The 230686-nt window shown below is 62.1% G+C and carries 181 protein-coding genes, 38 pseudogenes and 1 other annotated feature (1 of these 220 only partly in view); of the genes and pseudogenes, 112 read left to right on the top strand and 107 right to left on the bottom strand.

Translation table 11 applies throughout. From position 1 onward, the window contains the following. Positions 1-236: 236 nt before the first annotated feature. The 3 genes and pseudogenes from WDM24_RS44435 to WDM24_RS07365 form a co-directional block, all read right to left on the bottom strand. Positions 237-521 (bottom strand): PAN domain-containing protein, encoded by a 285-nt coding sequence (locus tag WDM24_RS44435; RefSeq protein ID WP_173640822.1) that lies wholly within the window; start codon positions 519-521, stop codon positions 237-239. 557 nt (positions 522-1078) lie between these two features. Then, a complete protein-coding gene (locus tag WDM24_RS07360; RefSeq protein WP_338830733.1) occupies positions 1079-2353 on the bottom strand; it encodes an IS256 family transposase in 1275 nt (424 codons plus the stop codon). A 737-nt stretch (positions 2354-3090) separates the two neighbouring features. Further along, positions 3091-3966: pseudogene (locus tag WDM24_RS07365) on the bottom strand (IS3 family transposase); the annotation flags it as partial. A gap of 321 nt (positions 3967-4287) precedes the next feature. On the opposite strand from WDM24_RS07365, the pseudogene WDM24_RS44440 reads away from it, so the two are divergent. Next, positions 4288-4569 (top strand): annotated as a pseudogene (locus tag WDM24_RS44440) (IS110 family transposase); the annotation flags it as partial. After that, a pseudogene (locus WDM24_RS07370) lies at positions 4529-5374 on the top strand (transposase); the annotation flags it as partial. The pseudogenes WDM24_RS44440 and WDM24_RS07370, both read left to right, overlap by 41 nt. 204 nt (positions 5375-5578) lie before the next feature. Here WDM24_RS07370 and WDM24_RS07375 read toward each other — a convergent pair. Further along, positions 5579-5839, bottom strand: a pseudogene (locus WDM24_RS07375) (transposase); the annotation flags it as partial. A 53-nt stretch (positions 5840-5892) separates the two neighbouring features. Further along, complete coding sequence (locus WDM24_RS44445; protein WP_176533520.1) at positions 5893-6276, bottom strand: Arm DNA-binding domain-containing protein; 384 nt, start codon at positions 6274-6276, stop codon at positions 5893-5895. Between the two features lie 151 nt (positions 6277-6427). On the opposite strand from WDM24_RS44445, the pseudogene WDM24_RS07380 reads away from it, so the two are divergent. Together WDM24_RS07380 and WDM24_RS07385 are read left to right on the top strand one after the other, a co-directional pair. Next, positions 6428-6672 (top strand): annotated as a pseudogene (locus WDM24_RS07380) (IS256 family transposase); the annotation flags it as partial. 239 nt (positions 6673-6911) lie between these two features. Continuing rightward, positions 6912-8735, top strand: coding sequence for a hypothetical protein (locus tag WDM24_RS07385; RefSeq protein WP_338696287.1), 1824 nt, complete (start codon positions 6912-6914; stop codon positions 8733-8735). A 467-nt stretch (positions 8736-9202) separates the two neighbouring features. On the opposite strand, the pseudogene WDM24_RS07390 reads toward WDM24_RS07385, so the two are convergent. Together WDM24_RS07390 and tnpC (WDM24_RS07395) are read right to left on the bottom strand one after the other, a co-directional pair. Next, positions 9203-10268 (bottom strand): annotated as a pseudogene (locus WDM24_RS07390) (IS1380 family transposase); the annotation flags it as partial. Positions 10269-11470: 1202 nt separating this feature from the next. Beyond that, positions 11471-12316 (bottom strand): annotated as a pseudogene (tnpC, locus tag WDM24_RS07395) (IS66 family transposase); the annotation flags it as partial. 193 nt (positions 12317-12509) lie between these two features. Between tnpC (WDM24_RS07395) and WDM24_RS07400 the strand changes: the two are divergent. Both WDM24_RS07400 and WDM24_RS07405 read left to right on the top strand, forming a co-directional pair. Continuing rightward, on the top strand, positions 12510-12878 hold the full coding sequence (locus tag WDM24_RS07400; protein ID WP_338823158.1) for a hypothetical protein: 369 nt from the start codon (positions 12510-12512) through the stop codon (positions 12876-12878). A 17-nt stretch (positions 12879-12895) separates the two neighbouring features. Next, on the top strand, positions 12896-13828 hold the full coding sequence (locus WDM24_RS07405; RefSeq protein ID WP_166106165.1) for a class I SAM-dependent methyltransferase: 933 nt from the start codon (positions 12896-12898) through the stop codon (positions 13826-13828). Between the two features lie 327 nt (positions 13829-14155). Here the strand turns inward: WDM24_RS07405 and WDM24_RS44450 are convergent, their stop codons facing one another. Continuing rightward, complete coding sequence (locus WDM24_RS44450; RefSeq protein WP_414645697.1) at positions 14156-14293, bottom strand: DUF2628 domain-containing protein; 138 nt, start codon at positions 14291-14293, stop codon at positions 14156-14158. Between the two features lie 650 nt (positions 14294-14943). Between WDM24_RS44450 and WDM24_RS07415 the strand changes: the two are divergent. From WDM24_RS07415 to WDM24_RS07445, 7 genes and pseudogenes are all read left to right on the top strand, one after another. Further along, positions 14944-15162, top strand: a pseudogene (locus WDM24_RS07415) (transposase); the annotation flags it as partial. A 525-nt stretch (positions 15163-15687) separates the two neighbouring features. Continuing rightward, the gene (locus tag WDM24_RS07420; RefSeq protein WP_338823161.1) at positions 15688-15918 is read left to right on the top strand and encodes a hypothetical protein; all 231 of its coding nucleotides are present in this window, start codon (positions 15688-15690) and stop codon (positions 15916-15918) included. Between the two features lie 279 nt (positions 15919-16197). Then, positions 16198-17509: pseudogene (locus WDM24_RS07425) on the top strand (IS1380 family transposase). Positions 17510-17760: 251 nt separating this feature from the next. Beyond that, on the top strand, positions 17761-22326 hold the full coding sequence (locus WDM24_RS07430; RefSeq protein ID WP_338830734.1) for a Ulp1 family isopeptidase: 4566 nt from the start codon (positions 17761-17763) through the stop codon (positions 22324-22326). Positions 22327-22536: 210 nt separating this feature from the next. Next, positions 22537-22812 carry a transposase DNA-binding-containing protein gene (locus WDM24_RS07435; protein WP_338823166.1) on the top strand — a complete coding sequence of 92 codons (276 nt, stop codon included), beginning with the start codon at positions 22537-22539 and terminating at the stop codon, positions 22810-22812. 318 nt (positions 22813-23130) lie between these two features. Continuing rightward, positions 23131-25335 carry a hypothetical protein gene (locus tag WDM24_RS07440; RefSeq protein ID WP_338830735.1) on the top strand — a complete coding sequence of 735 codons (2205 nt, stop codon included), beginning with the start codon at positions 23131-23133 and terminating at the stop codon, positions 25333-25335. A 263-nt stretch (positions 25336-25598) separates the two neighbouring features. Continuing rightward, positions 25599-29714 (top strand): Ulp1 family isopeptidase, encoded by a 4116-nt coding sequence (locus WDM24_RS07445; protein WP_338830736.1) that lies wholly within the window; start codon positions 25599-25601, stop codon positions 29712-29714. A 114-nt stretch (positions 29715-29828) separates the two neighbouring features. Here the strand turns inward: WDM24_RS07445 and WDM24_RS07450 are convergent. Then, a pseudogene (locus WDM24_RS07450) lies at positions 29829-30074 on the bottom strand (transposase domain-containing protein); the annotation flags it as partial. Between the two features lie 96 nt (positions 30075-30170). After that, positions 30171-31445 carry an IS256 family transposase gene (locus WDM24_RS07455; RefSeq protein WP_338830737.1) on the bottom strand — a complete coding sequence of 425 codons (1275 nt, stop codon included), beginning with the start codon at positions 31443-31445 and terminating at the stop codon, positions 30171-30173. A gap of 1646 nt (positions 31446-33091) precedes the next feature. Between WDM24_RS07455 and WDM24_RS07460 the strand changes: the two are divergent. Beyond that, positions 33092-33987, top strand: a pseudogene (locus WDM24_RS07460) (transposase). A 2154-nt stretch (positions 33988-36141) separates the two neighbouring features. Here the strand turns inward: WDM24_RS07460 and WDM24_RS07465 are convergent. Further along, positions 36142-36453 (bottom strand): annotated as a pseudogene (locus WDM24_RS07465) (integrase core domain-containing protein); the annotation flags it as partial. Positions 36454-36521: 68 nt separating this feature from the next. Here WDM24_RS07465 and WDM24_RS44455 point away from each other — a divergent pair. Continuing rightward, positions 36522-37597, top strand: a pseudogene (locus tag WDM24_RS44455) (IS110 family transposase). A 419-nt stretch (positions 37598-38016) separates the two neighbouring features. On the opposite strand, the gene WDM24_RS07475 reads toward WDM24_RS44455, so the two are convergent. Both WDM24_RS07475 and WDM24_RS07480 read right to left on the bottom strand, forming a co-directional pair. After that, positions 38017-38976, bottom strand: a complete 960-nt coding sequence (locus WDM24_RS07475) for a hypothetical protein (protein WP_338696298.1) — start codon at positions 38974-38976, stop codon at positions 38017-38019. Continuing rightward, the gene (locus tag WDM24_RS07480) at positions 38945-39661 is read right to left on the bottom strand and encodes a ParA family protein (protein ID WP_338696300.1); all 717 of its coding nucleotides are present in this window, start codon (positions 39659-39661) and stop codon (positions 38945-38947) included. The genes WDM24_RS07475 and WDM24_RS07480 overlap by 32 nt, the downstream gene beginning before the upstream one ends. Positions 39662-39710: 49 nt before the next feature. On the opposite strand from WDM24_RS07480, the gene WDM24_RS44460 reads away from it, so the two are divergent. The 3 genes and pseudogenes from WDM24_RS44460 to WDM24_RS07490 all read left to right on the top strand — a co-directional run. After that, positions 39711-39986 (top strand): hypothetical protein, encoded by a 276-nt coding sequence (locus WDM24_RS44460; protein ID WP_338696302.1) that lies wholly within the window; start codon positions 39711-39713, stop codon positions 39984-39986. After that, a complete protein-coding gene (locus tag WDM24_RS44465; protein ID WP_414645698.1) occupies positions 39952-40311 on the top strand; it encodes an outer membrane protein in 360 nt (119 codons plus the stop codon). Before WDM24_RS44460 ends, WDM24_RS44465 begins: the two co-directional genes overlap by 35 nt. A gap of 267 nt (positions 40312-40578) precedes the next feature. Then, positions 40579-41110, top strand: a pseudogene (locus WDM24_RS07490) (helix-turn-helix domain-containing protein); the annotation flags it as partial. On the opposite strand, the pseudogene WDM24_RS07495 reads toward WDM24_RS07490, so the two are convergent. Beyond that, positions 41102-41385: pseudogene (locus WDM24_RS07495) on the bottom strand (transposase); the annotation flags it as partial. The pseudogenes WDM24_RS07490 and WDM24_RS07495 overlap by 9 nt on opposite strands. An 84-nt stretch (positions 41386-41469) precedes the next feature. Next, positions 41470-41649 carry a hypothetical protein gene (locus WDM24_RS07500; protein ID WP_338696306.1) on the bottom strand — a complete coding sequence of 60 codons (180 nt, stop codon included), beginning with the start codon at positions 41647-41649 and terminating at the stop codon, positions 41470-41472. A 907-nt stretch (positions 41650-42556) separates the two neighbouring features. Here WDM24_RS07500 and solA point away from each other — a divergent pair. The 7 genes and pseudogenes from solA to WDM24_RS07535 form a co-directional block, all read left to right on the top strand. Then, on the top strand, positions 42557-43705 hold the full coding sequence (gene solA / locus WDM24_RS07505; protein WP_166104023.1) for an N-methyl-L-tryptophan oxidase: 1149 nt from the start codon (positions 42557-42559) through the stop codon (positions 43703-43705). 545 nt (positions 43706-44250) lie between these two features. Then, on the top strand, positions 44251-44796 hold the full coding sequence (locus WDM24_RS07510) for a nucleotidyl transferase AbiEii/AbiGii toxin family protein (RefSeq protein WP_338696311.1): 546 nt from the start codon (positions 44251-44253) through the stop codon (positions 44794-44796). 227 nt (positions 44797-45023) lie between these two features. Beyond that, complete coding sequence (locus tag WDM24_RS07515; RefSeq protein ID WP_321576397.1) at positions 45024-45212, top strand: WGR domain-containing protein; 189 nt, start codon at positions 45024-45026, stop codon at positions 45210-45212. Between the two features lie 370 nt (positions 45213-45582). Further along, the gene (locus WDM24_RS07520) at positions 45583-45981 is read left to right on the top strand and encodes a hypothetical protein (RefSeq protein ID WP_338696315.1); all 399 of its coding nucleotides are present in this window, start codon (positions 45583-45585) and stop codon (positions 45979-45981) included. A gap of 73 nt (positions 45982-46054) precedes the next feature. Then, complete coding sequence (locus tag WDM24_RS07525) at positions 46055-47218, top strand: SNF2-related protein (protein ID WP_338830738.1); 1164 nt, start codon at positions 46055-46057, stop codon at positions 47216-47218. After that, positions 47215-47490, top strand: a complete 276-nt coding sequence (locus WDM24_RS07530; protein WP_338696319.1) for a hypothetical protein — start codon at positions 47215-47217, stop codon at positions 47488-47490. Before WDM24_RS07525 ends, WDM24_RS07530 begins: the two co-directional genes overlap by 4 nt. A 31-nt stretch (positions 47491-47521) precedes the next feature. Continuing rightward, positions 47522-47824, top strand: a pseudogene (locus WDM24_RS07535) (class I SAM-dependent methyltransferase); the annotation flags it as partial. Positions 47825-48151: 327 nt separating this feature from the next. Here the strand turns inward: WDM24_RS07535 and WDM24_RS44470 are convergent. Next, positions 48152-48289, bottom strand: a complete 138-nt coding sequence (locus WDM24_RS44470) for a DUF2628 domain-containing protein (RefSeq protein WP_414645697.1) — start codon at positions 48287-48289, stop codon at positions 48152-48154. Between the two features lie 820 nt (positions 48290-49109). Next, entirely contained in the window at positions 49110-50837 is a 1728-nt protein-coding gene (gene nopM / locus WDM24_RS07545) for a T3SS effector NEL-type E3 ubiquitin ligase NopM (RefSeq protein WP_338830739.1), read from the bottom strand. Positions 50838-51275: 438 nt separating this feature from the next. On the opposite strand from nopM, the gene WDM24_RS07550 reads away from it, so the two are divergent. From WDM24_RS07550 to WDM24_RS07560, 3 genes and pseudogenes are all read left to right on the top strand, one after another. Further along, on the top strand, positions 51276-51923 hold the full coding sequence (locus tag WDM24_RS07550; protein WP_414645699.1) for a Ulp1 family isopeptidase: 648 nt from the start codon (positions 51276-51278) through the stop codon (positions 51921-51923). An 84-nt stretch (positions 51924-52007) separates the two neighbouring features. Next, positions 52008-52148 (top strand): annotated as a pseudogene (locus WDM24_RS07555) (IS5/IS1182 family transposase); the annotation flags it as partial. A gap of 71 nt (positions 52149-52219) precedes the next feature. Beyond that, a pseudogene (locus tag WDM24_RS07560) lies at positions 52220-52782 on the top strand (IS5/IS1182 family transposase); the annotation flags it as partial. On the opposite strand, the pseudogene tnpC (WDM24_RS07565) reads toward WDM24_RS07560, so the two are convergent. After that, positions 52764-53565: pseudogene (gene tnpC, locus WDM24_RS07565) on the bottom strand (IS66 family transposase); the annotation flags it as partial. The pseudogenes WDM24_RS07560 and tnpC (WDM24_RS07565) overlap by 19 nt on opposite strands. Before the next feature lie 809 nt (positions 53566-54374). After that, positions 54375-54828 (bottom strand): annotated as a pseudogene (locus WDM24_RS44640) (transposase); the annotation flags it as partial. Between the two features lie 854 nt (positions 54829-55682). Between WDM24_RS44640 and WDM24_RS07580 the strand changes: the two are divergent. From WDM24_RS07580 to WDM24_RS07600, 5 genes and pseudogenes are all read left to right on the top strand, one after another. Continuing rightward, entirely contained in the window at positions 55683-55874 is a 192-nt protein-coding gene (locus tag WDM24_RS07580; protein ID WP_166104006.1) for a hypothetical protein, read from the top strand. Positions 55875-55970: 96 nt separating this feature from the next. Beyond that, positions 55971-56219 carry a hypothetical protein gene (locus tag WDM24_RS07585; RefSeq protein ID WP_338701911.1) on the top strand — a complete coding sequence of 83 codons (249 nt, stop codon included), beginning with the start codon at positions 55971-55973 and terminating at the stop codon, positions 56217-56219. A gap of 38 nt (positions 56220-56257) precedes the next feature. After that, positions 56258-56680, top strand: a complete 423-nt coding sequence (locus tag WDM24_RS07590) for a transposase (protein WP_338696331.1) — start codon at positions 56258-56260, stop codon at positions 56678-56680. 268 nt (positions 56681-56948) lie between these two features. Continuing rightward, positions 56949-58076, top strand: a pseudogene (locus WDM24_RS07595) (IS3 family transposase). Between the two features lie 599 nt (positions 58077-58675). Continuing rightward, a complete protein-coding gene (locus WDM24_RS07600; protein WP_338696333.1) occupies positions 58676-59704 on the top strand; it encodes an IS110 family transposase in 1029 nt (342 codons plus the stop codon). Positions 59705-59896: 192 nt separating this feature from the next. On the opposite strand, the gene WDM24_RS07605 is transcribed toward WDM24_RS07600, so the two are convergent. The 5 genes from WDM24_RS07605 to WDM24_RS07625 all read right to left on the bottom strand — a co-directional run bounded on the left by WDM24_RS07605 (position 59897) and on the right by WDM24_RS07625 (position 65601). After that, the gene (locus WDM24_RS07605) at positions 59897-60178 is read right to left on the bottom strand and encodes an oleate hydratase (protein ID WP_338696335.1); all 282 of its coding nucleotides are present in this window, start codon (positions 60176-60178) and stop codon (positions 59897-59899) included. A gap of 1 nt (position 60179) precedes the next feature. Beyond that, positions 60180-60893: an oleate hydratase gene (locus tag WDM24_RS07610; protein WP_338696337.1), complete on the bottom strand. Its 714-nt coding sequence runs from the start codon at positions 60891-60893 to the stop codon at positions 60180-60182. A 7-nt stretch (positions 60894-60900) separates the two neighbouring features. Further along, positions 60901-61530 carry an oleate hydratase gene (locus tag WDM24_RS07615; RefSeq protein WP_338696339.1) on the bottom strand — a complete coding sequence of 210 codons (630 nt, stop codon included), beginning with the start codon at positions 61528-61530 and terminating at the stop codon, positions 60901-60903. Between the two features lie 255 nt (positions 61531-61785). Continuing rightward, a complete protein-coding gene (locus WDM24_RS07620) occupies positions 61786-62541 on the bottom strand; it encodes a hypothetical protein (protein ID WP_173640836.1) in 756 nt (251 codons plus the stop codon). Positions 62542-64197: 1656 nt separating this feature from the next. Continuing rightward, positions 64198-65601: a GGDEF domain-containing protein gene (locus tag WDM24_RS07625; RefSeq protein WP_338696342.1), complete on the bottom strand. Its 1404-nt coding sequence runs from the start codon at positions 65599-65601 to the stop codon at positions 64198-64200. Positions 65602-66421: 820 nt separating this feature from the next. Between WDM24_RS07625 and WDM24_RS07630 the strand changes: the two genes are divergently transcribed. The 5 genes and pseudogenes from WDM24_RS07630 to WDM24_RS44480 all read left to right on the top strand — a co-directional run. Further along, positions 66422-66634 (top strand): hypothetical protein, encoded by a 213-nt coding sequence (locus tag WDM24_RS07630; RefSeq protein WP_338830740.1) that lies wholly within the window; start codon positions 66422-66424, stop codon positions 66632-66634. Positions 66635-66757: 123 nt separating this feature from the next. Next, positions 66758-66880 carry a hypothetical protein gene (locus WDM24_RS07635; RefSeq protein WP_338696346.1) on the top strand — a complete coding sequence of 41 codons (123 nt, stop codon included), beginning with the start codon at positions 66758-66760 and terminating at the stop codon, positions 66878-66880. A 32-nt stretch (positions 66881-66912) separates the two neighbouring features. Beyond that, on the top strand, positions 66913-67452 hold the full coding sequence (locus WDM24_RS07640) for an ABC transporter substrate-binding protein (RefSeq protein ID WP_338830742.1): 540 nt from the start codon (positions 66913-66915) through the stop codon (positions 67450-67452). 682 nt (positions 67453-68134) lie between these two features. After that, positions 68135-68314 (top strand): YegP family protein, encoded by a 180-nt coding sequence (locus WDM24_RS44475; protein ID WP_414645700.1) that lies wholly within the window; start codon positions 68135-68137, stop codon positions 68312-68314. Between the two features lie 406 nt (positions 68315-68720). Then, a pseudogene (locus WDM24_RS44480) lies at positions 68721-68955 on the top strand (hypothetical protein); the annotation flags it as partial. Positions 68956-69054: 99 nt separating this feature from the next. Here the strand turns inward: WDM24_RS44480 and WDM24_RS07645 are convergent. From WDM24_RS07645 to WDM24_RS07655, 3 genes and pseudogenes are all read right to left on the bottom strand, one after another. Then, positions 69055-71001 (bottom strand): glycosyltransferase, encoded by a 1947-nt coding sequence (locus tag WDM24_RS07645; protein WP_338696350.1) that lies wholly within the window; start codon positions 70999-71001, stop codon positions 69055-69057. Then, on the bottom strand, positions 70998-72365 hold the full coding sequence (locus tag WDM24_RS07650; protein WP_338696352.1) for an HlyD family secretion protein: 1368 nt from the start codon (positions 72363-72365) through the stop codon (positions 70998-71000). Before WDM24_RS07650 ends, WDM24_RS07645 begins: the two co-directional genes overlap by 4 nt. Before the next feature lie 506 nt (positions 72366-72871). Next, positions 72872-73654, bottom strand: a pseudogene (locus WDM24_RS07655) (E3 ubiquitin--protein ligase); the annotation flags it as partial. Between the two features lie 611 nt (positions 73655-74265). Between WDM24_RS07655 and WDM24_RS44645 the strand changes: the two are divergent. Next, positions 74266-75294 (top strand): annotated as a pseudogene (locus WDM24_RS44645) (IS110 family transposase); the annotation flags it as partial. 328 nt (positions 75295-75622) lie between these two features. On the opposite strand, the pseudogene WDM24_RS07670 reads toward WDM24_RS44645, so the two are convergent. Then, positions 75623-76207 (bottom strand): annotated as a pseudogene (locus tag WDM24_RS07670) (IS256 family transposase); the annotation flags it as partial. 12 nt (positions 76208-76219) lie between these two features. Continuing rightward, positions 76220-76657 (bottom strand): hypothetical protein, encoded by a 438-nt coding sequence (locus WDM24_RS07675; RefSeq protein WP_338696358.1) that lies wholly within the window; start codon positions 76655-76657, stop codon positions 76220-76222. A 232-nt stretch (positions 76658-76889) separates the two neighbouring features. Here WDM24_RS07675 and WDM24_RS07680 point away from each other — a divergent pair. From WDM24_RS07680 to WDM24_RS07690, 3 genes and pseudogenes are all read left to right on the top strand, one after another. Then, positions 76890-77627 (top strand): annotated as a pseudogene (locus WDM24_RS07680) (reverse transcriptase domain-containing protein). A gap of 240 nt (positions 77628-77867) precedes the next feature. Beyond that, entirely contained in the window at positions 77868-78392 is a 525-nt protein-coding gene (locus tag WDM24_RS07685; protein ID WP_338696360.1) for a hypothetical protein, read from the top strand. A gap of 81 nt (positions 78393-78473) precedes the next feature. Next, entirely contained in the window at positions 78474-78770 is a 297-nt protein-coding gene (locus WDM24_RS07690) for a transposase DNA-binding-containing protein (protein WP_338830745.1), read from the top strand. Here the strand turns inward: WDM24_RS07690 and WDM24_RS44485 are convergent. The 5 genes and pseudogenes from WDM24_RS44485 to WDM24_RS07710 all read right to left on the bottom strand — a co-directional run. Further along, a pseudogene (locus WDM24_RS44485) lies at positions 78763-78849 on the bottom strand (transposase domain-containing protein); the annotation flags it as partial. The gene WDM24_RS07690 and the pseudogene WDM24_RS44485 sit on opposite strands and share 8 nt — an antisense overlap. Before the next feature lie 168 nt (positions 78850-79017). Beyond that, positions 79018-80329, bottom strand: a pseudogene (locus WDM24_RS07695) (IS1380 family transposase). Positions 80330-80766: 437 nt separating this feature from the next. Next, positions 80767-81658 (bottom strand): annotated as a pseudogene (locus WDM24_RS07700) (Ku protein). 6 nt (positions 81659-81664) lie between these two features. After that, complete coding sequence (locus tag WDM24_RS07705) at positions 81665-81925, bottom strand: hypothetical protein (RefSeq protein ID WP_338696364.1); 261 nt, start codon at positions 81923-81925, stop codon at positions 81665-81667. 803 nt (positions 81926-82728) lie between these two features. After that, the gene (locus tag WDM24_RS07710) at positions 82729-83673 is read right to left on the bottom strand and encodes a hypothetical protein (protein WP_176396269.1); all 945 of its coding nucleotides are present in this window, start codon (positions 83671-83673) and stop codon (positions 82729-82731) included. A gap of 720 nt (positions 83674-84393) precedes the next feature. Between WDM24_RS07710 and WDM24_RS07715 the strand changes: the two genes are divergently transcribed. Beyond that, positions 84394-84825, top strand: coding sequence for a hypothetical protein (locus WDM24_RS07715; RefSeq protein ID WP_338701913.1), 432 nt, complete (start codon positions 84394-84396; stop codon positions 84823-84825). Positions 84826-85399: 574 nt separating this feature from the next. Here WDM24_RS07715 and WDM24_RS07720 read toward each other — a convergent pair. Further along, positions 85400-85936, bottom strand: coding sequence for a GNAT family N-acetyltransferase (locus WDM24_RS07720; RefSeq protein ID WP_166103967.1), 537 nt, complete (start codon positions 85934-85936; stop codon positions 85400-85402). Between the two features lie 831 nt (positions 85937-86767). Here WDM24_RS07720 and WDM24_RS07725 point away from each other — a divergent pair. Continuing rightward, entirely contained in the window at positions 86768-86914 is a 147-nt protein-coding gene (locus WDM24_RS07725; protein ID WP_166051656.1) for a hypothetical protein, read from the top strand. 207 nt (positions 86915-87121) lie between these two features. On the opposite strand, the pseudogene WDM24_RS07730 reads toward WDM24_RS07725, so the two are convergent. After that, positions 87122-88249: pseudogene (locus WDM24_RS07730) on the bottom strand (IS3 family transposase). Between the two features lie 339 nt (positions 88250-88588). Here WDM24_RS07730 and WDM24_RS07735 point away from each other — a divergent pair. Continuing rightward, entirely contained in the window at positions 88589-88876 is a 288-nt protein-coding gene (locus tag WDM24_RS07735) for a helix-turn-helix domain-containing protein (protein ID WP_029084072.1), read from the top strand. Next, a complete protein-coding gene (locus WDM24_RS07740) occupies positions 88873-90153 on the top strand; it encodes a type II toxin-antitoxin system HipA family toxin (RefSeq protein WP_338696374.1) in 1281 nt (426 codons plus the stop codon). The genes WDM24_RS07735 and WDM24_RS07740 overlap by 4 nt, the downstream gene beginning before the upstream one ends. Before the next feature lie 119 nt (positions 90154-90272). On the opposite strand, the pseudogene WDM24_RS07745 reads toward WDM24_RS07740, so the two are convergent. Both WDM24_RS07745 and WDM24_RS07750 read right to left on the bottom strand, forming a co-directional pair. Continuing rightward, a pseudogene (locus tag WDM24_RS07745) lies at positions 90273-91429 on the bottom strand (IS3 family transposase). A gap of 231 nt (positions 91430-91660) precedes the next feature. Further along, positions 91661-92184 (bottom strand): annotated as a pseudogene (locus tag WDM24_RS07750) (integrase core domain-containing protein); the annotation flags it as partial. Positions 92185-92619: 435 nt separating this feature from the next. On the opposite strand from WDM24_RS07750, the gene WDM24_RS07755 reads away from it, so the two are divergent. Continuing rightward, positions 92620-97113 carry a Ulp1 family isopeptidase gene (locus tag WDM24_RS07755; RefSeq protein WP_338823195.1) on the top strand — a complete coding sequence of 1498 codons (4494 nt, stop codon included), beginning with the start codon at positions 92620-92622 and terminating at the stop codon, positions 97111-97113. A 114-nt stretch (positions 97114-97227) separates the two neighbouring features. On the opposite strand, the pseudogene WDM24_RS07760 reads toward WDM24_RS07755, so the two are convergent. Next, a pseudogene (locus tag WDM24_RS07760) lies at positions 97228-97473 on the bottom strand (transposase domain-containing protein); the annotation flags it as partial. Between the two features lie 375 nt (positions 97474-97848). On the opposite strand from WDM24_RS07760, the pseudogene istA reads away from it, so the two are divergent. Further along, positions 97849-99366 (top strand): annotated as a pseudogene (gene istA / locus WDM24_RS07765) (IS21 family transposase). Continuing rightward, positions 99363-100226, top strand: a complete 864-nt coding sequence (gene istB, locus WDM24_RS07770) for an IS21-like element helper ATPase IstB (RefSeq protein WP_338696054.1) — start codon at positions 99363-99365, stop codon at positions 100224-100226. Before istA ends, istB begins: the two are co-directional and overlap by 4 nt. Positions 100227-100374: 148 nt before the next feature. Here istB and WDM24_RS07775 read toward each other — a convergent pair. Further along, positions 100375-101606 (bottom strand): annotated as a pseudogene (locus tag WDM24_RS07775) (IS3 family transposase); the annotation flags it as partial. Next, positions 101204-101321 (bottom strand) — a sequence feature (AL1L pseudoknot). (Overlaps the previous pseudogene by 118 nt.) 331 nt (positions 101607-101937) lie before the next feature. Here WDM24_RS07775 and WDM24_RS07780 point away from each other — a divergent pair. From WDM24_RS07780 to WDM24_RS07790, 3 genes and pseudogenes are all read left to right on the top strand, one after another. Beyond that, positions 101938-106170 (top strand): Ulp1 family isopeptidase, encoded by a 4233-nt coding sequence (locus WDM24_RS07780; protein WP_338830746.1) that lies wholly within the window; start codon positions 101938-101940, stop codon positions 106168-106170. 193 nt (positions 106171-106363) lie between these two features. Then, a pseudogene (locus WDM24_RS07785) lies at positions 106364-106918 on the top strand (IS256 family transposase); the annotation flags it as partial. A gap of 170 nt (positions 106919-107088) precedes the next feature. Then, positions 107089-107391 carry a transposase gene (locus WDM24_RS07790; RefSeq protein ID WP_338830748.1) on the top strand — a complete coding sequence of 101 codons (303 nt, stop codon included), beginning with the start codon at positions 107089-107091 and terminating at the stop codon, positions 107389-107391. Here the strand turns inward: WDM24_RS07790 and WDM24_RS07795 are convergent. From WDM24_RS07795 to WDM24_RS07810, 4 genes are all read right to left on the bottom strand, one after another. Continuing rightward, positions 107388-108739 (bottom strand): IS3 family transposase gene (locus WDM24_RS07795; RefSeq protein WP_166208706.1). Its coding sequence is split into 2 segments (ribosomal slippage): positions 107388-108403 and positions 108403-108739, totalling 1353 coding nucleotides; the frame shifts between segments, so codons are not numbered across the junction. The two genes, WDM24_RS07790 and WDM24_RS07795, sit on opposite strands and share 4 nt — an antisense overlap. A gap of 62 nt (positions 108740-108801) precedes the next feature. Beyond that, on the bottom strand, positions 108802-109269 hold the full coding sequence (locus tag WDM24_RS07800) for a hypothetical protein (RefSeq protein ID WP_338830749.1): 468 nt from the start codon (positions 109267-109269) through the stop codon (positions 108802-108804). A gap of 212 nt (positions 109270-109481) precedes the next feature. Beyond that, positions 109482-109994, bottom strand: coding sequence for a hypothetical protein (locus WDM24_RS07805; protein ID WP_338830750.1), 513 nt, complete (start codon positions 109992-109994; stop codon positions 109482-109484). 569 nt (positions 109995-110563) lie between these two features. After that, positions 110564-111238 carry a recombinase family protein gene (locus WDM24_RS07810; protein ID WP_338830751.1) on the bottom strand — a complete coding sequence of 225 codons (675 nt, stop codon included), beginning with the start codon at positions 111236-111238 and terminating at the stop codon, positions 110564-110566. A 1293-nt stretch (positions 111239-112531) separates the two neighbouring features. Between WDM24_RS07810 and WDM24_RS07815 the strand changes: the two genes are divergently transcribed. After that, positions 112532-112999 carry a hypothetical protein gene (locus WDM24_RS07815; RefSeq protein WP_338830752.1) on the top strand — a complete coding sequence of 156 codons (468 nt, stop codon included), beginning with the start codon at positions 112532-112534 and terminating at the stop codon, positions 112997-112999. A 93-nt stretch (positions 113000-113092) separates the two neighbouring features. Here WDM24_RS07815 and WDM24_RS07820 read toward each other — a convergent pair. Further along, positions 113093-114246, bottom strand: a protein-coding gene (locus WDM24_RS07820) for an IS3 family transposase (protein ID WP_338832275.1) whose coding sequence is annotated in 2 segments (ribosomal slippage) — positions 113093-113997 and positions 113997-114246 — 1155 coding nt in all. Because the reading frame shifts where the segments join, the coding sequence is not laid out codon by codon here. Between the two features lie 113 nt (positions 114247-114359). On the opposite strand from WDM24_RS07820, the gene WDM24_RS07825 reads away from it, so the two are divergent. After that, complete coding sequence (locus WDM24_RS07825) at positions 114360-115004, top strand: hypothetical protein (protein WP_338830753.1); 645 nt, start codon at positions 114360-114362, stop codon at positions 115002-115004. A 228-nt stretch (positions 115005-115232) separates the two neighbouring features. Here WDM24_RS07825 and WDM24_RS07830 read toward each other — a convergent pair whose 3' ends face one another. After that, positions 115233-117470: an NACHT domain-containing protein gene (locus tag WDM24_RS07830; RefSeq protein WP_338830754.1), complete on the bottom strand. Its 2238-nt coding sequence runs from the start codon at positions 117468-117470 to the stop codon at positions 115233-115235. A gap of 263 nt (positions 117471-117733) precedes the next feature. Here WDM24_RS07830 and WDM24_RS07835 point away from each other — a divergent pair, with 263 nt between their 5' ends. Next, entirely contained in the window at positions 117734-118876 is a 1143-nt protein-coding gene (locus tag WDM24_RS07835; protein ID WP_338830755.1) for an HWE histidine kinase domain-containing protein, read from the top strand. Positions 118877-118913: 37 nt separating this feature from the next. Here the strand turns inward: WDM24_RS07835 and WDM24_RS07840 are convergent, their stop codons facing one another. From WDM24_RS07840 to WDM24_RS07855, 4 genes are all read right to left on the bottom strand, one after another. Beyond that, positions 118914-119774 carry a TorF family putative porin gene (locus tag WDM24_RS07840; RefSeq protein WP_338830757.1) on the bottom strand — a complete coding sequence of 287 codons (861 nt, stop codon included), beginning with the start codon at positions 119772-119774 and terminating at the stop codon, positions 118914-118916. Between the two features lie 87 nt (positions 119775-119861). Next, positions 119862-120479, bottom strand: coding sequence for a VIT1/CCC1 transporter family protein (locus WDM24_RS07845; RefSeq protein ID WP_338830758.1), 618 nt, complete (start codon positions 120477-120479; stop codon positions 119862-119864). A gap of 287 nt (positions 120480-120766) precedes the next feature. Continuing rightward, complete coding sequence (locus tag WDM24_RS07850; protein ID WP_338830760.1) at positions 120767-122404, bottom strand: calcium-binding protein; 1638 nt, start codon at positions 122402-122404, stop codon at positions 120767-120769. A 425-nt stretch (positions 122405-122829) separates the two neighbouring features. Next, the gene (locus WDM24_RS07855; protein ID WP_338830761.1) at positions 122830-124965 is read right to left on the bottom strand and encodes a calcium-binding protein; all 2136 of its coding nucleotides are present in this window, start codon (positions 124963-124965) and stop codon (positions 122830-122832) included. A gap of 380 nt (positions 124966-125345) precedes the next feature. On the opposite strand from WDM24_RS07855, the gene WDM24_RS07860 reads away from it, so the two are divergent. From WDM24_RS07860 to WDM24_RS07870, 3 genes are all read left to right on the top strand, one after another. Continuing rightward, a complete protein-coding gene (locus WDM24_RS07860) occupies positions 125346-125675 on the top strand; it encodes a hypothetical protein (RefSeq protein WP_166298902.1) in 330 nt (109 codons plus the stop codon). Between the two features lie 134 nt (positions 125676-125809). Continuing rightward, on the top strand, positions 125810-126154 hold the full coding sequence (locus WDM24_RS07865; RefSeq protein ID WP_166214047.1) for a hypothetical protein: 345 nt from the start codon (positions 125810-125812) through the stop codon (positions 126152-126154). Between the two features lie 181 nt (positions 126155-126335). Then, on the top strand, positions 126336-127016 hold the full coding sequence (locus WDM24_RS07870) for a ParA family protein (protein ID WP_029083498.1): 681 nt from the start codon (positions 126336-126338) through the stop codon (positions 127014-127016). Between the two features lie 185 nt (positions 127017-127201). Here the strand turns inward: WDM24_RS07870 and WDM24_RS07875 are convergent, their stop codons facing one another. Together WDM24_RS07875 and WDM24_RS07880 are read right to left on the bottom strand one after the other, a co-directional pair. Further along, entirely contained in the window at positions 127202-127345 is a 144-nt protein-coding gene (locus WDM24_RS07875; RefSeq protein WP_165127734.1) for a hypothetical protein, read from the bottom strand. A gap of 155 nt (positions 127346-127500) precedes the next feature. Further along, complete coding sequence (locus WDM24_RS07880; protein WP_029083497.1) at positions 127501-127797, bottom strand: DUF4282 domain-containing protein; 297 nt, start codon at positions 127795-127797, stop codon at positions 127501-127503. 315 nt (positions 127798-128112) lie between these two features. On the opposite strand from WDM24_RS07880, the gene WDM24_RS07885 reads away from it, so the two are divergent. The 3 genes from WDM24_RS07885 to WDM24_RS07895 all read left to right on the top strand — a co-directional run bounded on the left by WDM24_RS07885 (position 128113) and on the right by WDM24_RS07895 (position 129379). Then, positions 128113-128571, top strand: coding sequence for a MaoC family dehydratase (locus WDM24_RS07885; RefSeq protein ID WP_029083496.1), 459 nt, complete (start codon positions 128113-128115; stop codon positions 128569-128571). An 8-nt stretch (positions 128572-128579) separates the two neighbouring features. Beyond that, the gene (locus WDM24_RS07890) at positions 128580-129062 is read left to right on the top strand and encodes a MaoC family dehydratase (protein ID WP_338696399.1); all 483 of its coding nucleotides are present in this window, start codon (positions 128580-128582) and stop codon (positions 129060-129062) included. 173 nt (positions 129063-129235) lie between these two features. Further along, the gene (locus WDM24_RS07895) at positions 129236-129379 is read left to right on the top strand and encodes a hypothetical protein (protein WP_024584466.1); all 144 of its coding nucleotides are present in this window, start codon (positions 129236-129238) and stop codon (positions 129377-129379) included. Positions 129380-129525: 146 nt separating this feature from the next. On the opposite strand, the gene WDM24_RS07900 is transcribed toward WDM24_RS07895, so the two are convergent. From WDM24_RS07900 to WDM24_RS07930, 7 genes are all read right to left on the bottom strand, one after another. Then, positions 129526-129663: a hypothetical protein gene (locus WDM24_RS07900; protein WP_165127736.1), complete on the bottom strand. Its 138-nt coding sequence runs from the start codon at positions 129661-129663 to the stop codon at positions 129526-129528. A 229-nt stretch (positions 129664-129892) separates the two neighbouring features. Further along, entirely contained in the window at positions 129893-130312 is a 420-nt protein-coding gene (locus tag WDM24_RS07905) for a hypothetical protein (RefSeq protein WP_029083494.1), read from the bottom strand. Between the two features lie 154 nt (positions 130313-130466). Continuing rightward, positions 130467-131420, bottom strand: a complete 954-nt coding sequence (locus WDM24_RS07910) for a hypothetical protein (protein ID WP_338830762.1) — start codon at positions 131418-131420, stop codon at positions 130467-130469. A gap of 285 nt (positions 131421-131705) precedes the next feature. Then, positions 131706-132140, bottom strand: a complete 435-nt coding sequence (locus WDM24_RS07915; RefSeq protein ID WP_029083492.1) for a nuclear transport factor 2 family protein — start codon at positions 132138-132140, stop codon at positions 131706-131708. 449 nt (positions 132141-132589) lie between these two features. Then, complete coding sequence (locus WDM24_RS07920) at positions 132590-132850, bottom strand: hypothetical protein (RefSeq protein WP_029083491.1); 261 nt, start codon at positions 132848-132850, stop codon at positions 132590-132592. A 121-nt stretch (positions 132851-132971) separates the two neighbouring features. Continuing rightward, positions 132972-133415, bottom strand: a complete 444-nt coding sequence (locus WDM24_RS07925; RefSeq protein WP_338830763.1) for a nuclear transport factor 2 family protein — start codon at positions 133413-133415, stop codon at positions 132972-132974. A 168-nt stretch (positions 133416-133583) separates the two neighbouring features. Next, a complete protein-coding gene (locus tag WDM24_RS07930) occupies positions 133584-134396 on the bottom strand; it encodes a hypothetical protein (RefSeq protein WP_338830764.1) in 813 nt (270 codons plus the stop codon). Positions 134397-134539: 143 nt separating this feature from the next. On the opposite strand from WDM24_RS07930, the gene WDM24_RS07935 reads away from it, so the two are divergent. Further along, entirely contained in the window at positions 134540-134779 is a 240-nt protein-coding gene (locus WDM24_RS07935) for a hypothetical protein (RefSeq protein ID WP_338830765.1), read from the top strand. A gap of 100 nt (positions 134780-134879) precedes the next feature. Then, the gene (locus WDM24_RS07940) at positions 134880-135071 is read left to right on the top strand and encodes a hypothetical protein (protein WP_338830766.1); all 192 of its coding nucleotides are present in this window, start codon (positions 134880-134882) and stop codon (positions 135069-135071) included. Positions 135072-136040: 969 nt separating this feature from the next. Here the strand turns inward: WDM24_RS07940 and WDM24_RS07945 are convergent. From WDM24_RS07945 to WDM24_RS07980, 8 genes are all read right to left on the bottom strand, one after another. Beyond that, entirely contained in the window at positions 136041-136322 is a 282-nt protein-coding gene (locus tag WDM24_RS07945) for a hypothetical protein (RefSeq protein WP_338830767.1), read from the bottom strand. An 8-nt stretch (positions 136323-136330) separates the two neighbouring features. Next, a complete protein-coding gene (locus tag WDM24_RS07950) occupies positions 136331-137098 on the bottom strand; it encodes a DpnI domain-containing protein (protein WP_338830768.1) in 768 nt (255 codons plus the stop codon). A gap of 45 nt (positions 137099-137143) precedes the next feature. After that, the gene (locus tag WDM24_RS07955; RefSeq protein WP_338696419.1) at positions 137144-137560 is read right to left on the bottom strand and encodes a pyridoxamine 5'-phosphate oxidase family protein; all 417 of its coding nucleotides are present in this window, start codon (positions 137558-137560) and stop codon (positions 137144-137146) included. Positions 137561-137564: 4 nt separating this feature from the next. Next, entirely contained in the window at positions 137565-140477 is a 2913-nt protein-coding gene (uvrB, locus tag WDM24_RS07960; protein ID WP_338830769.1) for an excinuclease ABC subunit UvrB, read from the bottom strand. Positions 140478-140764: 287 nt separating this feature from the next. Further along, positions 140765-140971, bottom strand: a complete 207-nt coding sequence (locus tag WDM24_RS07965; RefSeq protein WP_249817996.1) for a hypothetical protein — start codon at positions 140969-140971, stop codon at positions 140765-140767. Next, the gene (locus WDM24_RS07970) at positions 140968-141204 is read right to left on the bottom strand and encodes a hypothetical protein (RefSeq protein ID WP_166298891.1); all 237 of its coding nucleotides are present in this window, start codon (positions 141202-141204) and stop codon (positions 140968-140970) included. The genes WDM24_RS07965 and WDM24_RS07970 overlap by 4 nt, the downstream gene beginning before the upstream one ends. 170 nt (positions 141205-141374) lie before the next feature. After that, a complete protein-coding gene (locus WDM24_RS07975) occupies positions 141375-142595 on the bottom strand; it encodes an NAD(P)-binding domain-containing protein (RefSeq protein WP_338830770.1) in 1221 nt (406 codons plus the stop codon). Then, the gene (locus tag WDM24_RS07980; protein WP_338830771.1) at positions 142588-143490 is read right to left on the bottom strand and encodes a LysR substrate-binding domain-containing protein; all 903 of its coding nucleotides are present in this window, start codon (positions 143488-143490) and stop codon (positions 142588-142590) included. The genes WDM24_RS07975 and WDM24_RS07980 overlap by 8 nt, the downstream gene beginning before the upstream one ends. Before the next feature lie 88 nt (positions 143491-143578). Between WDM24_RS07980 and WDM24_RS07985 the strand changes: the two genes are divergently transcribed. Further along, complete coding sequence (locus WDM24_RS07985) at positions 143579-144340, top strand: sulfite exporter TauE/SafE family protein (protein ID WP_166298916.1); 762 nt, start codon at positions 143579-143581, stop codon at positions 144338-144340. A gap of 16 nt (positions 144341-144356) precedes the next feature. After that, the gene (locus tag WDM24_RS07990; RefSeq protein WP_338696429.1) at positions 144357-144590 is read left to right on the top strand and encodes a hypothetical protein; all 234 of its coding nucleotides are present in this window, start codon (positions 144357-144359) and stop codon (positions 144588-144590) included. A 201-nt stretch (positions 144591-144791) separates the two neighbouring features. Here WDM24_RS07990 and WDM24_RS07995 read toward each other — a convergent pair. Both WDM24_RS07995 and WDM24_RS08000 read right to left on the bottom strand, forming a co-directional pair. Continuing rightward, positions 144792-145409: pseudogene (locus tag WDM24_RS07995) on the bottom strand (SCO family protein); the annotation flags it as partial. Further along, positions 145406-146521 (bottom strand): MBL fold metallo-hydrolase, encoded by a 1116-nt coding sequence (locus WDM24_RS08000; RefSeq protein WP_338830772.1) that lies wholly within the window; start codon positions 146519-146521, stop codon positions 145406-145408. The gene WDM24_RS08000 and the pseudogene WDM24_RS07995, both read right to left, overlap by 4 nt. Before the next feature lie 227 nt (positions 146522-146748). Between WDM24_RS08000 and WDM24_RS08005 the strand changes: the two genes are divergently transcribed. Continuing rightward, positions 146749-147456: a glutathione binding-like protein gene (locus tag WDM24_RS08005; RefSeq protein ID WP_338830773.1), complete on the top strand. Its 708-nt coding sequence runs from the start codon at positions 146749-146751 to the stop codon at positions 147454-147456. 156 nt (positions 147457-147612) lie between these two features. On the opposite strand, the gene WDM24_RS08010 is transcribed toward WDM24_RS08005, so the two are convergent. After that, positions 147613-148404: a crotonase/enoyl-CoA hydratase family protein gene (locus WDM24_RS08010; protein WP_338830774.1), complete on the bottom strand. Its 792-nt coding sequence runs from the start codon at positions 148402-148404 to the stop codon at positions 147613-147615. 87 nt (positions 148405-148491) lie between these two features. On the opposite strand from WDM24_RS08010, the gene WDM24_RS08015 reads away from it, so the two are divergent. Beyond that, positions 148492-149088, top strand: a complete 597-nt coding sequence (locus WDM24_RS08015; RefSeq protein WP_338830775.1) for a TetR/AcrR family transcriptional regulator — start codon at positions 148492-148494, stop codon at positions 149086-149088. 265 nt (positions 149089-149353) lie between these two features. Here WDM24_RS08015 and WDM24_RS08020 read toward each other — a convergent pair whose 3' ends face one another. Continuing rightward, complete coding sequence (locus tag WDM24_RS08020; protein WP_338696441.1) at positions 149354-150280, bottom strand: hypothetical protein; 927 nt, start codon at positions 150278-150280, stop codon at positions 149354-149356. A gap of 144 nt (positions 150281-150424) precedes the next feature. Continuing rightward, the gene (locus WDM24_RS08025) at positions 150425-151735 is read right to left on the bottom strand and encodes an adenylate/guanylate cyclase domain-containing protein (protein WP_338830776.1); all 1311 of its coding nucleotides are present in this window, start codon (positions 151733-151735) and stop codon (positions 150425-150427) included. Between the two features lie 802 nt (positions 151736-152537). Here WDM24_RS08025 and WDM24_RS08030 point away from each other — a divergent pair. From WDM24_RS08030 to WDM24_RS08040, 3 genes are all read left to right on the top strand, one after another. Then, positions 152538-154334 (top strand): NAD(P)/FAD-dependent oxidoreductase, encoded by a 1797-nt coding sequence (locus tag WDM24_RS08030; protein WP_338830777.1) that lies wholly within the window; start codon positions 152538-152540, stop codon positions 154332-154334. Positions 154335-155161: 827 nt separating this feature from the next. Beyond that, on the top strand, positions 155162-156712 hold the full coding sequence (locus tag WDM24_RS08035; protein ID WP_338830778.1) for a CHASE3 domain-containing protein: 1551 nt from the start codon (positions 155162-155164) through the stop codon (positions 156710-156712). Between the two features lie 108 nt (positions 156713-156820). After that, positions 156821-157354 (top strand): VOC family protein, encoded by a 534-nt coding sequence (locus tag WDM24_RS08040; RefSeq protein WP_248114481.1) that lies wholly within the window; start codon positions 156821-156823, stop codon positions 157352-157354. Positions 157355-157473: 119 nt separating this feature from the next. Here the strand turns inward: WDM24_RS08040 and WDM24_RS08045 are convergent, their stop codons facing one another. Then, entirely contained in the window at positions 157474-158148 is a 675-nt protein-coding gene (locus tag WDM24_RS08045) for an HAD family phosphatase (protein ID WP_338830779.1), read from the bottom strand. Between the two features lie 327 nt (positions 158149-158475). On the opposite strand from WDM24_RS08045, the gene WDM24_RS08055 reads away from it, so the two are divergent. Together WDM24_RS08055 and WDM24_RS08060 are read left to right on the top strand one after the other, a co-directional pair. Further along, on the top strand, positions 158476-160047 hold the full coding sequence (locus tag WDM24_RS08055; protein WP_338830781.1) for a DUF1800 domain-containing protein: 1572 nt from the start codon (positions 158476-158478) through the stop codon (positions 160045-160047). Next, a complete protein-coding gene (locus WDM24_RS08060; protein WP_338830782.1) occupies positions 160044-161273 on the top strand; it encodes a DUF1501 domain-containing protein in 1230 nt (409 codons plus the stop codon). Before WDM24_RS08055 ends, WDM24_RS08060 begins: the two co-directional genes overlap by 4 nt. A 148-nt stretch (positions 161274-161421) precedes the next feature. Here WDM24_RS08060 and WDM24_RS08065 read toward each other — a convergent pair whose 3' ends face one another. The 3 genes from WDM24_RS08065 to WDM24_RS08075 all read right to left on the bottom strand — a co-directional run bounded on the left by WDM24_RS08065 (position 161422) and on the right by WDM24_RS08075 (position 164003). Continuing rightward, entirely contained in the window at positions 161422-162360 is a 939-nt protein-coding gene (locus WDM24_RS08065; RefSeq protein ID WP_338830783.1) for an aldo/keto reductase, read from the bottom strand. A gap of 275 nt (positions 162361-162635) precedes the next feature. Continuing rightward, positions 162636-163097 carry a GNAT family N-acetyltransferase gene (locus tag WDM24_RS08070; protein WP_338696457.1) on the bottom strand — a complete coding sequence of 154 codons (462 nt, stop codon included), beginning with the start codon at positions 163095-163097 and terminating at the stop codon, positions 162636-162638. 90 nt (positions 163098-163187) lie between these two features. After that, positions 163188-164003 carry a PAS-domain containing protein gene (locus WDM24_RS08075; protein WP_166302834.1) on the bottom strand — a complete coding sequence of 272 codons (816 nt, stop codon included), beginning with the start codon at positions 164001-164003 and terminating at the stop codon, positions 163188-163190. Between the two features lie 214 nt (positions 164004-164217). Between WDM24_RS08075 and WDM24_RS08080 the strand changes: the two genes are divergently transcribed. Beyond that, positions 164218-164571, top strand: a complete 354-nt coding sequence (locus tag WDM24_RS08080; RefSeq protein WP_166302837.1) for a DMT family protein — start codon at positions 164218-164220, stop codon at positions 164569-164571. Here the strand turns inward: WDM24_RS08080 and WDM24_RS08085 are convergent. From WDM24_RS08085 to WDM24_RS08095, 3 genes are all read right to left on the bottom strand, one after another. Then, the gene (locus tag WDM24_RS08085) at positions 164568-164723 is read right to left on the bottom strand and encodes a hypothetical protein (protein ID WP_165127744.1); all 156 of its coding nucleotides are present in this window, start codon (positions 164721-164723) and stop codon (positions 164568-164570) included. The two genes, WDM24_RS08080 and WDM24_RS08085, sit on opposite strands and share 4 nt — an antisense overlap. A 61-nt stretch (positions 164724-164784) precedes the next feature. Continuing rightward, on the bottom strand, positions 164785-164961 hold the full coding sequence (locus WDM24_RS08090; protein ID WP_338696461.1) for a hypothetical protein: 177 nt from the start codon (positions 164959-164961) through the stop codon (positions 164785-164787). 180 nt (positions 164962-165141) lie between these two features. Continuing rightward, positions 165142-165792, bottom strand: coding sequence for a glutathione S-transferase family protein (locus WDM24_RS08095; protein WP_029083466.1), 651 nt, complete (start codon positions 165790-165792; stop codon positions 165142-165144). A 602-nt stretch (positions 165793-166394) separates the two neighbouring features. On the opposite strand from WDM24_RS08095, the gene WDM24_RS08100 reads away from it, so the two are divergent. The 3 genes from WDM24_RS08100 to WDM24_RS08110 all read left to right on the top strand — a co-directional run bounded on the left by WDM24_RS08100 (position 166395) and on the right by WDM24_RS08110 (position 169104). Further along, complete coding sequence (locus tag WDM24_RS08100) at positions 166395-167597, top strand: pyridoxal phosphate-dependent aminotransferase (RefSeq protein WP_166302840.1); 1203 nt, start codon at positions 166395-166397, stop codon at positions 167595-167597. A 246-nt stretch (positions 167598-167843) separates the two neighbouring features. Further along, the gene (locus WDM24_RS08105; protein WP_338830784.1) at positions 167844-168365 is read left to right on the top strand and encodes a DUF992 domain-containing protein; all 522 of its coding nucleotides are present in this window, start codon (positions 167844-167846) and stop codon (positions 168363-168365) included. Positions 168366-168624: 259 nt separating this feature from the next. Continuing rightward, the gene (locus WDM24_RS08110; RefSeq protein ID WP_166302846.1) at positions 168625-169104 is read left to right on the top strand and encodes a DUF992 domain-containing protein; all 480 of its coding nucleotides are present in this window, start codon (positions 168625-168627) and stop codon (positions 169102-169104) included. 1 nt (position 169105) lies between these two features. Here WDM24_RS08110 and WDM24_RS08115 read toward each other — a convergent pair whose 3' ends face one another. Both WDM24_RS08115 and WDM24_RS08120 read right to left on the bottom strand, forming a co-directional pair. Further along, the gene (locus tag WDM24_RS08115; RefSeq protein WP_338830785.1) at positions 169106-169444 is read right to left on the bottom strand and encodes an alpha/beta hydrolase; all 339 of its coding nucleotides are present in this window, start codon (positions 169442-169444) and stop codon (positions 169106-169108) included. Positions 169445-169609: 165 nt separating this feature from the next. Continuing rightward, positions 169610-170032 (bottom strand): alpha/beta hydrolase, encoded by a 423-nt coding sequence (locus WDM24_RS08120; protein ID WP_338830786.1) that lies wholly within the window; start codon positions 170030-170032, stop codon positions 169610-169612. A gap of 152 nt (positions 170033-170184) precedes the next feature. On the opposite strand from WDM24_RS08120, the gene WDM24_RS08125 reads away from it, so the two are divergent. The 9 genes from WDM24_RS08125 to WDM24_RS08165 all read left to right on the top strand — a co-directional run bounded on the left by WDM24_RS08125 (position 170185) and on the right by WDM24_RS08165 (position 178555). Next, positions 170185-170310 (top strand): LysR family transcriptional regulator, encoded by a 126-nt coding sequence (locus WDM24_RS08125; protein WP_338830787.1) that lies wholly within the window; start codon positions 170185-170187, stop codon positions 170308-170310. Positions 170311-170362: 52 nt separating this feature from the next. Then, on the top strand, positions 170363-171034 hold the full coding sequence (locus WDM24_RS08130; protein WP_338830789.1) for a LysR family substrate-binding domain-containing protein: 672 nt from the start codon (positions 170363-170365) through the stop codon (positions 171032-171034). Between the two features lie 206 nt (positions 171035-171240). Next, on the top strand, positions 171241-173289 hold the full coding sequence (locus WDM24_RS08135; protein WP_338830790.1) for an elongation factor G: 2049 nt from the start codon (positions 171241-171243) through the stop codon (positions 173287-173289). A gap of 127 nt (positions 173290-173416) precedes the next feature. Beyond that, positions 173417-174160, top strand: a complete 744-nt coding sequence (locus WDM24_RS08140; protein ID WP_338830792.1) for a WG repeat-containing protein — start codon at positions 173417-173419, stop codon at positions 174158-174160. Further along, positions 174161-175459 carry a WG repeat-containing protein gene (locus WDM24_RS08145; RefSeq protein WP_338830793.1) on the top strand — a complete coding sequence of 433 codons (1299 nt, stop codon included), beginning with the start codon at positions 174161-174163 and terminating at the stop codon, positions 175457-175459. 85 nt (positions 175460-175544) lie between these two features. After that, a complete protein-coding gene (locus WDM24_RS08150; RefSeq protein ID WP_338830794.1) occupies positions 175545-176186 on the top strand; it encodes a YoaK family protein in 642 nt (213 codons plus the stop codon). Positions 176187-176217: 31 nt separating this feature from the next. After that, positions 176218-177060: a shikimate dehydrogenase gene (locus WDM24_RS08155; RefSeq protein ID WP_338830795.1), complete on the top strand. Its 843-nt coding sequence runs from the start codon at positions 176218-176220 to the stop codon at positions 177058-177060. A gap of 116 nt (positions 177061-177176) precedes the next feature. Continuing rightward, positions 177177-177755: a hypothetical protein gene (locus tag WDM24_RS08160; protein WP_414645746.1), complete on the top strand. Its 579-nt coding sequence runs from the start codon at positions 177177-177179 to the stop codon at positions 177753-177755. A gap of 191 nt (positions 177756-177946) precedes the next feature. Next, positions 177947-178555, top strand: a complete 609-nt coding sequence (locus WDM24_RS08165; protein ID WP_338696478.1) for a hypothetical protein — start codon at positions 177947-177949, stop codon at positions 178553-178555. Positions 178556-178787: 232 nt separating this feature from the next. Here the strand turns inward: WDM24_RS08165 and WDM24_RS08170 are convergent, their stop codons facing one another. Next, complete coding sequence (locus WDM24_RS08170; protein WP_338830797.1) at positions 178788-179924, bottom strand: alpha-hydroxy acid oxidase; 1137 nt, start codon at positions 179922-179924, stop codon at positions 178788-178790. Positions 179925-180088: 164 nt separating this feature from the next. Between WDM24_RS08170 and WDM24_RS08175 the strand changes: the two genes are divergently transcribed. From WDM24_RS08175 to serA, 11 genes are all read left to right on the top strand, one after another. Next, positions 180089-180298, top strand: a complete 210-nt coding sequence (locus tag WDM24_RS08175; RefSeq protein ID WP_338830798.1) for a hypothetical protein — start codon at positions 180089-180091, stop codon at positions 180296-180298. 215 nt (positions 180299-180513) lie between these two features. Further along, the gene (gene glmM / locus WDM24_RS08180) at positions 180514-181860 is read left to right on the top strand and encodes a phosphoglucosamine mutase (RefSeq protein WP_166302879.1); all 1347 of its coding nucleotides are present in this window, start codon (positions 180514-180516) and stop codon (positions 181858-181860) included. A gap of 294 nt (positions 181861-182154) precedes the next feature. Next, entirely contained in the window at positions 182155-183411 is a 1257-nt protein-coding gene (locus tag WDM24_RS08185; RefSeq protein WP_338830799.1) for an MFS transporter, read from the top strand. Positions 183412-183706: 295 nt separating this feature from the next. Further along, positions 183707-184555, top strand: coding sequence for an outer membrane beta-barrel protein (locus WDM24_RS08190; protein ID WP_338830800.1), 849 nt, complete (start codon positions 183707-183709; stop codon positions 184553-184555). A 180-nt stretch (positions 184556-184735) separates the two neighbouring features. Continuing rightward, positions 184736-185557 carry an outer membrane protein gene (locus WDM24_RS08195; RefSeq protein ID WP_338696488.1) on the top strand — a complete coding sequence of 274 codons (822 nt, stop codon included), beginning with the start codon at positions 184736-184738 and terminating at the stop codon, positions 185555-185557. A 72-nt stretch (positions 185558-185629) separates the two neighbouring features. Continuing rightward, the gene (locus tag WDM24_RS08200) at positions 185630-186220 is read left to right on the top strand and encodes a glutathione S-transferase family protein (protein WP_166302885.1); all 591 of its coding nucleotides are present in this window, start codon (positions 185630-185632) and stop codon (positions 186218-186220) included. 18 nt (positions 186221-186238) lie between these two features. Beyond that, a complete protein-coding gene (locus tag WDM24_RS08205) occupies positions 186239-186709 on the top strand; it encodes a GNAT family N-acetyltransferase (RefSeq protein ID WP_338830804.1) in 471 nt (156 codons plus the stop codon). A 183-nt stretch (positions 186710-186892) separates the two neighbouring features. Continuing rightward, positions 186893-187105, top strand: a complete 213-nt coding sequence (locus tag WDM24_RS08210; RefSeq protein ID WP_166302891.1) for a hypothetical protein — start codon at positions 186893-186895, stop codon at positions 187103-187105. A 78-nt stretch (positions 187106-187183) separates the two neighbouring features. Continuing rightward, entirely contained in the window at positions 187184-188356 is a 1173-nt protein-coding gene (locus tag WDM24_RS08215; RefSeq protein WP_338830806.1) for a phosphoserine transaminase, read from the top strand. Between the two features lie 2 nt (positions 188357-188358). Beyond that, positions 188359-188841, top strand: a complete 483-nt coding sequence (locus WDM24_RS08220) for a hypothetical protein (RefSeq protein ID WP_338830807.1) — start codon at positions 188359-188361, stop codon at positions 188839-188841. Between the two features lie 77 nt (positions 188842-188918). After that, the gene (gene serA, locus WDM24_RS08225) at positions 188919-190508 is read left to right on the top strand and encodes a phosphoglycerate dehydrogenase (RefSeq protein ID WP_029079200.1); all 1590 of its coding nucleotides are present in this window, start codon (positions 188919-188921) and stop codon (positions 190506-190508) included. A gap of 155 nt (positions 190509-190663) precedes the next feature. On the opposite strand, the gene WDM24_RS08230 is transcribed toward serA, so the two are convergent. The 5 genes from WDM24_RS08230 to WDM24_RS44490 form a co-directional block, all read right to left on the bottom strand. After that, positions 190664-191587, bottom strand: a complete 924-nt coding sequence (locus tag WDM24_RS08230) for an acetamidase/formamidase family protein (RefSeq protein ID WP_338830808.1) — start codon at positions 191585-191587, stop codon at positions 190664-190666. 40 nt (positions 191588-191627) lie between these two features. Continuing rightward, the gene (locus WDM24_RS08235) at positions 191628-192431 is read right to left on the bottom strand and encodes an ABC transporter permease (protein WP_414645747.1); all 804 of its coding nucleotides are present in this window, start codon (positions 192429-192431) and stop codon (positions 191628-191630) included. Positions 192432-192463: 32 nt separating this feature from the next. Beyond that, positions 192464-193285 carry an ABC transporter ATP-binding protein gene (locus WDM24_RS08240; protein ID WP_338696500.1) on the bottom strand — a complete coding sequence of 274 codons (822 nt, stop codon included), beginning with the start codon at positions 193283-193285 and terminating at the stop codon, positions 192464-192466. Beyond that, on the bottom strand, positions 193282-194325 hold the full coding sequence (locus tag WDM24_RS08245; protein WP_029079196.1) for an ABC transporter substrate-binding protein: 1044 nt from the start codon (positions 194323-194325) through the stop codon (positions 193282-193284). The genes WDM24_RS08240 and WDM24_RS08245 overlap by 4 nt, the downstream gene beginning before the upstream one ends. Before the next feature lie 267 nt (positions 194326-194592). Further along, positions 194593-194994: a transposase gene (locus WDM24_RS44490; RefSeq protein ID WP_156928429.1), complete on the bottom strand. Its 402-nt coding sequence runs from the start codon at positions 194992-194994 to the stop codon at positions 194593-194595. A gap of 174 nt (positions 194995-195168) precedes the next feature. Between WDM24_RS44490 and WDM24_RS08250 the strand changes: the two genes are divergently transcribed. Together WDM24_RS08250 and WDM24_RS08255 are read left to right on the top strand one after the other, a co-directional pair. Next, positions 195169-196107: an acetamidase/formamidase family protein gene (locus tag WDM24_RS08250; RefSeq protein WP_338696506.1), complete on the top strand. Its 939-nt coding sequence runs from the start codon at positions 195169-195171 to the stop codon at positions 196105-196107. Between the two features lie 193 nt (positions 196108-196300). After that, positions 196301-197473, top strand: coding sequence for a thiolase family protein (locus WDM24_RS08255; RefSeq protein ID WP_166302923.1), 1173 nt, complete (start codon positions 196301-196303; stop codon positions 197471-197473). A gap of 72 nt (positions 197474-197545) precedes the next feature. Here WDM24_RS08255 and WDM24_RS08260 read toward each other — a convergent pair whose 3' ends face one another. Continuing rightward, entirely contained in the window at positions 197546-198004 is a 459-nt protein-coding gene (locus tag WDM24_RS08260) for a MarR family winged helix-turn-helix transcriptional regulator (protein ID WP_338830809.1), read from the bottom strand. A gap of 82 nt (positions 198005-198086) precedes the next feature. On the opposite strand from WDM24_RS08260, the gene WDM24_RS08265 reads away from it, so the two are divergent. Both WDM24_RS08265 and WDM24_RS08270 read left to right on the top strand, forming a co-directional pair. Next, positions 198087-199520, top strand: coding sequence for an MFS transporter (locus WDM24_RS08265; protein WP_338830811.1), 1434 nt, complete (start codon positions 198087-198089; stop codon positions 199518-199520). Positions 199521-199697: 177 nt separating this feature from the next. Further along, on the top strand, positions 199698-201377 hold the full coding sequence (locus WDM24_RS08270; protein WP_338830812.1) for a mucoidy inhibitor MuiA family protein: 1680 nt from the start codon (positions 199698-199700) through the stop codon (positions 201375-201377). 134 nt (positions 201378-201511) lie between these two features. Here the strand turns inward: WDM24_RS08270 and WDM24_RS08275 are convergent, their stop codons facing one another. From WDM24_RS08275 to hemP, 5 genes are all read right to left on the bottom strand, one after another. Then, the gene (locus WDM24_RS08275; protein WP_338830813.1) at positions 201512-202864 is read right to left on the bottom strand and encodes an esterase-like activity of phytase family protein; all 1353 of its coding nucleotides are present in this window, start codon (positions 202862-202864) and stop codon (positions 201512-201514) included. 121 nt (positions 202865-202985) lie between these two features. Further along, complete coding sequence (locus WDM24_RS08280) at positions 202986-203789, bottom strand: heme ABC transporter ATP-binding protein (protein ID WP_338830814.1); 804 nt, start codon at positions 203787-203789, stop codon at positions 202986-202988. Next, positions 203786-204886 (bottom strand): iron ABC transporter permease, encoded by a 1101-nt coding sequence (locus WDM24_RS08285; protein WP_338830815.1) that lies wholly within the window; start codon positions 204884-204886, stop codon positions 203786-203788. The genes WDM24_RS08280 and WDM24_RS08285 overlap by 4 nt, the downstream gene beginning before the upstream one ends. Next, positions 204883-205833 (bottom strand): heme/hemin ABC transporter substrate-binding protein, encoded by a 951-nt coding sequence (locus WDM24_RS08290; protein ID WP_166302947.1) that lies wholly within the window; start codon positions 205831-205833, stop codon positions 204883-204885. Before WDM24_RS08290 ends, WDM24_RS08285 begins: the two co-directional genes overlap by 4 nt. Positions 205834-205841: 8 nt before the next feature. Further along, positions 205842-206048, bottom strand: coding sequence for a hemin uptake protein HemP (hemP, locus tag WDM24_RS08295; RefSeq protein ID WP_166302950.1), 207 nt, complete (start codon positions 206046-206048; stop codon positions 205842-205844). Between hemP and WDM24_RS08300 the strand changes: the two genes are divergently transcribed. From WDM24_RS08300 to WDM24_RS08330, 7 genes are all read left to right on the top strand, one after another. Next, positions 205966-206187: a hypothetical protein gene (locus WDM24_RS08300; protein ID WP_166293487.1), complete on the top strand. Its 222-nt coding sequence runs from the start codon at positions 205966-205968 to the stop codon at positions 206185-206187. The two genes, hemP and WDM24_RS08300, sit on opposite strands and share 83 nt — an antisense overlap. Before the next feature lie 112 nt (positions 206188-206299). Next, positions 206300-208648 (top strand): TonB-dependent hemoglobin/transferrin/lactoferrin family receptor, encoded by a 2349-nt coding sequence (locus WDM24_RS08305; RefSeq protein ID WP_338830817.1) that lies wholly within the window; start codon positions 206300-206302, stop codon positions 208646-208648. Positions 208649-208784: 136 nt separating this feature from the next. Then, on the top strand, positions 208785-209117 hold the full coding sequence (locus WDM24_RS08310) for an antibiotic biosynthesis monooxygenase (RefSeq protein ID WP_338830818.1): 333 nt from the start codon (positions 208785-208787) through the stop codon (positions 209115-209117). A 47-nt stretch (positions 209118-209164) separates the two neighbouring features. Continuing rightward, a complete protein-coding gene (hutX, locus tag WDM24_RS08315) occupies positions 209165-209638 on the top strand; it encodes a heme utilization cystosolic carrier protein HutX (RefSeq protein WP_414645748.1) in 474 nt (157 codons plus the stop codon). Positions 209639-209696: 58 nt separating this feature from the next. Further along, complete coding sequence (gene exbB / locus WDM24_RS08320) at positions 209697-210449, top strand: tonB-system energizer ExbB (RefSeq protein WP_414645749.1); 753 nt, start codon at positions 209697-209699, stop codon at positions 210447-210449. A gap of 3 nt (positions 210450-210452) precedes the next feature. Further along, the gene (gene exbD, locus WDM24_RS08325; RefSeq protein WP_338830821.1) at positions 210453-210899 is read left to right on the top strand and encodes a TonB system transport protein ExbD; all 447 of its coding nucleotides are present in this window, start codon (positions 210453-210455) and stop codon (positions 210897-210899) included. A 200-nt stretch (positions 210900-211099) separates the two neighbouring features. Beyond that, complete coding sequence (locus WDM24_RS08330) at positions 211100-211921, top strand: TonB family protein (RefSeq protein ID WP_338830822.1); 822 nt, start codon at positions 211100-211102, stop codon at positions 211919-211921. Between the two features lie 158 nt (positions 211922-212079). On the opposite strand, the gene WDM24_RS08335 is transcribed toward WDM24_RS08330, so the two are convergent. The 4 genes from WDM24_RS08335 to WDM24_RS08350 form a co-directional block, all read right to left on the bottom strand. Further along, entirely contained in the window at positions 212080-212922 is an 843-nt protein-coding gene (locus WDM24_RS08335) for a carbohydrate ABC transporter permease (RefSeq protein ID WP_371261142.1), read from the bottom strand. Between the two features lie 58 nt (positions 212923-212980). Further along, positions 212981-213937 (bottom strand): sugar ABC transporter permease, encoded by a 957-nt coding sequence (locus tag WDM24_RS08340; RefSeq protein ID WP_338830824.1) that lies wholly within the window; start codon positions 213935-213937, stop codon positions 212981-212983. Between the two features lie 152 nt (positions 213938-214089). Beyond that, positions 214090-215436, bottom strand: coding sequence for an ABC transporter substrate-binding protein (locus tag WDM24_RS08345; RefSeq protein ID WP_338830825.1), 1347 nt, complete (start codon positions 215434-215436; stop codon positions 214090-214092). A 137-nt stretch (positions 215437-215573) separates the two neighbouring features. Next, the gene (locus tag WDM24_RS08350) at positions 215574-216617 is read right to left on the bottom strand and encodes a C-terminal binding protein (RefSeq protein WP_338830826.1); all 1044 of its coding nucleotides are present in this window, start codon (positions 216615-216617) and stop codon (positions 215574-215576) included. 282 nt (positions 216618-216899) lie between these two features. Between WDM24_RS08350 and WDM24_RS08355 the strand changes: the two genes are divergently transcribed. After that, positions 216900-218585 carry a methyl-accepting chemotaxis protein gene (locus tag WDM24_RS08355; RefSeq protein ID WP_338696538.1) on the top strand — a complete coding sequence of 562 codons (1686 nt, stop codon included), beginning with the start codon at positions 216900-216902 and terminating at the stop codon, positions 218583-218585. A 317-nt stretch (positions 218586-218902) separates the two neighbouring features. On the opposite strand, the pseudogene WDM24_RS08360 reads toward WDM24_RS08355, so the two are convergent. After that, positions 218903-219880 (bottom strand): annotated as a pseudogene (locus WDM24_RS08360) (Bug family tripartite tricarboxylate transporter substrate binding protein). 130 nt (positions 219881-220010) lie between these two features. Next, a complete protein-coding gene (locus WDM24_RS08365; RefSeq protein WP_166302977.1) occupies positions 220011-220394 on the bottom strand; it encodes a nuclear transport factor 2 family protein in 384 nt (127 codons plus the stop codon). A 137-nt stretch (positions 220395-220531) separates the two neighbouring features. Between WDM24_RS08365 and WDM24_RS08370 the strand changes: the two genes are divergently transcribed. Beyond that, positions 220532-221488, top strand: a complete 957-nt coding sequence (locus WDM24_RS08370) for a LysR family transcriptional regulator (RefSeq protein WP_338830827.1) — start codon at positions 220532-220534, stop codon at positions 221486-221488. Positions 221489-221608: 120 nt separating this feature from the next. On the opposite strand, the gene WDM24_RS08375 is transcribed toward WDM24_RS08370, so the two are convergent. Then, the gene (locus WDM24_RS08375; protein ID WP_338830828.1) at positions 221609-222562 is read right to left on the bottom strand and encodes a DMT family transporter; all 954 of its coding nucleotides are present in this window, start codon (positions 222560-222562) and stop codon (positions 221609-221611) included. Between the two features lie 201 nt (positions 222563-222763). Then, complete coding sequence (locus WDM24_RS08380; protein ID WP_338832349.1) at positions 222764-223609, bottom strand: metal-dependent phosphohydrolase; 846 nt, start codon at positions 223607-223609, stop codon at positions 222764-222766. 129 nt (positions 223610-223738) lie between these two features. Here WDM24_RS08380 and WDM24_RS08385 point away from each other — a divergent pair, with 129 nt between their 5' ends. Beyond that, positions 223739-224140, top strand: coding sequence for a DUF1330 domain-containing protein (locus tag WDM24_RS08385; RefSeq protein ID WP_338830829.1), 402 nt, complete (start codon positions 223739-223741; stop codon positions 224138-224140). 106 nt (positions 224141-224246) lie between these two features. On the opposite strand, the gene WDM24_RS08390 is transcribed toward WDM24_RS08385, so the two are convergent. Continuing rightward, positions 224247-224873: a TetR/AcrR family transcriptional regulator gene (locus WDM24_RS08390; RefSeq protein WP_338830830.1), complete on the bottom strand. Its 627-nt coding sequence runs from the start codon at positions 224871-224873 to the stop codon at positions 224247-224249. 74 nt (positions 224874-224947) lie between these two features. Between WDM24_RS08390 and WDM24_RS08395 the strand changes: the two genes are divergently transcribed. After that, positions 224948-225352, top strand: a complete 405-nt coding sequence (locus WDM24_RS08395) for a hypothetical protein (RefSeq protein WP_338830831.1) — start codon at positions 224948-224950, stop codon at positions 225350-225352. Positions 225353-225354: 2 nt separating this feature from the next. Here the strand turns inward: WDM24_RS08395 and WDM24_RS08400 are convergent, their stop codons facing one another. From WDM24_RS08400 to WDM24_RS08420, 5 genes are all read right to left on the bottom strand, one after another. After that, on the bottom strand, positions 225355-226509 hold the full coding sequence (locus WDM24_RS08400; protein ID WP_414645750.1) for an alpha-hydroxy acid oxidase: 1155 nt from the start codon (positions 226507-226509) through the stop codon (positions 225355-225357). A 108-nt stretch (positions 226510-226617) separates the two neighbouring features. Next, positions 226618-227427, bottom strand: coding sequence for an MlaD family protein (locus WDM24_RS08405; RefSeq protein ID WP_338830833.1), 810 nt, complete (start codon positions 227425-227427; stop codon positions 226618-226620). A gap of 227 nt (positions 227428-227654) precedes the next feature. Continuing rightward, positions 227655-228581 (bottom strand): DMT family transporter, encoded by a 927-nt coding sequence (locus WDM24_RS08410; RefSeq protein WP_338830835.1) that lies wholly within the window; start codon positions 228579-228581, stop codon positions 227655-227657. Positions 228582-228781: 200 nt separating this feature from the next. Continuing rightward, on the bottom strand, positions 228782-229171 hold the full coding sequence (locus WDM24_RS08415) for a hypothetical protein (protein WP_338830836.1): 390 nt from the start codon (positions 229169-229171) through the stop codon (positions 228782-228784). 402 nt (positions 229172-229573) lie between these two features. Further along, complete coding sequence (locus tag WDM24_RS08420; RefSeq protein ID WP_338830837.1) at positions 229574-230347, bottom strand: LuxR family transcriptional regulator; 774 nt, start codon at positions 230345-230347, stop codon at positions 229574-229576. A 79-nt stretch (positions 230348-230426) separates the two neighbouring features. Between WDM24_RS08420 and WDM24_RS08425 the strand changes: the two genes are divergently transcribed. Next, positions 230427-230686, top strand: partial view of an acyl-homoserine-lactone synthase gene (locus tag WDM24_RS08425; RefSeq protein ID WP_338830838.1) — the beginning only. It continues 397 nt past the right edge of the window; 260 of the gene's 657 nt are visible here — the first part of the coding sequence; it begins with the start codon at positions 230427-230429; its stop codon lies off the right edge, out of view.

Genomic DNA, 230686 nt, shown 5'->3' on the forward strand with positions numbered 1-230686 from the left:
TTGAGGGTGTTCTTTCAGCGCTGGGCTCAACGCTCCTCGAGGACGGTGACCCGCAGGCAATCCTTTCGGCTTTTATTACCGTGCGCAACGCCCTGTTCGACCGGGTGAACGAGATATTGCTGGCCAAGTCCAGCTCGGTCGGCGCCACCGAGAAGATTGTGCTTGATAAGGCGACAGACCAGCCATCTCAACCTTGCAATGTTCCGCTCGCCAATTCATGCAAGCTGCTACGGGGCTTACCTGTGGCCGGACACGCAGCAGAAATTGTCCGTTGGTGCCGGCGCCGCGTTCTTCAACCAACAGCGCGGAGTTTCACCTTGCCAGCCACTGCGGGCGAAGGTCCACGCCGCGCAGCCCGAATTGGCCCAGCACGCACCCTGGCAGTTCTCAGGAACGCTGTTCGGCGGCAGAGAGAAGCTGCTGATATCGGAGCCTAACCGGTCCTTCCCATACTCGATGGACTGGGCGAGGGCCGTAGCGCTAAGGAGAGCTAGCGCCAAAGCGACGAGGGGAGCTTTCATCTCATTAATCCTCCTAGCAGATCGTCATGATGGCGACATAAGCAATCGGTAGCCGCATATGCTCACTCTCCCTCATAGTCCGGGATATCTTGGATCTGGCCATTGTGGCGGTTCAGTCCCTGCCACGCGCCGCTAACTTCAGCGGTCGGTCCTGCAAGCAAAACTAACCGGTTGGCTCCGGAAAGCCCGAGATAATGGAGAATTATATCTCGAAAGGTCCCACGCCCGCACCTACCAAGACTGGTTGGCTTCATGGACGCGTGGATCAGTCGCCTCAGCCTTGGCCGCAAAGCAGCTAGCCCTCGCAGGCCGAACGCGACCGGCGCGATCTACACTGGGGCAGCCTGCGCGGACGCGACTCGGCGCCGGGAAACATGCGAACCGACGCTGTCCCTATCACGCGCAGTTAACTTCAGTGACCAGCTTTACTGTCATGAGTGTTGGCTGCTCTTTAAAAATTGGCATCGCTTTATTCGGGAGAAAGGCCAACCGTATGGAACGAGGGGATGTCCCGATCGGTGTTGAACTACGTCGGGCCGACGTTGCCGGAATGAATGTTACGCGGCCCTCGAGACGTGGGCAACGGGCTTGATCGTCATGCGATCGTGGCGAGCTTGAAGGGCCGCACGCAGAACCGACAATTGCTTATGCGCCTTCAATCGTCGGAAGCCCTTGTTGGCTTCGCTCATGCCGGCCGCGACCCATCGCAAGGCCATACCGGCATCCCGCCAGCGTTTGACGTTGCGCGTGACGCGGCGAATGGTGCCCATCATGTTCTCGGCGATGTTGGTCCAGGCGAGCGATCGACGAAGCTCCTTCGGCAGCTTCAGCCGGACGACAGTCAGGATTTCGTCGAGGCCTTCGAGGATGCTGGCCGCTACGCCGGGCCATTGCTGGTCGAGTCGACGCGCAAGATTGCGGATCAATTTTTCAGCCTTGTCGGCGTCATTGAGCTCCCAGTCCTGGCGCAGCACCCGACGGGTGGCCGCATGATGCTCTTTCGGCAGGCGTTCCATGATGTTGCGTGCCTTGTGGATCTGGCAGCGCTGGATCGCAGCGGCCGAACCGAAGGTGCGGCGGATCGCCTTCGACAACGGTTTCGCGCCGTCGGCGATGAACAGTCCTGGCACCGTCGGGTCGAGCCCGCGCGAGACCAGGTTGTCCAGCAGGGCCTGAACCGTTGCGGCATTCTCGGTCGCCCCTTCCACCAGCGCCAGCGGATGCTTGTTGCCTTCGCCGTCAACTCCGATTGCGGCGACCAGCACGAGATCGTCGCCGAGATGCAGCCCGTCGATTTGGACCACCAGAAGGTCGAGCGTGGACAGATCGGCAGCCATGAAGTCAGCCAGCCGCGTCGCCGACAGCGCTACGAACCTCCGCGAGGCCGCCGACTTCGAAACCCCCGATCCGGGCGGTGCCGGCACGTCACCCTCGGGCAGTCGGACAGCACGGCCGAACCGGAGCGTCGACACATTGATCAGCATCAGGTTCATCGCCCCGCGACCGAGCCAATCCTCCTGCGCCGCCGTTTCCCAGCTCGGGATCGTGACCTCGCCGCCATCCACGCCCCGGACCCGCGGGCGCTCGACCTCGATCTTGCCGCCGTGGAAACCTATCCGTCCCCGCGTTCGACCCCAACGGTGCGCCCGCCGCGCCGCGTCGCGACCGTGGCGCGGCCCGCAGGCCGCCACAACATCCGCCTCCATCGTCGTGCCGAGCGCCTCCATCCCTGCCGCAAGGCAGAACCGATCGAAGCTCGCCCGCACTTCTGCAAACGCTTCGTCCACCGCCCCGGTCGCCGACGAACCAGCCGGTTTGATATCTCTCGTCATGGCGTTGCTCTCCTTTATGGAATCAGCACCCCGAGCCTACCGGCTCAAGGTGGGCAACGCCGACCTCTTCAGAAATTCAACAGAACCCGGGACATCCCCCGGAACGACCCGAAAGCCGTTAATTCCAGAATGCCGGCGGGTTAACGTAGCCGTTAAGGGAACGTTGAGCGCGCGCGGCGTCCGCGAAGTGCTCGGCGCCTGTCCATCGTCGGCGCGTGCGCGTGGGAACTGAGGCCGAAACCTTTCGGCCAAAACGAAACCGCGCCGGCCGGAGCACTGAAGCGGATAACGTGGGGCATTAGCGTTCCTTTCGCGTTGCGCACAATCGCGCGTGTTCAGAAATCGAGCGGCGACGAGCGAAAATGCCCAATTGCAACCCTTCTCCACTGTAGCAGGTGTTCTGACGCGTGATCGTTTATGATGGCGCAATCAACAGAGTTGTCGAACGGAACGTTCCGCCCATAAAAAGCGAGCCAAGGTGCTTGTTGCGGACAATTCATGTGTTGTGATCACCCTGTTCAAGAGCGCCCTGACAGCCTTTTGCGAAACCAAGCCGAAGTCGGCCAAGGCGCAAGAAGCAGGCTGTGATGAAATTATGTCCGCACGAGCCGCAATCGCCTTTGGCAGTACAAGCGCGAGTCTCCTTTGCGTAACCGTGTGGAAATACGTCAGAGCCTGAGCTGGCTCCGGTTGTCTGAACAGATTTTCCGCGTCGATAAGTGGAGTCTCTGCCATGGTTAGGCTGCCAAGCGGAGTGGCAGCGGGTTGAAGTAGGCTTGATCGGGGGTGACGCCGTCAAGGCTCGAATGCGGGCGCCGACCGTTGTAGAAGTCGAGGTATCGGCCGATCGACGCGAGGGCCTCGCTGACGCTGTCATAGGCCCGCAGATACACCTCCTCGTATTTGACGCTGCGCCATAGCCGTTCGACAAACACGTTGTCTCGCCAGGCTCCCTTGCCGTCCATGCTGATCGCAATGCCGTTGTCGGCGAGCACGCCGGTAAAAGCCTGTCCGGTGAACTGCGAGCCCTGATCCGTATTGAAGACGTCCGGCTTGCCGTGACGAGCCAGGGCATCCTGAAGCGTCTCGACACAGGACGTCGCCTCCATGGTGATCGATACGCGCCACGACAGCACGCGGCGGCTGAACCAGTCGAGCACAACCGCCAGATAAACGAAGCCGCGGGCCATCGGGATGTAGGTGATGTCCATCGCCCACACCTGGTTCGGCCGCGTGATCTCCATTCCGCGCAGCAGGTACGGGTAGATCTTGTGGCCCGGCTCGGGCTTTGTCGTGCGTGGACGGCGACAGAGCGCTTCTATCCCCATCCGCCGCATCAACGTCTTCACATGCCGACGGCCGATCTTGCACCCATCGGCAGCCAGCAGCCCTCGCAACATGCGAGAGCCGGCAAAAGGGAACTCCAGATGCAGCCGGTCGAGGCGCTGCATGATCGCAAGGTCGGCGTCCGGCACCGGCCGCGGCAGGTAGTACACGCTGCCGCGGCCGATGTTCAAAGCCTCCGCTTGCCTGGTGATCGACAGCTCGTGCTCACGGTCGATCATCGCTTTGCGCTCAGCAATCCCGCCTTGGTGAGCGCTCCTTCTAAAAAACTATGCGCGGCGCTGCGCTCCCCCTGTGGGATAGAAACGGACCGGCGCTAGATTGCCGACCGGGAGGGAGCGGCCGATACGATTTTGGTGGCACGTGACCCCGTCAAAAAACCTGGTCCATGGGTTGTCGCGCACTTGAGAGTGGTGACGCCATCCGGCGATCCCGTTTAGGAATCTGACGGATAGCGCAGCCCAGCCCTTCCGCCGCCGTCAGCAGGAGGATTAGAGATGAACCCCAAAAGATCGAAGTCGAGGAACGGAGGTAAGATGCAGATGGTGCACCCGGACGCGGCTGCCATCGACGTCGGAGCGACTATGCACATGGCTGCCGTGAGGGCAGATCGCGCACCGGAGCCAGTCCGCAGCTTCGGTACCTTCACGGCTGATCTGCATCGGCTAGTCGACTGGTTTACTGAATGCGGCGTCGAGACTGTCGTCATGGAATCGACCAGCGTCTACTGGATTCCGATCTTCGAGCTTCTCGATGCCCGGGGATTTAACGTGTTTCTTGTCAACGCGCGCGATGCCAAGCACGTGCCGGGGCGCAAGACCGATGTCAGCGATGCGCAATGGCTGCAGCGGCTCCATTCATTCGGGTTTGCGGGCCAGCTTTCGGCCCAAAGGGCAGATTGCCGAGCTGAGAGCCTACGTGCGTCAGCGCGAGCGTCTGCTGGAGTACGCGGCCTCACACATCCAGCATATGCAGAAGGCCTTGACGGAGATGAATCTTCAGCTGCACCACGTCGTCACCGACATCACCGGCGTGACCGGCCTGCGTATCATACGAGCGATCCTTGCCGGCGAGCGCGATCCTGAGGCGCTGGCGTGCTTGCGCCATTATAGTTGCCGCTCCAGCGCCGAGACGATCGCGAAGGTGCTCACCGGAAGCTACCGCGCCGAGCATCTGTTTGCGCTCGAGCAGGCACTTGCGCTTTACGACGCCTACCACGAGAAGGCATCTGCCTGCGACGCCCGAATTGAAGCCGTGTTGAAGGAACTGAGCTTCCATCGCGGTCATGGCCACGGATCAGCGCCGCAGGTCTCGCGGCGTCGGAATCGAACCGATCAGGCGAACGCTCCAGCTTTCGACGTCCGCGAGGCGCTGTTCGCGTTGCTCGGAAAGGACCTCACCGCGATCGACGGCCTCGGTCCTTACCTCTCGCTGAAGCTGATCGCTGAATGCGGCGACGACCTCTCCTCGTGGCCAAGTGCAAAGCATTTTACCTCCTGGCTGGGACTGGCGCCGAGCAACAAGGTCTCCGGCGGCAAAATGCTCTCGTCCCGAACGCGCCGATCCGGCGGCCGAGCGGCGGCACTTCTGCGCCTTGCTGCCGTGACCGTGGGGCGTACAGACACTGCGCTCGGCGCCTTTTATAGACGGCTCTCAGCACGCATCGGCAAGGCCAAGGCCGTGACCGCCACGGCCCGGAAGATCGCAGTTCTGTTCTACAATGCTGTGCGATACGGAATGGACTATGTCGATCCCAAGGCCTCGTCCTACGAGACGCGTTACCGGACGCGAGTGGTCAACAATTTGCATCGGCGTGCCAAGCCATTCGGCTTTGTTCTCCATCCCTTGGAGCCGAAAAGTAGATGCTGCCGTTTCTTAGGAATCGTTCTCCAGCGTCAGTTCGCCGATCTTGGCGTGCAGCGACTTCACATCGATGGCTGCTTGTTCCGCTCCGGAGCCGCCGCCGGGACCGAACGCATCGGCGGCCTTGCTTTCAAGCTGAGCCTTCCACGCCGTGATCTGATTGGGGTGGACGTCGAACTGCTCGGCAAGCTGAGCCAGCGTTCGATCGCCCTTCACGGCGGCGAGCGCCACCTTCGCCTTGAAGGCCGGCGTGTGGTTCCGGCGTGTTCTTCTGCTCATTGTCGCTCCTGATTCGCAGGCACGGCGTGCCCGCTGTCAGGCAGAAACTCCACTTATCGCCCTGTGCAGAATTCCGGGGCCGGCTCTGTTGAGCAGGCCCTTATAGCCAGAGACGGTGCTCTACGCCGCGCCTTGGCGTTCTCCTCCAGGAGCAGCGTGACGGCCTCTGAGTACGTGATCGACTGCGGGCGCACCTTCCCAAGCGTGAACTCTGCAAGCAGCCGCTTGGCTTCCGTCCGAGCTTGGGAGAGGGAAATCGTGGGGAAACGGCCGATCGTAATGAGCGAGTTCTTGCGGTTGAGGACGAATGTCTTGGAGCCGCCCTGCGACACACGAAAGCCAAAGCTCGGAAGCTTATCGTCCCAATAGCAAATCTGGCCCTTGGGAGGCGGCGATATGCTCCGGAGGCCAACATCAGAAAACGCCATCTTAGCCATCGGCTAGCCATTACCAACGAGGGGAGTGGAGCGGCGATCTATGATGCACCAAGGCGGTAATTCTTCAATAGAATTAAAAAAGGTAGCGGTCGCTATGGCGCAGTATGTTTTAGGATGTAGATGCGAAAATTAGGAATCATAATCCTGGGGTCGGGGGACCAATCCCATTGAAAGCACCTTCGCCACCGTGCGCCACCACACGATCCGATCGAAGGGCTGCCTGTCCAACACGACCGCGCTAGCTTCTTCAAATTGCTTGAGGGCGCACAGAAAAGCTGGCGACGGCTCGACGGACACAACCAGTTGCCAAAACTCGTTCTCGGTGTGACATTCAACGACGGGATCGAGGTCATCGCCAAGCCGACCGACCGTCAGCCCGCAACCGCCGCCGCCTGACCGGCCCGGTCGTCACCAAAAATTGGCGATAGCTCATTGCGGGCTTCTGCTAGCGTGGCGCCCGAAACCCTCAGAACTTACTGAACATCAAGGCTGCGGTGAGATATTTCCTCACCAACGACGCGCACGCGGCAGATAACTGCATTGTCCGGCTCGGCTACGGCCCCTTGGCCATGTCAGGTTCTCGAAAGCTTGCTCGAGTAGGAGGCCTGCTCAAGGTGATCAGACATGAGGTTAGCGTGGACCGTCAAAATTTTGACCCATTTAATGTACCGGCTTGGTTACAGGTGCAGCACGCTGTCTCGGAAGAGCCCCAGACGGACCAGGCCGGGCAAGACGGCTTTGAGCAACACTTGGCCGAGGCAAACCAGACCGATTCTGCTCCCGTCGCCAGTGAGGGACGAGACAACCAGTTTTACCCCCATCTGTCTGAAGAAGACCGGGACATTATCGATAGGGCGATTACTCAGTATGCGACTCAGAAAAATCCACAACCGAGCACGATTAAGTTTTATACTCAGGCACTTCGTCGATTGGGGAATGATCTCCGCGCTCGTGGCCAAACGACTGATCTAAGGGACCACCGGTCCCTGCTCGATCACGTAAATACCTACTTTCCGAGAGACGTAAACATGAAGACAGGGGTGGGCGTCCTTCGCGCGTATCACGATTCCGGCCATATCGTTTCTCGCGGGCGGCCGCGCACGATCCCCTCAGCGAAAGACGCGTCTAGCGAAGGCCAGCCGTTCTGGGACGAGCCGATGGGTGCACTCGCCAGGAGCAACGTCCTGCCAAGCGAGGAGGTCCTCATCAACTTTGAGCAGGAGACAGCTCAGTCGAGAGCAGTGAAGAGGCCGAGGAAGCTAAATAACTCGCAAACGGTTGTAATTGAGCGGCAGCCGACCGAGATCGCGACTTCAGGAGAGGGGGGTGGAGCAATGCCAGCGGCCTCGGCGCTGCAGCCGGCTGAGTCAACGGGAATTGTCGGGCAGAGGGACGAGCAGCCTCTTTATCCGGAGGATGCTCCAGATATCTTGAGGCTTAAGGACGCCCTCATCGAAGGCGGGATGACCTCCGCCGCGGCGAAGCAATATGTAAGCTGTCTTCTTGGCTTTAGCCGTTGGCTGTTCGCAAAAAACAGACCGAGCATCGTTGCTCGGATGGACAGCAAGTCGCTGAGCGACGGCGGTGACATACACGAGTTCGCCGGAGAGGGTACGAAGAAGAAACTCCTTGCAGCATTAGGGCATCTCCGCACCCTTCGGTCAACTGGTGCGCCGATCGTACGCCCAGGGCGCGCTCGCGCCAACCACAATCCTCCTCCCCCGAACGTGGTCCTCACTAATCCCGAAAGCACGGCACTGGTTGGTCCGAGGCGCCTCGACGATGCCGCCGCGCAGCGCAACGCGCCGCACGAAGCTGATGGTCGGCTAGAAGAGCTTCAGGAACAACAGGATGATCAACCCGCGCCGTCGGTTTTCGGCCAAGAGCTCGCCGCGTTTGATCCAGAGCAGCTTCCTCAGGAGCAGCTTCGGCGAGTGCTGGATCATCTGGATGATAAACGCATTCCTTCGCCACTCTCCGTCGTTCCAGAGGAGCTTCAGCGACTGGAAAAGGACCTCCATGAGGAGCTTCACGGACGACGGGACAACCATCCCGCGCCTTCGTTCTCAGTTGATCCTGAAGAGTTCACTTTCAATCCAGAGCTGTTCGCCCCAGGGGAGCTTCGGCGACTGCTTGGTGATGAATCCGCCTCGGAGCTTGAGGGAGGGCGTGATGATCAATCGGCTCACCCGTCGGTTTCCGTCCAGAGGCAGGTCGCGTTCGATCCAGAGCAGCTTACTCCGGAGCAGCTTCGGCGAGTGCTGGATCATCTGGATGATCAACCCATTCCTTCGCCAGTCTCCGTCGCTCCAGAGGAGCTTCAGCGACTGGAAAAGGACCTCCATGAGGAGCTTCACGGACGACGGGACAACCACCCCGCGCCTTCGTTCTCAATTGATCCAGAAGAGTTTACTTTCAATCCAGAGCTATTCTCTTCAGGGGAGCTTTGGCGACGATGAATCCGCAGAGCAGGAAGGGTGAGATGATCACCCCGCCCCGTCCGCTTTGGTCCAGGGGGATGTCGCATTCGATGCAGAGCAGAGCTCTCAGGAGGGAGCTAGGGCAAGTGCTGGATCATCTGGATGACCATCCCCCTCGCCAGTCTCCGTCCTCTCAAAGCGGCTTCCCGGTCGCATCGTTCCCGGGGAACCAAAGGCGGCGTCCCGTTTCGGGATCACTTCCAGTCGGCGCGCCGTCAAATCCGACGCGAGCGTGGTATCGCTCCAGCGTAGGCCGCCTTGCGCGGTGTGGTGCTTAGCCCGTCCTATTCGTGAGAGTGCGTTTCTTTTAGTCCGATTGATGTGGCCGCACATCTGCTCTGACGAGGCGCGCGGGATTGCCTTCGGCCTTTCACCGCCTGACGACCGGTACTTTGCAACGCGCTTGAGGGATGGGTTGGGCGAACGGGGGGTGGACGCCCCGCCGGTCAAGGACCGAGCGGCAGCAGCGCGCCTGGCAAGCCGCGGATCAGGTCGGCTTCGGGACATGCCGCGGCAAACGCAAGGCGAATGCGGCTCGTGGTCTCGACGACACGGGCAGCGAGTTTCAAGAGACGAAGACGCAGCGTCGCGAACTCGGCTGTGGCCAATTCCCGGGCTTTGGGAATCGCGTCGCGCACGGTCAGCATCAGCCAATAAGCGGCGGTGTGGAGAACGAGGCGGACTTGATTGGCGAGCGCCGAACGGCAGCTGGTGCGATCGGAGGCGAGCTGCGTCTTATGCAGCTTGATCAGATTCTCGGCTTGGCCGCGCGCGCAATACAGGCTGTCGTAGATCCACTCGGCCGAGCCGACATCGAGGCTGGTGACGACGAAACGGATGTCGAGGCCGAGCATCGTCGCCTCAGTACGGGCGACGGTACGTCGTTCGCGATCCCAGGACTTTGCCTTGTGGCGCGTCTCGGTATAGCCACGCAGAACCGGCAGGTTCTCGATGGCGCGTCGCGTGCGGATGCCGTCGGCGGCCTCGTCGACTTTTCTGGCGAGCGGCTTGGTGCCGGACAGACCGAAGATGTAGTCGATGCCGTTGGTCTCGCACCACGCCATTGCCTCCGGCCGGGCATAGCGCCCGTCGCCACGGAACGTAATTCGCGTGTTGTGCCACCGCGTCCGGATATGCCGTATCAGGCGGCGCAGATGGGCACGCACCTCGACGCCGCCCGGCGTCTTGCCGGGCCGCAGCACGACCGCCACGGGCCGGCTCTTCTCCGTGTCGTAGACGTGGATCGGCAGGAAGCAGCGTTCGTCATAATGAGCGTTGAACAGCGAGAGCTGCTGATGGCCGTGGACGACATCGCAGGTATCATCGATGTCGAGCGTGACGGATGCCGGCTCGCGCGGGTAGCTATCCATCCATGCGTCGAAGGCGCGGAGCATTCTCCAGCCGCGACAGCGTCGGTTGGGAACACAGATCGCGACCCGTGTCCGGCAGCCGTCCGCAGGCCAGCTTGAATGCGGGATCGGACCGCAGATGATCGAGGTCGTCGGCGTCCTCGCCCACATCGCCGACCTTCCGCATCGCGTCTGCACGAACTGCTGCCCTAGGAATGGAAGCTCCTGCACCAAGCCGACAAGCCCGGCGATCAGCAGGCTGCCTGACCTTCACACGCTATCATAGAGCTCGCCGTGCCCGCGCGCATGCGTTAATCAGGCGGCCTTCGTCGTTTTACGATTGCCCACATCTTTTGCGGTGCACTGAGCCGAAAACTTGAGTCGCCAGAATCGCTAGTGATTCTTTGATGTACCAACCGCTGGTACATGCCGATTCCGAGGCCCAGAAAATTGGAACTATGCCTCATGATATTTGGATTCATGGCATGATAATTGGAACCATGTCGGCAGCGCCTTTGAGGTAGGCGATCGAGGGGTAGGCCTTTCCCTTAACCGGCGCTCCAGTCACCGGCACGCCCCTTCTGCGGGGGCATCCCACAACGCTCCGAGAGTGTGGGCGCGGATGGGCCTTTTCGTGACGGGTTGAAGGCTGGGAGAAAGCCTCCCGGCGCCGTCGCGGAGCCCCCTGCGATGTCCAGCGAAACCATACGGCCTTGCCAACGCCAACCGGACGAGCCTTTAGCCTGCCCTGTTCTCCCTCTCTTCGAGGCATCTGAGAGCCCGTTGGTATTCAAATTCGCACCATGCAAGCTCGAAAGGTTCCATCAGTGTCTCTACCCACGCCTCGGCAAAGGCTGCCATTCCGACGAAAAACAGAATCCGCGACCTCCTGACTGACTATCGTTGACGTCGCCGGCGAAGTCGAATGAGATGTCCGCCACGGCCAGCTACATATGCAGCTAAGAGGATCGCCATCAGCGCTTCAATTGGACCTTGGTAAGCGTTAGGCAACTCAAGGAAGGCTCGGAACGATACGAAGGTTTATGGCGATCCGTTCGCCTGGCACGCCTAACAACTTCCACGTATCCAACGGCTGGCCGAGCAGCGAAATCGACCGCGCTTATGCGAGGAACCACCCGCCTGACGGCCTCAGCTTGCCGCTTAGGGGGAACAGGTTGCATTCGGGGCGAGGATAGCGAAAACTGTAGCGCTGATAAGAAGGCGGTGGCGCAGCATAATGCGGAATTGCCCGGCTAGGTGGTTGCGGCGTAAGCGCGACTTTCTCGTCACATTGAATCTCGCATAGAATCAGTCGGCCCCTACGAGAGCCAGTGGATTCGCTGCTGGATGAGAGATTATGTTATATCAGGCCGGGTTTTCGGCGCTGCGGCTTTTGGGGAAGTTGAGAGGGAGTAGATCTTCAATATCGTCGTCGTCGCGGCGCTGGGGCAATTCGGTGAGGACATGTCGCAACCATGCGAAGGGCTCAACGCTACAGGCGCGACAGGTCAGCACCAGGCTATAGACAACGGCACTGGCGCTGGCTCCATCAACGGTATCGCTGAAGAGCCAATTTTTCCTGCCACAGGCGAAGATTCTGATGTCGCGCTCAAGAAGGTTGTTGTGGATCGGCATCTCGCCGTCCTCGGTGTAGCGCGTCAGATATTCCCACTGATTGAGCGTATAGGAGACAGCATCGCCGAGCTTGGTGTCGGGCACGACCTTTGGGGCGATTGCTTCGAGCCATGCCTTGAGAGCGTTCAGGACAGGAATGCTGTGTTGCTGGCGGAAGCGGCGCCTGTAATTGGCCCGCGTTTCGCCGTCATCCGGTTTTTCTTCGCGCACCTGTCTTTCAATCCGGTAGAGTTGGTCGAAGAACTTGAGGGCTTGCGCCGGCGGCCCGCCGGGTTTCTTCCTCGCTTTGAGGGCGTCGACAAAGCGCCGCCTGGCGTGGGCCACGCATCCGATATGCGTGGCGCCTTTCAACGTGCGCCAGGCCGAGTAACCGTGACTCATCAAGATGCCGCGGTAGTCGCCAAGGAAGGTCTGCGGGTGTTCCTGCCCACGACCAGGCTGATAATCGAACAGCACAATCGGCTGCTCACTGTCCTCGCCGCTGCAATAGGCCCACATGTACGAGGTGCTGGAGGCTTCCTTGTCCTTTTCGTTCAATACCTGAACCGTTGTTTCGTCGCCGTGGATGAGGGCCTGGCACGCTCGGGTGCACAACCGTCACCCGCAGCTTCTGTCCTTCTTCCATCACGTAGTGTCCACCTCACATTTGGTGGCCACCTCATGCATCAGCTCTCTCAACATAAAAAGGTACGCGAATGAGGAAGCTAAAGTCCTCGCATTTTAAATCGCCGTCCAAGGAAACGGTAGTGAAGCGATCGATTACGATGTGATGGCTGCCGCCTATCGGGCTGACAATGAGCACGGCGCTTGGAACACGCTATACGAAATGTGCGCCATTCTCACCTTATTCGGCGCTTGCCTATACCCAACGATCGAGACGATGGCAATCGACAGGATCGAACGACGGAGCGCATCGCTCTGTGCTCACTCCGGCCATCATCGTGCCATCAACGTGTGGTCATTGCGATCGCTGCCGATCGACAGCGTTGCTCCATCGTCTCATACGTACTCTCAGCCCCTCTACTTCATGAAGCGCGATTGGAAAAAAAACGATGGGGTTTATGCGTCGGCCAATCTCTGCGACAAGGCACCGAGTCGCCTGAAGGCACAGCCGTCGACTGGTTTGCAAAATGAATAGGAGGCATCGGGTTGCTAATAGATTTTCCGCGCATCAATCGGTCTAAGGCTGTCTTCGATGATATTTATGCTTCGGATGATCCCAGGGCATATTTCACCGTGCTGGGAGACCTGGATTATATGATCCCGGACGTGGCTGAGCCGGTTGTGCGCCAGATTCTCGCGGCGAACGCATCGGCAACTGGCGTTAAGCCGACCGTGCTTGACATTGGCTGTTCATACGGCATCAACGCTGCTGTGCATCGGTTTCCACTGACGTTCGGGGGCTTGCGTCATCGCTACGCTCGGCGCGAGATGAGGGCAATCAGCTCTGATACACTGGTGCGTCTTGATCGCAGTTTCTATGCGTCTTGGCCGGATGTCGGACTGGCACGATTTATCGGTCTCGATGTATCGGCACCGGCGATCAGCTATGCAACAGGTGTCGGTCTCCTTGAGCAGGGTATTGTCGCTGATCTTGAAAAGGAGACGCTATCGACGGACAGCGCGCACATCATCCGCCCCACTGACGTTATCATGTCGACGGGGTGCATCGGCTACGTTACCGAGAAGACGTTCAGCAAAATTCTCGATGCGACAGAGAAGCGTCCATGGATTATCTCATTCGTGCTACGAATGTTCCCATTTGATTCTCTGGCTGCAACGCTCGCGAAGCGTGGCCTTGTAACGGAACGCCTTACCGGCGCGACATTTATCCAGCGTCGCTTTCGCGATGCTGAAGAGTTTGAAAGTTGTTTGGCCACCTTGGCGGCTCTTGGCGTCGATACTACCGGTCTTGAGTCGGAAGGGCTGTTTCACGCCGATTTGCTCTTGTCCCGCCCTGAGATGGATGCGCGCGCCACCCCTCTCGAAAACATTGTCACCGTCGCCAGCGGCAGGGGTCGGCCTATCGGGCCCCGTTATGTGCATATTGGAGGCAACGCGGGCTTGCAGGTTGCGTTGGAGCCGTGACGGGTTCCTTTTCCGAGGATAGTTGTGGGTATGCCCCAAGGAACTGTACACCGAAGTGGATCATACCCTGACTTCCTGAATGATTACTTTCTATCAGGTCGGTAGTCTTACAGAGAAGCCTTGGTTATGACTACTTCGCCGATTGCGAATCCATGTGTTGCCGTGCCGTATGATCGAGGTCGCCGCTGCGTCAGATTTCTACGATCGAGTGCGGCGTTGCCGTTTCCCAACGTATCGTTCGAAGTGCGGCAAGCGAAGAAGGTCGCACTGCGGCCGACGCCAAGGCTAGGGCGAAATCGATAGCAAGGGTCAGCACGAGCCAGCCGATTAGCGCGCCAGCCAGAGCCTGTTCCAGGCCAGCCAGATCACGCCCGCAATCGCGGCCCAGAAATGGAAGCCGTCGCGTACGAAGACGAATTTGTCGGCCGCCGCAAGAGCCGCGCCGTTGGCCGCGGGGGTATGCACTGTATAGACCGGCTTCGAACGCTCCGCCGAGGATGGACTCTTACTTACAGCATGATCTTCCGGAAAACCGGCACGACCTTTTCCGGATCATGCACCCGGAGATCAGCCGCCGAGCTGCCCCTTGGTTGAGACGCCAGCATGCATTCGCTGTGGTCTTCCATGCGAGCCTGCAGGAAGACGCCGTCTTGAGGTCTGAGGTCGCATACCCGAGCGGGTCTCGCATCGGACCCGCCTGACGACAGGAGGGGGGCGCTCCGATTCTGTCGGCACCTCTTCACCGGCCTTCGGTTTGAGCCGACGAAATTCATCGACCGACATCATAATCGATCTGGTTTGCCGTGGTTCATGATTGCGACGCGGCCGGATACGGCAGCCCGCTGCATCTCCCCGGATTGCTGCTGCAAATCCTGAGAGGAGCAGGTTCGAATAAGCGCTCAATGATCTTCACGTATTTATGTATTTTTCTCGAGTAGGTGCGCGGCGCCATTCGAGCGCAGCAATCGACATCATCCTTGAGCTGACGATTGGCGCTCGAGCCAGAGGCTGAGGTCTCTCGCGTAAGCGAGGATGATGCGACGGAGAGAGTGGCTGATGATCTGCGGCAGGCGGCGGCCAATCCGAGATTGCGCGAGCAGTTTTTTGCACAGGCTTCCGAAACCAAGGCCGCCGCCGAGCTGGCGTTCGACGCCTTCATCGAGAGCTACACGCCCAAATACGAGAGGGCGGCCGACTGCCTGAGCAAGGATCGGGACACGCTACTGGCGTTCTACGACTTCCCGGCCGAACACTGGAAACACCTGCGGACCACCAATCCCATTGAAAGCACCTTCGCTACCGTGCGCCACCGCACGATCCGATCGAAGGGCGCGCGCGGAGGCCGGGGTCCGATATCCCGGAGGACCGTCAACGTGGCAGCGTTCTGCCCTTAGCAGGCCCACCTGTCGATCAGCTGACGAGTGTCGCTGCAGAACCCCGGGTCGCTCGGTTGCCAGCGGTGACAGAAGTAAGCCCAGTTTGAGGTTGAACCGGTCAAGATTCGCAAAGACCAGCTTGGCTGTGAATAAGCACCGAAGCGGGACCCCAACTCAGATGAACGCAACGCTCTGATGTCGCACGAGGAAATTCGTTCACGATGAGGTCCGGATCGGCGCCGATCGGCCTCCCGCTGTCTTCCAAAGTCACGAACCAGATCAATAGGTTGGCCTCACGTCGCCCCGGAGCGCATTCTGGGGCTTATTTACAGCCGCGTCCCGCGGGCCCATGATGGAACGATCATGACAAGCCGCTCCAATGAGCGCTGGTGTTCAGACGCGATCGAGTTCACCTGCTGGAATGGCGAGATCGCGCGCGGTTGCCTTTGCTCTGGACCGCCATGACTGCGAGGTCATCGCTGAGTGACCACGACGGCCGGGATTTCCGGCGAGATGATCAGGGGCATGATGATCCACTGTGTCGAGCAGCGGTTCGAGGACATCCAGGCTCCTCGCAAGGTGCGATGGCTGACCAACAATGGCTCCATCTTCGCCGCCTATCGTACCCTCGAGATTGCCGCGACCCTGAACCTCGAGCTTGCTTCACGCCGGTCGAAAGCCCCGAGAGCAACGGCATGGCCGCGGCATTCGTGAAACTTTCAAGCGCGACTACGTTTGTGTGAACCCGTTTCTGATGCGCGCACCGCGCTGCTCCGGATCGACCACTGGATGGCGGATAATTAACTCAGAATACCCGCATTCCCGGCTGGGCTACGCTCACCGCGGGAGCACATTGCATCACTCAAACTAGCCCGTCTTATTCGTCAGAGGGCGCCCGAGAGGCTGGCGAGCGTGGTGTAAAGCGCTGAAGCGGCGTAGGATTCGGTTGCAAAGCCAACCCCATCACCTTCAGCCGCGAACAGCACGCCCGCCATGACCGATGATACAATTCTGCCCTTCTCGTTTCCAGCCGTTCACGCCAAGAAAGTCACAGCTGCCTTCGATGGCGGTCGGCTGACCTCGAACGGGGGCGTGATGCTTCTGGCGATGGCCGAGCGGCGTCTCGGCTTGGCCGACAATTTGGCCCGCGTGTTCCCGGATCGGCGCGATCCGACGCGGGTCGTGCACAGCCTTGTCGATATGTTCCGCGCGCGCATGTTCGCGATCTGCTGCGGCTACGAGGACGCCGACGACCTCGATCATCTGCGGTCCGATCCCGCATTCAAGCTGGCCTGCGGACGGCTGCCGGACACGGGTCGCGATCTGTGTTCCCAACCGACGCTGTCGCGGCTGGAGAATGCTCCGCGCCTTCGACGCATGGATGGATAGCTACCCGCGCGAGCCGGCATCCGTCACGCTCGACATCGATGATACCTGCGATGTCGTCCACGGCCATCAGCAGCTCTCGCTGTTCAACGCTCATTATGACGAACGCTGCTTCCTGCCGATCCACGTCTACGACACGGAGAAGAGCCGGCCCGTGGCGGTCGTGCTGCGGCCCGGCAAGACGCCGGGCGGCGTCGAGGTGCGTGCCCATCTGCGCCGCCTGATACGGCATATCCGGACGCGGTGGCACAACACGCGAATTACGTTCCGTGGCGACGGGCGCTATGCCCGGCCGGAGGCAATGGCGTGGTGCGAGACCAACGGCATCGACTACATCTTCGGTCTGTCCGGCACCAAGCCGCTCGCCAGAAAAGTCGACGAGGCCGCCGACGGCATCCGCACGCGCCGTGCCATCGAGGACCTGCCGGTTCTGCGTGGCTATACCGAGACGCGCCACAAGGCAAAGTCCTGGGATCGCGAACGACGTACCGTCGCCCGTACTGAGGCGACGATGCTCGGCCTCGACATCCGTTTCGTCGTCACCAGCCTCGATGTCGGCTCGGCCGAGTGGATCTACGACAGCCTGTATTGCGCGCGCGGCCAAGCCGAGAATCTGATCAAGCTGCATAAGACGCAGCTCGCCTCCGATCGCACCAGCTGCCGTTCGGCGCTCGCCAATCAAGTCCGCCTCGTTCTCCACACCGCCGCTTATTGGCTGATGCTGACCGTGCGCGACGCGATTCCCAAAGCCCGGGAATTGGCCACAGCCGAGTTCGCGACGCTGCGTCTTCGTCTCTTGAAACTCGCTGCCCGTGTCGTCGAGACCACGAGCCGCATTCGCCTTGCGTTTGCCGCGGCATGTCCCGAAGCCGACCTGATCCGCGGCTTGCCAGGCGCGCTGCTGCCGCTCGGTCCTTGACCGGCGGGGCGTTCACCCCCCGTTCGCCCAACCCATCCCTCAAGCGCGTTGCAAAGTACCGGTCGTCAGGCGGTGAAAAGCCGAAGGCAATCCCGCGCGCCTCGTCAGAGCAGATGTGCGGCCACATCAATCGGACCAAAAAAAACGCACTCTCACGAATAGGACGGGCTAAAGGGTAGTTTGTTGCTGATTCCCAGCGTGTCAAATTCGAGCCCGGCTTCGAAGGCCTATATTTTTGAAAGTGAGAACGGATGGATTTCCCCTCGACGAAGTGGGTGAGCACGGGCCCGCAAGAGAGTTCGCCCGCGGCGCCGTCCGCAGATACGGCGACCTTTGAGCGGCAGCTGAGCGAGATCGCCAATTCAGGTGGAGGTGGTGGAGCAATGCCGGCCGCCTCGGCGCTGCAGCCGGCTCAGTCAGCTGGGGTTTTGAAAGGGCACAGCAAGCAGCCTCTTTATTCCGAGGATGCTCGCCTTATTTCGGGGCTTGAGGAGGCCCTCCGCAACGGCAACGTCGCCAACCACACCGCCAGGGATTATGCAGGTTCTCTTCTCAGCCTTGGCCGCTGGCTCTTCGCAAATAACAAAGATCCGATCGCTGCTCGGCTCGACGACCAGTCGCTAACCAATGATGCGCGCGAGGCCATCAAAAAGGGTCTTAACAGGAGGCGACTCCTTCTGGCAATAGACCATCTCCGGACCTTCCAGTCGACGGGCGTCGTGCCGATCACAGGCCGGGCTGAGCTAAATCCTCACCCTCAGGACGTAGCTCTCATCAAAGAGTACAAAAACGAAGCAGCGACAGGGACCGGCAGGGGGTATGCAACTGTTCTTCGCAGTTTCAGTGACTACCTGCGTGAAAACAACAAGAAGGGCATTGCTGCTCGGCTTTCCGGCAAGGCGTTGGATGGAGATGTCGAGAGCTATAGGAAAGACGCCGGGGGTAATCGGAATATCGGTGCCGCACTGGCTGATCTCCGAAAATCGCAGGCCGGCGCTAAAGCGATGGAGCTCGAGCGCCATATTTCCCCCGGTCCTGATCCCGAAGACGCGGTACTGATGGAGCCGATGCCCGCCGGCGGCGCCGCTGCGCAGCACAGCGCGTCGCAGGACGCGGGCAGTTGGCCAAAGGAGCTGCTTCCTGTAGAAGGCTACGATCAGGATTTGCTTTGGGAGCTGATGGACGAACCCGGCCCGTCGTCATCTCTTCTTGAGCCAGCCGCGCGCCATGACCAGTCATCGGATCCCGGAGAGTCCATTCGTCCCTTGAACTGGGGCTACGACCGCCAGCAGTTCCCGGACGAGCCGATCGGTGCACTTGCCAGGAGCAACCTCCTGCCAAGCGAGGAGGTCCTCATCAACGATGAGCATGACACAGCTGAATTGAGGCCAGCGAAGAGGCCGAGGACCCTAGACAATCTGCACGGCGTTGCCAGCGAGCGGCAGCTGAGCGAGCGTGGTGGAGCAATGCCGGCCGTCTCGGCGCTGCAGCCTGCTCAGTCAGCTGGGGTTTTGATAGGGCGGAGCAAGCAGCCTCTTTATTCCGAGGACGCTCGCCTTATTTCGGGGCTTGAGGAGGCCCTCCGCAATGGCAACGCCGCCAATCACACCGCCAGGGATTATGCAGGTTCTCTTCTCAGCCTTGGCCGCTGGCTCTTCGCAAATAACAAAGATCCGATCGCTGCTCGGCTCGACGACCAGTCGCTAACCGATGATGCGCGCGAGGCCATCGAAAAGGGTCATCACAGGAGACTCCGTCCGGCAATAGACCATCTCCGGACCTTCCAGTCGACGGGCGGAGTCGTGCCGATCACAGGCCGCGCTGAGCTAAATCCTCATCCCCAGGACGTGGCTCTGATCAAAGAGTACAAAAACGAAGCAGCGACAGGGACCGGCAGGGGGTATGCAGCTGTTCTTCGCAGTTTTAGTGACTATCTGCGTGAAAACAACAAGCCGAGCATTGCTGCTCGGCTTTCAGGCAAGTTCCTGGATGGAGATGTCGAGAGCTATAGGAAAGACGCCGGGGGTAAGAATATCGGTGCCGCGCTGGCTGATCTCCGAAAATCGCAGGCCGGCGCTAAAGCGATGGAGCTCGAGCGCCATATTCTCCCCGGTCCTGATCCCGAAAACGCGGTACTGATGGAGCCGATGCCCGGCGGCGGCGCCGCTGCGCAGCACAGTGCGTCGCAGGACGCGGGCAGTTGGCCAAAGGGGTTGCTTCGTCCCTTGAACTGGGACTACGACCGCCAGCAGTTCCCGGACGAGTCGATCGGTGCACTTGCGAGGAGCAACCTCCTGCCAAGCGAGGAGGTCGTCATCAACGATGAGCATGACACAGCTGAGTTGAGGCCCGCGAAAAGGCCGAGGACCCTAGACAATTTGCACGGCCTTGCCATTGAGCGGCAGCTGAGCGAGATCGCCAATTCAGGTGGAGGTGGTGGAGCAATGCCGGCCGCCTCGGCGCTGCAGCCGGCTCAGTCAGCTGGGGTTTTGAAAGGGCACAGCAAGCAGCCTCTTTATTCCGAGGATGCTCGCCTTATTTCGGGGCTTGAGGAGGCCCTCCGCAACGGCAACGCCGCCAACCACACCGCCAGGGATTATGCAGGTTCTCTTCTCAGCCTTGGCCGCTGGCTCTTCGCAAATAACAAAGATCCGATCGCTGCTCGGCTCGACGACCAGTCGCTAACCAATGATGCGCGCGAGGCCATCAAAAAGGGTCTTAACAGGAGACGACTCCTTCTGGCAATAGACCATCTCCGGACCTTCCAGTCGACGGGCGTCGTGCCGATCACAGGCCGGGCTGAGCTAAATCCTCACCCTCAGGACGTAGCTCTCATCAAAGAGTACAAAAACGAAGCAGCGACAGGTACCGTACGTACCTATGCAGTTGTTCTTAACAGTTTCAGTGACTACCTGCGTGAAAATAACAAGAAGGGCATTGCTGCTCGGCTTTCCGGCAAGGCGTTGGATGGAGATGTCGAGAGCTATAGGAAGGACGCCGGGGGTAATCGGAATATCGGTGCCGCACTGGCTGATCTCCGGAAATCGCAGGCCGGCGCTAAAGCGATGGAGCGCGAGCGCCATATTTCCCCTGTTCCTGATCCCGAAGACGCGGCACTGATGGAGCCGATGCCCGTCGGCGGCGCCGCTGCGCAGCACAGCGCGTCGCAGGACGCGGGCAGTTGGCCAAAGGAGCTGCTTCCTGTAGAAGGCTGCGATCAGGATTTGCTTTGGGAGCTGATGGACGAACCCGGCCCGTCGTCATCTCTTCTTGAGCCAGCCGCGCGCCATGACCAGTCATCGGATCCCGGAGAGTCCATTCGTCCCTTGAACTGGGGCTACGACCGCCAGCAGTTCCCGGACGAGCCGATCGGTGCACTTGCCAGGAGCAACCTCCTGCCAAGCGAGGAGGTCCTCATCAACGATGAGCATGACACAGCTGAATTGAGGCCAGCGAAGAGGCCGAGGACCCTAGACAATCTGCACGGCGTTGCCAGCGAGCGGCAACTGAGCGAGATCGTCGCTTCAGGCGGTCGCCTGCTGACGTCGGCCCCCACCCATCAACTGGGTGCATCGCCATGGCAGGCGCAGCCGACGATGCAGGGGAGCGGGTACCAAGATGCCACGACGCCGCAGCGAGCTGTCAGTCGGCCATTGGTCCTCCCGGAAGGTTATGATCAGGATCTGCGTTTGATGGTGGAAGACGGCCCACCGTGGCCCGGGGTTCCCCCGGAGCAGGCGCAGGACATAGTCCAAGCTGGACAGCAGGAACCTGCCTGGTCCGCCTCAACCTGGTCGCCGCAGATGCCGCTCAACTTTGATTGGAGTATGTGGCCGATGCTGGAAGCATCGCCAGCGCAGGCTGCCAGGGCTCGTTCAAGCACCTACGCTGGTCTTGAGCCATTTCTTGCTCTGAATGCGCCGACACCGTCCGAGTTGCGCGACGACGCTCACTTTGCGCCAGCGCACTCTACCAGGGCTCCCTCAGACATCTACGCTGGTCTTGAGCCATTTCTTGCTCTGAATGCGCCGACACCGTCCGAGTTGCGCGACGATGCTCACTTTGCGCCAGCGCCGGCTGCCAGGGCTCGCTCAAGCACCTACGGCGGTCCTCCATTGGTTGATCTGACTGCGGCCACGCCGTCTGAATCACGCGACGATGTTAATTCTGTGCCGGCGTTTCCGAGCACCTCCTACGATGCTCAGATCGGGGCTTTAGGTCCGACAGCCTCGTCTCACGGCCGCGGGCTGGTGCTCGAGGACACGGAATGGCTGGGCGACGAGCATGTCCTGAGAGATTACCAGCTCCTGGCGCAAGAGTTGGGGGGGGACAATCCGAATCTCGCCGCCCGGACGCGGTTCGTGGATCCTCTCATAACCCTTGTTAGCCTGCGCTTGGGCACCGAGAGCGAAATGCTACGCGCATTCCAGCGCATCGTCCATGATCAGAATGGTGACGACACAGCCGACTTCCTGTTCCTGCCAGTGAACAATGCCCGTGCTACGAATCTCCCCGGCACCCATTGGTCGTTGCTGTTTGTTGATCGCCGCGACCGCGAAAGGCCGGTTGCCTATCGCTACGACTCCATGGGGGAATACAACAACACGCCCGCAGCAGAGCTCGCAGCAAGGCTGGGCGCCCGCCTGGAGTCACGCGGCATGACCCAGCAGCTGAACACTTATGATTGCGGCGTCTTCGTGGTGGACGGCACGCGGGCGCTGGTTAGGCAATTGGAGCAAGGACGAGCACCACACCTGCTGAACCTCAGCAGCCTCGTTGCCAATCGGCAGGCGCTGCAGAACCGACTCAGGGGCTGATGTCGTACGCATACGACGAAGCTTTCAATTACCCATAATTTCGCCGACTCACGCTGATCCGCGAAATCTTGAATCGAAAGTATCACTTGTGATTCCTTGCTGAGCACTTGATTCGCGAGGGGGCGCTCTATGGGGCTGACATTAAGGGATCAGTCCGCAAAAGGCTGTTTGCGGTCCTTCCGCAAACTGCTCACGCAGATTGGAAGCGCCATGGGACAAAGCATCCAGCTCGTCTGCCAGGATTGGGCGAATACCAAGGCAGCCTACCGCTTCTTCTCCAATGACCGGGTCAGCGAAGCGGACATTCTGACCGGCCATTTCCAATCGACACGTGATCGTGTCGTCGCCGCTGAAGGTTTGGTTCTTGTGCTGCACGGTACAACCGAGTTCAGCTATCAACGCGAGAAGTCAGAAGTGATCGGCATCACCAAGAGCATAAACAGTGGACGGGATAAGGCGGGAATTGCGTCAAATTCCGCTTACTAAGCTTCTCGCCGAGACCGTTGACGAGCTTCGCGAGGACGTCGGAGAGCCGGTGCTCGGCGCTGACGCTATTGAGCTTACAGGTCTCGATCAACGAAGCTAACTAATCTCAAACCTTTGAGAAGCGCTCCTTCGGCTCCCGGTCGATTAAGTTGACGATGCCCCGCTACCTCCAGCAGCACCCCAGACGCCATAGAATTGCAACCCATGGTGAGCTGGGTTTTCCTGTGCATCCGGGGAAAACGCTCTTGGTCAGCTTCTCGTCAGCCGAGCTGTCTATCCAAACAGGCTGCGCATTATGGACCTGATTGGAGGTGGAAGATGGCGGGCATTGTTGGGCCTTCAGGAGCCGACAGCGCATGGGGATCGAGCAGTTCGAGCCCGGAGCCCGATCCCGCCCCTGGGGAAGGCGGGCAATCTTTCGACAGGGAATTGGAGCGGATGCGCTCCGGAGGAACCGCGCTCATGAGTGAGCCACCCGCGTCCGGTGTGGCAGTCCGGATGCCCTCGAGTGTCGACGGAATCAAGGCAGCGAAGCAAAAAATGCGCAGCCTGCTTGAGGGCCTTGATAGTTCTCGAAATGCAGCCACACAAGCCCGGAATCCGTCGGAGACGCAAGAGCTGATCGATCAAATCGTCAAGGCAGGCTCGGAAGTTCTGAAGTATTACGCGAGCCTCCCCCCGGACATGGCGCGCAGGCTTCTTTCCGATGGTCAGGCTCGTCAAGTCCGCGCCGAAACTATCGCTGCGGGAGACGAATGCAACATCGCGGCCACCTGGATTGTCAACAACCTGGAGGCGAACAGGAGCAAAGCAGCAGCCGTGCTCGGCCGGATGCGAGATGCCGGCGCTCCGTCCGACCAGCTGGACCGGGCGGTATCCAGCGTGGCGAAGCATTACGAAGCCTGCTTGGATTGGTGGGGAAAGAAGGTATTGCGCTCGGAGCGGATGCGGTCCGTTTATACGGACACCGCCAACTTGCCCAGCACCACGTCCAAGATGCGGGAGGAGGAAGAGGCCGCGCTACGCCAGCATACCGGCTGGGCGCTGTATACGAAGTGCATGTACCTGGAATCGCGCATCGCTCTCGCGCGACTCTTGATCGAGTCGAAGGCGGCCACGTTCGGCCCAGCCGTGAACGACGCCCTCATGGGTGAGGATGGGCGGGTGCGACTGCTTGGGACCTTTATCGCGGATTTTTTTCCGGCATTCAACTCGACTTCCCACGCCGTTCTGGAGGGAGCGGCGCTCGACGCAGACCACTGCACCGTTCTGGAAGGAGTCATGGAACGGCTTTCGGAATTTGCCTCAGGGGTGCACGGCATCGTTACCCGACTAAGGGGCGCCGGAACGGATGCCGACCTTCCGTTGGAACTGTTGGGCCAGATCGCGGAAGGTGCATGGGTCACCGCGGACGACGTCACGCGTCTTTTGGTCGTGCAGCCAAAGACGCCCGCCATGATTGAGCCGCTGGCCCGGACTGCCGTAGTGGTTGAAGGGGGCGCGGCGCGGAGGAAGGGGAAAGGCAAGCGCGCCCCGGCCGCAGGCGAGCGAAGTTCGGCGGGCGGGCTGCGCGAGCCGCAGCTCGCCACGCCCGACGCTGCCACGGCCCCAACAGGCAAGGTGATCGTACTCTCGGATTTGGGTACAAAGAAACTCGCGAGCGCGGAGGAGGCAGACGCGAGGGTGTCATCGTCGGCGACTGGGCACCTGGAGATATTGCAGGCTCCGCCCTCCAGGAAAGCACTGACCGGATTAATCGAGCGATTGGACGAACTTTTGCAGTTCGATCTGCCCGCTCAGCAAAGCACCGTCTCGCAAGCGCGCCAGATGAAGCCCGAGGACGCCGATCACGTCGTGGATCTCGTCGTTAAGCGACTGCAGACGCAGGCCTCCGAGATTGAGGCCAGTGTAGTCGCGCTGGAGGAGCCTCGCCGACGTGTCCTACTCACGCCTGCGCAAGTGCCGGAAGTGCATGACAAAATAACCCGGCTCAAGGCGATGTTGTCCGAGGTGCAGGGACAGGCGAACTCTTTGAAGGCGCGAAAGGCGGCGATCACGATCGATTGCATGAAGACCTACGCGTTTCCGTCCCAGAAGTATCTTGAACAGTTGCGGGCGGCCGGGGAGCTGGCGTCTGTGAATCCACCGCGCGCCTTGAAGGATGATCCGGGGACACTGTTCGAGATCAAGCTGCAGCCCAAGGCCCTGCGCAATGGCGCGATGCCAAGCCCGATGTGGGTGCACATCCATACCAAGCGGCCGGTACATGCCTGGCAGTTGGCAACGCTGAGCGATGCCGAGTTCGCCGCTTGCCACGTGAAGTCCAATGACCAACGCGGCTACAATCAGGACTGGCAGAGCGCTCGAGCTGCGACGGGGCGCGAGAACGTCGTGATCCACCGCGGGAAGCTCACGCCGGCGTTCTGTAGGTCCTTGATGAGCACCGCAGTTGGTGGCCATCCGTGGTATCCCCTTCCCGAGACGGAGCACATGTCGACCCAGATGGCGCGCCTGGGGATGTAGCTACAGGTGGTTTGTCTCGCGCCGGAGCGCCGCTGTGGTGACACGATCAAGTGGCCGTTATCACCGAGAGGAAATCCTCGATGAGCCGAAGCCAGCACGAACTCCTCGAACAGATCGACAGCGGGGTCACGATTGAAATTCGATCGGGAGCGTCGTGACCACGACTTCCTTTCGCTTGGCGGCTGAACCGTCAAATGCCGGCGCTCAAGTCCAGACGCATACGATCAGCGCTCCTGGCCCTTCATCTTCGAAAGTGAGTACAGATGAACTTCGTCTTAATGAATCGCGTGCGTCAACAAACGGATAGCGTGGACGCGCAAGATGCCTCTCCGGCCGACTCGTCGGCAGAGGCGGCGGCCTTTCACAGGCAGCTGAGCGAGGTCGCTGTCCCGTCCTCTCCCGTGCTCATGCAGGTCCGCGCCCATCAAGCGGATGCATCGCGATCTGAGGCGCGGCCCATCATGCGGGCGAGCGGGCAACCATATACGCCGGCTACGCACGGTGAATGCGGTGGAACGATGCTGAATGCGTCGGCGCTGCCGCTCGGCCATGCAAATTTGGCTTTCGCAGGTAGCAGCATGGATCCTGTTTATTCCGAAGATGCGTCTCTTATTGAGGGGCTCGGGCCGGCACTCTTCAAGGCTGGGGCCTCCGAGCGCACCGTCAGGCGCAATGTACGTTGTCTTCTCGGATTGGGGCATTGGCTCGTAAAGAACGGAAAGCCGGGCATTGCTGCCCGGCTTTCCGAAGAGTCGCTGGACAAGGATGCCCAGGAGTTCGGCAAGCAGGAGGGGCAGGCCATCGCTACGCCACTGGATCATCTTCGAGCCGCCCAATCGCCGGGCGGCATCGCGCCGATTGCAAGCCGGGTTGAGCTGAATCCCTATCCCCAAGATGCGGATCTCATCAAAAGGTACAAGGAAGATGCAGCGTCAGGCACCGCCAACACCGTCAGGACCTATGCAGCTCTTCTTATCGATTTCAGTGATTACCTCCGTGAAAACGATAAGCCCGGCATTGCTGCTCGACTTGGCGACGGCTCGCTGGATAATGATGTCAGCCAGTATAAGGAGGCGGACCCCCGTGGCCGCAGAAAAGCCGGGGCCGCACTGGCTCATCTCCTGAGGTCGCCGGCGGGTGCTAGAGCGATCGAGCTCCGGCCTCATATTCGCCCCGTTCCTGATCTCGAAGACGCGGTTCGCGCCGAGCCGAGGCGGACCCGGGCCGCGACTGCACAGCACAGCGGCTCGAATGGAGCTATCAGCTGGCCGGAGACTCTGCCTGCGAACCAGCAGGATCTGCTTTTGGAGACGATGGACGGACCCAGCTCCTCGCCGCCTCTCGAGACAATCGCGCACCATCAACAAGCAGCGGATGCAGGAGGGTCTTTTCGTGACTTGAACTTGCCCCGCGACGACCATGGGGTTCCACCGCGGCATAGCCTGGCATTGGATCCTGCAGAATCCCTTCGCCCCTTGAACTGGTGCCATCATGATCACGAACTGTCGGATGAACGTCACAGGAACACCCTCGTGCCAGGCGAGCAGGTTCTCATCAGCGATGAGCATGATACAGGGGAGTTGAGATCAGCGAAGAGGCAGAAGACGCTAAGCAACCCCCAGGGCGTCGCCGTTGAGCGTCAGCTGGTGCAGACCCCATCCCATCAACTGGGGGCGTCACCATCGCAGAGGCAAGCTCCGATGCCGTCGCGTGCGCACGAATACGCCCCAGCGGCACATTCAGTAGCGAGGCATGTCCGAGACACCGCTAGGCGGCACGACGCATCGCGTGACGCCGTCAGGAATCAGCTTTCGGTGATGGTGGAAGGCGGCCCATCATGGTCCGTCTTGGTCCCGCCTGAGCGGCTCCAGGGGGCAGAACAAGCCGGACCGCAGGAACCCGCCGGGTCCACCTCAACTTGGTCACCGCAGATGCCGCTCGACTTTGATTGGAGCATGTGGCCGAGCTCGGAAACTGCGTCATCCTTGCCTGTCCCAGCTCAGCTTCCATCCAGATCGTACCAGTTGCGTGATGATGCTACCTTTCGGAACACGCTGAACACGTTTGCGCCCGAAAGCCTGCGGTCGCCGGACGGACTAATCGGCGAGCAGCTCCCGGGCGAAGACGAGGAGCTCTTGGCGAAGTTTCGTTTAGACGCCGAGCGGCGCAAGCTCACCCCAGGAGCCATCAAGAACAGTGTTTCCGGGCTTGGGATATTTGTTCGCTGGGTCAACGCAAGTCATAGGGGGCCCGTAGCTTCTCGGCTGCGAGGCGGTTCATCGCTGGATGAGGAAATTGCGGCGTACAGGAGCTTGGGGCGGGACCGTCAGAACAGCATCAAATCGAATCTGAATGTTCTCCGGCGGCTCTTGCGTGGGAGTGAAGAAGCCGAAGCCCCCGAACCCCGAGTCCTTGGTCGCCCCCGTCGCGTGGTTCCTCATCCCGAAGACGCCACCTTCATCGAGGGAGCGCTCGGCCAAGCCTTGAACGATCTTAGAACCACGATTGCGGCGCAGAGGCAGTCTGCGCAGAAGCGGGCTACACGTCTTCGTGCGCTGAGTGCGTGGCTTAAAGAAAACGGCAGGGGGAGCATAACTGGGCGACTTAACGGCTCTAGCAAGGAGCAGTTAACGCTGGATAACGATGTGCTAGCGTTCCAACGGACTGGAAGCAGAATACACGGTCCCGATTTGTCGCATCTTCGCAGCTACTTAAAACTCATCGAGGCGAACCGAGGGCTGGGGTTGCCAGGCCCTGAGCAGCCGAGCTCGCCGGCCGCGCAGTGCGATCGGCATTCCGGCTCGGCGCAGGATCTTCCCTCAACGCCAGCCAGCGCGGGAGCTTGGGCTTGGTTGGGTGAACAGCTGCAAGAATCAGCATCACCATCCAGGCCCCCGTCACATGCTAAGGGCAGGCTTGAGCCATCTGTTGATCTGAATGCGCCGACGCCGTCCGAGTTGCGCGACGATGCTCACCTTGAGCCAGCGCAGGCTGCCAGGGCTCGTTCAAGCACCTACGCTGGTCTTGAGCCATTTCTTGCTCTGAATGCGCCGACACCGTCCGAGTTGCGCGACGACGCTCACTTTGCGCCAGCGCACTCTACCAGGGCTCCCTCAGACATCTACGCTGGTCTTGAGCCATTTCTTGCTCTGAATGCGCCGACACCGTCCGAGTTGCGCGACGACGCTCACTTTGCGCCAGCGCACTCTACCAGGGCTCCCTCAGACATCTACGCTGGTCTTGAGCCATTTCTTGCTCTGAATGCGCCGACACCGTCCGAGTTGCGCGACGACGCTCACTTTGCGCCAGCGCACTCTACCAGGGCTCCCTCAGACATCTACGCTGGTCTTGAGCCATTTCTTGCTCTGAATGCGCCGACACCGTCCGAGTTGCGCGACGACGCTCACTTTGCGCCAGCGCACTCTACCAGGGCTCCCTCAGACATCTACGCTGGTCTTGAGCCATTTCTTGCTCTGAATGCGCCGACACCGTCCGAGTTGCGCGACGACGCTCACTTTGCGCCAGCGCACTCTACCAGGGCTCCCTCAGACATCTACGCTGGTCTTGAGCCATTTCTTGCTCTGAATGCGCCGACACCGTCCGAGTTGCGCGACGATGCTCACTTTGCGCCAGCGCCGGCTGCCAGGGCTCGCTCAAGCACCTACGGCGGTCCTCCATTGGTTGATCTGACTGCGGCCACGCCGTCTGAATCACGCGACGATGTTAATTCTGTGCCGGCGTTTCCGAGCACCTCCTACGATGCTCAGATCGGGGCTTTAGGTCCGACAGCCTCGTCTCACGGCCGCGGGCTGGTGCTCGAGGACACGGAATGGCTGGGCGACGAGCATGTCCTGAGAGATTACCAGCTCCTGGCGCAAGAGTTGGGGGGGGACAATCCGAATCTCGCCGCCCGGACGCGGTTCGTGGATCCTCTCATAACCCTTGTTAGCCTGCGCTTGGGCACCGAGAGCGAAATGCTACGCGCATTCCAGCGCATCGTCCATGATCAGAATGGTGACGACACAGCCGACTTCCTGTTCCTGCCAGTGAACAATGCCCGTGCTACGAATCTCCCCGGCACCCATTGGTCGTTGCTGTTTGTTGATCGCCGCGACCGCGAAAGGCCGGTTGCCTATCGCTACGACTCCATGGGGGAATACAACAACACGCCCGCAGCAGAGCTCGCAGCAAGGCTGGGCGCCCGCCTGGAGTCACGCGGCATGACCCAGCAGCTGAACACTTATGATTGCGGCGTCTTCGTGGTGGACGGCACGCGGGCGCTGGTTAGGCAATTGGAGCAAGGACGAGCACCACACCTGCTGAACCTCAGCAGCCTCGTTGCCAATCGGCAGGCGCTGCAGAACCGACTCAGGGGCTGATGTCGTACGCATACGACGAAGACCGCCTGATTGAAGCGTGCGCGCGGGCACGACGAACTCTATGATGGTTTGCGTGAAGGTCAGGCGGCTTGCTGACCGGCGGGCTCGGCGCAGGAGCTTCCATTCCCAGGGCTGCAGTTCGTGCAGATGCGATGCGGGAAGATCGGCGATACGGGCGAGGACGTCGGCGAGTCAGGCCTTGGGATCGACTTTGTTGAGGCGACAGGTCGCGATCATCGTCAGCATGATGGCGGCACGGTCGGCGCCACGCTGGCTGCCGGCGAAGGTCCAGTTGCGCCTTCCCAAGGCGATGCCTCTCAATGCGCGCTCAGCACAATTGTTGGTCAAGCAGATCCTGCCTGTCATTCGGCCCAAACAGGGCTCTGCGTCGAGGGTAGAGGGGGGATGTCCCGATCGGTGTTGAACTACGTCGGGCCGACGTTGCCGGAATGAATGTTACGCTGCCCTCGTGACGTGGGCAACGGGCTTGATCGTCATGCGATCGTGGCGAGCTTGAAGGGCCGCACGCAGAACCGACAATTGCTTATGCGCCTTCAATCGTCGGAAGCCCTTGTTGGCTTCGCTCATGCCGGCCGCGACCCATCGCAAGGCCATACCGGCATCCCGCCAGCGTTTGACGTTGCGCGTGACGCGGCGAATGGTGCCCATCATGTTCTCGGCGATGTTGGTCCAGGCGAGCGATCGACGAAGCTCCTTCGGCAGCTTCAGCCGGACGACAGTCAGGATTTCGTCGAGGCCTTCGAGGATGCTGGCCGCTACGCCGGGCCATTGCTGGTCGAGTCGACGCGCAAGATTGCGGATCAATTTTTCAGCCTTGTCGGCGTCATTGAGCTCCCAGGCCTGGCGCAGCACCCGACGGGTGGCCGCATGATGCTCTTTCGGCAGGCGTTCCATGATGTTGCGTGCCTTGTGGATCTGGCAGCGCTGGATCGCAGCGGCCGAACCGAAGGTGCGGCGGATCGCCTTCGACAACGGTTTCGCGCCGTCGGCGATGAACAGTCCTGGCACCGTCGGGTCGAGCCCGCGCGAGACCAGGTTGTCCAGCAGGGCCTGAACCGTTGCGGCATTCTCGGTCGCCCCTTCCACCAGCGCCAGCGGATGCTTGTTGCCTTCGCCGTCAACTCCGATTGCGGCGACCAGCACGAGATCGTCGCCGAGATGCAGCCCGTCGATTTGGACCACCAGAAGGTCGAGCGTGGACAGATCGGCAGCCATGAAGTCAGCCAGCCGCGCCGCCGACAGCGCTACGAACCTCCGCGAGGCCGCCGACTTCGAAACCCCCGATCCGGGCGGTGCCGGCACGTCACCCTCGGGCAGTCGGACAGCACGGCCGAACCGGAGCGTCGACACATTGATCAGCATCAGGTTCATCGCCCCGCGACCGAGCCAATCCTCCTGCGCCGCCGTTTCCCAGCTCGGGATCGTGACCTCGCCGCCATCCACGCCCCGGACCCGCGGGCGCTCGACCTCGATCTTGCCGCCGTGGAAACCTATCCGTCCCCGCGTTCGACCCCAACGGTGCGCCCGCCGCGCCGCGTCGCGACCGTGGCGCGGCCCGCAGGCCGCCACAACATCCGCCTCCATCGTCGTGCCGAGCGCCTCCATCCCTGCCGCAAGGCAGAACCGATCGAAGCTCGCCCGCACTTCTGCAAACGCTTCGTCCACCGCCCCGGTCGCCGACGAACCAGCCGGTTTGATATCTCTCGTCATGGCGTTGCTCTCCTTTATGGAATCAGCACCCCGAGCCTACCGGCTCAAGGTGGGCAACGCCGACCTCTTCAGAAATTCAACAGAACCCGGGACATCCCCCCGAACTCTCCCCGCGCAGAGCTTTGTGCGGATCGGCACGTAGGCCCACAGCATCGTCCGATATTACGGGAGTGGATGTCTGCGTATGCGAGTTGTTCGGTGCCCGTGACATCCTGGAAGCGATGTAGAACCGACCAGCTTGCGCAAGAAGCGACTTAGAATGGAGGACAATTTTGAGGTGAGTCCTGAATTGAGGGCAGAGGCGTTCAGTGATGGTAGCGGCCGGTCAGGAGACATGGTTCGCAAACTGACCCTTTATTCGTTCGGCCTCTTCCCTCGACAGTTTCTCGGCCCAGTCGCCGTTTGTTAAAAGAGCCGGCCCCTTGCGTTCTCGATCGTAAACCATCCAACCTTTGATGCCCTGACGAACGATGAACCGTTGTGCTGCCAATTCCCAGACGGCCTCCAGTTGTACCTAGAAAAGAAGCTTCGACACGGGCAAAATGCCTAGGGCGAGGCGTTGGGCTGCCGAGAGCCAGAAATCAACTCAAGACCCGATCATGACGTGTGCAAAGCTGCAGTGGAGCTGGCGGCTTTATGAGGATATCGAGCGTGGCGCGCTTCTCCGGTAAATGCGACGATCGCGGGGATGCTGCTGATCAGATCCGCGCTTAATTCCTTGGGGGTGCCGGGTCGGCGAGCTCTAGTCGAAGCCTATCCGCGCGCTTCCGCCGTGCTCGGTTCCGGCGCGGTACGAAGTATTCGAGGCGCCAAAGATTGGAGGCATCGGAAATCGTTCGTCCCGTCGTTAACGGCCGAGCAGACGCCGTTGAGGCAGTGGTGTTCCGACTCAGCGACGAGTCGTCTTACATTGCATTACCGGTTCAGAGATGGTCGTGGATGGTGGTCTCACGATCGGCGTCCCACAGAAATCTGAAGCGCCCGAGACAATTTTCTGATTGCTATCGACTGAATGACGCGAACACACCGTTTTCGTGCGCGGTTGTCAATTATGTCAGTTGCGGCCACGTATCCAAAGTATTATGTCGCTCGATCCAATTACGCGCCTTGGATAATGTGGGTTTATCGTGCCAGCCAGCATGGTAGTCGAATTCGCGGATGGACTGTTCAGCAGTTCGTCCGCGAATCTCTTCGCGTCAGCCTCGCTTGGAAAGGTTCTGGTTTCTCGAATGGGGTATCGATTTGGCCCCTTCGACTGGTTGAAGGAAACATACCAAGTGTGTTGTAGCCATATCCTTTTCGTGCTCATCGGCCGATGATGGTGGTCATGCCTCCATCAGCAGTCAATTGCGAGTATTGGTAGTTGATCGTTTGCGGCAATTGTCGTCGATGAAGGGGCTTGACTATTTGGCAGGTCGTCGGATCCACCCAGCGCAGAAGAAGGGCGGCAAGAAGATCAGGTTACACCGGCAGACTTGACCACGCCTCGCGCCGCGGAAGCCTGAACAGGTTCAGGCCACGCCTGCTGATGTCCTCAAGCTGAAATGTGCCCACCAGGATGCGACGCAGCCGGCGGCAGCGAAGGAGGGTGTCATAAGGAATGTGTAAGCAGGTTTCTGTGAGTTTACCCTACCGAGGAGACTCACATGACGACGATAACACCTGAACTGCTTGATCAACTGCTTGCTAACTATGAGAAGCCCGAGGACCTGACCGGAGACAACGGGCTGTTCAAGCAGCTGAAGAAGGCGTTGATCGAGCGCGCGCTCGCCGCCGAGTTGAGCGAACATCTCGGCTATGAGAAGGGCGATCCGGGCGGTCGAGGGACGGGCAACAGCCGCAATGGCACCAGCAGCAAGACGATCCTGACCGAGGACGGCGAGATCGAGACTGCCATACCGCGCGACCGCGCCGGCAGTTTCGAACCGCAGCTCGTCGCCAAGGGCCAGGACGCGGTTCGATGGCTTCGACGACAAGATTCTGGGCCTATATGCCGGCGGCATGACGGTGCGCGAGATCCAGGGCCACCTGGCCGAGCTCTACGGGGCCGAGGTCTCACCCGATCTCATCAGCCGGGTCACCGATGCCGTCCTCGATGAGGTGCGGGAGTGGCAAAATGGCCTTCGTGTCCCGGAAGGACCGCAAGGCGATCCTGCCCGCGATCAAGGCGATCTACCGGGCCGAGCACGCCGATATTGCGCTTGTCCGCCTCGAGGAGTTCGAGGCCGAGTGGGGCAAGCGCTATCCAGCGATCGGAGCGGCCTAGCGGAGCGCCTGGGATTACGTCGTGCCATTCTTCGCCTTCGCACCGGGCACCCGCAAGATGATCTACACCACCAACGCTGTGGAGGCGCTGCATCGCTCGTTGCGCAAAATCATCAAAACGCGCGGCAGCTTTCCAAACGATGACGCGGCGTCGAAGCTGCTCTATCTCGCAATCAAGAATGCCGGCCTGCGCTGGCGACGCCCGGTCGAATGGACCTCCGCGATGGGCCAGTTTGCCATCCGGTTCGGCGAGCGCTTTCCGGGAACGACGCGATGACGAACGGCATCACGGCAACGGCCATGATGGCTCGGCACGCCCCTTCGCCGTCAAGTTCCTCGCCTGCGGCGCGCCGCTCCGCGGCTTCGGGACTTGAACGCTCGGTGCGGCCAAGCAAACTCATCCACCATGCCGCTGATGCCTTGTTCTTGATGCCGGGAGACAAATTCACCCTTCACAGAAACCCCTGACACAAAAGTTCTGACAATCCCAGCGCCAGCGCGGCCCTGGCTCGTCTGCTGCTTTAAAAGTACGGCTTCTTGCTTCTTCTCTTCATACCGCAACTCGTGCGGGCGGTCGTCAGCAGCCGCTCGCACGCTTTTCCGAGGGCGCGACTAGTCAACCGCGCGCGTCCTGTTCTTCCCTCTCTCTTTTCGTCGTGCCCGTTTGGTACGCGAGTTGCTGAAAAACGTGCGGGCTTGGCTTCTCAAACATTCACACTCGCGACCCCATGAGATGGCCAAATCTGCTCAGCCCAGACTTGCGCTTGGGCGGTTTCTCCAAGGCAGCGCCCGCGTCATTTGTAGCCACCGCAGCAACGCGCTTTTATTGATATGGATCGGTGAACTGCGACGTTTGTTTGTAGAAAGCACAACGCCGCCCGCTCAAAATGCATGCGGGCGGCGTTGGCTCTAGCCCCAGGAAGGAAATGCAAAATCCTGGCTTGCATAGAATATGGAGGAGGGCGCACGCCGTCGCTATCCGTAGGACTCCGGTATCCTCCAATGAATAGGGGAACTGTGCGGCGCGGGGTCTCGGATCAAGCAACTAAGTTGCTCAGGCTCCAGCGTGTGCCGGGCGGGGGGCAAATTTCGTCGTGTCTGCAAAGGACAAGAAAAGGTGGGACTTTTCCGATATTGAGCCGCCGATTCCTTCCATCTTACCGCGCTCCTCTACTCGCTTCTCGTTGAGCATAGGACACGGCGAGAAGCGCCTTGAGGCTCAAATCCCAAGCGCGCTTTTGGATCGGCCCGAACTCTGTTGCGACGCGCATATAGTTTCGCGCAGCCTGATCCGTCATCCTAACTCAGACTAAATCCACAGCAAGAAATTGCCATGGGCAAGCACCATCTTCTCGAGCAACTCGCGGCCGACCTGGATTATAGACTCGACCACGAGTTGTGTGCGAACCGGGGTGCCTCTGCTGCCGCGGGAGCAGCCGCTTAGTTCCCGCGAGATTGGATGCTCACTCCGGCAGTGATGCGCCAAAGCAGGCGAGGCCAAGAATTAGCAGTGCGCCAGCGCATGCCTCCAAGATCTTCGATCGATGCCGACGTGCGTACAAGGCTAGGGCGGATCCCGAGATCATACTCAGGAGGCCAAATTCCCCGATCATTCTCGATCCAAATTGCTGAGCTTGAAAGTTGGCTTTGGGCGAAAAGAAGCGCCTGGACGAACCCATCCAGTCGTCGCTTGAACAGAAATATCTCCGGACGTCCTTGGTCGGCGCGCAAGCGGCGAGTTTCCATGTCTGGCCTTAAACCTTATCGTGTATCGGCCGACTTAGGTGTCTGGCTCACGTTGCGATCCTAGGATAGCCGGCGTCATTACCCTGCTGGTTGGGCTGTTGATCTTAGCACGTTGGCCGCTCAACAGCGTCTATATTCTTGGACTGTTTCTCAGCCTCGATCTAATCATGTCAGGTACGAGCTGGATCGGAATTAGCTTCGGCCTGCGCCGCAGTTCGATCATGTCGCAGGCACGATCGCCGGCTTGATTACCACCCATCGGTTTCGAAGGAGAAAAGCACGCAGGACAACCGGAATTTGTCGCCCCACCTGCTGAGATTGCATCTCTTGCCAGCCTTATCGCCTGTAAGCGGGCCTCACAACCTTTAATTGTTGGCCTGCGCAACGGCGCGCGTCGCCTCGGCGCACTACCAGCGCGGCTGCGCAACGCGCCGTCTCCGGGCTGGCGTATCCTTGCAGGCGTTGCCTCGAGGGTCGGCGTCGCGTCTCGCGTCGCAAGCGCACAGGCAGGAAGCTTCAGTGCTTCGCATCACGCAAATTCACTCGCACGTAGGCCTGCTCGTTGCAGATTGATTGCGCGCTTACGCGCGACTGCAACCCTGACACACTGCAAAACTCGAATCGGAATTTAAGTTGTGCATCTATCGAACCACAATGTCGGCTTCTAACCAATCTGGAGGAGCGATCATGGATTCACGAATTGACCTGCCACTGAACTTTCATCCAGCGGCATTAGAGTGTCGGGATCTTGGACGCCAAGTGGCGCGGTTGGAGCAACGAACGATCGGCGAAGCTGGTCGGGGTTGCGTAGCCGATCGTCCGTTGCGGTGAGGTGGGCTGCATAGGCCGGGGGGGTAACATATTACAGCGACGAGTGAGGCTGCCGGAGATTGTCATCGTCGACCCAGTTGGCGATCTTGGCGCGGGCGCCGTCAAGATCGAAGAACAGGGTCTCGTTGAGCAGCTCATCGCGCATCCGGCCATTGATGGGGAAGACGGCCCCGCTCCCTCGGCGCCGGCGATATGCTGGCGATGGACGAACCCGCTAACAGCAACAGTTCACCAATGGAAGTCGCGACAATTGGGTTGGACGTTTCGAAGCACGTATTTTTCATCCATGCCGTTGATGGCCAAGGCCAAGTGGCCTGTCGCCAACGCCTCCGGCCAGGCGAGATCGTGTCGTTCTTCTCCTCGCTCGTACCTTGCCTAGTCGGCATTGAGGCCTGCGCGACTGCTCACAACCGGGCGCGGGAGATTCGGCAGTTGGACACGATGTGAGATTGATCCCGCCAGCCTATGTTAAACCCTACCTACGAAGAGGAGCCAAGAATGACGCCGTTGACGCGGCTGCAATCTGCGAAGCGGTCACGCGTCCCAATATGCGGTTCGTTCCAATCAAGAGCGTCGAGAACCAGGGCTTCTTGATGCTTCATCGTGCAAGAGGCTTTGTTGGTCCGCCAACGGGCCACGACAGCCTGCGCCACTCGGGCTCATTTTGCTGAGTTCGGAATCATTGCCGGGCAAGGCCGGCAACGGGCGGACGGTCTGGTGGACTTGTTGGATGACGAGGAACTGATGCTACCGGCCCACGCCCGAATTGCACTAGCCGTCCTTGTGAACCAACTGAAGGAATTGGACCGGCAGGTCGAGGCCATCGAGCGCGAGCTAGCTCAGATCCAGCGAATAAATCCGATGGCGAAGTTGCTGTCCTCGATTCCAGGGATCGGTCACATAACGGCCACGGCTCTCGCCGCGACCGTGCCGGACGCGACAATGTTCCGCTCCGGGCGCGAGTTCGCGGCCTGGCTTGGCCTGACGCCTAAGCAGAATTCCACCGGCGGGAAGGATCGGCTCGGCCGGATTACGAACAGGGCGATTCCTATCTCAGGCACTTGCTTGTCATCGGAGCACGTAACGTCGTTCGGTGCCCAAAGGCACGCTCCCGGGTTGGAGGCTGGATCAAAGTCCTGCTTGAACGGCGTCGGACATGGTCGTCGTCGCCATCGCCGTTACCAACAAGTTTGGCCCGGATCGTCTGGGCGATGACTCTCTCTGGAGGAAATAATCAGTGGCAGGCAGCGAACTTGATTGCACAACATTCGACCGATCTTGATCTGAGACTGACAACATGCATGAATTAGATTCCCGTGTTAATAGAAGCACGTCCGCTGCACAACCTTCGCCAATAGGGACTTTCGATGGAAGCTCGTCCCGTCCAATAATTGAACTCTTCAAAGGCATCGAACAGATGTTGGCGCCTCTATTTCAACGTTCTTACGAATGGGGCCCGAAGGAGTGGAAAGTCCTATGGGATGCAATCTTGGAGCAGTACGAGCACAATCAAGATGCGGTACTGGCTTCGATTTCACAGGCGCAATTGTCACGGCGCCCAGCACGATCAGCCGGCTTCGCTCCGGGCCCTTATCAGCGCAATTATGGGCCATGCAGGAGCGGCCCCAACGTCAGCGTCTTCTTCGTCCAGAGCTCGGACGAAGTTGCCGGGCAGTCCTCTCAGGGGGCCTCAGTTAAATCGGACGCCAAATGCCCACGCTGCTTTGCTTTACATTTCTGGATCTGAAATGCGGGTCAGCATCTTCACGTGCGGTCCCGCCCGCTTGAAGATCGGCTCCCAAAAGGCATAGGCCGTCTCGGCGAAACTCGCGCTTATGCTGAACTTCGTGAGCGCAGCCCGATATGCGGCCTGCCGCCCGCAGCCTTGCCTCTCGACAAGGTGCCAGATGAATTGACCGACCTGGCGCGCATACGTGCTCGGACGAGCTCGGTGGTTGGGTACGATCTCAAGCCGCATGGTCCCGGTGTCGCGCGTCTCCGGTTCGATGAGATTGGCAAGCCAAATGAAGATTGATGGATCAATGCTCGCGGCATAGCCGTCGCGCTTGAGCTGCTGATTGATCATAGAGAACGCGCTAGCGGCTTCTCTGAAGCATTCGCTCAGGATGAAGTTCGCCTGATTCTCCAGCTTGCCGCTCTGAAGATCGTCCAGCAATCTGACCGCCTCGTCAGTGAGCCGCCGCATGTATCGCAGTTGCGGCTGCCCCGCGCCGTCGGCAGGTTCCTTCTGCACGATCAACTCGGCCGCATCCGCGCGGAACTCTGTTGCGGCTTCTTTGAGAGCGGTCAAAAAGTCGCCTTCAAGACCGGAGCCGATGTCTTTCGGTGCCGCTTCCCTCCCCACCCGTGTCTCTACGAGATTGGCAATCTTCACCATCATCTCAGTCGTAGCGTCGGAATCTAGAAGTTCGTCCTTGCGCGGCGCCGCCGCATTCCGAGATTCAAGCACCGCAACGGCACCGGGAGCCGTCGCTTGCCTCGCAAGCATTGTTTGATCATGCGTCTTCTCTCCGGTGTGCTCCGATCGCGGATTGGAAGCGGCAATCCCGCTGGACAACACAAACAGGCCATCGTCAACGGCTCGGCTCGCCGCCGCGGTAAGCTCCACCAGCGAGCGTCGCGCACAGCGCGTATGGCTAGCACGACGCCTTTTTTTCGTGTGGCTCATGATCTAACGACCCCTCGACAAGCGTTTTCAAGACCCAGCGCCAAAGCTCATGAACTTCCTCCGAGGCTCTTCCCTCTTGTGCAAACTCGGTTACGCCTAATCCGGCCCCAAGCGCGTCCTGGTGGACATTGCGCTGTCCGACATAGGGATGCGCAAGCACCCCGAGCGAATTGAGCGACGTTGCAGCTTCACTCAAGCGGCAGCCCCGCGGTGGCGTCTGATTGAGGACGAAAGCGAATCGGCGGTTGAGCCTACGAATAGCAATTAGTGTCGGTATCGCAGCTTCGATGTCGGCCAGACTCGGACGCACTGGGATCAGGCAAAGATCGCCCCTCGCGATGGCGAGCACGGCCAGTGCATTGTTCGTGGCGGCGGTATCGATGACCGTAAGCCAGATTCCCTCAGCTTCAAGGCTGACGAGAGCCACTTCTAGTTCGGCGGGATCGGAGATCCGAACGACCCGCGGATAGGGATGGCCACGCCGCTCTTTCCATTTTGAAATCGTGCCTTGTGGATCCGCCTCGACAATTGCGACGCGCTCCCCGTTCCCCATCGCCGCGACCGCAATGCCAACCGCCAGCGTGCTTTTGCCGCTTCCGCCTTTTTGGGTAACCAGAACAAGGACATGCATATCCTGCGCTTCCCGGATGACAACGATATGAGACGCATGAGTCGTCGGCTGCATGGGCGTCAGTCAACTACCAACCTTGGGAATTGATGGAGAGGACGGGCACATGGCAATCTTCGTCCTATACCCGTCAGGGACGGTCGATACGAAGCTGGGTTTAGAGGGCACGGTAGCCCTGATCGCGCTGGTTGCCCCTTCCTCTGCCGCTGATCTGGCCGCGGGGCCCTACGTCAAAGCGCTCCCAGCGGTCATTCCAATCTATGATTGGAGCGGCTTCTACGTCGGCATAAATGGCGGCGGCGGCTCCGCGCATCAATGCTGGGACGTGGTCAACGCCGGCGGCGCGGTTGTCGCTCCGCCCGTCGGCATGGGGTTGCCATAATGCGACGGGAGGCACGGTCGGCGGTCAAATCGACTATCGCTGGCAAATAGCCAACTCGCTGTTTGGCCTGGAGGCGCAGGGCGACTGGGCCGATTTCAAGGGCTCCAACGCCAACCTCGCTTTTGCAGGCGTCCAGGATGAATCCAAGCTTGATGCATTCGGCCTGTTCACGGGCCAAGTCGGCTATGCCTGGAATAACATGCTGCTCTATGTGAAGGGTGGCGCTGCGGTTGTCCGCGACAAATACCGGGTCTTCGATTTTGGGACTGGGCTGACGATCGACAACGGCAGCGAAACTTGTTGGGGCGGCAGGGGCGGGCCTTGAATTTGGCTTCGCTCCGAACTGGTCCATCGGCGTTGAGTACGACTACCTGTTCATGGGTCATCGGGACGTGGACTTCTTTTTTCACCGGGACTCGTGGGTGGTCCGGCGGGCGCTTTCGCGGGGACTGCCCGTATCAGTCAGGACGTCGATATCGGTCTGGTCCGCCTGAATTACCGCTGGGGTGGCGCGGTCGCCACGACATATTGATCTTCGCCGGAACGGAAGCGTTCGATCACACGGAGCGCTAGAGACAATCCTTGACGCGCGTTGGTGCTAAGTCAGCAGGAGCGGACGTACTTTGAGAGGCAAGTTCGTCGTCACCACGCTGCCCGCTCGCTATCTGAGCGGTACCGCGCGATCCTGTGGTGTGCGGACGGCTTGCCTTAGCAAGTCCGTGGCTGCCAAACTCGGCCTCCATGAACACACCGTTGCCAAATAGCGCCATCGCGTTTTGAAGGATCGCTGTGATGGTCTGCTTGAAGAGGCGCGCCATGGCTGACCTCGCACCATCAACGCCGATCAGGTTGCCGCGGTGATCGAACGAACGTTGCGGCTGACGCCAGCCGACGCGACGCCCAGTCGATCCGCTCGATGGCGGCGGAAACTGTTTTTTCCACACCACGATCCGCCGCATGTGGGCGGCGTTCGGCTTGCCGCACCGTAGCCAGACATTCAAGCTGTCGAGCGATCCGCTGTTCGTCGTCAAGGTGGGCAATATCATCGGCCTTTACCTATCCCAAACCGAGCCCTTGTCCTCTGCATCGATGAGAAAAGCCACATTCAGGCACTCGATCACGAGCATGGACGGCTTGCGGGCAAGCAAGCGCGCAAGCCAAGGATTTGCGGTCGAGCCTTTACGCATTGCCCAGCGCACGGCTGCGCTCGCACCGATGATTAATAGTCGGCGCAGAGTTCGTTCGCCCATGCGGGATGTCTCGCCGAGCTTCTGCTTTCCGCCCGTGGAGCGCTGCAGCGGGGTGAGCCCCAGCCAGGCCGCAAAGTCGCGTCCTCTCCTATATGCCCGAGTCGTCGGCGCCAGGGCCAACGAGCGACCGTCGCTGTGATGGGCCCGATTCATGCCGCTTGGTCGCGATCCAGGTCAACATGGTTACTTTTGTAGATTGACCTCGATCCTGGCAGCCGTTTGGCGTTGCTCCTTCAGCGAAGCCTCTTGGCCGGCTCGGTCAGCGTCCATGCCAGGCGCCGGACAGCGGCCAGTGGCAACTTGTAGGCGATGGTCTCGAAGCGCCCGAATGTATTGATCTTGATGAACTCGTTTTCCCCTGTCGAATGAACATAGCTATCGCGTTTGCCGCAAGCAGGCTTAATGCCTTCCAAGCTAGAAACCTTCTCGCTGCAGCTCCCCAATACTGTTATGCGTTTGCATTTGCTCGTTCGTCTGTTCGAGGTGGGCGCCGTTCGCTTTGAAATCCGGATCATTTTCCAACCGCTTACCTAACATGTTCGGGCGCCTGCGTCTCAATTGCAAGCGGCTCTCAAGCGGAGAACGAACTGTATACCGAGACAGCCGTGCCATTCCTCCTCCACCGGTTCGATGTCTAAACGGCGATCCGACTCAAAACTTGGCCTGAAGAGGGTCGCGGGTAACGCTGGCAGCCCTTTCTGGCTGCGGTGGTGCTCAAAATGAGGAGATGTTTGGTTCCTCACGAATGTTGTCAGCTTTGACCCAACATCAACAAGCGCCGCGATGTCCAACAGAGAATGTAGTGCTTGCAGAAGGACTTTCAGTTCGGCACGTCGCTTGCTTTGCTCAGAACACCATCACACCGCGACGAGAGGACGATGCGGAGAATGCTGTGCTGCGATAGTGCGCGACTGCCGCCTGCTGCTTCCGGTCTTCGCGCCGTTCTCCGCCGCAGCGCTTCTCACAGCCCCACGCGCTCGCGACCTTTCTGCTGCTCGAGCAGTTATTCGCGGCGTGGTCTTCGCGGAAGCACCGTTGGCGCTCTATGGCACTGCGATGGCGGCGGTGCTCGCCCGCGATTGCGGGAGCGAGGCGGCATTTCGCCGTTCGGCGCAGGCGGGTCGAGCGCCGCTCACTCTCCGACTATGGTAACGACTCTGGTCGATGGCGCGGCGCTCCCTTATCGATGGCTGCGGCACGGCGGATGATTCTTGTGCTCCTGCTGCGGCTGCAGCGTGTTCACAAAGGGCGGAGCCCTCAAAAGTGCGGTGGCGCGGCAGATTAATAGCGCGCGTTGGACAGCGGAAGACGGAGTGAGGAATGCGTGTTTGCGAAGTCGCCGTCGTCGGCCTCGGCCTGATAGGAAGCTCTGCGTTCCATTCGCTGCTGCGTCGTGGGACAGACGTGCTCGGATTCGACCCTCTTGTCTTGGGCGAGGCTCGCGGCTCGTCGCATGGCTCATGCCGAGTGTACCGACGCTTCAATTTCGAGAGCGCGGCCTACACGGAGCTAAGCGATGCTGCCTTCAAGGGATGGCGGATGCTGGAGGCCGCCAGTGGACGGACAATCCTGATGCCGACTCGTGTACTCGAAGCAGGACCTCCCGGATCGAAGATGGTGGCCGACTCCCGCGCTGCCGCGCTGAAGGACGCCGTCCCCGGTCCAGCCACGGGAGCGGAAGCAAACGCCGCATTTCCCGCCTTCCGGCTTCCCGAACACTGGGATGTGGTCGTCCAGGAAAGCGGCGGGATCCTATTGGCCGAAGCTGCGATCCGCGCATTTCGCGAAGGAGCCGAGCACCGCATCATTCTGGCTCCGGCCCGAATACGGCCGGTGGCCGCCGGCATCCGTATTTCAATGCCCCAAGAGGTAATCTTGGCCGAGAGGGCCATCATCGCGGCTGGACCGTGGATTGCCGGGCTAGTCCCGGGACTTGCACGACACTTAAAGATCACCCGACAAACGGTCGGTTGGTTCAAGCCGGCCAAACCGGAATTGGTGCGTTACGGTGAGTTTCCGGCGTTCATTGTCGAAGGGGAGAAAGGAGTGGTATACGGCTTTCCCGATTTTGAGGGACGAGGCGTGAAGGCTGCACAGCATGACCATGGGCCGGTCGTGGGGGCAGACGCCTGGCACCCGCAGCCGACCGACGCAGAACTGGAGACTGTTGGATTGACGCTCGCCGAATTGGTCCCCGGAGCGGCGGGCCCAATCGTCGAGCGCGATATCTGCCTCTACACGAACACGCTCCGAGCAGACCTGCGACCGGACGAGGGCAACGAATTCATCATTGACCGACTTCCGGCCGATCCCCGCATCATCGTCGCCTCGCCTTGCTCCGGTCACGGTGCCAAGTTCGCCAGCGCGATCGGTACGATGCTCGCGGATTTGGCGCTCGATGCGAAGCTGATAGCGCCGAAGGCATTCCAATTAGACCGGTTCAGCGGCGTCGAGCCGCCAAGCTCCTGACATGTCAATGGCGTCCAATTCTGGTATTGCAGACAATGGCGTAATTGCGGTCGTGGGCTCGGGAACCAATGGAGCTCCCGCAAACAACCGAGTCGCCCGCAGCTCTTGCTGGCCGATTCTAGCGGTTGATCTTGAGAGCAGCACGAGATGATGCAGGTTGCTTACAGTCCAGCGCAACTCTTTGCTCGGCGTAAGACGTCCGTTCGCAGGACGTTCGCGGCCTCGAACAGATAGGTCCGAACCTGGTGGTTGCCGCGCTTGGAGATGCCGCCAGCGCGATCGATCCCGCCGATTGATAACGTGCCGGTGTCAGGCCGGGGCGGACCTGTTTCAAGGATTCGAAGTACGAGCGCCAATCCTTCGTTCCGTTGCAAGCCATCTGGAGCCGGGCCGCAGCAATCTTCGCGCCAATGGTCCGAACCGGTCGTCGGTGGCCCTCAGGATCTGGTCCTTGAGCGCGGTTCCGGCGCGCCGACCGTCCGCGATGGCCGGACGCCTTCGGCGCCCCGGTCGGTCAAACCGCGGCTGGCGATCTCGATCTCGCGTTGAAGCGCCTCGATCGTGCGAGTGTGCCTGGCCTCTTCCTCGCGGCGGGCGTTCCGTTCCGACTCGAGAAGGATCTTCAACACCCGTATCTCGCGGCGCTCGACCGGCAGCATCCGCGCGACCTGTTCGATGTCCGCGATCTGCTCGCCAACGAAGGCATCACGGACGATCTCCGCGAGGCATTCATCATCTACCTCATCAGCCATGACAGGCCGATTTCCGAGGTCGTGGTTCCTCGTCGCAAGGATATCGAGCACGAGTTCACGCACGGCTTCGAGGGCATGAGCGCCGATGAAGTAAGTCTGGACGAGTTGCTCGAAGCCCGAGAAACGCTGATCGCCGAGATCGCGGGAAAAATGCCGCAAGCTCATAAGGATTTCCTCATAGGGTTTAACCGCGGCGAGCCGGATTGGAGACTGCTGGGCGTCCCTGGCGCGACGGAGCTGCCGGCGGTGCGCTGGAAGCAGATCAATCTGGACAAGCTTCCTGCCGAGCACTGGGCGAAGCTCGTCGCGCAACTCGAGGAAGTCTTGCGTAATGCCTGAGGTCGGAGGAGGGGGATCTCCGTCGAGCACGCGCGTGGCAACTCGTTCAGACGACATGTCCAGGGAGCACTCCGCCGCCCAGCAGGACTGGAGATTGCGGCTTCAGCTCAGCCGGCGCGAGCCTGACTGCGACGGTCTCATTGCCCGCATGAAATTTCTGAATCGCTGGCCCGGATTGATTCATTTATTTAATTGGACGGTCGATTCGGTAATTGCGATTCTGGCGCATGTCCGAACTCACGGTGCAATATCTCGTGCTCGAGCGTCGCGATCCGGCCCGCAACATGGCGCGGTTCTATGTGCTCACGATCGAACCGACGCTGTTTGGCGATACGGCATTGGTGCGTGAATGGGGTCCTCTCGGTGGGCGCGGGCGACGGCGGCTCGATCTGTTCAAGGGGCGCGTGCAGCTGTAGAGGCCATCGAGTCTTGGCTCAGGCGCAAGACCCGCCGTGGTTATGTCCAGCGAGAATTTCCGCGTTTGGAGCCAGCGTGCGACATACCGCAAGCTGGCTGATTGGCCCGCATGCCTTTGATCGCGCTTCGCGTCCCCGATGAAGTCGCGGTGGAATTCTCAATTCTTGCCGCGACCCAGGGCGGCAAGTGCGCGCTACTGCGGCGATTTTGGAGAGTGTAGCTATCCACCCCGGGGCCGACATCTCGTTCTGTGAAACCGTCTTGTGGGCAATCGACGATCACGCCAAACCACTCCGCGATAGAGTCTCATGGTCCTCCATGAGGAGCGTCCGCCTTTCAGAAGCCACTGCCGTACCCGAAATAACTGCTATGTCCGATCCAGATGAAAACGCGCCGTATATGAACGCGCTCCGCGCCTACGAGACGGAGCGGCAAGAGCAATTCGCGGCTGAAGTTGACGCGATCCAGTTCGACGTTTCGGATTTGCGCTGCGCCATGAGCCAACTTGTGCGAGGACATGGAAAAACTCGTCGCCGAACTTGGCGGGCCTTCCTTTCGGCCGATTTCAACCTCACACCAGAGGTGAGGGAAGTGCACGCCGCCTATATCGGATCGTGGATTAAGATCTCGAAGAATGTTAAAAGGGTCCTCTTCACCACTTGCTCGTACGCCCAAAAGGCAGCCGAATATCTGCGCAGCTTGCAGCCCATCTGCGGCGAGGCGCCTGCGGCTTCACCGCAGGACCGGGGTCTGCAACTGGTCGGCTAAATCCCGCCGCCAGCTTCGATCTGGTGCGCCCACTGGCGATCGGCAGGGTCGTGCGTCCACAAGGACTAAACCTTTGGGTGATCTGGCAAAAGAAGGGCTTGCGGTCCCCAAACCTAGCGCCACTCTATTTTCAAAGGGGGGCGGGTGCCATGGCGGCGGCGCAGGGCTACAGACCAAGATCTTGCGGCGAGCGAAATCGTACCAGCATTATACCGTCTATCGGGCCGCGCTTGAGTGGGGGCTGACCGATCCAATCGTGATCGAAAGCCGCGACGATTTCAAATCCGAGTTCCGTTGGAAGGACCGACTTGAGCCCTTCCACCACCAGGTACAAAACCTCATCACATTTTGCCGACGTTTGCCGGTGACCCTACTCGCAGACGATGTCGGTCTCGGCAAAACGATATCCGCTGGGCTTGTGGCAAGCGAGCTCATGGCCCGAAATCGGGTGGCGAAGATTCTGATCGTTGCGCCCAAACTGCTTGGCCCACAATGGAAGGACGAGCTCGGGACAAAGTTCAATATCCCGGGCGAGGTCGTTACCGGAGGCAAACTTGTTTCAGCTGACCCTGATGAAATGGGCGCTGTCATTACGACCTATCATTCCGCGCGCGTCCATCTCGACAAGATTCCCGATGACCGTTTCGACATGCTTGTGCTCGACGAAGCTCACAAGCTTCGTAACCTCTATGGCGTTGATCCCACGCCGCAGGTCGCGAAGGTATTTCACAGGGCGCTGCAGCGACGCCGCTTCCGCTACGTGCTGATGCTGACCGCGACACCAATCCAAAATCGGCTATGGGATCTTTATTCCTTGGTCGAACTCCTCACGGTTGCGCGCGGACACGAAAATCTATTCGGCAACGAAGGCGTCTTTGCCCGCCGCTTTATCGACGATAAGCGCGAAAATGCGCGCGTCCTCAAGCCAGAGGCGCGAGAGGAGTTTCGTAAGATCGTCTATGGCTATATGTCGCGCGTTAGACGGGGCGACGCCAATCTGGATTTTCCCGAACGGAAGATCCAGTTGCACAAAGTCACCCCATCGGAGGAGGAGCTTGCGCTCATCAATGCCATAGCCAAACCGATCCAGAAGCTCAATCGGCTCGCCCAGATCAGCATTCTGCAAGCGTTGACGAGCAGTCCACACGCGCTCATGGCGCAACTCCAGACGATGGCCCGTAACGAGATGGTGCCACGCGAACTAGCGGAAACCGTCAAGCGATCGTCACGCCCATGAGAACGAGCGCGAAGCTCGAAGGGCTTCGTCAACTCGTTTCGATGCTCAAGCAGCAAACTCCGACCGGCTGGCGAATGGTCGTCTTCACCGGGCGGCGCGAAACGCAGACCACAATTCAGGCATTCCTCGAAGAACTCGGGCTCAAGGTTGGCATTATCAACGGCTCATCGGGCCAGCGGAACCAAGAGACCATCGCGCGGTTTCGTGCCGACCCGCCCGAAATACGCGCCATCGTCTCAACCGAAGACGCCGCGCTTCTGGCCGGCAGATGAAGACGCGGCGCGGGTTCTGTGCGTCATGGCCGCGAAGCGTGGCCTTGTAACGGAACGTCTTACCGGCGCGACATTTATCCAGCGTCGCTTTCGCGATGCTGAAGAGTTTGAAAGTTGTTTGGCCACCTTGGCGGCTCTTGGCGTCGATACTACCGGTCTTGAGTCGGAAGGGCTGTTTCACGCCGATTTGCTCTTGTCCCGCCCTGAGATGGATGCGCGCGCCACCCCTCTCGAAAACATTGTCACCGTCGCCAGCGGCAGGGGTCGGCCTATCGGGCCCCGTTATGTGCATATTGGAGGCAACGCGGGCTTGCAGGTTGCGTTGGAGCCGTGACGGGTTCCTTTTCCGAGGATAGTTGTGGGTATGCCCCAAGGAACTGTACACCGAAGTGGATCATACCCTGACTTCCTGAATGATTACTTTCTATCAGGTCGGTAGTCTTACAGAGAAGCCTTGGTTATGACTACTTCGCCGATTGCGAATCCATGTGTTGCCGTGCCGTATGATCGAGGTCGCCGCTGCGTCAGATTTCTACGATCGAGTGCGGCGTTGCCGTTTCCCAACGTATCGTTCGAAGTGCGGCAAGCGAAGAAGGTCGCACTGCGGCCGACGCCAAGGCTAGGGCGAAATCGATAGCAAGGGTCAGCACGAGCCAGCCGATTAGCGCGCCAGCCAGAGCCTGTTCCAGGCCAGCCAGATCACGCCCGCAATCGCGGCCCAGAAATGGAAGCCGTCGCGTACGAAGACGAATTTGTCGGCCGCCGCAAGAGCCGCGCCGTTGGCCGCGGGGGTATGCACTGTATAGACCGGCTTCGAACGCTCCGCCGAGGATGGACTCTTACTTACAGCATGATCTTCCGGAAACCGGCACGACCTTTTCCGGATCATGCACCCGGAGATCAGCCGCCGAGCTGCCCCTTGGTTGAGACGCCAGCATGCATTCGCTGTGGTCTTCCATGCGAGCCTGCAGGAAGACGCCGTCTTGAGGTCTGAGGTCGCATACCCGAGCTGGTCTCGCATCGGACCCGCCTGACGACAGGAGGGGGGCGCTCCGATTCTGTCGGCACCTCTTCACCGGCCTTCGGTTTGAGCCGACGAAATTCATCGACCGACATCATAATCGATCTGGTTTGCCGTGGTTCATGATTGCGACGCGGCCGGATACGGCAGCCCGCTGCATCTCCCCGGATTGCTGCTGCAAATCCTGAGAGGAGAAGGTTCGAATAAGCGCTCAATGATCTTCACGTATTTATGTATTTTTCTCGAGTAGGTGCGCGGCGCCATTCGAGCGCCTTGCGATCCCCATTCAAGATGCGGCAGGAAGATGTACTACCACTCTGCTTTTTGTTGGGCCGCCAAGCCGAAGAATCCGTCATTGGAGGGATCCTTCGTCGGCGAAGTCTTCTGAGCAGTTTCGAACCGGCTGCACGCCGACCATTTCTCGCTGCCGCACACCGGGCGATCTTCACGGCGGTAGATGCGTGCGGCCCTCAACGGGCCGCGCCTCAGCCTCTGGCTCGAGCGCCAATCGTCAGCTCAAGGATGATGTCGATTGCGGGAATCCATCTTGAAGCAGCCCCATAGAGCAATGAAAATATCCCTGCGGGACTCTTGAGTCTCATTGTTCTAGGCCACGCTCTGCGAGCAGCCGGTGCATGACCTCGCCTTTTATCTCGGCTGCGATTTGGTTTCGGACTTGGGCTCCGAGCACCCGCTCGGCATCGACGTCGCCTACCAGACCATGTTCGGCCAGTCGCTGATCCAGACGGCTTTGAAACTCTTCGCCCATGGCTTCGACAAGCCGGTCCTGCATCGCTGCATGTTCGTCCGGTGCGATGCGCCTCAGCACCGTCTCCCAGGGTTGCCAGCGGGTGGCCATATAGTCGGTGAATTGGTTCGCTTCCCGCTCCCGGACCAGGTCCAGCGCCTCCGTCGCATCATCCTCGCTTACGCGAGAGACCGCCAGGAAGCGCATGTCAGGGGCGACGTGACTGAGCTCCAGCGGCTCGCGCAGCCGATGTTGATAGGCCAAGTAGACTTCCACGTCGTCTATGTCTGGGTCGAGGCTGAGGAGCGAGTTGACCCTGTCGCGCGCGATCTCGTCAAGCGCCTCCAAGCGGAACGCAACACGGCCGCGCTGGATCAGTTCGCCAAGACGATCGTCATATACGCCGCCTTCGACATCAGCGTTGAGGCGCGCGGTCTGCATACCGTTCCAGTGCAAGGTAACTCGATCCTCGCAGCTCGCGTTGGCCTCGGAAGCCTGTGCAAAAAAATGCTCGCGCAATCTCGGATTGGCCGCCGCCTGCCGCAGATCATCAGCCACTCTCTGCCGAAACTCGTGATTGCCATAGTTAACGGTCTCTCGTAGCCTCTCTAGGAGCCGTGCGTAGTCCTGCGCGCCGGGCTCATCCGCAAAGTGCTGCCATTCGGCCAGTGCCGAGGGGGCGTCTCCCAGCCAGTGCGCGGCAGCCTCATACAGAGATTGCTGCGCAAGCTGAGGTGGCGCTTCAGCCGCCGCCAGATTAGCGAGGACGTCGTCCGGCAGCGGGTTATCCCCGAACTCGAGGTTCTCCAAATGCGGGTAGCTAAAACTCGATAAAAGACCCTCAGGTAGGCTGGTCAGCCGGTTACCGCTGAGATTGAGCGATTGGAGCGTGCTCGGAAGAGGGGCGGGGAGGTTGGCCAATTGATTGCTGCTGACATCGAGTTCAATGAGCCCCGATGGGAGGGAGTCGGGGAGGTCGGTCAGCTGATTGCCACTAACCGCGAGCGAGGTGAGCCTGCTCGGGAGAGCGTCCGGCAGGCTAGTTAGTCGGTTGTCGCTTGCGTTCAGGATCTCGAGCCGAGCCGGAAGGTTGGCCGGCAGACTGGTCAAGCTGTTATCGGCCACCTCCAGCCGAGAGAGGGTCGCCGGAAGAGCGTCCGGCAAACTGATCAACCGGTTATGGCTAATGAGAAGATGCTGAAGACCGGTTGGGAAGCTAGCGGGCAGGCTGCTTAGCTCGTTGTGCCTGGCGCGCAGTTCAAGCAATCTTGGCGGCAGGGCGGCGGGCAAAGCGGTCAGGGAGAGGGAGGACAAATCCAGCAAGTGCGAGCCCGCGTTGTCCGAAACCCTAATTCGTGTGCGCCCCTGTCGCCGATTCTCGGCTTCGCCCTGCCCCTCTTCGGCAACCCAGTTGTCCAGGATCTGCGCGCGCGCGGAGGCCGGGGTCCGATATCCTGTCATGGCTTCGACCAAATCCGCCACGGCTCGGCTGAAGCCGCTGAGGTAACTTTCCTGCTCCCCCTCTTCAGAAGCGTCCGAGGAAGAACCTGCACTCCGCTGTGCCTGTCCTGTGTTCATCAATTTCTCCATCGTCAGAACAAGAATGCCCCCGCTTCTCAAGGTCGCGAAGCAGGCTGGTTGTCATGATCATTCGAGAGCCAGCGCACGTGCGCTGCGGCTCCCGCCCGACTCGAGCCGGTACAGGTTCACATGAGCCCAAATGCGGCAAATGGATCGCTACTGCTGCGAGGCTTCCTGCCATTTCGTTGACCAGATTAAGTCCCGGAGGACCGTCAACGTGGCAGCGTTCTGCCCTTAGCAGGCCTACCTGTCGATCAGCTGACGAGTGTCGCTGCAGAACCCCGGGTCGCTCGGTTGCCAGCGGTGACAGAAGTAAGCCCGCCTCTTTATTCCGAGGATGCTCGCCTTATTTCGGGGCTTGAGGAGGTCCCCCGCAATGGAAGCAGCGCCGGCGCCCGCTGCCAGGGCTCGCTCAGACACCTACGGCGGTTTCCATTGGTTGATCTGACTGCGCCCACGCCGTCTGAATCACGCGACGATGCTAATTCTGTACGGCCGTTTCCGAGCACCTCCGCTGATGCTCAGATCGGGGCTTTAGGTCCGACAGCCTCGTCCCACGGCCGCGGGCTGGTGCTCGAGGACACGGAATGGCTGGGCGACGAGCATATCGACAGGGATTACCGGCTCCAGGAGCAGGATTTGCAGAGGTACCATCCAAATCTCGCCGCCCGGACGCGGTTCGTGAATCCCCTCATCGTTCTAAATTATCTGCGCTCTGACGACGATGGCGTCGTGCGAACCGAATTCCAGCGCATCGTCGATGATGATAATGGTAATGATGCAGCCGACTTCCTGTTCCTGCCCGTGATTAATGCCGATCCTGAAGATCCTAATAGCCTCGGCAACCACTGGTCGCTGCTGTTCGTTGATCGCAGCGACCGGGGCCGGCCGGTCGCCTATCACTACGATTCCTACGGCGGACTCAACAACAAGGATGCAGAACATCTCGCAAGTCGGCTGGACCTCCGCCTGGAGCCGGCATGGCCCGGCAGCGGAACGGCTATGATTGCGGCGTCTTCGTGGTGGACGGCACGCGGGCGCTGGTTAGGCAATTGGAGCAAGGACGGGAGCCACACCTGCTGAACCTCAGCAACCTCGTTGCCAATCGGCAGGCACTGCAGAACCGACTCAGGGGCTGATGTCGCCGTGGGCGGATAGCTCGTCGACGATGCCGCCAACGTCATCCTCTCCGCCGTCGGTTACAATTTCCGCCGCATCCTCGCCTGGCTAAGGGCTCTTTGGTACCTCTTCCTGGCTGCCTTCTTCTCAGTCACCAGCCACCGCACACCACTCAAATCGGCTTCTTAACCGACGCGCCGCGACGACGACGATACTGAAGATCTACTCCCTCTCAACTTCCCCAAAAGCCGCAGCGCCGAAAACCCGGCCTGCGCAGCCGCCTGGGCCGGATCATCCGCGACATCCGCCGCAAGATCGAAGGCCAGGATGCGCTCGAAGAGGCGTTCGCACTCCCGTTGAGCCGGGCCACGCAGATCCGCTCGCAGCAGCAGCGCCAGCGCGGCTGGAAGCTGGATTCCTTCCATGCCCCCGAGGTGGAGTGCATCGGCAAGGGTAAGGCCAGCGGCCTTACGAGTTCGGCGTGAAGGCTTCCATAGTCACCAACAACCGGCCTGCTCCCGGCGGCCAGTTCGTGCTGCACGCCAAGCTCTGCCCGATAACCCTTACGACGGTCACACCCTGCGGGACGTCATCGACCGAACCGAGACACTCACCGGCTGCGCGATCGAGCGCGCCTTTGTCGACAAGGGATACCGCGGCCGTGACGCACAGAACCCGCGCCGCGTCTTCATCTCCGGCCAGAAGCGCGGCGTCTTCGGCACTATCAAGCGCCAGCTGCGGCGCCGTTCCGCTATCGAGCCCCGTGATCGGCCATTTGAAGGCTGAAGGACACCTCGGCCGCTGCTACCTCAAAGGCCGCGCCCGCTGGGGCAATTCGGTGAGGACATGTCGCAACCATGCGAAGGGCTCAACGCTACAGGCGCGACAGGTCAGCACCAGGCTATAGACAACGGCACTGGCGCTGGCTCCATCAACGGTATCGCTGAAGAGCCAATTTTTCCTGCCACAGGCGAAGATTCTGATGTCGCGCTCAAGAAGGTTGTTGTGGATCGGCATCTCGCCGTCCTCGGTGTAGCGCGTCAGATATTCCCACTGATTGAGCGTATAGGAGACAGCATCGCCGAGCTTGGTGTCGGGCACGACCTTTGGGGCGATTGCTTCGAGCCATGCCTTGAGAGCGTTCAGGACAGGAATGCTGTGTTGCTGGCGGAAGCGGCGCCTGTAATTGGCCCGCGTTTCGCCGTCATCCGGTTTTTCTTCGCGCACCTGTCTTTCAATCCGGTAGAGTTGGTCGAAGAACTTGAGGGCTTGCGCCGGCGGCCCGCCGGGTTTCTTCCTCGCTTTGAGGGCGTCGACAAAGCGCCGCCTGGCGTGGGCCACGCATCCGATATGCGTGGCGCCTTTCAACGTGCGCCAGGCCGAGTAACCGTGACTCATCAAGATGCCGCGGTAGTCGCCAAGGAAGGTCTGCGGGTGTTCCTGCCCACGACCAGGCTGATAATCGAACAGCACAATCGGCATAGGCCCACATGTACGAGGTGCTGGAGGCTTCCTTGTCCTTTTCGTTCAATACCTGAACCGTTGTTTCGTCGCCGTGGATGAGGGCCTGGCACCTGAGCCGCAGTTTCAGTACATCGTAGATGCGCACATTGATCAGCATCAGGTTCATCGCCCCGCGACCGAGCCAATCCTCCTGCGCCGCCGTTTCCCAGCTCGGGATCGTGACCTCGCCGCCATCCACGCCCCGGACCCGCGGGCGCTCGACCTCGATCTTGCCGCCGTGGAAGCCGATCCGTCCCCGCGTTCGGCCCAAGGTGCGTCCGCCGCGCCGCCTCGCGATCGTGGCGCGGCCCGCCACAACATCCGCCTCCATCATCGTGCCGAGCGCCTCGATCCCTGCCGCAAGGCAGAACCGATCGAAGCTCGCCCGCACTTCTGCAAACGCTTCGTCCACCGCCCCGGTCGCCGGCCAACCAGCCGGTGTGATATCTCTTGTCATGGCGTTGCTCTCCTTTGTGGAATCAGCACCCCGAGCCTACCGGCTCAAGGTGGGCAACGCCGACCTCTTCAGAAATTCAACAGAACCCGGGACATCCCCAGTTCTTGTTCTAAATGGGCGATCTTCTCATCCAGGGACTGCAACTGGTCGACAGCAATCGTAGGATCGATTGGGCCATCGCGGGGGTATCTGCTATCCTATTCAGGAGTTTGGCCGGATTGATCCATCATTCCGATCGCGGCGCCCAGGGCGAACTCCGTCGGAACACCTGTTCTCACTCATGACAGCAACTTGTCCAGCACCTCTGCCGGTTGGCAACATGATAAGGGTCCCAGAGCGGTCGGATCGAAACCGGATCAAATAGTCCTATCCACGTGGTCCACTTCAGATTTCCACCAGATCGGTCGTGTGTGTTGCAGGCGCGCGGATTCTTGAGCGTCTAAAAAGGTGCTTGATCACAGTCTGCAACCAAATTCCAATTTGCAACCGCTTGGGTCACCAGACTGCCTATTTTGTCTTGCCCAGCTGAGGCGCCCGCGCGCCGGTTTTTGCCCGACGCGGCTGCCATTGCGACACGAATCGTAGCTTTGATCGGCCTGGGCGGCAATCAACATCTCGCGGTCGCGCAGCGCCTTGATGTTGTAGGCATAGGCTGGTCCACGGCGGTTACCTTTCTGTTGGGGATGTCCGGCTTGAAGTTGCATCGCGCGGGTCTTGTTGGCGACCAGCGCCGGGTGCGGATGCGCACGAAAAAAGCATGCAGTGGACCGGGCGCCTTGGCCGCTTCCCAGGCCGCCTCGACCAGCATGGCGCGCGCGTGACTGCGCCCGATCTCGCTGATGCGACGTGATGGGCGGCTCCCAGTCCCGACTGCCGCACCCGCGGGTTCAGCCCGAAATAGCTCGCTAGGGGGCGCCGGCCGTCCGGATCGCGGTCGGCACCAGGCGCATACTCCTCCATCCTTCAAGTCAGAGGGACAAGCAGGACTCGATCGCGCCGGGGCGGGATGACAACCGAAGGACGGCTCACGCCATTTAAGGGGCAATCCGTTCTGCGGGTGAGCCTTGGTGTATGTCGTCCGGCAACGTCGTCGCCAAGAATAGGCGTCTCTCCCGCAGGGCCCTGGGGGCTTGGGGCAGCTCAAAAATACCGCAACCCCGTAGGATCCCGCATTGCCAAGCCGCCAATAGAGCAGCATGTTTCCTCTGGAATTGGAGGGAGAACCGTAGTGATCTTCGCAAGCGGACGTCGGAGCGGTCGGCCGATCATTCAGCCGTGCCGGACGATTGAGGAAGCAGAGGCCGTTGCCGCGGAAATGAACGGCGCCGGGTTTAAGAATGTTGCGATCGGGGACACAAGCCGGCCCGCGAAATGAACAGTCGGTGAGCAGTCTTCTCTAGTATGGAAATGCTGCATAGCTTGGGCACCTTGCCCACCGGCGCGCGGTGAACTCATCCACTGATAGGACCGATCCCTCGGGATCACCGAGCGCACGGCCGATGAGGGAGCAAAGCTTGCAGCCGTCTGGCGCTCTCCGCTTCTGTTGCCGTCTGCCGACCAGGGTGATCTGGTTGCTCTCGCTGTGGGTACGGTTTCGCTGTGGGGGACGGTCTGGAGCACGACACGGGATACCGCGCGCAATTCGGGCGCGTGCGAACTGTCGATGATCTGTTGGTAGGTGAGGAGTTCGAGCGCCGCCAGACAGAGTGCGACCTACTCGATCTGGTGCGAAACAACTACGGCTTAAAGAAAGGAGTAGCCACATGCTGTTCTTTGTCGATCTCGCCCTCGCGCCTCTGCAGTTCATGGCCTCGTTTTGCGACGAGATGGTGAGGCCGCTGACGCGGTCGGTGCGCCCTGCCATCGCGGGCCCGGCCCAGATAATCCATATCACCCCAGAGCGTCGGGCGCGCCGAAAGCGGAAGATTCTGCGTCGCCTGCAGCTCGGCTATTGAGGAGGCTGCGCTGATGACCGTGGGGATGTCCCGATCGGTGTTGAACTACGTCGGGCCGACGGGAGTGAATGTTACGCGGGCCTCGAGACGTGGGCAATGGGCTTGATCGTCATGCGATCGTGGCGAGCTTGTGGGCCGCACGCAGAACCGACAATTGCGGGCAGCCGGGCGGCGCGGCTGGCTGACTTCATGGCTGCCGATCTGTCCGCGCTCGACCATCTGGTGGTCCAAATCGACGGGCTGCATCTCGGCGACGATCTCGTGCTGGTCGCCGCAATCGGAGTTGACGGCGAAGGCAACAAGCGTAAGCGCGAAGCCGATACCCTGGCTTCAGAGTTAGAATGAATGTGCGAAGAAGCCTCCGGCTTGGAACGGAGGTTTGGATGGGATTGGACAGCAAAAAGGACGTCCATTTGGGCGGCTCACCGGTAGGGCTGGTGAGCCGGCTGGAGGTCCTCGAAGGACCGTCGGGGCGCCGTGTGCGTTCGGAGGCTGAGAGAGCCCGGATCGTCGCCGAGAGTCTGCTACCTGGTGCCCAGGTGTCCGAGGTGGCGCGCAAGCACGGAGCGACGCGCTGGCATATTTACGATTGGCGACGCCGCTTTCGACAGCGAGGCATGTTGGCGCCGTGCGAGGCATCGCAGTCGACATTCGCAGCGCTGGTCGTGGAAAGCGCGTTGGAGGAGCGTCAGGTTCCGGCGATCAAGCTTGAGATCGCGATCGGCGATGTTGTGCTGCGGACGGACACAGCCATAGATGGCGAGCAGCTGTCCCGGGTGATCCGCGCAGTCCGAGCGTCACGATGATCGCGGCCGGTGCCGATCTGAAGATTTACATCGCGACGCGGCCGATCGACTTCCGCTGTGGCCACGATGGGCTTGCGCGAAGGTGCAGGAGATGCTTCGTCTCGACCTGTTCAGCGGCGCAGCCTTCGTGTTCCGATCGAAACGAGCACAGCTCGTTTCATTGTACGTCCCTTTGTCAGAAGAGCTGGCTCCGCAAATTCGGACAGTAGCTTGAGTGGATTTTCTGCCTGAGAGCGGCGAGGATTCTTGCCGCGAAACAGGAGCGAAGATGACGAAGAGGAGTCGCCGGACGCATTCTCCGGCCTTCAAGGCAAAGGTGGCTTTGGTGGCCGTGAAGGGGGAGAAGACGTTGGCCGAGCTGGCGCAACTGTTTGATGTCCATCCGAACCAGATCACGACCTGGAAGTCCCAACTCCTGGAAGGCGCCGCCGGAGTGTTTGGGCAGGACAACGGACCGGCCGAGGCGCCGGTCGATTTGAAGCGTTACATGCCAAGATCGGCGAGCTTGCGTTGGAGAACGATTTTTTGTCCGGCGCGCTCACCAAGGCGGGCCTGCTGAGCGCAAAGCGATGATCGACCGCGACCATGATCTGTCTGTCGTGCGCCAGGCGAAGGTCCTGAACCTTGCCCGCAGTACGGTTTACTATGAACCTCGGCCGGTTTCGGCCGAGGACTTGTCTTGATGCGCCGGCTCGATGAGCTGCACCTCGATTATCCCTTCGCAGGGGGGCGCATGCTGCGATCGCTGTTGCAGCGTGAGGGCATGCAGGTTGGCGGCCGCCACGTCGCGACGCTGATGAAGCGCATGGGGATCGAGGCGATCTATCGCCGTCCGAACACGAGCAAGCCCGCACCGGGCCACAAGATCTACCCGTACCTATTGCGCGGATTGAAGATCGAGCGGCCGAACCAGGTCTGGGCAATGGGCATCAGCTACATTCCGATGCGACGTGGATTCGTTTACCTCGCGGCGGTCGTCGATGTGTTCAGCCGAAGGGTATTGGTCCATCGCGTATCGATCACGATGGAGACGATATTCTGCGTCGAAGCGCTCCAGGAGGCGTTGGCGAAGCACGGCAGGCCCGAGATCTTCAACACGGATCAGGGTAGCCAGTTCACCAGCCTCGACTTCACCGGCGTGCTGCTGGACGCGAACATCGCCATCAGCATGGACGGCAAGGGTGCCTGGCGCGACAACGTGTTCGTCGAGCGGCTGTGGCGCACTGTCAAATACGAGGAAGTCTATCTGCGTGCTTACGACAGCGTGCTCGAGGCGCGAGCATCGATTTCCAAATATCTGGCGTTCTACAATCGAGGACGTCCTCACTCGAGCCTTGACGAACGCACGCCCGACGAGGCTTACTTCGGCGCGCAAACGATGGTGACGGCCGCATGATCGTCGCCAACGATTTTGCTGCGGCTCTGGTCGGGCTTGCGCCCTCCCGACGCCACAGCAAAATCGTAAAGCCCCGCGTTCAGAACCCGGCAGGAATCCACTTAATTTTCGCGGGGCCCTGTCCAAACAACCGAGACCAGCTCTGTTCTCTCAGGCCTGCTTTGGGTTCAAATAGAAAGGGGAACTGTGGTCAACCTCCAACCTTCAGAGCGGCGACCGTACGACTGACTTGCGCAGTATCGGGGATAGGGGCGCGGAGGCTCAAGACGACTGCGTTATTTCCACCACGCATCATTGCCACCACGCATCGCTCGTCGAGGATCCGTCCCTTCTCCGCTCGTTTGGCCGACCGGTAACGCTCCGTTACCGCCGACACCACCTCGCGCCGCGCGCGCATGCTGATCTTTCCCGCATAGACGCCACCGAACCAATTCGATGGCACCGCCCCAATCATCGGCGAAAAGTTGTCCAGTAACATTCTGGGTGAGGCAATGCGGGGGTCAAATTTGCAAACGATGACGTAATTGCGGTCGGCGCCCGCGGCTCGAAAGGTCCGCTATCTTCAAGCCTTCCCGCAATCTCGCGAATCGGAGGGGGCTATGAAGCAATATGTTGGGCTGGATGTCTCGCAAAGAGAAACGTCAGTATGTGTGGTCGACGAAGTGGGTCAGGTCTTGTTCGAGGGAAAGGCCAAGTCCGACCCGGGGGCGCTCACGGCACTGCTTCGCAAGCGGGCGCCACAAGCGGAGCGCATCGGATTTGAGACCGGGGCGATGGCGAGTTGGCTATGGCATGAACTTCGTAGGGTTGATCTTCCGGTGGTCTGCATCGACGCGCGGCATGCCCACGCGGCTTTGTCCGTACGCATGAACAAGAGCGATCGGAATGATGCTCGAGGTCTGGCCGAATTGGTGCGGGTTGGCTGGTATCGAGAAGTCAAAGTCAAGAGTGAGGAAAGTCAGAAGATCCGCGCGATACTCATCGCGAGATCTCGGCTCGTGGCCATTCGTCGAGATATCGAGAACCAGGTCCGCAGTCTTATCAAAGAATACGGCTTGCTCTTCCCACGCGCGATCGGACTGAAGTTTCGCAATCAGGTCTGCGAGCTATTGGGCGAAGATCATCAACTCCTCGGTGTGATCGCGCCGCTTCTGTCGATCCATGAGCAGATCTGCAAGCAGCAAAGCAAGTTCGACGACGAAGTCCGCCAGTTGACGAAGTCGGATGAGACGACGCGCCGCCTGATGACGGTTCCTGGTGTCGGCGTGGTGACCGCCTTGGCCTTCCGCCATACGATCGACGACCCATCGCGCTTCCGATCGGCATCAAGCGTCGGCGCCTATCTGGGTCTTACGCCCCGACGAAACCAGTCTGGTGAAACTGACATCAATGGCAAGATATCACGATGGGGCGACCGTCTTCTCCGAACGTACCTGTACGAGGCGGCGACCGTCCTGCTTTATCGAACGAAGAAATGGTCCTCTCTCAAGGCTTGGGGCATGAAGCTCGCCAATCGGATTGGCATGCGAAAGGCAAAGGTCGCCATCGCGCGCAAAATCGCCATCGTTCTTCACTGTATCTGGGTCGACGGCACATCGTTCGACTGGGGCCAGGCGAAGGAAGCCTGATCCGATCTTGTAAAGTTCCTGGTCCGGGCTGCCGGACTGGCGATGTCCCGCTGGGACGGTGTTGTGGCGACCTCGGTCAATCGGCTGGTGGCGGCTCGTCCGCACTCCGCTGCAAACGTTGAGGCGCCCGACCCGGACATCATCATGAGGCGCTGCGCGACCTCGGAAAGGACCGTGACCCCAGCGAAGACATCAACCAGCCCCGGCGATCCAATGCCTGGCCGGCAAAGCACGTATCAGCCGCGCCCGAGCCGTCTCCGCAACCCGGACCAGCTCCGACGGCGCGAGCACTACCTCCGTGCCGTGGGCGAGTTCAGAAATGTAAGCTTGACAACAAACCGCAATTAAAGGGCCGATTGACAGGTGCGAAAGCAATTCGATGAGAATTTCACGCCCCGTGCACTCCGACATGGGCTTATGCACGAAGTTACCCGACATGTCCGGGTAGAGCCCATAGCCCCACCACACCCACACATTATTCGGCTGTTCGTAAAAGTGCGGTTGCCGATTTAAGGACAATGGTCCCGAGCCAATTGGGATTCTCGCCTTTGACGGCCTTACTGCCGGAGAAGGCTTCTAGCCGGTCGAAGAAGCTCGAGTCGTCCGCGGTGACTGTGAACGATTCCCATTTGGACTGACCGATCCTGGAAGCGAAGGCGGCGGGGTGGCCGAAATCCGGACTCTTGGCAGCCAGGCGCCCACGCCCTCCGGTTCGCTCCGTATTCAGCACGGGAACCGTGTCCATCGAACCGTAGCTCGTATCGGATGTCATTGACCCGTTGGTCACGAACACAAGATCCCGTTCGGCCAGATCGATGGCGCGATCTTCGCCGCAATGCCGATAGCGCAAGCGCGTCGCGGCCTTCTTCCCGCCTTCGGTGACAATATCAACATCGGTCACTTCCGTCCCCATCTCCAGCCGCACGCCCCGCGCCGTCAACCATGCGACGGTCGGACGGACGATGGCGTCGAACTGGTTGAACTGGGTGCGGTAGATCCCCGCGAAAGTGTCGATCGTCGAGAACAGATGCAGGAAGCGCAGACAGTATCGCTTGAACTCGACGGCACTGTGCCATGGCGCAAATGCAAAGGTTGTAGACCAGATGAGCCAGAACTTGCTGCGGAAAAGTGGGGTTCGAACCAGTTCTGGATCGTCCTGGCGTCGAGCACCGATTCTGGAGCCGCGCAAAGCGCGATCAGGTCGAGCCGATCTTTCTCAGTTCGTCCTTCGCCGATTTGGTCTCGTCGGCAATCGAGGGAATGAAGGATAACAAGTCGTAGGTACAGTTGAACTTTTCCTCGAACATGCGCCCGCCGCGCATGACATATCCGTCCTTCGGATCGCCATGTGCGTCGAGGCTTCCGCCGAACTGCTCCATTTGCTCGAACAGGACGACATTCGGGCCGGATAGCCCGCCCTCCTTGACGAGGTAAGCCGCTGCGGCCAGGGCAGGCGATGCCTGTTCCGACCAAATAGGCCTCGCGAGGAGCCGCCTGCTTCGGTGGATTAAGGCGAGAAACGAGAGAAGCAGAGGACATAAAGTTCGCCAGCATCTAGCGGTTGGAATGTCTATGCAATCGGCGCGCCGATGGCGCCGTGCAAAACAATATGATCGCGAAGCACAGCTCCCGGACTGCATCATAATCAACAAGCGCCAGAAGCCCTTCGGGGTGCACAGCCACATGCAGTCGCCGTCGAGCGCCTGACCATAAGCAGCAACGGCGCCGCGATCATCGAATTGGATCAAGCCATACCAGCAGCGGCTGCGCGGCGCGCAAAAGCTGATTGCGGGCTTTGCTTGAAGACGGAATAGGAGCGCCGTCATGTCGGGCTTACAACCATCTCCGTCTTCAACCAGACAAGACAGAAAGCAACCGGACAAGACGGAAATTGAGACGGTGCCAGTTGTCGCTTTTGCCGAAGTCGACCATACGTCAGTACGAAGATGCCCAAGGCGACCTTACAAGGTGCTTGGCCAGCGGCCGGGTTGAGTTCGAGCGCAAGCACGTACCGGTCTTTGCGCATCGCGAAAGTCTTTCGGGATGGCGCCACACTTCTGAACCAGGGTCCGTGCTACCTCCTATCTCATCTGTGAGGCGCTCCATACCCTGAGAGCCCGGGCTGTGAGGCTGGCGTTCGCCAGTTCTCTCCAGGACTTCCGTACTTCCATCCAACGGATTTTTCGAGCGGGCAAGGTATCAAGCAGTTTTCGGGCAATTGGTACAAACCGCACAGCTTCCGAGTTCGGGTCGCGCTTGGCATCTTCGAGAATTTTGAGAGCGGCCGCTTCGGACCGTCTCCAGCCCGACTCGGTGAACCTGCTCTCCGCGAAATACTCAAAACAGGTCCGGAACCTCAAAGCGCGGCCGATGATCGTATGGGCTGGCAATCCCGCCTCGCTCAGCCACCTCCGAAGATGGTCACACCACCCTTTGCTGCTGCATTCGAGAAGACCACCACCTTCCAAGACCAGAAGCGCTGCCATGCCAGCGATCTCGCATCGTACCTCCTCATTCTGGCCTTCGAACCAGTTCCGGACTGCATGCAGTGGCGTCACCGGCCGATTCACAATCGATACCTGTGCCGCGCCGGCGCGATAGAACGGAACCACGTTTTTCAGCGATGGCAGGCGCGGCCACGGCCTCCCTTCTGCGTCCCACAAGACCCAGCGCTCAGCGATCCTCTTTGCCTCGTCGGGCGACCTGCTTCGCCAAAGCTCTTTGAGCGCCTCATTGACGTAATATGAGACGTCAGCTTTCAGACCGCATGTACGTGCTATTGCTGCGAGGCGACCGGCGTCAATGAGCCGCGCCGCGAAGTTGTTCTCCGCGTTCATTTGCCGACGTGCTTGGTTCGCTGCTCAGTTCCGATCATCAACCTTCACAAGGTACCACAATCTCCAACTTGTCATACCCACCTCATTCGGCACGGCGTGGACGTATGCAAAGCCAATGGAAGTGGGCTGGCTGGGCCTTCGCGCTCTTATTGATTTTCGGAGAAGTCACTGACGGCGAAAAGGACAATCCACTTTCAGGCTAAGAAGTGCCACTTGGACTTTGCCAAGAAATCCTGGTCGAGGTCGTTCCGCGAGGGATCGAAGATGCTGGATCGTCGCAAAACACAGCCACCCTCTGCGGTGAGGTAAGCTATTCACGCATCGCCGCACGAAGGGGACGATTCGCCCTCCCGACCTCGTCGGCCCGCGTCCGTCAAAAAACTTGGGCTTCTGAATGCAAAGACCCCGCTGCTGTCCCGCTCAGAACTGAACGCCATGCCGAATTCGGTTGCTACGATACAGCGCCGCCTCAGGAGCGCGTTGGTTGGGCGTATAGCTAGGACGACTCCACATTCATTGAAGCCAAAAGCAGATTGCGGCGAGGTGGACAAACGCGAGGAAGTTCGGCCCGTCGGTCGAATCGCGTAGCGAAGCGGCGGAAGTGTTTTGAGCTTGTTGAGCAGCGCTCGATGCGGTTTCTCAGCTTGTAGATCGTTTCGTCGTGGGGGATCGGGACCTTGCGAGAGCGGCTGAGGAAATCTGCTTGGGAGTTCCTGTCTGCGATGGTTTTGCGCAGATGTCGTTGTAGTCATAGGCCCTGTCGGCTAGCACGGCCTCGGCCTCAAAGCCTTCGAGCAGGGCTTTCGTAGTGAGATTGCCGTGTCGTTGACCGGCCATGAGACGACCGAGGCCGTTGCGGAGCATCTGGATCTTGGTCGTCAAACAACCTCCGGAGCGCCCGAGTTCTTGAGTTTTGGCCCCCTTCTCCGCTCGCGGCCTGCTGGTGGACGCGAACCAGAGTGGTGTCGAGCATCAGGTATTTATTGTCGCGATCCCGGATCAGTTCGGCAAACACTTTCTCCCACACGCCGCTTTGGCCAGCGGGAAACCGCGCAGGCACGCTGTTCCACTTGCCATAGCGCTCCGGCAGGTGCAGGTGCTGCCAGTAGGCGCCGGACCGCGGAACCCACAACCCCGTTCACGAACAGACGGTTGTTGACACTGCTGCGGTCGCGATCACCCACCTTGCCCGCCAGCATCTGCCCGAGGATCGATAGAACGCGCTGTCCAGGCGCAGGATCACGCAATTGATGAATGGGCGATTGCGGCCGACGTCATGATTCTTCTTCGACTCTTCCTCGACCGGCTGCGCGACTCCCGAGAACCGTCCCAGTTAAGCCGCGCTCCACCTAGAAGGTGCCGGCATAGTCGCTTGCCTGGGTTAGTGCGGTATAGGCGATCTCCGGCAACTGGATTTTACCGAGCTTTTTGAGCAACGAAGAATGCGGCGCGCCTGCTCTACCAGCTTCAGCGCGAACTTTCTGACCGAGAAGCCATTGTCCTGCTCCGGACTCATTCCGAAAAACTTTCTCGCTTTCGCGATGGTCGACGAAGAGAAATTGGTAAGTGGAGCTTCGGATCTGACCTGGAGAATGACAGCGAAAATGAGCGCCACGGCGCGGAGCGCCTGAGGCTAAGCGCGCGAATGAATGAAGCTTACGCGGCAATCACACGATTGCGACCTTCATGTTTTGCGCGATAGAGCCGCTGATCGGCGACGTTCAGCAATCCGTCAAGCGTGTCTCCATCGCGCCCGAACTCCGACACCCCAACGCTGATGGTGACGCCGACCGACGGCTGAGCTTCGACGTCGAATGCAGTGCCTTCAATCGTCGATCGAAGGCGTTCGGCTACCGCGTAAGCCGTGTCGAGCGTCGCCCCGGGCAGCAAGACCATGAATTCTTCACCGCCCACGCGTGCGACAGAGTCATAAGGGCGAATTGCCTCCAGACACTTTCGCACAAATGCGCGGAGCACCCCATCGCCGACGCTGTGACCACGTGAGTCATTGATATCCTTGAAATGGTCGAGATCGAGCGACAGCAGAGATAATGGAGCACCGGTTCGTTTGGCCCGCGCGATCTCGGCGCCGATATGGTCGAGGAAGTGTCGCCGATTTCCGGCACCGGTCAGTGGGTCGGTGGCGGCAAGGCGTTCTAACCTTTGATTGCTCACCTGCACTTGCTGTAGCGCCCTTTGAGTGTCGGCCATCGAATCGGCCAGGCGGGCCATCATTTCTTCCTGGCTATAGATGGTCGAGAAGGATTGCGTCGTTCGGAAAGCCTGGACAACGCCATAGCTGAGCAGGAAGAACCCGCCAGCAAAGATCGCGTGGGCGAGCCACCACATATGATTCCACGGTGCCGCCAGAATGAATGCGAGCGACGATAACGCAAACCACGCGACCGAGATGCCGAAAACAAGCATGAGCGGCGAGTGAATCCCTCGCATGAGCATGACCGCGACGTTCAGCGCGCTGAACACCAGTGCACCGCCCTCCATGGACAAGCGTACCGCCGGGTGTCCCGCATAGGGGGAGTAGGCGATCAATGCGACAGCTATATCCACGGTCAGGAACAGGCCGGTCCACATCAGCCATGTGCGCGCATCCGAACGCTTCTCGACCTCGTCTGATGGCTGGTTATAGCTGAGCAGCCCAACGAAGAGAAGAATCGACATCGCGAGACGCGACGCCGGTCCATAGAGCAGAAACAGCCAGATGTTGCGGTGTGCCATCCTGGTGAAGGCGCCGTGCAGTAAATAGATCAATACGAAGCCGAGAAAACCCAGCGTCAACCAACGCAACAGAGGTTCGCCGGAAGACCGGTAGCAGCGACACGTCACATAGGTGACGAACAGCCCTTCGAGGGTGGCGAGGGCAATCGCGAATTCATGGAATGGGTGATTTTCGAATTTTAGCGTGGAATCCTGCTGGAAATACAGGTAGGCAATGAACTGGGCAGGCATCAAGGCGAAGGCGATGAGGAGAAGGCTCATATACGCCTGTGTCACCAGCCGGAGCGCGTTGCTCGGTTCGTGTACCGCAAGATTGGTGCTCATATGCAATACCGTCTCCCATGATGACGTCAGATCGTTTCGTGGACACTTGAGCGTCTCCGAAGGATACTGTCCCAGAGCACCTTCGGTCCTTGTGTACTAGCCAGTTGAAGGAACCAGGATGCGTCGCGGCCGGAGGCCGTTCAACAACTCGGAGCCCGCGATCACCGCTGCGACGGAGGCATGAGCTTGACCTTTCCGTCCTGCGGCACCCCATCGAGCAGGCGGCGGCGCGGATAGGGTCGGCCTTGTCGTCCAGCAGCGGCCAGCTCCCGCCGCCGCCGGGATCAGCAGCGCCGCGGACTGCGTTTATGTTTCGAGCCCACCGCGTTCAGGCCGCCCGCTCCGCTGGGTCAACGTGTCGTGTCTTCAGCAGATTATTCCGGCCCCTCCCGCGAGTTGTCACGGTCTGCGAGGCGCTCGAAAACGTCCATCGAAAGACAAGGAAATCACGATCCCGTTGGAAAGGAGTCTGCGTATTACCGTACTCAATCGTCTGTCTACCGCCCCCCGGTAGTGCCGCCGCCACAATCGGTCCGTTACCGGTTCGGCTCCGAGTCAACACGCGTAATGAGCAAAACCGTAAGCGTCAGCCCGCTTTGATTGGCGAGTTTCTTGTAGGCCATCTGCGATCTCCTTCGTCTGGGATGTCCCCGCACTGCGCGACCGGGGCCGTAGGATACCTAAGCTGGTTGAGTTAGCCGCCTGCCAAACCTTGTAGGTTCCCTAACGCAACCTGTGAGATTGGCTTACGGCAAGGACGAGTTACTCGATCCGTCATGGATCACGCACGAGGATATATCCGCGAGAAGGTAATCGCCGGTTGGCTCTATCGAATGCTTGGGCGGGGCGGGCAAGTGCTTCGGCCGAGCGGATCTACGCGCGCTGGGCGTTCAACATCTACGACTATGACGATAAAGGTACGCTCGAGATCGGGTTCGTGCCGTGCCCGCTGCATTTGCCGGAAGAGAGGCTCATCGCTGGCGACGCGTCGGTCCGTATCCTGATGGACCGCGTCGAAGCCCATCGACCGTGAGGTCGGCATGCCAATTGGTTGGTTCTTCTTGATAATTCATGGTCATCAGGCTAAGCGAGAGGTTGGCCAAGCGATCGCCAAGGGGCTGCGTAATCTTTGACAGTCACTTCGGAGGAAGGCTCCTTGCTGGTCGATGCATGGATCTGGATCTTCCTCGAGGCCTTCTGCGATTCCAGGCCTGAGAGTGGCAAGCGGGAGCTGCGCCGCCGCTCCGCCATTCTTCCGATTTCGCGTCTGCTCTCCTGACGGCTCAATCGAGCGGTGCAAAGGTCGTCGCTTTGCCCGATTCGGGGGCAGACTTCGCCAATGCCCTGAAGCAGGCTGAGGAGTTCGGGCTCACGCAGAAGCAGCAGCTAGCTCCGCTGGGATTGATGATCAATCAGACGCACAGCATCGGCCTGCAGCCGCTGCAGAATGTACGTCTGACCACCACGTTTTACCGGGATAGGACAGACGAGACGCGCGCCTTCGCGAAGCGCTACGAGGCAGCATTCGATGGGCTGATCCCGAACGAGGCGCACGCGAGCACCTACAGTGCAGTTATGCACTATCTCAAGGCGATTGCCGCGGCGCAGACGGACGAAGGCGAGGCGGTGGTGCGACAGATGAAGAACACCCCGGCTAATGATTTCGAGATGAAGAATGTTAGGATCCGCGCCGACGGTCAGGTGATGCGACCGCTCTATGCCGCGCGCATAAAGGCGTCGATCGAGTCAAAATATCCTTATGATTACTACGAGATCACGCGGACCATTCCGGCCGAAGATGCTTGGCGCCCGGCCGCGGACAGCGCCTGCAATCTCCTGAAGACGCAGTAAGTCGGGCGGGCGGGCCAGCCCGATCTGTCTCGATCGGGCTACAGACAGTCAATCCGCCAACAACAATAGTTCTGCCCGACAACAGGGCGCTGGATAGACAACTTGTTCATCGAACGCCTGTGGCGCGCTAAAATATGAGGACATCTCAAGGGTTATTCGGATGGCCATGAGGCTGTAGATATGACGCTTCTCGCAAGCGAGACGCTTGGACAACGCTGCGCGTTGCCCACATCCCCAGGGCCACAACAGCAGCAAGCAAGAGTAGCGTAAGGCTATTGAGAAGAACGAACGGCAGCGGCTCCACTTAAGAAACCGGACCCAGCGGTCCTCAGTGTAGGGTCCATTTCAGTTATCCGAGCTAACCGGGCGAGCGGCGTAAGCGCGGCCGCTGATCCGCTGCAAACTACCATTTCTCATAGGCTTTTCAGGTCACCGAATGTGGTCGAATGGGTATGGCGGAACGCACCATCGCCGGAGACCACCGATGTATTTCCACCTCTATCAGGACGACAAGCGAGAGTGGTGTTGGTCGCTGCACGGCGGGAATCACCATAAGATTGCCAGCTCTGGTGAAGGCTACCATCGCAAGACCTGATGCTGTCCCTGCCCTTGGACTAGTCCAAGGGACGAACGAACGGTAAAGGACTGAAGACTTCGAATTGACCATCGTCGGAGACTTACGATGCATTTCGAATTGTACCGAGACGAGCACCAGGAATGGCGTTGGAAGCTTCACGCGCGGAATGGTCTCTATATCGTCACCTCCGGCGAAAGCTACCACAAAAAGGATGATGCTATTCGCGCCATCAGGCTCGTCCAAGCCACGACTGACGAAACTCCGATCCGTATATCCGCTACCTAGCGTCGGTAGCGTGTCAACCTATCACCTCTCGCTGTTGATAGGGAAATCGACACATGTAACCGTAACTCATCGGCGATCATCAATGCTGCCGATCAAAATCAGGGGAGACGCCTATGCCGATCCATATTAGCTACGCTGAGAAAGAGCTAACCAACGAACGGCGCGCGTTGCAGCCGGCGAACGCCGCGCTAGCTCAAGGAACCCAATACTCGCTGTTGCTCAAGAATCGATCCGCTCAGCCCTGGATATTTTTCGTTTATCAGAGGTTGCCGCGCCTGCACGCGGGATATCTTCTCCTTGGCTTGGTTCTGCTCCCCCTATCAGATCCAAGTCGGCGATCAGATCAGGTTCACGTGGGAAATCGACTAAGTGCGGGGTCAATGTTCAGCGTCGATTCACAATCTAGGTCTCCGGCCTCGACCGCCCCGGCCTGCTCTACCAGCTGACCACCGCGACCTCGAAGCTCAACCTCAACATCGCCTCGGCGCATGTCGCGACCTTCGGCGAGCGCGCCCGCGACGTGTTCTATATCACCGACCTGCTCGGCGCCCAGATCACCGCGCCGACCCGGCAGGCCGCGATCAAGAGCGCTGCTGCATCTGTTGTCGACCGAGGACCAGGCGGCGAAGCCGGCGGCTTGACGCGTCGCCTCTCTCCACTCGTCATTCCCCGATGCGCAATTGCGCATCGGGGAATGACGACGGATGGGACTGCTGCAGGCCCACCTCATTCATACCGCTCTAGCCGAACAGCCGCATCAGCAGGGCCTTGCCGACCGGCGCTGCGCGGACACTGCGGAAGGCGCGGACATATTCGCCGGCATAGAATGCGCGCACGACATTGATCCGCGTCGCAACCGCGTCCTCGAAACGGACGCCGAAGCCATCGCGGGTGCGGCGGACCACGAGCGCGGCCACGTTCTGTCCGTAGACATTGCACTTGATCGAGGCGCCGATTGCGGGAGGGGCGGGATCGATGAAGCGCGCGCCCGAGATCGAAATGTCGACCATCCGGACCAGCCGCGGCTCCGTACCTTCGTGAATCAGGATCGGCTCGTCACGCTCGAAGCGCTCGGCCTTGCGACGCCGCGGCTGCTCGATGCAAATGAAGCACACGATCGCGAGCGCGACGCAATTATAGAGGCTCCAGGCCAGCGCCAGCCCGCCATAGGCGATGCTGTCGCCGCGCAGATGCAGGATGAATGCGTAGGCGATCGCCAGCAGCGTGATGAGCAAGGCGCTGCCATAGAGCCGCAGCAGCGGCCACTCGATGAAGCGGCGATTGCGGTCGCCGCCCTTGGCCGTCACCTTGAACTTGTGGCCTTGCGGCTTGGCGAGGCCGGTCACGACCGCCTTCAAGACCGCGGGGGCTGCGATGTATTGCGACACGTCGGTCATGATCGCGAGCGAGCGACCGCGCGAGATCCAGGCCATGGTGAAGGCGTGCCAGACATAGAACGGCATGAAGTACTTCAGAAGCTCGAACAGATCGGCGTGAACCGCCTTGATGCCGAACAGCAGATAGAGCCACGGCACGACGAGGCCGAAAACCTTGGTGCCATAGACCGCCGCCCAGCTCATGAAGGCGTCGACCAGCGACAGCCGGTCCATGAAGGCGAGCTTCGATTGCCGCGAGAACGGCCCGCTGCGACCCCTGAAGATCTGCATGAAGCCGAGACACCAGCGCCCGCGCTGCGTGATGTATTCCTTCAATCCCTCCGGCGCGAGGCCGATGGTCAGGCGCTCGTTGAGATAGACCGTGCGCAATCCCCTTTCCTTCAGGCGCAGCGTGACGAGATAATCCTCTGTGACTGAATCGGTCGGAAAGCCGCCGATCTGCATCAGGCCGGAAAAGCGCATCAGCGATGAGGTGCCGCAGCAAAATGCCGTGCCCCAGGCGTCCTTGGCCGGCATCAGGATGTCGAAGAAGAAACGCTGTTCGTCGGGCCAGACGTCGGTTGCGGCGAGATTGGTCTGGATCGGATCCGGATTGATGAAGTGCTGCGGCGTCTGCACGACGCCGACGGTGCCGTCCTGCATCAGGCTCATCGCCCGCGTCAGGAAGTCCGGCATCGGGACAAAATCCGCATCGAGGATCGAGACGAACTCCGGCCGGTCCGGCAGCCCGGAAACGTGCTGGAGCGCATGATTGATGTTGCCGGCCTTGGCATGGCGGTTGTCCGGACGGGTCAGATAGTTGCAGCCGAGCTCCTGGGCGAGCCGGCGCAGCCAGAGCCGCCGTCCGTCGTCGAGCACCCAGACGCGATAATTTGGATAGTTCAGCCCAGTGGCGCCGATGATGGTTCGCTCGAGGATCGCCTTCTCTTCATTGTAGGTGCAGATGAAGACGTCGACGCGCGGCGCATCCGTCAATGCCTTGGATTGACGCAGGATGGCATTGACCGCGGGCGAACGGTCGATGGTCCGGCTGAGGAACAGCAACGACAGGCACACCGCGATCATCGAGGCCGCCTCGGCCGCCACGAAGGGATAGCCGACCACCGCGTCGGCGGTGAGCCCCAACGGCGGCAAGGTCTGGGTCACCCGCCAGACGAAGTAGTGCAACAGCAGCAGGAACGATATGCCGGTCATCATGACGCGCCCCAGCGTCTGCTCGCGCCGGAGCATCGGCAGGATCGCAAGACAGGCGCCGAAGGCGACCAGCCCGGGCGCGAATGCCGCCATCATGGCTTTGCCGCGTCCGTGTTGAACACCACCCGCCCGGTGCGGCCGACTGCGCATTCCTTGCCCGTGGTATCGAGCTCCGGCATCGAGACCGTCACCCGGTACGGTTCCTTGTTCAGCGCATCCGGATTGATCGCAAGGTTCGCGGGCGCCCCCGATGCACCGGTGAGGTTGACGATCTCACCCTTGATCGAAGCGCTGCCGTCGTTCGGCTCAAAGCTCGCCTGCTCACCAAGCCTGAGGCGGTTATAGACGCCTTCGGTGACATTGGCGGTGACCACCGCACCGCTGCAATCAAGCAGCTTGAGCAGGGGCTGCCCGGCCCTGACGTCCTCGCCCGGCGACGTCATCATCTCCCAGATGCGCCCGGCGACCGGCGCCTTGATGTCGGCTTCCGCCCGGTTGATGTAGTGCAATTGCTCCGAGGCAATCTCGTGGGTAAGCCAGTCGATCTCCGCATCGGAATGCACCAGATCGGCGCGCAGATCGTTGACACGCTGGCGCATCTCCTCTTCGCGTTGCACGGAACTCGGCCGGTCATTGTAGCTGTCGCCAAGATAGGTGCCGTTCCTTGCCGCGGTGAGTTCGACCTTGGCGGCGTCGAGCCGGCGCTGCGCGCCTATCTCGGTCTGATGGGCGATCGCCTGCTCGCGCGTCAGCCGGGCCATTTCGACCGTCGAGACGCTGCCCGATTTGATCAGCGACGAGGCGCGTTCAACCGCCGCCGTCGCTTCTTCCCGTCGCGCGGCCGCGGCCTCGATCGCGGTCTGGATTTCCGCGATGCGCGCCTCGAGCTGGAGGATGCGGCCGTCGCGGAACTGGGCCGCCTGGCGCGCGAGGTCCTGTTGCGACGTCTCGGCGGCCGCAAGCTTTGCGGCCAGACTCGGGCGCTCATTCTCCATCCGGGACATCTGCCGCCGGAGATCGTCGAGCCGCACCCGATCGCCGCGCGCGTTGACGACATGAAGGATCGTATCGCCTTCGTGGACCACACTGAGCTGCGTGGAGCTCTGCGGCTTCGCACTCACGGTGCCGTCGATCGGCGAGCGCAGGGTCACGATCCTGGCATTGACCACGGCCTCGACGCTCGAGGTCTGCAGCACGGCCTTCAGCGGCAGCCATCCGAAGATCGCGACGAGGGCGAGGCCAATGCCGACCTTGAGCAGGCGTCGAACCCACCGGCCCGAGCCTGCAGGCGCTTGGGGATGGGGGGCGCTATCATTGACAGGCTCGCTGACCGGCTCGTCGTCCGCCGGCTGCAAGCGGTCCTGCAAGTCGCGCTGCAATCCCCGCGCGCCCGCTTCCTCGTCCTTGATGACGGATGTATCGCCTTCGGGAAGCGGCTTCTGCGGCTGTGCCTGATTCATGATGACCGGACCTGAACTGTCAGTGCGCGCGGGGTTCAGAAACCATAATCCTGAACGGCCAATGTGCTTTTGGGGTGCCCCTTAGACATAGGCGCACCGTCCCACCGAACGGGGCCGTTATACGCTGGCCCATTGATGGCCACTGATGCTATCTTAGGTTTCTGAGGCCCAAGCCGAGGGTTGCAAACAACCTATACGTTTGCAACAGTTGGTTTCTACTTAGGGTGCGACGAAACCGCGCGCTCTCGTAAAGCGGTTGCAAGGCTCGACGCTGACGGAAGCCCCTGTGAATCGGCGTGGAATCCGGACGCCGATCGGCGTCCCAAGTGCTTGATTGACTTCGCGCGTGCGGAGTCAATGTTCAGCGTCGATTCACAAACAGGCAGAGCGCTTGTCGTCTCCCTCACACCTGTGAGCGTGCCGCGCTCGATGCCACTTGCAGCGGCCGTTCTCGATTACGTCAAAGCACCCTGGATGGGCACCTGCCGTTCCTGGACGCGCAGTGGTCGTGCGTAGTCCTGCGCGCCGGGCTCATCCGCAAAGTGCTGCCATTCGGCCAGTGCCGAGGGGGCGTCTCCCAGCCAGTGCGCGGCAGCCTCATACAGAGATTGCTGCGCAAGCTGAGGTGGCGCTTCAGCCGCCGCCAGATTAGCGAGGACGTCGTCCGGCAGCGGGTTATCCCCGAACTCGAGGTTCTCCAAATGCGGGTAGCTAAAACTCGATAAAAGACCCTCGGGTAGGCTGGTCAGCCGGTTACCGCTGAGATTGAGCGATTGGAGCGTGCTCGGAAGAGGGGCGGGGAGGTTGGCCAATTGATTGCTGCTGACATCGAGTTCAATGAGCCCCGATGGGAGGGAGTCGGGGAGGTCGGTCAGCTGATTGCCACTAACCGCGAGCGAGGTGAGCCTGCTCGGGAGAGCGTCCGGCAGGCTAGTTAGTCGGTTGTCGCTTGCGTTCAGGATCTCGAGCCGAGCCGGAAGGTTGGCCGGCAGACTGGTCAAGCTGTTATCGGCCACCTCCAGCCGAGAGAGGGTCGCCGGAAGAGCGTCCGGCAAACTGATCAACCGGTTATGGCTAATGAGAAGATGCTGAAGACCGGTTGGGAAGCTAGCGGGCAGGCTGCTTAGCTCGTTGTGCCTGGCGCGCAGTTCAAGCAATCTTGGCGGCAGGGCGGCGGGCAAAGCGGTCAGGGAGAGGGAGGACAAATCCAGCAAGTGCGAGCCCGCGTTGTCCGAAACCCAGTTGTCCAGGATCTGCGCGCGCGCGGAGGCCGGGGTCCGATATCCCGGAGGACCGTCAACGTGGCAGCGTTCTGCCCTTAGCAGGCCCACCTGTCGATCAGCTGACGAGTGTCGCTGCAGAACCCCGGGTCGCTCGGTTGCCAGCGGTGACAGAAGTAAGCCCAGTTTGAGGTTGAACCGGTCAAGATTCGCAAAGACCAGCTTGGCTGTGAATAAGCACCGAAGCGGGACCCCAACTCAGATGAACGCAACGCTCTGATGTCGCACGAGGAAATTCGTTCACGATGAGGTCCGGATCGGCGCCGATCGGCCTCCCGCTGTCTTCCAAAGTCACGAACCAGATCAATAGGTTGGCCTCACGTCGCCCCGGAGCGCATTCTGGGGCTTATTTACAGCCGCGTCCCGCGGGCCCATGATGGAACGATCATGACAAGCCGCTCCAATGAGCGCTGGTGTTCAGACGCGATCGAGTTCACCTGCTGGAATGGCGAGATCGCGCGCGGTTGCCTTTGCTCTGGACCGCCATGACTGCGAGGTCATCGCTGAGTGACCACGACGGCCGGGATTTCCGGCGAGATGATCAGGGGCATGATGATCCACTGTGTCGAGCAGCGGTTCGAGGACATCCAGGCTCCTCGCAAGGTGCGATGGCTGACCAATCGCCATTCTTGGCGCGGGTGATTATCGCCAATCCCTTGCAGGTGAAGGCGATCGCCCAGGCTCACGTCAAGACCGACAAGATCGACGCTGGCACGCTCGCCAGTCTGCAGGCGGCGGGATACCTGCCGGAGATCTGGACTCCTGACGCGGAGACCGAACGCAAGCGCAGACTGGTGGCGCGGCGATACCAAATCGTGCGGCACCGCACGCGGCTCAAGAACGAGGTGCATTCGATCCTGCATGCGCACCTGATCCCAAAGTGCCCGCATGCCGATCTCTTCAACGCTCGCGGCCGAGCGTGGTTGGCTGCTCAACAGCTTCCAGACGATGAGCGAGCAGCCATCGATCGGCACGTCCGTGAGCTTGACCGGCTGGCGGAAGATCTGGCCCTGCTCGACCGCGACATCGCGCAGGATGCCATCGACGATTCCGCGGTCAACAGATTGATGACGATCACCGGTGTGAATCTGGCGGTTGCCGCCGGATCGTCGCAGCGGTCGGCGACATCAGCCGATTCAACAGCCCGCAGAAGCTGGTGAGCTATTTCGGGCTGAACCCGCGGGTGCGGCAGTCCGAGCTGGGAGCGGCCCACCACGGCCGTATCAGCAAGATCGGCCGCAGTCATGCGCGTGCCATGCTGGTTGAGGCGGCCTGGGCAGCGGCCAAGGCGCCCGGTCCACTGCATGCGTTTTTCGTCCGCATCCGCGCCCGGCGCGGCCATCAGATCGCCGCGGTCGCCGTGGCTCGCAAGCTCACTGTGCTCTGTTCGCATTTGTTGACGAAGGCGGAAGGTTACCTGTGGGCGCGCCCAGCGCTGGTCGCCAACAAGACCCGCGCGATGCAACTTCAAGCCGGACATCCACAACAGAAAGGGAGCCGTCGCGGAGCAGCCTATGCCTACAACATCAAGGCGCTGCGCGACCGCGAGATGTTGATTGCCGCCCAGGCGGAGCAAAGCTACGAACGATTAGTGTCGCAATGGAAACCGAGGCGACCAAAACCCGGCGCGTGGGCGCCTCAATCCGGCAGGACAAAATAGGCAGTCCGGTGACACTTGCAGCCGACGCGTCACGCTTCGCCACGAGGTCGCCCGCGCCCGACAACCATAATCGCGGCTGACGGGAAGATCTAGCCACGCCAGGAACGCAGCCCCGTTCCACGCCAGCGTGCCGTCGTGCTCGGGCCGGTCAAGGCCAAGCCATGCAGTGGCCGCAAACGCGGCCAGCCTTGACCGGCCCTGCGCGCGGCGGGTGCAAGATCGGTGGCCGGGACGGAAGAATGGCCCGCAGCGCGACCGAACAAAAGAATGGACTTACGGCGATCTCCGTAATCGTCGTCTCGGCCATGAAGAAATGGCTTGTCCATCTCATCCGTCGAGTGGAGCTTGGTCCGGTGTTGCGGCGGGAACGCCATATAAGCGAGCACATCGGTCTCGGCTCTCGTCGAGGAAGCCGGCAAGCTTGGGCAGCTTGGGACGAAGCTGGTCGGCGACCTTCCGCCACTTTGCTTGTGCGGCCTCGGCATCGTCCTGGGCGAACGCCGTGGCAATGAAGGCGGAGACGACGCGCCGCCCGCTCTTGCCGGCGCGCGCCAGCGCGTTGCGCATGAAGTGGACGCGGCACCGTTGCCAGCCGGCGTTGAGCACTTGGCGACGGTGGCCTTGATGCCCTCATGGGCGTCGGAGACGACCAACTTGACGCCACGCAAGCCCCGGCGAGCGAGCTTGCGCAGGAACGCCGTCCAGAACGTCTCGGCCTCGGAAGGGCCAATATCCATGCCGAGAACTTCGCGCCGGCCGTCGCTGTTGACGCCAACAGCGACGATCACTGCGACCGACACGATACGCCCCTGCTGGCGTACCTTCACGTAGGTGGCGTCGATCCACAGATACGGCCAGTCACCCTCGATCGGCCGGGCGAGGAACGCCTTCACCTTGTCGTCGGACGCGCTGGCTCATGATCGCCGTGTGCAAGGCGTCAAGCGCCATATGAGGATTCCGCCCGGCCGAAAGCCGTAGGAGAACCCGAGGAAGTCGGCCTCGTAGACGGCGCTCAGCACCTCGGCTACCGCGCTTTGGACAATCTTGTCCTCTAGCGCCGGCACACCGAGAGGCCGCTTACCGCCGTCGGCTTTGGGGATGTAGACTCGTCGCACCGGCTGTGGCCGATAACGACCAGTGTGGACTCGTGCGCAGAGGTCGCGGAGGTTATCCGTGAGCTCCTCTTCGTACTTCGCCACCGTTACCCCATCGCCCACCGCGCTTGCCTGCCGCTTTTGTCGTCGAAACGCCCGAAGCAGAGCGTCCTCGTCGATGTGGTGCAGCAGGGCCGTGAACCGGGTTTGGGCAGCCTGCTTGGCCGCCGCGTTGACCCGTTCGAGGTTCGGCGGCAAAGCACCCGGCTCTCTGTCCGGACTCTGGCCTTCTCGCGCGGGCTCCCCTCGGCTGGTCCTTCTCCATACGTCTCGTTTCCTTCCACGACTTCACAGGTAGTATGGACAAGTCCGACTCCCGACCTCAGCTCGGACGACGGCTCTGGCAGTGCCTTGCCGCTGTCCCCCACTGGAGACCAATCCAATGGACCCGGTCGGGCCTCTCATGTTCCGATGATTACCTTCCAACTGGGTGCTCGATGCCGACATACGCAGCTTCTTCGACTCGGTCGACCACGAGTGGCTGTTGCGGATGGTGGCGCACAGGATCACCGATCCTCGCATCTTACGGCTCATCGAGCTGTGGCTGCGAACTGGCGTTCTTGAGAGCGGCGAGAAGCAAGATACAGACAGGGGTACGCCGCAAGGCGGCGAGCATTAGCCCGCTCCTTGCCAACATCTTCCTGCACTACATCCTCGATCTCTGGTCCACCAATGGCGTCGTCGCCATGCACGCGGTCGCGTCGTGACTGTGCGTTATGCGGACGACTTCGTCATGGGCTTCGAGAACAAGGCAGATGCGCAGGAAATGCTCTTTGCCCTCAAGACGCGGCTGACCGGCTTCGGCCTAACGCTCCATGAGGACAAGACGCGGCTGATCGAGTTTGGCCGGTTCGCGGCCCTCTCGCGTCAGCGGCGCGGCGAGCGGCGGCCAGAAACCTTCGCCTTCCTCGGCTTCACCCACTACTGCGGGCGGACCAGGGACGGCGGGTTTATCGTGAAGCACAAGACGGAAGGGAAACGCCTGACGCGCAAGCTGACGGCGTTGCGCCAGGAGGCCAGGCGGCTCATGCACGCGCCACTGCCTCGCAGCACGAGTGGTTCGCCGCTGTGCTGCGTGGACACTACGGCTACTACGGCAGGCCGCACAATTATCCAGCGCTCAACGGCTTCTACCGCGAAGTGCGTCGGACCTGGATGCGCTGTCTGAGACGGCGCAGCCAGAAAAGTCGGCGCATGGGCTGGTCCGAGTTCGAGACCCTGACGGCACGCTTCCGTCTGCCCGTTCCATGCATCACTCGCACGTGGGCACAGGCGCGGATATGACGCGGGTTACCCTCGGGAAGAGCCGGGTGCGGGAAAGCCGCCTGCCCGGATCTGTGAGGGCAAAGCCAAATGGCCGAGCTACTCGACCACGACGCCGCTCAACTTTGATTGGAGTATGTGGCCGATGCTGGAAGCATCGCCAGCGCACTCTGCCAGGGTTCACTCAGACACCTATGGCGGTCTTGAAGCAGCGGTTAATCCGAATTCGCCCGCATCATTTGAGTTGCGTGACAACGCTTGGAGCCCGCCGCCCGACTTTGCGCCGCCGTTTGCCGGGCCGGTACCGGGTCATCACCATGGCGCTCGACAGCTCGGCTCGCCGCAGCGGCTTTCTCCGATGCCAGCCTCCTCGGACGATGAAGCTTTGGCGTGGTTGAGCGAGGAGTTGTCGCGGCGGCAGATGCAAGCACCGGCGTCACCATCAACTGCGAGGGTTCAGTATCTCGCACTGGTGGATCCGAATCCGTCCGAGTTGCGCGACGATGCTCACTTTGAGCCAGCGCAGGCTGCCAGGGCTCGCTCAAGCACCTACGGCGGTCCTCCATTGGTTGATCTGACTGCGGCCACGGGGGCGCTCTATGGGGCTGACATTAAGGGATCAATCCGCAAAAGGCTGTTTGCGGTCCTGGAAAGGCGAATGTTGGATTGATCGAGAGAGTAGTGGATGCGAGTTTAGGGACGCGGGCTCGGCGACAGATTCCGCAAACAGCTCACGCAGATTGGAAGCGCCATGGGACAAAGCATCCAGCTCGTCTGCCAGGATTGGGCGAATACCAAGGCAGCCTACCGCTTCTTCTCCAATGACCGGGTCAGCGAAGCGGACATTCTGACCGGCCTTTTCCAATCGACACGTGATCGTGTCGTCGCCGCTGAAGGTTTGGTTCTTGTGCTGCACGGTACAACCGAGTTCAGCTATCAACGCGAGAAGTCAGAAGCGATCGGCATCACCAAGAGCATAAACAGTGGACGGGATAAGGCGGGAATTGCGTCAAATTCCGCTTACGAAGCTTCTCGCCGAGACCGTTGACGAGCTTCGCGAGGACGTCGGAGAGCCAGTGCTCGGCGCTGACGCTATTGAGCTTACAGGTCTCGATCAACCAAGCTAACCCGTCCTATTCGTGAGAGTGCGTTTTTTTTGGTCCGATTGATGTGGCCGCACATCTGCTCTGACGAGGCGCGCGGGATTGCCTTCGGCTTTTCACCGCCTGACGACCGGTACTTTGCAACGCGCTTGAGGGATGGGTTGGGCGAACGGGGGGTGGACGCCCCGCCGGTCAAGGACCGAGCGGCAGCAGCGCGCCTGGCAAGCCGCGGATCAGGTCGGCTTCGGGACATGCCGCGGCAAACGCAAGGCGAATGCGGCTCGTGGTCTCGACGACACGGGCAGCGAGTTTCAAGAGACGAAGACGCAGCGTCGCGAACTCGGCTGTGGCCAATTCCCGGGCTTTGGGAATCGCGTCGCGCACGGTCAGCATCAGCCAATAAGCGGCGGTGTGGAGAACGAGGCGGACTTGATTGGCGAGCGCCGAACGGCAGCTGGTGCGATCGGAGGCGAGCTGCGTCTTATGCAGCTTGATCAGATTCTCGGCTTGGCCGCGCGCGCAATACAGGCTGTCGTAGATCCACTCGGCCGAGCCGACATCGAGGCTGGTGACGACGAAACGGATGTCGAGGCCGAGCATCGTCGCCTCAGTACGGGCGACGGTACGTCGTTCGCGATCCCAGGACTTTGCCTTGTGGCGCGTCTCGGTATAGCCACGCAGAACCGGCAGGTCCTCGATGGCACGGCGCGTGCGGATGCCGTCGGCGGCCTCGTCGACTTTTCTGGCGAGCGGCTTGGTGCCGGACAGACCGAAGATGTAGTCGATGCCGTTGGTCTCGCACCACGCCATTGCCTCCGGCCGGGCATAGCGCCCGTCGCCACGGAACGTAATTCGCGTGTTGTGCCACCGCGTCCGGATATGCCGTATCAGGCGGCGCAGATGGGCACGCACCTCGACGCCGCCCGGCGTCTTGCCGGGCCGCAGCACGACCGCCACGGGCCGGCTCTTCTCCGTGTCGTAGACGTGGATCGGCAGGAAGCAGCGTTCGTCATAATGAGCGTTGAACAGCGAGAGCTGCTGATGGCCGTGGACGACATCGCAGGTATCATCGATGTCGAGCGTGACGGATGCCGGCTCGCGCGGGTAGCTATCCATCCATGCGTCGAAGGCGCGGAGCATTCTCCAGCCGCGACAGCGTCGGTTGGGAACACAGATCGCGACCCGTGTCCGGCAGCCGTCCGCAGGCCAGCTTGAATGCGGGATCGGACCGCAGATGATCGAGGTCGTCGGCGTCCTCGTAGCCGCAGCAGATCGCGAACATGCGCGCGCGGAACATATCGACAAGGCTGTGCACGACCCGCGTCGGATCGCGCCGATCCGGGAACACGCGGGCCAAATTGTCGGCCAAGCCGAGACGCCGCTCGGCCATCGCCAGAAGCATCACGCCCCCGTTCGAGGTCAGCCGACCGCCATCGAAGGCAGCTGTGACTTTCTTGGCGTGAACGGCTGGAAACGAGAAGGGCAGAATCGTATCATCGGTCATGGCGGGCGTGGTGTTCGCGGCTAAAGGTGATGGGGTTGGCTTTGCAACCGAATCCTACGCCGCATCAGCGCTTTACACCACGCTCGCCAGCCTCTCAGGCGCCAGGCGCCCTCTGACGAATAAGACGGGTTAGCTTCCTTGCCATGGTTGTCGGCACCCCCGCGGCTTTGTCCTAGCGCCGGCGCGCGACCCAGGTGCCGAGTAGGAACGCGACGAAGAGCGAGGACAACGGGGCTTTCGCCGCCACCTTGCGCAGCCGTTCGGCCCAGCGCAGTGCCGCCTCGTTCGGAGGCTGGCGCAGCGAGCTTCGGGTCCCGGCCGACTCCGTCTGGCCGCTCGGCGCGGTGCGCCGATAGCGTCCGGGTCGTCGACCAGGCCAGAGGCTTCGGTCATCGCGGAAGCTTCTTTCACATCCATGCGGCCCTCCTATTCCGACCTCAGGCTGACTTCCGCTGCGGCTTTGCCGCCGGCTCTTCGCCGCCGTCTCCTTCGGCTTCTTGCCCTCGATCGGCATCAGCATTTCCTTCTGCCCGCTCGACGCCTTCCGAGGTTTTTGGGCGGGCTTGGCCGCCTTCGCCGGCGCTGCTTCCCGGCCGACGCTCCGCCGCAGCGCCTCCATCAGATCGACAACGTTGGTCGCGGCGGGCCGCTCCTTCGGCGTGATTGGCTTGCCGGCTCGCTTCTGTTTGATGAGGTCGATCAGCGCGGTCTCATAGTGATCCTGGAACTTCTCCGGCTCGAAGCTTCCGGATTTCTGGTTCACGATGTGCTTGGCGAGATCGAGCATGTCCTTCGTCACTTTGACGTCCTGGACCTCGTCGAAATACCCTGTTCGCCGCGCACTTCGTAGGGGGAGCGGAGCAGCGTGCCGACGAGACCGCATGCCCAGCGGCTCCAGCGCGATGATGTACTCGCGGTTGGTCAGCACCACGCGACCGATCGCGACCTTGTCCATCTCGCGGATTGTCTCGCGGATCACGGCGAAGGCATCGTGGCCACGGATCAGGTAGCGCGGGTCGATGTCGGCCTTGTCGACGAATTCGTCGATCTCGATGGTCCGCGTGGACTCGAGAGCGATCTCCTCGAGCTCGTCTTTGGTGACCTCGATGAACTGGTCCATCTCGAGCCGGTAGCCTTTGACGATGTCCTCGTTGGGCACCTCGTCGCCGGTTCGGCATCCACCTTCAGGTACTTGATCCGGTGGCCAGTCTTCCGATGGAGTTGGTTAAACGAGATTTTCTCGCTCTCCGAAGTCACCGGATAGAGCGCGACCGGGCAGGTGACCCGGGATAGACGCAGAAAGCCTTTCCAGTTGGCACGGGGGGCAATCAAATCCTACGCGAGGCGCCCCGTGGCGCCTTTCATCCAAGCCTGAAGAATGCCTATCTGATCGGCCGGTGAGTACGTGAAGAAGACGTTCTTGAAGAGCTCCGTCAGTTGTGTGGATTCGGTTTGGAGGCACTCCTGCCAGTGCCAATAGGCATCGAAGTAATTTCTGGAAAGCTCCGTCTGCGCGGCGATAACCTGCTTCGAGAGGTCCTGAAATACGCCGACTGCTATGTCCGTGCCGTCGGTAATGCTGGTTTCGTTTATCATGATGATCTCCTTACGATCTCCATGCGAGGCTGTATGTGCTTGATCAGCCATTATCCTTTATGGAGGTGCTAGTGTCGTGGCTGGCGAACGAATAGCTTCAACTGTGTCGCGGCGTCCGCCAAGGAAGAGGGAGTCGGGCTATTTCTGACTCGAGCTCCCGCCCGCCATTTTGCGACTTCTAAGGACCTCCTGATATTGCGCGTCGCTGACGGTCTCCAAACGGTCCAATACGCGCTCAGCTTCGTCGCGCACGGCGGCGCCATTACGTCGCTTTATATCCTCTATGTTCATGGTCCTCTTCTGGAGGCGTTATATTGCCGGTCCGGTACTCGGCGTTCCCGCATGTTGCGTTCCTATCGACATCTGATACCGCTCTTCCAGCTCCGCCACCGCTGCGAAAAGGGCGTCGAGTTGTTGGCCTAAGCCATACTCCTCGAAGACTTTCTTTTGTGTTTCCGTAATTTTGAGCACTTTCGTTTCGATGTCCCGGGTAACGGTTCCGCTAAGTGGCGCAAAAAACGGAAACATTAGCACGAGTATCAATTCGGGTTCGACATCAGATATCCTCTCAACCTTCGAGGAGGGAGCGCTCTTTTTTGAGGTCGCGCGCGTGCTATCTACGTAGCCCAATCGGCCGCAAAAAGCCGTCACGCGGTTTCGAATTCAAGACATCGGAGGCTCCCGACCGCCGTGAAGCGGTCGTGATTTGCCGACCATACTCGCCCAGCAGCGGCTGGAAATGCTGTCCGCGAGTGAGTGCCCCGACGGGGCACTCATAAGCGCGGCAGGAGCTTTGGTTGGCCCTACGGGGCGAACGTCGCCGAGGTTCCCTGCTTATCGATGCAAGTTGTCCCTATCTTCGGGCCACCGATTGGACCAACCTGATATTCGCCAAGCACGTTGATTGCAGCAGCATGGCTTAGATTCTGCACCAGGATGGGAGGATTGAAATTGCCGTCAGCAACATAGCCGGTGGAGATAGTTGCAGTCCCAGCTTCGTTCAGCACCTCGGCATTTGTCGCGGTTGTACCTTCGACAAGCCTTCCGCGTCCATCAGCGGCGCGTACGACGGCAAAAGGCTTGATTGTCCACGTACCGTCAGCGTTGTATACGACGCTGAAGCTTGAATAGCCCGGCGTCGCATCGCAAACGGCGGCGGTGGCCGAAGATGCCGTGAAGTTCATCACCGTACCAGCGGTGTAATTGCCGGTCTGGACATAGAAGATGCGAATGGGCTGACAATCCAGATTGGTATTCGGCTGGGCTGTCACAAAATTGGATAATGTGACGCCACCGGTAAGAGTCTGCAGGGCCGATCCTGCATTGTAGTTCTCCAGGGTAGGGTTGTAGACCGGCGTTATAATCCGGAAAGAGCCGGCTTGCGGTCCGGACGTGGAAACCGGCGACGAGAGCCCGAGCGATGGAGTTACGGTCATCGTCGTCGTATTCTTGGTTGGTGTTCCGCCGGCCGCCGGCGTTACGTTGATCGCCTGCGTGGCCGAAAGTTGACCTGAGGGTTTACCGACCGTTGGGGGAGTCACCTGCTGTTGAACACCTGCGTAATCCTGCAGAATTAGTGAAAAGGTCAGGATCGCGCCGGATGTCGCATAGGGTAGGAGCGCTTGAGAATACAGACTATTCGTATACACCTCAGGCCCGCCCGTGTAGATAGCCGGCTGCTGGAAGAAGAAGAAGTTCTGAAGCGAGGGGCTGTTGTTTTGCACGTTGATTGTGATTGTCGTAGCCATGACGTTCCTCTCAATTCCGATGTGTTAAGTTTCTGAGACCGGCCATCAAGCATGTGAGCAGGGATCGTCCTCACACCCTGGCTCTGAGTTGGCTCATCTGAGCTTCAGCCCGCAATTGTGAGGCCGAAATGGTCGCACGAATCGGGTCCCAGCGCTTGATCAGCAAGCGGTGTGCCATTGCGGATACTGAGATGCTGTATTTGAAGAGAAGGGAAAGCATGTGCTTAGCCCTACGCTGCCGAAGCGCGTGCTCCGCCAAGTTGGACTTGTGCCATCAAGGTATTAAATCGGACAGGGTAGATTGCGACATGGTCCAAGCGCCAAGGGCGCGCGCCCATCGGAATTGGCGCGCGCATACCGGTCGAGAAGTCTAGCTGAGAAGGTCGTTGTGCCGATCAACTCGACGTGCTCGAGATCGAAGCAAATCCTAGGGCGCGACGGCCTTGCTAGTTCACTGCCAGAATCATTACTCAGGTTATGCGGCCGTTAATGTCGGTTCGGCTCATCAATTTCATGTCGTTAAAGAAGGGGGAGGTCTGTTGACCATCTGCCCCTTGGATAACAACGCCAAAACGGCCCACGCTCCTTACGACGCCAAGGCCCGCCTCGGCAGTCCCTAGCCCTCAAACATAGTCGCCCCGCTTCAATTGCCTTGCCTCGTCTACCGTCATAAGGCATTGACCGCAGAAGTATTGGGTAAAAAAGCACCGGCTAAAGCTGTTGGATGGGCGGACGTCCTCGCCCCGCATCGCCGATCTTCCCGCATCGCGTCTGCTCACGAACTATGCTGCCCTGGGAATGGAAGCTCCTGCGCAAAGCCGACAAACCCGCCGATCAGCAGGCGGCCTGACCTTCACGCAACAAGCCATCATAGAGCTCGACGCTCTCACGTGCATGTGCCAATCTGGCGGCCTTCGTCGTATGCGTACTCTTGATGTGAGCGGCGTAGAATTTCTCAATCATCATGGTCAAGCGCTGGCTGCCCGGACTGTGGGCTTTGAAGGCGCGCGCGATTGCATGTATGCGATCGATCGCAAGGCATTTGAATGGCAAATCACGGCGCTGCTGGACGGCGAAGAATACGATTTGCCCAAGCCGCGAAACGGACGTGCCATAACGGCTGTCGCCTATCCGGCATGTCCGCCTCACTAGGTCTATGGTTCGAATTACCGTTTTTCGCAGGATTGAAGGGCCCGGCTTTGGTCTAGGTCGAGACGGATGCGCGCCACAATCGGATACAGCGGTCCATCGACCCTTTCGCGTGCGCGCCGGGTCTTCTTTGCGTTCGCTCTCTCAAAGGCGCCGTCGGGCTCCTCCTGCCCCCGGCGGCTTGGCCGCCGACGCGGACACTGTTCCGCATCAACATCCCGAACTGCCGTCCGATCACCCGCATGTGCGTGGAGAAGCATCCGGACATGCGCACGCTTATCTGATCGATGACCTGCACCACCGATGGCCTTAGCCAGACCACAGATTAGCCTTGTACGCCAGAAGGCCAAGCGCGACCGTCATCATACGGAGCGGCCCTTTTCCAACTTAACCTCTGGTCCCAAAATCGGGGTCCATTTCAGATGCCCAATGCGGTACCTGCACCAGAGATTTAGTTGCGGCTGTTCTACGCCAGCGCTTGGCCGGCCTTCCAATCCATGACGCCCGGCACAAGCCTTAACTATAGATGAACTGGTTTCTCTCAGGGGGCCCGGCCGGCCCTGCCCCCTGAGGTATGCTAGCGCTCCATCTCGCCCATAAGGATTTCATCTGAAGCGTATCGTGGATTGGAAATGAGAGTCCGCATTTCCGCATTCTTGTCCTCGTCCGTAAACCGGAATCCCTTCTTGTAGAAAAATTCTGAAGCTCCCTCATCTTGAGAGAGAAGGGATAGCGTGGAAAGTCCCGCGGACTCCCTAATGTGATCGGCGACTTCGATCATAGCCGTCCCGACCCCCTTGTACCTCGACCGGCCAACATTCTCTATGGTAAGAATTCGCAAACTGTCGCGCACCGGCGCCACGGTCATAGTCCCCACCTTATTGTGTTGACTGGCATCAGAAAACAAAGAAAGATTTTGGACGTTGCCAAAATTGCTACTTGCTCTGTGTAGCCTGACTGACTCACCTGTCCTCTTCTCAACAGCAAAAGAGGTCGGCCCTTCAGCAGCTAAAGCGGCCGTAAAAGCAGTCATATCTGCGCCAGAAGTGCCCGCCAACGCATCGCGCTGCTGGTCCACACTTTGCCCGTAGGCATTGTTGTAATTGGTTCTCATCGCAACGAGTTGTTATGTAGACAAGCTGACAAAAAGCTGACAAAGCCGACATTTCTTGCCAATGCGCAGGCGTCGCCTGACACGCTCGCTTTGCGTCGTCCAAAGCAGTACTCAGCGCTCTAGGTGTGGACTCTAAGGATTCCCTTTTAGGCGCAAATCAGATTCAAGACTGCTTTTGGGTAGGCAGTCTTGGGTGTGCCGCCGCATTGCCTCATCATTCAGTGGGCGCGCTTGAAGACCCGATGGAATCCGACGAGATCAAAGGGTGGCTTTGCGGGCTTAAGCCATACAGGGATTTCTGTCGCCATCAAAAAGTACGGCCCCCCAGAGTGGGTAGGGTCCCGATCCACTGCTGATGCAGTACCGTCAGTCCTCGTTAGCCTTTTCGAGCTGACTCCGTGGGGCTTACCAGCGGGCAATGTGGGAAGGCCGAGCAAACTATGACAAGCGAAAGCGCGCCTTCAATGCCGATTGAAGCCGCGTGGGAGGCGGTGACACTCGGAGAGGCGGCCAACGTCGCGCTAGCCATCTGGGCCGCAATAGTCGCGGCCCACATCACCGCAGCGTCGGTGTATTTTTGGCGGGAGCAGCGCAGCCCAGCATGGTTGGCCGCTCTTGCGATTTTGGCATACTGGCCGATCTTGGTGCTGATCACATGTCTCGGCCTTGCTTTTAAACATCTAATCCGGCCTCTGATTGAGCAAGTCAAACGAAGAAGGCCCGGTACCAAAAGCCGCCCATTAGTAAGGGCGCCTCAATTGGCGGCCTCTTCGTCATCATCGATGTCGTCGCCGTATTCAAATGATGGCTGAGTTGGTTCAGTAATCGTGGATGCAATCGATCAAGCTTTGCTTTGAAGGCCGTTTCGATTCGGCGCGGGTCATGGACAAACAACCGATACCCATCGGTGAACAGATCATCACCATCGTCTTGCTGGTGATCTTCGCGCTCGTGATTTGGTACGGCACCATGATCTGAGACTTCTTTCTTTGGAGTGGGCCTTGTCTAGCCAGAGACGCCTTTGGCGAAATTGATCACAGAGCTGGTCTCGGTTGTTTGGACAGGGCCCCGCGAAAATTAAGTGGATTCCTGCCGGGTTATGCTGAACGCGGGGCTTTACGATTTTGCTGTGGCGTCGGGAGGGCGCAAGCCCGACCAGAGCCGCAGCAAAATCGTTGGCGACGATCATGCGGCCGTCACCATCGTTTGCGCGCCGAAGTAAGCCTCGTCGGGCGTGCGTTCGTCAAGGCTCGAGTGAGGACGTCCTCGATTGTAGAACGCCAGATATTTGGAAATCGATGCTCGCGCCTCGAGCACGCTGTCGTAAGCACGCAGATAGACTTCCTCGTATTTGACAGTGCGCCACAGCCGCTCGACGAACACGTTGTCGCGCCAGGCACCCTTGCCGTCCATGCTGATGGCGATGTTCGCGTCCAGCAGCACGCCGGTGAAGTCGAGGCTGGTGAACTGGCTACCCTGATCCGTGTTGAAGATCTCGGGCCTGCCGTGCTTCGCCAACGCCTCCTGGAGCGCTTCGACGCAGAATATCGTCTCCATCGTGATCGATACGCGATGGACCAATACCCTTCGGCTGAACACATCGACGACCGCCGCGAGGTAAACGAATCCACGTCGCATCGGAATGTAGCTGATGTCCATTGCCCAGACCTGGTTCGGCCGCTCGATCTTCAATCCGCGCAATAGGTACGGGTAGATCTTGTGGCCCGGTGCGGGCTTGCTCGTGTTCGGACGGCGATAGATCGCCTCGATCCCCATGCGCTTCATCAGCGTCGCGACGTGGCGGCCGCCAACCTGCATGCCCTCACGCTGCAACAGCGATCGCAGCATGCGCCCCCCTGCGAAGGGATAATCGAGGTGCAGCTCATCGAGCCGGCGCATCAAGACAAGTCCTCGGCCGAAACCGGCCGAGGTTCATAGTAAACCGTACTGCGGGCAAGGTTCAGGACCTTCGCCTGGCGCACGACAGACAGATCATGGTCGCGGTCGATCATCGCTTTGCGCTCAGCAGGCCCGCCTTGGTGAGCGCGCCGGACAAAAAATCGTTCTCCAACGCAAGCTCGCCGATCTTGGCATGTAACGCTTCAAATCGACCGGCGCCTCGGCCGGTCCGTTGTCCTGCCCAAACACTCCGGCGGCGCCTGCCAGGAGTTGGGACTTCCAGGTCGTGATCTGGTTCGGATGGACATCAAACAGTTGCGCCAGCTCGGCCAATGTCTTCTCCCCCTTCACGGCCGCCAAAGCCACCTTTGCCTTGAATGCCGGAGAATGCGTCCGGCGACTCCTCTTCGTCATCTTCGCTCCTGTTTCGCGGCAAGAATCCTCGCCGCTCTCAGGCAGAAAATCCACTCAAGCTACTGTCCGAATTTGCGGAGCCAGCTCTCTGCGTGTGTGTCGCTCTCGCAACGTCACACTTGTTCGCTTGAGTGCAACCAGCCTAAGGCAGGAGACCAGAAACGTCCCGATTACGTCCGTGGTGCTCTTAGCCGTCGCGGGTTTATGCAGCGCAGTTAGGAGACTTACGCATGTTAACGAGCGATGACATTTATGGAAGTCAGCGCTCGCTGACATTTTCAATTGTCGTCGAACGCGGACATATGGTAATGTAAGCGAACGACAACGTTTTGAATTGCCATGCTCATACGCACATCGGCCGATCTCGGGGCCATCATTCGGGATACCCGCAAACGGCACAAGCTTGATCAGTCCAGCCTCGCCAAGCGCATTGGCGTCAGCCGTCAGTGGGTCATCGAGGTCGAGCGCGGCCACGCGCGCGCCGAACTCGGCCTCGTACTCCGCGCTCTTGACGCTCTCGGCATCCATCTAGACGCAGGCAGCGAACAACCACATGGCCGCGGTTCAGAAAAGTCAGCCGTCGATATCAATGCAATCGTGTCAAAAGCCAAAAGAAGCAGACCATGACCAGCGAACTCGTCGCGCTCCTGGACGGCAGGGAAGTCGGCCGCGTGCACAACGACGCTCGTGGCCGCCTCACCTTCGTCTATGACAGCGATTGGCGTCAAACGAGGGGCGCGTACCCCATTTCGCTCTCCATGCCACTCGCGGCCGAGGAACACGGTCCCGCCGCTGTTCAGGCCTTTCTATGGGGCCTGCTCCCGGACAATGAGCGCGTTCTCGATCGTTGGGCGAAGAAGTTTCAGGTCTCGGCTCGCAACGTCTTTGCCCTGATTTCCCATGTCGGCGAAGATTGCGCCGGCGCCATTCAATTCGTCACGCGCGATCGTTTGGAGGAATTGCGAAGCGGTACGAATGACAAGGTTGAGTGGCTTGACGAAACCGCCGTCGCAAAACGTCTGCAAGCATTGAGAGAAGATCATGCCGCGTGGCGGTTGCCGCGTGACACGGGGCAATTCAGTCTTGCCGGCGCCCAGCCGAAAACCGCGCTGCTTCTGCAAAAGGGGCGATGGGGGATACCGTCTGGAGGCATTCCGACAACCCATATCCTTAAGCCGCCGACCGGCCATTTCGATGGCCATGCCGAGAACGAGCACATCTGCCTCAATCTCGCGCGCAATCTCGGCTTGCCAGTCGCCGGAACCAAAGTCGTGCGGTTTGAGAAAGAGATCGCCATTGTCGTCGAACGCTACGATCGGCAGTTCAGTGGCAATGACGTCATTCGCGTCCATCAAGAGGACGCGTGCCAGGCACGCGGCATCATGCCAACCAAGAAATATCAAAGCGAGGGCGGCCCGTCCGCTGCGGATATTATCGAACTTTTACGCACCTACTCCACCGACAGTGTTGATGATCTCGATACATTCATCGATGCCCTCGGCTTAAATTGGCTCATCGGAGGCACCGATGCACACGCTAAGAACTACTCACTACTCCTAGCCAGCGGCCCCACGGTGCGACTTGCGCCACTCTACGATGTTGCCAGCATCCTTCCCTACGACGATGTCGACTTGCAGAAGATGAAGCTCGCTATGAAGGTCGGCGGGGAATACAGGCTAGCCCAGATAGGTGCGCGCGAATGGCAGAAATTCGCCCGCGAGACCCGTTTCGATGCGGAAAAAGTGATTGCTGGATTGAACTCGCTGGCCGAACTGCTCCCCGACAACGTGAGCGACGTGTGCGCTGCCGCGCAAGCGGAAGGGCTAGATAACGTCATTATCGAGCGCCTTTCCGCCAAGTTGATCGAGCGAGCCAAAGAATGCCAACGCCTTCTGAAAAGGTGAAATGGACCCGCGGAGCGGGGCCGCTTGAGCCGGTTTGTTAGTTGGAAACTGACCGCTCCTGATTACTTCCTATCACGCTGCCAGAGACACTGTCTGCTGCTGTTGCTGTGGGCATGTGGTCAACGCGTCAGCGTTGTCCACCATTCCACAGCCTTCGCGGCCTGCATCCGTTCGCGCCAGACCGCCATCGGCGTGCGATAGCTGAGCGCCTGACGAAGGCGACGATCGTTATAGAAGGCGATCCAGCTCGCGATCCCTGCCTTGGCCTCGCGGCCGTCGGCATAGCCCTTGAGATAGATGTCCTCATGCTTGAGCGACCGCCACAGCCGCTCGATGAAGACGTTGTCCGCGGCCATCCATGGAGATCTTGATCCCTGCGCCCGCCAACGCGCCGGTGAAGGCCGCGCTGGTGAACTGGCTGCCTTGGTCGGTATTGAAAATCTCCGGCCTGCCGTACTTCGCCAGCGCCTCTTCCAGAGCCGCCACGCAGAACGAGACGTCGATCGTGTTCGATAATCGCCACGCCAGAACCGCTCGGCTCGCCCAGTCGATGATGGCGACGAGATAAAGAAAAGCCACGGCCGATGGGCAGATACGTGATGTCGGCGGCCCACACCTGGTTCGGCCGGTCGATCGTCATGTTGCGCAGCAGATAAGGATAGATCTTGTGGCCCGGCGCCGGCTTCGTCGTGTTCGGCTTCGGTCCCAGCGCCGCGATGCCCATCTTGCGCATCAACCGCTGCACGCGCTTGCGATTGACCTGAAGCCCCTCAGCCTTCAGCATTGCGGTCATTCGCCGCGAGCCCAGGAACGGCCAGGCGATGAACAGCTCGTCGATCCGCCGCATCAGGGCAAGGTCGTTGTCGTTGGCCGGCCGGGGCGGCCGGTAGACCCCGGAGCGCGCGATGCCAAGCAACAGGCATTGCCGACGGGATCGACAGCGCCTTGTCGGCGCGATCGAGCATTCCTCGACGGTCCGGCGTGCTCATCTTCCGGACCTCCGCGCTAAAAAATCGCGCTCGACCGTCAGTTGTCCAATCTTGGCGTGCAGCTTCTCGATCTCGCGTTCGCGCGTTTCCTCGCTCTCGCGCCCGACACCCGCATCAAAGGCCCGCGCCGCCTGGTCCAGCAGTTGCTTCTTCCAGGCACAGATCTGGTTCGGGTGAACCTCATAGCGCTGGGCCAGATCGGCCGCCGTCGCCTGCTCCCGCACGGCTTCCAGCGCAATCTTTGCCTTCAGTGCCGCGTCGATCTTGCGTCTCGTCTTCGTCGTCATCATGCCCTCCGTCTATCAAACGGAGCGGCCCTTTTCCAACTAACCTCTGGTCCCAAAATCGGGGTCCATTTCACTCGCGCCCCGTTCGCCCAACCCATCCCTCAAGCGCGTTGCAAAGTACCGGTCGTCAGGCGGTGAAAAGCCGAAGGCACCCGCGCGCCTCGTCAGAGCAGATGTGCGGCCCATCAATCGGACTAAAAAAAACGCACTCTCACGAATAGGGCGGGTTAGTCCCGGCATTTGCTGGAGCGGGTTGAGTGTGAATCGTTCTGGCTGGCAAGTCCAGCATTTGCAGATGTGTTCGTAGGGCGTGAGGCCGTTCAGGGTCTTCAAGCGCCGAGCGTAGTTGTAGGCGGTGATGAAAAGGTGAGCTTCGAGCTGATCGTGTCGATCATAGTGGTAGCGTTGGACGGTCGCTTCCTTGATCGTGCGGTTCATGCGCTCGACCTGGCCATTGGTCCAGGGATGCTTGATCTTGGTCAGCCGATGTTCGATCCCGTTTTCTTGGCATCGCATATCGAACATATGCGTCTCGTATCTTGCCGTCGGGCCGTCCGCATAGCGGGGCGGGAAGGTGAACTGGATCCCATTGTAAGTGAGCACTGTTTGGATCTTGTAGAAATAAGCGATCGGATAAGCCTTGAACTTTTTCTTCGAAGGCTTGCCGCCTTCAACCTCCGGCAATCGGCTGATGCCGTGGCGCTGGAGGCAGCGATGCAGGATGACCGCGTCAGATGCGGGATGGTCAGCTGCAAATTCCGTTTGCTATCCTACCCCAGCTCGTTGAGCCGGAGTATCGCCGAAACCTCGTCCAGCTCCAGCGTGACCTCCCTCCGGGGATCTTCGAACCGCAGAGGACCTGAACTGATTCGCTGCATAAACCCCGTTCTGACCGTGTCGCGAGGGGATCAATCCCTCGTCTCGTCAGGGAGCAATTTTCCACGTCGCCCGACAGCGCTCGTCAGGTACTCGACAGCTTCCTCTCATAGCAAAAATTGTGGGGAAGAACATCCGAGTGTCCGACTGCCTGCGGCGCGGACGGTTCGGACCCACGCTGGTTTGTTGCTGGATCCAACGTTGAGAGCACATTCTGTGCTGTGGATTTGGTCGCCGCGCTGCCGTCTCGATTGCCCCGCGCATGAGATCCAAACCGAGCTCTGATGCGCCTATATCTTCGAAAGTGAGAACGGATGGATTTCACCTCAACTAGCCGACTGCAGCAACAATCGAACAGCGCCGCCCAGCAAGAGACTGCACCGGTGTCCCCGTCGACAGACGCGGCGGCCTTTGAGCGGCAGCTAAGCGAGATCACCCGTCCGGGTGATCGTGTGCTGATGCAGACCCCCCCCCATCAAGTCGCCGCATCGCCATCGGAGGCGCAGCCCATCATGCAGGCGAGCGGGCGCGAATGCCCTCCAGCGTCGCAGGGTAAAGGCGGCGGGCCGATGCCAGGCGCCTCGGCGCTGCAGCCTGGCCAGTCAACAGAGGTTTACATAGGTATCAGCAGGCGTCCTCTTTATTCCCAAGATGCTGACCTTATTTTGGGGCTTGAGGAGGCCCTCATCAAAGGGGGGGCTGCCGAGCGCACGGCCAAGAACAATGTGAGCAATCTTCTCACTCTCGACCGCTGGCTCTTTGAAAACAAAAAGCAGGCCATTGCTGCTCGGCTTAACGACGAGTCGCTGACCAATGATGTCCAGGAGTTCATAAGAAAGGGCGGTACCAAGAAGGTCCGTACAGCACTAGATCATCTCCGGACCTCGCAGTCGACGGGCGGAATCGTGCCGATCGCAGGCCTCACTGAGTTGAATCCTTATCCCAAGGACGCGGCTCTCATCAAAGAGTGCAAAAACGAAACACCAACACATATCGTCCAGAACTATGCAACTGCTCTTCGCAGTTTCAGTGACTACCTGCGTGAAAATGACAAGAAGGGCATTGCTGCTCGGCTTTCCGACAAGTCGTTGGATAAAGATGTCGACGGCTATAAGAAAACGCCCGGTCGAGACCCGAAGATCGGGGCCGCTCTAACTTATCTCCGAGGCTCGCGAGCGGGCGCCCGAGCGATGGAACTCGAGCGCGTTATCTCACCCGTTCCTGATTCTGAAGACGCGGTCCTCATGGAGCCGACGCGAGTTAGGGACGCCGCCGCGCCGCGCAGCGCGTGGGAGAGATCTGGCAGCTGGCCAGAGGTCCTCCCCGTGGAAGGTCACGATCAAGATTTGCCTTTGGGGATGATGGACGAAACCCGCCCGTCGTCGCCTCCCGGACCAACCGCGCAAGTCGGTGCATCGCCATCGGAGGCGCAGCCCATTATGCAGGCGAGCGGGCACGAATACCCTCCAGCGTTGCGGGGTGGAGACGGCGGGCCGATGCCAGGCACCTCGGCGCTGCAGCCGGGCAAGTCACCTGGGGTTTTGGTAGGTCGCAGCAAGCGCCCTCTTTATCTCGAAGATAAGCCCCTTATTTTGGGGCTTAGCAAGGCACTCACCGGGGTCGCCGAGCGCACCGCCCAGGACAATGTAGGTCATCTTCTCAGATTGGGCCGCTGGCTCTTTGAAAACAAAAAGCAGGCCATTGCTGCTCGGCTTAACGACGAGTCGCTGACCAACGACGTTCGGGAGTCGATAGGAAAGGGTGATCTCAAGAGAGTCCGTAAGGCACTAGATCATCTCCGGACCTCGCTGTCGACGGGCGGAATCGTCCCGATCGGAGGCCGCGCTAAGCTGAATCCGCACCCCGGGGACGAGGCCCTCATCAAAGAGTACAAAAACGAAGCAACGACAGGTACCGGCATTACCTATACGGTTGCTCTTGGCAGTTTCAGTGACTACCTGCGCGAAAACAACAAGCCGGGCATTGCTGGTCGGCTTCCCGGCACGTCGTTGGATGGAGATGTCGAGGACTATAAGAAGGACGCCGGTGGTTACCGCAACATCAGTGCCGCACTGGCCCATCTCCGAAAATCGTCGGCCGGCGCTAAGGCGATGGAGCTCGATCGCCATATTTCCCATCCTGATCCCGAAGACGCGGCCCTGATGGAGCCGAGGCGGGTCGGCGACGCCGCTGCGGAGCACAGCGCGTCGCAGGAAGCTGGCAGTTGGCCAGAGGAGCTTCCTGCGGAAGCCCACGATCAGGATTTGCTTTGGGGGCTGATGGACGAACCCGGCCCGTCGTCCTCGGCGCTGCAGCCGGCTCGATCAACTGGGGTTCGCAGGAAGCAGCCTCTTTATTCCGAGGACGCTCGCCTTATTTCGGAGCTTGAGAAGGCCCTCATCAAGGGCGGGGCTACCGAAATCACCGCCAAGGCCAATGTGTGGCCCCTTCGCAGCTTTGGCCGCTGGCTTGTCGCAAATAAAAAAAAGTCCATTGCTGCTCGGCTCGACGACAAGTCGCTGACCGATGATGCTGAGTTCTTTGGAAAGGGTAATCCCACGAGACTCCTTACGGCAATTGGTCATCTCCGGACCTCGCAGTCGACGGGCGGAATCGTGCCGATCGGAGGCCGCGCTAAGCCGAATCCTCCCCCCCAGGACGCGGCTCTCATCAAAGAGTACAAAAACAAAGCTGCGACAGGTACCGTACGTACCTATGCAGTTGTTCTTAACAGTTTCAGTGACTACCTGCGTGAAAACAACAAGAAGGGCATTGCTGCTCGGCTTTCCGGCAAGGCGTTGGATGGAGATGTCGAGGATTATAAGGACGCTGGTGGTAATCGGAAGATCGGTGCCGCACTGGCCCATCTCCGAAAATCGCCGGCCGGTAAGGCGATGGAGCTCGATCGCCATATTTCCCCCATTCCTGATCCCGAAGACGCGGCTCTGATGGAGTCGAGGCGGGTCGGCGACGCCGCTGCGCGGCACAGCGCGTCGCAGCAAGCTTTCAGCAGGCGAGAGGAGCTTCCTGTAGAAGGCTACGATCAGGATTTGGTTTTGGGGCTGATGGACGAACCCGGCCCGTCGTCATCTCTTGAGCCAGCCGCGTGCCATGACCAGGCACCGGATCCCGGAGAGTCCGACCGCCAGCAGTTCCCGGACGAGCCGATCGGTGCACTTGCCAAGAGCAACCTCCTGCCAAGCGAGGAGGTCCTCATCAACGATGAGCATGACACAGCTGAATTGAGGCCAGCGAAGAGGCCGAGGACCCTAGACAATCTGCACGGCGTTGCCAGCGAGCGGCAACTGAGCGAGATCGTCGCTTCAGGCGGTCGCCTGCTGACGTCGGCCCCCACCCATCAACCGGGTGCATCGCCATGGCAGGCGCGGCCGACGATGCAGGGGAGTGGGTACCAAGATGCCACGGCGCCGCATGCGGTCGCGACGAACGTCGCCGACGCCCCTGCGCAGCACAGCGCGCCGCAGCGAGCTGTCAGTCGGCCATTGGTCCTCCCGGAAGGTTATGATCAGGATCTGCGTTTGATGGTGGAAGACGGCCCACCGTGGCCCGGGGTTCCCCCGGAGCAGGCGCAGGACATAGTCCAAGCTGGACAGCAGAAACCTGCCTGGTCCGCCTCAACCTGGTCGCCGCAGATGCCGCTCAACTTTGATTGGGGTATGTGGCCGGTCCTGGAAGCATCGCCAGCGCACTCTGCCAGGGTTCACTCAGACACCTATGGCGGTCTTGAAGCAGCGGTTAATCCGAATTCGCCCGCATCATTTGAGTTGCGTGACAACGCTTGGAGCCCGCCGCCCGACTTTGCGCCGCCGTTTGCCGGGCCGGTACCGGGTCATCACCATGGCGCTCGACAGCTCGGCTCGCCGCAGCGGCTTTCTCCGATGCCAGCCTCCTCGGACGATGAAGCTTTGGCGTGGTTGAGCGAGGAGTTGTCGCGGCGGCAGATGCAAGCACCGGCGTCACCATCAACTGCCAGGGTTCAGCATCTCGCACTGGTGAATCCGAATCCGTCCGAGTTGCGCGACGATGCTCACTTTGCGCCAGCGCCGGCTGCCAGGGCTCGCTCAAGCACCTACGGCGGTCCTCCATTGGTTGATCTGACTGCGGCCACGCCGTCTGAATCACGCGACGATGTTAATTCTGTGCCGGCGTTTCCGAGCACCTCCTACGATGCTCAGATCGGGGCTTTAGGTCCGACAGCTTCGTCTCACGGCCGCGGGCTGGTGCTCGAGGACACGGAATGGCTGGGCGACGAGCATGTCCTGAGAGATTACCAGCTCCTGGCGCAAGAGTTGGGGGGGGACAATCCGAATCTCGCCGCCCGGACGCGGTTCGTGGATCCTCTCATAACCCTTGTTAGCCTGCGCTTGGGCACCGAGAGCGAAATGCTACGCGCATTCCAGCGCATCGTCCATGATCAGAATGGTGACGACACAGCCGACTTCCTGTTCCTGCCAGTGAACAATGCCCGTGCTACGAATCTCCCCGGCACCCATTGGTCGTTGCTGTTTGTTGATCGCCGCGACCGCGAAAGGCCGGTTGCCTATCGCTACGACTCCATGGGGGAATACAACAACACGCCCGCAGCAGAGCTCGCAGCAAGGCTGGGCGCCCGCCTGGAGTCACGCGGCATGACCCAGCAGCTGAACACTTATGATTGCGGCGTCTTCGTGGTGGACGGCACGCGGGCGCTGGTTAGGCAATTGGAGCAAGGACGAGCACCACACCTGCTGAACCTCAGCAGCCTCGTTGCCAATCGGCAGGCGCTGCAGAACCGACTCAGGGGCTGATGTCGTACGCATACGACGAAGACCGCCTGATTGAAGCGTGCGCGCGGGCACGACGAACTCTATGATGGTTTGCGTGAAGGTCAGGCGGCTTGCTGACCGGCGGGCTCGGCGCAGGAGCTTCCATTCCCAGGGCTGCAGTTCGTGCAGATGCGATGCGGGAAGATCGGCGATACGGGCGAGGACGTCGGCGAGTCAGGCCTTGGGATCGACTTTGTTGAGGCGACAGGTCGCGATCATCGTCAGCATGATGGCGGCACGGTCGGCGCCACGCTGGCTGCCGGCGAAGGTCCAGTTGCGCCTTCCCAAGGCGATGCCTCTCAATGCGCGCTCAGCACAATTGTTGGTCAAGCAGATCCTGCCTGTCATTCGGCCCAAACAGGGCTCTGCGTCGAGGGTAGAGGGTACCGCCGCGCTACCGGACAGGGCTGGTATCGGTAGGGTCACGAGATCGGGACGAAGCGCGAAATTGGTTTGCATTTGCACGCCGCCAAGCCGCACCGATCGCGTCCAAGACAAGCCGCCCGAGATCGTATCGCCCCAAGATTGCGCGGCGGCGATCAGGGTGAGACTCCAGCGACAATCAAGGTGAGACTGCGTCGATGGGGACGGACCGAAGGGAGGGCGCAGCCCGACCGGAGGACCGTCCTCATCGGCGTCGCGTTTTTGGACCCGTCTGGCGGCCGGGTGCGGCTGGTGCAAGCTGTTGATTCGTCTCGACAAGAGGGAATCGATGCCTTGCCTGGCCTCCACATCACCGACCACCAGATGAGGCTGTACATGACCTACCGACTGACGCTGTCCCCCGAGGCCGCCGCGGCCAAGGCGGGGTTCTCGAAGGCAAGCGCGGATCGAATCGAGGGCGATTGTCGCCCGCCATCGCAGAAGAAGACGCCGAGGGGCCGGCGCCGGTCCGATCCGCTCGGGCAGTATTGGGACGCCGAGATCGTTCCGATCCTGAAGGCTGCGCCCGGCATCCGCGTGATCGGCGGCTGGACGAGCTGCGCCGACGGCATCATGACTTGAACCCGAACATCCGCCGCACGCTGGAGCGGCGCATCAACGCCTGGCGGGCGCTCAACGGTCCCGAACAGGACGTGATCTTCCGCCAGCAGCACGAGCCCGGCCGCCTGGTCTGTCCGACTTCACCGACGTGAGCGCGCTCGGTATTACCATCGCGGGTGAGCCGCTCGATCACCGGCTCTATCACTTCCGGTTGGCGTTCTCCGGCTTCGAGCATGCCCATGTCGTGCTCGGCGGCGAAAGCTTCGTCGCCCTGGCGGTGGGCTTGCAGAACGCGCTGTGGGCGCTTGGCGGCGTGCCGCGGGAGCATCGCAGCGACAGCCTGTCGGCAGCATTCCGCAATCTGGCCGCCGACGCACTGGAGGATCTGACGCAGCGCTACGCCGGGCTGATGGGCCACTATGGCATGGCGCCAACGCGCAACAATGCGGGCATCGTACATGAGAACGGCTCGATCGAGAGCGCGCACGGCCATCTCAAGCGGGCACTGGAAGATGCGCTGTTGCTGCGGGGGACGCGCGACTTCGCCAGTCTCGATGCGTACCGGGCTTTTGTCGACGAGATTGTCGGCCGGCGCAACGCCAACCTCGCCAAGCCGATCGCGCTCGAGAAGGAGGCCTTGGCGCCGCTGCCAAAAGGCCGCACGACCGACTTCGAGGAGAAAGTGATCCCGGTGACGTCGTCAGGCGGCTTCATCCTGCGGCGCGTGTTCTACACCGTGCCTTCAAGATTGATCGGCCATCGCCTGCGTGTGCGCATCTTCGACGACCGGCTCGAATGCTTCCTTGGCGTCACGCCGGTCGTGACGCTGCGGCGCGGTCGGCCTATGTCCGAGAGCCAGGGCGGTCATGTTGTGGATTACCGGCACGTCATCCATGCCCTGCGGCGCAAGCCGATGGCGCTCCTCAATCTCGTTTATCGCGACCAACTCTTCCCGCGTGCAGCTTACAAACGTCTGTTCGAGACCTTGCGGGAGCATGGTGATGACCGGCGCGCCTGCAAGGTGACGGTCGAGCTTCTGGCGCTGGCTCACGAGCGCGCCTGCGAAGCAGAACTCGCCGAGGTGATCGCGATGGATCTGGACGCGATCTTGCCGCGCTGCGCGGCCGCTTCCGACCCGAGGCGGCCTCGATCCCGCGTGTCGCCGTCCAGCTGGTGCCGCTCGACGTCTACGATGAACTCGCCTCCGTCAGCGTCATGTCGGGCCGCTCGAACCTGGGAGAGGCAGCATGACCGGTATCGCTACCTCCGTCGATGCCGCCCGTGTCGAGCTGCTTCTCAATGAGCTCCGCCTGCCGGGCGTCAAGGCGATCTGGCCGAAGCTCGCCGCACAGTCGGACAAGGAAGGGCGGCCTGCCGCCCGCTTCCTCGCCGCCCTTGCCGAGCACGAGGCGGCTGATCGCACCCGCCGTCGGATCGAGCGACACATGGTGGAAGCGCGTTTGCCCGCCGGCAAGACGCTCGCCACCTTCGACTTCGAAAGCGTGCCGATGCTATCAAAGGCACAGGCGATGGCGCTCGCCGCTGGCGACGCCTGGTTGAAGGCCGGCGCCAATTTGCTCTTGTTCGGTCCACCGGGCGGCGGCAAGACCCATCTCGGCACGGCGATCGGCCTGGCTCTCGTCGAGAACGGTTGGCGCGTTCTCTTCGCGCGCACCACCGATCTGGTGCAACGGCTGCAGGTCGCGCGGCGCGAGCTGGCGCTGGAGTCCGCGATCGCCAAACTCGATCGCTATGACCTCCTGATCCTCGACGACATCACATATGTGAGCAAGGATCAGCCGGAAACCAGTGTGCTGTTCGAGTTGATCGCCGCCCGCTACGAACGACGCTCGCTGCTGATCACGGCCAATCAGCCATTTGGCGAATGGGGGCGTATCTTTCCGGACCAGGCAATGACGTTGGCTGCCATCGATCGTTTGGTCCACCACGCCACGATCCTCGAGATGAACGTCGAAAGTTACCGTCGAAAAGTTGCCCTCGATCGCAGACGCGGTCCAGGCCGGCCGCCTGTTCACACTACCCCCAACGAACTCGACGGCGGCCAGCGTCAATTATCTCCTGACTCGGCCGCCTCGTCTCATCTTGATTGACGCGCCGCTCTCATCCGGATTGTCGCGTTATAAACGATAGGCGCTCGGTATCCGAATACGCCCACGTGGAGGCGAGGCGCGTCAGACCGCCAAACTCCTGTGATACAAAACCGCCCCGGGTTTGCCGGAGGCCATTTAGTTTAAGTTCTGCCGCCATGGCGGATTGTTCCAGCATGGCGTAGTAGCGTTTTCTCGGCTTCGGCCGGCGGTATGTTGCCGATGGGCTCGAGGAGCCGTCGGTTGTTGAACCAATCCACCCATTCCAGGTCGCATGTCGCAATCTCGACGGCCTCGAAGCTGCGCCATGGGCCGCGCGGGATCACCTCGGCCTTGTAGAGACCGTTGATGGTTTCGGTGAGAGCATTGTCATAGGAATCTCCGAGGCTGCCGACAGAAGGCCCCACACCAGCTTCAGCCAAGCGCTCGATGTACTTAATGGATACGTATTGGCTGCCTCTGTCGCTGTGGTGCACGAGCCCGCCACGATGGACCGGCCGTCGATCTTGCAGTGCCTGCTCCAGCGCATCGAGCACGAAGCTGCATGCGCCGCGCGCGAGGCTCGCCAGCCCACAATCCTGCGGGCATAGGCGTCGATGACAAAGGCGACGTAGACAAAACCCGTCCAGGTCGCGACATAGGTGAAGTCGGAGAGCCAGAGAACGTTCGGCCTTGGCGCCTTGAACGGGCGATTGACGTGATCCAGCAGGCGTGGCGCATCTTGTCGCTGATCGTGGTCTTGATGGGTTTGCCGTGGATCACCCTTGCAAACCCATGTTCCGCATAAGTCGCGACACCGTGCAACGGGCAACATCGAAGCCTTCGCGCTTGAGCTGGCGCCAGACCTTGCGCACGCCGTAGAGGGAAAAGTTTTGATCGAAGGCGCGCCGAACCTCGATCTTCAGTGCGGCGTCCGGCTTGGCGCACGTCGACAGCCTGGCGGGATCGCGCCGTTTGGCCCCGTGGGCGTGGTAGGTCGAGGGGGCGATCAGGCAACACCTGACAGATCGGCTCGACCCCATGCGCCCCACGATGATCGTCAATGAAGGCGATCATGGCTTGGACCGGCGGTCGAGCTCCGCCATCGCAAAATAAGCGCTCGCCTTGCGCAGGATCTCGTTGGCCTGTCGAAGCTCACGGTTCTCCCGTTCCAGGGCCTTCAGCTTCTCGGCCATCTCCGTCGGAACGCCGGTCCGCTGCCCGCTGTCGATCTCGACCTTCTTGACCCAGTCATGTAGCGTCTGCGGTGTGCAGCCAATCTTGGCGGCAATCGATCTCACCGCCGCCCACCGCGAAGGGTGCTCGCTTGGCGTGATCCGGAACCATCCGAACCGCACGGGCCCGAACCTCGGGTGAAAACTTGTTCGTCGTCTTGCTCGTCATGGCTCCATCCTCTCGGGAGTTGGAGCCTCCGGCAAACCCGGGGCGGTTCAGACTGCAACAAAAGTGAGTCAGAGCCAATTTTTACGTCGCCCGACAGCGCTCGTCAGGTACTCGACAGCTTCCTCTCATAGCAAAATTGTGGGGAAGAACATCCGAGTGTCCGACTGCCTGCGGCGCGGACGGTTCGGACCCACGGTGGTTTGTTGCTGGATCCAACGTTGAGAGCTCATTCTGTGCCGCGGATTTGGTCGCCGCGCTGCCGTCTCGATTGCCCCGCGCATGAGATCCAAACCGAGCTCTGATTCGCCTACATCTTCGAAAGTGAGAACGGATGGATTTCACCTCAACTAGCCGACTGCAGCAACAATCGAACAGCGCCGCCCAGCAAGAGACTGCACCGGTGTCCCCGTCGACAGACGCGGCGGCCTTTGAGCGGCAGCTAAGCGAGATCACCCGTCCGGGTGATCGTGTGCTGATGCAGGCCCCCCCCCATCAAGTCGCCGCATCGCCATCGGAGGCGCAGCCCATCATGCAGGCGAGCGGGCACGAATGCCCTCCAGCGTCGCAGGATGGAGGCGGCGGGCCAATGCCAGGCGCCTCGGCGCTGCAGCCTGGCCAGTCAGCAGAGGTTTACGGTACCCGCAGGCGTCCTCTTTATTCCCAAGATGCTGACCTTATTTTGGGGCTTGAGGAGGCCCTCATCAAAGGGGGGGCTGTCAAACGCACTGCCAAGGAGAATGTAGGTCATCTTCTTAGATTGGGCCGCTGGCTCTTTGAAAACAAAAAGCAGGCCATTGCTGCTCGGCTCGACGACGAGTCGTTGACCGTTGATGCATGCGAGTTCTTCGGAAAGGGTAATCCCACGAGACTCCTTACGGCAATAGGTCATCTCCGGACCTCGCAGTCGACGGGCGGAATCGTGCCGATCGCAGACCGCGCTAAGCTGAATCCTTATCCCCAGGACGCGGCTCTCATCGAAGAGTACAAAAACGAAGCAACGACAGGTACCGCCAGTACCTATGCATTTACCCTTAGCAGTTTCAGTGACTACCTGCGTGAAAACAACAAGAAGGGCATTGCTGCTCGGCTTTCCGGCAAGGCGTTGGATGGAGATGTCGGAGACTATAAGAAGGACGCCGGTGGTAATAGGCGGATCGGTGCCGCACTGACCCATCTCCGAAAATCGCGGGCCGGCGCTAAAGCGATGGAGCTCGAGCGCCATATTTCCCCCGGTCCTGATCCCGAACGCGCGGCCCTGATGGAGCCGAGGCGGGTCAGCGACGCCGCTGCGGAGCACGGCGCGTCGCAGCGAGCTTTCAGTCGGCCAGAGGAGCTTCCTGCAGAAGGCTACGATCAGGATTTGGTTTTGGGGCTGATGGACGAACCCGGTCCGTCGCACTCGGCGCCGCAGCCGGCTCAGTCAACTGGAGTTTTGAGAAGGCAGAGGAAGCAGCCACTTTATTCCGAGGATGGTCCCCTTATTTCGGGGCTTGAGAAGGCCCTCATCAAGGGCGGGGCCACCGAAATCACCGCCAAGGCCAATGTATGGCCCCTTCGCAGCTTTGGCCGCTGGCTTGTCGCAAATAACAAAGAGTCCATTGCTGCTCGGCTCGACGACGAGTCGTTGACCGTTGATGCGCGCGAGTTCTTCGGAAAGGGTAACCCCACGAGACTCCTTACGGCAATAGGTCATCTCCGGACCTCGCAGTCGACGGGCGGAATCGTGCCGATCGCAGACCGCGCTAAGCTGAATCCTTATCCCCAGGACGCGGCTCTCATCAAAGAGTACAAAAACGAAGCAGCGACAGATACCGCCATTACCTATGCATTTACCCTTAGCAGTTTCAGTGACTACCTGCGTGAAAACAACAAGCCGGGCATTGCTGTTCGGCTTTCCGGCAAGGCGTTGGATGGAGATGTCGAGGATTATAAGAAGGACGCCGGTGGTAATAGGCGGATCGGTGCCGCGCTGGCCTATCTCCGAAAATCGTCGGCCGGCGCTAAGGCGATGGAGCTTGAGCGCCATATTTCCCCCTTTCCTGATCCCGAAGACGCGGCCCTGATGGAGACGAGGCGGGTCGGCGACGCCGCTGCGCGGCACAACGCGTCGCAGCGAGCTTTCAGTTGGCCAGAGAAGCTTCCTGCAGAAGGCTACGATCAGGATTTGGTTTTGGGGCTGATGGACGAACCCGGCCCGTGGCCGGGGGCCGCGCAGCGCGCTCACATGCGCCTCGCATCGTCCTCGGCGCTGCAGCCGACTCGATCAACTGGGGTTCGCAAGCAGTCTCTTTATTCCGAGGACGCTCCCCTTATTTCGGGGCTTGAGGAGGCCCTCATCAAGGGCGGGGCCACCGAAACCACTGCCAAGTACAATGTAAATCGCCTTCTCAGCTTTGGCCGCTGGCTCTTCGCAAATAACAAAAAGTCCATTGCTGCTCGGCTCGACGACGAGTCGTTGACTGTTGATGCGCGCGAGTTCTTCGGAAAGGGTAATCCCACGAGACTCCTTACGGCAATAGATCATCTCCGGACCTCGCAGTCGACGGGCGGAATCGTGCCGATCGCAGACCGCGCTAAGCTGAATCCTTATCCCCAGGACGCGGCTCTCATCAAAGAGTACAAAAACGAAGCAACGACAGGTACCGCCAGTACCTATGCATTTGCCCTTAGCAGTTTCAGTGACTACCTGCGTGAAAACAACAAGAAGGGCATTGCTGCTCGGCTTTCCGGCAAGGCGTTGGATGGAGATGTCGAGGACTATAAGGACGCCGGTGGTAATAGGCGGATCGGTGCCGCACTGACCCATCTCCGAAAATCGCAGGCCGGCGCTAAAGCGATGGAGCTCGAGCGCCATATTTCCCCCGGTCCTGATCCCGAAGACGCGGTACTGATGGAGCCGATGCCCGCCGGCGGCGCCGCTGCGCAGCACAGCGCGTCGCAGGACGCGGGCAGTTGGCCAAAGGAGCTGCTTCCTGTAGAAGGCTACGATCAGGATTTGCTTTGGGAGCTGATGGACGAACCCGGCCCGTCGTCATCTCTTCTTGAGCCAGCCGCGCGCCATGACCAGTCATCGGATCCCGGAGAGTCCATTCGTCCCTTGAACTGGGGCTACGACCGCCAGCAGTTCCCGGACGAGCCGATCGGTGCACTTGCCAGGAGCAACCTCCTGCCAAGCGAGGAGGTCCTCATCAACGATGAGCATGACACAGCTGAATTGAGGCCAGCGAAGAGGCCGAGGACCCTAGACAATCTGCACGGCGTTGCCAGCGAGCGGCAACTGAGCGAGATCGTCGCTTCAGGCGGTCGCCTGCTGACGTCGGCCCCCACCCAGGCGCAGCCGACGATGCAGGGGAGCGGGTACCAAGATGCCACGGCGCCGCAGCGAGCTGTCAGTCGGCCATTGGTCCTCCCGGAAGGTTATGATCAGGATCTGCGTTTGATGGTGGAAGACGGCCCACCGTGGCCCGGGGTTCCCCCGGAGCAGGCGCAGGACATAGTCCAAGCTGGACAGCAGAAACCTGCCTGGTCCGCCTCAACCTGGTCGCCGCAGATGCCGCTCAACTTTGATTGGAGTATGTGGCCGATGCTGGAAGCATCGCCAGCGCAGGCTGCCAGGGCTCGTTCAAGCACCTACGCTGGTCTTGAGCCATTTCTTGCTCTGAATGCGCCGACACCGTCCGAGTTGCGCGACGACGCTCACTTTGCGCCAGCGCACTCTACCAGGGCTCCCTCAGACATCTACGCTGGTCTTGAGCCATTTCTTGCTCTGAATGCGCCGACACCGTCCGAGTTGCGCGACGATGCTCACTTTGCGCCAGCGCCGGCTGCCAGGGCTCGCTCAAGCACCTACGGCGGTCCTCCATTGGTTGATCTGACTGCGGCCACGCCGTCTGAATCACGCGACGATGTTAATTCTGTGCCGGCGTTTCCGAGCACCTCCTACGATGCTCAGATCGGGGCTTTAGGTCCGACAGCCTCGTCTCACGGCCGCGGGCTGGTGCTCGAGGACACGGAATGGCTGGGCGACGAGCATGTCCTGAGAGATTACCAGCTCCTGGCGCAAGAGTTGGGGGGGGACAATCCGAATCTCGCCGCCCGGACGCGGTTCGTGGATCCTCTCATAACCCTTGTTAGCCTGCGCTTGGGCACCGAGAGCGAAATGCTACGCGCATTCCAGCGCATCGTCCATGATCAGAATGGTGACGACACAGCCGACTTCCTGTTCCTGCCAGTGAACAATGCCCGTGCTACGAATCTCCCCGGCACCCATTGGTCGTTGCTGTTTGTTGATCGCCGCGACCGCGAAAGGCCGGTTGCCTATCGCTACGACTCCATGGGGGAATACAACAACACGCCCGCAGCAGAGCTCGCAGCAAGGCTGGGCGCCCGCCTGGAGTCACGCGGCATGACCCAGCAGCTGAACACTTATGATTGCGGCGTCTTCGTGGTGGACGGCACGCGGGCGCTGGTTAGGCAATTGGAGCAAGGACGAGCACCACACCTGCTGAACCTCAGCAGCCTCGTTGCCAATCGGCAGGCGCTGCAGAACCGACTCAGGGGCTGATGTCGTACGCATACGACGAAGCTTTCAATTACCCATAATTTCGTCGACTCGCGCTGATCCGCGAAATCTTGAATCGAAAGTATCACTTGTGATTCGGGGATGTCCCGGGTTCTGTTGAATTTCTGAAGAGGTCGGCGTTGCCCACCTTGAGCCGGTAGGCTCGGGGTGCTGATTCCACAAAGGAGGCAACGCCATGACAAGAGATATCACACCGGCTGGTTGGCCGGCGACCGGGGCGGTGGACGAAGCGTTTGCAGAAGTGCGGGCGAGCTTCGATCGGTTCTGCCTTGCGGCAGGGATCGAGGCGCTCGGCACGATGATGGAGGCGGATGTTGTGGCGGGCCGCGCCACGATCGCGAGGCGGCGCGGCGGACGCACCTTGGGCCGAACGCGGGGACGGATCGGCTTCCACGGCGGCAAGATCGAGGTCGAGCGCCCGCGGGTCCGGGGCGTGGATGGCGGCGAGGTCACGATCCCGAGCTGGGAAACGGCGGCGCAGGAGGATTGGCTCGGTCGCGGGGCGATGAACCTGATGCTGATCAATGTGTCGACGCGCCGGTTCGGCCGCGCCGTCCGGCTGCCCGAAGGTGACGTGCCGGTACCGCCCGGATCGGGGGTTTCGAAGTCGGCGGCCTCGCGGAGGTTCGTAGCGCTGTCGGCGGCGCGGCTGGCTGACTTCATGGCTGCCGATCTGTCCACGCTCGACCTTCTGGTGGTCCAAATCGACGGGCTGCATCTCGGTGCGGATTCCGATGATCTCGCCCGGGTGTACCGATTTGATCTCGCCAAGGATTCCGAGATGATCTCGCCCACCATTCCGATTTGATGTCGCCCGGGGGCGCGAGTGAAATGGACCCCGATTTTGGGACCAGAGGTTAGTTGGAAAAGGGCCGCTCCGTTTGATAGACGGAGGGCATGATGACGACGAAGACGAGACGCAAGATCGACGCGGCACTGAAGGCAAAGATTGCGCTGGAAGCCGTGCGGGAGCAGGCGACGGTGGCCGATCTGGCCCAGCGCTATGAGGTTCACCCGAACCAGATCTATGCCTGGAAGAAGCAACTGCTGGACCAGGCGGCGCGGGCCTTTGATGCGGGTGTCGGGCGCGAGAGCGAGGAAACGCGCGAACGCGAGATCGAGAAGTGTCCGTCGTCAGATAATTTGAGACTAATCAGGCTTTTCGAGAAGGGAGGCTCTGGCTCATCTGTTGTTGGAGTTTAAGCGGCCTGCAGTTGGTGCTGCAAGCGGCGGTTTGCGATGGTCTCACGCTTGATGCGCTGTCGTTCGGTTAGGATGGTCTCGGCTCTGCCGAAGTAGACGTCAGCCGGGGTCAGGTTTTTGATGCTCTCATGATAGCGGACGTGGTTGTAATGCTCGACGAAGGCGCCGATCTGCCGTTCGAGGTGGTGAGGTAGATAATAGTTCTCGAGCAGAATGCGGTTCTTCAGGGTCTGATGCCAGCGCTCGATCTTTCCCTGGGTTTGGGGATGATACGGAGCGCCGCGCACGTGCTGCATGCCCTTGTGTTCGAGCCACCTGGCCAGATCGTCCGCGACGTAACTCGAACCATTGTCGCTGAGAAGCCTCGGCCGGTGCGCGACGGTGATGTGGTCAAGGCCGGAGGCCGCGAGTGCCTGGTCGAGTGTGGCCGTGACGTCGGAGGCACACATCGTGGGACCAAGCCTCCAGGCGACGATGTAACGCGAGAAGTCATCGAGCACGGTCGACAGGTAGTACCAGCCCCAGCCGGTGATCTTGAGGTAGGTAAAGTCGGTCTGCCAGAGCTGGTTGATGGCGGTGGTCTTGTCCTTGAACTCGTTCGCCGCCTTGATCACCACATAGGCGGGGCTGGTGATGAGGTCATGCGCCTTCAGCAGCCGATAGACCGATGCCTCGGAGACAAAATACTTCCGTTCGTCGGTGAACCGCACGGCCAGCTCGCGCGGCGACAGCTCGGGCAGCTCCAGCGCCAGGTCGATGATCTGGCCCCGCACATCGTCGGGGATGCGATTCCATATCCGGTCAGGTCGAGACCGGTGGTCAGCCAGCGCCTCGACGCCGCCATCACGATAGCGATCATACCATCTATAAAACGTGGCGCGTGGGATCCCGAGCTTGTCCAGCGTGCGCTTGGCCGGCAGGTGCGACTGCTCGACCAACTGGATGATCTCGGCCTTCTCGGACGCAGGATATCTCATGCCTCGTCCTCCCCATCCCCGTTCATGCTTTTTTTGAGTAGGCGGTTCTCAAGGGTGAGGTCGGCCACGACTTCCTTCAATGCGGCCGTCTCACGACGGAGATCCGTCACCTCGCCGGAGGTCGCCGCACGCGCCGTATCGCCCGCCAGGCGGCGCTTACCGGCTTCGAGGAACTCCTTCGACCAGCCGTAATACATTGAGGCGGCAATGCCCTCACGCCGGCAGAGCTCGGAGATGTTCTCCTCGCCCCGCAGTCCTTCCAGCACGATGCGGATCTTCTCTTCCGCCGAATACTGCCGGCGGGTCTGGCGCCGAATGTCCCTTAGTACCTGTTCTGCCGGCGCTTTGCCCGGTCCGGATTTCTGCTTCATCTTCGCTCCTGGTGGCTACGATGAACCAGAAATCCTCCCTCCGCAAAATCCTTCAATTTGTCTCACACGCCCTGACGGCAAACAACTACGACATCGCTTGCGTGGAGTTGCTCGTTGGTTGCTCGTTGGGCGCTGTGATCCGCCACGGCAACCTGACGGCCAGCGAGAGCATTGATGGCAGCCACCATGTCATCGGCTTGGGCGATCAGGCGGGTGACGATGAGTATGCCAACAGGCGTCTTTTGGGGTTCGGCGGCATTCTGCTCAGCCTGTAGCGCCGCATACACCTTGGCTCCCAAGGTCTTCCCTGAGCCCGTTGGGGGCCACAGGATGCGCCAGCGGGGCGTCACGTCAGCGGCCGTGTCGAGGATCGCGGATTGGTAGGTGTTGGCCATGGTAGTCCACAGGGCCTTTAGAGCGGCACTGGGCATGTTATGGTAGGTGGTCGTCCATTCGTTGGTTAGACGGGCGACGAAGGTCTGCGGCGGCACGAGGGCGTATCGCCCGTGCAGGCCGATAAGGTTTGTCATGTTGGGGTAAGTTCCAGAGAGGGAATTAATGGGGGGCAAAGCTCTAAAGAGAGTACCCTATAGAGGTCTAACCCCCATTGTTTTGCCAATATTTGCAGTTACTTAGCTTGTTTGTTGCAAGCCTGAACTTCCATTGAAGAATGTTACAGGTTGCAATGAGGAGGGAGCCTCTTTTGAAGAGTACAGAGCTTCCGCTTACAGAGCAGAGACCCTTACGGCGCTGACATCTCGTCTAGCGCGCACTCAGCAGCACCCGTAGCCAACTTCAGAACACTCATGGGCTTCAGTCGGGTGTATTTGAGAATGACGTCTAGGGCCTGAAGCTTTGCCCTTTTGCCTATTGGACCCAAGGCGAGCTTGAAAGCCTCCCTGAGCACAACCTCAGCCATCCCCGCCTCTGTGTCGGGAACAGGGATGCTAGATTGAGCGGCCACTGTTGAGGTTGCTGCGGCGGTCTCCGGAAGCAGCCCATCTGCCTTCATGGTCTGGATTATCTTATCGGCCTGTGCGTCAGCCACGGCCCATAGTCGCTGAGCCTCATCCTTTCTCATCCCGTTGGGGATACCTGTACGGGTGAAGCGCCCAGGATCAGTCTTGCGTAGCTCCTTCCTTCTGCTGTCCCTAGCAGCCATCTTTGCCCTGTAATCCGGGTCGGCCCACTTGGCCTTCATAGCTTCTGAATGGGAGGGGTGATGTTTAGTCTTGCCCCTTGGTAGTCTTGCCATCGTGTTCTCTGTGTTCTTCGAGTGCTGTTTGTGTGTGTGTGAACGGCTTGAGCCGCTGGGGATTTAACGCCCCAATGAAGGGGGCTTTGGCGCGCGCACCCCTTAGCGGCTCTATGCCCTCGGGCGCCCTAGGACCGGCCGGTGCGTCTAAGGGCAACTAACCACAGCCGCCTGTACGGCCCGCCTATGGGCCCTAGCGACGCGCTTCCCTCCCTTGTCAGGAGGTTCGTCCGCGAAGTGTTTGAATCTGTTGCATTCGGCCTAATGATACACTGGGCAGACGACGTGGGCCTTGGCTAAGCGCGGCGTGGGGCCCATACGGTTCTTCCAGCGAAGACACCGATCTGTTTAGCTAGGCATAGGCCCTTGGCTTTAGCCCGAACTTTTTGAAGCCGGAGGCCCCGAAACCTCAGCCCGGGGGCCCCATGCTGCCTCGGGGCCCCTTAGCTGCCGTTGCGGCCGTAAGGTCGGCCCTTGCTGTAATGCGTAGGAACGTTGGTCTGTTAAGCTATTGAATCTGTTGCATCAGGCCGAATGAAACACTCTGGGGCCTATGCCACCCGTTCTGCTCAGGCGCGTTCGAGGATGTTGGCGATAGATTGCGCGTACCACAGCCCGCCACGCGCTGTAGGGATACCGCGAGCATTCAGCGCCTCAGCAATCTGCCGTAGCGTGCTTGCGCCAGCCTTCTGTGCCTCACGGATGATTGGCAGCACGTTGGCCGCGTAGCGATCAGCCTCAGCCTTCACGGCCTCCACGGCGCTCTTACGGGCCATATGGAGCTTTGGGTTACCAAGGGTTACCCCGCGAGCCTTTGCAGCCGATAGTGCCTGCTGGGTGCGTGTGGAGATGAGCGCGCGCTCCTTCTCGGCCAACGCGGCGAACAGGTGGAGGACGAAGGGGTCAACATCCGGCCCCAACTCCGCGACCAGGAATGGGACCTTGTGGGCCATGAGGCCCGAGATGAAATGTACATCGCGGCTGAGCCTGTCGAGCTTGGCTACAGCTACGTGGCACCTGAGTTTCCTCGCTGCGGCCAAAGCGGCCTTGAGTTGCGGTCGGCGGTCCAGCGCGTCCGCTCCCTTGCCGGTCTCTACCTCCACAAACTCGCGGGCGACCGTGAAGCCTTCAGCTTGGGCGAAGTGCGCGAGTGTCTGGCGCTGCGCCTCCATGCCCAATCCTGAACGGCCCTGCTGGGAAGTCGAGACACGGATGTAAGCGATTAGGGTGCGTTCGGTCGTCACAGTGGCCTCCAACGGTCAACTGTAAAAAACCTTATCGTCCAATTATGATTTATACGACGCCCGTTTTCGAATCCCTGCGATTCCGTTTTGCATGGCTCGTCATGACGGTTGATAAGTGAGGGGAGCTTCTACTGCGGCGAATCGGGCTGACCGGCCTCGTGCCACGGGTGATCAGAATGAAGAGCTTGAGCGAGCGCTATAAGACAGACCATCTCAGCCTAGCCGCCGTGGCGCAAAGGATAGGCGTGCCGATACAGTACCAAGGCGATTCAGCCAGCGAGGATGAACATGGCTGCTGAAGGCGATCAAACACCGAGCTTGGGGATCGAGGTGCCCTTTCAAGTCGGCATCGCCGGTTCCGACATCGACCTCAGCAATGCTGACGAGCGTGAGCGATGGCTACGCGGGCAGCCCATTGAAGTCGCGATGGTGATCGCGGCACGTGCGGCGCTGAGAGCAGTGCCAGGCCTTTCGTTAGCCCGAGGCTCAAGCGGAAGCCGATTGACGAGACGCCGGGTGATCTTACGTGTCTTTCGAGCGGTTGCCGCTGCTTGGGCCGTATCAGCGTTCCCGGGACGGCGAGATGCCTTAGCTAGTGCCGCGAGAAAAGCGGTGTCAGGGCTTGGAGATGTTCAGGCCCCGCCGCCCGAACGTGCCGCAGCGTATGCAATAGCAACTCTCCTGGCCTCGAACATCGATGCTCCGGCACGAGCGACAACCTGTATCAGCTATGCTTTAGATATGGCGGGGGAGAGAGGACAACTGGCCTTCGATAGCATGTCGAACGCTATTGTGACTGACGCAAATCTGCTCCGAGAGAGGTACAGTTCCGTAACGATAGCCACTTCGCAGCTTTGGCCTAGTCGGCCGCCCGAGTGGGTGCGAGAGCCGTGGGAAGAACTAAAAAATTCGCTTATCGCAGAGAACGAAGGTTGGCATGTTTGGTCGCTCTGGTACGAAGCTCGACTATTTGGACAAGTGATACGGGAGCCGCTCGAAATCGCCCGCGCTTTGATCCCCGACGAGCTTTGGAACCAAGAGCCCCGCATCTTGAACACGCGCATTCAAGAGCTGGTCGACGAGAACGGAGCCACAGGGGGTGAACCTCAAGGCGTGCAAGGTGTAGGCACGGCGGGCACAATCAGGCCATCGGCGTCTAGTCCGACAAGTGCGGAGCGTTCGGACGCTCAGGTAGGCACAATCCGTAGCCAAGTTGAAATTTCAGCAACGGCAGAGGTAGTACCAAATCCGACAGTCGAAGCGGTGGCTCTACAAATCAAGAGCAATCCGCAGATGTTCGAGGAGGCCGCTCGCTTCGCAGCTAGGTCGATAGAGCGGGAACTAGAGACTTTAGCTGCAAAGATTCCCAATGAGCCCGGTGCCCTTGAAGGATACCACGAGGTTAGAGCTGCTCTACAAAGGCTTCAGAGTGGATTCGAGGGCCTCGCGTCGTCCGTTGGGGAAGCGAGAGAGGTGGCGGACACGTCTGAGCAGACGGCCCTATTAAGAAAGGTTGTGCGCACGGCTAGGGCAATGTGCGAAGGCTTTGTTGATTGGTTTGTTGAACACGGCAATAGGTCCGGGCGAGTCATCGCTGAACTCGGTCTCGCTGGTGTAATCTCGGGGACGCTGAGTTATTACACGGGTGTTCCGCCAATGATGACCTTTCCGGTTACGATAGCCGCAATGTCCGGGCAAAGCATTTGGGAGGCGATCAAGGCCTTCGCTCCGAACAAGGAAAAGACAGGCAAGAGCGGCTGAACGGCCACGCTTCGATTCCCGCTTCAATCGTGAAGATCATAGTAGCCACAAAAGACTACTCTGTGAGCTGCTGCCGGTTTGATGGACACCCGCTTAAGCTAATCCCACCTTGCGCTCGAACTCAACCGGGCTGAGATAGCCGATGGTCGAGTGCCTGCGGGTCGTGTTGTAAAATCGTTCGATGTAGTCGAACACATCGGCGCGTGCCTCATCTCTGGTTTGATAAATCTTGTTGGCCGTACGCTCGGTCTTGAGCGAGGAGAAGAAGCTCTCCATCGCCGCGTTGTCCCAGACGTTGCCGGAGCGGCTCATGCTGCAAACGATGCCGTGGTCGGCCATCAGGCGCTGGAACTGCTCGCTGGTGTACTGGCTGCCCTGGTCGGAGTGATGCAACAGCGCATCCGGCTTGCCGCGCCGCCAGACGGCCATCAACAATGCGTCCGTCACGAGCTGTGCCGTCATGGCGGCACTCATCGACCAGCCCACCACGCGGCGTGAGAACAGGTCGATCACCGCTGCGACATAGAGCCAGCCTTCGGCCGTCCAGAGATAGGTGAAGTCGGCGATCCACTTCTGGTTCGGCCGCTCGGCGGCGAACTGCCGGTCAAGGAGGTTCGCCGGTACGGTCTCGAGCTGTCGATCGCCGCTGTCCTTCGGTAAGCGCCGACGTCGCGGCCGCGCCCGCAAGCCTTGCAGGCGCATCAGCCGCTCAATCCGGTGCAGGCCGCAATCCGCCCCGTCGGCGAGCAGGTCACGCCACACCCGGCGTGCGCCATAGGTGCGGTCGCTGGCGGCGAAGCTGGCCTTGACCTTGCCGCCGAGCTCCTCGTCGCTGCGGGATCTGGCGCTGGGAGAGCGGTTCAGCCAGGCATGGAAGCCCGACCGCGACACTCCCAGCGCATCGCATAGCCATGCCACCGGCCAGATCGTCCGGTGCTTCGCGACGAAGGCGAACTTCATGTCGCTTCCTTCGCGAAGTAGGCTGCGGCCTTTTTTAGGATATCCCGCTCGGCCTTCAGCTTGGCGACCTCACGGCGCAGCCGCTCGATCTCCTGCTGCTCCGGCTTCATCTGCCCGTGGCCGGGAAAGGCTTGCGCCGGGTCGGAGCCCAACTCCTTCACCCATTTGCGGAGAACATTCTCATGAACATCCAGGTCACGGCCAGCTTGCGCCACCGACACCCCACGTTCCCGCACCAGCTTGACCGCCTCGACCTTGAACTCGCGGCTGAACTTCCGTCTTTTCATCGCCACCTCCGGCTTCATGAAACACCTAATCTCGGTGTCCATCAAACCGGCAGCAGCTCACTGTGGGGCTTCATCGACGACGCGGATCGAATGCGCATTTTGGCGGGAGTGTGATGCTAGAATTTTGGAAGTCGGACATTGGGAAGGTTGCACTCGGAGGCGTCATCGCCGTATTCGGCCAACTTGCGGCCACCTCGGTAGCTTGGCTAAAGGAGTGGCGCTTCGCTGCGACCAAGGAGCGTAAGGACGCGGAGTACCTAGCGATGCGTCTCGTGCTCGTTTTGGATACTCTAGTGGGCGCTTGTTACAATGCAGTCCATGACCCGCTCAGGGAAGATAGTGAGGGTGCTCTCGAAAGTACCGTGCTCGATCCGACGCTCACGCTCCCTGTAGACGGCGACTACAAGGCACTTCCGCGAAGTCTGATGTACGAGTTGCTCTCGATGCCAAACAAGCTCGACGGTATCAAAGAAGGGCTTGCCGTAGCGGCAGAAGATTCGTTCCCTCCTGACTACCATGAATACTACGAGTATCGTGAAGAGCACTGGTCGAAACTCGGCCTGAAGGCTCTTGAATTAATCGACGCGCTTTGCCGCCAATACAAAATTCCTCCGCCGGAGCGTCCCGCGTATTACACGCCCAGAGAATCGTTCCGAGAAGTGGTGGCCAAAATCCAGGATGCTCAGCGGGAGCGAAGCGCGCGCAACGCTGCAATCATCGCGAAGCTGAACGCTTTCCCGCCTGTTCAATCGGAATAAGAGCATTGCGAGTGTTAGCTGGTAGCAATGCGACCGCAGTCTGAGCCGATTTGCTTCTATTTTTCAGTGTCTTCCAGAGTTGCCCTACGTCTCCCCCTAGGGAGCGCTAGTACCCTGTCACCGTGGCTAATCCCGAGAATTAGATACGACCCGGCCAGTGCACCACGGACATTTCGGAATTGCGATTTGCATGTCTGAGAAGAAGGTTCGTGGGCTCGGGCGCGAGGCTCAGAGACCCGCCGTGGCCTTCCAAATCTCGTCCTGACTCGTCTGCAGCTCGTAAAGCATTGTGCGCATGCGCCCAGCATGCTTCCGGTTAGGTGCGTAAACCCAACCTTCATCCCCCTTGAAGCGGGTCAGTATCTCCAGCGTGAGCAGGTGGTTGAGAATTTTTGGCGCCGTTCCTTTGTCCGCAATGTCTCCGAGCCCACGGAGTAGCGCCTCTTCCTTCCTGCCCGATCCTTTCTGAAAGAAGGTCTTGCGGATGATTGTCGCTAGTATCTCGTGTTGTGGCTGCAGACCAATCTGCCGAATGCGCGAAATGCTTTCAGTCGAGTCGAACTTGTCAGCTTCAAGGTCAGTAATCCACGCTGGGAGGGCCGTGGGCGATGAAACGCCAACAAGGCGCTCAGCAATGCAGTGCTTGATCGTGGTATTGACTGGCGGTGAAGCCGGAAGTGACAGCGTTCCAAATACGGTGTCACTGATTGCGAGGTTGGTTGGGCTGGACTTGCTCAAGTCGAGCTGCAAGAAATTGCCGTCGGTGATCGAGAGTCCTTCAAAGTCCACCCGCGCCGACGATCCGCGGAGAAACCCCGCGACAATGTCGCAAGACAAGACCTTGTTCTTGTCGGCGCTCGCACGTTTCGCGATTTCCAATGCGTTCTTGGGGTAAGCGCTGATGTCCCGTTCGAGCAATCGTTGGCCCAACACATCGAGTGGATTTACGAATGTTGTCGCAAAGAGGCCCGCGAGAGCGCGGTCCACCATCTTGAAGAGCGCCCCGGAATCCTTCGCTCGGAGGCCATCAAGAATGTAGCTGTCAATGAACTGCCGGTCATCGCTCTCGGACTTGACACGACCCAGCGCGGGAAGGCGCTGCAGCATCAAGGAGGCTTCTTCGACGGGCATCTGGCCAACCACAGACTCGAAGGCGCCCTGCACATCCCCCATCGTGATAGGGCCGACGTTAGATGGCCTTGTGCGGGTTAGGCGCGCGAGCCGCATCAGAACGGACTCGATAGTGACGGCATCGAAGGACGCACTGATGCGCGCATCTCTCTGGCATAGCACCTTGATGAAGTGGTCGAAGAAGCTGAGTTCGTCCTGTCCGACGCCGAACATTTGGTCTAGCTCGTCTTCTTCCATGTCCGCGATTGTCTGACAGACTAGAGGTCGGCGGGGTAGCCACTCGGGCATGACGAGGTCTTCATTGACATAACGCTTGAAGAATACGCGCATCTCCTCTTCAGTGAACTCGTTCTTGCACCGAACTACGGCCGTTGAGGCTGGGGACAGGCCAAGGGCCTGAAACATTTCTTCGTTGTTGTTGAAATAGTGTTCTCGCCCCGAAATAAGGGCGCCTTTGGTGCTGCGCGAAAAAAGCTCTCTAACGCCTTCCAAAGATTTTGCGCGAATGCCCCTTAGCTTCTCGCTGTCGTTACTCCATGCCTGCGAACCAAGTTCATCGAAACCATCCAGCAGCAGCACCAGGCGGTCGACGTTGAGGGCTCTAACCGCGGCATTTTGGAGGCTGTTGTCTAAACCCAGCTCGCTGAGGTGCCTCGTGATGAGTTCAGAAGCACGGCGAAGCCCCCAAAAGTCGCGGAGGTCGAGGGCCATTGGATAAAGGTTGGTCGCAGCCGCCGTCTTCGCTAAGGACGTGAACAGTTCACGTGAACACCGGCTCTTTCCAGTCCCATACTCGCCCAAAAGCACAACCTTCTTACCACCGCGCAGCATTTCCGTGATGTCGGCGAGTGATAGTTCCTTAGAGGAACCATCAAGTAGATAGGAGACCGGAACGTATTCGCGTTCGTCCTTGGCGCCAGTGAGCGGATTGATCGCGCTACTGAAGGCGGCGGTAAGACGCGCGTGAGAGTACTTCTCGAAGTTGAAAAAGATGTTCGCGAACTGATCGAACGACAGAACGCTGATATTGATGGCCTCGCCAGCCTCCTGCATTGAACGGGTGATGGAGCCCTTCACGACGCAGAAGCACCGAGGGAACGACTGGTGCTCCGCAAGGTATGCGTTTCGGGCCGTTTGGAGTTTGTTGACGTCTCGCCGGACCTTATCCAGCTCGCGTTCCTCTGTGATTTCGATAAAGATCTGTGCGTCGCGGGATAAAATCATAACCCCATCAAGCGCCACCCCGCCGATGTTCTGGGACTTGCAGTCGCCGTTCCAGATTGCGCTGGCAACGGCGCGCACCTTATCTTCGAAAGAAGCCCAGCTCGAAGTCATCGCCCCGCCCAATCACGTGGTTGACCGTATCGTATCACCGGAACACGAGTCGCAGAACGAAAACGCTGAGCTTATTGTGGTGGTGCACCGGGGGTTGACCGAATACAAAAAGGCGCTACAAACGGCCCTGACTCCGGCGCAAATAACGCTGGTTTATCAAAGAGAAAGCGGCAGGACGGCAGTACCCACCCAACTGTACCATTGCAGTTGAGTTACCCGCATCTCCAGCAGCTTTGCTGATAAGCCTGACGGATTTGCGCGGCTTGTTCCCGTTGACAAAATCTGATTGCCTGAAGGCTATGGGCATCGGTCGCAAACTGGAAGGTGATTTTCCACCAGGTGTGAGCGACGTCGCCGCACTCATTCGCGCCTTCGATTGGTCCGCCACAAGCTTGGGGTCGATCATGGAGTGGCCTGCGCACCTCAAGAGCGCAGTCAGCCTCATGCTGCCGGCCAAAGCACAGATCGTGCTGTTCTGGGGGCCGGAGTTTGTGGCGCTATACAATGACGCCTATGCACCGACGATAGGCCAGAAGCATCCGAGGGCTCTTGGACGACCTGCTCGCGAGAATTGGACCGAGCTGTGGGAAGACTTGGAACCCTTGCTCCGACGCGTCCTCGACAATGGCGAAACAGTCTTCGCCAAGGATCGCCCCTTCTACATCGAGCGCCATGGCTACCCGGAGACAGTTTACTTCGACATCTCCTATTCTCCTGTTCAAAACGAAGCCGGTGAAATTGGCGGTGTTCTTTGCATCGTTAGCGAGACGACCGAGCGTGTAGTTGCGCAAGAGCGCCAACGGTTGCTCGCGCGCGAGGCGAACCACCGCGTGAAGAACATGTTCGCCGTCTTCCACGGCATCATCAATCTGAGTGCTCGGTCAGCCCGAACGCCGCAGGAAATGGCTCAATCGCTACGGGGCCGTCTGAACGCTCTCATGCAGGCCAAGGATCTCATCCGTCCTGGGATCATGGGTACGGAGGCGCATAGCGAGCGAACAACGGTGGGTGACGTCGTGCGAACGGTGTTGCGGCCTTACGAAGATGACGCGTCTCGCGAACGCATCATGGTGAGAGGACCTAATGTGCCCGTGGGTGCGATGGCCGTGACAAGTCTCGCTCTCGCCCTGCATGAAACAACGACGAATGCGGCCAAATACGGCGCGCTATCGGAGCCGACTGGTTCGGTCAGCATCACATGGGAGACGCATGGCGGGGATCTCCATCTTGAATGGGAGGAGACAGGCGGGCCCATGATTGTCGCCCCACCGTCAGCTAAAGGCTTTGGTAGCGTGCTTGCAGAGCGCAGCATTGCTGATCAGCTCGGCGGCAAGGTTGAGCATGATTGGCTGCCTAGCGGGCTCAGGTTGAGGGTTTCGGTCCCTTTGGATCGTCTTGCAGTCTGAGGCCCTGCCTCAAAGTGGTAGCCCGCAAACGACGGGACTAGTTGAACGCAAACCAGGCCTTGGCAACGAAGGCTGCGCCGCACCAGTTCGACACCAGGCCGCCCGGGTTGGTGGCGAGATCGACGCGGCCGCCCGGCCGCGCGTTTGGATCGCCCGTGAAGACCAAGCAATTTTCCTTCGACAGATTGGTGTCGTAGTAGCGCAGGTCGAGGTTGAAGGCCTTATGGGTGAAGGTCACACCCGCCTGCCAATTGAGATAGGCAGGTAGCGGGAAGCCGCCGAGTTGCGAACTCTGGTTGCCGAACCAGGAGTAGCCGGCAGCGGTCGTGAATGATACTGCCAGGTCGTTCGGCAGCAAGCGGCCCGGCACGTCGAAGCCAGCCCCGGCCGCCGCATATTGACTCCAGGCGCCGGTGTTCGAGACGTTTGGCGAGTAAGCGTAGCCGGCGGCGATGCGGACCTGTTCGCCGATCTTTCGATCGCCGCGGATAACCGCCTCCCAATAATTGATGCCGTTGGTCTCGCCGGGAAGCCGTTCACCGGGGTAGGCGAAATAGGTCACGCCAAGATCAAGATCTATCGTAGCGATCGTCGGGCGGATACCGCCGGCGAAAGTGAGTTCAGCCGCCGGCTGGGTCGGCAGCTTGACGGTGGCGACCGTGGTGCCGGCGTAGAGCGAGCCAAATCTTGCTTCGAAGGCGGCGCCGACCGCAGGCCCATGATCGGACAGCGTGGTCCCTCGATAGATATAGTCGGACGCAGCCCCGGCGCGGGCGCTGAATTCGAACTCGTTCGGAGACGTTGCCTGGTTGGCGCCGGCTGCCGACCAGCCGCGATTGCCAAGGCCGATCGCGCCGCCCGGACTGGGGTTTTCTGTCTGCGCAAGACCCGCGGCCATTGGTGAAAGCCACAACCAGATCAACGCAGCGATCGAGGCACCACTTGCACGCCGAACAGATGCAATGCCCCGCTGCCGCACTGTCGATCATCCTCCAAGAGCCACCGCGACACCTACCAGCGCACTGCCAACCGCCACCATCGCAAGACCCGCCGCCCAAGGCCGCAGCCCGCTACGAACTCCGAACACGTAACCACAGCCGAAAAGCATGACGATGGCAATGGCGTAGGAGATGCGCAGCGCCAATCTGGCGTCACTAACGAACAGGAACGGGATCACCACAGGGAAGGTCGAAAGGAAGCTAAGCAGGCAAAGCCCCAGCGCTCCGGTCCAGTCGCGCTTCGTCAGTCCTCGACAACCCGACGGTTCGGGCGATTGCAGCAGTTTCTGCCGCATCAAATCGATCTGGTCCGGAGGCAACAGCGCCACCAATTCGGGCGACAGCGCGTTGGCGATGACGCGCCGCGCTGTTTCGGGATTCGGTGCCTGCCGTATCGCGCGGAGCGTCAAGAGCTTGTCTCCCCGATCGTTGATGCGAGCCAGCAGATAAAGGCCACCGTCGACAATACCCCACGCCAGATTGCAGCCGAGCGCACCGATCAGCAGTGTTTGAACATTGACGCCGGCTCCCGTCGCGACACCGAGCGAGCAGATGAAGGTGAGCGCCATGATCAGGCCGAACAGGGTTTCCGAGATCCGCTCCATCGGATCAAGGATGCTACCGGCAGGCGTATCTGAAATCTGCGACATCCCAGCCCCGAAATTCGCTCGATAGGCGACTATGCGAGCGAATGCGTCGGTCTGATGTGTTGATCTATCTCAAACATTCTGACACCGGATCAAAATGTCTATCAGAAAATCTTGCCTCTCTCGCCACTCACCAGGAGGCCGGAAAGGCCTTCAAGCCGCGGCGGAATTCGCGCAACCGCGAATTCGAGCGCAATCGTGGTGGTGGTCGGGCCGGTTCGCACGTCGCAATCCCCGCCGCCCCCTCAGCTGAACTTGAACATCCCCGCGCTCAGCTGTCCGGGGGCTTCGCCGATCAGCCACACCGCGTTGCCTGCGGCGTCGGTGATGATGGTGGTGTTGATGCCGGCCGCGTAGAACTCGGCGGCCTGGACGTCCGCGAACGAATGCAGCGACGTGCCTGCGAAATTGACGAAGTCGTTGACGCCGCCGGCGTTGAAGTCCTCGACGACCATCACTTCGGTATCGGACGCCTTGTCGTTGAGGTTGAAGATATCGCTGCCGCCGCCACCCCAGGCGTAGTCGACGCCTCCGCCGCCTGTGATGTTGTCTGCGCCCGAGCCCATCAGGAAGACGTCGACGCTGGTGCCGCCGGTGACGGTGTCCCCGCCGTTCGAGCCATAGACATAGTTCTGGCCGGAGCCGCCATAGATCAGATTGCCGTCGGTCTCGCCCGACGAGATGAAGATGTTCAGGCCGGAGCCGCCATACATCGTGTCGACGCCGGTGCCGCCATAGAAGTAGTTGGTCCCGGCGCCGCCGAAGAGATAATCGGCGCCGTCGCCGCCATACATCACGTTGACGTCGCTGGCCGACGTGCCTCCCGCGCCGACCAGCGTGTCGTTGCCGCTGCCGCCGAACAAATAGTTGAAGCCGGTGCCGCCGTAGATCGCGTCATCGCCGTCTTCGCCGAGCAACACGTCGTTGCCGTTGCCGCCGCTCAAGACGTCAGCGTCGGCGCCTGCGTAAACGTAGTCGTTGCCGTCGCCGCCATCGACGGTATCGAAGCCGGCACCCGCAACGATGATGTCATTGCCCGCGCCGCTCGAGATCAGGTCGTTCAACGTAGTCCCGTACAGCGAATCCGCGCCGGCTGTGCCGTTCATGGTGTCGTCGGCATAGCCGCGCACGCTGTATCCGAGGTCCTTCAGCACCCCGAGATCCAGCGGCGAGATGGCGTATTGGTAGTCGTCGAAGAAGACGATGCCATTCATCAGATCCAGCGTGAGCGGATCCGCGACTGTCGATGGCGAGGCGGTGAAGTCGGATTGCTGGTTGCCGAAGTGATAGTAATTCTGCGTGGTGCTGTCCGTCGTCAGCGGCACCGGGCCGCCATACGCGGCCTCCGCATGCGAACCGGTGAAATAGGCCAACGATCCGGACTTCTGGATAAAGGTATCAAAGGTCGATTCATAGGCGCCGGGGAGCTGGCCGCTCTGGCTGTACCAGCCCGTCATACCGAGCCCGTGCATCACCTCGTGCAGGAATACGTCGATGGGGTTGAGCTTATCATACGGGACCGAGCTGCCCCAACTCAGGCCGTAGTCCAGATCCAGATATTGCAGATAAGCGGTATCGACGTTGATGGTGATATCGCTCGTCGTGCCGCTGACGTGTTGTCCCGTCGTCAGCTCGTACTGGCTCGAAGGTTCATAGACGGCCAGGCCATTGCTTGTTCCGACGTAGTAAGACGACGTCGGCCCGCCATCTGCCCGCCCCACGGCGGTGGTCGTGATATTGAGATCGACAACCAGATTCCCGATGCCGCCGACGTACTGTTGCCAGACGCTTAACGCCTGTTGCAGGTCGTAAACCAGGGCCGAATCCGTTGCCGCTCCAGCGCCACCGGCGTCGTTGAGCTGAACAGTATAAGTCCACGCCATCTCATAGTCCCTTTAATCTAATCGCCCGTCTAATCTAATCGCCCGTCGAAAGATGCACTTGAATAGTCTGGCCTTACTGGCGCTTGGTACCATTTTTGATTGATTGTAGGCGAAAAAATTCTCTCAACGCGCGAGACTTTCGGGGTGCCCAGAACGGACAATCCCCCTTGAACAAGGTGACTTTAGCTCACGATCGAGAAGTTCGAGGCCGGGACGATGCTGATCGTGGCGCCGTTCATCTAGACGACAGTGCAGCCATTGAATGAACCACGGAATTGCACCACGTCGCGGGGCGAATCCCGGTCCTGGATCACCCGGACGCCCGGCGCATCGTTGAAGGCGTGATGTGAGGTCATCCGCAATGCGCAGCAACGAACAGCAACATTTGCCCGCAGCCCGTAGATACTTCGTCCTGGCCGAAGCGCTCAGCTGAACTGAAACATGCCCGCGCTCAGCTGTCCCGGCGCGACACCGGTGAGCCAGACCGCATTGCCCGCGGCATCGGTGATGATGGTGGTGTTGGTGCCGGCCACGTAGAACGAGGCCGCCTGGACGTCCGCAAAGGAATGCAGCGATGTGCCGGCGAAATTGATGAGGTCGTTGACGCCGCCGGCATTGAAGTCCTGGATCACCATCACTTCGGAGGTCGAGTCGTTGATGGTGAAGGTATCGCTGCCGAGGCCGCCCCAGGCGTAGTCGACGCCGCCGCCGCCGGTGATGCTGTCCGCGCCCGAGCCCATCAGGAAAACGTCGACATTGGTGCCGCCCGTGACGGTGTCGCCGCCGTTCGAGCCATAGACATAGTTCTGGCCCGAGCCGCCGTAGATGACGTTGCCGTCGGTCTCGCCCGACGAGATGAAGATGTTGAGACCGGAGCCGCCATACATCGTGTCGACGCCGGCGCCGCCGTAGAAGTAGTTGGTGCCGGCCCCGCCGTAGAGCAGATCGGCGCCATTGTCGCCGTACATCACGTTGACGTCGCTGGGACCAGCGCCTCCCGAGCCGACCAGAATATCGTTGCCGTTGCCGCCAAACAGGTAGTTGAAGCCGGTGCCGCCGTAGAGAACGTCGTTGCCGTCTTCGCCGAGCAGCACATCGAGGCCGGCATCGCCGAACAAGATGTCGTTTCCGGCACCGGCATAGAAATAATCGTTGCCGTCGCCGCCATAGCCGATGTCGTCACCGCCCTGGCCAACAAGAATATCATTGCCGGTGTAACCATACAGCGTGTCCGCACCGGCATGGCCGTAGACCGAGTCATTCGAAATGCTGCCGACCGCGGTCGGTTGCGCGGCTGTCGCGAAAAACGTCGTCGTGTTGCGATCGTCGTAGATCGATTCCTGCAACGTATCGGCAAAGCCGGGCTGGCGCTGGTCCCAGATGATCTGTTCGCGTCCGTCGCCGTACATGCCGATCGCGGCAGCGCCGATCGCGGACGTGTTGGTCGACGTGGTCGTCACCGTGCTGGCATCTGCAAGCGTTCCGGTGCTCGCAATGTGGTAGCGGCTGACCGCGGTCAGGCCAAGGAACGCATCATTGTCGCTATAGGTCACGGTCACGCCGCCGTCGGTCGCCGCGGCTGCGTCGATCGAGGTGATGAAATAGCCGGTGCCGACGCCGTCGATCTGGAGGGCCGGTGCGACCGCCGTTCCCGTCGCGTCAAAAATCTGGACGTCGATCACGGGATTGAGGGCGATGATGATCGAATTGGTGTAGTCGCGAACCAGCGCGAAGCCGCCGCCTGAGAGCGCGACGACCTTGTTATAACCGACCGAAGCGCTGGGCCCGGGCGCAGTCGACAGCGTGATCTCCGTCCCGACAGGGACGCCTGCCGAGGTGTAGATCTGTGCTTCGACATTGGCGCCGCTGATCCAGCTGACCAGGATGTTGCCATTGGTGAGCGTCGTCGCCGAAGGGGTGGTCTGACTCCCTGCGGTCGTCGTGTTGACGGTGAATTGGGTGCCGACCTTGTTTCCGGCGGCATCGAACAGCTGCGCGCTGATGCCCGAGCCGGCGCCGTCGCCGCCGACGCCGCCCGGTCCAGAGGAAACAGCGTCTTGCCAGACGGCAAGGAATCCGCCGCCTGCCACGGCCGTGATCGTTGCGTTGGTTTCGTTGCCCGCGGTGGTATTGAGTTTGATTTCCGCTCCTACGGTACCGTCGGGCGCGACAATCCTCGCGAACACATCGGTCCGCAGCGTGCCCGCGTTGTAGGATCCGAACGTGTAGGAAACGGCGACCGATCCATTGGAAAGCGTGGTCACGTCGGGCGTCGAAACGACCGAGCCGATCAGGGTCGGGCTGACAGCACTGCTGGCGATCGTGATCGGGGTCCCGCTGGTATTGCCGAGCGGATCGACCCGCTGCAGCACGACGGATTGGTACATGAGGTCCGGGAAGTTGGCATAGCCACCTTGCAGGTAGACCATCGCCATCTGGTCGTTGCCGATGGCGGCCAGCGCGGTTGAACCCAGGCCATTGGTGCCGTTGTCGACGCCGTTGGCTGGAGGGTTGGGCTGCACGCTCGCGATGAGCACCGGGGGCCGCCAAACGTTACCCATGACTCATTCCTCCAGCTAGGCACGGTCGATGCGATCAAAAATGGGGTCGCAATTTCTTGCCGTGCAGTGAGACCCGCCGGCCTTCAAATTCACCAGCGGCATGATTTCGAACATGCTTGAACACTGTTTGCAACGGGACGCGCAATATCCAGGGTAGTTTTGGTCCCGATGAGCGACCATGGGTCGCACCAACTTTCGAATGACGATTGCTCTCGGCGACGACGAAACTGCCGATGGTGGAGGTGAGGCATCCTCGTGCGGTGCAGCAACTGTTCCGGCCGTGTCATCTCGCCCCCGCTTGCGATTCAATGTGTGTTCACCCACTATCGGTGAAACGACGCCTTAAACGACGCCTTTATGACACCTTTGGGGGGACGCGCATGGGGACCGCCGGTGCAAGGAGTTTTTCGTTTGCGTTGATGCTCGGGCTTGCAGCGCTGCTGCTGCCGGACCGGGGCGAGGCTTACACACCCGACCAGCAGCAGGCCTGTACGCCTGACGCGTTTCGGCTTTGCGGGCCGGAGATTCCCGATGTCGATCGCATCACCGCCTGCATGATCAGGAACAAGGCGCAGCTTTCGCCGGCCTGCCGCGCATTCTTCCGCGCCGGTCCCGAGCCGCGTGAGGCGCGCGAGCGCGTGGAGCGGCGGCCGGCCGCTGCCAAGCGCAAGGCCACGAAATCGCGCAAGGCGAAGAAGCCGGTCAACTAAGGCGGTTCCCATCCCGCGCGCTAGATTACGTGGCGGCCATTTCAAGGCTGCGATGCGCGACAGACTGACGCCTTGTGACGCTGCCACGCAGCATCATCTGTGGGGCTGTGTTCATTGCAAACTCCGTTTCCGCGATGGGCGAAACGGGTGGAGTGGGACGTGTGAGCGAATACTACAAGCAAGAGATCGATCGGCACTTCGCCTGGTTCGAGGCCAAGCTTCCGCGTGGCCCCTCGCGCTTCGTCGCGTGGCTGCGCAAGCCGTCGTCGCGCTATGTGCGGATTCCGTTGGCGTTCCTTTTGATCATCGGCGGCATCTTCAGCTTCCTGCCGGTGCTCGGACTCTGGATGCTGCCGCTCGGACTCCTTTTGTTCGCACAGGATGTGCCGTTCCTGCAGAAACCCACAGCGCAATTGCTCGGCTGGATCGAGCGCAAATGGACCGAGCGCGAGCGGGCCAAAGCTGCCGAAAAACGTTAGCGATGAGTCAAATCAAGCGCTTAGCGCTTCCATTTGCAGTTGTGTCATAGATGAAGTGTGACTCAAAAAGCAGAACGCACCGGTAATCTTGGCCACTTTGCGGATTGCAAGAAGTTTCTTCTTTCGCGAATCAGCGCGCTGATTCATTTTCGCCTCCTGGGGTCAATCTGGAGGCCAAGGTATGAACGTGATTGTTTTCGCTTCGCGTAAGGGGGGCTCGGGGAAAAGTACCCTGGCTGCTCACCTCGCCGCGCAAGTGCACAAGGCAACGAAGCCATGTCTGCTGATCGACGCCGATCCGCAGGGCTCGCTGACTCTCTGGCACAAGCTGCGCGGCACCAACGAGCCCGCGATCAAGACGGCGGTGAATTCGGTCGCCGGGATCATCGCTCAGGCCAAGCGTGACGGCATCGAGTGGGTGTTCATCGATACGCCGCCGAATCTCTCGGCCGTGGTCGACGACTCCATCAAGAACGCCACGATGGTGATCATTCCGGCGCGGCCCGGCGTGTTCGACGTCAACGCGGTGCAGGAAACGATCCAGACCTGCCGCTCGATGCGCAAGCCCTACGCCGTCGTGATCAACGGCGCGCCCGCGCAGCGTGACAACGCCGAAAGCCGGATCGTCGCGATCGCGCGCGAGGCGCTGGCGAAATTCCGCGCTCCGGTGTGGAGCGGCCAGATCACCAACCGCGCCGACCTTCTGATGGCGCTCGGCCAGGGTGAAGGCGCCCGCGAATATTATGCGGAAGGCCGCGCCGCCGCCGAGGTCACTCGGCTGTGGGCCGCGATCGAACGCTCGATCAAGGCGATCCGCGGCACGGCGTCGGCCTCCGGCGCGATGCACAAGCAGGCGGCGTAACAACGCCGCTTCCGTTCGAACTGGAAGAACGCGCGGCTCTCGCGCGTTTTTTGCGCGATCATGCTCGAACAGTGAGATGTCATTCCGGGGCGATGCGTGAGCATCGAACCCGGAATCTCGAGATTCCCCGATGCGCAATTGCGCATCTGAGGTTCATGGTTCGCATGCCCCGGAATGACAGGGCGCTACGCCACCATCAGCAGATAAAACACGATCACCGGCGCCAGGGTCAGGATCACCGACCAGATGCCGACCGCCCATAAAATATCCTCGGTCGTAAAGCCCGGCTCGGCAGCCGGCCTCACGGCAAAACCATTCCTCGAATTCACGACGCCCCCGCGTTGGTCTTAAGCGCAATGCAGAGGCTGATACGCGAGCGGCTTTAAAATCCCGGTCGGAAATTCGCGGGCATTTGCGAGCTTGTGCTACTTCGGATTAACCACGGCTCGCCCGGCAGGTCGCGTCGGGCCGGAGGCGTTGCGCCTCAGTGCATCGCTCCGTCCCGGTCGCGGATCGCGCCGAGATGCTCGTTGATCCGGAACACGATCAGGATGAATTCGGCGGCGATGCGCGAGAACACGATGCCGACGAACATGCTGGCGATCGACGCGAGCAGCTGGATGAAGCCGACGAACGGGCTGATCGCCATCGCGGTGAGGCTCCACAGGATGCCGGAGATCCCGAACAGCACGATGACCGCGATCACGAGCCAGTAGAACGTCTTGATGATCGTGGGCGTGATGAAGCGGTCCCACTGAAACAGATCCTGGAAATCGAACATCGTGGTTCTCCCGGCCGCCGAAATATGATTCGCATCGCATCCTACTGCGTCATCCCCGGCGTTAGCACTTCATCCCCGCCGCCTACGGGGAAGCGTCCATCAGGACGAGGCGTTTGGCCGGACCAACGGTTCGGGACGGCGCCACAGCGCCGGCCGCACCATCGGGATCGATACCGCAGAAGCCCAGTCTGTCCCGCCAAAGGCGAGCCCCGGACCGGGCGCCGGCAGTCCAGGGGCGAGCTATGCGAGTGGGTCGGTTGTGATTGCCGCAAATAACGGCCACAATCGGGCTTCCTTCCGGCTTATCCTTACCCCATGACCACGCTCACCTTCGAAGACTTCAAGCCCGGCCATTTCGGCACGTTCGGCCCCCGCCATGTGTCGCGCGAGGAAATCCTTAGCTTCGCCGCCGAATTCGACCCGCAGCCGATGCATCTCGATGAGGAGGCGGCGAAGAAATCCATGCTCCGTGGCCTGTCGGGCTCAGGCTGGCATCTCGGCTCGCTGATGATGCGGATGCTGTTCGACGGCTTCATCGGCCGCACCGCCTCGCTCGGCTCGCCCGGGGTCAACGAGATGCGCTGGGTGGCGCCGTTGCGTCCGGGCGACGATTTGACGCTGGACGTCGACGTGGTCGAGGCGCGCGTCTCGAAGAGCCGGCCCGAGACCGGCATCGTCACCTTCAAGGGCACGATCCGCAACGCGCGCGGCGAGATGCTGTGCGAGATGGAGTCGCCGATCATCATCAGCCGCCGTGACGCTGCGAGCGCATAGGAGAGGTCATGCGCTTTTTTGAAGACATCGAGATCGGCGCGCGCCGCGAGTTCGGCTCCTTCACCTTCACGCCTGAGGACATCAAGCGCTTTGCCGCGCAGTTCGATCCGCAGCGCTTCCATCTCGACGAGGAGGCGGGGCGCAACTCGCTGTTCGGCGGGCTTGCCGCGTCGGGCTGGCATGTCGCCAGCGTCTGCATGAAGCTGCTGGTCGCCGACGGCAAGCGGCTCGCCGCCGAAGCCGCGGCGCGCGGCGAAACGGTCGCGGTCTGGGGACCCTCGCCGGGCTTCCGCGAGCTGCGCTGGATCCGCCCAGTGCTGGCAGGCGACACCATCAGCTTCACCAACCAGATCGAGACCAAGCGCACCTCGGAGAAGCGGCCCGAATGGGGCATCCTTCAGGCGCGCAATACCGGCGTCAATCAGCGCAATGAGGTGGTGTTCTCGTTCCTGGCGACCGCCTTCGTGCCGCGGCGCAATCCCGGTTCCTGATGTTGCCCGCACGCCTCTGATGTTGCACGGACGCCATGGTTAGCAGATTACTTCTGCTGGCCGACGCAGTTGTGCGTTGCGTGGAACTCATTTTTTGCTAACGCATTCTGAACCTTTGTCCCTGCCTTATGGTTTGAGGGCACGAACTCCTGACGAAGACTTTGGGGATGACAATGGCAGATCGCAGCGCGCTGAAACTCGTCGGCATTATCTTCGCGACGGTCACGCTTGTGGTGATGCTGGCGACCGGATTGGTCGTGAAGGGCTTTGCCGACGGCAATTACTCCTTCGAAACCACCGCGAGCATCGATCGCTGATTCAGCGTCCATAGCCCTCGGCGCTCAGGGAGCGCCCGGTGGCCGATTTTGCCTTTTTTCAATGTGATCTATTGGTAGGCTGCGTCACACTTCCCCGAATCAAGCTCAGCTTCTCGTCGAGCGCATTCCAGTCACGCGAAGCGCTTTTAGCGATTCCAGATCAGCACCATCACGACGGTCGCGGCCGCCAACAGTCCGATAAACCGGATCATGATCGTGCCAATGCCTTGCCGCGGCTGGCGCAGCGGAATCGGATCGGCGTTATCCGGCCGGACGCTCTGCATGAATTTGTCTCCAAAGGGGCGCCCCACCAGGCGCGGTCCGGACGTCTGCTCCGGATTGGACGCGGGCTCGGCATCTAAAGTTCAAATCAAGTTCTGCAAGAATTGACGTCGCGGAATTTACACCGCGCTGAATAACGAATCGTTCTGCGTTGATATCAGGGCATGAAATACGAAGCCGCCGCCTCCGGTTCGGGGGGCGGCGGCTTTCAGTCTTGACGACTGATCCGGATCAGCTGTTGCGCAGGCCGTCGGCGGCGCGCTTCCACTGCGAGACGTTGTCGGCGATCATGCGCGTCGACTTCATCGCGGCCTGGCTGAGCTGGGCATAGCCGGAGATCTCGCGCTGGACGCGCTGGCCCTCGGCATGCAGCAAATCGCGCAGGCTCTCGAGCTCGCCGATCAGCTTCTCGATCTCGGCGAGCGAGGTGCCGGCGACGCGCTGGATCAGCGAGTTGACGTTGTTGACGGTCGCATCGGTGTTCGGATCGGTCGGCGCGGTCTCCGGGCTCGCCACCGGGCGGCGCAGATAGGCGATGTCGTTGCGCACGAAGTCGCGGATGCCGGCTTCGACTTCCGAGACCGCAGCGAGGTTGGTGTCGACCTCGGAAGTCTCCGTTTCGGCTTCCTCGGTACGGTTGGTGGCGTTCATCGGCTTTCCCCTGGTTCGCAATAGCGAAGCGCGGCTTGTCCCCCGCACGACGAATTGATGAAGTTACGGACCTATCAGTGCCGCCGAATTTGACCGCATCTGGGCCAAGTTGGGGCAATGCCTGATCATTAGCGCGACAGGGCTAACAGATCGTTCACCACGTTCGCTTGTAGCCGGCGCTGATGCTCTTGTTGGTCGTGCCCTGGGAGGTCTCGCCGACCGAGCCGGAGACGGTGACGCCGTCGAACAGCTTCTGCTCGGCGCCGATCCGGCGCAGCCATTTGTCGTCGGAGGTTGACTGCGTCTGGCCTGCGGTGATGCTGGTGCCGGAGTCGTTCACCGAGAGGGTTGCCGACTGATCGGTGTCGCAGCTGCGCGACGGGTGGCTGGCGATGCCGGGCACCGGGACCACGCCCTGCTGGATGACGTTGTAGCCGTTTTGCAGCGTCAGCGAATACTGCTCCGACAGCGGCACCGACTTGCTCAGGGAGGTGCCGATCTTGCTCTGGTCGGCGCCCGGATCGACCCGTGCCTCGACCGAGGTCTTGTCCCAGATCGAAGCCACGCCGCCCGCCGAGATCGACGCCCAGGCCGAGCCGCCGGATTGCGGCAGGCTGCCGCCATTGGCGAGCCGTTCCGACAATTGCTCCGATGTCGTCATCGTGCCCTGTTTGGCGACCGTCATGTCGGCGCCGATGCGGGTGTCGAGGAACGGCGAGACCGACTGCTTGACCGACACCGCCGACGAGCCGTTGCCGTTGCGGTTGGTGGACCAGGACGGATCGTTGGCGGCGACGCTGCCGCGCTTGGCCGCGTTCTTCGGCGCCAGCGTGGGCAGGCTGGTGGAGTCGGTGTCGAGCTGGCTCCAGTCGAGCTTGCTCTCGTCGATGTCCTTCAGGATGTCGGCGTCATTGGCATCGGCCGCCGGCGGTGCCTCGTCGGCCGCAGCCCCGGCGTCGGCCGCAGCGCCATCTTGAACGTTATCCTGGGCCGGGGGAGTGATCTGCAAGGGCGGGCTCTGCGCGGCGGCCGCAAGCGCCATCGCCATGCTGAAGCCGGCCGCCGCTACCGGCAGCCGCGCCCAGCCAAATCGTGATGTAGAGGTCATTCCCAGCCCGCAATTCCAGAGCCGCAGTATGCGGTTTTCGTGGTGCGAAATTGTGGCAACGGGCCGCTGGAGGCAAGTGAGAGCGGCGTGATCGCAAGTGACTGCCAATGTGACTGCCAATGTGATCGTCATGTCCGGGACGAGCGCGAGCGCGCCCACAAGGCGTCCCCGTGCGGCCGGTTCGGGGCTGGCAAAACCGGCCGCGTCCCGCCCGGAGCGCCGAACGCGAAGGCGCGCTTCGCGCTTGAGCCCGGACATGACGAAGGCGTGAAGCCGGGGGCGGCGTTAGACCGCGATCCGGGGCAGGTGGATCGGATAGCCGACGGTCTGCTCGACCAGGTCGAAACTGTCGACCAGGACGCGGAAGCTCGTGAGCTTGCCGGCCTTGAACTGCGCAAAATGCGCGATCCGGAGCGAGATCGGCTTGTTGGAGTCCAGGGCCGTCAGCGAATAGCGCAGCATCGAAGCCGCCGTATCCGCTCCCAGCATGATGGACTCCCGGTCGAAGCGGTGAACCCTGAGGTTCTCACCGATCTGCTTGATCACCTCGAGGACCGCGGCCTTGCCGCGGCGCGAGCCGAAGAAGGAAAACAGGTCGATCGGCCCATAGATGGCCCATTCGACCTCGTCATCGAGCAGCGGCTCGACGTCTGCAAGCTGGCGTTCGTTGATCGCGCGATGCAACGCGCGCGAAAAACGCCAGAGGCTGTGCTCTGTCATTTTGGTCTGGTCCTGGAAACTGGAGTTTCAAAGCAAACGAATGGCAGGAGGTCAGCGCCGACGCCCGCCAGGTTGCTGCACATCGCTATTGCTGCCTGAAATAGTCCGGAAGGGCGAAAACGCAAATGACATTTTTGCAATGCACAATTGCGCGGAATTTTACCGGAATGTGACCGCCGCCCGCTGGCGCATCAGGCGGGCCAGTGAGGGACGCACCGGTGGCAGGGTTCCCTCCCCCCTTGCGGGGGAGGGTTAGGGAGAGGGGTGGCCACTCGGCAATCTCTCTCAAATTGCATCTCAACGATGCGAGGCTGGAATTGCAACATCGACGCTGACGTCGACCGTCTCGCCCGGGACTCACCCCTCTCCCCAACCCTCCCCCGCAAGGGGGGGAGGGAGCCTGACGTGCGTGCTCACCTTACGTAACGAGTGACATTCGCTTTCGCAATTCAGCGGTCGCGCTGCCGCACCGGCTGCCGCTCGATCACGATCTCGGCGTCGCGGATCGCGACCACCGCGAACAGCAGCGCGCCGCCGACACCGCCGATCGCGGCGCCGAGCGGCATGAAGGTGAAGAACACCAGCGTTCCGCTGTCGATACCCGAGGTTCTGGCCAGTCCGATCCAGCTGAGCCCGGCGCCGATGCCGAGCGCGGCGCCGCCAAGGGCGCCCAGCGCAAGACCAAGCACAGCGAGCAATGCGATTTTCATGGTGATTTCAGCCCCGACCGCAACAAGCCCAGTGATAGGTCTTTGCCGGGACTTCGAGGTTCAACGCCGGCGTGCAAAATTGCGTGCCTGACGGCGCCGGGATCTTCTCTGGCTTTCGGGACTACTCCGCGTTTTGGCCGAGCAGCGCCGCGGCGAGATCGCGCTCCAGCACCTGCTGGATCAGGTCGTAGGTGTCGATGATCTCGCGGATCTCGATGATCTTGCCCTCGCGCAGCGTGTAGAACACCGCGACGTCGAACTGCACCACGCGCCGGTTGTGGCGCTTGCGGAAGAACACGCGCAGCTGCGCCGCCACCCGGTCACCCTGGGCCACCACGATCGGCGCCTCGTAGCGCATCTCGGAATAGCGCTCGTGGATCGTGGTCCACATCTGGCGCAGCGCGGCCTTGCCGCGGTGCTGGCCCATATGCGGCAGGATGTCGATCGGCGCATTGGCGAGAAAGGCGACGTCGTCGCTGCAGTGATCGAGCGCGCCCTCGATGCCGCCGGCATAATAGACGTCGAGGAAGTTCAGGACGCGCTGCCGGTTAAAATCCTCGCCCATGATCGACTCCGCCGGTTCCATCCGACTCGCCCTCGGCTCACATTGTGAACCGAAGCGTTCCACAATCAACCACATGTTTGACGCGCGAAACGCGATTAGGTTCGGCAACTTGCGCGTGCATTGTGCCGCGGCGGCCGTTATGGCGGCATCTCATCCGACGGCGTGGCCTTAATCCGACGGCGCGGCCTTGCCGGTCACGAGGTCGATGATGAACCGCTTCTTCTTCTCATAGCCTTCCGGCACGAAGGCCTCGCCGGGCAGCAGGTCGTGGTACAGCTCCTTCGGCTTCGGAAAGCCTTCGCCGCAGGCGGTGCGGATGGTCTCGTCGTCGGCATAGTCGACGTCGACCGCCACGGTGTTCTGGCGCGGGCCGGCGGCGAGGTTGGAGAGGCCGAAATATTTCGGCCCTTCGTTGCACATCACGACGTTGGCGCCATAGGCGCTGACCGCATCCTCGGCCCTCATCAAAAAGTCGGGCGCAATCTCGATGCGCTTGCCGGACTTTTGGGAAAACGCCATCCGCGCCACTGCGCTTTCGAGGATGCCTTGGCCCATGTGACCGACCTCGCAGATCAGCGCATCCTGCCGCTCGTCCTTCGACGTCACGATGCAGTCATGGCCCTGCGCGCCGGGCAGGAAGCGGATGAAGCGGGCCGTCTTGCCGCTCTGCTCGAACAACGCGACGCCGCCGAAATCGGTCGCGTGTGGCTCGCACTCGCTTTCATAGTTGACGACAAGCAGCGCATGATCAGCGAGGAAGCGTCCGGCATAGCGCTCCTCGGTCAGCTTGACGTCGCAGGCTCGGCCTTCGCCGTGCGGATAGGATCTTGCCCGCGTGCAGGCCGATCCCTTGATGTTGGCGGCCGCGCAGAATGTCGAAAGCAGCGCGCGGTCCTTGTCCTGTGCGCGGGCGGGGCCTGCGATGAGGAGGATCGCCGCGCAAAGTGCCGGCGCGAGCAGGGCAACGTTTGATTTACGCATGTTTCTGAAACGCGATGTCCGCAATGCGGCGGCATTTAGAGCATGATCCGGAGGAATCCGCAGCGCTTTTTCTGTAGAGACGGGGCGGGAACCGGCGGGGCCGCTTCGCCGTTGATGCGGCAGCATTGCATTGGAGCCACATCATGAAATCGATCGTTCTCGCGTTCGTCGTTGCCGTCACTGCGCTTGCCGCCACGTCGCCCGCCGACGCCAAGGGCTGCATCAAGGGCGCGGTCGTCGGTGGTGTCGCCGGCCACTATGCCGGCCATCACGGCGTACTCGGCGCCGCCGCCGGCTGCCTCTACGGCCGCCATCACGCCAAGGAGCAGGCACGTCAGCAACAGCAGCGCCAGGCGCAGCCCTCGCAGCAGGAGAAGCTGTAGAGCACGATCCGTTGTGAAGCCGCTTTCCGGAACGTGAAGTTACGTTCCGGGAACGCCGCCCGTACCGGCGGCGTTGTCTCGTCGCGTAACGGAGACGATGATGACGAAACCAAAGACTGGAAACATCCAGCCCGTTCCCGCCGACAACCAGAGCCACAAGGGCCCGGGCAGCTCCCCCGGCGTTCCCCTCGACACCACCAAGGGCCATCGCGACGACGAGAAGCACAACATCCGCGAGCAGGCCGCGCACGGCAATCTGACCCAGAACACCAGCAACAGGCGGTCGGGGTAGGAGTTACGGATCGCGCCGCAACCTCCGCTGTCGTCCCGGCGAAGGCCGGGACCCATAACCACAGGATTGAGTTGTCGAAGCATGCTGTGGCCACAGCGTTGTAAGCCAATTTGCATTTGTGGTGATGGGTCCCGGGTCGCGCTGCGCTTGCCCGGGACGACGTGGGTGGGATTCCGATTCACATGTCAAACAGCCTGTACGGTGTCATCACCCGCGTATGCGGGTGATCCAGTATTCCAGAGACGCCGATGCTTGAGCCGAGAGGCCGCGGCGTACTGGATCGCCCGGTCAAGCCGGGCGATGACAGTTGTTGATGAGGACGCAGCTCCGCATTCTCGCGACATGATTTGCCCGAGCTTTGCTCTTCGTTCCGCCCTCTCCTTGAAGAGGGCACAGGGAAAGCCGGGTGCCGATCGCACCCATGGGCCCCGAGCAATGGGTAGAAAGCTCGGGGGTAGGACCACAGGTGAACCGGAAACAACCCGGCTTTCCCTGCGCGATGGGTTACGGCTTACTTCGTGCTCTCCCCGGCGAGACTTGGCTTGTTTGTCACCGCCTTCACAAGACGCAATTGCGTCTTGCAAGGGGACACCGGCCACTAGGGCGTCAGGACCACACGACTTCACCGTCCGCTTCGCGTGCTCTCGTCAGCACCACGCTCGGCGTCCACCGCATCCCACGCCGCGTTCGTGACGACCGCGAAGCGCCCCTCGATCGGGTGAGACGGGAGCATTGAACATCTGAGTTGGGTCAGGTGTCAAGTGAAATTCTGAAAAGCCGAACAATTCAGCGAGGATTGACGGCGGCGTAGCTCGTAGGAGGGTAGAGCCCAGCGAAACCCATCAAGCTGCTGACCTATGGCGGCGCGCCGAGCACGTACTTCTGGTGCTGGAAGGCGAGCCGCCCAAGGGGATGTCAGCTATCATCCGGCGTTCCATGTGATCTGAGCACGCGAGACGTTCCCAACACCTAAGTAGAATCAGTCGATGCCAGAAACTCTTCCGCTTGCGCACGTGTCGGAAACCGACCCAGTTCGCGATAGTCCGGACCAAGCTCGGCCGAGTCCGGTGACCGAATAGCGACGAATTCATCACCTTCTTGCGCGACAAGTTCGGTCAAGTCTTCGCTGTTGAACGGTGACATATGCCGCGCGCCGCAATGCGGGCAATCGTCGTCGCAAGTGCAAGACCACTCGTCAGTCCAGATTTTCTTGCAGCGCGCACATCGGTAGAGATTCAGAAGCCAGGCCATGGCTGCCCTCACGATTTCAGTCGGTAATTGCCTCGCGACAGGAACTCGATGAATCCGCGATCACGCAAATACTGGAGTTGTTGGCGTATCTTCGGCCGGACATTTTGGTTGCCCGGATACAGATCGCCAAGATGACGCTCGAAGGCATAGACTTCGTCAAGCGTAAAGTCGCGCTTGCCCAGCGACTCCACACACTTCATGACGTCGAGAAGCCAGCCCCGAGATTCCAGTGACTCGCTTCTCAGAAACAGCGTCTTCTGCCATTCGGCAAGAACCAGCTCCCTGTCACGTATGACGCCGTTTCGGACGATATGGATTTTTCCCGACTCCGGGACCTTTCCGAGCAGGATATTGGACCCGATCCAGCCAGCGCGCCTAGCGGTCGCCTTGAGCGGCTTCCGCTCTTCGATAATGTCTCGTACGAAGAAGTGTTTCGGGACGATCAACAGATCGACGACCGCGAGCGTCTTCAGGTCGTAATTCATCAACAGAAGATTCGGATTGTTGCTTGCCGCGAGACGCTCGCACTTCGTCTTGTATGCGCCATCAGCGACACTCGGGCCAAACCTTCGCTTCTGGCTCTTGAGTTCGAACTCCTCGCTGCACGATCCGCATAGGAAGTCGGCCAGCGGACTGTTATTGGGAAACTGCGACATCTTTGCATTGCCACAGTGCGGACAATATGCCCAAGTCTTGACCCAGGCCTCCGTCCAGGTACGGGCGCGTTGCGAGCCGCTGGTGTAAGAGGTTTGTGATTCTTCGAAGCCGAGTTTCATGGGGGTAGCGTAGCGCAACCGAACTAAATTTCTAGCGCCACGTATCTACCCTAATTCGACCTCCTCGATCCGCGCTGGCACCGCACCAAAATCGCTAAATCGCACCCACGTCGGCCGCACCCGTACGTATCCGATATTCGGCCACGTCTCGCGCTCTGGCCCATCGGGCCACGCTGCAAAATAGACCTGCTTGCACGCATCGAGCTCCGCGCCGGTTGGAAAATCAGCTACGCCTTCAACCTGCGCGGTCTGCTCGGCGTCCCAGCCGATCACCAGCGCGGCACGAGGATCGGCGAGCAGGTTCTGGTATTTGCGCGAGGTGGTCAGGGTGTCGAAGATGATCTCGAGGTCGTCGCTGACGGCGATGCCGACGACGGCCGCCTGCGGCGCGCCATTGTTAACGGTGCTGACGACCGCGAGCCGGTGTTTCCTCAGGAATGTGAGAATCTCGGCGCGCGTCATGGCTCTACCTCTTCTTCCAACCACCCCGCTTGCCCGGCGCCCCGCCGGTGGAGCGGGGGGAGGGCCCGAACTCCGGCCCCGACTGCCGCGAGTCCGTCGGCTGGATGATGCGGCTCGTGGTGCCGAACGGTTTTGCCGGCAGCGCGCCGCTCGGGCGGAAGGGTAGCGATTCCGGGCCGTGCATCTCGTCGAGGTCGGGCTTGTGCACCCGTGAGCCGGACTTGCCGCCGCGGCTCGCCTTGATCGAGGTCTGCGCAGTCTTGTTCTTCAACGCGGCGACCGGCAGGTTGGCGGCATCGCCGTATTTTCGGGTGCCGGCATAGGCGCCGGCCTGCTTCTGCACGTTGCGCTGCTTGGCGGTGGGGTCGTCGACCACGGCCATCTCGGTGGCGCGCAGCCGCTTGACCTCGTCGCGCAGGCGGGCGGCTTCCTCGAAGTTCAGATCGGCGGCGGCCTCGCGCATCCTGGTTTCGAGATCGCTGAGGACCGCCTCGAAATTGTGCCCGATCGAGATCACGTCGTCGGCCATGCCGCCGTCGCCGATCTCGACCAGCACGTGATCGCGCTCATAGACCGAGTTGAGGATGTCGCCGATCGACTTCTTCACGCTCTCCGGCGTGATGCCGTGGGCCTCGTTGTACTCGACCTGCTTCTCGCGGCGGCGGTTGGTCTCGGCGATGGCGCGCTCCATCGAGCCGGTCATCTGGTCGGCATAGAGGATCACCTTGCCGTCGACATTGCGCGCGGCGCGGCCGATGGTCTGGATCAGCGAGGTCTCGCTGCGCAGAAAACCTTCCTTGTCGGCGTCGAGGATCGCGACCAGCGCGCATTCGGGAATGTCGAGGCCCTCGCGCAGCAGGTTGATGCCGACCAGCGCGTCGAATGCGCCGAGCCTGAGATCCCGGATGATCTCGATGCGCTCGATGGTGTCGATATCGCTGTGCATGTAGCGGACGCGGATGCCCTGCTCATGCAGATATTCGGTGAGGTCCTCCGCCATCCGTTTGGTGAGAACCGTGATCAGCGAGCGGTAGCCGGCCTGCGCGGTGGCGCGGACCTCGCCGACGAGGTCGTCGACCTGGGTGCGCGCAGGGCGAATATTGACGGGAGGATCAATCAGTCCGGTCGGGCGGATCACCTGCTCGACGAACACGCCGCCGCTTTCATTGAGCTCCCAGCCGCTCGGCGTCGCCGACACCGCAACCGACTGCGGCCGCATCATGTCCCATTCCTCGAAGCGGAGCGGGCGGTTGTCCATGCAGGAGGGCAGGCGGAAGCCGTATTCGGCCAAGGTCGCCTTGCGGCGGAAGTCGCCGCGGAACATGCCGCCGATCTGCGGCACGGTGACGTGGCTTTCGTCGGCGAATACCAGCGCGTTGTCGGGCACATATTCGAACAGGGTCGGCGGCGGCTCGCCGGGAAGGCGCCCGGTGAGGTAGCGCGAATAGTTCTCGATGCCGGCGCAGCTACCGGTCGCCTCCATCATCTCGAGATCGAAGGTGGTGCGCTGCTCGAGCCGCTGCGCTTCCAAGAGGCGGCCCTGGTCGTTGAGCTGGTCGAGCCGCATCTTCAACTCTGATTTGATCGACTTGATCGCCTGCACCAGCGTCGGGCGCGGCGTCACATAGTGCGAATTGGCGTAAATCTTGATGAACTCGAGCTCGTCCTGCTTGTGGCCGGTGAGCGGATCGAACTCCTCGATATTCTCCACGGTGTCGCCGAACAGGTTCACGCGCCAGGCGCGGTCCTCATAGTGCGCCGGGAAGATATCGATGACGTCGCCGCGGACGCGGAAGGTGCCGCGGGTGAACTCGACCTGGGTGCGCTTGTACTGCAGCGCGACGAGGTCGGCGATCAGCTGGCGCTGGTCGATGCGCTCGCCCTTCTTCAGTGCGAAGGTCATCGCGGTGTAGGTTTCGACCGAGCCGATACCGTAGATGCAGGACACGGACGCGACGATGATGACGTCGTCGCGCTCGAGCAGCGCACGCGTCGCCGAGTGGCGCATGCGGTCGATCTGCTCGTTGATCGAGGAATCCTTCTCGATGTAGGTGTCGGTGCGCGGGACGTAGGCTTCCGGCTGGTAGTAGTCGTAATACGAGACGAAATACTCGACCGCGTTGTCGGGGAAGAAGCTCTTGAACTCGCCATAGAGCTGGGCGGCCAGCGTCTTGTTCGGCGCGAGGATGATGGCGGGGCGCTGCGTCGCCTCGATCACCTTGGCCATGGTGTAGGTCTTGCCCGAGCCGGTGACGCCGAGCAGCACCTGGGTGCGGTCGTTACGCTCAATGCCTTCGACCAGCTCCGCGATCGCGGTCGGCTGGTCGCCCCTCGGCTCGTAGGACGACTTGATCTCGAAGCGCACGCCGCCTTCGGATTTCTCCGGGCGCGGCGGCCGGTGCGGGGTCCATATCCGCGTCGAGCCGTCGTCCTTGCGGAATTCCGGGCGGCCGTCGCGGATCAAATTCTCCAGCGCGTCGGCGGTTGCCTTGACGCCGAGCGCCTCCATCTTGCTGCGCGGCGGACGGGCGAGCGCTTCGTCATCGTCCTCGGCGGTCGGCAGCCCAAGCTGCCGCGCCAGTTCCGGATCGAGGGTCGGAATCGTGGCCGAGGTGCCGTAATTGGCCTGCGGCGCCTCGCCGAGGCCGGTGGTATCGCGTTTGGCGACGTCCTCGCTGGTTTCGCGCGTCGAGGCCCGCGCACGATGCGCGGCGGCCTCGCCGCCGGCGCGGCGGTCCCAGGAATTGTCCGGCGGCGGCTGCAGGCCGGTGCCCGAACCCATGCCGGCATCGCCGCGGTTGATCGCGGGATTGAGCAGCTCAGCCAGCGCCGGCCCGATCGGTTGGACGTCGGGCCGGTGCGCCTTGGATTTGGGGGATTTGCCGGGCTTTTTCGGAGTGTTTGGTGTCTTCGCCATACGCCGAATATGGGACGAGTCCGGCAGCGAGAAAAGGGCAAAGGGGGCTTGGATTGGCGTGTTGGCGAGGCTGCTGACAGCAGGGTGTCAGCAGAGCTTCGGTCCGTGATGCCGCCGCATCGGAACTCGGCTCCCTCTCCCGCAAGCGGGGGAGGGCTGGGGTGGGGGCTCTCTCCACGAGTCGCGTTGTGGAGAGAGCCCCCACCCGGATCGCATCTTTCGATGCGATCCGACCTCCCCCGCAAGCGGGAGAGGTGCACGGTGTGCGTGGTGAGAGTTGGTGGGCCTCAGGCCCGCGGCCGGTCGACGATGTCGAGATGGATGCCGCCGCAGCCGTCGCAACGCATGGTCCAGTAGTCGGCGGCGCGGCCGGGAATGACCCGCAGCAGCGACAGCGGCGCGGCGCATTCCGGGCAGCTGGTTCTGACCTGCGCCGGCCAGACCGGATCCGGCTCGCATTGCGGGACGACGGCGACCACCACGTTACCGGTCACGCCGATACCTCGGCCACCGGCAGTGTCATGCCAGACCGCTGTGGGAACCGGTCGATAGTTTTCTTCGCGTCGGCGATCGCCGCATCCGGATCGGACCACGCAAAGCCGATGTCGAGCATCGGAAACAGAATGCCATCGATGACGACCGGCCTTTGATCGATCCGTTGAATCCTGGCGTGCCATTGCCCCTTCCCCACCTCAAACGACTTGATCTCAAAACCGCTGTAAATCATTGCGCGACCTCGGGATGCCCTGCTCGAGGGAAACACGGGCGCGCGGGGGTAAATGTGAAGCAGATCACAAGCCGCCGGGTTTATTTGTGCGGAGCAATGGAACCCGGACTCCAGCTTTCGTTTTGACGTTTTCTTCGCGCGAACCGATACCCACTTCGCTCGAAAACGCGCTAACCGCGGGCGGTGATGTGATCGGCGAGATCGGCGGCATCGTCGCCGACGCCGGACAGGAACGAGGATTTCATCCGCGACAGCCATTGCAGGCCGAGGAAATAGAGGCCGGGCACGTCGGAGACGCCGTGGCGGTGTCGCGGTGTTCCGTTGGCATCCAGCACCGGTATATCGATCCAGTTCAGATCGAGGCCGTAGCCGGTGGCCCAGATCACGGCGGTGATGCCCTCAGTGCGCAGGTCGAGCTCGCGCAGCGGCGCAGTGAGGCAGGCCGGGTCGGGCAGGCGGGCGCGGGCGGCGGGATCAGGCGGGCAATCGAGCCCGCGCGCGGCGATGAAGTCGTCGACCATGGCGAGGAACGTCGCGTAATACGCATCACCATTGCCGATGTTCTCGGCAAGGTCGGGCGCGATCGTGATGACGCCGCCGCGAGTGGCGCTGACGCGGCCAAGCAGGGTGATGCCTTCGGCCGCGAAGCGGCGGAAGTCGACGGTATGGCCGCCATGGGCGCCCGAGATCACCGGCAGCAGGCGCGACGGGCCGCGTTCCTCGACCGGCCGCTGGTCGATGCCCATCTCGGCGAGCCACCAGATCAGGTCGCGGCCGCGATAGCGGCGCGGCAGCCGGCTGTGCTGTCCGACCGACAGCAGCACGCGGCGGCCGGCGCGCGCGAGCTCCTCGGCGATCTGCGCGCCGGAGGCACCGGCCCCGATCACCAGCACGGCGCCGTCGGGCAATTGCGTGGGATTTTTGTAACCGCTGGCGTGAACCTGGAAGATGTCAGCGTCGCGCAGGATGTCCGGCCGCAGCGGCCGCTGGTAGGGGCCGGTGGCGACGACGACGTTTCGTGCGGTGACGCGTCCGTCCGTGGTCTCGGCGATGAAGCCGCCGCTGTCGTTACCGCGCAGCCGCGTCACCGCGACGCCGCAGCGGATCGGCGGCGCGACGAAGGCAGCGTAAGCCTCGATGAAGTCGACGATCGCTTCTGCCGGCGAGAAGCCGTCGGCATCGCTATGCGGAAACGCAAACTCCGGCAGCCGCACCGACCAGTTCGGAAACTGAAACATCAATCCGTCCCAGCGTTCGCTGCGCCAGCGCTCGGCGATGCGCTGCCGCTCCAGCACCAGATGCGCGATGCCGCGCTGCTTCAGGTGGTGGCTCATGGTGAGCCCGGCCTGGCCGCCGCCGATCACCAGCGTATCGATCGTCTCGTCAGGCACTGCGCGTCCCCTTGCGGCGGGCGGCGGGCTCCGCCGCGGCGCGGATGATCCAGCGTCGGAACGCGGCGAAATCGCGCTGCTCGGCGTGGAAGCCGCGATAGACCAGATACCAGCGCATCCCCTTCGGCACGCTGAGCGCGAACGGCGCCACCAGCCGGCCGGCGGCGAGATCGTCATCGATGTAGGGCCGGATCCCCATTGCGATGCCGAGCCCGTCGACCGCGGCTTGCAGCGCCTGGCCGTAGAACTGGAATTCCGGTCCGCGCGCATTCACCCGCGATACGCCGGCGGCCTTCAGCCAGGACGGCCAGTCGTCGGGCGAATGCGCGACGCGGATCAGGCTCGGCCCCTTGAGGTCGGCGGGGCGCTTCAAGCTGTTGGCGAGCCGCGCGGTGCACACCGGCATCAGGTCGGCGGCGAACAGCGGCTCGGCGACGAGGCCCGGCCACTGGCCGTCGCCAAGCTGGATGCCGCAGCTCCAGTCGTCACCAAACGGCGCCGCCATGCCGCCGGTGGTGATCCGCACCTCGATGTCGGGCTCTTCTTTGCGGAATTCGGCGAGGTGCGGGATCATCCATTTCATCGCGAATGTCGGACCGACGCCGACGGTCAAGACGCGCGCGCTGGCGGACGCCGTGACCTGCGCGGTGAGGCTCGCCAGCGCGTCGAAGATCGGCGTCAGCCCGCTTTGATAGGCGCGGCCGGCCGGTGTGGTGACCAGGCGGTTCGCCTTGCGCTCGAACAGCGCGACGCCGAGCCGCTCTTCCAGGAGGTGCACCATCCGGCTGATCGCAGCCGCCGAGACGTTGAGCTCGTGGCCGGCGGCCGCGAAGCTGCCGGTCCGCGCCGCGGCTTCGAACGCCTTGATGCCGTTGAGAAAGAGCAGCCGCCGCATGAACCCTCAGGAAAACTGATGCAAGGGCAAGATAACTCAGTTTGCGGGAGTTGGCCAAGCGCGGCAGAAATATTGGCGGAGATACAGCATGAGCCCCCTCCTGATCGCAGCACTCGGTGCCCTCATGGTCGCGACGGCGTTCCTGTCGGGACTGTTCGGCATGGCCGGCGGGCTGATCCTGATCGGCGTGCTGCTGGCGATCCTGCCGCTGCCGTCGGCGATGGTGCTGCATGCGATCACCCAGATGGCTTCCAACGGCTGGCGCGCCTTGCTGTGGCGGCGGCACATCCGCTGGCGGCCGGTCGCGGTCTACCTGATCGGCTGCGCGCTGGCGCTTGGGCTGTGGTCGATCACCCGCTACGTGCCGGACAAGCCGGTCGCGCTGCTCCTGCTCGGCGTCACGCCGTTCCTGGCGCGGCTGGTGCCGAAGGGCATCAAGCCGAATCCGGACAGCCTCTGGCAGGGCACCTTCTACGGCTCGGTCTGCATGGGGTTGATGCTGATGACCGGCGTCTCGGGTCCTTTGATGGACACCTTCTTCCTCGGCGGCAATTTCGGCCGGCGCGAGACGGTGGCGACCAAAGCGACCTGCCAGGTCGCGAGCCATTTCACCAAGCTGATCTATTTCGGCGGCATCATCGACCAGGCGGCGTCGCTCGATCCCGTGCTGGCGCTGGTTGCGGTCGCGGCATCGATGCTCGGCACCTCGCTGGCGCGGCGGATCCTGGAGGCGATGAGCGATCAGCAGTTTCGCACCTGGGCCAATCGCCTGATCACGACGGTGGCGAGCTACTACATCCTTTACGGCGGCTGGCTGATGTTCGCGGGCAATAGCGCCGTCGCGCAGTAGCAACGGGAGACGTCCGATGGCCGAGACCACCGATGCCCTGGTACTCGACCTCGTCGAGTGGGTCGCGCGCGAGCCGCGGCGCTATGCCGAGGTGCTCGAGGTGTGGCGCACCTCATGCCCGCGGCTGACGATCTGGGAGGATGCCGTCGACCGCGGCTATGTCGCGCGCCGCCCCTCGGTCGAGGGCATGCGGGTGATGGTGACCGAAAGCGGCGAGACGTTTCTGCGCGCGCATGGACGGATGCATTGAGCGGATGCATTAAGAGGTGCGCGGCCTATCCGCGAACTCGCTTCACCTCTCCCGCTTGCGGGGGAGGTCGCATCGCATCGAAGATGCGATGCGGGTGGGGGCTCTCTCCACGAAGCGACTCGCGGTGATACCCCCACCCCGACCCTCCCCCGCAAGCGGGAGAGGGAGGGCGATCCCGTTGCGGCACCAGCGCGCCGGCTCGGCGAGCCTCGGCCGGATGATCTCGACCATGCGGTCGGCCGACGTGCCCGGCGGGAAGAAGCCCAGATAATTGCCGTCACGGTCCATCAGATAGATGTAGGCGGTGTGATCGACGGTGTAGTCGCCGTCTTTCAGCGGCACCCTGGCGTAGTAGACCTTGTAGGCATCGGCCACCTGGCGGATTGCGTCGGCGCTGCCGGTGAGGCCGATCAGCCGCGGATGGAACAGCGGCACATATTCTGCCAGATGCGCGGCGGTGTCGCGCTCGGGATCGACCGTGATGAAGATCGGCTGCACCTGTTCGCCGTCAGGGCCGAGCTTGTCGAGCATCTGCGCGATCGCCTGCAAATCGGTCGGGCAGACGTCGGGGCAATAGGTGAAGCCGAAATAGACCAGCATCAATTTGCCGCGAAACTCCTTGTCGGTGCGCGCATGCCCGGCCTGATCGGTCAGCGCGAACGGGCCGCCGACCGGCTCCCGATTCCACATCAGGATGTCCATGATCTCGGCGGCCGAGCGCGCCGATTGCCCCAGTGCATCGCCGGCCGCCGCGGCCGCCAGCGTCAGCCACAGGCCGGCGCCGGCGCACGCGATGACGCGCAGGATGTTTCGGCTCATATGCCGAAGGAGAGGCGGCTGCCGGTGGTGGTGACCAGCACCCTGTCGCCCATTTGCGCGGTCGCCTCCTGCACGAAGTTGAGCCCGGAGCAATGCATCGGGATCAAGACGTCGGGGTCGAGCTTCTTGATCTCGGCGACCACCTCGGTGAGGTAGTCCTTCGGCGCCGGTCCGAGATGGAAGCCGCCGACGATCGCGTGCACCTTCTGGATGCCCGAGACCTCCTGCGCCTGCTTCACCGAATTGACGATGCCGACATGGCCGCAGGACGAGATCACGACCAGGCCAAAATCCTTCACATTGAAGCAGGTGGCGTGCTCGTGGATGTGCTCGTCGGGCACGATCTTGCCTTCCATCTCGGCCGGCAGATAGTGGCTGGCGTTGCAGCCGAGCCCGTCCTTCATGCTGAACTCGACCCAGGTCTGCGGCAGGATGCGTTCGATGCTGCGGCGGGTGATCTTGCCGGTCGTGAAGGCGTGGCCGGCGATCACGGTCGGGGTCTCGCACAGCACCGTGGTGACGCGCTGCGCGGCGAGCTGGCGGCGGTCCAGCGTGCCGAAATCGGCGAACTGGCCCTTGGTCGGCGTCGCGTTGACGCGGTGGCAGAAATTGTCCTCGCCGCCGGCATAGAGCTTCACATCGGCCGGCAGTCTGTCGCGAAATTTGTCGAGGAAGCCGTTGAGGCCGCCGAAATGGTCGTAGTGACCGTGGCTCACGATCAGTGCGTCGAGCTTGGCGGGATCGACGCCGACCAGCTCCATGTTGTTGAGCAGCACCTCGGGCGTGTAGCCATAGTCCAGCATCAGCGTGCGCTGGCTGCCCGCGGCCTCCGATTCCAGCCACAGCGAGAGGCCCCATTCATTGTGCAGCGATTTGCGGAAGTCGGGGCCGCGTGCCGCCGGCGCGATCGAGACGCCGTGCGCCTGTTTGGGCCGCAGGAACAAGTCGAAGCTGGAATCGACGAGGACGCGGATCGACAGCTTGTCGACGGTCGGCACCTGGATCGGCGCCGCGCTCGCGATCTCGACGCAGGAGAATGCGCCCGCGGCTGCGGCGCCGGCGATCGCCGCCGAGCCCTTCAGGAAATCACGTCGTGCCAAATCTCGTGTCATTGCAATGCCCCGTGTTTTGAAAATTCATCAGCGCGAACCGAGGCGGAGCCTAGGAGCAATTGAGGCGCGGCTCAATCGCGCACTTGCGTTGTCTGCAGATCACATTCGCGCGCGGTGCAATGCGCGCGCCATTGACTTGGGTGCGGCTTTGCGGGCAAATCCATGCAATCGCATCTTTCTCATCAGATGCACGATATCAGCAATCTCTGGAAACGCAGGATCGCCCCATGATCGACCTCCATTACTGGTCCACGCCGAACGGTCACAAGATAACGATGTTCCTCGAAGAGACCGGATTGGAGTACAGGATTTTCCCGGTCAACATCGGCAAGGGCGATCAGTTCAAACCGGACTTCCTGCAAGTCGCGCCGAACAACCGCATCCCCGCGATCCTTGATCACGCGCCGAAGGGCGGCGGCAAACCGATCTCCCTGTTCGAGTCCGGCGCGATCCTGCTCTATCTCGCCGAGAAGACCGGAAAATTTCTGCCTGCGGATCTCTACGGCCGCTATGACGCGATCCAGTGGACGTTCTGGCAGATGGGCGGGCTCGGGCCGATGGCCGGGCAGAACCATCACTTCCGCAACTATGCGGTCGAGAAGCTGCCTTACGCGATCGACCGCTATGTCAACGAGACCAACCGGCTCTACGGCGTGCTCAACAAGCGGCTTGCAGACCGCGAATTCATCGCCGGCGACTACTCGATCGCCGACATGGCGAGCTATCCCTGGGTGGTGCCCTACAAGAACCAGGGCCAGGAGATCGAGAACTTCCCGCATCTGAAGCGCTGGCTGGAGACGATCGGCAAGCGTCCCGCGACCGAGCGCGCCTATGCCAAGGCGAAGGAGGTCAACCTGAATTTCGGCCAGCCCGCGATCCGCACCGAGGAAGAGCGCAAGCTGCTGTTCGGGCAGACCGCGGCGGTGGTGCGGTAGGACACACTCTATCCCTCGTCATGGCCGGGCTTGTCCCGGCCATCCACGTCTTGGGGCATGCGCGGGAAGACATGGATGCCCGGGCCATAGGCGAGCGGAAGCGACGCCGTCCTTCGGACGGCTGTGCCCGGGCATGACGAGTTGATAAAGCGCGCCTCACGCCCCGACATACTTCGCCGGCCGCCGCTCCTTCCACGCCGCCAGTCCCTCGGCAAGATCACGACCCGGCACCAGCGTCGCGAATTGCTCGCTCTCGATCAGCAGGCCCTCGGCAATCGGCATGTTGAGCCCGCGCGTCACCGCGGTGATGGTGCTGGCAACGGCACCGGGTGAATGCCTGATGATGCGGCCGGCGAGCTTGCGCGCGGCGGTCAGCAATTGATCGTGCGGCACGATCTGGTTCACGAGCCCGATCTCGCGTGCGTGCTCCGGCGAGAACGGATCGCCCGCCAGCAGCAGCTCCAGCCCGCGCTTGCGTCCCGCCAGCCGCGGCAGCCGCTGCGTGCCGCCGAAGGTCGGGGGCATGCCGAGCTTGATCTCGGGTTTTGCAAATAGCGCGCGATCGCTGGCGATGGCGAGGTGCACGGCCTCGGTGATCTCGCAGCCGCCGCCGAAGGCGAGCCCGTTGACCGCGGCGATCACAGGCTTCCTGAACGCCTCCAGCCGCGCGGTCATCGTCTGTCCGCGGCGGACGAAATCGCGCACCGCGACGGCCGCCCCCTGTTTGACGCTACCGGAGAATTCGTGGATGTCGGCGCCCGCCGAAAAGGCGCGCTCGCCGGCGCCGGTCAGGATCACGGCGCGCACCGCGGCATCGCCCTCGATGCGGTCGAGCGCCGCCATCAGCTGATCGATCAGCGCGTAGTTCAGCGCGTTGAGCTGCGCGGGACGGTTCAGGGTGATCAGGGCGATCCCGTTTTGGGGCTCGAGCAGGATGGGTTCGGGCATAGGCAGTCTCCGGCATTGCTGTCGCGGCGCCGAATGTAGGGCCTGCCGCGATTTGTGTATATTCACTGGTTAGTATACATACGCGCCATGCCCAGACCCTCCGAGCCCACCCGCGCGCGCATCGTCCAGGCGGCAAGCGCGCTGTTCTACAATGAAGGCATCCGCCGCGTCAGCGTCGACGAGGTCGCCGCCAAGGCCGGCCTCACCAAGCGCACGCTGTATTATCACTTCAAGAGCAAGGACGATTTGGTCGCCGCCTATCTGGCCGCGCGCGACCAACCCAACCTCGCGCTGTTCAGGACATGGTTCGCCGAGGCCGAAGGCGGCCTGCCGGCGAAAGTCGAGGCGATCTTCAAGAAGCTCGCGCGCTCGGCGCGGCATCCGAAGTGGAAGGGCTGCGGCTTCCTGCGCACCTCCGCCGAGCTCGCCAACCTGCCCGGGCATCCCGCGATCAGGATCGGCGCCGCGCACAAGAAGAAGTTCGAGGACTGGCTGCGCGCCACCTTCGCGGAACAGGGGATTGCCGATCCGCCAAAACTGGCGCGGCAGATCCTGCTGCTGCTGGATGGATCGTTCGCGGTGGTGCTGCTGCATCGCGATGCGAGCTACATGGAAACGGCCGGCGAGGCCGCGCGCACGCTGATCGAGACGGCGTTGGGCAAGCCGGGGCGTAAACGAGGCTAGGCGTGTACCATAAAGGCCGCGTCCGCTGCGCTCTGAAATGGCGACATAAAATCCGGTCTGAGTGAACGTCGGCATTGGGCCAAACTCGGAAGTGGCACCGGTATTCAACCGCCTCGTCGATTGACGGGGCAAGAGGGGACAGGATCACGCGCTTCAGCCCAGCATCCGCCGCGGAGCCCGCTGCTTCGAGAAAAGCGGAATCCCCGATGGTCATCGACCCGCGCGAGATTGATGAACATCTCAGCGTTCGTAGCTTGCTGCTGTTTCATGATGGGATACTTGAGGCTTGCCGTTCCTTCGCTTCGTAGTATTCGGCCGAGAACTGAATTGACCATCGCGAGAAGAACGAACGCAATTTCTGAGTGGGCTTTTCGACGCCGAGATGTTCGGTGACATGCGCCTCGCGCAGCCACCTTACCGCCGTTGCAAGGCCGGCGGTGCGCTCGAGCCTCTCAACCGCCGCGACGCCGGCGGTCTCTGCCTGCCGATAGCGAAAACCGGCCTTTTTGATCACATACAGGGACTTGATGGTTTCATAGCTCTTGAATGCGAGCTGAACGAACGAGTGTTTTTTGGCCTGTGGCCAGGCTGCCGGGTACACCGGCAGCACCAAAAGCTTGCTCTTGGCGATGACCGTTGCCAGCGGATGCAAGAGCTGCATCCAAGCTGGCCAGGACGTGACCTTGGCAAACAATACCGCGTGCATCGCCGTTGCAGCCCCGAAAGAGATGGGGAGCCAAAGTACCGCGCCCAGGATCACGAGCAATGCGGTGTTCGGCGTGAGATGCCGGCATTTTCGGAACACCCATGCCATGCCGCTTTCAAATGCAATGTACACAGCATGTTCGAACGCCCGATAGCTAATCTTCCGCCGGAGCCACGACCAGTTCCGGCGGATCGATGTATTCCACTGTCGACGTTTCGACTCGGAAAGGGGAAGGAAGCGCAACGCGCCGTTCATGACAGTAAAGATGACATTGCCAAGAACCCTGGCCGCGAAGAGCGGAAGCCAGACAATCTGCATTGCTAACGGGAAGGCGTAGTCGAGCAGTCGCATCAAGATCGAAAGAATGAAACGCAGGATTTTGTTTGCGGCGAGCGCGACAAAAACAAGTGGGATGATTATCACATCGTCGAGGGCACCGCGGAAGCGGCTTTCTTCGGTCCATGCCGGGTCATGGTAATGGATCATGGTGCAACGGTTCCGGCTGGAGACGGGGGAGCGTGCCGGCTCAAAGTAGCACATTGTAAGGGTCAGGGCGTGGCCCCAGGTACCGGTCGTTGAGCGACAGCCCGATGTCCGCAACGGGGTTTGCAGAACATCCGCTTTGCGCCACTAGCGTTCGGCCGCGAACAATCTGACGCTTTCTGTGAGACCCTTCAGGGCATGACTACCTTCGTCATGAAACCTGATGTTTGATCCTGCGACAAGATCACGGACTGTATTCGACACCAGAACCTGCCCGGGCTTTGCCATCGTCGCGACCCGCGATGCAATGTGGACCGCGATGCCGCTCAGATCATCATCGGCCATTTCGACCTCGCCGGTATGAAGGCCGGCCCTTACCTGCAGCCCAAGAGCTTCAAGGCCTTCATTGATCGCCAGAGCGCACCGGATTGACCGAGCGGGCCCGTCAAAAGTTGCCAGGAAGCCGTCTCCCATTGTCCTCACCTCATGCCCTCTATATCGCGAAATCTCCCGCCGCACGAGCGCGTTGTGCCGATCAAGCACATCGTGCCATGCACGATCACCGATCGTCTCGGCACGCCTGGTTGAGTTAACAATGTCAGTGAACAGAACGGTGGCGAGCACGCGATCAGATTCGATTGCGGACCGTGAGCCTGTCAGGAACTCTTCAACCGCATCCAATACCCGTTCTGTTTCGCCAGTCCACAACGCGTGATCACTGCCGGGCAGTTCGAGATATTTCGCGTTTGGGATTTGCCGGGCCATGAACCGCCCCGCTTCAACGTTGACGCGAACGTCCCCTTGTCGATGAATAATGAACGTCGGCACCCGTATCGACGGAAGGATTGGACGAATATCGATTTCGCTGTTCATTCGCATAAGCGCGACAACTGCGGAAGGACTTGCACCCAGACGTTCAAAACGGGCCCATGACAGCTTGAACGTCTCATCTGATGCCATACTGGGGGCGAACAAACGGAGGCTCTCGCCGGTCCCCCAATTTTTTTCCATGCGATCCAGGGCGGCATCTATCATGTCCGGGGGCACAACCCACGAACTGAAGTGGCCATAGGCGCCGTACAGGACCAACGCTCGGGTACGCTCTGGGTAGGTGGCCGCGAACAAGACTGACATCGCACCGCCTTCAGAGATGCCGAACAGGGCAGCCTGTTGCGAGCCCACGGCATCCATGACCGCGCGAACATCGTCCATGCGCTCTTCCAAGGTTGGCACACCAACCGCTCTGTCGGAAAGCCCGGTGCCGCGCTTGTCGAACATGATCAGGCGTGCGAAGGCCGCCAAGCGGGTCCAAACCCGCGCACGATAGGGCTCCTCCCAAGCGACATCGAGGTTTGAGATGAAACCAGGAACGAACACGAGGTCGAAGGGCCCTTCGCCGACGACCTGATAGGCGATGCGAACATCACCGCTCTTTGCGTATTGGGTTTTCGGAACCATTGCACATCACTTCACGTAGAGTGGCGTGATCGGCTTCGTCGACTTCCCGGTGAGCAGGTTCGATCTGAATCTTACCAGTTTGCCGCGGTTCGCGGAAGCCAAAACCGCGTAGCCAGCCTTAGCATGCGCTAATCGGCTGCTTTCTCGACCAGGTATCACACAAGCCAATAGCGCCGCTGGTACGTCCCACGCGCAGCAATGTGAGGGACCACATCAATTCATGCCTTCCGCCGGTCGTGCAACTGAGATAGGCTGCTCATGAGCTGCCGAGCGGGACGTGCCGAAGTCCCTTTTCTCTTAGCCGCAGCGCTCATGCCGTCGGCAGGCGTGCATCGAAATTGAGCCAGCGTCTGTGTGTGCGGCCTCCCGTGCGGCTCCGCAGAGATTCCGCATGCCAGCAGTTTGGGGAGGCCGCAATGAAACTTCCACGCCGTCATTCCTGCATCTGGCAGCGGCCGCTGCCACGCTTCCGGCATTATCCCAATTCGCTAGCGCGCAGAGCTACCCGACCCGACCGGTGCACTTACTCGAAGGCTTTGGCGTCCGCGCAGCACCTGACATCGTCGCGCGATTGATCGGTCACTCGCTGTCGGAGTGACTTGGACAGTCATTTGTCATCGAGCCCGTAACGTCCGCTTCACCCCCGATACCGGACTTTCGATAGCCAGCGCGGCACTTGCGAAAGGGGCCCACTTTTAGACCTATGTAACACCTTGCCGCGACAGTCTGGATTCCCGCGATAGTTGGGATAAGGTTACGCTGCCTGCGCAGAAAAAATGTAAACGACATCCGGGAGGAAGTGATGCTCGACACCACGCTTAGCGCGCGCGTCCAGGTTTTCCTCGACAAGTTTGAAGCCGCGCTTGCGGCGGGCGATCTCGATGCCGCCGTCGAAATGTTCGCTCCGGAATGCTACTGGCGCGACCTTGTTGCCTTCACCTGGAACATCAAGACACTGGAAGGCCGCGATCAGATCCGCGATATGCTCGCGCATTGCCTCGCGCATGTGAAGCCGCGCAACTGGAAAACCGTCGAGGGCGAAGCGCCAACCGAGGCTGGCGGCGTGACCGAGGCTTGGATCTCGTTCGAGACCGAGGTCGCGCGCGGATATGGACTCATCCGCCTGCAGAATGGCCAGATCTGGACGCTCTTGACGACCGTAGCCGAACTCAAGGGCCACGAGGAAAAGGCTGGCTTCAGCCGACCGCTCGGCGCCAGGCACGGCGTCAATCCCGGCGCCAAGACCTGGAAGGAGCTGCGTGACGAAGAAGTCGACAAGCTCGGCTTCAAGACCCAGCCCTACGGACTTATCATCGGCGGCGGGCAGGGCGGCATTGCGCTCGGGGCGCGGCTGCGCCAGCTCGGAGTGCCGACGATCATCGTCGAAAAGAACGCACGCGCGGGTGATTCCTGGCGCAACCGCTACAAGTCGCTCTGTCTCCACGACCCCGTCTGGTACGATCACTTGCCCTACATCGATTTCCCCAAGAACTGGCCAGTGTTCTCGCCAAAGGACAAGATCGGCGATTGGCTGGAGATGTACGCCAAGGTTATGGAGTTGAACTACTGGACGAACACCACAGCCAAACACGCCAGTTGGGACGAGACCAGGAAGGAATGGACCGTCGTCGTCGAACGTGATGGCGGGGAAATTGCGCTACGGCCCAAGCAACTTGTGTTCGCGACCGGAATGTCGGCCAAGCCGAACATGCCAAAAATCAAAGGTATGGAAACCTTCAAGGGCGAGCAACACCATTCCTCACGTCATCCCGGTTCCGACAGTTACAAAGGCAAGAAGGTGGTGGTGATCGGCTCGAACAATTCCGCCCACGACATCTGTGCTGCGCTGTACGAGGCCGGCGTCGACGTAACGATGGTGCAGCGCTCGACGACCCACATTGTGCGCTCGGATTCGCTGATGGAGAGCCTCGGCGATCTTTATTCCGAACGTGCCGTCCGCAGTGGAATGACGACGGCAAAGGCCGATCTGATCTTCGCCTCACTGCCCTACCGGATCTTGAATCAATTTCAGAAGCCGGTCTACGACAAGATCCGCCAGGATGACGCCGCTTTCTATGCCGGGCTGGAGAAGGCCGGCTTCAAGCTCGACTTCGGTGACGACGATTCCGGGCTGTTCATGAAATATCTGCGCCGGGGCTCGGGCTATTATATCGACGTCGGTGCTTCGCAGCTTATTATTGACGGCAAAATCAAACTGTTCACTGGCCAGGTCGAGGAGATCACGCCCAACGGCGTCAAGCTCGACAACGGCAAGGAATTGCCGGCGGACGTAATCGTCTATGCCACCGGCTACAGCTCGATGAATGGCTTTGTCGCCGATCTCGTGAGTCGGGAAATGGCCGACAAAGTCGGCAAGGTCTGGGGTCTCGGCTCGAATACGACAAAGGACCCCGGTCCATGGGAAGGTGAACAGCGCAACATGTGGAAGCCGACGCAGCAGGAGGGGCTATGGTTCCATGGCGGCAATCTGCATCAGTCGCGACATTACTCGCAATTCCTTTCCCTCCAGTTGAAGGCTCGCTACGAGAGAATTCCGACGCCGGTCTATGGCCTGCAAACTGTCCATCACAAGGCCTGAAGTTGCTAAGTGCACGCCAAGTGCACAGCGGGGCTCGCGATTGCGAGCCCCGTGTTATTTCCATCTCTGCACTCGCCAATACAATGTCCAATTTGTCCCGCTAAGCCGAGGGGTGCCCCGTGAGGCAGGGTATCCCGTACGGCGCGGGTCTCCTAGAATACTGGATCACCCGCCCAAGCCCAAGCGGGCGATGACCATCACGGCATATCCGCTTCGGGGTAGGGGCCGATGGGACGTTCCTGAGTTTCGTCTGCCTTGCTTCCCAAAGCGGACGTTCGCGGCTCATGCGGGCGGGTCTACTTTGGGCACATCCGGACTCATGCACCGCAGCAAATAGCTGCTTCGTTCGATTACGTGGTGCCGAAGCAGCGAAGGCGGGTTGGGCTTAGCCCAAACTTAGTGCCGAAACTGCCGTGCTGCTTGGGCATATCCAGTCCGGCGTTCGGGCGGAATTGGATATCGCGCCGTACCCCGAGCGAGTATCAGGCGCACGTCGTCGCCAAAGACTTGCTCCAGAACGTCCTGTTGCGCGGGACTTCCTCCGAGACGGTGCATCCTGTCGAGGATCGGTTTCATGAGGTCAACGGCACGGGAGTGTTCACCTCGCCGATTCGCCAGCACCCCCTCAGATATGGGCAAAGCTATAGTTCCAACGACGGCCCCCGTCGCCAAGACCGAACGAGCGCATCGCATCAAGCGTCCCACTGGCGCGGAACTTGCGGACGCGCCACTTTGCCCTATGGCCACTCCATTGCTAATGCCCTCGCTCGGGGACAATCTCGACTAAAAAGCTGGTCATTCGGTGGATTTCGGCTTTCGAGGATCATGTGTCCGCTTTTCCGAATTTGCAGATCTCACACAAGCTCATGGTCGCGTTTGCCGCAGTAGTTGCGATCATATTTGTGAGCAGCGCGATCGTATACGACAGGCTTCGCGTGATCGAAGCGGCCAAAATTTTGCGGGTTCACACCACTGACGTGTTGGACACGCTAGACATGGCACTGGAGGCAATGTTGGATCAGGAAATCGGTGTGCTCGGCTATTTGCTCACCGGCGACCAGAAATTTTTGGAGCCCTATCATAAGGGCGGCCAAGTCTTCGGCGTGGCGATCCGGAGGCTAAGGGACCTCACCTCGGACAACCGCGCTCAGCAGAGCCGGCTTGATGAATTAAACGAGCTGGCGACGAAGTGGCGCTCGGAGGTCGCCGAGCGGAAGGTCGCGCTGATGGCGAACCCAAAGACGCGCGAGGAGGCACACTCGGTGACGGCCTCGGAGGTCAGCAAAACCGCAATGGACCTCGTCCGCGGCAAGCTGGACGAAATCGACACGGTTGAGCGCGACTTATTGGCAGAACGCGACGTCGTGCAGAAACAGGCGTACGCGACTGCATACGCAATGACCATTCTCGGCGGCGCAGCCTCGCTCATGACCGCAGTGCTGATGGGCGTTCTACTCACGCGCACCATCACGATGCCGATCACCCGCATGACCAGCGCCATGGCAGCACTGGCCAGGGGCGACACCAGCATCGCCGTCCCCGGGGTTGGCCGGGGCGATGAAATCGGTGCGATGGCGGCGGCGGTTCGAGTGTTTAAAGAGCGCATCATCGAACGCGAGCGGACCCAGGCAGAGCTCGCGCACTTCAATCGCATCGCGACGGTGGGGCAGCTGACGGCCTCGATTGCCCATGAGGTCAATCAGCCGATTTCCGCGGCGGTCACCAACGCCGAGGCGGCTCTGCGCTGGTTGGGTGCCCACCCGCCCAACCTCGACGAGGTCCGTCAGGCCCTCACCTGGATCGCCGCGGACGGGAAACGGGCCGGGGACATCATCAGCCGGATCCGAGCCCTGATCAGGAAGGCGCCACCGCCCAGGAGCCGTTTCGACCTCAACGAAGCCGTCCTCGACGTCATTGCCCTGGTCCGGAACGAAGTGCTGAGGCATCGCGTCTCGCTGCAGACGCAACTCGCCGGGGACTTGCCGCAGATCGAAGGTGATCGCATTCAGCTGCAGCAGGTGATCCTCAACCTGATCGTCAATGCCGTCGAAGCCATGGCCAGCCTCGACGAGGGGGAGCGGGAGCTGCAGATCAGAACCGAAGCGGACGCCGTTGGCGGCGTGCTCGTCAGCGCGCTGGATTCCGGCATGGGATTCGAAGCGTCGAGCGTGGACCACATCTTCGAAGCCTTCTACACAACCAAGCCCCATGGCATAGGCATGGGCTTGGCCATCTGTCAGTCGATCGTCGCGGCGCACGGGGGACGGATGTGGGCCACCGCAAATAAACCTCGGGGCGCCATATTTCAGTTCACCCTACCTCCGAAGCAGGCCGGGACTGCTTCCGCCGAGCACGATGGCCAAATGCCGGTGGGGTGAGGTTGCGGATCTGGGGGAGCGAAAGCGTTGTTAGCGACGGCAATGTCTGCTGCGGTCGCCTTGCGCTCGGCCGCCCAGATCAGGTCGGGCTTGTCCCGTTTCAGCCAGATGACAGATTCCGAAATCCTCGCGCACAGCTTCAAGCTGGGCGATGCGCAGGAATTGGTCGCGCGGCAGCATGGGTTCGAGAGCTGGCAGGCGCTCAAGACAGGATCCTTGACCATGACCGATCGTGCAGACGTTCAATCGACCAGACCCTTCATCACCGCTGCCGAGCCGCAGCTGTTCGTGGCCGATATCAATGCGGCGTGCGACTTCTTCGTCGGCAAGCTCGGCTTCACCGTCGCCTTCACCTATGGCGAGCCGCCGTTCTACGCGCAGGTCGTGCGCGACGGAGCAAAACTCAATCTGCGCTGCGTCGCGGCGCCGCTGATTGACGGCGCGCTGCGCGATCGCGAGCAGTTGCTGGCGGCGTCGCTGACGGTCGCCAGCGCCAACGAGATCAAGGCGCTGTTCCTGGAGTTTCAGGCGGCTGATGTGAACTTGTTCCAGACGCTGAAGCGGCAGCCATGGGGCGCGCGGGATTTTATCGTCAATGATCCGGACGGCAATCTGCTGCTGTTTGCCGGGCCCGCTGAGTAAGCCGTCATTGCGAGCGAAGCGAAGCAATCCATCTCACAATTTGTGGGGACATGGATTGCTTCGTCGCTTCAGCGCAAAATTGCTTTTGCAATTTTGTCGCGAGCTCCTCGCAATGACGGCTAAAGCGCGCCGCGCTCCTGCAGCAGCGCCAGCACCGCGTTGAGGTCGGGCAGCACGGCCGCGCATTTCGCGCGTGTCGCCTCGGTCGGCGGCGCCATGTCCGGCACCATCAGCGTGATGGCGCCGGCGGCGTGGGCGGCAGTGACGCCGTGGTTGGAATCCTCCACGGCGATGCAGGCCTGTGGCGTCACGCCGAGCCGCGCCGCTGCCTTGAGATAGAGCTCCGGGTCCGGCTTGCCCTCAGCGACATCGTCAAGCGTCAGCAGCGTCTCGAAACGGTCGCGAATGCCGGCAAGCGCCAGGTTGCGCTCGGCCGAGCGGCGCGAGGACGAGGTGACGATCGCCATCGGGCGTCCCGCGGTGGCGATTGCATCCAGCAGATCGAGCGTGCCGGGCTTGAGCGGCAGGCCCGAGCGCATCATCCGATCGCGATGTTCGAGGAAGGCACGATTGACGTCGTCGAGCGGAAAGGCCACGCCGTAGTGGTCGCGCAGCATCGCCTCGCAGACCGGGCCGGGCAGTCCGACCATGGAATGGCACAGCGCAACGACGTTATCGGTGTAGCCGCATGCGTTCAGCGCCGCGACCAGGCTGTCGAAGTAAACCTTCTCGGTGTCGAGCAGCGTGCCGTCCATGTCGAGCAGGACGGCGTCGACGGTCCAGCGCGCGTTCACGTTGCGCCCACCGCTGCCTGCTGCTCCGCCAGTTTCCGTAAGCATGAAGGGCACAGGCAGTCGCCGCCGTCAGTCGGCATCGGCAGGCGAAAGCTTTCATCGGAACACCAGCACGGTCCGGCGAGCGAGCAGGAGAATTCGCTGCCGCATGCCGTGCAGGCAAGCCTGCGCGCAGAGACTGGTTCGGAACGATCGTTTGAAGAAGGGCGCATTCTAACCGCGATTTAATGCGCGAATTAATCTCGGGTTCATCCCGAACCGCGCTATGATGCCATGCAACTGATATAGCCGGGATCGGCCGCCAAGGGAATTGCTGAGGACACTGTGATGGCCCGTGATTCGCAAGCCGCGCTGGTTGCCCTCAACCGATTTGGATTTGGCGCCCGCGGCGGGGCGGCCGGCGACTTCATCAACGCCGCCTCCGATCCGCGCGGATTCGTGCTGGCGGAGCTGGCGCGTCCGAACGGCGCGCTGCTCGAAGTGCCCGGCCTGCTCTCGACGCCGGAACTGGGCAAGCAGGTGTTCGACTATCAGTTGGAGATCCAGCAGGCGCGCAACGCCGCGAAGGCCGCGCAATCAGGCGCCAGCGAGACGCCGCAGGGGCCGGACGCCAAGCCGCAGCAGCGGCGCAATCTGTCGCTCTCTTCCGCCGCTAAGGAGATCGATCCGGCGATGCAGGCGCAGGCGGCCGACAACGCCAATGCGGCGATGACGCCGTCGCCGACGATGCAGCCTCCGACGATGCAGCCATCGGCAGCTCCACCCAAGCCGCCGGGGCAGCCGCTCAACATCATCCAGAAGACGTTCCGCGCCGAGGCGCTGGCGCGGCTGCAGCGCGGCGTGGTGGCCGATTGCGGCTTCGTCGAGCGGCTCGTGGTGTTCTGGTCCAATCACTTCTGCATCTCCGCCAACAAGGGCGCGCTGGCGCGGATGTGGGCCGGCTCGTTCGAGCGCGAGGCGATCCGCCCGCACGTGCTCGGCCGCTTCGGCGACATGCTGAAGGCCGTCGAACAGCATCCGGCGATGCTGTTCTTCCTCGACAATCAGCAATCGCTGGGGCCGGAGTCGCGCGCCGGCATCAACCGCAACCGCGGCCTCAACGAAAACCTCGCCCGTGAGATCATGGAGCTGCATACGCTCGGCGTCGGCGGCGGCTACACGCAAGATGACGTCACGTCGCTGGCGCGCGTCATCACCGGCTGGACCTTTGCCGGCCGACAGGGCCAGCTCGGCACGCCCGGCAGTTTTGTGTTCAATGCCAATGCGCACCAGCCCGGTCCGCAGCAGGTGCTGGGCAAGACCTATGCGCAGGCCGGCGTCGCGCAGGGCGAGGCGGTGCTGTCCGACATCGCGCGGCATCCCTCGACGGCAAAATTCATCGCGACCAAATTCGCCCGCCACTTTGTCACGGATGATCCGCCGCCGGCGCTGGTGGCGAAGCTGCAGGATACGTTCAGCAAGACCGACGGCGATCTCAGGGCGCTCGCCACCGCGCTGGTCGAGTCGAATGAAGCGTGGCAGGCGCCGCTGACGAAGATGCGGTCACCCTACGAATTCCTGGTCGCCTCCGGCCGCTTGCTGGCGCGCAATCCGGAGGACCCCGGCCGCTATCTCAACGGGCTCAACGTGCTCGGCCAGCCCTTGTGGTCGCCCGCCGGGCCGAACGGTTTCCCAGATACGAGCGCGGCCTGGGCGGCACCTGAGGGTCTCAAGCTCAGGCTCGACATCTCGGCGCAGCTCGCCTCGCAACTCGCCGACCGGTTCGATCCGCGCGATCTGCTCGAACTGGTGGCCGCAGATGCCGCCTCGCCCGAGACACGGCGTACCATCGAGCGCGCGGAGTCGCGGCAGCAGGCGCTGGCGCTGCTGTTGATGTCGCCGGAATTCCAGAGGAGATGACGATGGATTGCTCCGAGGGCCTGATGCTGCAGGCGACGTCGCGGCGCGCGCTGCTGCTTGGCGGCGCCTCCTTTGCCGCCTGGGCCTATTTGCCGAAATTCGCGCGCGCCGCCGACGGTCGCGATCCCCGCTTCATCGTCGTGATCCTGCGCGGCGCGCTCGACGGCCTCGCCACCGTCGCGCCGATTGGCGATCCGGACTACGCCGCCCTGCACGGTGCGATCGCGCTGAAGGCCGATGGGCCGAACGCGGCCGTGATGCTGGATCCGTTCTTCGGCCTGCACCCGGCGATGCCGGAATTCGCGCGGATGTATCGCGCCAAGCAGGCCGCGGTGGTCCATGCGGTTGCGACCTCCTATCGCGACCGTTCGCATTTCGACGGCCAGGATGTGCTGGAGAGCGGTTTCCCCGGTCCCGGCCGCGTACAGTCCGGCTGGCTCAACCGCGCGCTGGAGGCGCTGCCGAAAGGCGAGCGGGTGACGAGTGCGCTCGCGGTCGGCCCGACCACGCCGCTGGTGTTGCGCGGCGCGGCGCCGACCGTCGGCTGGGCGCCGACCGCGCTGCCGCAGGCCGCCGACGACACCGCGATGCGGCTGCTCGATCTCTACCAGCACCGCGATCCGACGCTGGCGAGCGCACTGACGCAAGGATTGCAGCTCGACAAGCAGGCCCGGGGCGACGAGATGAAGCCGAAGCCGGGCGGAGGCGGCGTGGCGGCGATGCGGCTGGTGGCGCGCGGCGCCGCCAAGCTGATGGCGGCCGATGACGGCCCGCGGATCGGCGCGCTCGCCTTCGACGGCTGGGATACGCATGCCAATGAAGGCGGCCCGGTCGGCCGCCTCGCGCAGCTGCTCGGCGGACTCGATGGTGCGCTGGCGGAATTTCAGAGTGGCCTCGGCGCGCGCTGGCGCGACACAGTGATCGTGGTCGCCACCGAGTTCGGCCGCACCGCGCGCATCAACGGCACCGAGGGCACCGACCACGGCACCGGCACCATCGCGCTGCTCGCCGGCGGCGCTGTCAACGGCGGCCGGATGATCACGGACTGGCCGGGCCTCAAGCCGGCCAATCTCTACCAGGCCCGCGACCTCGCCCCGACCACCGACCTGCGCGCCGTGATCAAGGGCGTGCTGCACGACCAGTTCGGCCTCGGCGAGCGCGTGCTGGCCGAGACGGTGTTCCCCGACAGCGCGCCGGCGAAGCCGATGAAGGGGCTGGTGGCGTAAGGGCTGACCTCAGCAACGGTGTCGTCCCGGCGAAGGCCGGGACCCATAACCACCGTTGCAATTTTTCGAGCACGCTGGGGCCACAGCGCGCCATAACCACGCGCATTTGTGGTTATGGGTCCCGGCCTTCGCCGGGACGACGACGAAATTACTTGGTAATCCTATCGATCTCCGCCATCTCGTCCGCGCTCAGCTTCCAGCTGATCGCCTTCACGTTCTGCTCGATCTGCTCGGGACGCGTCGCGCCGGCGATCACGCTTGCGACTTGCGGGCGGGCGGCGAGCCAGGAGAAGGCGAGCTCGAGCATGGTGTGGCCGCGTTCTCTTGCGAAGGCCTGCAGCTGCTCGACGATGTCCTCGTTGCGCGGCGTGACGTAGCGATCCTTCAGAGCCGGCGCCTTGGCGAAGCGGGTGTCGGCGGGCGCAGCAGTGCCGCGCTGGTACTTTCCGGTCAACAGACCGCTGGCGAGCGGGAAGAACGGCAGCAGGCCGAGATTGTACTGCTGCGCCGCAGGCAACAGATCCTTCTCGATGCCGCGCACCACGAGGCTGTATTCGTCCTGGCAGGAGACGAAGCGGTTCACGTTCATCTGGCGCGCGACGTATTCCGCTTCCGCGATCCGCCATGCCGGGAAGTTGGAGTTGCCGATGTAGCGCACCTTGCCCTGGCGCACGAGATCGTCGAGCGCGCGCAGCGTCTCGTCGATCGGCGTCAGCGGATCGTAGTCGTGCTGCTGGTAGAGATCGATGTAATCGGTCTTCAGGCGGGTGAGGCTCGCTTCGACCGCCGCCATGATGTAGCGCCGCGAGGCGCCCTGCCTGGTGCCGTCGGTCGCCATCGGCTTCGAGTATTTGGTGGCGAGCACGATGTCCTTGCGGCGGTCGCCCAGCACGGTGCCGAGCACGGTTTCCGAGCCGCCCATGCCGGCATAGATGTCGGCGGTGTCGAACAGGGTGATGCCGAGGTCGATCGCCTTGTGGATCACCTTGCGCGAAGTTTCCAGATCGGTGCGCTGGCCGAAATTGTTGCAGCCGATGCCGACCGCGGACACGCGCAGGCCGGAGCCGCCGAGATTACGAATTTCCATGAGATAATCCTGTGGGATAGGCGAGGGGACGGCGCGCATAGTGGCGTGCACGCCGGAGCGCGGCAAGGTGCCGACCTACCGCGGGTGACGCATGGCACCTATCACGCACGGCAATATCGCAAAAAAAGCGGTCCCGGTCAGACGCGGCGACTGACGGGGACCGCTCGGGGCGCAGGATCTGAGACGGGGGGCCTGATCTTACGCGAGCGAAGCCTAGCCGGGCTTTGTAACGCGCCGGTGACATCCCGGTTAATCCACAGGTTGCGCAACGGTGCTCAGAGAATCTTGCGGTAGATCACGAAGCCCGGCCTGTCGGCGACCTTGTCATAAAGCTGCATCGCGGTGTGGTTGGTCTCATGCGTCTGCCAGTAGACGCGCGGCGAACCCACCAGCTTCGCCTGCGTGTAGACGCCGTTGATCAAGGCGCGGCCGACGCCCTTGCCGCGCGCGGCCTCGCTGGTGAAGAGATCCTGCAAGTAGCAGGTCGGCGCGATCGCCGTGGTCGAGCGGTGAAACAGATAATGCGTCAGCCCGAGCAGTTTTCCGCCGGCGTCGGCAACCAGCGCATGCACCGGCTCATAGGCGTCGAAGAAGCGCTCCCAGGTCATCGCGGTGATCTCGGGCGCGAGCGCCGTCGGTCCGGACCGCTCGTAGAAGGCATTGTAGCCGTCCCACAGAGGAAGCCATTGGGCGTAATCGTCGCGCGTGACGAAGCGGATGGTGACGTCGTCGGACATGAATGATCCCGCGTTGCGCGATGCGTGCGCATCGCTTGGCACGTTCTACCGTCGCTGTGGTGCCGGATCAATTGCGGAGGAAGTCGCGCTTCACTCGGCGGCGCGGAGCAGCCGCGCCAGATGGCGTTCGCGCCCGGCGCGCTGCGCCCGGTATTCGTCGGCCTTGGCGGGATCGTCGGTGTGGCGCACCAGGTCCGTCACCGGCGTGTAGCTCAGCATGCGGCCGCCGTCGGGCAACGCCGTGCAGCTGAAGCGCAGCACCTGGCCGTCGGCGAGATTGAGGTTGATCGGCGTGGAATCGCCTGCGCGCATCATCTCGATGCGCTTGGCAACGAATGCACTCAGTTCGTCTTCCGGCAATTCATAGGCGCCGGTGTCGCGGCCGTGATACATCAGCGCGACGAAGGGCGGCTTGCTCTCGGCCTGCGCATCCGACAGCGCGAAATAATCGCGGAAGGCGCGGTTGATGAACTCGGCGCGGGTGTCGACGTCGAGCAGCACGATGCCGATGTCGACCTGGTCGAGCGCGGCGGCGAGCCGGGCCGCGGTGGCGTGATGCTGCTGCTCCGCTGCAAAGGCATCGATCCATTTCTGCCGCAGCATCCCGGTGATCAAGGCGGTGCCGGCCGTCGTCGCGACCAGCATCAGCATCCGCGCGACGTCGGCGGTGTCATAACCGGGCAGCGCACGATGATCGAGGAAGAACAGCGCCGAGGCGACGACCGCGATCGCGGCGGAGATCAGCCCGGAGGTGATGCCGCTGACGGAGCTCGCCAGCGCCACGATGCAGACGAACAGCGGCGCGGGATTGGGAACGGCGACGATCAGGCGATCGATCAGGAAGGCGGCGAGCGCCGTGATCGCCGTCAAGGCCGGTCCTGAAATTGCACGCCAGTCGAACCGCATGCGCGTTCTCGCTAACTGTCTTATCAAACGAACGACAGGGCCGCAGTTTGACGACAGAGCCGCAATGGTGCCGGGATTTTGGCCCCGACCGTTAAGACGGCCTTGCCCTATCCGAACCAGCTTTCGCTGCTTTCAAATCAAATGATATGCAGATCGGCATGGAACCCGGTTTCGTGCCTGCGGGTTACCGCCTGCTTTGCTCAAGAGGACATCGATGCCCACCATTTCGCCTTCGCTGCTGCCGATCCTGATGCTGTTCGCCTCGAACGTCTTCATGACCTTCGCCTGGTACGGCCATCTCAAGTTCAAGGATCACTCGCTCCCGATCGTCATCATGGTGAGCTGGGGCATCGCCTTCTTCGAATACTGGCTTGCGGTGCCGGCCAATCGCTGGGGCAGCGCGGTCTACTCGGCGGCGCAGCTCAAGACCATGCAGGAGGTGATCACGCTGGTCGTGTTCGCCGGCTTCTCGGTGCTGTATTTGAAGGAGCCGCTGGGCTGGAATCACGCGCTCGGCTTTGCCTTCATCGCCGCCGGCGCGTTCCTGATCTTCCACAAATGGGGTTAGTTGTGCGGGGCCGGCTTGGCGGCAGGCGCCGTGAGCTGCGCAGGGTGCGCGCGGTCCTCGCCCTGGGTGCCGGTCACGATCAACAGCGAAGCGGCCAGCAGGATCGCCGCCGACAGCGTCACGGTCACCAGTCCGACGGGGGTCTTCAACATGTCGCGCCGCTGTCTCTCCCGCGCCTTGCCGCGGATCAAGGTGCCAAGTGGAATTGCTTGATTACGCCGGGAACGCCGTTGCCATGCTGATGTTGCTCGACAGCACCGTGACGGCGACGACCAGGCACAGCGTCAGCGCGCCAAGCGCGAGCAACGCCGCGATCGCGTGGGTCAGCCGGGACGATGCCACTGGGGCAGGGCGGCCATGGAAGCCTGCCGTGCCGGACCACCGTGTCATGGTGCAAATCCCTCAGGCCGCGAGCGAATCACTCGCGACATCCGAGCAAATCTGCCCGTTGTCACCGGCAAGATTGCGGCGGTGACGTCCCCCGAAAACGGCAGAAATACGGCAACGACGAGGGTTTTGCCCGCTATTTGGGCAGTTTCCCCGCTATTCCCGATATTCAGACCCGGTTGTTCAGACGCCTGCCGCGAGGCGGGCCTCAGGCTCGGCATCGGTCCCGGGCCGCCAATCCATCGAGACAAATCCGGGGGTCTGCTCGACCCGTTTCAGCCAGGCGCGGACCGACGGAAAGGTCGCGAGGTCGAAGTCGCAGCGGTCGGCGACATGGGTGTAGCCGTACAGCGCGATGTCGGCGACCGTGAACTGGTCGGCGGCGAAATAGGCGTGCCCCTTGAGGTGATTTTCCATCACCTGCAACGCGGCGTAGCCGCGCTCCATCCAGTCCTCCAGCGCGTGCGTCTGCAGGTCGCGCCCGCCCTTGACCAGCGACAGCCAGAAATAGGCGGCGCCGATGTTCGGCTCCAGCGCGTGCTGTTCGAAGAACATCCACTGCAGCGCCTCGGCGCGCTCGATCCGCGACTCCGGCGCCAGCGGCGTGCCGATCGCAACATACCAGAGGATGGCATTGGACTCGGCGAGATGGCGGCCGTCGACTTCCAGCAGCGGCACCTGGCCGCTCGGATTCTTGGCCAGGAATTCCGGGGTGCGGCTCTCGCCGCGCAGGATGTCGATCTCGATCGCCTCGTACGGCGTGTTCAACACGGCGAGCGCCAGCCGGACCTTGTAGCTGTTGCCGGAGCGCTGCATCGAATAGAGCTTGTACATTGCGTCGGTGTTCACTCGGTGCGTCGGGTTCACTTGGTCTGAGACGGTACGCTTGAAAAATTGCGCGGCCTGTCACACCGCAACGCGCTTAAACAATGATGCCGACAGCGGTGCGTCGCAAGCCCTGCACAGTGGAAAAAGTCGAAACGTCTACCGCACTGCACGCGTTCAGAACGATTCCATCAACACGGCGCAACAACTCGGATCACGGCTGCGCGACGCTGTGCACGGTGCCGGTCGATGCCGTGGCGGACGCGCGGCAATTCACAACCGTTAACGCGCGACAGGGCCGCCGGACTGCGCGCCGTCGGCTCTGCGAGGTGGGCGCCACGCGGCACCTTGTCCTCGGAGCAATCCGCGCGGGCGCAGGCCGCCGGAAGCCTTGCCGGCGAGGCTGCAGCGGCCGCCGTCGGGCTTGCCGGATATGAGCCATTTGGCTCCGGAACTTGCGGAATGTTGCGCGCGTTGCGGGCCAGGCGCGAAAGTTTTCGTGCTTTGCCGCCAAGCTTCTTGCGATGCAGCGGCGACAGGCCTAGGGTGCCGCGATCCCATTCAAATCAAGTCGTGGCCGAACGGCTCACGACGTTTGCCAGGAGATGATTATGGCCTTCCTGTCCGCTGCGCTCGACCGTGTGAAGCCGTCCGCGACGATCGCGGTCACGGACAAAGCACGCGCGCTGAAAGCCGCGGGCCGCAACGTCATCGGCCTCGGTGCCGGCGAGCCGGACTTCGACACGCCCGCCAACATCAAGCTGGCTGCGATCCACGCCATCGAGGCCGGCAAGACCAAGTACACCGATGTCGGCGGCATTCCGGAGCTCAAGGAAGCCATCATCAACAAGTTCTCGCGCGAGAACGGCCTGAGCTACAAGCCGAACCAGATCATCGTCGGCACCGGCGGCAAGCAGGTGCTCTACAATGCGCTGATGGCGACCATCAATCCGGGCGACGAGGTGATCATCCCGGCGCCGTACTGGGTCAGCTACCCCGAGATGGTGGCGCTCGCCGGCGGCGAGTCGGTGCCGGTGATCTGTCCGGCGTCGAGCGGCTTCAAGCTGCGCCCGCAGGATCTCGAGAAGGCGATCACGCCGAAGACCAAGTGGGTGATCCTGTGCTCGCCGTCGAACCCGACCGGTTCGGCCTACACCAAGAGCGAGCTCAAGGCGATCACCGACGTGCTGGTCAGGCACCCGCATGTCTGGGTGATGACCGACGACATGTACGAGCACCTCGTCTATGACGACTTCGTCTTCACCACGGCGGCGCAGGTCGAGCCGAGCCTCTACGATCGCACGCTGACCGTGAATGGCGTGTCGAAGGCCTACTGCATGACCGGCTGGCGCATCGGCTACGCCGGCGGCCCGGCGCAACTGATCAAGGCGATGGCGACGATCCAGTCGCAGTCGACCTCGAACCCGTCGTCGATCGCGCAATGGGCTTCGGTCGAGGCGCTCAACGGACCGCAGGACTTCATCGCTGCGAACAACAAGGTGTTCAAGGAGCGCCGCGACCTCGTGGTGTCGATGCTCAACCAGGCCAGCGGCATCGAGTGCCCGCGGCCGGAAGGCGCGTTCTACGTCTATCCGTCCTGCGCCGGCACGATCGGCAAGACGGCGCCGTCGGGCAAGGTGATCGACAACGACGAGACCTTCGTCACCGAGCTGCTCGAGAGCGAGGGTGTCGCCGTGGTGCAGGGTTCGGCGTTCGGTCTCGGACCGGCGTTCCGCATCTCCTACGCCACCAAGACGTCCGATCTCGAGGACGCCTGCAAGCGCATCCAGCGCTTCTGCGGCAATCTGCGCTAGTCGTTACGAAACTCAGGAAACGCTCCTGCACCAGGTGTGGGAGCGTTTCTATTTGTGTGCGCAGATCGCGCGCCGGTAAATTCGACGAGTCAAATCACATCCCGCTCATCTCACGCGCGTGTGCGCGAACAACGATGCCACACGCGCGAAGTTTTTAGGGCGTCTTTGCGGACTGCCTTGTTTTGGACACGAGCCTTCCCTTCTGTCCGCCGCGCTAATTCAGTTCATCTTGCGGAGACAGACCAAATGCGACTTTCGACTCTCACCCTTGCAGCGCTTGCGTTGCTGGCGCCGTTCGCCACCGCCAATGCGGCGCCCGAGGTTCAGGCCGGGGTCCTGCAATGCCAGGGCGGCGAGAATGTCGGCTTCGTCGTCGGCTCCGTCGCCCGCCTCGAATGCGTGTTCCAGAGCGCCAACGCCCGCCGGCCGGAGCCGTATGTTGCGACCGTGAAGCGGATCGGTCTCGACCTCGGCGTCACCGCGACGACGCAGCTCGCCTGGGCCGTCAGCGCGCCGACCACGCAGCTCCCGCGCGGTGCGCTCGCCGGCAGCTACGGCGGCGTCGGCGTCAACGCTTCGGTCGGCCTCGGCGCCGGCGGTAACTTCCTGTTCGGCGGCCCGAACAACGCATACGCGCTGCAGCCGATCAGCGTGCAGGGCCAGACCGGCCTCAACGTCGCGGCGGGCATCGCCGGCATCGATCTCGAGCCGGTCAGCCTCGCTGGTCCGCGCCGTCATCATCACCACCGTCATCACCACCACCACTAAGCCGGTCGGTGTTTGATCAAAGGGGCCCGCGAAAGCGGGCCTCTTTTTTTGCGTCTGTCGTTTGTTGTGTTTTGCGCGGCAGGTTCTGCACGGCAGCGGGATCATAGCAACATCGCCACATCCCGTAACAATCGGTGGCCGGACACCGCAAATTCTGGCTGTGCATCCGATGTTATGGCATAGGAAGCGACAGGCGCCGCAGACACGGCGCCGTTCTGTTCTCTGCTCGCGTCACGCCTTTCAGCCGGAGACCTCCAACATGCGTCGCTTCATCCTCCTCGCCGGTGCCGCCCTCGCCTCGCTGGCGATCGTTGGCGCCAACGCCCAACAGCCGATCCAGCGCGTGCAGGTCGGTATCCTGGAATGCCGCGGCGGCGCGAGCGTCGGATTCATCGTCGGCTCCGTGACCAATCTCGGCTGCGTGCTGCGCGTCGATGGCGCGCCTGAGGACCGTTACATCGCGACCATTCGCAAGGTCGGCATCGATCTCGGCATCACCCAGGAGTCAGCGCTGGCCTGGGGCGTCTACGCGCCGGTGGCCCAGCTTGGGCCTGGCGCGCTCTCCGGCAACTACGCCGGCGCGCAGGGCAGCGCGACGCTCGGCGTTGGCGTCGGCGGTAACGTGCTGGTCGGCGGTTCCGACAACACCATCGCCTTGCAGCCGCTCAGCGTGCAGGGTCAGGTCGGCGTCAACATCGCCGCCGGGCTCGAGAGCCTGGAGCTGCGTCCGGGGCGCTAACTCAAGCTGCACCGTTTTGTATTCCGCCGAGGAAGCTGCGGGCTTCCTCGGCAACCACCTCGGGCGCCTCGGCGTGGACATAGTGCCCGGCCTCGACGAACCTGATCGAAGGTTCGGTCCAGTATTGATCCAGCCGGTCCGACCATTCCGGCGCGATCAGCGGATCGCGGCGGCCCCAGAGAAAGCGCGACGGGATTTCGATGCGCGGCTGCGCCGGCAGCCTGCCTTCCAGCCAGCGCCGGCGATTGGGTGCCGACGAGAGATACCAGTCGAAGCCGCCCTGGATGTTGCCGGGCTTCATGAAGTTATCGACATAGGCTTCCAGCAGGTCGCCGAACACGGCGGAATTGTCGCCCGACCAGTGATCGAGGAAGTGGCGGAAATAGAGTCGGCATGACTCGCGCGAGCTTCCGACCAGTTGCGCCGCCCATGGCAGCTGCTGGAAGTATTGATACCAGACTTCGATCAGGTGGCTGGGCTGGCCGTAGCGGTTGCCGAGGCCCGGTTAGGGCGTGCACAGATAGAGCGTACCCGTCAGCCGCTGCGGCTGACGATGCGACATCGCCTGCATGACATAGGCGCCGAGATCGCCGCCGATCACGCCGAAGCTGTCATGACCGAGCGCATCCATCACCGCGAACATATCCAGCGCGTGGCGCTCCGCGGTGGCGGACGCATCCGGGCCAGCCGCCGGCTTGCCGGTGTCGCCGCAGCCGCGCAGGTCCGGCGCGATCAATTCGAAACTGTCGCCGAGACGCAGCATCACCGGACGCCACACCAGCCAGAATTCCGGCCAGCCGTGCAGCAGGAGCAGCGGCGGGCCCTTGCCGAAGCGCGCGACGTTGACGCTGATATCGCCGATATCGATCTTCTCCTGCGTGAAGCCTGCCGCGGCCGCTTCCGCGAAAGCCTTTTCCAGCGCCGTCATTAAGACCTCCTGTGGTTCGCCGCAGGCTGTCCGCGTTCGCTTCTCCGGTCCCAATATTCGTTCGATACGGTAGCAGAGCTATTGCGTATGACCGTAGGCGCCGGCCGCCGTGCTATACCGCCGGCATGGAATTGCGACACCTCAGATATTTCGTGGCGCTCGGCGAGGAATTGAATTTCACGCGCGCAGCCGAGCGGCTGCACATCGCGCAACCGCCGCTGAGCCAGCAGATTCGCCAGCTCGAGGACGAACTCGGCGTGACTGCTGCAGCGGAATAACCGTCCTATCAGGCTCACCGAGGCCGGCGAGCTGTTTCTTGCGCGCGCCCGTGTGTTGCTCGCCAATTTCGAGGACGCGGTTGCCGATACCAGGCGCGTCGGCCGCGGTCAGGCTGGAAAGCTCGCGATCGGATTCGTCGGCTCCGCAATGTTTGCCGGCCTTCCCGATATTATCAGTAGCTATCGCGACGCGTTTCCCGATGTCGAGCTCGTGCTTGACGAGATGCTGGCGGCCGAGATTGCCGAGGCGCTGCGGCGGCGCCGGATCGACGTCGGCTTCGCACGCCCGGCGCTGCTGGCCGAGGCGGGGCTCGCCCAGCGTCTCATCCTCGATGAGCCCTATGTCGCAGCGCTGCCGCGCGCGCATCCGCTCGCGGCGCGCGATGACATCGCGCTCGCCGAATTGTCCGACGATGCCTTCGTGCTCTACCCGGCGCGGCCGGAGCCGTCGGTCACCGGCCTGATCGTGACCGCCTGCCAGGCTGCGGGATTCACGCCGCGTCTGGCGCAGGAGGTGCTTCATCTGCAGACCGCGATCGGTCTGATCGCAGCCGGCGTCGGCGTGTCGCTCGTTCCGGAGGCCGCGGCACGCGCGCAGACCGGTCGCGGCGTGGCTTACGTTCCGCTTGCCGCACCGGCGGTGATGGCACCGCTCACGATCGCATGGCGTGATGAAGACGTCTCGCCTGCCGTGCAGCGCCTGCTCGACATCGCGACGCGCTAGCGCGAGACAGCGGCGGCACCGGCCTAAGGAACTGGCGCACCGGATACGTTCGTCCGGACAATAGTGGTAATTCCCGCCGTCGTGGCCATGGTTAAACGGCGCCGCACCGCAGCGACGTTTTCCCGCTTGCCAAACGCGAAACGCAGGCAGAGCATGAATGGTCGCCGACCCAATCATGGGCCGAGCTCCAAAACGAGGAGGCGGCAATGGGACAAGACGTCAGAAGTCCCCGAGGTCCACGGTGCATCGCACTGGTGGGCCCTTTCCAAAGCGGTAAAACCACACTTCTGGAAGCGATCCTGGCGCGTACAGGCGCCATCAAGACTGCCGGCAGCGTCGACGCCGGAACTTCCGTCGGCGATGCCAGCCCCGAGGCGCGTCAGCACAAGATGGGCGTAGGGCTGACCGCCGCCACCACCACCTTTATGGGCGACAGCTACACCTTCATCGATTGTCCCGGCTCGATCGAATTCGCGCACGACATGCGTGCCGCGCTGCCGGCGGTCGATGCTGCGGTCGTGGTCTGCGAAGCCGATGAGAAGAAGCTGCCGCAGCTGCAGATCATCCTGCGCGAGCTCGAAGAGCTCGGCATTCCCCGTTTCCTGTTCCTGAACAAGATCGACCGCGCCAACAAGCGGGTCCGCGAGACGCTTGCGACGCTGCAGCCGGCCTCGCGCGTGCCGCTGGTGCTGCGCCAGATCCCGATCTGGAACGGCGATCTGATCGAAGGTTTTGTCGATCTCGCGCTGGAGCGCGCCTTCGTCTATCGCGAGCACAAGCCCTCGGAGGTGGTCGCGCTGGAAGGCGGCAATCTCGACCGCGAGAAGGAAGCGCGCTTCTCGATGCTGGAGAAGCTCGCCGATCATGACGACGCGCTGATGGAGCAGTTGCTGGAGGATATCCAGCCGCCGCGCGACGCGGTGTTCGACGATCTCGCCCGCGAATTGCGCGAAGGGCTGATCTGTCCGGTGCTGCTTGGCGCGGCGAGCCGCGAAAACGGCGTGCTGCGCCTGATGAAGGCGTTGCGCCATGAGGCGCCCGGCGTCACCGAGACCGCTAGCCGGCTCGGCGTCAAGGATCAGAAGGACGCGCTGGCCTATGTGTTCAAGACCGTTCATCTGCAGCACGGCGGCAAGCTGTCGCTGGCGCGCGTGCTTGCGGGCCGGCTCGACGACGGCGCGACGCTGCAATCCTCAAGCGGCGAGACCGGGCGCATCTCCGGCATCCTCGCGGTCTCGGGCACGCATGACAGCAAGCGGCCGCAGGCCGAGGCCGGCGAGACCGTCGCGCTCGGCAAGCTCGACGCGATCAAGACCGGCGATACGGTCTCGAGCGGCAAGACGGCCCCGGCCTCGCTGGTCAAGGTCGAGCCGGTGGCGGCGGTGCTGTCGATCTCGATCGCCGCGACCGACCGCAAGGACGACGTCAAGCTCGGCCAGGCGCTGCTGCGGCTCAACGAGGAGGATCCCTCGCTGACGATGATCCAGAACCCGCGCACCCACGACACCGTGCTGTGGGGGCAGGGCGAGATGCATCTGCGGGTGGCGCAGGAGCGGCTCAAGGACCGCTACGGCGTCAACGTCAAATCGCATCCGCCGGCGATCGGCTACCAGGAGACCATCCGCAAAGCCATTACCCAGCGCGGCCGGCACAAGAAGCAGTCCGGCGGCCACGGCCAGTTCGGCGATGTGGTGCTCGACATCAAGCCGAAGCCGCGCGGCTCAGGCTTCGAATTCCACGAGAAGGTGGTCGGCGGCGCGGTGCCGCGCAACTATATCGGTGCGGTGGAAGAGGGCGTCGTCGACGCGCTGGCGCGTGGACCGCTCGGCTTCCCCGTGATCGACCTCGATGTCACGCTGACCGACGGCTCCTATCACAGCGTCGACTCGTCCGATCTCGCGTTCCGCACCGCGGCGCGGGTCGGCGTCAGCGAAGGGTTGCCGCAGTGCCAGCCGGTGCTGCTGGAGCCGATCCATCTGGTCGAGATATTCTGTCCGAACGAGGCGACTGCCAAGGTCAACGCGATCCTGTCGGCGCGCCGCGGCCAGATCCTCGGCTTCGACACCCGCGAAGGCTGGAGCGGCTGGGATTGCGTTCGCGCCACGATGCCGGAATCCGAGATCGGCGACCTCATCGTCGAGCTGCGATCGGCCACCGCCGGCGCCGGCACCTTCACCCGCCAGTTCGACCGCATGGCCGAAGTGACGGGCCGCGCCGCCGACCAGATCATCGCCGCGCATCGCGACGCGGCGTGATGGTGTGATCTCATCCCGGGTGCGCCAAACGCGCGCCCGGGACCCAAGGTCAACGTTCGATCCTGCTGAAAATCGGCCCGCTACGATGTGCAATTACACATTGTAAAGCGGCCGACACTGTCTCGCCATGGATTGCGCCTACGTCCTCGGTCGCCGTTTGGACGGTGAGGGCAAGGCAGTGCGGGTGTGGTGGAAATTTGCCGCGTTGGCTGGCGTGATGCTGGTGCATGGCGCACTTGCGCAAGAGAGGCCGATGGAGTTGACGCCCGCCGGCAAAGCCAATTTGCAGGACACGATTGCGCAGGATGGCCGGCCACTCTTTGGCCGCCCCGGGCCTAGCCAGCCGATGACTTTCCCTCTGGCGACGTGCATGTTTCCTGGCGGCCTGTGTGGTGCGGTCTACCGCGACGGCACGGTCGCGGTCTTTCCGCGATACGACTGGGTCGGCACATTCTCGGATCATCGGGCCGCCGTCCGCATCGGCGGTCTCTACGGCTTCATCGACGAGGACGGCCGTGAAATCGTCAGGCCGGAGTACCGCATCGTCGATGACTACCGGTTCGGCTTCGCCCAGGTGGATGTGGACGGAAAGTCCGGCCTGATCGACTTGGACGGCAAGATGGTGATCGAGCCGAAATATGGGTTCATCCGCGCGATCGGTCCGGACCGTTTTGCCGTATCAGAAGATCGACGGCTTGGCGGAATGCCTGGCGGGGAGGATTTTTCCAATCGCAGGATCGGCTTCGGCGGACTGAGCGATGCTATCTTCGAACCGATGCTGACCGACGTCATCGATATCCAGGGCCGACTGATCGAGTCGCGCAAGCTGCCGATTCCTTGGTTCGACAAGGACGATCCGTCACTCCGCTGAGTGCAAAAGGAGAAGCTTTGGGGGCTGGCACGGGCCGATGGAAGCTGGCTCGTCGAGCCGAAATTCCAGCAGGTGGATGCGTTGAAGAACGGGCTCGCGCGGGTGACGCTCAACGGCAAGGTCGGCTTTATCGACCGTACCGGGAGCTTCGCCATCGAACCGGTGTTTGATAAGGCCTGGTGGTTCGTACCGGGTTTCGATCGCACGTCGGCCGAGCGCGACGGCAGCTTCGGCGTGATCGACAAATCCGGCACATGGACATTTCAAACGCACTATCAGCAGATTCATGTTGCTATCAACTACGATCACCCCGCCACTGTGTTCGGCTGGCACTTCAGGACGGCCGACCGGTGGGGGCTTCTGGACCTTGATGGCCACGTGATCATCGGCGCCGAATTCGATCAGCCGATCCAGCAATGTGCCGATGGCCGGCTCGACGCCTACAAGAACAAGGAATGGCTCTACTTCAAAGCGGATGGCAGCCCGCTGCAGCCGCCTGACGGAAGGATTATCGACGCGTCATGCGGCGCGCCGCCCCCGTACATTCTGAAAATCGGCGACAAATTCCGTTTGGTGGATGCTGACTCAAGCCCTGTGACGCCCGTGCTCTACGACGCGATCTTCGGAGCTGGACGAGGCGTCAAGAATGCCAAGCTCGATGGCAAATGGGGACGCCTTGGTCCCGATGGACGTTGGGTGCTCGAACCCAAATTCGACTACCTCTCAGCCGGCACCGATCTCCTCGTCGCATCGATCGATGGCAAGCGGGGCTTCATGCGAGCGGACGGATCATGGCTGATCGAGCCGAAATTCGATGCTGCCGCGCTGCGTCGCGACAATGCTACTGCTTTCGTGACGCGTGCCGGCGCGACCGGCGTGCTGCGGCTTGCGGATCAATCCTGGGCCATTCCGCCGCGGCCGAGCGTTCTGTGCGATGTCAGTATCAGCCACGTGATCATGTCCGAAGCCGCGGGCAAGCGCGCGATCCTGTCGCAAACCGGGGAGACCTGGATCGATGTTGGTGCCGAGCGGGTTGGGGCCAACCTCGATTTCGGCCTTGTGACCTTTCTCAGGAACGGCAAATGGGGGCTGGTCGACACCGCTGGGCAGGTCATGGTCGAGCCGCAGTACGACGAGCCGGTTTATTTCATGCCGCGCCAGCGCGGCGTGGCGTGGGCCAAGCACGACGGCAGATGGTGCGCGATCGACCGGCACGGTCACCCGGTCCCGGGCATCGCCTGCGTCGACACCAACCCCTTGGGTCGGGATAACCGCTTCGCGTGCAAGGTCGAGCGCTAACGATCACGCCCCAAGGGGGCGTGATCGTTGGCAGGATGGCCCGAGGCCGCTAGCCTTGCGTCCCTGATGGGGGCGCAAGGACATCATGCTTGAATCCCGCCGTAACCTGGCGCTGGCCTGCGCGCTCAGCGCGCTGGCCGGCTATGTCGACGGCATCGGCTACCTGCATCTCGGCGGGCTGTTCGTCTCCTTCATGAGCGGCAACTCGACGCGGCTTGGCGTGACGCTGGCCGCGGGGCATTGGCAGCACGCCCTGGAGGCGCTGGAGCTGATCGTGCTGTTCGTCGTGGGTGCCGCGGCCGGCAGCCTGATCGTGCTCAGCCGCATCGGCCATCGCCAGCCGCTGATCCTGCTCGGCGAGGCCTTGTTGTTGACGGCGGCCGCCTTGGCCTATGCCTATGGCCTGCCGAACGCCGCGGTCGCCGCCATCGTGCTGGCGATGGGGCTCGAGAACGCCGTATTCCAGCTCGAAGGCGGCGCCGGGCTCGGCCTCACCTATGTCACCGGCGCGCTGGTCAAGGCCGGCCAGCTGATCGCCGCCGCGCTGACCGGCGGAGCCGGCTGGGCCTGGCTGCCGAACCTCCTGCTGTGGGCGGCGCTGGTCGCAGGCGCGCTTGCCGGCGCATTGGCCTACCACTGGATCAACCTTGCCGCGATCTGGTTTGCCGCGGGCACGGCGCTCGGGCTCAGCGTGCTGGTTGCCGCAACCGCGAAGCGGACGGATTGACAGCGCGGCTGCCTTGGCCGATGTCACGGCCATGACATCATCAAGCAAAACCCGCGCCGCGTGCCTGATCGGCTGGCCGGCGGCGCATTCCCGCTCGCCGCTGATCCATCGCTACTGGCTGCGTACGCTCGGCATCGAGGGCGGCTATGTGATCGAGGCGGTGCCGCCGGAGGATTTCAAGGATTTCCTGTTCCGCTTGTCGCTGCGCGGCTTCGTCGGTGCCAACGTCACCATTCCGCACAAGGAGCGCGCGCTGGCGCTGTCGACGCCGGACGCGCGCGCCCGCGCCGTCGGCGCCGCCAACACGCTGTGGTTTGCCGATGGCGAGCTGCGCTCGACCAACACCGATGTCGAGGGCTTCATCAACAATCTCGACGCCTGCGCGCCCGGCTGGGACAAGACCGAGGATGCGCTGGTGTTAGGGGCCGGTGGCGCGGCGCGCGCGGTGGTGTTCGGCCTGATCGAGCGCGGCATCAAGCGCGTGAATCTGGTCAACCGCACCATCGACCGCGCCCGCGCGCTGGCCGATCAGTTCGGTGCGCGCGTTCATCCCGCGACGTGGGACACGGTCGGCGATCTGCTGCCGCGAGCCGGGCTGCTCGTCAACACGACGTCGCTCGGCATGCACGGCCAGCCCGCGCTCGAGATCGATGTCGGCCTGTTGCCGCAAGGCGCGGTTGTGACCGATCTTGTCTATGTGCCGCTGGTGACGCCATTGCTTGCGGCGGCGCAGGCGCGCGGCCTGAAGACCGCCGATGGCCTCGGCATGCTGCTGCACCAGGCGGTGCGCGGTTTCGAATTGTGGTTCGGGCAGCGTCCTCAAGTGACGCCGGAACTGCGTGCGCTCGTTGAAGCCGATCTCACAAAGACTTGAGGCCTGGAATAGCGTGATACGGCTGGGGTCAGTGTTACATCACCTGCGCCCCTCCCGGAGATCCCCCAATGTCTGCCAGCCGTTCCTCGCTCATTCGCCCGTTCATTGCATTCGCGATGGTGACGGCATCCACGCTCTACGCACTCGCGCAGCAGCCGCCGACGCCGACGCGCGTGCGTGGAACCGTCGAGAGCGTCGACGGCGACACGCTCGCGGTGAAGTCGCGCAGCGGCGAAGACGTCAAGCTGCACATGGCGAGCAATATGCTGGTGCTCGGCCTCACCAGGATCGCGCTGTCCGACATCAAGGTCGGTTCCTTCATCGGCACGACCACGGTGCCCGGGCCCGATGGCGTGCCGAAGGCGGTCGAGGTGCATGTCTTCCCGGAGCACATGCGCGGCACCGGCGAAGGCTCGCGGCCCTATGATCTGAAGCCGAACAGCAGCATGACCAACGCGACCGTCGCGCAATCCGTGGTCAGCAATGACGGTCATACCCTGATGGTCAAGTACAAGGACGGCGAGAAGACGGTGGAGGTCGCGCCCGATACGCCTGTCGTGACCTATGTTCCCGGCGACAAGGCGGACCTCAAGGCCGGCGCCAAGATCATCGCCTTCATGAAGAAGCTGCCCGACGGCTCGCTCGAAACCGACCGCGTCAGCGTCGGCCGCGACGGCCTCACGCCTCCGATGTGACGCGGTTTCATCCTCTCTTCTTTGTGAAGAGCCTGGCTTCGATGAACGGTTGTTACACAGTAACAGACCCTTCCTCTGGTGCGTAGTTTACCGAGCGAGCCACCTCTCCTGCGAACAGGACGATGGCTCGCACGGAATACCATCATTTCCCCGGTGTTCCTGACTCCGCCAGCCAAACCCATGAGGACATCATGCCGAAATCGACGCTATTCGCCGCATTGCTTCTCGTTGCCTTTGCCTCGGCCGCATCGGCGCAGCAGCCGCCGACGGTGCGGATTCGCGGCACCATCGAGGCCGTCGACGGCGCCATGCTGTCGATCAAGTCGCGCGACGGCGCCGACATGAAGGTGCGGACGACCGACAACGTCGCGGTGTTCGGCGTCGCCAAGACCGATCTGTCGCAGATCAAGCCCGGTTCCTATATCGGCGTCACCGCGATGCCCGAGCCCGACGGAACGCAGAAGGCGATCGCGGTTCACATCTTCCCGGAAAACCAGCGTGGCGCCGCCGAAGGCTTTCGTCCCTGGGACCTGCGCGCCAACTCGACCATGACCAACGCCACCGTCGCCGAAACGGTGGAGGGCACCGACGGCCAGAACATCACGGTGAAATACAAGGACGGTGAGAAGAAGGTCGTGGTGCCGCCGGGCACCCCGGTCGTCACTTTCGTCGCCGGCGACAAAGCGGAGCTGAAGCCGGGCGCCAAGATCATCATCTTCGGCGCGGCGAAGAAGGAGGACGGCACCCTGGAAGCCAACCGCGTTAATGTCGGCCGCGACGGCATCGCGCCGCCGATGTGACGCGAAGCGTCATCCCGGGGCGATGCGCAGCATCGAACCCGGGATCTCGAGCGACGAACTCCGTTGTCGTCCCGGCCTAGTGCGCAACTGCGCGCGGGAGCCGGGACCCATAACCATCGATGGTTTTTGTTGAGATAAGCTGTGGCCACAGTCGTGTTCTAATCTTGCACGGCTGTGGTTATGGGTCCCGGCCTGCGCCGGGACGACGCTTGTGGGCCGGATGGCGATTGCCTCACACCGCCAGCACGTGATCGTCGATCTCGGCGATGGTGTTGACGCCGCACAGCCCCATCGTGGTGGTGAGCTCCTTGCCCAGGATGTCGAGCGCCTTGGCGACACCTTCTTGGCCGCCGGCGCCGAGGCCGTAGGCATAGGCGCGGCCGATCATGCAGGACTTGGCGCCGAGCGCCAGCGCGCGCATCACGTCCATGCCGGTGCGGATGCCGCCGTCGAACATGATCTCGAGCTTCGAGCCGACCTCGTCGACGATCTCCGGCAGCACCTCGATCGAGGACGGCGCGCCGTCGAGCTGGCGGCCGCCATGGTTGGACACCACGATCGCTTGTGCGCCGGTCTTGACGGCGAGCTCGGCGTCCTCGACATCGAGGATGCCTTTGAGGATCAGCTTGCCTGGCCAGATCGAGCGGATCCAGTCGATGTCCTTCCAGTTCAGCGTGGTGTCGAACTGCGATGCCGTCCATTCCGACAGCTTGGTCAGATCCTCGGTGCCTTTGACGTGACCGACGATGTTGCCGAAGCTGCGGCGCTTGCCGCGCAGCACGCCGGCGACCCATGATGGCTTGCTCGCGAAGTCCAAGAGCTTCGACAGCGACCATTCCGGCGGCACCGTCATGCCGTTCTTGATGTCCTGGTGGCGCTGGCCGATCACCTGCAGGTCGACGGTCAGCACCAGCGCCGAGCATTTCGCCGCGATCGCGCGCTCGATCAGCGACTTGATGAAGCCGCGGTCCTTCATGACGTAGAGCTGGAACCAGAACGGCTTGTCGACGGCAGCTGCGATGTCCTCGATCGAGCAGATCGACATCGTGCTCTGGGTGAAGGGAATGCCGGCCGCCTGCGCCGCGCGGCAGGCGTAGATCTCGCCGTCGCCATGTTGCATGCCGAGCAGGCCGACCGGCGCCAGGATCAGCGGCATCGCGGCCGGCTCGCCCAGGATCGTGGTCGCCAGGGTCCGCTTGGAGACATCGACCAGGATGCGCTGGCGGAACTTGATCTGCTGCAGGTCCTCGGAATTGGCGCGCAGCGTGTCCTCGGTGTAGGAGCCGCGGTCCGCATAATCGAAAAACGCCTTCGGCACCCGGCGCTTGTGCAGCTGGCGTAGATCTTCGATGCAGGTAATGTGCTTCATGGACGTTCCCGGCCCTTCTTCTATGTCACAAGTCTTATGCAGCGAAGTCTTAATCCAGCGAAGTCTTGCGGGTGTTCGCGCTTGCCGTCATCTAGCATGGTTGGATGGCCTGCCAAATCCAAGACGAATGCCAGGATGAATGCCAAGACGGATGGGAGAGCACGATGACGCAATCAGGCTCTAAGCCGAACTCTAAGCCGAACTCTAAGCCGAACTCCAAGCCGAAAGCAGACGACAACGCCGAGAAGCGCCGGCTCGACGAGGCCCTGGAAGAGGGGCTGGAGGAGACGTTTCCCGGTTCCGACCCCGTCAATGTCACCCAGCCGGCCCCCAGCAAGGGCGACCAGCACGTCAAGCGAGGCGGCAAGGGTTAGGGCCGGCCCGCGTTTACGGGATTGCGGTTAAGGAGAGAATGTTATATTTTTCAGTGTCTTAAGCTCGAACCATGGGGTTCGATGGCGGTAATGATTCATCATATTTTTTGAAGTCATCTTAGCGCCTGACAGTCTATAAGGCCGATGCACGCTAGACTGGTGGGCGTTCGGAACTCTCTCGCCGGGTGGTTCGAGAGGTCCATGTTGGGGGTACCATGAGCCGCAAATATTTCGGGACCGATGGAATTCGGGGCCGCGCCAATGGGCTGATCACGCCGGAGCTCGCGCTCAAGGTGGGGCAGGCCGCGGGATTGGTGTTTCAGCGTGGCGACCATCGCCATCGCGTCGTGATCGGCAAGGACACGCGGCTGTCCGGCTACATGATCGAATACGCCATGGTCGCAGGCTTCACCTCGGTCGGCATGGACGTGCTGCTGGTCGGCCCGATGCCGACGCCTGCGATCGCGATGCTCACCAAGTCGATGCGCGCCGATCTCGGCGTCATGATCTCGGCGTCGCACAATCTCTTCGAGGACAACGGCATCAAGCTGTTCGGCCCGCAGGGCTTCAAGCTCTCCGACGATGTCGAGAAGCAGATCGAGCAGCTGCTCGACGAATCGCTCGACCGCCGCCTGGCGCAGAGCGCAAGCCTTGGCCGCGCCCGCCGCATCGACGGCGTCCATGACCGCTACATCGAATTCGCCAAGCGCACGCTGCCGCGCGACCTCTCGCTCGACGGCCTGCGCGTCGTGGTCGATTGCGCCAATGGCGCCGCCTACAAGGTGGTGCCGGAAGCGCTGTGGGAGCTCGGCGCCGACGTGGTGCCGATGGGCGTCGAGCCCGACGGCTTCAACATCAACAAGGAATGCGGCTCCACCTCGCCGGAAGCGCTGTCGCGGAAGGTGCGCGAGATGCGCGCCGACATCGGCATCGCGCTCGACGGCGACGCCGATCGCGTCATCCTGGTCGACGAGCGCGGCCACATCGTCGACGGCGACCAGCTGCTCGCGGTGATCGCGCAGAGCTGGAAGGAAGAGGGACGCCTCTCCAAGCCCGGTATCGTCACCACCGTGATGTCCAATCTCGGGCTGGAGCGCTTCCTGCAGGGCCTCGGGCTGCAGATGGTCCGCACCCCGGTCGGCGACCGCTACGTGCTCGAGCAGATGCTGAGCGGCGGCTACAATCTCGGCGGCGAGCCGTCCGGCCATATCATCATGTCGGATTATTCGACGACCGGCGACGGCTTCGTCGCCGCGCTGCAGGTGCTGGCCGTGGTGCAGAAGCTGCGCCGCCCGGTGTCGGAGATCTGCCGGCGTTTCGATCCATTGCCGCAGATCCTGAAGAACGTGCGCTATCGCAGCGGCAAGCCGCTCGACGACGCCGAGGTCAAGTCCGCGATCACCGACGGCGAGAAGCGCCTCAACGGCCATGGCCGTCTGTTGATCCGTCCCTCCGGCACCGAGCCGGTGATCCGCGTCATGGGCGAGGGTGACGATCGCATCCTGGTGGAAGAGGTCGTCGACAACATCGTCAGCGCACTCGGCCACGCCGCGGCGGCCTAGTCAATCGATCGACGAACGCCGCTCCAGCCTCGCCCCGCGTGCGGGGAGAGGCCGGAATTCAAGCTGCGCTTGAATTTCGGGTGAGGGGGCTCTCCGCGAATCCAGCTTTCACCGTCCGTCCTGAAACTGCCCCTCACCCCAACCCTCTCCCCGTGAAGAACGGGGAGAGGGAGCAGGCTTTCGTCGCGGTTCACACAGCGCATCGCTGCTATCGGCTAATGCAACTGGTCCGCCTGACCTCCGCGTCGTACGACACGGAGGTATTTCTGCGAATCCGTCCCTGGGAATGCTGCATTGAACAAGCCCGTCGTGAGCGAGGAGGCACTGGGCGAACCGGTGCTGGTGCCGGAGCTGCCGTCCTCGCTGGCCGCGAAGGCGGCTGTTGCCGGGCCGGCCTATGTCGTGCTCGCCGGCATCAGCTTCTCGCACTTCCTCAACGACACGATGCAGTCGCTGATCGCCTCGGTCTATCCGATCCTGAAGGACAATTACGCGCTCGACTTCGCGCAGATCGGCATGATCACGCTGGCGTTCCAGTTCACCGCCTCGCTGCTGCAGCCGCTGGTCGGTCATTTCACCGACAAGAAGGCGCAGCCGTTCTCGCTTTCGATCGGCATGGGCTTCACCTTCTTCGGGCTGTTGCTGCTCAGCGTCGCGCATAGTTACGGGATCATCCTGATCGCCGCCTCGCTGGTCGGATTGGGCTCCGCGGTGTTTCATCCGGAATCGTCGCGCATCGCGCGGCTGGCGTCAGGCGGTCGTTACGGCTTCGCGCAATCGGTGTTCCAACTCGGCGGCAGTTTCGGCACCTCGATGGGACCGGTACTGGCCGCGTTGATCGTGGTGCCGTTCGGCCAGCCCTCGATCGCCTGGTTCTCCTCGATCGCGTTCCTCGCCATCGTGATCCTCTGGCGCATCGGCGTCTGGTACAAGCCGCAGATATCAGGCAAGAAGGCGGCCACCATCGCGCGGCATCCTGACCATCCAGATCAGCGCCGCGTGATGCTTGCGCTGATTGTGCTGGTCGCGCTGCTAATCTCCAAGCAGCTCTATGTCTCGAGCCTGTCGAGCTACTACATCTTCTATCTGATCGACAGGTTCGGCGTCTCGACGCAGGCGGCGCAGCTCTATCTGTTCATCTTCCTTGCCGCCAACGCCGTGGGCGCGTTCATCGGCGGGCCGCTCGGCGACCGCTTCGGCCGCAAATACGTGATCTGGTTCTCGATCCTCGGCGCGCTGCCGTTCACGCTGGCGCTGCCCTATGCCGGCCTGTTCGCAAGCGCCGTGCTGACGGTCGTGATCGGCCTGATCATCTCGTCGGCGACCTCGGCGATCATCGTGTTCGCGCAGGAACTGATGCCACACCGCTTCGGCATGATCTCCGGCGTGTTCTTCGGCGTCGCGTTCGGCATCGGCGGTCTTGGCGCCGCGGTGCTCGGCAAGCTCGCCGACCACACCTCAATCGCCTTCGTCTATCAGCTGTGCGCATTCCTGCCGGCGATCGGCCTGCTCGCGGTGTTCCTGCCGAAGATGCCGAAGGCTGCTCGCTGAACCTCTGTCGCGAGGCCCCCGCATTAAGCGTTCGCTAACGCACGCGGCCTGCGTGCGCCGCTAACGGCGCGCAATCATTAACGCTTCATTAGCACTTGTGGCGGGATCGCCATCTTTCGCTGCTGCACGCGCGTATTGATGGACCCATAAGCACCAGCCGCAGAAAAAGGTCAGAGAAAATCAACCTTAAAAATTAGGGTTAAGTGCCGCTTAAACATTTGCTGGCATCGTCCGCCCGTGAGTTTCAGACGTGGGGCTTTCGTGTCGCCTCACTTGGCCCAAAAGGACGAAGCCAATGCGTAGCGTAAAGACCCTGATTGCCGCAGGCGCGGCATCCCTGCTGTCGTCGGTGGCGTTCGCTGCCGACATGCCGATCATGCCGCCGCCCCCGATGGCGTATGCTCCCCCGCCGGTCCAGGATTTCGGCGGCTGGTATCTGCGCGGCGACATCGGCATGACCAACACCAAGGCCAGGCTGCACGTCAACGCGTACGACACGCTGCCGGCCGGCACCGTGTTCAATCAGTACGGCACCGGCTTCGACAGCGGCATGCTGTTCGGCATCGGCGTCGGCTATCAGTTCAACAGCTGGTTCCGCGCGGACATCACCGGTGAGTACCGCTCGAAGGTCAGCTTCAACGGCACCGACTTCTTCACGTTCCCCGGGCCGAGCTCGCTGGGCGACACCTATCATGGCGGCATGCAGAGCTGGGTCGGCCTCGTGAACGTCTACGCCGATCTCGGCACTTGGGGATGCTTGACCCCGTTCATCGGTGCCGGTGTCGGTGCCGCGACGATCAAGACCTCGGCCTTCTCGGACATCGCCACGTTCCCGAGCGGGTCTGGCCTGACCAGCTCCTTCATCGCCGACGGCGCCACCAAGACCAACTTCGCCTGGGCCGTGCATGCCGGTGTCGCCTACAGGGTCACCAACAACTTCACGGTCGAACTGGCCTATCGCTACCTCGACATGGGCACCGCCGGCCAGGGCCAGGGTCACTTCTTCGACGGCACGCCGGCCGGTCCCTCGAGCTTCCAGTACCGCGACATCACCTCGCAGGACGTGAAGCTCGGCGTGCGCTTCGCGTTGCCCTGCTGCGACGTGCTGCCCCCGCCGCCGCCCCCGCTGATCCGCAAGGGTTAATTTCGAGCCTTCACGGTTAACGATTGCAACGGCGCGGGACCATCCCGCGCCGTTTTTCTTTGCCGCGCGACGTCACGAGCTTCTGCAACTTGGGTGGTCGAAAGCGTGTGACGACAACGATTGGTTAAGGTTAACAGGCGATGATCAGCGCGCATTCGATGAGTGGGATGGAGCGTTGCGATGCGTATGTTCTTGCTGACGGCGATGATGATGGGCGCGGTGACGGCTGCGCACGCGGCCGATCTGCCGGACTTCCCGGCCCTGCGCGGCGGCTTCAGCGACGCACCCAGCGCACCCGTCAACTGGCGCGGCTTCTATATCGGCGGGCAGGGCGGCTACGGTTCGTCCGATGAGAATTTCAGCGGCACGAATGCCAACATGCTCGCGGCCCTGCTCGATCACAACGTGATCCAGCAGATGGACGTCTCGAACTGGAATCTCGGGCTCGGCAAGGCGTCCCAACGCTCGGCGGCCTATGGTGCGTTCGCCGGCTACAACTGGCAATACGACGACGTCGTGGTCGGCATCGATGCGAGCTACATGCACGGCAAGTTCGGCGGCTCGTCCACCGCGAGCAAGGAATTGGTCAGCGGCACCGCGCTGACCGACACCCTGTTCCACGACGTGCGCGTCGATTCGTCGGCGGCGATCCAGATCAACGACATGGCGACGATCCGCGGCCGCGCCGGCTACGCCTGGGGTTGCTTCCTGCCGTATATCTTCGGCGGCGTTGCGTTCGGCAATGCCGACATCTCGCGCTCGGTCACGGTTCACGACGCCGTCAGTGCCACCATCTCGGGGCCGTTCACGCCGCTGGCGACGTTGAACGCGAACGACGTCCAGCATAATCACCTGGTGTACGGCTACACCGGCGGTCTCGGCTTCGACGTCAATATCACGGGCGGGCTGTTCATGCGCGCGGAGTGGGAATACGTTCGCTTCACGTCGACCGTCGACACCACCATCAATACAGTGCGCGCCGGTCTCGGTTACAAGTTCTGAGGCCAAGCCGCGCGGCTTGACAGTGCATGGCGTGACTGGTCGGATATCGCTCCGCAAGCGGAGCGACCTCACATGAAAATCCTCGGCGATTCCAATTCAGGCAATTGCCTGAAGGTGAAATGGGTGTGCGACAAACTGGCGCTGCCCTACACATGGGTCGAGATCGACACCATGAAGGGCGGCAGCCGGACGGCGGAATTCCTCAAGCTCAACGGTTGGGGGCAGGTGCCGACGGTGGAGCTGGATGACGGCCGCACGCTCGCGCAATCCAACGCCATCATCCGCTACCTCGCGCGCGGCAGCGATCTGATCCCCGGCGATCCCTATCGCGCGGCGCAGATGGATGCCTGGATGTTCTGGGAGCAGAACAGCCACGAGCCCTATGTCGCGGTCTGCCGGTTTCAGACCGTGTATCTCGGCAAGGCCGTTTCCGAGATCGATCCGAACCTGTTGAAGCGCGGCTATGTGGCGCTCGATCATCTGGAACGGCATCTTGCGGCGACGCAATTTTTGGTCGGTGATGCGTTCTCGCTCGCCGACGTTTCGCTGCTTGCCTATACGCGGGTCGCGGAGGATGGCGGCCTCGCGCTCGAACGCTATCCCGTCATCCGCCGCTGGATCTCCGATGCCGAGCGCGTGCTCGGCCTGCCGCCGGCCCGCTGACCTCTGGTGAAGATCGATATGACTGAAGCCTCATCCATCACGATCCGCCGTGCCCGCCGCGAGGATGTCGCCGTCATCGTCGGCATGCTGGCGGACGATCCGCTCGGCCGCGCGCGCGAGCGGATCGAGGATCCGCTGCCGCAAAGCTATTACGAGGCCTTCGCGCGGGTCGAGCGCGATCCCAACCTTCAGCTCGTGGTCGCCGTCGACGGCGAGGGCACCGTGGTCGGCTGCCTGCAGCTCGCGGTGCTGCCGGGCATCAGCTCGCAGGGCGGCTCGCGCGGCTTGCTCGAGGATGTCCGCGTCGCAACCCATTGCCGCAGCCGCGGCATCGGCGAGCAGCTGGTGCAGTGGGCGGTCGCGAAAGCGCGTGCGCGAGGTTGCATGCTCGTCGAGCTCTTGACGCATCACACACGCGTCGATGCGCAGCGCTTCTATGAGCGACTCGGATTCGCGCGCAGCCATGTCGGCATGACGTTGCGCTTCTGAGACGTTGCACTTCTGAAATGCGTGCGCGAAGTTGTACCATTCACATGCAATGCCTGCGGTAGCTGTTGCTCCGCTATCCGGTTAACAGCCAATAAACTAAGCCGGCCTCCGTGAATTTACGGGTCGGAACGAGTCCGGTATGTCGGACGTCTCCCACGGGGGCGCGGGCAACTGGGGATTTCGATGTCGGATTATTCGATCGTGCGGGTCGGCAACGAGTACATCGTGCAGGCCGGCGAGAAGAGCATTTTGAAAATATCGAGCCGGCGCAGGGCGGTTAAGATCATGACTCTCGCGGCAGATTTGCTCGATCAGGAGACGGTGCAGCAGGTCGAGGACTCCCCATCAATCAGCCGTGATCCCCCCATCGTTCCGGACCCTTCTGAACTTCCTTGACGTTTGGGCGCCGGTCCACTATCTCCGGCGGCGGGAAACCTCTCCCCACCGAGAGGCAGCTATCTGGAAGGGTAGATTATGACTGCAGCGAAGCCCGCTTCGCGGCCTGATGTGCCGCATTTCTCCTCCGGCCCCTGTGCCAAGCGCCCCGGCTGGAACCCCAACAATCTCAAGGACGCCGCCCTCGGCCGCTCGCATCGTGCGAAGGTCGGCAAGGCCAAGCTCAAGCTCGCGATCGAACTGACGCGTGAAGTGCTTGAAGTGCCTGCCGATTACAAGATCGGCATCGTGCCGGCGTCGGACACCGGCGCGGTCGAGATGGCGCTGTGGTCGCTGCTCGGTGCGCGGCCCGTCACCACGCTCGCCTGGGAATCCTTCGGCGAGGGCTGGGTCAGCGATATTGTCAAGGAATTGAAGCTGAAGGACGTCACCAAGCTGAACGCGGCTTACGGTGAAATCCCCGATCTCGCCAAGGTCGATCCCGCGTCGGACGTCGTCTTCACCTGGAACGGCACCACCTCCGGTGTGCGCGTTCCGAACGCCGACTGGATCAGCGCAACCCGTGAAGGCCTGACGATTTGCGACGCCACCTCGGCCGCCTTCGCGCAGCCGCTCGATTTCGCCAAGCTCGATGTCGTCACCTTCTCCTGGCAGAAGGCGCTCGGCGGCGAGGCTGCTCACGGCATGCTGATCCTGTCGCCGCGCGCGGTGGAGCGGCTCGAGACCTACAAGCCGGCCTGGCCGCTGCCGAAGATCTTCCGCCTCACCAAGAGCGGCAAGCTCAACCAGGGCATCTTCGAGGGCGAGACCATCAACACGCCGTCGATGCTCTGCGTCGAGGATTATCTCGATGCGTTGAACTGGGCGAAGTCGATCGGCGGCCTGAAGGCGCTGATCGCGCGCGCCGACGCCAACACCAAGGCGCTCGCCGACTGGAAGGCGAAGACGCCCTGGATTGACTTCCTGGCCAAGGATCCCGCGATCCGCTCCAACACCTCGGTGTGCCTGAAGTTCACCGATCCCGCGATCACCTCGCTTCCATCAGATGCGCAGGCCGACTTCTGCAAGAAGCTGGTCGCGCTGGTGGAGAAGGAGAACGCCGGCTTCGACTTCGCGTATTACCGCGATGCGCCGGCCGGCCTGCGGATCTGGTGCGGCGCCACCGTCGAGGCAAAGGACGTCGAGCTGCTGACGCAGTGGATCGACTGGGCCTTCGCCGAAACCAAGGCAGTGTTGCCCAAGGCGGCCTGACGATGTTCGCCAATCCGCTGACCGAAAGGCTCGCGGATTTCATCTGCGGCATCGGGATCGACGTGCGTCCGGCGCACTTGCCGGACGCGACGTTCCTGCCCGGACTTCGCATCAGTGGCGGCGTCATCTTCGTCGATGAGGAGAAGCTCGCTCATCCCGGCGATCTCCTGCACGAGGCCGGTCATCTCGCGGTGACCGATCCGTCGATGCGGAACACACCGGAGCTGGCAACGCCGTCGGACGGCGACGAGATCGCGGCCATTGCCTGGTCCTACGCGGCGGCGAAGCACCTCGATATCGATCCGGCGATCGTCTTCCACGAGCACGGCTATCGAGGCAGCTCGAAGGCCCTGGTCGCGGACTTCGACGCCGAACGCACCTTCGGTCAGCCGCTGTTGCAGTACTACGGCATGACCTTCGAAAAGCGGCAGGCCGCCGAGAACGGCGTCCCGCCATTTCCGTTCATGGTGCGCTGGCTGCGCTGAGCGCCCGCGCATTCGTTGCAAGCACGCATTCAAGGGCCGCCGCTCGCGGCTTAACCGGACTGATCACAAGGATTGCAATCATGGCACCCAAAGTTCTGATTTCCGACGCGCTGTCTCCCGCCGCCGTGCAGATCTTCAAGGATCGCGGTGTCGAGGTCGACTTCCAGCCCAACCTCGGCAAGGACAAGGAAAAGCTCGCCGAGATCATCGGCAACTACGACGGTCTGGCGATCCGCTCGGCCACCAAGGCGACCGCCAAGATCATCGAGAAGGCGACCAGGCTGAAGGTGATCGGCCGCGCCGGCATCGGCGTCGACAATGTCGAGATTCCAGCCGCGACCGCCAAGGGCATCATTGTGATGAACACGCCGTTCGGCAATTCGATCACGACCGCCGAGCACGCCATCACCTTGATGCTGGCGCTGGCGCGCGAGATCCCGCAGGCCGATGCCTCGACCCAGGCCGGCAAGTGGGAGAAGAACCGCTTCATGGGCGTCGAGATCACCGCCAAGACGCTCGGGGTGATCGGCTGCGGCAATATCGGCACGATCGTCGCCGACCGCGCGCTCGGCCTGCGCATGAAGGTGATCGCGTTCGATCCGTTCCTGTCGCCGGAGCGCGCCAAGGACATCGGCGTCGAGAAGGTCGAGCTCGATGACCTGTTGAAGCGCGCCGATTTCATCACGCTGCACACGCCGCTGACCGAGAAGACCCGCAACGTCATCGACGCGGCCGCGATCGCCAAGATGAAGAAGGGCGTGCGCATCATCAACTGCGCCCGCGGCGGCCTGGTCGACGAGCAGGCGCTGGTCGATGCGCTAAATTCCAAGCATGTCGCGGGCGCCGCCTTCGACGTGTTCGTCGAGGAGCCGGCGACCTCGAACGTGCTGTTCGGTCATCCCAACGTGATCTGCACCCCGCATCTCGGCGCGTCCACCACCGAGGCGCAGGAGAACGTCGCGCTGCAGGTCGCCGAGCAGATGTCGGATTACCTGCTGTCGGGCGCGATCTCGAACGCGGTCAACTTCCCGTCGATCACCGCGGAAGAGGCGCCGAAGCTGAAGCCGTTCATCGAGCTCGCCGAGAAGCTCGGCTCGTTCGCCGGCCAGCTCACCGAGAGCGGCATCCTCAAGACCCAGATCACCTATGAGGGCCACGTCGCCGAGATGAAGATCAAGGCGATCACCTCGGCGGTGCTCTCGGGCCTGCTGCGGCCGATGCTGGGCGAGGTCAACGTGGTCTCGGCGCCGGTTGTCGCCAAGGAGCGCGGCATGGTGGTGGACGAGGTCGTCCGCGCCGCGCAGAGCGACTATGAAAGCCTGATCACGGTCACCGTCACCACCGAGCGCCAGGAGCGTTCGGTGTCCGGCACCGTCTACGCCGACGGCAAGCCGCGCCTCGTCGACATCAAGGGCATCCGCGTCGACGCCGAATTCGGCAAGTCGATGATATACGTGACCAACGAGGACAAGCCGGGCTTTATCGGCGCGTTCGCGAGCCTGCTCGGCGATGCCAAGATCAACATCGCGACCTTCCATCTCGGCCGCGTCAAGCAGGGCGGCGACGCCATTGCGCTGGTCGAGGTCGACGGCGCGGTGCCGGCCGAGCTGCTTGCCAAGGTGCAGGCGCTGCCGCAGGTGAAGCAGGCCAAGGCGCTGACGTTTTAACCCGGTTCGGGCGATGCCGGGCCACAGGTCCGGCGTCGGCGGACCGTCTGCATGGACGTTTGCTTGTCCCGAGATGGTTTCGCCCTTCCATCGGGTTGCGTGAGCAGGCCCGACGGTATCGATTTCAGCGGCGAGGCTACGCGCGCTCCATCAGGTCACCCGAAGTATTTTCGGACGATGTTCTTATTCACCTTGCAGATATAGGTGTATTTCGGATTGACCACCTGCGTGCATCGCGCCTCCGCGATTTGACCGAGCAGCATGTAGCTTTCGGCTGCGGGTATCTTCCATTCGTCTTCAAGCCAGTAAACCATTTCTTCGAATGCAAGCCGCATGGCGTCTTCGAGCGGACGCGCACAGCCGAGCGTGCAGATGTGGGTTGGCGTTTCGATCCGGGGATGGTTCAGGCGCGCCGGAGCTTTTTCGAGCGACACTTTGACGGTGAGGGTGGCTGCGATCTCGATGGCGCCCATGCCGTTGCATTCCCCGTCCCCCTGGATTGCGTGGCAGTCGCCGAGGAACAGATGTGCACCGTCGGCATGGACCCGGAGCATGACGGTGTTGCCGGTGGTGATTTCCTGAACATCGAGGTTTCCACCGTGCGTGCCGTTGTCCACGGTGAGAACCGCGCCATGAAGCGGTGCGACTCCGATCACGCCTATCATCGGTTTGACCGGAAGTTTTAGATGCTCGTTCCAGTGCACAAGGCCATCCTTGACCTCGACAACACGCGTCTGAATGCCGAACTCCCTGCGGCGCACCCAGTCCGGGAACATACCGATGCCGGGCCACAGCGCCGTAAATCCAAGCCCCCCAACCTCCATGTTGACGATCTCGACCTTCAGCATGTCGCCGGCCTTGGCGCCGCGAACCTCGATGGGTCCCGTCGCCCCGTTGACGAACGGCATGGTGATGTCGGCTTCGGTCAGTTGCTGCCCGAGATGACGGATCGTTCCATCGTTGGCATTGATCGCGCATTCGACGACGAACGTTTCGCCGGGAGAGACGCTGGCAATGAAACGGTCCAGGCCCGACAGGGCATACTTGATATTGCCTTCTTTCGCGACGCGCTGCGACATCTCCACGTTCCTCTTCTTGCTGTTGCCGAAATAGGGGAATCTATTGAACCTTGCGCCAGGGCATGAGCAGCCGTTCAAGGCGGCCCACCACGAACGTCAGCAGCAATGCCAGGCCGATCGTTGCAATCAGCGCTGCAAACACCTTGGGAATGATGTAGAGCGAGCCGGCCTTGAAGATTGCGTGTCCCAGACCTTCTGACGACGACATGAATTCGCCGACGATCGCACCGATCAGCGCAAATCCGACGGTGAGCTTCAATCCTGCAAAAATATCGGTGAGCGATGCGGGCACCACCAATTTGCGGAATATCTGGAACTTCGAGGCTCCCAGTGTCCGCATCAGGTTGACCTGGTCGGCGTCAACGCCCGTCGCGCCCTTGTAGGACGTCACGAGCGCCACGATCACGACCGACAACGTCGACATCGCGACTTTCGAGATCAGGCCTGTGCCGAACCAAATGATGATGATCGGCGCAAGCGCGATGATGGGAATCGATCCCAAGGCGATGATGAAGGGTTCGACAACGCGCGATACGAAACGCGAGTACCAGAGCAGAAGCCCGATCAGCGTTCCGAAGAAATTACCGACCACGAAGCCGAGCAGGGTTTCGAAGCCGGTGACATAGATATCGCGCCACAGCGAGCCATCGCGCGCCGACTGGCCCAGAAAGCCGAAGATCGCCGAGGGCGACCCGAACATGAAGGCTGCCTGCTTGTCCTGCCCTGTCGCGCGCTCCCACAACACAAGCAGCGCAGCCAAGAGCGCGACCTGAGTGAGCAGGACGAGTCCGGCTACGCGCCAACGCTTCCAGTGGTGCGCCGGCGGAGGCGGTGATCCTTGCACAACGTTCCCAAAATCGTCCTGTGCATTCGCGGTCATTGGAGTACGACGTCGAGATCGGCCCATATCTGCCGAACGTAGGCGCTGAATTGCCGGCTTTCGCGAGCGGCGATCATGTCAGTTCGTTTACCGTCCAGATCTATGTCGTACGTCGCCTTGACGGTTGTCGGCCTCTTCGACAGCACGATGACCCTGTCCGCCAGAGAGACGGCCTCCTCGATATCGTGGGTAATCAGCAACAAGGAGCGCCCGCGCTCGCGAACCAGCTTTGCAGTGTCACTTTCGATCAGCAGCTTGTTCTGAAAGTCCAACGCGGCAAACGGCTCGTCGAGAAGCAGCACCTCCGGATCATTGACCAATGTGCGGGCGAGTGCCACCCGTTGGCGCATGCCGCCTGACAATGTCGACGGATAGTGATCGGAGAAGCCGTGCAATCCGAGTTGATCCAGCATCGCGCGGCTGCGGTCATGCGCTTCGCTCGCCGCAAGGCCGCGGATTTCCAGTCCCAGCTTGACGTTGCTCAATGCAGTGCGCCAGGGAAACAGCAGATCCTTCTGCAGCATGTAGCCTACGTTCTGCGGCTGGCCGACGATCTCGTGCCCGTACCAGCGGATTCGCCCGGAGTCAGCCGGTATCAGTCCGCACAGCGTATTGAGCAGTGTCGTCTTTCCGCATCCCGATGGACCAACGATGCTGACAATCTCGCCCTTCTTCAGCGTCAAGCTAAGATTGCCGATCACCGGGACAAATCGCCCCGCAACATCGTAGCCTTTGGCGACGCCTTCCACGGTCAACGGCACCAGGGACGCCGCGGATGTTCCGGTGCCGCCGTGGCCGGTGGTGATCGCAACTGTCATTTCAGACTGGCGACGGCCTTGTCGGCAAAGGAATTGTCGATGATCTGGTCGAACGGGATCGTGCCCTTGGCGTTGCCGAGGTAGACCTGCATCTCCATCAGATTCTTCCATTGATCCGGCTTGGTCACCACGGACTGTGCCGGGATCAGATACTGCAATTCGGCATCGATCGCCTTGTCGACAACCTCGCCCGGCAGATCCGGAAATTCCTTGCGCGCGACTTCCTTTGCGAAGGCGGGGTCTGCGTAGGTCTTGCGCGAGGCTTCCTCGAACGATGTCACCAGGGCTTGAACCATCGCGGGATCTTTCTGGATCGTCGATGGAAGGACCATGATTCCCGTATTGCAGAACGGGCCGATGTAGGTGGAGAAGTCGAACACCACCTTGGCTCCCTGGGCCTCGGCCGCGGCCACGCTGGGCTGATACGCGATGGCAATATCCGCCTGACCGGCCAGCATCGCAGCAATTTCGGTTCCAGGATTCACCGGCACGATGGTGGCATCGACGCCGACCTTGAGGCCGGCTTTTTCAAGCAGGCGCTTCGCCACGCTGTAATTCGTATTCGGTTCCGGCGAGGTTACGATCTTCAGGCCCTTGAACTCTTTCGGGTCGGTGATGGGCTTTAACGTCTTTGAGACGCCGAAATAGTGTGCGCGCTGGACGACCGTGCCGACGACGACGCCCGGACCACCGTTCTCCCGCGAGATCTGCGCCATGGTCGCATCGCCGATGGCAAAGTCAGCCGATCCGCCAAGCACTGCAGCGAACGTTTGCGTGTCGCCTCCAGCGGCGCTGACCTTCATGTCGAGACCGTTCTTCTCGAAGATCTTTGCATGCATGCCGACGTAGAGATTGATGTAACCGAGGTTGTGGACTGCTTCGCTGAAACGAACTTCTTTCAAGCCGGCCGCCGCGGCCGTCCTGATCGCGATCGGTCCGCCGAGCGCGAAACCACAAGCAAGACCAGCGGAAGCGGTCAGGATGTTGCGGCGGCTGACGCCGGTCTTGACGTCGGTAAAATCGCGGACAAGGCCAGTCATGATCTCAACTCCCTGCAGGACCGTTTGCGTTCGCGGCGAGGGTAATCGGTCGTTCGGATTTGCGACAAGAAGAAAGTACAGACAGCTGCTGCCGGGTTTTGTGCAAGATTTGGATTTGCGTCAGCGGCGTGCCAGTTCTTGCCGGGAGTGTGCCCCCGGATCGAAAAATTGCGCTCGATGCAGGGGCAGCTTGATCAAATCCCCGCCACGGTGCAGCGCATTATGTCACTTTTGCCAGAATGGCTGCCTGAATTGTTCTCGTCGAGATCAGCGATTGACACGGATTGATGCGAAGCGGCCCGTCACAGCGCCTCCGCACTTTTCCGCGGCGATGCTGATCGCACGACGGCCCCGGCCGTCGACGTCCTTCGGCGCGTTCGTTTGCGGCGTGCTGCCGCTTGCGATTTCGCCGGCCGGCGTCGCCTTGAGGCAGGCAGATAGATTGTCGATGACGTTTCGCAGCCTGACATTCTCGACGGCAAGTCCGCGCATGTCGAGCACGGCTGGGTGGTCTAGACCGCCATACCTCCGCCTCCATCGGTAGAATGTTCGAAGCGAGATGCCGGATGTCGTGCAAATCTCGGCCACCGAGACGCCGGTATTCGCCTCGTATAGGAGATGCCGGATCTCATTTTCCGTGAATTGAGACCGCCTCATCAGAGTCTCCATTTGTCGCGCGGCCGCACGGAAAGGTGGCGCATGGCGTCCGCGCAAGGGTTACCAGGGCCACCCTACCATGGACCAGGAATGCTCAAAGGGCCCAAGCCTGCGGCTGTTTTTGACACCAAGTCTTGCCTAGGATGGTGGCCGACATTTCCCGAGGGCAACTGCTTTGGAGGAGCGATGCCGCGCCGCCATGAAATTCCCGCCACTCCTGAGAACATGGTATGGGGATACCTAGACAGTGCCAGTCCACCGGTTCTTACCGTGGAGTCCGGTGACTCGGTCACGCTGCATAGTTTCCCGGCGGGTGGGAAAGAAACCTTGCCGGACGATTTCAGTCGGGTCCCTGCCGATTATCTCCATGCGCTGAATACGCTGCCGCCGGGACCCGGACCGCATTTCATCACCGGGCCGGTCTACGTGAAGGGTGCCCAGGTCGGCGACACGCTTCAGGTCGACATTCTCGACGTGAAGGTCAGACAGGACTGGGGATTTGTTTCGATCCTGCCTTTGCTCGGCACGCTGCCGGACGAATTCACCGACTACGAAACCATTCATCCGACCATCGACCGCGATGGGAATTTTTGTACGATGCCCTGGGGCAGCAGGATCGAGCTCAGTCCGTTTTTCGGAATCTTGGCAACCGCGCCACCGCCGGCGTGGGGCCGGTGCGGATCGCCGGTCCCGCGCGCGTTCGGTGGCAACATGGACAACAAGGAGCTTCGCGCGGGCACCACGCTGTATCTGCCCGTATTCAATGAGGGCGCTCTGTTTTTCGCCGGCGATGGGCACGCCGTTCAGGGTGATGGCGAAGTCTGCATCACGGCCCTGGAGACCGGAGTCACAGGCACGGTCCGCCTGACCGTGCGGAAGGACATGCGGGTCAAATGGCCGTTTGCAGAAAATGCAACCCACCTCATCTCGATCGGACTGGACGAAGACCTGGACGACGCCGCCAAACAAGCCGTCCGCGAGATGGTCAACCACATCTGCGCGCGCACGAATCTCACGCGCAACGAGGCGTATATGCTGTGCTCTCTCGCAGGCAATCTGCGCGTAACGCAATTGGTCGACGGCAATAAGGGAATTCACATGATGCTCGCGAAATCGGCCCTGTGAGGAGCACCTTGGAATTCCAGGCACGTTTGTAGGCTTCATCCGCGCCGCCACGTGATCCTGCTTCGTCGGTTGCGTCGGGCCGCTTCCGTTCCGCAGAGCGGTATTTTGATGGCGCTTATTTCTGTTGCCTTGACGCGCCATGTGTACGAAGACAGCATCCAAGCTGAAATCATCCACTCAGAGGGAGAAAACAATGCGTGAAGCCGTAATCGTTTCCTACGCGCGCACTGGCCTGGCGAAGTCCGGCCGTGGCGGATTCAACATCACCCCGCCGATGTCGCTGGCTGGGCACGCCATCAAGCACGCGGTCGAGCGCGCCGGCGTCGACAAGGATTATGTCGAGGATTGCTATCTCGGCAATTGCGCGCATGGCGCGCCGAACATCGGCCGTCAGGCGGCGCTGCTCGCCGGCCTGCCGAAGACCACCGCGGGTGTCTCGGTGAATCGCTTCTGCTCGTCGGGCCTGCAGACCATCGCGATGGCCGCCAACTCGATCCGCTCCGACGGCTCCGATTGCATCGTCGCCGGCGGCGTCGAAAGCATCTCGATCCCCGGCGGCGGCTCGCCGAAGGAATCGATCGATCCGGACCTGCTCAAGACCGCGCCCGACATCTTCATGGCGATGATCGATACCGCCGACATCGTCGCCGAGCGCTACAAGCTCAGCCGCGAATACCAGGACGAGTATTCGCTGGAGTCGCAGCGCCGCATGGCGGCCGCGCAGCAGGCCAACAAGTTCAAGGACGAAATCGTCCCGATGAAGACCAGGATGAAGGTGGTCGACAAGGCGACCAAGGCCGAGTCGATCGTCGATTACGTCGTCGATCGCGACGAGTGCAACCGTCCCGAGACCACGCTGGAAGGCCTTGCCAAGCTCGAGCCGGTCAAGGGCCCGGGCAAGTTCGTCACCGCCGGCAATGCCAGCCAGCTGTCCGACGGCGCCGCCGCGGTGGTGCTGATGGAAGCCAAGGATGCCGAGAAGCGCGGTCTCAACCCGCTGGGCCGTTTCGTGGCCTGGGCCTCGGCCGGCTGCGAGCCCGATGAGATGGGCATCGGTCCGGTCTTCGCCGTGCCGAAGCTCTTGAAGCGCCACGGCCTGAAGATCGACGACATCGATCTCTGGGAGCTCAACGAGGCCTTCGCCAGCCAGTGCCTCTATTCGCGCGACCAGCTCGGCATCGATCCCGAGAAGTACAACGTCAATGGCGGCTCGATCGCGATCGGCCATCCCTTCGGCATGACGGGTGCCCGGCTCACCGGCCACCTGCTGCAGGAAGGCCGCCGCCGCAAGGCCAAGTGGGGCGTCGTGACCATGTGCATCGGCGGCGGTCAGGGCGGCGCCGGCCTGTTCGAGATCTACAGCTAAACGCGATCGATCCGGATCGTGCGAGAACGAGCGGCCCGGCAGCATCGCCGGGCCGCTTTTCGTTTGAAGTGGCTACGAAGCCGGCAAATCCGCCGCGCGTTCGCCAAATTCGAGCGCGGCCACCAGTTCGAGCGTCTGCCGGAGATCGGCCGCCTGCTTCGCGCCAAAGGCGGTCTCGAAACGGTCCTGTGCCTCACGCCAGGCGGCCTGCGACTCGTCAAGCCGGGCTTCGCCGCGCTTGGTCAGCCGCACCAGTCGGCTGCGGCGGTCGTTCTTGTCGACGGTGATGGTCAGGAGGCCATCGCGCTCGAGCGGCTTGAGGTTGTGGTTCAGCGCGGTGCGGTCGAGCACCAGCGCGGCTGCGAGCTCACCCATCGTCGGGGAGCCGGATCGTCTGACATAGACCAGAATCGCCCGTTGCGTGCCGCGCAGGCCTGACGTCGCGAGGATCGAATCGTAGAGCTGCGACACGCGCCGCGTCGCCTTGCGCAACGCCGTGAGATTGCACCGGCTGGTATCGATTTTCGCCATGCTGCCTCCAGACTGGACTTGACATATACATGCATATGCACCTAATGGCAATAGATGCATATGCACGTATCTGGAGGGTATGATGTCGGAGGCGGAAGTGGAGACGATCGGGCTGGCCGTCCGGACTGACGCGCAGCCGCGGCCGCGCGCGGCGACGGCATCCCCGCGCCAGGTGCTCGCGATCGTATCGGTCGGGATCTGCCTCGCCAATCTCGACCTGTTCATCGTCAATGTCGGGCTGCCGAACATCGCGCAGGAATTCCGCGGCGCCTCGCTCGAGGATCTGTCCTGGATCCTCAACGGCTATGCGATCGCCTATGCGGCGCTGCTGGTGTTCTTCGGCCGGCTGGCGGAGCGGCACAGCCGCAATCTAAGCTTTCTGCTTGGCGTTGCGCTGTTCACCGCAGCGTCGGCGGCGTGCGCGCTTGCGCCCAACGTCGAATTGCTGGTCGCCGCCCGCATCGCGCAGGCCGCCGGTGCGGCGTTGATGACCCCGACCTCGATCGGCCTGCTGCTGGCGTCGTTTCCGCTCGAGCAGCGCCCTGGCGCGGTGCGCACCTGGACGGCGATCGGTGGCCTTGCCGCCGCGCTCGGGCCGCTGGCAGGCGGCGTGCTGGTGACCTTCGACTGGCGCTGGATTTTCATCGTCAACGTCCCGATCGGCGTGGTTGCGCTCATCATCGGCTGGCTGAAATTGCCCGAAGTGCCCGGCCACGACGTGCCGCGTCCCAGTTTCCGGGCGGCACTGCTGGTGACCTCTGGCATCGGTGCGCTGACATTTGCGATCGTAAAGGCGAATGACTGGGGATGGTGTTCGCGCGGCGTCGTCCTCGGCTTTGTCGTCGCAGCGGTCTCGCTTGCCGCCTTCGCGTGGCACTGTCTCAGATCGAAGAACCCGTTCGTCGATCCCGCGCTGTTCGGGGTCAGGCCTTTCACCGGAGCCACGCTGGTGATGGCGCCTTACTCTGCGGCGTTTGGCGCGATGCTGCTGTCGGTCGCGCTGTGGGACCAGACCGTATGGGGCTGGTCGGCATTGCAGACCGGACTTGCGATCGCGCCGGGTCCGTTGCTTGTTCCGTTCACCTCACTGTTGTTTGCCGGCCGCCTGATCGCGCGCTTTGGCGCGGCAGCGGTCGTGTCCGCCGGAATCCTGTCCTTCGCGGGCGCCCTCGCGATCTGGGCGACCTGCATGGGTCCTGAAGCCAACGTGCCTGCCGCTGTGGTCGGCATGATGTTCACCGGTATCGGTGTCGGGCTGACCTTTCCGACCCTGATGGGCGTCGGCGCCGGTTCTCTGCCGCCGTCGTCATTCGCCACCGGCTCCGCCGTCATCAACATGATCCGGCAGGCGGCGCTAGCGATCGGCGTCGCGATCTTCGTCGCGATCCTCGCAACGCCGGTCTCGATGGCCGAGCGGATCGCGGCGTTTCAGCGCGGATGGTGGATCATGATCGCCATCACCATGGCCGCTTTCGTGCCGAATTACCTGTTCATCCGGCGCAAAACGGATCGCTAACGGCGGAAAGCCCCGGCCGCGCCATACCGCAGCCGCGACGGCGCCATTGTGGCGCCGCACCGAAACCTCAATCGAACCAGTCCCTTCCGCGCTGCGTCTCACCACGAGAAACGGCGCGCCTGCGAGCCCGGCGTGCCGTTCGGCTCGTGCGATGCGACGTTTTCCCGGAGGGATGTCATGCGAAAGATTGCGAATTGTCTTGTGACCACCAGCCTGGTGCTGGCGGGAGCGCTGGTTGCCGAGCCGCTGCATGCGGCCAATCTCGATGCGGCCTCGCAGGTCGACGCCGTCACCGTCTATCCCGATGGCGCGAGCGTCACCCGCGTCATCACGCTGGACCTGCCCGCAGGTGACAACACGCTCATTGCCAACGACTTCCCGATGGGGCTCGATCCGTCCTCGCTGCGGGTCGAGGGCGAAGCGGGCGGCAGGCTGACGATCGGGGCGATCGACGCCCGGCCGCCGCGCCCGCTGCCGCCGGCCAACCTGCCCGAGATCGACAAGCGGATCGAGGGGCTCAGGGATCAGCGCGAGGATCTGCAGGGCATCATCGGCGCCGCGGAAGCGCGGCGCAAATTCGCCGAGCACTTCGCCGAGGCCGCACCGGTCGGCATCGGCGAGAAGGGCGAGGCGCGTCCGGTGAGCGAGTGGCGCACCGCATTCTCGGCGGTCGGGGATGAAGTCGCAACCGCCGACACCGCGATCCGCGACGCCACCCGCAAGCAGCGCGACATCGACCGCGAGATCGCCCGGCTTGAGGCCGATCGCGCCGCCAAGCCGCCGAGCAAGCTCGAGGTGCGGATCGAGCTTGCCTCCACCGCCGCGACCCGCGCGACGCTGCGGGTGACCTATGCGGTGCGCAACGCGCGCTGGACGCCGCTCTACGACGCCCGTCTCGACACCGGCGCCAAGGACCGCAAGCCGGCGATCGAACTGGTGCGCCGCGCCGAGATCACCCAGTCGACTGGCGAGGATTGGTCGAACGTGGCGCTCGTCGTCTCCACCGTGCGCGTCGCTCGCGGCGGCAACGCGCCCGACCTCAATTCGCTGATCGTGCAATATCCGCAGCCGCCGCGGCCGCTGGCATCGCGAAGCAGGGAGGACGGCGTGCAACAGCGCGCGGCGACCCTGGCACCCGCTCCGGCCGCGGACGCGCTCAAGGAATTCCGCTTTGGTGGGGGGACAACCTTTGGGGAACTGGAGGCGACCCCAGAGATCGGCGCGTTCCAGGCCACCTTCAAGATTCCCGGCCGCGTCAGTGTCGTCGCCAATGAGGGCGCCAAGAGCCTACGCATCTCCACGGCGACGATCACCCCCGATCTCGCGGTGCGCGCCGTCCCGGTGATCGATCCGACCGCGTTCCTGGAAGCGAGCTTCGTGCAGGCCGACGATGCGCCGCTACTGCCCGGACAGGTCGCGATCTATCGCGACGGCATCTTTGTCGGCCGCAGCCGGATGGCCACGGCCGCCAAGGACGAGACCGTGCGGCTCGGCTTCGGTGCCGACGACAAGGTCAAGATCGAGCGCACGGTGGTGAAGCGCAATGAAGGCTCCGCGGGCCTGATCGTGACGACCTCGAAGACCGACGAGCGCGCGTTCAAGACCACGGTGCGCAACGGCCACGACTTCCCGATCAAGGTCGCGATCCAGGATCAGCTCCCGGTCAGCGAGAACGACGATATCGTGGTCGAAATGCTGCCGTCGTCGACGCCTGCGACCACCACCAATCTGCGTGACAGGCGCGGCGTGTTGGAATGGGCGTTCGAGGCCAAGCCGGGTGATGTCAAAGACATCAACTTCGCCTGGCGGATGCGTTGGCCCAAGGACAAGGGCGTCGTGATGGTGCCGGCGGGCTAGAGGTGTCATGCCCCGCCTTGAGCGGGGCATCCAGTACGCCGCGGCTTATCCGTTGAATTCGACTGCCTCTGGAATACTGGGTCGCCCGGTCGAGCCGGGCGACGACACGGTTGTTTGCGGCGAGAGCAATCCCCTCACTTCGCCTTCAGGAAATCGCCGACTTCGAGCAGCACGAACTCGTCGTCGTCGGCCTTGTTCGGGTCGCGGCTCGAGGAGAACGGCAGATTGTTGTCGTTGCCGACGATGATGTGGGTCTCGTCGACCCGGTCGACATTCTCGATGGTGAAGAACGGGAAGGTGTAGGCGCCATCGTTGAGCGGCTTCTTCGCCTTCTTGTTCGGATCGCGGATCTTCATCAGATCGATATAGGCGATCTTGCGCACCGGCTTGCCAACATTGGCGTCGGAGAGCTCGATCTTGTAGACGCGCTTGAACTTGGCAAGATCCGGGAAGCAGTTCTCGCCGCGCTGGCCTTGCGGGCAGGCCTTGTCGGCGGTGCCTTCGCCATTGTCGCGCTCGATCACGAGACCCTGGGTCGGGTCGATCATGTTGAAGTCGCCGATCGCATTGCCGTTCTGCTCGAACACATATTGCCAGTAACGTCCGGTGAACTTCTCCGCGGCGACGTCGAATTCCAGGATGCGCGAGGCTTCCTTGCCGTCGACCTTCTCCCAGTCCTTCTTGTCGGCATCCCATAGCGGTCCCTCGAGCAGGCCGTAGAGGAACTTGCCGTCCTTGGACGAGGCAAAGCCCTCATAGCCCTTGGAGCGGCGCAGATTGACGTTGGTGTAGCTCGCACCGGGCGCGCCCGGCGACTGCACCGCCCAATGGTCAGGCGAACGCACCGGCTTGCCGTCGGCGACGGTCTCGAACACGGCAAGGATCTTGCCGGTCTTGTCGGCCTTCAGGATATAGGGTCCGAATTCGTCGCCGATCCAGAACGTGTCGTTGACGATCTGGAAGCCTTCGGTATCGAAGTCTGCGCCGGTCAGATAACGCTTGGCGGTGTCCTCATGCACGATGCGGAACGGCACCTTCTTGTCGGGATCGTGCAGGAACACGGTCTCCTGGCGCTCCATCTTGCCGCTGGCCCAGTCGATCTTGTGCCGGTTCAGGTACAGCATCGAGTCCGCCGAGTTGTAGCGCGAGCCCATGCCGTTGTCGGTGATCACCCAGAACGAGCCGTCCGCCATCACCTTGATGCCGGAATGGCCCTGCAGCGGCTGGCCCTTGAACGGCAGCGACACGCCGGTCGGCCGCTCATAGGACTTGCCCATCACGGTGCCTATCGCGTCGACCCGCTTGCCGGTGGTGTACTTGCCCGAGGTCTTCAGATCATCAGGGGCATCGGCGGGCGCGTCGATGAAGCTCTCCGCCGGCATCACGGCGTGTCCCGCCAGCGTCGCCGGGAATTCGCCCTCGCTCTGCGCGAACGCGGATGTGGCGAGCAGGACGGTGGCGACAGAGCAAAGCAATGACAGGCGCATGGTTGGTCTCCCAAGGAAAGATACGAAGGAACAAACGATGCGGTGTTCTCGGAGGCGCCTGTTACAGGCGCCTGACAGTTTTGTGAATCGCCGGCGTTGCCCCGGGATAAGCCTTGCGGCGTTACGTCGCCTTGCCCGCCGGCCGCATCGTCTGCGGCAGCAGGAACGGCACGCCGTTTGCGGTGTAGTCGATCGCAACGTCGATCTCGAAGATCTTGCGCAGCGTCTCGGTCTGCATCGCGGCGGCGCGGTCGCCGTCGACGGCAAGCCGGCCGCGGTGCAGCAGCAGGATGCGGTCGGCGAACCGCATCGCGAGGTTGAGGTCGTGCAGGATCGCGATCACGGCGGTGCCGCGCCCGGCGCGCAGCCGCGCGGTCTCGACGAGGTCGATCTGATGCCGCAGATCGAGGCTCGAGGTCGGCTCGTCGAGCAGCAACAATCCGGGCCCATGCAGCGCCTCGCCGCAGGTGAGCTGCACCAGCACGCGGGCAAAATGCGCGCGCTGCTGCTCGCCGCCGGACAGCGTCGGCAATTGCCTGGAACGGAAATGCGCCAACCCGACCTCGTCCAGCGCTGCTTCGACGAGGTTGCGCGCCGCCGCGCGCGGGCTTTCGCCGGCGCCCATGCTGACGATTTCCTCGACCGTGAACGGGAAGGTGACGTTGACATGTTGCGACAGCATCGCGCGGTGTTGCGCCAGCTCGCGCGGCCCGTAGCCGTGCAGGTCACGCTGCTTGAGCCTGATCGAACCGCGGAACGGACGGAGGTCGCCGGAGAGCATCCGCAAGAGCGTTGATTTGCCGGCGCCGTTGGGACCGACGATCGCGACCATTTCGCCGGCGCCGATCTGCAGGGAGACTGCATCGACCAAGGTCGTGCCACCGACCGTCATCGACACCGATTGTGCTTCGAGCAGCGCGCTCATAGCGACACCAGCCCACGCTGGCGCAGCAGCATGGCGAGGAAGAACGGCGCGCCGATCGCCGCGGTCAGGATGCCGATCGGCATTTCCACAGGTGCCACGATGGTGCGCGCCACCGTATCGGCACCGACCAGGAGGATGGCACCGAGCAATGCGGAGGCCGGCAGCAGCAGCCGGTGCGCGGGCCCGATCACCAGCCGCAGCAGATGTGGCACCACAATGCCGACAAAGCCGACCACGCCGCAGACCGAGACCGCAACGCCGGTCATCGCCGACACCAGCACGATCGAGATCCGCTTGAGACGTTCGACATCGACGCCGCTGTGGAATGCCTCGGCCTCGCCGAGCACCAGCCCGTCGAGCCCGCGCGCGATCGCGAGGCAGGCGATCAGCGCAATAGCCAGCACCGGCGCCAGCGCCGTGAGCTTGGTCCAGGTCGCACCGCTCAGCGAGCCGAGCAGCCAGAAGGTGATGTCGCGGAGCTGGCGGTCGTCGGCGACGAACACCAACAGGCCGATGCCGGCATTGGCGATCGCGGCAATCGCGAGCCCGGCCAGCAGGAAGATCGCAATCGACGTCCGGCCGCCGCGGCTGGCGATGCCATAGAGCACGATGGTCGTGAGCAGCGAGCCGGCAAAGGCCGCGATCGGCAGCAACTGATGCTGCAGGAAGCGCAGGCTCTCGCCGAGATGGCTGTCGGTGAACACGATCGCCGCCGCTGCGGCAAACGCGCCGCCGGAGGAGACGCCAACCAGCGCGGGATCGGCGAGGGGATTGCGGAACAGGCCCTGCATGGTCGCGCCGGAGACCGCGAGCAGGGCGCCGACCATCGCGGCGGCCGCGATCCGCGGGACGCGGATCGACCACACCACGAGCTGGTCGCGCGCGAGCAGCGGATTGGCGGTGCCGTCGGCCCACAGGCCGAGCGCGGCCGGAAGCCGCGCCAGCGGAATGCCGGCAGCGCCGACCGTCAGCGCAACCAGCGCGGTCGCTGTGAGCGCCGCAAGCAGGCAGAAGAGAGTGAGTGTGGCCGCCGGCCGCAGCGACATGCCGGCGCGCTGTTGCTTGGCGCGCGCGCGGCGCTCGGCCAGCACGCTCATTGCCGGCAATTCGCGGTCAGCGCTGCCGGCTTGAAGTTGTCGGCCTCCGGCGCCAGCGCCGGATAAAGCTTGACCGAGAGGTCGCGTGCCGCGGCCGCGGTTCGCGGTCCGAAGCCGAGCAGATAAAGCCCTTCCATCGAGATGAAGGCCTTGTTGGCGGCGACCGGCGTCAGCTCGAAGCCCGGATGCGCAAACACCGCGTCAGCAGTCAGCGAGTCCTTGCCGCGATCGATCGACAGCACGACATCCGGTTTCGCCGCCACGATGGCCTCGTCATTGACCGGCTTGTAGCCGTCGTAGCCATCGATTGCGTTGACGCCGCCGGCGAGCTGGATGATCTCGTCCGCGGCGGTCTTGTGACCCGCGGCCATCGCGCGGCCGTTCAAGAGCGACATCACGAACATCACGCGCACCGGCTTCGTCACCTTGGCGCGCAGCACGCGCAGTTGAGCGAGATCGCTTTCTACCGCCGCGGTCAGGCAGGCGGCGCGCGGATCGGCGCCCATGGCGTGGCCCACCAGCCTGATCTTCTCGATCAGCCCGGCCTCCGAGAAGGTCTCGGGCACCAGCACCAGCGGCACCTTGGCCGCCTCCAGCACGTCCATAGTCTCCTTCGGCCCGGAGCCCTGCACTGCGAGCACCAGCGACGGGTGCAGGCCGAGCACGCCTTCGGGCGACAGCTGGCGCATGTAGCCGACGTCGGGTTTCTCGCGCAGCGCCGCCGGTGGATAGAGGCTGGTGGCATCGACGCCGGCGATGCGGTCCGCGAAGCCGAGCGCATAGAGGATCTCGGTGATCGCACCGCCGATCGAGACGATCCGTGTGGGATCGTCGATCACGACGTCGCGGTCGCGCGCGTCGTGCACGGTGATGCCCTCGGCAATAGCCGCGCCTGATGGCAGCCAACAGGAGAATGCGAGCAGAGCGAGCGTGCGACAAATTGTCATCGGGGCCGTCACTTGGTGAGGATCAGTTTGTTCTGCGAGGTCAACCGCAGCCGGTAATGCTCTTCGCCATGCACGATGATGATCTCGCGCTCCGTCGAGAACAGGTCGCGGCTGTCGAGACGATTTCCGCGCATGATGAGCGATTTCGCCGCGTCAGACGCCGATGCGGCCTGCTTTCCGGCCGCGCCGATACTGTCTCCGGATGATGCCGACATTCTCTTGGTGCTGCGCCTGCGAAATTTTCAAATGCTGTTTGCTTGTATAAGCGGGCGAACGCGCATTCCAACGGCTGCACTTTACAATCGATGTAAACAGCGCCGCCGCATTCTTGACCGTTTTGTTGCCGGCTCGTAACCAATCATCACGCGATGCGAGCGGATGGCTCGCATCGCAACGTAGCCAGCAAGCCGCTCACCAGAGCGCACGCCAGCCAAACCAGAAAAGCGATGATCGGGCTGGGGCTAGAATGGCTGACGGGGCTAAGATTTCGCGCGCCCTGATTTTGGGCGCGTCGGTGTTTTCATTTGCGGCTGCATTGCCGGAGAACGGTCTCGCGCAAACCGCCGATGCTTCGGCTGCGCGTCCCGCAACCGAGCGGCCGAAGCAGGCCAAGCGGAAGCCGAAGCCCCAGGTTGCGCAGCAGCCCGCAACGTCGCCGGCAATGAATGCGCGCGCGCAGATCGGCGCAGTGCCGGTGCAGTCGCTCGACACCATCACGGCGGTGGCATCAAAGACCGAAGAGCGCGCGATCGATGCGCTGGCGCCGGTCAGCTCCGTCACGCTGGAGAAGATCCAGGGCCTGCAGCCGAACCGACTGTCGGACATTTTCTACGCCGTGCCTGGCGTCTCGGTCCAGGAACGCGGCGACGATCCGGCGACCGTCATCAACATCCGCGGCTTGCAGGATTTCGGCCGTGTCGCAGTCGTGGTCGACGGCGCGCGGCAGAACTATCAGCGCACCGGCCACAACGCCAACGGCTCGTTCTTCCTCGATCCTGAACTAATCGGCGGCGTCGACGTGGTGCGCGGCCCGACCGCAAATATCTACGGCTCCGGTGCGATTGGCGGCGTGGTCTCGTTCCGCACCAAGGATATCGACGATGTGGTGCGCCCCGGCGAGCGCTGGGGCGTCGATATGTCGGGCTCCTACGGCTCCAACAAGGACCGCGGCATGGGCTCGGTGTTCGGCGGCGTCCGTGTCGACCCGAACGTCGACGTGTTCGGCGGCGCCGTCTATCGCACGCAGAGCAATTACAAGGACGGCGCGGGCACCGAGATCGGCAATACCGGCAATGACGTCGCGGCCGGCCTGATGAAGGTGACGTTCCGCCCGGCCGAAGGCCACGAGTTCAAGATCGGCGGCGTCTTCCAGGACTACCAGTACAATATCGGCCAGCCGAACCGCGGTCCGACCACGACGGCAGCGCCGCTGGCGGCGATTGCGGGCTCCTCGGTCTATGCATCCGATGCCAAGAACTACACGGGTACGCTGAGCTGGCGATATGCCAAGCCCGACGACATGCTGTTCGACTGGAACATCTCGGTCTACGGCAACCGCACCGACAACGATCAGGTCAAGACCTACAACAACCGCGTCACCACCGGCGGCGGCGTCTGCACGCTCGCCAATCCCGGCAACAACATCTCCGGCTGCGTCGGCGACAAGCGCGGTTATTCGCTCGATACCGTCGGTATCGACGTCAATAACACCTCGCGCTTCAATTTCGGCGACTGGCGCAATGCCGTGACCTACGGCTTCGACGCCTTCCGCGACGATGTCGAGACCTTCGATTCCCGCGGCAACTCCAACATCACGACGCCGGGCGGTCAGCGCACGGTGTCCGGCGGCTTCGTGCAGCTGAAGCAGAACTATTCGACCTGGCTCGAACTGGTCAGCGCCGTCAGATACGACCACTACGAGCTCAACTCGATCAACACCACGACCAGCGGCGATCGGCTGTCGCCCAAGATCACGGTCGGCGTCACGCCGGTTGCAGGCTTCACGCCCTATGCGAGCTATGCCGAGGGCTATCGCGCGCCGTCGATCACCGAGACCCTGATCGCGGGCGGCCACGCCACCGGCTGCGGGCCGGCGCTGTTCAATTGCCCTGATGGTACCAGCGGCCTATTCTGCTTCCTGCCCAACCCGGCACTGCGGCCCGAGGTCGGCAAGAACAAGGAAGTCGGCATCAACCTGAAATATGATGGCATCTTCTCGGCCAAGGACTCGTTCCGCGGCAAGATCAATTTGTTCCGCAACGATGTCGACGGCTATATCGATCTCGTCGCCTCGGCACCCACCCTGACGCCGTTCGGTCCGTTCAGCCAGTTCTACCAGTACCAGAACATCGCCCACGCCCGCATCGAGGGCTTCGAGCTCGAGACGATGTATGATGCGGGCGACTGGTTCCTTGGCGTCGCCGGCCACCTGATGCGCGGCCGGAACACCCAGACCAATGTCGGGCTCGCCACCATCACGCCGCGCAAGGTGACGACGACGGGCGGCGTGCGCCTGCTCGACCGATCGCTGATCATTGCCGCGCAATGGTCGTCGTTCGGCGCCAACAACGATTTGCCGGCGGGCTATCTGCCCTCGACCGGCTATGAGCTGGTCAATCTCTATGTGACCTGGAACGCCACTAAGGACATCACCTTCGCGGCGTCGGTCGACAATCTCTTGAACCAGTATTACCGGCCCTATGCGATCCCGGGTTCCTCGACCGATGGCACGACGCAGAACGACGTGCTGTTCTCGAGCCCCGGTCCGGGCACCGTCTACAAGGCCGGGCTCAGGATTCACCTAGGTGGAGCGTAACGCGAGACGCCGATCATTCCATCCAGGTTGCTCCGGCCGCGCTGGTGCCCCCAGCGCGGCCTTGGCGCATTCATGATATCAACGAGATCGACCGGCAGGATCCCGTGCATCCGCCGCCAAACAGGAGAAGGCTTTCATGTTCATCGCAATGAACCGGTTTCAGGTGATCAAGGGCAAAGAGCAGGCGTTCGAGACGGTCTGGAAGACCCGCGAATCCTATCTCGGCGATCTGCCTGGATTCATCGAGTTTCATCTGGTGAAGGGCCCCGAGGCCGAGGACCACACGCTGTATGCGACCCATACGGTCTGGGCCAGCAAGGCGGCGTTCGAGGACTGGACCAGGTCGGATGCGTTCCGCCGCGCCCACTCCCGCGCCGGCAACGAGACCGGCGGCAGCCTCTATCTCGGCCATCCCAGGTTCGAGGGCTTCGAGGTGCTGATCACCGAGCGCGCGAAGAGCCCGGCGTAACGGAGGCGATCGTGCAGAACGCGGAACTAGCCGGATTGAAGGCCTTTATGGCCGACAATCCCGGCGCTGTCATCGAGGACGTCGCGCGCGAGCGCAAGGTGACGCTGCGCGCGGTGCTCGAGGCGCTGCCCGAACACATGGTGCGGATCGGCGCCGGCGAATTCGCCGCCGCGATGCAGGACATCGCGGAGTGGGGCGAGGTGACGCTGATCGTGCACACTGATGATGCGATCTTCGAGTTCACGGGTACCATTCCGAAAGGCGAGGTCGGCCGCGGCTATTTCAACCTGATGCAGCCGAAGGGCCTGCACGGCCATCTCCGGCATGAGCGCTGCGCGGCGATCGCGTTCGTCGAGCGGCCCTTCATGGGCAAGGTGTCGGCCTTCATCGCCTTCATCAATCTCGACGGCGGCATCATGTTCAAGGTGTTCGTCGGCCGCGACGAGACGCGCGCGCTGCGCGGCGATCAGCTGGAGCGCTTCCACGCGCTGGCGGACCGCCTCGCGCCGAAAGCAGGCTGAGACCAACGTAGGACGGGAGGCGACCATGTCGCATCGCTGGCTTGGGCGGAGCATCTGGATGGTGGCTTCCAGCGCACTCGGCATGCTGCCGGGCGCGAGCCTTGCCGCATCCGACGCCGCGCTGTTGCCGCGCAACCTCTCGCCCTGGGGCATGTTCGAGAGTGCCGACATCGTCGTGAAGGCTGTCATGATCGGGCTCGCCTTCGCCTCGCTCGTGACCTGGACGGTCTGGCTCGCCAAGACCGTCGAGATCCGCCGCAAGACCGCGCTCGCGAAGCAGCGGATCGGCCTGCTTGAGCGCGACACCCAGCTTGCCGAGCTCGAGCAGGCGAGCCGCGACGGCGACGACGCCGTGGCGCAGATCGTGCAGTCGGCCTCGCGCGAGGCCGCGCTCTCCGGCGGCATGTTCGACGACGGTTTCAAGGAGCGCATCGCGCTGCGGCTGGAGCGGGTCGAAGCGGCGATGTCGCGGCAAATCGCGCGTGGCACCGGCGTACTCGCCACCATCGGCGCCACCGCGCCGTTCGTCGGCCTGTTCGGCACGGTGTGGGGCATCATGAATTCGTTCATCGGCATCTCCGAGGCGCACACCACCAATCTCGCGGTGGTCGCGCCCGGCATCGCCGAGGCGCTGCTCGCGACCGCGCTCGGCCTGGTCGCGGCGATCCCGGCGGTCGTGATCTACAATCATCTGACCCGTTCGATCGCGGCCTACCGGGCGCTGCTCGGCGACGCCTCCGTCTTGGTGATGCTGCTGGTCAGCCGCGAGGGCGATCGCAGCCTGTTCCGCCTGGCGCGCGCCGCGGAGTAGCAGATGGGCGTCAAGCTCGGCAGCAGTGGAGCGTTCGGCGGCCAGCGTCGCGGCGACGACGACCTCGTCGAAACGCATGAGATCAACGTGACGCCGTTCATCGACGTGATGCTGGTGCTGCTGATCATCTTCATGGTGGCGGCGCCGCTCGCGACCGTCGATCTCGGTGTCGATCTGCCGGCCTCGACCGCCGAGCCGCAGCCGCGGCCGGACAAGCCGGTGTTTGTCACGGTGAAGCCCGATCTGTCGGTCGCCGTCGGCGAGGATGTGATCGCGCGCGATGTGCTGACTGCGACGCTCGATGGCGCCACGCGGGGCAAGAAGGACGAGCGCATCTTCCTGCGCGCCGACAGGGCGGTCAGCTATGGCGATCTGATGCAGGTGATGAACCTGCTGCGCAACGCCGGCTATCTCAAGATCGCGCTGGTCGGCCTCGACGGGCGTAACTAGGGCGGATTGGCCTTGATTGAAGCGGTGCGCCAGGGACTCGGTTCACCTCTCCCGCTTGCGGGGGAGGTCGCAGCGCATCGAAGATGCGATGCGGGTGGGGGCTCTCTCCACATCATCGGTCCGACTCGCGGTGAGACCCCCACCCTAACCCTCCCCCGCAAGCGGGAGAGGGCACGCCTCTGCGGAACGGGGCGAGCGTCATGAACGCCTATGCCCTTCATGATACGGGTGGCGAAGTCCGGCTGCGGCGCTGGGGCCTGTCGGCGGCCGCGATCCTGGCGGCACATGCCGCCCTGCTCGCGCTCGGCATGAACTGGGTCTCGGCGCCGCCGCCGGGCGTTGCCGTGCCCACGGTGCTGGTCGACTTGACGCCGATCACCTCTTCGCCCCAGATTTCCGACACTGAGCTGCCGCCGGGGCCGGCGATGCAGGAGGCCGATGCTTCGCCGCCGGAGCCTGCCGCCGCGCAGGCTGTGCAGCAGGAGATCGTACCGACGCCGCTGCAGGAGAAGCCTGACGTCGCCGCGCCGCCGGAGCAGAAGCAGCAGGTCACGCCGCCCAAGCCCGAGCCCGCCAAAGTCGTTCCCGAACACAAGCCCGAGCCGATCAAGCCGAAGGTCGTGCGCCGCGAGGCCAAGAAGCCGTCCGAGGCGACGCCGGCGCCGCGCACCAGCGCGCCGAGCCGGGCCGAGCGCCAGGCGCCGACGGCGTCCGCGATCAGCGCAGGCGCTGCGGCATCGGCACTCGCGGCGTACAACGCACGGGTCCGCGCGCATCTGTTGCGTTTCCACTCCTATCCGGCCGGTGGCAACGGCCAGCGCGGCGTGGTCCGGCTGGTGTTCACGCTCGGCCGCGGCGGGCAGGTGCTGTCGAGCCATCTCGGCGGCTCCTCCGGCAATCCGACCTTCGACGCGCGGGCACTGGCGATGATCCGCCAGGCCCAGCCGTTTCCGGCGTTCCCGTCCGAGATCACGCAGGGCTCGATGGGTTTCAGCGTGCCGGTCGCGTTCGCGCCGCGGTAGTGCAGGCAACGCCAATCCACGCACCAGCCTATCCCCGTCATCCTGAGGAGCGCGGAACGCGCCTCTCGAAGGATCGACGGCCACCAGCGGGGCCGTGCATCCTTCGAGGCTCGCTCCGCTCGCACCTCAGGATGACGGGGATAGTGTTGCGCGCCCCGCTACTCCTTCACCGCCCCCGTCAGCGACGACACGTAGTAGTCGACGAACAGCGAGTAGAACAGCGCGACTGGCAGCGAGCCGAGCAGCGAGCCCGCCATCAGCGCGCCCCATTGGTAGACGTCGCCGGTGACGAGCTCGGTCAGGATCGCGACCGGCACCGTCTTGTTGGCGCCGCTCTGGATAAAGGCGAGCGCGTAGATGAACTCGTTCCACGACAGCGTGAAGGAGAAGATGCCGGCCGAGATCAGGCCGGGCACTGCGAGCGGCAGCGTGATCCGCCACAGGATCTGCAGCCGCGTCGCGCCGTCGACCAGCGCGCATTCCTCGAGCTCATAGGGGATCGACTTGAAATAACCGATCAGAAGCCAGGTGCAGAACGGCACCAGGAAGGTCGGATAGACCAGGATCAGCGCCAACGGCGAGTCGAACAGGCCGAACTGCACGATCACGGTGGCAAGCGGAATGAACAGGATCGACGGCGGCACCAGATAGGCAAGGTAGATGCCGAGGCCGACATAGGGGCTGCCGCGGAAGCGCAGCCGCTCGATCGCGTAGGCGGCGAGCGTGGAAGCGAACAGCGACAGGAAAGTCGAGCCGATCGCGACCAGCATGGTGGTCTTCAGCCAGCGCGGATACGAGGTGTCGAACAGCAGATGCTTGAGATGCGCGAGCGTCGGCGAGGTGATCCAAAACGGGTTGTGCTCCTTGTAGTTCAGAAGCTCCGCGTTCGGTTTGAACGAGGTGATCGCCATCCAGTAGAACGGGAACAGCAGGATCAGGATGAAGCAGGCGAGCGGCAGATAGATCATCACCACGCGCCGGGCGCGGGAGTCCCACGCCATCGTATCGGGCGTCGCGCTGGCGACGTTGGAGGATTGGGCCAATACTTGAACGTTTTGGTCAGTCATTGGCTTCTCCCTGCTGCCATTTGCGGCGCGCGAGGCCGAAGTAGCTGAACAACGTCGCGAACACGAGGAACGGGATCATCGACACCGCGATCGCGGCACCCTCGCCGAGCTCGCCGCCGGCGATGCCGCGCTGGAACGCCAAGGTCGCGAGCAAATGGGTCGAGTTGACCGGGCCGCCGCGGGTGATGGCGTAGACCAGCTGGAAATCGGTGAAAGTGAAGATGATCGAGAACGTCATCACGATCGCGAGAATCGGCATCATCATCGGGAAGGTGATGTAGCGGAAGCGCTGCCAGGCGGTGGCGCCGTCGAGCATCGCGGCTTCATAGAGCGAAGGCGAAATAGTCTGCAGCCCGGCCAGGAGCGAGATCGCGACGAACGGGATGCCGCGCCAGATATTGGCCGCGATCAGCGAGAACCGCGCCGGCCAGGGCGAGCCGAGGAAGTCGACATTGCTGGAGCGCAGATGCAGCACGTCGACCAGCAGATAGGAGATGATCGAGAACTGCGGATCGTAGATCCACCAGAACGCCAGCGCCGAGAGCACCGTCGGCACGATCCACGGCAGCAGCACGATGGCGCGGATCAGGCTCTTGAACGGGAAATGGTTGTTGAGCAGCAGCGCCAGCCAGAAGCCGAGCGCGAATTTCCCGAAGGTTGCGATCGCGGTGTAGAAGACCGAGTAGAACACCGCGTTCCACCACAGCGGATCCTTGAGCAGGTACTGGAAATTCTCCAGCCCGATATAGACGCCGCGCTGGCCGATCGTGGTGTCGGTGAAGGCGAGCCAGATGCCGAGGCCCAGCGGATAGGTGAGGAACACCAATAGCAGGCCGATCGCGGGCGCAAGGCACATCACGATCAGGAACGGCTTGTAGTCGAACAGGCGCGCCAGCCAGCCCGGCTGGTGCAGCGCGTGTCCGCGTGAAGGTAGCGTCGTTACAGACATCAGATCCTTTTCCCGGTCTGACTTTCAAGGTCATTCCGGGATGGTGCGTCAGCACCAGACCCGGAATCTTGAGATTCCGGGTTCGATGCTGCGCATCGCCCCGGAATGACGCCGTCAATCGCTCCTCGCAATGACGGCTGCTCGGTTCGGCGTTACCGGCCTTGCCGCCGGAAGTACCGCTTGGCGCGCTGCTCGGCTTCCGCGGCGGCGGCTTCCGGCGTTGCGGCGTCGGTCGCCACCGCGGCACACATCTGCACCAGCACATAGTCGGCGTTGACGGCGCCGGTCGCGGTTGAGATCGGCCCCTTGTAGCCGTTGTAATAGGGGCTCTTCATGGTGTCCTTGAAGATCGCGACCTTGGGATCGCCCGACCACACCGCCGCATCGGCGTAGGCCGCGAGCGGCTGCGACCAGTAGCCGGAGTTGGCGTTGAGCCACGGCTCGTACTGCTCGTGCTCCAGCATGAACTGCAGGAAGGCCTTCGCCGCGTTGGGATAGGGGCTGTGCTTGAACGCCATCGCATTCAGCGTCAGGCCCGACATCGGGGAGACCGGTGCGAGTCCCTTGGGCAGGAACTGATGCTGGGTGTCGTCGGCGACCGCCTTGGTCGCGGGATCGTTCTTCAGCGAGAAGTACAGCGAGACGCCGTTGGCGGTCAGGCCGATTTCCTGCGACGAGTAGGCGCGGTTGTTGGAGACGTCGTTCCAGGACGGCGTGCCGGCGATGAAGTTCGGATAGAGTTCCTTCAGATACTTCAGCGCGGCGATCGTCTCCTTGCTGTTGATGATGATATTGCCTTCATCATCGAGCAGCGCGGCGTTGTGCGACCACAACAGCCAGTTGGCGAAGCCGTTGCCGTCGCCGACCGCGTTGCCGAGCGCGAAGCCTGCCGGCTTGCCGGCCGCTTTCAGCTTCTTGCAGAGCTCGAGGATGCCGGCATGGTCTTCCGGTACCTTGTCGAAGCCGGCCGCATTGACCAGCGACTTGCGGTAGACCAGCGGGCCGCCCGAGGCGCCGAACGGCAGGCCGACCCAGCTCTTCGACTTCGAGCGCATGCCGTAGCGGCGCGCCAGCGTCAGCCATCCGCCGTAGCGCTTGTCGAGATAGTCGGCGATGTCGGTCAGCTCGATCAGCTTGTCGATATAGATGTGCGGCGCGTCGCCGAAGCCGATGATGATGTCGGGGCCGGCGCCGGAGTTCGAGGTCACCGCGGTCTGCTGGTTGATGTCCTCCCAGCCGACGAAGTCGACCTTGACCTCGACGCCGGTCTTGTCGGTGAAGCGCTTGGCATTGGCGCGGAACACGTCCTCGTCGGCCTGCACGAAGCGCACCGGCCGCAGCATGCGCAAGGTCGCACCCTTTTCGATCGGCAGCGACGGCGCCGCCACGTCGGCAGCCTTGACCTTCGACGCCTCCTGCGCCGATGCGCCGGTGACTGCCAGTGCCGCTGCGGACGCCCCCAGCGCCAGCGCGTCGCGGCGCGTGATCTCGTACTTCATGTCGTTCGCACTCCCATTCTTGTTGTGTCTTCCCGGCGTTTGGCCGCCGGTGAAGGATCTTGTTGTCTCGGCGCCCGCCACACGAAGGGCCCGTATCGTCAGCGAGACGGGCCCTCGTGCGAAGAACGCATTCCCGCCTAGCTGTTCGGACCGCGATCCATGCTGACGGGCTGCCAGCGGCGCAACGCGGTGTTTTGCAGCACCGACGGGTTGACGCAGCTTACCGGCCACATGCCTTGGAGCACTAGTGACAATTCGTAGCCCACCCGGCGCTTGCGCGCTTCGTCAAAACGTGCCGACGCCGAGGCGACATGGGCGGTCAAGGTAACATTGTCCATCCCGAGCATCGGATTGTTGTGCGACGGCGGCTCCTTTTCCAGCACGTCGAGCGCGGCGTGGGCGATCCAACCCTCCTGCAGCGCCTTGATCAGCGATTCCTCGTCGACGGTGGCGCCGCGGCCGGTGTTGATGAAGACGGCCGATTTTTTCATCTGGCGAAAATGCTTCTCGGTCAGCATGTGGTGCACTTCGGGCCGCGCCGGGGCGTGCATCGAGACGAAATCCGACTGCGACAGCACCTCCGACAGCGTCGAGGGGATCACGCCGTGGTCGTACATCAGCGTTTCCTGGATGAAGGGATCGTAGGCCATCATCCTGAGGCCGAACGGCGCGGCGCGCTTGGCCACCGCGCGGGCGACCCGGCCGAACGAGATGAAGCCGAGGGTCTGGCCCATCAGCCGCGGAATCTTCAACAGCGCCGGGCGGCCCTCGGCCCAGCGGCCGCTGCGCACCATCTTGTCCTGCTCGATCAGGCGGCGGAAGCCTGCGAGCAGCAGCATCATGGCGTGGTCGGCGACCTCCTCGATGAAGGTGTCGGGGATGTTGGTGACGGGGATGCCGCGCGCGGTCGCGGCCTTGACGTCGACCGAGTCGACGCCGACGCTGCCGAGCGTGATCACCTTGCAGTTTTCCAGCGCGTCGATGACCGTTTTCGTGATCGGCATGCCCTTGGCGTAGATCGCGTCCGCGGTCCGTGCCGCGGCGATGAATTCGGCCTCGTTGGCCGGCGCCTCGACGATCTCGGCGCCGATCGGATCGAGCGCCTCGCGCTCATAATCGTAGCCGCCGCCGGCGACCGTGAAGCTCGCGCCCTTCGGCGTCAGCACCCTGAATTTCGACATTGTCTGCTCCCGATGTGAGGTCTTCTGTTCTTGCTTCTTGCTGGTTCGGTTCTTGATCTTGCTTCTTGGTCTTGTTGCTTCTTGGAGCGCGGCTTGCGTCACCGCTTTCCCATACTTGTACGCGAGCTGCGCCATTCCCTCTACAATTGCCGGTTGGTCCGCGGCCCGATTCTCCGGGCTTCTACGGGGAACCTCCGTAACCATCGGGTAAAGGGTCTCACATTACGGTGAACCGAATCAATCCGCCAATCGCGTCGCGTTCCCCGCCTCCTGGAGACCCCCGTGAAGCTGTCAAATATGAAGATCACCCCCAAGCTCGGCATTCTGGTGGGGGTGGCCCTGATTGGCCTGTGCACTGCCGGCATCCTCGCGATCAATCTGATGCAGCGTGAGATGACGAATGCGCGCATCGACCAGGCCAAGGCCATGGTCGAGATGGCGAAGAACATGGCGGCGGGCCTGAAGAAGGATGTCGATGCCGGCAAGATGACCAAGGAGGCGGCGCTCGCAGAGTTCGGCAAGCGCGCCAACACCATGACCTATGACAACGGCGCCGGCTATCTGTTCGGCACCGACTACAACGGCATCACGGTGCTGGCGCCCGATCCGAAGCAGGTCGGAACCAACCGCATGGACGTCGTGACCAACGGCCGCAAGCTCTCGCAGGAATTGATGGACGGCGTGAAGTCCAAGGGCGAGATCCTGCTGTTCTATGAATATGTGAAGCCCGGCCAGGAGACCCCGATCCGCAAGGTCGGCTATGCGGTCGCGGTTCCCGGTTTCGACATGTATCTCGGCACCGGCGCCTATCTCGAGGATATCGACGCCAAGATGCGGCCGATCGCGTGGCTGCTCGGCCTTGCGATCCTCGGCATCGGCATCATTTCCGGCTCGGTCGCCTGGCTGATCGGCCGCAGCATCTCCCGGCCGCTCAATTTGCTCGGCAGCCGCATGCGCGACATTGCTGACGGCAAGCTCGACGGCGATATCCCCGGCGTCGGCCGCGGCGACGAGGTCGGCGGCATGGCCGCGACCGTGCAGATCTTCAAGGACAATGCGGTTCGGATCCGCGGTCTCGAACAGGCCGAGGCCGAGACTCAGGCGCGCGCCGCCACCGAGCGACGCTCGGCGATGCAGAACATTGCCAGCGATTTCGAGCGCAGCGTCAACGGCATCGTCCGGACGGTAGCTTCCGCCGCCGCCGGCATGCAGACCACGGCGCAGTCGATGACCGCGACCGCCAGCGACGCCAGCGCGCGTGCCGCGACCGTCGGCGCCGCGTCCGACTCTGCCTCCAACAATGTCGGCACCGTCGCTGCCGCGGCCGAGGAGCTCTCCAGCTCGGTTGCCGAGATCTCCCGCCAGGTGGCGCGCTCCAGCGAGGTCGCAAGCCAGGCGGTGGCCGATGCCGAGCGCACCAATGCCACCGTGCAGGCGCTCTCCACCGGCGCCGAGAAGATCGGCGAGGTGGTCAAGCTGATCCACTCGATCGCCGCGCAGACCAATCTGCTCGCGCTCAACGCCACCATCGAGGCGGCGCGCGCCGGCGAATCCGGCCGCGGTTTCGCGGTGGTCGCCTCCGAGGTGAAGGCGCTCGCCAACCAGACCGCGAAGGCGACCGAGGAGATCTCGGCGCAGGTCGCCGCGATGCAGGCCTCCACCGGCGAGGCGGTGACTTCGATCGGCGGCATCACCGCGACCATCGCGCAGATGAGCGAGATCACGGCCTCGATCTCGACCGCGATCGACCAGCAGGGCGATGCGACGCGCGAAATCGCCCGCAACATCCAGCAGGTCGCGGCCGGCTCGAGCGAGATCTCCGCCCATATCGGCGGCGTCACCACCGCGGCGGCCGCAACCGGCACCGCGGCGGGCGACGTGCTGTCGAATGCGCGCGAGCTCGACACCCAGTCCGGCATGCTGCGCAACGCGGTCGACGAGTTCCTGCAGAAGGTCCGCGCGGCTTAATGGATGCGTAGTTGCGTAGGGTGGGTTAGCCGAAGGCGTAACCCACCGCAGGTCCGCGATGAAGGTTGGTGGGTTGCGCTACGCTAACCCACCCTACAATTTCTAACCCACCCAATTCCATATCCCCGTCATCCTGAGGTGCGAGCCTTGCGGTGCACTTGCACCGCTGGGCGAGCCTCGAAGGATGTACGGCCCGGCCGGTGGCCGTCGATCCTTCGAGACGCGCGCAAGAGCGCGCTCCTCAGGATGACGGAAATGGCAGGCCTCGCGGGAGAGTAAAGCGGAGGGTGTGCCCCGCTCTGCAACGCTACATTTTCTCACTGCTTCTCGATCCCGGCGTCGGCGATCAGTTTCTCCCACAGCACCAGCTGCTCCTTGAGGAACGCCTCGAACTCCTCGGGCGTGCCGGAGAACGCCTCCATGCCGCGCTAGGCGAGCTGGTTCTTGATATCAGGCCGCTCGACGATCTTGCGGATCTCCGCATTCAGCCTGACGACGACATCCTTCGGCAGGTTGGCGGGGCCGAGATAGCCCTGCCAGGAGGTGATGTCGAAACCCTTCACGGTCTCGTCCATGGTGGGCAGGTCCGGCAGCAGCGCGGATTTCCGCTTGGTGGTGACGGCGAGCGGCTTCAGTGCCTTGGCGTTGACGTGCGGCAGCCCGGTCGGGACATCGATGAACATCATCGAGATCCGGCCGGCGATCACGTCGGTCAGCGCCGGCGGCGAGCTCTTGTAGGGCACGTGCAGCAGGTCGATGCCGGCGAGGCGGGCGAAGGTTGCGCCGGAGACGCTCGCCGACGACGAGCCGCTGGCATAGGTGTATTTGCCCGGCTCCTTCTTGGCGAGCGCGATCAGCTCGGCGACGGAGTTCGCCGGGATGTCAGGATGGATCACCAGCATGAAGGGCAGGTCGCCGGTGCGCGCGATCGGCGTGAAATCCTTGATCGGATCGTAATTCATGGTTTTCAGCAGATACGGATTGGCCGAGTGCGTCGTGTTGGTGGTGACGAACAAGGTGTAACCGTCGGGGGCGGAGCGGGCGACATAGTTCGCCGCGATCGAGCCGTTGGCGCCGGCCCGGTTGTCGATCACCATGCCGACGCCGAGCGCAACCCCGAGCTCCTTGGAAATCAGCCGCGTCGTGGTGTCGGTGCCGCTACCGGCGGCGAACGGCAGCACCAGCGTGATGTTGCGGGTGGGATAGGTCTGGGCAAGTGCCGTCTCGGACATCGCCACGAGCACGGCGGCGGCTGCGGCCGCCAGGCACCAGTATCGTCGCAATCCCATGATCATGTCGTCGTCCCCCCGCGCAGGCCCTGAACAGGCCCATTGCGGCCGAAGCTAGCCCGGCCGCCATGGCTGCGGAAGCCGTGCCGGGAGCAGCCTTTCGCCGCATGGCCACTCCCGGACGCGGGTGGGGACGCTAGGATCCCGCCGGGAACACCTGCGCGACGTGAAAAGCCTTGGTGGTGACGAGCCACCTGCCGTCGATCAGATGAAACACGAGATGGTCGATGAAGCCGGTTTGGCCGGCCCTGACGCGCACCTTGGCGATGGCCAGATCGGACGCGGTCTGGTCGATGCTGATGATGGCCTCCTCGCGCGGCGATTTCATCGATGCCGGCGAGGGACGGCTGCCGATGAAGTCGCGGAATTCCGCGGCCGACCGCACCGTGTGCTTGCCGTCCCGGATGCCGTGCACGATGCAGGCATCGGAGAAGACGTCGCGGAACCGGCTATCGTCGACGTCATACATCAGGTTGAAATATCCTTCGATCGCGGATGCGATGGCCTGGATGTCGCTCATGGCAAAATCTCCGTAGCGGATGATGTGGCGGTGGCCTCACCGGATCGAACCGGATCGGTCTGCGCCGACAGTGGCCGATACGGTGGCGGAGTGCTACGACTGGGCTGTCATCTCATGGATGACTGAGAGGCATCGACATGGACGAAGTTGACGGTCGGCTCGTCGGCGGGCTTGTGATCCTCGCGGCCGTTGCGGACGCGCGCAGCTTCGGCAAGGCGGCTGAACGGCTCGGCATGACGCAGTCCGGCGTCAGCAAGGCGATTGCCAAGCTCGAGGCGCGCCTCGATGCCAGGCTGGTTCACCGCACGAGCCGCTCCGTCGAGCTCACCGAGGAAGGACGCGCGCTGTACGAGCGGGTTGCGGCGCATCTGGCCGGGATCGGCGAGGCGGCGGCGGAGACCTCGAAATCGCGCGATGCGGTCCGCGGCAGGCTGCGGGTCAATGTCGACCCGCTGTTCTCCCGCATGGTGCTGTCGCCGAAGCTGAGCGAGTTCCTGCTGCAGAATCCAGGCATGGATCTGCGTATCGAGACCCGCGACCGGATCGCGGATCTGGTCAGCGACGGTTTTGATCTGGCGGTGCGCTTCGGCGAGCCGGCGCCGTCGGCGCTGATTGCGCGCCGCGTACTCGATGCGCGCGTGCTCACCGTGGCCTCGCCGATCTATCTCGAACGACACGGCCGGCCGCTTGATCCGCGGGAGCTGGCGAGCCGCGACCATCAGTGCATCCTGGCAATCGACGCGGCGACCGGGCGTCCGTTCGATTGGGAGTTTTGGCGCGGCGGCGAGGTCGTGCCGGTCGCGGTCAACGGGCGGCTCACCGTGACCGATTCAGGAACCAAGCTCGGCGCTTGCCTGGCCGGCTTCGGCATCGCGCAGGTGATCGATCTCGGGCTCGACGATCACCTGAGGAGCGGCGCGCTGATCGAACTGTTTCCGGACTGGCCCGACGAGCGTTTTCCGCTCTACGTCTATTATGCCTCGCGTAACCACGTGCCGGCCAAGGTGAGGCGGTTTATCGACTTCATCACGGAAACGCTGGCGGCAAAGCCACATTCGTCACGCAAATCCGCTGGCTTGCGTAAGGCAGGCTAGAGCGTTTTCGAGCGAAGTGGACCCCGGTTCGCGTGAAGAAAACGCGTCAAAACAAAAAGCTAGAGCTTCGGTTCTGATTCAATCAGAACCGAAAATCTCTAGCCATATCCTCGGCGTCAGCTAGCGCTTCGCCGAGCCTTTGGCCGATCCTTGCCGAGAAGCGATCACGACGCCGGCGAGCACCAGCGCGTAGCCGATCAAATGGAACGGCGCCAGCGTCTCGCCGAGCAGCAGGATCGCCATCGCCGAGCCGAACACCGGCACCAAATGGAAGAACGGCGCCGCGCGGTTCGGGCCGATCAGCGCGACGCCGCGGTTGAAGAACAGATAGGCGAGCGTCGACGGGAAGATCAGCGTATAGCCCAGCGTGGCAAACGTCAGAACGTCGAGCTTCAGCGTCACGCCATTGGCGAATTCCCAGGCCGCCACCGGCAACAGCATCATCGCACCACAGCAGGTGGTGAACGAGATCAGCGAGAGCTGATGGATTTTCGGCCGGCGCGGGATCAGCGCCGAATACAGCCCGAACGACACTAGCGAGGCGCCGAACATGATGTCGCCCCGGTTGAAGCTGATGCTGGCGAGCGCCGAGAAGTCGCCGCGCAGGATGATGGTCAGCACGCCGGCCAGCGAGATGGCGATGCCGGCGAGCTGCGCCGGCGTCAGCCGCACGCCGAACAGGATCAGCGACCACAGCGCCACGAACAGCGGCCCCGCCGACTGGATCAAGAGCGCGTTCAGCGCCTCGGTATACTGCATCGCCCAGTACGAAATCGCATTGTTGAAGGCGAAGCCGACCGCGGACAACAGCAGCATCAGCGGCAGCGCGCTGCGCAGCTTCGGCCAGTCCTTCTTCAGATGCGGCCAGGCGAACGGCAGAAGGATCAGGAATACGCCGAACCAGCGGATCGTGGTCAGCGTGACCGGCGGCACATGGCTGCCGACATGCCGCGCCAGCACGATGTTGGCGGCCCAGAACAGCGACGTCAGGCTGAGCAGCAGATAGGGCTGGTTGTTGAGCCAGTGCAGCGGCTGATGGCGTGGGGTTGTAGCAGGTGCGGGCAAAGCGGTCATTATCTGGCGGATGTTGTGCCCGAATCCGCCGCCGCGACAAGACGAAAGAGCGGATTGGTGCCATGCGCACCGTGTCATCACCCGCGAAGGCGGGTGATCCAGTATTCCAGAGGCGTCAGCGATCAATCGATAGGCCGCGGCGTACTGGATACCCCGCTTTCGCGGGGTATGACGACTTGGTGCGGAGACGCGGTCTTCTCCCTATTTCTGCGGCCCCGACAGCGAGATGTCGCGCTCGGCGCGAAACACGTTGCTGTAGAGATTGGCGATCCATTGCCGCCCGCTGGAGGTGACGTTGAGGTGACGGATCGCCGGCTGCACATGCGGCGCGGCGCTGTCCCAGTAGAAGCGCGGATAGAGGTCGACGAGATCGGCCGGCGAATCGTAGCCGAGCTGGCGGTTGAGCCCGGCCTCCTCGAACTCGATGTACAGCGCGTTGGCCTTGCGGATGTAGTGGGGGTCGCCGAGCTGGCCGATCAGATCGGCGGCGCGCAGCAAGGCGGCCTCTTCGCCGAAATCCTCATCGTCATCAGGGGCGGTGAGCGGAAAGCGGGTGCCCTCGATGGCGCGAGCGATGCGCTCGTTGTCGAGCTGGGCGACGCCCTTGATCCGCTCCATCACGAAGATCTTGGAGCGGTCGACGTGATAGGACATCAGCGCCGCATCCGACGAGCCGCGCGGCAGGATCACCTTGCGGCCATCGGCATTGATCAGATAGCCGTCCTGGTCGTCGGCCTGGAACAGCCCGCGCACATAGCCGATGTCGTGGGTGAGGCAGGCGATGATGACATGCGCATAATCCTCGGCGCTCATGTGCGAATGCAGCGCGCGGCCGCGCAGGATGTCGTGGCCGGCCAGCGTCACCAGCATGGTGTGCTCGACATTGTGATAGAGCGCGTCGCTGTTGCCGATGCATTCGATCGCGATCCGCGCGATCGAGGGCACCATCTCCACCAGCTGGGTTTGCGAAGAGCCAAACCGGCGCTGCATGTATTCGCCGAGGAATTTGCCGAGCGCGTCGGCTGCAAGTTCGGGAAGGGTCATCACGGCCTTGACCTCCGAGAGCAGGGGTAGCTTAGGGCTCGGCGGCATTTCAGGCTAGTCCCGCGATGTGACATAATGTTTGCGGCCGTATCGATGCGGCTGGACCGAAGAGGCTTTGGGCGGGAGCGGGTGATGGGTGTCGATCTCTTGAACGTCAAAGGCCTGAACGAGCTGGATCGCCAGGCTCCGGTCGTTATGGTCAATCTGATGCGGTTTCGGGAGCGATCGTTCGACGGCGACGGCTCGGGCTGGGATGCGTACCTGCGTTACAGCGCGCTCACCGTGCCGATGATCAAGGCGCGCGGCGGCACGCTGCTGTGGACCGGAAACGCCGAGACGGTCGCGCTGGGAGAGCCTGCCGGCCAGCGCTGGGATTATCTCGCGCTGGTCTACTATCCAAGCGTCGCGGCGTTCATCGACATGATGACCTCTGCCGACTACGAAAACCGCTGCGACCCACATCGCCGCAACGGCTGCGAACAGCACGTCATCATCGCGACGCGCGAGGCGTACAGCAAGTTCAAGGTCGGGTAAGGCGGGCGCCCTTCACCGTCACCCTGAGGAGCGCGAAGCGCGTCTCGAAGGGTCGACGGCCCGACTGTGGCCGATTCATCCTTCGAGGCTCGCTTTCGCGAGCGCCTCAGGATGACGGGTCTGAAAGCGGCGCGAGTGGCGTCAGCGCCGCGCGGCAGGCCGCCTGCACGACACGGCAAACCTCGTCCCGCGACCGTCCCGCGCTCAGCGAGGCGAAGGTCGGATAGCTCGTCAGCGCGAAGATCAGGTCGACGGCGTCCCTGCGGGCCCGCGGCGCCGCGCTTTTGGCCGCGATACGGTCGATCAATGCGGTGACGCCGCGGCGGCGGCGTTCGTTGCGCTCGCGCACCGCTTCGGCGAATTCGGGATCGGTCGCCATTGCGTCGTGCAGCCGGGCGACCGCGGAATCGCGGCTCCAGAAGCCGCAGAAGATCTCGACCATGCGGTCGAGCGCGGCACGCGGATCGGCCATCGTCATGGCGTCGGCGAGCTGATGCAGCCCGCCGTGACGGGCGATCTCGTCGAACACGGCTTCGAGCAGCCCGCGCCGCGAGCCGAACTGGTTGTAGACGGTGAGCCGGGTCACGCCGGCCGCCTTCGCCACCGTATCCAGCGAGAAGCGCGCGATGCTCTCGCCCTCACGCAGGGTGCGCGAGGCGGCCTCGATCACGCGCTCGCGCGTCTCGGCGGCGGCTGCGCTACGTGCCGGGCTCACATAGCTGCGCGGCGGCATCGGCTGGCCTTGCCTTCGTCGGATTGACTATACATTATGTATATCTAATTTCCAAGGCCCTTTGGAGCAACATCATGCAGATCGCCCTCATCATAGCCCTGTCCCTTCACGTCCTGTCATCGGTGTTTTGGGCCGGCTCCAGCTTCACCTTGGCGCGCACCGGCGGCCTCGGCGGCGAAAAGCTGCTGGGCCCGCAGATCGGCGCCGCGACGGTCGCGATCATCACCGGCGTGACGCTCTGGCGCCTGGTCCATGAGGGCTCGTTCGCGCTGTCGGAAAAGATCCTGGCCGGCGGCGCGATCGCGGCGCTGGCCGCAATCGCGGTGCAGATCATCGTCGGCGGCGGCGCGATCAGGCAGCTGCGCAACAGCGCCTGCGATCCGTCGGCGGCGCGCGCGCGGCTCGCGCTCGCCCAGCGCATCGCGGCCGGGCTGCTCGCGATCACCGCGCTGTGCATGGGCGCAGCGCGCTATGCGTGAACTTAATACTTCCGCACCAGGTCCGGGGTGATCTCCTTCAGGCTCCGGATGCCGAGCAGGGCGAGGTCGCGATCGATCTCGTCATGCAGCAGCGAGATCGCGCGCGCGACGCCGGCTTCGCCCGCGACCACGGCGGCATAGAGGAACGGACGGCCGACCCAGACGAAGTCTGCACCGAGCGCCAAGGCCTTGATGACGTCGGTGCCGCGGCGGATGCCGCCGTCCACCATCACGGTCATGTTGCCCTTCTGCGCCGCGATCTCCGGCAGCGTGCGCAAGCCGGAGACGGTGTAGTCGAGCTGACGGCCGCCATGATTGGAGACCATCACGCCGTCGCAGCCGTGCTCGCGCGCCAGCCGCGCGTCTTCCGGCGAGATCAGCCCCTTGACCACCAGCTTGCCGCTCCAGCGCTTGCGGATCAGCTCGACATGCTTCCAGGCCAGCTGGTCGCGGCTGCCGATGTTGCGCATCAGGTTCTTGGACAGCACCGGCGGGCCCTGCTTGGCGTCCATGTTCTCGAAATGTGGCATGCCGTGATTGAACACGGTGCGCGCCCAGGTGTTCAGCAGCCAGTCGGGATGGGTGATGGTGTCCCAGAACACCCGCGGCGTGATCGCAAGCGGCACCTGGAAGCCGTTGCGGATGTTGTTCTCGCGGTTGGGCGGCACCGGCACGTCGGCGGTGACGACGAAGGTGTCGTAGCCGGCCGCCGCGACGCGATCGACCAGCGGCTCGATGCGTTCGTCGAGGCCGGCGAGATAGGCCTGGTACCAAGCCAAAGGATTGGCCGCGCGGACGTCCTCCAGCGTGATCAGCGAGGAGGCCGAGAGGATCATCGGGACGTTGGCGGCGGCCGCGGCCCGCGCCAGCACGATGTCGCCGCGATAGGCGCAGAGCGCCGACGAGCCCATCGGCGGAATCCCGAACGGCGAGGCGTAGGCCTTGCCGAACAGCGTCGTGGTCTGGTCGCGGCCGGAGACGTCCTTCAGCACCCGCGGCACGAAGCCGTATTCGTCGAACGCCCGGCGATTGTCGGTGCGGGCCGCGTCGGTCTCGGCGCCGCCCGAGATGTAGCCGTAGAGGAATTTCGGCAGCAGCCGGCGGGCCTGCGGCTCGAAATCGTCGAGTGTGAGATAGTGCCGCAAGCGCCGCGGCACGGCGGGAGCGGCGCGGTTGACGGTTGCTGGAGGCGGGGAAGGGGCTGCGGTCCGGTCGTGCACGTCTGGCGTTTCCGTTGTTCTTGGTTCTTGGTTGGAGCTTCCAGGTTAGCGCCTGCCCCCTGGACCGACAATCTTCTCGTTGAACTTGTTGACGGACTGGCTGACGTCGATGAGTGTCTTGCGGGTCTCGGCGATCACGGCGCCGGATTTCTTGTCAAAACTCTGGATCAGTTCGCGGAGCGAGATCACGGTCGGCAGCAGCTCGCCGCCATATTTGTCGCTGCCAAAACTCTTCAGGAACTTGTCGGCCGAGGTCATCTTGTCGTCGACCGCGCTGACGCCGGCGTCGGCGGCGTCGATGAAGGCGGCGATCAGCTCGCCATTGCCCGACAGCGAATTGGTGAAGTTCTCGAGCCCGAGCAGCGAGTCCTTGATGTCGGCCTCGTTCTCGGTGATGACGCGGTCGACATTGCGCAGCGCGACGCGCAGCTTCTCCTGTATGCCCATCGTGCCTTCGGCGTCGGCGGTCAGCTCAGGAATGCCGTCGGCGCCGACGGGCGGCGCCGCGGCGTCGTCGGTGCCGCCGGTGAAGGAGATCGAGGCGATCCCGGTCAGGCCCTGGAATTCGAGGCCGACCTGGGTATCCTTCTTGATCGGGGCGTTGCCCTCGATCCGCGTCATCGCCACCACACGGCGGCGGTCGAGCCTGATCGAGACCACCTCGCCGATCCGCACGCCGGCGAAATTGACGCTGGCGCCGCGGCGCAGGCCCGACGCCGAGCCCTCGAACACGACACGGAACGGTACCATGCGCTTGATGCCGGCATAGCGCTGATAGCCCAGCCAGCCGCCGAGCGAGCCGGCGATCAGGGCCAGCGTCAGGGTGCCGATCAAGAGATTGCTGGCGCGCGCCATGTGTTGGGACCTGTCGCAAAGCAGACCCTAGGAGATAGCGGATTTGCCGCCGATAGTCACCGCAGGCTTTCTTCACCTCCCCCCGCCTGCGGGGAGAGGTCGGATCGCATCGGAGATGCGATCCGGGTGAGGGGGAGTCTCCGCGAGTACGTCTGGCGGTGCCGTCGCCGAACGAGCCCCTCACCCCAACCCTCTCCCCGCGAAGAGCGGGGAGAGGGAGTGGAGAGTTACGCGCGCTGCTTCCGCGACGCCGCGAAGACGCCGGCCAAGACCAGCGCGAAGCCGATGAAATGGAAGGCCTGCGGATGCTCGCCGATGAACACGATCGACATGATGGTGCCGAACACCGGAACCATGTGGAAGAACGGCGCGGCGCGGTTGGCGCCGATCAGCTGCACCCCGCGGTTGAAGCACAGATAGGCCAGCGTCGAGGGGAACACCGCGACATAGAACAGCGATAGCAGGTTGTTGGTGGTGAGCTGCATCACCGGACGCGCGCCGAGTTCCCAGATGAAGAACGGGACCAGGAACAGCGCACCGCAGCCGAAGGTGAAGGCCGCGACCGACAGGCCGTGGATATTGGGCCGCTTCAAGGTCAGCACCGAATACAGCGCGAAGATCACCAGCGCGACGGTGAAGATCAGGTCGCCCTTGTTGAAGTCGATCTTCGACAGCGTGGTGAGGTCGCCATGCAGCAGGATCACCAGCACTCCGCACAGCGACAGCGAGACGCCGAGCAACTGCGCCAGCGTCAGCCGCGTGCCGAGCAGGATCAGCGACCACAGTGCGACCACGAGCGGCGCCGCCGATTGCAGCAGCAGTGTGTTAAGCGCCTGGGTGTGCTCGAGCGCCCAGTATTGCAGCGTGTTGAAGGCACTGATGCCGGTGATCGACAGCAGCATCATGATGCCGAGATTCCTGCGGATCGCGGGCCAGTCCCGGGCGAGGTGCTTCCAGGCGAACGGCAGGATGATCAGGAATGCCGCCGACCAGCGCAGGAACGACAGCGTCACCGGCGGAATGTGGCCGGCGGCGAGCCGGCCGACGATCGCATTGCCGGCCCAGCACATCGCGGTGATGCAGAGCAAAAGATACGGCTGGTTGGCGATCCAGGAGCCGGACGCAGGCGTGGTGGTGGAATCGGAGGCAGACATGCGACAGGCCCGGGTTCACGACGCCGCGGCCTGCCCGGCTGGCATCACCGGGCCGGTATGGATCTCCCCGGCCCCTGTCACAGACACGGATTCCGCCGATCCATCAATGGGGATGGACGCATCGCGACCATGCGCGAAGGCCCCTTTCGCGGCGGGCGACGGCGGTTTCGCTACGGCGCTCTGCGGGCCGGGATGAACCTCTAACCGGTCTGCGGCGGCGTGGTCTGGCGCTTGACGATCTGCTCGGCGAGCTCGATCAGGATCCGCTTGGTGTCGGGGTCCTGCACCTCGCGGAACACCCGCAGCATGCGCAGTTCGAGCAGCGACTGCAGCGATTCCGCGGTCTGGCCGCCGCCTTGTGCCGGCGCGGTGGTTGCGTTCCGCCGATTGAGGATGTCGGCGGCGATCCCGAGCATCTCGGCGACGGTCGCCAGACGGCCGGTATCGATTTTCACCGTACCGCTTACGCCGTTCTTTTGCAGCGAGGCGCCCGCGCACAGGATCTCGGCGAGATCAGCCTGCGACAGACCGATCTCGCGCCAGCGCGCCTGCACCAGTTGGTCGATCTGGTCGTCCTGCGATGTGCTCATGGTGCGTTCAGACCATCTCCGGCAATGACTGTGGACAGCAATTCGTCGACGAAGGCTGCCGGCAAATGGCCAGCGCGGCCGCAATGGGACTCCGGCGGATCATTCGGATGGACAAATGGTCCCACCGAACCGGGCGACGCGCAGGAGGACGATCCGTACCTGGACTTCAGCCGCCCAATCGCGCGGCCCGCGCACCTCGTGGCCTGAGATGCTCGCATCCGCGTCATCCGGCCTTCGCTTTTTTATCAAGACTGTCCGCGAATGCAATCAGGGGGCGACGCGTGTGGTGAACCCAACCCGGATATATGACCTTGCCACATAATGCCGCGTTTCCTGTTCGCGGGGCCATGCGTTGGGCGCGGCAGCAGCCCTGAGCACGCTGCGATGGCCGCGCGGCGCCGCTCACAGGTCGATGATCCCGAGCGCGATGCTCTTCGCCACGCCATGCGTCTTGTTGGACGCTTCGAGCTTGCGCAGCGCCTGCTTGATGAAGCCTTCCACGGTCTCCGGCGAGATGCCGAGGATCTGCGCGGTGTCGACCACGGTCTTGCCGCGCGCCGCCCAGGCCATCACTTCCTTTTCGCGGCCCGTGAGCTTGATCGTCTCGGCGGCGTCGGCGGGCCGCAGGATGGTCGGCGCGTTGCGCTGGTCGCGGTTGACGATGTCCATCGCCCGCTGCACCCAGTAGATCATCAACAGATGCAGTTCATGCCGATGGCAGACGAACAGCTTGTCGAAATCGCGCGGCTGGTCTTGCCAGAAAAACACCGTCGAGCTCGAATGCACGGCTCCGAGCCGGTCGCGATAGTGGAACGGCACGACGAAGCCGTCCTTGAATCCGAACTCCCGGGCGGCATCCATCGTTTTGACCTCGGGCGCCCGCTTGTGTCCGCTTCGCTCCGGCAGCTTCAGGCTGCTCCAGCTGAATGGCGTGTTGGTGCGTCGCGACCGCGCCAGCGCCGGATCGGCATGGACGAACTCGTTCTGCACATACGCCCGCTTCCAGGCGTCGGGAAATGTGCCGATATGGTAGGGCAGATCAAGATCGGGCCGGCCGGCATCGACAAAGGCGAAACCCGAGAAGCCGTAGTTCTGGACAATACGATGCAATGACGAGCTGAGCTCGTCGATGGTATCTGACGCCTCGATGGTCGAAATCGCGTCTACCAGGCCCATTGACTAAAACCCCCGGTTTCCGGGGGTACCACAGTTGGCCCCTTTTGTTCCAGATGTTCCGCATTTGGAGGAAGGGATAATGCCGCATTCATTGGACGGCCTTCACGCTCTCATCACCAGAGAAGAGCTTGATCCGGCGCATGTCGGAGCGATGTTGCGGCTGCGCAAGCGGCTGTTCGTCGACCATTGCGGCTGGCTTCTGACCACGGTCGGGGATGTCGAACGCGATCAGTTCGACTGCTGGTATACCGAGCACTGCCTGTTGTTCTCCGGCGTCGAGCTCGTCGGCGGCTTCCGGGCGATCCGCACCGACTATCCCTATCTCACCAAGTCGGTGTT

This window comes from Bradyrhizobium sp. 27S5 (assembly GCF_037217225.1).
GTDB lineage: Bacteria > Pseudomonadota > Alphaproteobacteria > Rhizobiales > Xanthobacteraceae > Bradyrhizobium > Bradyrhizobium septentrionale.

What these genes read in the sequence shown, in the direction of transcription:
- WDM24_RS44435 (WP_173640822.1), bottom strand. Translation starts at nt 521, where the DNA reads ATGAAAGCTCCCCTCGTCGCTTTGGCGCTAGCTCTCCTTAGCGCTACG.
- WDM24_RS07360 (WP_338830733.1), bottom strand. Translation starts at nt 2,353, where the DNA reads ATGACGAGAGATATCAAACCGGCTGGTTCGTCGGCGACCGGGGCGGTG.
- WDM24_RS44445 (WP_176533520.1), bottom strand. Translation starts at nt 6,276, where the DNA reads ATGGCTAAGATGGCGTTTTCTGATGTTGGCCTCCGGAGCATATCGCCG.
- WDM24_RS07400 (WP_338823158.1), top strand. Translation starts at nt 12,510, where the DNA reads ATGGCTGCCGCCTATCGGGCTGACAATGAGCACGGCGCTTGGAACACG.
- WDM24_RS07430 (WP_338830734.1), top strand. Translation starts at nt 17,761, where the DNA reads ATGGATTTCCCCTCGACGAAGTGGGTGAGCACGGGCCCGCAAGAGAGT.
- WDM24_RS07435 (WP_338823166.1), top strand. Translation starts at nt 22,537, where the DNA reads ATGGGACAAAGCATCCAGCTCGTCTGCCAGGATTGGGCGAATACCAAG.
- WDM24_RS07440 (WP_338830735.1), top strand. Translation starts at nt 23,131, where the DNA reads ATGGCGGGCATTGTTGGGCCTTCAGGAGCCGACAGCGCATGGGGATCG.
- WDM24_RS07445 (WP_338830736.1), top strand. Translation starts at nt 25,599, where the DNA reads ATGAACTTCGTCTTAATGAATCGCGTGCGTCAACAAACGGATAGCGTG.
- WDM24_RS07455 (WP_338830737.1), bottom strand. Translation starts at nt 31,445, where the DNA reads ATGACGAGAGATATCAAACCGGCTGGTTCGTCGGCGACCGGGGCGGTG.
- WDM24_RS07475 (WP_338696298.1), bottom strand. Translation starts at nt 38,976, where the DNA reads ATGAGCCACACGAAAAAAAGGCGTCGTGCTAGCCATACGCGCTGTGCG.
- WDM24_RS07480 (WP_338696300.1), bottom strand. Translation starts at nt 39,661, where the DNA reads ATGCAGCCGACGACTCATGCGTCTCATATCGTTGTCATCCGGGAAGCG.
- WDM24_RS44460 (WP_338696302.1), top strand. Translation starts at nt 39,711, where the DNA reads ATGGCAATCTTCGTCCTATACCCGTCAGGGACGGTCGATACGAAGCTG.
- solA (WP_166104023.1), top strand. Translation starts at nt 42,557, where the DNA reads ATGCGTGTTTGCGAAGTCGCCGTCGTCGGCCTCGGCCTGATAGGAAGC.
- WDM24_RS07515 (WP_321576397.1), top strand. Translation starts at nt 45,024, where the DNA reads ATGTCCGAACTCACGGTGCAATATCTCGTGCTCGAGCGTCGCGATCCG.
- WDM24_RS07520 (WP_338696315.1), top strand. Translation starts at nt 45,583, where the DNA reads ATGTCCGATCCAGATGAAAACGCGCCGTATATGAACGCGCTCCGCGCC.
- WDM24_RS07530 (WP_338696319.1), top strand. Translation starts at nt 47,215, where the DNA reads ATGAGAACGAGCGCGAAGCTCGAAGGGCTTCGTCAACTCGTTTCGATG.
- nopM (WP_338830739.1), bottom strand. Translation starts at nt 50,837, where the DNA reads ATGAACACAGGACAGGCACAGCGGAGTGCAGGTTCTTCCTCGGACGCT.
- WDM24_RS07580 (WP_166104006.1), top strand. Translation starts at nt 55,683, where the DNA reads ATGCTGTTCTTTGTCGATCTCGCCCTCGCGCCTCTGCAGTTCATGGCC.
- WDM24_RS07585 (WP_338701911.1), top strand. Translation starts at nt 55,971, where the DNA reads ATGGGCTTGATCGTCATGCGATCGTGGCGAGCTTGTGGGCCGCACGCA.
- WDM24_RS07590 (WP_338696331.1), top strand. Translation starts at nt 56,258, where the DNA reads ATGGGATTGGACAGCAAAAAGGACGTCCATTTGGGCGGCTCACCGGTA.
- WDM24_RS07600 (WP_338696333.1), top strand. Translation starts at nt 58,676, where the DNA reads ATGAAGCAATATGTTGGGCTGGATGTCTCGCAAAGAGAAACGTCAGTA.
- WDM24_RS07615 (WP_338696339.1), bottom strand. Translation starts at nt 61,530, where the DNA reads ATGACGGCGCTCCTATTCCGTCTTCAAGCAAAGCCCGCAATCAGCTTT.
- WDM24_RS07620 (WP_173640836.1), bottom strand. Translation starts at nt 62,541, where the DNA reads ATGAACGCGGAGAACAACTTCGCGGCGCGGCTCATTGACGCCGGTCGC.
- WDM24_RS07625 (WP_338696342.1), bottom strand. Translation starts at nt 65,601, where the DNA reads ATGAGCACCAATCTTGCGGTACACGAACCGAGCAACGCGCTCCGGCTG.
- WDM24_RS44475 (WP_414645700.1), top strand. Translation starts at nt 68,135, where the DNA reads ATGCATTTCGAATTGTACCGAGACGAGCACCAGGAATGGCGTTGGAAG.
- WDM24_RS07645 (WP_338696350.1), bottom strand. Translation starts at nt 71,001, where the DNA reads ATGATGGCGGCATTCGCGCCCGGGCTGGTCGCCTTCGGCGCCTGTCTT.
- WDM24_RS07650 (WP_338696352.1), bottom strand. Translation starts at nt 72,365, where the DNA reads ATGAATCAGGCACAGCCGCAGAAGCCGCTTCCCGAAGGCGATACATCC.
- WDM24_RS07685 (WP_338696360.1), top strand. Translation starts at nt 77,868, where the DNA reads ATGCTGGAAGCATCGCCAGCGCACTCTGCCAGGGTTCACTCAGACACC.
- WDM24_RS07690 (WP_338830745.1), top strand. Translation starts at nt 78,474, where the DNA reads ATGGGACAAAGCATCCAGCTCGTCTGCCAGGATTGGGCGAATACCAAG.
- WDM24_RS07705 (WP_338696364.1), bottom strand. Translation starts at nt 81,925, where the DNA reads ATGATAAACGAAACCAGCATTACCGACGGCACGGACATAGCAGTCGGC.
- WDM24_RS07710 (WP_176396269.1), bottom strand. Translation starts at nt 83,673, where the DNA reads ATGGCTACGACAATCACAATCAACGTGCAAAACAACAGCCCCTCGCTT.
- WDM24_RS07720 (WP_166103967.1), bottom strand. Translation starts at nt 85,936, where the DNA reads ATGAGAACCAATTACAACAATGCCTACGGGCAAAGTGTGGACCAGCAG.
- WDM24_RS07725 (WP_166051656.1), top strand. Translation starts at nt 86,768, where the DNA reads ATGCAATCGATCAAGCTTTGCTTTGAAGGCCGTTTCGATTCGGCGCGG.
- WDM24_RS07735 (WP_029084072.1), top strand. Translation starts at nt 88,589, where the DNA reads ATGCTCATACGCACATCGGCCGATCTCGGGGCCATCATTCGGGATACC.
- WDM24_RS07740 (WP_338696374.1), top strand. Translation starts at nt 88,873, where the DNA reads ATGACCAGCGAACTCGTCGCGCTCCTGGACGGCAGGGAAGTCGGCCGC.
- WDM24_RS07755 (WP_338823195.1), top strand. Translation starts at nt 92,620, where the DNA reads ATGGATTTCACCTCAACTAGCCGACTGCAGCAACAATCGAACAGCGCC.
- istB (WP_338696054.1), top strand. Translation starts at nt 99,363, where the DNA reads ATGACCGGTATCGCTACCTCCGTCGATGCCGCCCGTGTCGAGCTGCTT.
- WDM24_RS07780 (WP_338830746.1), top strand. Translation starts at nt 101,938, where the DNA reads ATGGATTTCACCTCAACTAGCCGACTGCAGCAACAATCGAACAGCGCC.
- WDM24_RS07790 (WP_338830748.1), top strand. Translation starts at nt 107,089, where the DNA reads ATGACGACGAAGACGAGACGCAAGATCGACGCGGCACTGAAGGCAAAG.
- WDM24_RS07800 (WP_338830749.1), bottom strand. Translation starts at nt 109,269, where the DNA reads ATGACAAACCTTATCGGCCTGCACGGGCGATACGCCCTCGTGCCGCCG.
- WDM24_RS07805 (WP_338830750.1), bottom strand. Translation starts at nt 109,994, where the DNA reads ATGGCAAGACTACCAAGGGGCAAGACTAAACATCACCCCTCCCATTCA.
- WDM24_RS07815 (WP_338830752.1), top strand. Translation starts at nt 112,532, where the DNA reads ATGTTCGAGGAGGCCGCTCGCTTCGCAGCTAGGTCGATAGAGCGGGAA.
- WDM24_RS07825 (WP_338830753.1), top strand. Translation starts at nt 114,360, where the DNA reads ATGCTAGAATTTTGGAAGTCGGACATTGGGAAGGTTGCACTCGGAGGC.
- WDM24_RS07830 (WP_338830754.1), bottom strand. Translation starts at nt 117,470, where the DNA reads ATGACTTCGAGCTGGGCTTCTTTCGAAGATAAGGTGCGCGCCGTTGCC.
- WDM24_RS07840 (WP_338830757.1), bottom strand. Translation starts at nt 119,774, where the DNA reads ATGGCCGCGGGTCTTGCGCAGACAGAAAACCCCAGTCCGGGCGGCGCG.
- WDM24_RS07845 (WP_338830758.1), bottom strand. Translation starts at nt 120,479, where the DNA reads ATGGAGCGGATCTCGGAAACCCTGTTCGGCCTGATCATGGCGCTCACC.
- WDM24_RS07850 (WP_338830760.1), bottom strand. Translation starts at nt 122,404, where the DNA reads ATGGCGTGGACTTATACTGTTCAGCTCAACGACGCCGGTGGCGCTGGA.
- WDM24_RS07855 (WP_338830761.1), bottom strand. Translation starts at nt 124,965, where the DNA reads ATGGGTAACGTTTGGCGGCCCCCGGTGCTCATCGCGAGCGTGCAGCCC.
- WDM24_RS07860 (WP_166298902.1), top strand. Translation starts at nt 125,346, where the DNA reads ATGGGGACCGCCGGTGCAAGGAGTTTTTCGTTTGCGTTGATGCTCGGG.
- WDM24_RS07865 (WP_166214047.1), top strand. Translation starts at nt 125,810, where the DNA reads ATGGGCGAAACGGGTGGAGTGGGACGTGTGAGCGAATACTACAAGCAA.
- WDM24_RS07870 (WP_029083498.1), top strand. Translation starts at nt 126,336, where the DNA reads ATGAACGTGATTGTTTTCGCTTCGCGTAAGGGGGGCTCGGGGAAAAGT.
- WDM24_RS07880 (WP_029083497.1), bottom strand. Translation starts at nt 127,797, where the DNA reads ATGTTCGATTTCCAGGATCTGTTTCAGTGGGACCGCTTCATCACGCCC.
- WDM24_RS07885 (WP_029083496.1), top strand. Translation starts at nt 128,113, where the DNA reads ATGACCACGCTCACCTTCGAAGACTTCAAGCCCGGCCATTTCGGCACG.
- WDM24_RS07890 (WP_338696399.1), top strand. Translation starts at nt 128,580, where the DNA reads ATGCGCTTTTTTGAAGACATCGAGATCGGCGCGCGCCGCGAGTTCGGC.
- WDM24_RS07895 (WP_024584466.1), top strand. Translation starts at nt 129,236, where the DNA reads ATGGCAGATCGCAGCGCGCTGAAACTCGTCGGCATTATCTTCGCGACG.
- WDM24_RS07900 (WP_165127736.1), bottom strand. Translation starts at nt 129,663, where the DNA reads ATGCAGAGCGTCCGGCCGGATAACGCCGATCCGATTCCGCTGCGCCAG.
- WDM24_RS07905 (WP_029083494.1), bottom strand. Translation starts at nt 130,312, where the DNA reads ATGAACGCCACCAACCGTACCGAGGAAGCCGAAACGGAGACTTCCGAG.
- WDM24_RS07910 (WP_338830762.1), bottom strand. Translation starts at nt 131,420, where the DNA reads ATGACCTCTACATCACGATTTGGCTGGGCGCGGCTGCCGGTAGCGGCG.
- WDM24_RS07915 (WP_029083492.1), bottom strand. Translation starts at nt 132,140, where the DNA reads ATGACAGAGCACAGCCTCTGGCGTTTTTCGCGCGCGTTGCATCGCGCG.
- WDM24_RS07920 (WP_029083491.1), bottom strand. Translation starts at nt 132,850, where the DNA reads ATGAAAATCGCATTGCTCGCTGTGCTTGGTCTTGCGCTGGGCGCCCTT.
- WDM24_RS07925 (WP_338830763.1), bottom strand. Translation starts at nt 133,415, where the DNA reads ATGGGCGAGGATTTTAACCGGCAGCGCGTCCTGAACTTCCTCGACGTC.
- WDM24_RS07930 (WP_338830764.1), bottom strand. Translation starts at nt 134,396, where the DNA reads ATGCGTAAATCAAACGTTGCCCTGCTCGCGCCGGCACTTTGCGCGGCG.
- WDM24_RS07935 (WP_338830765.1), top strand. Translation starts at nt 134,540, where the DNA reads ATGAAATCGATCGTTCTCGCGTTCGTCGTTGCCGTCACTGCGCTTGCC.
- WDM24_RS07940 (WP_338830766.1), top strand. Translation starts at nt 134,880, where the DNA reads ATGACGAAACCAAAGACTGGAAACATCCAGCCCGTTCCCGCCGACAAC.
- WDM24_RS07945 (WP_338830767.1), bottom strand. Translation starts at nt 136,322, where the DNA reads ATGGCCTGGCTTCTGAATCTCTACCGATGTGCGCGCTGCAAGAAAATC.
- WDM24_RS07950 (WP_338830768.1), bottom strand. Translation starts at nt 137,098, where the DNA reads ATGAAACTCGGCTTCGAAGAATCACAAACCTCTTACACCAGCGGCTCG.
- WDM24_RS07955 (WP_338696419.1), bottom strand. Translation starts at nt 137,560, where the DNA reads ATGACGCGCGCCGAGATTCTCACATTCCTGAGGAAACACCGGCTCGCG.
- uvrB (WP_338830769.1), bottom strand. Translation starts at nt 140,477, where the DNA reads ATGGCGAAGACACCAAACACTCCGAAAAAGCCCGGCAAATCCCCCAAA.
- WDM24_RS07970 (WP_166298891.1), bottom strand. Translation starts at nt 141,204, where the DNA reads ATGATTTACAGCGGTTTTGAGATCAAGTCGTTTGAGGTGGGGAAGGGG.
- WDM24_RS07980 (WP_338830771.1), bottom strand. Translation starts at nt 143,490, where the DNA reads ATGCGGCGGCTGCTCTTTCTCAACGGCATCAAGGCGTTCGAAGCCGCG.
- WDM24_RS07985 (WP_166298916.1), top strand. Translation starts at nt 143,579, where the DNA reads ATGAGCCCCCTCCTGATCGCAGCACTCGGTGCCCTCATGGTCGCGACG.
- WDM24_RS07990 (WP_338696429.1), top strand. Translation starts at nt 144,357, where the DNA reads ATGGCCGAGACCACCGATGCCCTGGTACTCGACCTCGTCGAGTGGGTC.
- WDM24_RS08000 (WP_338830772.1), bottom strand. Translation starts at nt 146,521, where the DNA reads ATGACACGAGATTTGGCACGACGTGATTTCCTGAAGGGCTCGGCGGCG.
- WDM24_RS08005 (WP_338830773.1), top strand. Translation starts at nt 146,749, where the DNA reads ATGATCGACCTCCATTACTGGTCCACGCCGAACGGTCACAAGATAACG.
- WDM24_RS08010 (WP_338830774.1), bottom strand. Translation starts at nt 148,404, where the DNA reads ATGCCCGAACCCATCCTGCTCGAGCCCCAAAACGGGATCGCCCTGATC.
- WDM24_RS08015 (WP_338830775.1), top strand. Translation starts at nt 148,492, where the DNA reads ATGCCCAGACCCTCCGAGCCCACCCGCGCGCGCATCGTCCAGGCGGCA.
- WDM24_RS08020 (WP_338696441.1), bottom strand. Translation starts at nt 150,280, where the DNA reads ATGATCCATTACCATGACCCGGCATGGACCGAAGAAAGCCGCTTCCGC.
- WDM24_RS08025 (WP_338830776.1), bottom strand. Translation starts at nt 151,735, where the DNA reads ATGGTTCCGAAAACCCAATACGCAAAGAGCGGTGATGTTCGCATCGCC.
- WDM24_RS08030 (WP_338830777.1), top strand. Translation starts at nt 152,538, where the DNA reads ATGCTCGACACCACGCTTAGCGCGCGCGTCCAGGTTTTCCTCGACAAG.
- WDM24_RS08040 (WP_248114481.1), top strand. Translation starts at nt 156,821, where the DNA reads ATGACAGATTCCGAAATCCTCGCGCACAGCTTCAAGCTGGGCGATGCG.
- WDM24_RS08055 (WP_338830781.1), top strand. Translation starts at nt 158,476, where the DNA reads ATGGCCCGTGATTCGCAAGCCGCGCTGGTTGCCCTCAACCGATTTGGA.
- WDM24_RS08060 (WP_338830782.1), top strand. Translation starts at nt 160,044, where the DNA reads ATGACGATGGATTGCTCCGAGGGCCTGATGCTGCAGGCGACGTCGCGG.
- WDM24_RS08065 (WP_338830783.1), bottom strand. Translation starts at nt 162,360, where the DNA reads ATGGAAATTCGTAATCTCGGCGGCTCCGGCCTGCGCGTGTCCGCGGTC.
- WDM24_RS08070 (WP_338696457.1), bottom strand. Translation starts at nt 163,097, where the DNA reads ATGTCCGACGACGTCACCATCCGCTTCGTCACGCGCGACGATTACGCC.
- WDM24_RS08075 (WP_166302834.1), bottom strand. Translation starts at nt 164,003, where the DNA reads ATGCGGTTCGACTGGCGTGCAATTTCAGGACCGGCCTTGACGGCGATC.
- WDM24_RS08080 (WP_166302837.1), top strand. Translation starts at nt 164,218, where the DNA reads ATGCCCACCATTTCGCCTTCGCTGCTGCCGATCCTGATGCTGTTCGCC.
- WDM24_RS08085 (WP_165127744.1), bottom strand. Translation starts at nt 164,723, where the DNA reads ATGTTGAAGACCCCCGTCGGACTGGTGACCGTGACGCTGTCGGCGGCG.
- WDM24_RS08090 (WP_338696461.1), bottom strand. Translation starts at nt 164,961, where the DNA reads ATGACACGGTGGTCCGGCACGGCAGGCTTCCATGGCCGCCCTGCCCCA.
- WDM24_RS08095 (WP_029083466.1), bottom strand. Translation starts at nt 165,792, where the DNA reads ATGTACAAGCTCTATTCGATGCAGCGCTCCGGCAACAGCTACAAGGTC.
- WDM24_RS08100 (WP_166302840.1), top strand. Translation starts at nt 166,395, where the DNA reads ATGGCCTTCCTGTCCGCTGCGCTCGACCGTGTGAAGCCGTCCGCGACG.
- WDM24_RS08105 (WP_338830784.1), top strand. Translation starts at nt 167,844, where the DNA reads ATGCGACTTTCGACTCTCACCCTTGCAGCGCTTGCGTTGCTGGCGCCG.
- WDM24_RS08110 (WP_166302846.1), top strand. Translation starts at nt 168,625, where the DNA reads ATGCGTCGCTTCATCCTCCTCGCCGGTGCCGCCCTCGCCTCGCTGGCG.
- WDM24_RS08120 (WP_338830786.1), bottom strand. Translation starts at nt 170,032, where the DNA reads ATGACGGCGCTGGAAAAGGCTTTCGCGGAAGCGGCCGCGGCAGGCTTC.
- WDM24_RS08135 (WP_338830790.1), top strand. Translation starts at nt 171,241, where the DNA reads ATGGGACAAGACGTCAGAAGTCCCCGAGGTCCACGGTGCATCGCACTG.
- WDM24_RS08140 (WP_338830792.1), top strand. Translation starts at nt 173,417, where the DNA reads ATGGATTGCGCCTACGTCCTCGGTCGCCGTTTGGACGGTGAGGGCAAG.
- WDM24_RS08150 (WP_338830794.1), top strand. Translation starts at nt 175,545, where the DNA reads ATGCTTGAATCCCGCCGTAACCTGGCGCTGGCCTGCGCGCTCAGCGCG.
- WDM24_RS08155 (WP_338830795.1), top strand. Translation starts at nt 176,218, where the DNA reads ATGACATCATCAAGCAAAACCCGCGCCGCGTGCCTGATCGGCTGGCCG.
- WDM24_RS08160 (WP_414645746.1), top strand. Translation starts at nt 177,177, where the DNA reads ATGGTGACGGCATCCACGCTCTACGCACTCGCGCAGCAGCCGCCGACG.
- WDM24_RS08165 (WP_338696478.1), top strand. Translation starts at nt 177,947, where the DNA reads ATGCCGAAATCGACGCTATTCGCCGCATTGCTTCTCGTTGCCTTTGCC.
- WDM24_RS08170 (WP_338830797.1), bottom strand. Translation starts at nt 179,924, where the DNA reads ATGAAGCACATTACCTGCATCGAAGATCTACGCCAGCTGCACAAGCGC.
- WDM24_RS08175 (WP_338830798.1), top strand. Translation starts at nt 180,089, where the DNA reads ATGACGCAATCAGGCTCTAAGCCGAACTCTAAGCCGAACTCTAAGCCG.
- glmM (WP_166302879.1), top strand. Translation starts at nt 180,514, where the DNA reads ATGAGCCGCAAATATTTCGGGACCGATGGAATTCGGGGCCGCGCCAAT.
- WDM24_RS08190 (WP_338830800.1), top strand. Translation starts at nt 183,707, where the DNA reads ATGCGTAGCGTAAAGACCCTGATTGCCGCAGGCGCGGCATCCCTGCTG.
- WDM24_RS08195 (WP_338696488.1), top strand. Translation starts at nt 184,736, where the DNA reads ATGCGTATGTTCTTGCTGACGGCGATGATGATGGGCGCGGTGACGGCT.
- WDM24_RS08200 (WP_166302885.1), top strand. Translation starts at nt 185,630, where the DNA reads ATGAAAATCCTCGGCGATTCCAATTCAGGCAATTGCCTGAAGGTGAAA.
- WDM24_RS08205 (WP_338830804.1), top strand. Translation starts at nt 186,239, where the DNA reads ATGACTGAAGCCTCATCCATCACGATCCGCCGTGCCCGCCGCGAGGAT.
- WDM24_RS08210 (WP_166302891.1), top strand. Translation starts at nt 186,893, where the DNA reads ATGTCGGATTATTCGATCGTGCGGGTCGGCAACGAGTACATCGTGCAG.
- WDM24_RS08215 (WP_338830806.1), top strand. Translation starts at nt 187,184, where the DNA reads ATGACTGCAGCGAAGCCCGCTTCGCGGCCTGATGTGCCGCATTTCTCC.
- WDM24_RS08220 (WP_338830807.1), top strand. Translation starts at nt 188,359, where the DNA reads ATGTTCGCCAATCCGCTGACCGAAAGGCTCGCGGATTTCATCTGCGGC.
- WDM24_RS08230 (WP_338830808.1), bottom strand. Translation starts at nt 191,587, where the DNA reads ATGTCGCAGCGCGTCGCGAAAGAAGGCAATATCAAGTATGCCCTGTCG.
- WDM24_RS08240 (WP_338696500.1), bottom strand. Translation starts at nt 193,285, where the DNA reads ATGACAGTTGCGATCACCACCGGCCACGGCGGCACCGGAACATCCGCG.
- WDM24_RS08245 (WP_029079196.1), bottom strand. Translation starts at nt 194,325, where the DNA reads ATGACTGGCCTTGTCCGCGATTTTACCGACGTCAAGACCGGCGTCAGC.
- WDM24_RS44490 (WP_156928429.1), bottom strand. Translation starts at nt 194,994, where the DNA reads ATGGAGACTCTGATGAGGCGGTCTCAATTCACGGAAAATGAGATCCGG.
- WDM24_RS08250 (WP_338696506.1), top strand. Translation starts at nt 195,169, where the DNA reads ATGCCGCGCCGCCATGAAATTCCCGCCACTCCTGAGAACATGGTATGG.
- WDM24_RS08255 (WP_166302923.1), top strand. Translation starts at nt 196,301, where the DNA reads ATGCGTGAAGCCGTAATCGTTTCCTACGCGCGCACTGGCCTGGCGAAG.
- WDM24_RS08260 (WP_338830809.1), bottom strand. Translation starts at nt 198,004, where the DNA reads ATGGCGAAAATCGATACCAGCCGGTGCAATCTCACGGCGTTGCGCAAG.
- WDM24_RS08265 (WP_338830811.1), top strand. Translation starts at nt 198,087, where the DNA reads ATGTCGGAGGCGGAAGTGGAGACGATCGGGCTGGCCGTCCGGACTGAC.
- WDM24_RS08270 (WP_338830812.1), top strand. Translation starts at nt 199,698, where the DNA reads ATGCGAAAGATTGCGAATTGTCTTGTGACCACCAGCCTGGTGCTGGCG.
- WDM24_RS08275 (WP_338830813.1), bottom strand. Translation starts at nt 202,864, where the DNA reads ATGCGCCTGTCATTGCTTTGCTCTGTCGCCACCGTCCTGCTCGCCACA.
- WDM24_RS08280 (WP_338830814.1), bottom strand. Translation starts at nt 203,789, where the DNA reads ATGAGCGCGCTGCTCGAAGCACAATCGGTGTCGATGACGGTCGGTGGC.
- WDM24_RS08285 (WP_338830815.1), bottom strand. Translation starts at nt 204,886, where the DNA reads ATGAGCGTGCTGGCCGAGCGCCGCGCGCGCGCCAAGCAACAGCGCGCC.
- WDM24_RS08290 (WP_166302947.1), bottom strand. Translation starts at nt 205,833, where the DNA reads ATGACAATTTGTCGCACGCTCGCTCTGCTCGCATTCTCCTGTTGGCTG.
- WDM24_RS08300 (WP_166293487.1), top strand. Translation starts at nt 205,966, where the DNA reads ATGATGAGCGATTTCGCCGCGTCAGACGCCGATGCGGCCTGCTTTCCG.
- hemP (WP_166302950.1), bottom strand. Translation starts at nt 206,048, where the DNA reads ATGTCGGCATCATCCGGAGACAGTATCGGCGCGGCCGGAAAGCAGGCC.
- WDM24_RS08305 (WP_338830817.1), top strand. Translation starts at nt 206,300, where the DNA reads ATGGCTGACGGGGCTAAGATTTCGCGCGCCCTGATTTTGGGCGCGTCG.
- WDM24_RS08310 (WP_338830818.1), top strand. Translation starts at nt 208,785, where the DNA reads ATGTTCATCGCAATGAACCGGTTTCAGGTGATCAAGGGCAAAGAGCAG.
- hutX (WP_414645748.1), top strand. Translation starts at nt 209,165, where the DNA reads ATGGCCGACAATCCCGGCGCTGTCATCGAGGACGTCGCGCGCGAGCGC.
- exbB (WP_414645749.1), top strand. Translation starts at nt 209,697, where the DNA reads ATGGTGGCTTCCAGCGCACTCGGCATGCTGCCGGGCGCGAGCCTTGCC.
- exbD (WP_338830821.1), top strand. Translation starts at nt 210,453, where the DNA reads ATGGGCGTCAAGCTCGGCAGCAGTGGAGCGTTCGGCGGCCAGCGTCGC.
- WDM24_RS08330 (WP_338830822.1), top strand. Translation starts at nt 211,100, where the DNA reads ATGAACGCCTATGCCCTTCATGATACGGGTGGCGAAGTCCGGCTGCGG.
- WDM24_RS08335 (WP_371261142.1), bottom strand. Translation starts at nt 212,922, where the DNA reads ATGGCGTGGGACTCCCGCGCCCGGCGCGTGGTGATGATCTATCTGCCG.
- WDM24_RS08340 (WP_338830824.1), bottom strand. Translation starts at nt 213,937, where the DNA reads ATGTCTGTAACGACGCTACCTTCACGCGGACACGCGCTGCACCAGCCG.
- WDM24_RS08345 (WP_338830825.1), bottom strand. Translation starts at nt 215,436, where the DNA reads ATGAAGTACGAGATCACGCGCCGCGACGCGCTGGCGCTGGGGGCGTCC.
- WDM24_RS08350 (WP_338830826.1), bottom strand. Translation starts at nt 216,617, where the DNA reads ATGTCGAAATTCAGGGTGCTGACGCCGAAGGGCGCGAGCTTCACGGTC.
- WDM24_RS08365 (WP_166302977.1), bottom strand. Translation starts at nt 220,394, where the DNA reads ATGAGCGACATCCAGGCCATCGCATCCGCGATCGAAGGATATTTCAAC.
- WDM24_RS08370 (WP_338830827.1), top strand. Translation starts at nt 220,532, where the DNA reads ATGGACGAAGTTGACGGTCGGCTCGTCGGCGGGCTTGTGATCCTCGCG.
- WDM24_RS08375 (WP_338830828.1), bottom strand. Translation starts at nt 222,562, where the DNA reads ATGACCGCTTTGCCCGCACCTGCTACAACCCCACGCCATCAGCCGCTG.
- WDM24_RS08385 (WP_338830829.1), top strand. Translation starts at nt 223,739, where the DNA reads ATGGGTGTCGATCTCTTGAACGTCAAAGGCCTGAACGAGCTGGATCGC.
- WDM24_RS08390 (WP_338830830.1), bottom strand. Translation starts at nt 224,873, where the DNA reads ATGCCGCCGCGCAGCTATGTGAGCCCGGCACGTAGCGCAGCCGCCGCC.
- WDM24_RS08395 (WP_338830831.1), top strand. Translation starts at nt 224,948, where the DNA reads ATGCAGATCGCCCTCATCATAGCCCTGTCCCTTCACGTCCTGTCATCG.
- WDM24_RS08405 (WP_338830833.1), bottom strand. Translation starts at nt 227,427, where the DNA reads ATGGCGCGCGCCAGCAATCTCTTGATCGGCACCCTGACGCTGGCCCTG.
- WDM24_RS08410 (WP_338830835.1), bottom strand. Translation starts at nt 228,581, where the DNA reads ATGTCTGCCTCCGATTCCACCACCACGCCTGCGTCCGGCTCCTGGATC.
- WDM24_RS08415 (WP_338830836.1), bottom strand. Translation starts at nt 229,171, where the DNA reads ATGAGCACATCGCAGGACGACCAGATCGACCAACTGGTGCAGGCGCGC.
- WDM24_RS08420 (WP_338830837.1), bottom strand. Translation starts at nt 230,347, where the DNA reads ATGGGCCTGGTAGACGCGATTTCGACCATCGAGGCGTCAGATACCATC.